At 45.1% G+C, this 230,686-nt stretch carries 192 protein-coding genes, 6 tRNA genes and 1 pseudogene (2 of these 199 running past the window's edge); 112 read left to right on the top strand and 87 right to left on the bottom strand.

Annotated features, from left to right (window positions below):
• Positions 1-5,742: the end of an Ig-like domain-containing protein gene (locus PATL_RS13615; RefSeq protein ID WP_011575433.1), read on the top strand. It extends 8,328 nt beyond the left edge of the window; 5,742 of the gene's 14,070 nt are visible here — the last part of the coding sequence; its start codon lies off the left edge, out of view; it ends in the stop codon at positions 5,740-5,742.
• 50 nt (positions 5,743-5,792) lie between these two features.
• On the opposite strand, the gene PATL_RS13610 is transcribed toward PATL_RS13615, so the two are convergent.
• On the bottom strand, positions 5,793-7,064 hold the full coding sequence (locus tag PATL_RS13610; RefSeq protein ID WP_011575432.1) for an endo-1,4-beta-xylanase: 1,272 nt from the start codon (positions 7,062-7,064) through the stop codon (positions 5,793-5,795).
• Positions 7,065-7,156: 92 nt separating this feature from the next.
• Positions 7,157-8,038, bottom strand: a complete 882-nt coding sequence (locus PATL_RS13605) for a LysR family transcriptional regulator (protein ID WP_011575431.1) — start codon at positions 8,036-8,038, stop codon at positions 7,157-7,159.
• Positions 8,039-8,200: 162 nt separating this feature from the next.
• Between PATL_RS13605 and PATL_RS13600 the strand changes: the two genes are divergently transcribed.
• Together PATL_RS13600 and PATL_RS13595 are read left to right on the top strand one after the other, a co-directional pair.
• Complete coding sequence (locus PATL_RS13600) at positions 8,201-8,701, top strand: lactoylglutathione lyase family protein (protein ID WP_011575430.1); 501 nt, start codon at positions 8,201-8,203, stop codon at positions 8,699-8,701.
• 839 nt (positions 8,702-9,540) lie between these two features.
• Positions 9,541-10,383, top strand: coding sequence for a DUF4393 domain-containing protein (locus PATL_RS13595; RefSeq protein ID WP_011575429.1), 843 nt, complete (start codon positions 9,541-9,543; stop codon positions 10,381-10,383).
• A 31-nt stretch (positions 10,384-10,414) separates the two neighbouring features.
• Here PATL_RS13595 and PATL_RS13590 read toward each other — a convergent pair whose 3' ends face one another.
• Complete coding sequence (locus PATL_RS13590) at positions 10,415-11,371, bottom strand: IS110-like element IS492 family transposase (RefSeq protein ID WP_011573729.1); 957 nt, start codon at positions 11,369-11,371, stop codon at positions 10,415-10,417.
• Between the two features lie 338 nt (positions 11,372-11,709).
• Here PATL_RS13590 and PATL_RS13585 point away from each other — a divergent pair, with 338 nt between their 5' ends.
• Positions 11,710-11,970, top strand: coding sequence for a hypothetical protein (locus PATL_RS13585; RefSeq protein WP_011575428.1), 261 nt, complete (start codon positions 11,710-11,712; stop codon positions 11,968-11,970).
• A 343-nt stretch (positions 11,971-12,313) separates the two neighbouring features.
• Here the strand turns inward: PATL_RS13585 and PATL_RS13580 are convergent, their stop codons facing one another.
• Positions 12,314-13,198, bottom strand: a complete 885-nt coding sequence (locus PATL_RS13580) for a LysR family transcriptional regulator (protein ID WP_041713864.1) — start codon at positions 13,196-13,198, stop codon at positions 12,314-12,316.
• A 148-nt stretch (positions 13,199-13,346) separates the two neighbouring features.
• Between PATL_RS13580 and PATL_RS13575 the strand changes: the two genes are divergently transcribed.
• The gene (locus PATL_RS13575; protein ID WP_011575426.1) at positions 13,347-14,021 is read left to right on the top strand and encodes a type 1 glutamine amidotransferase domain-containing protein; all 675 of its coding nucleotides are present in this window, start codon (positions 13,347-13,349) and stop codon (positions 14,019-14,021) included.
• A 116-nt stretch (positions 14,022-14,137) separates the two neighbouring features.
• Here the strand turns inward: PATL_RS13575 and PATL_RS13570 are convergent, their stop codons facing one another.
• Positions 14,138-14,794: an energy-coupling factor ABC transporter permease gene (locus tag PATL_RS13570; protein WP_011575425.1), complete on the bottom strand. Its 657-nt coding sequence runs from the start codon at positions 14,792-14,794 to the stop codon at positions 14,138-14,140.
• 14 nt (positions 14,795-14,808) lie between these two features.
• Positions 14,809-15,618, bottom strand: coding sequence for an exodeoxyribonuclease III (xthA, locus tag PATL_RS13565; RefSeq protein ID WP_011575424.1), 810 nt, complete (start codon positions 15,616-15,618; stop codon positions 14,809-14,811).
• A gap of 303 nt (positions 15,619-15,921) precedes the next feature.
• Here xthA and PATL_RS13560 point away from each other — a divergent pair, with 303 nt between their 5' ends.
• The 8 genes from PATL_RS13560 (at position 15,922) to PATL_RS13525 (ending at position 27,058) form a co-directional block, all read left to right on the top strand.
• Positions 15,922-16,617: a GntR family transcriptional regulator gene (locus PATL_RS13560; RefSeq protein ID WP_011575423.1), complete on the top strand. Its 696-nt coding sequence runs from the start codon at positions 15,922-15,924 to the stop codon at positions 16,615-16,617.
• Positions 16,614-17,768, top strand: a complete 1,155-nt coding sequence (locus PATL_RS13555; protein WP_011575422.1) for a mandelate racemase/muconate lactonizing enzyme family protein — start codon at positions 16,614-16,616, stop codon at positions 17,766-17,768. The genes PATL_RS13560 and PATL_RS13555 overlap by 4 nt, the downstream gene beginning before the upstream one ends.
• A 13-nt stretch (positions 17,769-17,781) precedes the next feature.
• The gene (locus PATL_RS13550) at positions 17,782-19,182 is read left to right on the top strand and encodes an MFS transporter (protein WP_011575421.1); all 1,401 of its coding nucleotides are present in this window, start codon (positions 17,782-17,784) and stop codon (positions 19,180-19,182) included.
• Entirely contained in the window at positions 19,179-20,183 is a 1,005-nt protein-coding gene (locus PATL_RS13545) for a sugar kinase (RefSeq protein ID WP_011575420.1), read from the top strand. The genes PATL_RS13550 and PATL_RS13545 overlap by 4 nt, the downstream gene beginning before the upstream one ends.
• Positions 20,184-20,283: 100 nt before the next feature.
• Positions 20,284-20,970: a bifunctional 4-hydroxy-2-oxoglutarate aldolase/2-dehydro-3-deoxy-phosphogluconate aldolase gene (locus tag PATL_RS13540; protein WP_011575419.1), complete on the top strand. Its 687-nt coding sequence runs from the start codon at positions 20,284-20,286 to the stop codon at positions 20,968-20,970.
• Positions 20,967-23,315, top strand: coding sequence for a beta-galactosidase (locus PATL_RS13535; RefSeq protein WP_011575418.1), 2,349 nt, complete (start codon positions 20,967-20,969; stop codon positions 23,313-23,315). The genes PATL_RS13540 and PATL_RS13535 overlap by 4 nt, the downstream gene beginning before the upstream one ends.
• Entirely contained in the window at positions 23,299-24,546 is a 1,248-nt protein-coding gene (locus PATL_RS13530; protein WP_041713861.1) for an SMP-30/gluconolactonase/LRE family protein, read from the top strand. The genes PATL_RS13535 and PATL_RS13530 overlap by 17 nt, the downstream gene beginning before the upstream one ends.
• A gap of 70 nt (positions 24,547-24,616) precedes the next feature.
• Complete coding sequence (locus PATL_RS13525; protein ID WP_011575416.1) at positions 24,617-27,058, top strand: hypothetical protein; 2,442 nt, start codon at positions 24,617-24,619, stop codon at positions 27,056-27,058.
• A gap of 61 nt (positions 27,059-27,119) precedes the next feature.
• Here PATL_RS13525 and PATL_RS13520 read toward each other — a convergent pair whose 3' ends face one another.
• The 3 genes from PATL_RS13520 to PATL_RS13510 all read right to left on the bottom strand — a co-directional run bounded on the left by PATL_RS13520 (position 27,120) and on the right by PATL_RS13510 (position 30,140).
• The gene (locus tag PATL_RS13520; protein ID WP_011575415.1) at positions 27,120-28,157 is read right to left on the bottom strand and encodes an MDR family oxidoreductase; all 1,038 of its coding nucleotides are present in this window, start codon (positions 28,155-28,157) and stop codon (positions 27,120-27,122) included.
• A 57-nt stretch (positions 28,158-28,214) separates the two neighbouring features.
• Positions 28,215-28,847: a TetR/AcrR family transcriptional regulator gene (locus tag PATL_RS13515; protein WP_011575414.1), complete on the bottom strand. Its 633-nt coding sequence runs from the start codon at positions 28,845-28,847 to the stop codon at positions 28,215-28,217.
• Positions 28,848-29,114: 267 nt separating this feature from the next.
• Positions 29,115-30,140 carry a zinc-binding alcohol dehydrogenase family protein gene (locus tag PATL_RS13510; protein WP_011575413.1) on the bottom strand — a complete coding sequence of 342 codons (1,026 nt, stop codon included), beginning with the start codon at positions 30,138-30,140 and terminating at the stop codon, positions 29,115-29,117.
• 263 nt (positions 30,141-30,403) lie between these two features.
• On the opposite strand from PATL_RS13510, the gene PATL_RS13505 reads away from it, so the two are divergent.
• Together PATL_RS13505 and gloA are read left to right on the top strand one after the other, a co-directional pair.
• Positions 30,404-30,817 (top strand): GNAT family N-acetyltransferase, encoded by a 414-nt coding sequence (locus tag PATL_RS13505; RefSeq protein ID WP_011575412.1) that lies wholly within the window; start codon positions 30,404-30,406, stop codon positions 30,815-30,817.
• A 103-nt stretch (positions 30,818-30,920) separates the two neighbouring features.
• Positions 30,921-31,463: a lactoylglutathione lyase gene (gene gloA / locus PATL_RS13500; RefSeq protein ID WP_011575411.1), complete on the top strand. Its 543-nt coding sequence runs from the start codon at positions 30,921-30,923 to the stop codon at positions 31,461-31,463.
• A gap of 109 nt (positions 31,464-31,572) precedes the next feature.
• Here gloA and PATL_RS13495 read toward each other — a convergent pair whose 3' ends face one another.
• Positions 31,573-32,946, bottom strand: a complete 1,374-nt coding sequence (locus tag PATL_RS13495) for a hypothetical protein (protein WP_011575410.1) — start codon at positions 32,944-32,946, stop codon at positions 31,573-31,575.
• 426 nt (positions 32,947-33,372) lie between these two features.
• On the opposite strand from PATL_RS13495, the gene PATL_RS13490 reads away from it, so the two are divergent.
• From PATL_RS13490 to PATL_RS13480, 3 genes are all read left to right on the top strand, one after another.
• The gene (locus PATL_RS13490) at positions 33,373-34,293 is read left to right on the top strand and encodes a 2OG-Fe(II) oxygenase (RefSeq protein ID WP_011575409.1); all 921 of its coding nucleotides are present in this window, start codon (positions 33,373-33,375) and stop codon (positions 34,291-34,293) included.
• Positions 34,294-35,396: 1,103 nt separating this feature from the next.
• The gene (locus PATL_RS13485; RefSeq protein ID WP_011575408.1) at positions 35,397-35,675 is read left to right on the top strand and encodes a DUF6817 domain-containing protein; all 279 of its coding nucleotides are present in this window, start codon (positions 35,397-35,399) and stop codon (positions 35,673-35,675) included.
• A 198-nt stretch (positions 35,676-35,873) separates the two neighbouring features.
• On the top strand, positions 35,874-36,329 hold the full coding sequence (locus tag PATL_RS13480; RefSeq protein WP_157043413.1) for a hypothetical protein: 456 nt from the start codon (positions 35,874-35,876) through the stop codon (positions 36,327-36,329).
• 228 nt (positions 36,330-36,557) lie between these two features.
• On the opposite strand, the gene PATL_RS13470 is transcribed toward PATL_RS13480, so the two are convergent.
• Both PATL_RS13470 and PATL_RS13465 read right to left on the bottom strand, forming a co-directional pair.
• Positions 36,558-36,848, bottom strand: a complete 291-nt coding sequence (locus PATL_RS13470; protein WP_011575407.1) for a type II toxin-antitoxin system RelE/ParE family toxin — start codon at positions 36,846-36,848, stop codon at positions 36,558-36,560.
• The gene (locus tag PATL_RS13465; protein ID WP_041713855.1) at positions 36,841-37,062 is read right to left on the bottom strand and encodes a TA system antitoxin ParD family protein; all 222 of its coding nucleotides are present in this window, start codon (positions 37,060-37,062) and stop codon (positions 36,841-36,843) included. Before PATL_RS13465 ends, PATL_RS13470 begins: the two co-directional genes overlap by 8 nt.
• Before the next feature lie 265 nt (positions 37,063-37,327).
• Between PATL_RS13465 and PATL_RS13460 the strand changes: the two genes are divergently transcribed.
• The gene (locus tag PATL_RS13460; RefSeq protein WP_011575405.1) at positions 37,328-38,041 is read left to right on the top strand and encodes a DUF1294 domain-containing protein; all 714 of its coding nucleotides are present in this window, start codon (positions 37,328-37,330) and stop codon (positions 38,039-38,041) included.
• Between the two features lie 1,150 nt (positions 38,042-39,191).
• Positions 39,192-39,641, top strand: coding sequence for a DUF6998 domain-containing protein (locus PATL_RS13455; RefSeq protein ID WP_011575404.1), 450 nt, complete (start codon positions 39,192-39,194; stop codon positions 39,639-39,641).
• A 187-nt stretch (positions 39,642-39,828) separates the two neighbouring features.
• Here PATL_RS13455 and PATL_RS13450 read toward each other — a convergent pair whose 3' ends face one another.
• Together PATL_RS13450 and PATL_RS13445 are read right to left on the bottom strand one after the other, a co-directional pair.
• A complete protein-coding gene (locus tag PATL_RS13450) occupies positions 39,829-40,563 on the bottom strand; it encodes an NUDIX hydrolase (protein WP_011575403.1) in 735 nt (244 codons plus the stop codon).
• Between the two features lie 97 nt (positions 40,564-40,660).
• Positions 40,661-41,815 (bottom strand): aromatic ring-hydroxylating oxygenase subunit alpha, encoded by a 1,155-nt coding sequence (locus tag PATL_RS13445; protein WP_011575402.1) that lies wholly within the window; start codon positions 41,813-41,815, stop codon positions 40,661-40,663.
• A 689-nt stretch (positions 41,816-42,504) separates the two neighbouring features.
• Here PATL_RS13445 and PATL_RS13440 point away from each other — a divergent pair.
• Entirely contained in the window at positions 42,505-42,966 is a 462-nt protein-coding gene (locus PATL_RS13440; protein WP_011575401.1) for a carboxymuconolactone decarboxylase family protein, read from the top strand.
• Complete coding sequence (locus PATL_RS13435; protein ID WP_367643731.1) at positions 42,953-43,723, top strand: AraC family transcriptional regulator; 771 nt, start codon at positions 42,953-42,955, stop codon at positions 43,721-43,723. The genes PATL_RS13440 and PATL_RS13435 overlap by 14 nt, the downstream gene beginning before the upstream one ends.
• Before the next feature lie 459 nt (positions 43,724-44,182).
• Here PATL_RS13435 and PATL_RS13430 read toward each other — a convergent pair whose 3' ends face one another.
• The gene (locus PATL_RS13430) at positions 44,183-45,052 is read right to left on the bottom strand and encodes an MYG1 family protein (RefSeq protein WP_041713852.1); all 870 of its coding nucleotides are present in this window, start codon (positions 45,050-45,052) and stop codon (positions 44,183-44,185) included.
• A 401-nt stretch (positions 45,053-45,453) separates the two neighbouring features.
• Here PATL_RS13430 and PATL_RS13420 point away from each other — a divergent pair, with 401 nt between their 5' ends.
• Positions 45,454-45,672, top strand: coding sequence for an addiction module protein (locus tag PATL_RS13420; RefSeq protein WP_011575398.1), 219 nt, complete (start codon positions 45,454-45,456; stop codon positions 45,670-45,672).
• A 550-nt stretch (positions 45,673-46,222) separates the two neighbouring features.
• On the opposite strand, the gene PATL_RS13415 is transcribed toward PATL_RS13420, so the two are convergent.
• Positions 46,223-46,828 carry a short chain dehydrogenase gene (locus PATL_RS13415; RefSeq protein ID WP_011575397.1) on the bottom strand — a complete coding sequence of 202 codons (606 nt, stop codon included), beginning with the start codon at positions 46,826-46,828 and terminating at the stop codon, positions 46,223-46,225.
• Positions 46,829-46,990: 162 nt separating this feature from the next.
• On the opposite strand from PATL_RS13415, the gene PATL_RS13410 reads away from it, so the two are divergent.
• A complete protein-coding gene (locus PATL_RS13410) occupies positions 46,991-47,911 on the top strand; it encodes a LysR family transcriptional regulator (protein WP_011575396.1) in 921 nt (306 codons plus the stop codon).
• A gap of 215 nt (positions 47,912-48,126) precedes the next feature.
• Here PATL_RS13410 and PATL_RS13405 read toward each other — a convergent pair whose 3' ends face one another.
• Positions 48,127-48,996, bottom strand: coding sequence for an EamA family transporter (locus PATL_RS13405; protein ID WP_011575395.1), 870 nt, complete (start codon positions 48,994-48,996; stop codon positions 48,127-48,129).
• Between the two features lie 934 nt (positions 48,997-49,930).
• Here PATL_RS13405 and PATL_RS13400 point away from each other — a divergent pair.
• The 3 genes from PATL_RS13400 to PATL_RS13390 all read left to right on the top strand — a co-directional run bounded on the left by PATL_RS13400 (position 49,931) and on the right by PATL_RS13390 (position 53,146).
• Positions 49,931-50,992, top strand: coding sequence for a serine hydrolase domain-containing protein (locus tag PATL_RS13400; protein ID WP_011575394.1), 1,062 nt, complete (start codon positions 49,931-49,933; stop codon positions 50,990-50,992).
• Positions 50,993-51,224: 232 nt separating this feature from the next.
• Entirely contained in the window at positions 51,225-51,734 is a 510-nt protein-coding gene (locus PATL_RS13395; RefSeq protein ID WP_011575393.1) for a DUF6265 family protein, read from the top strand.
• Positions 51,735-52,258: 524 nt separating this feature from the next.
• Positions 52,259-53,146 (top strand): hypothetical protein, encoded by an 888-nt coding sequence (locus PATL_RS13390; protein ID WP_011575392.1) that lies wholly within the window; start codon positions 52,259-52,261, stop codon positions 53,144-53,146.
• Positions 53,147-53,514: 368 nt separating this feature from the next.
• Here PATL_RS13390 and PATL_RS13385 read toward each other — a convergent pair whose 3' ends face one another.
• Entirely contained in the window at positions 53,515-54,762 is a 1,248-nt protein-coding gene (locus tag PATL_RS13385) for a patatin-like phospholipase family protein (RefSeq protein ID WP_011575391.1), read from the bottom strand.
• 326 nt (positions 54,763-55,088) lie between these two features.
• Between PATL_RS13385 and PATL_RS22700 the strand changes: the two are divergent.
• Positions 55,089-55,199 (top strand): annotated as a pseudogene (locus tag PATL_RS22700) (glycine/betaine ABC transporter); the annotation flags it as partial.
• A gap of 162 nt (positions 55,200-55,361) precedes the next feature.
• Here the strand turns inward: PATL_RS22700 and PATL_RS13380 are convergent.
• Together PATL_RS13380 and PATL_RS13375 are read right to left on the bottom strand one after the other, a co-directional pair.
• Positions 55,362-55,703, bottom strand: a complete 342-nt coding sequence (locus PATL_RS13380; protein WP_011575390.1) for a 5-carboxymethyl-2-hydroxymuconate Delta-isomerase — start codon at positions 55,701-55,703, stop codon at positions 55,362-55,364.
• A 62-nt stretch (positions 55,704-55,765) separates the two neighbouring features.
• A complete protein-coding gene (locus tag PATL_RS13375) occupies positions 55,766-56,311 on the bottom strand; it encodes a hypothetical protein (protein WP_011575389.1) in 546 nt (181 codons plus the stop codon).
• A gap of 259 nt (positions 56,312-56,570) precedes the next feature.
• On the opposite strand from PATL_RS13375, the gene tatA reads away from it, so the two are divergent.
• The 7 genes from tatA to PATL_RS13340 all read left to right on the top strand — a co-directional run bounded on the left by tatA (position 56,571) and on the right by PATL_RS13340 (position 63,295).
• A complete protein-coding gene (tatA, locus tag PATL_RS13370) occupies positions 56,571-56,777 on the top strand; it encodes a twin-arginine translocase TatA/TatE family subunit (protein WP_041713846.1) in 207 nt (68 codons plus the stop codon).
• Between the two features lie 53 nt (positions 56,778-56,830).
• Positions 56,831-57,259 (top strand): Sec-independent protein translocase subunit TatA/TatB, encoded by a 429-nt coding sequence (locus PATL_RS13365; protein WP_011575387.1) that lies wholly within the window; start codon positions 56,831-56,833, stop codon positions 57,257-57,259.
• Positions 57,256-58,047: a twin-arginine translocase subunit TatC gene (tatC, locus tag PATL_RS13360; RefSeq protein WP_011575386.1), complete on the top strand. Its 792-nt coding sequence runs from the start codon at positions 57,256-57,258 to the stop codon at positions 58,045-58,047. Before PATL_RS13365 ends, tatC begins: the two co-directional genes overlap by 4 nt.
• Before the next feature lie 183 nt (positions 58,048-58,230).
• Positions 58,231-59,685 carry a PhoX family protein gene (locus PATL_RS13355; protein WP_011575385.1) on the top strand — a complete coding sequence of 485 codons (1,455 nt, stop codon included), beginning with the start codon at positions 58,231-58,233 and terminating at the stop codon, positions 59,683-59,685.
• A gap of 137 nt (positions 59,686-59,822) precedes the next feature.
• Entirely contained in the window at positions 59,823-60,383 is a 561-nt protein-coding gene (locus PATL_RS13350) for a hypothetical protein (protein WP_011575384.1), read from the top strand.
• 404 nt (positions 60,384-60,787) lie between these two features.
• Complete coding sequence (locus PATL_RS13345; protein WP_011575383.1) at positions 60,788-61,099, top strand: hypothetical protein; 312 nt, start codon at positions 60,788-60,790, stop codon at positions 61,097-61,099.
• Between the two features lie 75 nt (positions 61,100-61,174).
• Positions 61,175-63,295, top strand: a complete 2,121-nt coding sequence (locus tag PATL_RS13340; protein ID WP_011575382.1) for a TonB-dependent receptor — start codon at positions 61,175-61,177, stop codon at positions 63,293-63,295.
• An 89-nt stretch (positions 63,296-63,384) separates the two neighbouring features.
• On the opposite strand, the gene PATL_RS13335 is transcribed toward PATL_RS13340, so the two are convergent.
• From PATL_RS13335 to PATL_RS13325, 3 genes are read right to left on the bottom strand one after another with little or no spacing between them, the layout of a single operon-like run.
• Complete coding sequence (locus PATL_RS13335; protein WP_011575381.1) at positions 63,385-64,005, bottom strand: hypothetical protein; 621 nt, start codon at positions 64,003-64,005, stop codon at positions 63,385-63,387.
• A 10-nt stretch (positions 64,006-64,015) separates the two neighbouring features.
• A complete protein-coding gene (locus PATL_RS13330; protein WP_011575380.1) occupies positions 64,016-66,265 on the bottom strand; it encodes a xanthine dehydrogenase family protein molybdopterin-binding subunit in 2,250 nt (749 codons plus the stop codon).
• Positions 66,262-66,726, bottom strand: a complete 465-nt coding sequence (locus PATL_RS13325) for a (2Fe-2S)-binding protein (protein WP_011575379.1) — start codon at positions 66,724-66,726, stop codon at positions 66,262-66,264. Before PATL_RS13325 ends, PATL_RS13330 begins: the two co-directional genes overlap by 4 nt.
• 427 nt (positions 66,727-67,153) lie before the next feature.
• On the opposite strand from PATL_RS13325, the gene PATL_RS13320 reads away from it, so the two are divergent.
• From PATL_RS13320 to PATL_RS13310, 3 genes are all read left to right on the top strand, one after another.
• A complete protein-coding gene (locus PATL_RS13320; RefSeq protein WP_011575378.1) occupies positions 67,154-67,927 on the top strand; it encodes a DUF6515 family protein in 774 nt (257 codons plus the stop codon).
• A gap of 277 nt (positions 67,928-68,204) precedes the next feature.
• Positions 68,205-72,518 carry a DEAD/DEAH box helicase gene (locus PATL_RS13315; RefSeq protein ID WP_011575377.1) on the top strand — a complete coding sequence of 1,438 codons (4,314 nt, stop codon included), beginning with the start codon at positions 68,205-68,207 and terminating at the stop codon, positions 72,516-72,518.
• 246 nt (positions 72,519-72,764) lie between these two features.
• Positions 72,765-73,973 (top strand): IS4-like element ISPat1 family transposase, encoded by a 1,209-nt coding sequence (locus PATL_RS13310; protein ID WP_011575376.1) that lies wholly within the window; start codon positions 72,765-72,767, stop codon positions 73,971-73,973.
• Positions 73,974-74,048: 75 nt separating this feature from the next.
• Here PATL_RS13310 and PATL_RS13305 read toward each other — a convergent pair whose 3' ends face one another.
• Entirely contained in the window at positions 74,049-74,270 is a 222-nt protein-coding gene (locus PATL_RS13305) for a hypothetical protein (RefSeq protein ID WP_011575375.1), read from the bottom strand.
• 716 nt (positions 74,271-74,986) lie between these two features.
• On the opposite strand from PATL_RS13305, the gene gap reads away from it, so the two are divergent.
• Entirely contained in the window at positions 74,987-76,000 is a 1,014-nt protein-coding gene (gene gap / locus PATL_RS13300) for a type I glyceraldehyde-3-phosphate dehydrogenase (protein WP_011575374.1), read from the top strand.
• Positions 76,001-76,053: 53 nt separating this feature from the next.
• Here gap and PATL_RS13295 read toward each other — a convergent pair whose 3' ends face one another.
• The 3 genes from PATL_RS13295 to PATL_RS22930 all read right to left on the bottom strand — a co-directional run bounded on the left by PATL_RS13295 (position 76,054) and on the right by PATL_RS22930 (position 81,052).
• Positions 76,054-77,730 carry a chloride channel protein gene (locus PATL_RS13295; protein ID WP_049765896.1) on the bottom strand — a complete coding sequence of 559 codons (1,677 nt, stop codon included), beginning with the start codon at positions 77,728-77,730 and terminating at the stop codon, positions 76,054-76,056.
• 349 nt (positions 77,731-78,079) lie between these two features.
• A complete protein-coding gene (gene ppsA / locus PATL_RS13290) occupies positions 78,080-80,518 on the bottom strand; it encodes a phosphoenolpyruvate synthase (protein WP_011575372.1) in 2,439 nt (812 codons plus the stop codon).
• 339 nt (positions 80,519-80,857) lie between these two features.
• Positions 80,858-81,052, bottom strand: coding sequence for a hypothetical protein (locus tag PATL_RS22930; RefSeq protein ID WP_232283224.1), 195 nt, complete (start codon positions 81,050-81,052; stop codon positions 80,858-80,860).
• A gap of 174 nt (positions 81,053-81,226) precedes the next feature.
• Between PATL_RS22930 and PATL_RS13280 the strand changes: the two genes are divergently transcribed.
• Together PATL_RS13280 and PATL_RS13275 are read left to right on the top strand one after the other, a co-directional pair.
• Positions 81,227-81,910 (top strand): histidine phosphatase family protein, encoded by a 684-nt coding sequence (locus PATL_RS13280; RefSeq protein ID WP_011575371.1) that lies wholly within the window; start codon positions 81,227-81,229, stop codon positions 81,908-81,910.
• 39 nt (positions 81,911-81,949) lie between these two features.
• Positions 81,950-82,921: an ATP-dependent 6-phosphofructokinase gene (locus PATL_RS13275; protein WP_011575370.1), complete on the top strand. Its 972-nt coding sequence runs from the start codon at positions 81,950-81,952 to the stop codon at positions 82,919-82,921.
• 166 nt (positions 82,922-83,087) lie between these two features.
• On the opposite strand, the gene pta is transcribed toward PATL_RS13275, so the two are convergent.
• Both pta and PATL_RS13265 read right to left on the bottom strand, forming a co-directional pair.
• Complete coding sequence (pta, locus tag PATL_RS13270; protein ID WP_011575369.1) at positions 83,088-85,232, bottom strand: phosphate acetyltransferase; 2,145 nt, start codon at positions 85,230-85,232, stop codon at positions 83,088-83,090.
• A gap of 9 nt (positions 85,233-85,241) precedes the next feature.
• Positions 85,242-86,438, bottom strand: coding sequence for an acetate kinase (locus PATL_RS13265; RefSeq protein ID WP_011575368.1), 1,197 nt, complete (start codon positions 86,436-86,438; stop codon positions 85,242-85,244).
• A 568-nt stretch (positions 86,439-87,006) separates the two neighbouring features.
• Here PATL_RS13265 and betI point away from each other — a divergent pair.
• The 9 genes from betI to PATL_RS13220 all read left to right on the top strand — a co-directional run bounded on the left by betI (position 87,007) and on the right by PATL_RS13220 (position 101,047).
• Entirely contained in the window at positions 87,007-87,597 is a 591-nt protein-coding gene (gene betI / locus PATL_RS13260; protein WP_011575367.1) for a transcriptional regulator BetI, read from the top strand.
• A gap of 1 nt (position 87,598) precedes the next feature.
• Positions 87,599-89,062 (top strand): betaine-aldehyde dehydrogenase, encoded by a 1,464-nt coding sequence (betB, locus tag PATL_RS13255; protein WP_041714455.1) that lies wholly within the window; start codon positions 87,599-87,601, stop codon positions 89,060-89,062.
• Entirely contained in the window at positions 89,062-90,732 is a 1,671-nt protein-coding gene (gene betA, locus PATL_RS13250; RefSeq protein ID WP_011575365.1) for a choline dehydrogenase, read from the top strand. Before betB ends, betA begins: the two co-directional genes overlap by 1 nt.
• 104 nt (positions 90,733-90,836) lie before the next feature.
• Positions 90,837-92,054: a BCCT family transporter gene (locus PATL_RS13245; protein ID WP_011575364.1), complete on the top strand. Its 1,218-nt coding sequence runs from the start codon at positions 90,837-90,839 to the stop codon at positions 92,052-92,054.
• Positions 92,055-92,145: 91 nt separating this feature from the next.
• Positions 92,146-94,518: a TonB-dependent receptor domain-containing protein gene (locus tag PATL_RS13240; protein ID WP_011575363.1), complete on the top strand. Its 2,373-nt coding sequence runs from the start codon at positions 92,146-92,148 to the stop codon at positions 94,516-94,518.
• 249 nt (positions 94,519-94,767) lie between these two features.
• A complete protein-coding gene (locus PATL_RS13235) occupies positions 94,768-97,101 on the top strand; it encodes a CehA/McbA family metallohydrolase (RefSeq protein ID WP_011575362.1) in 2,334 nt (777 codons plus the stop codon).
• A 561-nt stretch (positions 97,102-97,662) separates the two neighbouring features.
• Positions 97,663-98,961 (top strand): hypothetical protein, encoded by a 1,299-nt coding sequence (locus PATL_RS13230; protein ID WP_011575361.1) that lies wholly within the window; start codon positions 97,663-97,665, stop codon positions 98,959-98,961.
• A 32-nt stretch (positions 98,962-98,993) separates the two neighbouring features.
• A complete protein-coding gene (locus PATL_RS13225) occupies positions 98,994-99,404 on the top strand; it encodes a hypothetical protein (RefSeq protein WP_041713835.1) in 411 nt (136 codons plus the stop codon).
• Positions 99,401-101,047 (top strand): diguanylate cyclase, encoded by a 1,647-nt coding sequence (locus tag PATL_RS13220; RefSeq protein ID WP_011575359.1) that lies wholly within the window; start codon positions 99,401-99,403, stop codon positions 101,045-101,047. The genes PATL_RS13225 and PATL_RS13220 overlap by 4 nt, the downstream gene beginning before the upstream one ends.
• A 123-nt stretch (positions 101,048-101,170) precedes the next feature.
• Here PATL_RS13220 and PATL_RS13215 read toward each other — a convergent pair whose 3' ends face one another.
• Both PATL_RS13215 and PATL_RS13210 read right to left on the bottom strand, forming a co-directional pair.
• The gene (locus PATL_RS13215) at positions 101,171-101,455 is read right to left on the bottom strand and encodes a hypothetical protein (protein WP_011575358.1); all 285 of its coding nucleotides are present in this window, start codon (positions 101,453-101,455) and stop codon (positions 101,171-101,173) included.
• Positions 101,452-103,095, bottom strand: a complete 1,644-nt coding sequence (locus PATL_RS13210; protein ID WP_011575357.1) for a response regulator — start codon at positions 103,093-103,095, stop codon at positions 101,452-101,454. The genes PATL_RS13215 and PATL_RS13210 overlap by 4 nt, the downstream gene beginning before the upstream one ends.
• A gap of 304 nt (positions 103,096-103,399) precedes the next feature.
• Here PATL_RS13210 and PATL_RS13205 point away from each other — a divergent pair, with 304 nt between their 5' ends.
• The 4 genes from PATL_RS13205 to PATL_RS13190 all read left to right on the top strand — a co-directional run bounded on the left by PATL_RS13205 (position 103,400) and on the right by PATL_RS13190 (position 107,379).
• Positions 103,400-104,545 carry an FAD-dependent oxidoreductase gene (locus PATL_RS13205; protein ID WP_011575356.1) on the top strand — a complete coding sequence of 382 codons (1,146 nt, stop codon included), beginning with the start codon at positions 103,400-103,402 and terminating at the stop codon, positions 104,543-104,545.
• A 54-nt stretch (positions 104,546-104,599) separates the two neighbouring features.
• Positions 104,600-106,492, top strand: a complete 1,893-nt coding sequence (locus tag PATL_RS13200; protein WP_011575355.1) for a DUF885 domain-containing protein — start codon at positions 104,600-104,602, stop codon at positions 106,490-106,492.
• Positions 106,493-106,588: 96 nt separating this feature from the next.
• On the top strand, positions 106,589-106,768 hold the full coding sequence (locus PATL_RS13195; RefSeq protein WP_041713833.1) for a hypothetical protein: 180 nt from the start codon (positions 106,589-106,591) through the stop codon (positions 106,766-106,768).
• Between the two features lie 41 nt (positions 106,769-106,809).
• Positions 106,810-107,379: an NADPH-dependent FMN reductase gene (locus PATL_RS13190; RefSeq protein ID WP_011575354.1), complete on the top strand. Its 570-nt coding sequence runs from the start codon at positions 106,810-106,812 to the stop codon at positions 107,377-107,379.
• Positions 107,380-107,508: 129 nt separating this feature from the next.
• Here the strand turns inward: PATL_RS13190 and PATL_RS13185 are convergent, their stop codons facing one another.
• The 5 genes from PATL_RS13185 to PATL_RS13165 all read right to left on the bottom strand — a co-directional run bounded on the left by PATL_RS13185 (position 107,509) and on the right by PATL_RS13165 (position 109,534).
• Positions 107,509-108,924 (bottom strand): alanine/glycine:cation symporter family protein, encoded by a 1,416-nt coding sequence (locus PATL_RS13185; protein WP_011575353.1) that lies wholly within the window; start codon positions 108,922-108,924, stop codon positions 107,509-107,511.
• 212 nt (positions 108,925-109,136) lie between these two features.
• Positions 109,137-109,211: transfer RNA gene (locus tag PATL_RS13180), tRNA-Gln, on the bottom strand.
• Between the two features lie 36 nt (positions 109,212-109,247).
• Positions 109,248-109,322 (bottom strand) — tRNA-Gln (locus tag PATL_RS13175).
• A gap of 4 nt (positions 109,323-109,326) precedes the next feature.
• Positions 109,327-109,411: transfer RNA gene (locus PATL_RS13170), tRNA-Leu, on the bottom strand.
• 46 nt (positions 109,412-109,457) lie between these two features.
• Positions 109,458-109,534: transfer RNA gene (locus PATL_RS13165), tRNA-Met, on the bottom strand.
• A 654-nt stretch (positions 109,535-110,188) separates the two neighbouring features.
• On the opposite strand from PATL_RS13165, the gene PATL_RS22820 reads away from it, so the two are divergent.
• A complete protein-coding gene (locus PATL_RS22820) occupies positions 110,189-110,386 on the top strand; it encodes an AraC family transcriptional regulator N-terminal domain-containing protein (protein WP_049765893.1) in 198 nt (65 codons plus the stop codon).
• A gap of 322 nt (positions 110,387-110,708) precedes the next feature.
• Here PATL_RS22820 and PATL_RS13155 read toward each other — a convergent pair whose 3' ends face one another.
• The 10 genes from PATL_RS13155 to lolB all read right to left on the bottom strand — a co-directional run bounded on the left by PATL_RS13155 (position 110,709) and on the right by lolB (position 119,266).
• A complete protein-coding gene (locus PATL_RS13155; protein WP_011575352.1) occupies positions 110,709-111,152 on the bottom strand; it encodes a hypothetical protein in 444 nt (147 codons plus the stop codon).
• A gap of 192 nt (positions 111,153-111,344) precedes the next feature.
• The gene (locus PATL_RS13150) at positions 111,345-112,589 is read right to left on the bottom strand and encodes an ABC transporter substrate-binding protein (protein ID WP_011575351.1); all 1,245 of its coding nucleotides are present in this window, start codon (positions 112,587-112,589) and stop codon (positions 111,345-111,347) included.
• Between the two features lie 277 nt (positions 112,590-112,866).
• A complete protein-coding gene (ychF, locus tag PATL_RS13145) occupies positions 112,867-113,958 on the bottom strand; it encodes a redox-regulated ATPase YchF (RefSeq protein ID WP_011575350.1) in 1,092 nt (363 codons plus the stop codon).
• Between the two features lie 44 nt (positions 113,959-114,002).
• The gene (gene pth, locus PATL_RS13140) at positions 114,003-114,587 is read right to left on the bottom strand and encodes an aminoacyl-tRNA hydrolase (RefSeq protein ID WP_006990498.1); all 585 of its coding nucleotides are present in this window, start codon (positions 114,585-114,587) and stop codon (positions 114,003-114,005) included.
• 5 nt (positions 114,588-114,592) lie between these two features.
• Positions 114,593-115,234 (bottom strand): 50S ribosomal protein L25/general stress protein Ctc, encoded by a 642-nt coding sequence (locus PATL_RS13135; RefSeq protein ID WP_011575349.1) that lies wholly within the window; start codon positions 115,232-115,234, stop codon positions 114,593-114,595.
• Positions 115,235-115,480: 246 nt separating this feature from the next.
• Positions 115,481-116,557 (bottom strand): mechanosensitive ion channel family protein, encoded by a 1,077-nt coding sequence (locus PATL_RS13130; RefSeq protein ID WP_011575348.1) that lies wholly within the window; start codon positions 116,555-116,557, stop codon positions 115,481-115,483.
• Between the two features lie 150 nt (positions 116,558-116,707).
• Positions 116,708-117,655 carry a ribose-phosphate pyrophosphokinase gene (locus PATL_RS13125; RefSeq protein ID WP_006990502.1) on the bottom strand — a complete coding sequence of 316 codons (948 nt, stop codon included), beginning with the start codon at positions 117,653-117,655 and terminating at the stop codon, positions 116,708-116,710.
• A gap of 30 nt (positions 117,656-117,685) precedes the next feature.
• Positions 117,686-117,760, bottom strand: a tRNA-Gln gene (locus tag PATL_RS13120).
• 55 nt (positions 117,761-117,815) lie between these two features.
• The gene (gene ispE, locus PATL_RS13115; RefSeq protein ID WP_011575347.1) at positions 117,816-118,676 is read right to left on the bottom strand and encodes a 4-(cytidine 5'-diphospho)-2-C-methyl-D-erythritol kinase; all 861 of its coding nucleotides are present in this window, start codon (positions 118,674-118,676) and stop codon (positions 117,816-117,818) included.
• Positions 118,661-119,266, bottom strand: a complete 606-nt coding sequence (gene lolB / locus PATL_RS13110) for a lipoprotein insertase outer membrane protein LolB (RefSeq protein ID WP_081429980.1) — start codon at positions 119,264-119,266, stop codon at positions 118,661-118,663. Before lolB ends, ispE begins: the two co-directional genes overlap by 16 nt.
• A gap of 140 nt (positions 119,267-119,406) precedes the next feature.
• On the opposite strand from lolB, the gene hemA reads away from it, so the two are divergent.
• The 6 genes from hemA (at position 119,407) to PATL_RS13080 (ending at position 126,105) form a co-directional block, all read left to right on the top strand.
• The gene (hemA, locus tag PATL_RS13105; RefSeq protein WP_011575345.1) at positions 119,407-120,678 is read left to right on the top strand and encodes a glutamyl-tRNA reductase; all 1,272 of its coding nucleotides are present in this window, start codon (positions 119,407-119,409) and stop codon (positions 120,676-120,678) included.
• 101 nt (positions 120,679-120,779) lie between these two features.
• Positions 120,780-121,868: a peptide chain release factor 1 gene (prfA, locus tag PATL_RS13100; protein WP_006990506.1), complete on the top strand. Its 1,089-nt coding sequence runs from the start codon at positions 120,780-120,782 to the stop codon at positions 121,866-121,868.
• A gap of 5 nt (positions 121,869-121,873) precedes the next feature.
• A complete protein-coding gene (prmC, locus tag PATL_RS13095; protein WP_011575344.1) occupies positions 121,874-122,770 on the top strand; it encodes a peptide chain release factor N(5)-glutamine methyltransferase in 897 nt (298 codons plus the stop codon).
• A gap of 105 nt (positions 122,771-122,875) precedes the next feature.
• On the top strand, positions 122,876-124,429 hold the full coding sequence (locus PATL_RS13090) for a DUF3369 domain-containing protein (protein ID WP_011575343.1): 1,554 nt from the start codon (positions 122,876-122,878) through the stop codon (positions 124,427-124,429).
• Between the two features lie 85 nt (positions 124,430-124,514).
• The gene (locus PATL_RS13085; protein WP_011575342.1) at positions 124,515-124,892 is read left to right on the top strand and encodes a SirB2 family protein; all 378 of its coding nucleotides are present in this window, start codon (positions 124,515-124,517) and stop codon (positions 124,890-124,892) included.
• Positions 124,893-125,190: 298 nt separating this feature from the next.
• Positions 125,191-126,105, top strand: a complete 915-nt coding sequence (locus PATL_RS13080) for a SirB1 family protein (RefSeq protein ID WP_011575341.1) — start codon at positions 125,191-125,193, stop codon at positions 126,103-126,105.
• A 47-nt stretch (positions 126,106-126,152) separates the two neighbouring features.
• Here the strand turns inward: PATL_RS13080 and bioA are convergent, their stop codons facing one another.
• Complete coding sequence (gene bioA / locus PATL_RS13075; protein WP_011575340.1) at positions 126,153-127,433, bottom strand: adenosylmethionine--8-amino-7-oxononanoate transaminase; 1,281 nt, start codon at positions 127,431-127,433, stop codon at positions 126,153-126,155.
• Positions 127,434-127,531: 98 nt separating this feature from the next.
• Between bioA and bioB the strand changes: the two genes are divergently transcribed.
• The 4 genes from bioB to bioD all read left to right on the top strand — a co-directional run bounded on the left by bioB (position 127,532) and on the right by bioD (position 131,765).
• Complete coding sequence (bioB, locus tag PATL_RS13070; RefSeq protein ID WP_011575339.1) at positions 127,532-128,641, top strand: biotin synthase BioB; 1,110 nt, start codon at positions 127,532-127,534, stop codon at positions 128,639-128,641.
• Positions 128,641-129,873 (top strand): aminotransferase class I/II-fold pyridoxal phosphate-dependent enzyme, encoded by a 1,233-nt coding sequence (locus PATL_RS13065; RefSeq protein WP_011575338.1) that lies wholly within the window; start codon positions 128,641-128,643, stop codon positions 129,871-129,873. Before bioB ends, PATL_RS13065 begins: the two co-directional genes overlap by 1 nt.
• A complete protein-coding gene (locus PATL_RS13060; RefSeq protein ID WP_081429940.1) occupies positions 129,863-130,834 on the top strand; it encodes a methyltransferase domain-containing protein in 972 nt (323 codons plus the stop codon). Before PATL_RS13065 ends, PATL_RS13060 begins: the two co-directional genes overlap by 11 nt.
• Before the next feature lie 67 nt (positions 130,835-130,901).
• A complete protein-coding gene (gene bioD, locus PATL_RS13055) occupies positions 130,902-131,765 on the top strand; it encodes a dethiobiotin synthase (protein ID WP_011575336.1) in 864 nt (287 codons plus the stop codon).
• A gap of 229 nt (positions 131,766-131,994) precedes the next feature.
• Here bioD and aldA read toward each other — a convergent pair whose 3' ends face one another.
• From aldA to PATL_RS13035, 4 genes are read right to left on the bottom strand one after another with little or no spacing between them, the layout of a single operon-like run.
• Complete coding sequence (aldA, locus tag PATL_RS13050; RefSeq protein WP_011575335.1) at positions 131,995-133,458, bottom strand: aldehyde dehydrogenase; 1,464 nt, start codon at positions 133,456-133,458, stop codon at positions 131,995-131,997.
• A gap of 5 nt (positions 133,459-133,463) precedes the next feature.
• Positions 133,464-134,228, bottom strand: coding sequence for a 2,5-didehydro-3-deoxy-L-galactonate 5-reductase (locus PATL_RS13045; protein ID WP_011575334.1), 765 nt, complete (start codon positions 134,226-134,228; stop codon positions 133,464-133,466).
• Positions 134,229-134,254: 26 nt separating this feature from the next.
• Entirely contained in the window at positions 134,255-135,280 is a 1,026-nt protein-coding gene (locus tag PATL_RS13040; protein ID WP_011575333.1) for a zinc-dependent alcohol dehydrogenase, read from the bottom strand.
• 9 nt (positions 135,281-135,289) lie between these two features.
• Complete coding sequence (locus PATL_RS13035; RefSeq protein WP_011575332.1) at positions 135,290-136,426, bottom strand: mandelate racemase/muconate lactonizing enzyme family protein; 1,137 nt, start codon at positions 136,424-136,426, stop codon at positions 135,290-135,292.
• 164 nt (positions 136,427-136,590) lie between these two features.
• Between PATL_RS13035 and PATL_RS13030 the strand changes: the two genes are divergently transcribed.
• The 4 genes from PATL_RS13030 (at position 136,591) to PATL_RS13015 (ending at position 143,068) form a co-directional block, all read left to right on the top strand.
• Positions 136,591-137,202, top strand: a complete 612-nt coding sequence (locus PATL_RS13030) for a GntR family transcriptional regulator (RefSeq protein WP_011575331.1) — start codon at positions 136,591-136,593, stop codon at positions 137,200-137,202.
• Positions 137,203-137,778: 576 nt separating this feature from the next.
• Positions 137,779-140,553, top strand: a complete 2,775-nt coding sequence (locus tag PATL_RS13025; protein ID WP_011575329.1) for a TonB-dependent receptor — start codon at positions 137,779-137,781, stop codon at positions 140,551-140,553.
• 183 nt (positions 140,554-140,736) lie between these two features.
• Positions 140,737-142,290: a tryptophan halogenase family protein gene (locus PATL_RS13020; RefSeq protein WP_011575328.1), complete on the top strand. Its 1,554-nt coding sequence runs from the start codon at positions 140,737-140,739 to the stop codon at positions 142,288-142,290.
• A 61-nt stretch (positions 142,291-142,351) separates the two neighbouring features.
• Positions 142,352-143,068 (top strand): SapC family protein, encoded by a 717-nt coding sequence (locus PATL_RS13015; RefSeq protein ID WP_011575327.1) that lies wholly within the window; start codon positions 142,352-142,354, stop codon positions 143,066-143,068.
• A 109-nt stretch (positions 143,069-143,177) separates the two neighbouring features.
• On the opposite strand, the gene PATL_RS13010 is transcribed toward PATL_RS13015, so the two are convergent.
• On the bottom strand, positions 143,178-144,896 hold the full coding sequence (locus PATL_RS13010; protein ID WP_011575326.1) for an ATP-binding protein: 1,719 nt from the start codon (positions 144,894-144,896) through the stop codon (positions 143,178-143,180).
• A gap of 169 nt (positions 144,897-145,065) precedes the next feature.
• Between PATL_RS13010 and PATL_RS13005 the strand changes: the two genes are divergently transcribed.
• Complete coding sequence (locus tag PATL_RS13005; RefSeq protein WP_041713828.1) at positions 145,066-145,476, top strand: hypothetical protein; 411 nt, start codon at positions 145,066-145,068, stop codon at positions 145,474-145,476.
• Between the two features lie 87 nt (positions 145,477-145,563).
• Here PATL_RS13005 and PATL_RS13000 read toward each other — a convergent pair whose 3' ends face one another.
• Positions 145,564-146,184: a LysE family translocator gene (locus tag PATL_RS13000; protein ID WP_011575324.1), complete on the bottom strand. Its 621-nt coding sequence runs from the start codon at positions 146,182-146,184 to the stop codon at positions 145,564-145,566.
• 164 nt (positions 146,185-146,348) lie between these two features.
• On the opposite strand from PATL_RS13000, the gene PATL_RS12995 reads away from it, so the two are divergent.
• Both PATL_RS12995 and PATL_RS12990 read left to right on the top strand, forming a co-directional pair.
• Entirely contained in the window at positions 146,349-147,866 is a 1,518-nt protein-coding gene (locus PATL_RS12995) for a DUF3360 family protein (protein WP_011575323.1), read from the top strand.
• Positions 147,867-148,146: 280 nt separating this feature from the next.
• On the top strand, positions 148,147-148,944 hold the full coding sequence (locus PATL_RS12990) for a substrate-binding periplasmic protein (RefSeq protein ID WP_011575322.1): 798 nt from the start codon (positions 148,147-148,149) through the stop codon (positions 148,942-148,944).
• A 46-nt stretch (positions 148,945-148,990) separates the two neighbouring features.
• On the opposite strand, the gene PATL_RS12985 is transcribed toward PATL_RS12990, so the two are convergent.
• The 5 genes from PATL_RS12985 to PATL_RS12965 all read right to left on the bottom strand — a co-directional run bounded on the left by PATL_RS12985 (position 148,991) and on the right by PATL_RS12965 (position 154,914).
• Positions 148,991-150,328, bottom strand: coding sequence for a serine hydrolase domain-containing protein (locus PATL_RS12985; RefSeq protein ID WP_011575321.1), 1,338 nt, complete (start codon positions 150,326-150,328; stop codon positions 148,991-148,993).
• A 146-nt stretch (positions 150,329-150,474) separates the two neighbouring features.
• On the bottom strand, positions 150,475-151,839 hold the full coding sequence (locus PATL_RS12980) for an MATE family efflux transporter (RefSeq protein ID WP_011575320.1): 1,365 nt from the start codon (positions 151,837-151,839) through the stop codon (positions 150,475-150,477).
• On the bottom strand, positions 151,840-153,084 hold the full coding sequence (gene moeA, locus PATL_RS12975; RefSeq protein WP_041714447.1) for a molybdopterin molybdotransferase MoeA: 1,245 nt from the start codon (positions 153,082-153,084) through the stop codon (positions 151,840-151,842). It abuts the gene before it with no gap.
• Positions 153,085-153,226: 142 nt separating this feature from the next.
• A complete protein-coding gene (locus tag PATL_RS12970; RefSeq protein WP_011575318.1) occupies positions 153,227-153,997 on the bottom strand; it encodes a molybdopterin-synthase adenylyltransferase MoeB in 771 nt (256 codons plus the stop codon).
• Between the two features lie 35 nt (positions 153,998-154,032).
• Complete coding sequence (locus PATL_RS12965; RefSeq protein ID WP_011575317.1) at positions 154,033-154,914, bottom strand: TraB/GumN family protein; 882 nt, start codon at positions 154,912-154,914, stop codon at positions 154,033-154,035.
• Between the two features lie 576 nt (positions 154,915-155,490).
• Here PATL_RS12965 and nirB point away from each other — a divergent pair.
• The 8 genes from nirB (at position 155,491) to PATL_RS12925 (ending at position 166,546) form a co-directional block, all read left to right on the top strand.
• Positions 155,491-158,076 (top strand): nitrite reductase large subunit NirB, encoded by a 2,586-nt coding sequence (nirB, locus tag PATL_RS12960; protein ID WP_011575316.1) that lies wholly within the window; start codon positions 155,491-155,493, stop codon positions 158,074-158,076.
• Positions 158,077-158,086: 10 nt separating this feature from the next.
• On the top strand, positions 158,087-158,431 hold the full coding sequence (gene nirD / locus PATL_RS12955; RefSeq protein ID WP_011575315.1) for a nitrite reductase small subunit NirD: 345 nt from the start codon (positions 158,087-158,089) through the stop codon (positions 158,429-158,431).
• Between the two features lie 49 nt (positions 158,432-158,480).
• A complete protein-coding gene (locus tag PATL_RS12950; RefSeq protein WP_011575314.1) occupies positions 158,481-161,384 on the top strand; it encodes a nitrate reductase in 2,904 nt (967 codons plus the stop codon).
• The gene (cobA, locus tag PATL_RS12945) at positions 161,381-162,409 is read left to right on the top strand and encodes a uroporphyrinogen-III C-methyltransferase (RefSeq protein ID WP_011575313.1); all 1,029 of its coding nucleotides are present in this window, start codon (positions 161,381-161,383) and stop codon (positions 162,407-162,409) included. Before PATL_RS12950 ends, cobA begins: the two co-directional genes overlap by 4 nt.
• Before the next feature lie 163 nt (positions 162,410-162,572).
• Positions 162,573-163,658 carry a glycosyl transferase family protein gene (locus PATL_RS12940; protein WP_011575312.1) on the top strand — a complete coding sequence of 362 codons (1,086 nt, stop codon included), beginning with the start codon at positions 162,573-162,575 and terminating at the stop codon, positions 163,656-163,658.
• Between the two features lie 434 nt (positions 163,659-164,092).
• On the top strand, positions 164,093-164,731 hold the full coding sequence (locus PATL_RS12935; RefSeq protein WP_011575311.1) for an ANTAR domain-containing response regulator: 639 nt from the start codon (positions 164,093-164,095) through the stop codon (positions 164,729-164,731).
• A complete protein-coding gene (locus PATL_RS12930; protein WP_011575310.1) occupies positions 164,724-165,836 on the top strand; it encodes a CmpA/NrtA family ABC transporter substrate-binding protein in 1,113 nt (370 codons plus the stop codon). Before PATL_RS12935 ends, PATL_RS12930 begins: the two co-directional genes overlap by 8 nt.
• A gap of 101 nt (positions 165,837-165,937) precedes the next feature.
• Positions 165,938-166,546 (top strand): FMN-dependent NADH-azoreductase, encoded by a 609-nt coding sequence (locus PATL_RS12925; RefSeq protein ID WP_011575309.1) that lies wholly within the window; start codon positions 165,938-165,940, stop codon positions 166,544-166,546.
• Positions 166,547-166,606: 60 nt separating this feature from the next.
• On the opposite strand, the gene PATL_RS12920 is transcribed toward PATL_RS12925, so the two are convergent.
• A complete protein-coding gene (locus PATL_RS12920; protein WP_011575308.1) occupies positions 166,607-167,149 on the bottom strand; it encodes a glutathione peroxidase in 543 nt (180 codons plus the stop codon).
• A 905-nt stretch (positions 167,150-168,054) separates the two neighbouring features.
• Positions 168,055-168,129 carry a huwentoxin-IV family protein gene (locus PATL_RS23085; protein ID WP_367643730.1) on the bottom strand — a complete coding sequence of 25 codons (75 nt, stop codon included), beginning with the start codon at positions 168,127-168,129 and terminating at the stop codon, positions 168,055-168,057.
• Positions 168,130-168,256: 127 nt separating this feature from the next.
• Between PATL_RS23085 and PATL_RS23080 the strand changes: the two genes are divergently transcribed.
• Together PATL_RS23080 and yeiP are read left to right on the top strand one after the other, a co-directional pair.
• A complete protein-coding gene (locus tag PATL_RS23080) occupies positions 168,257-169,885 on the top strand; it encodes a S9 family peptidase (RefSeq protein ID WP_367643729.1) in 1,629 nt (542 codons plus the stop codon).
• 210 nt (positions 169,886-170,095) lie between these two features.
• Positions 170,096-170,668 (top strand): elongation factor P-like protein EfpL, encoded by a 573-nt coding sequence (yeiP, locus tag PATL_RS12910; protein WP_011575306.1) that lies wholly within the window; start codon positions 170,096-170,098, stop codon positions 170,666-170,668.
• 127 nt (positions 170,669-170,795) lie between these two features.
• Here yeiP and PATL_RS12905 read toward each other — a convergent pair whose 3' ends face one another.
• On the bottom strand, positions 170,796-171,227 hold the full coding sequence (locus PATL_RS12905) for a GFA family protein (protein ID WP_011575305.1): 432 nt from the start codon (positions 171,225-171,227) through the stop codon (positions 170,796-170,798).
• A 64-nt stretch (positions 171,228-171,291) separates the two neighbouring features.
• Positions 171,292-171,879, bottom strand: a complete 588-nt coding sequence (gene rrtA / locus PATL_RS12900) for a rhombosortase (RefSeq protein ID WP_011575304.1) — start codon at positions 171,877-171,879, stop codon at positions 171,292-171,294.
• A gap of 386 nt (positions 171,880-172,265) precedes the next feature.
• Between rrtA and PATL_RS12895 the strand changes: the two genes are divergently transcribed.
• Positions 172,266-172,697, top strand: coding sequence for a CBS domain-containing protein (locus tag PATL_RS12895; protein WP_011575303.1), 432 nt, complete (start codon positions 172,266-172,268; stop codon positions 172,695-172,697).
• 27 nt (positions 172,698-172,724) lie between these two features.
• Here the strand turns inward: PATL_RS12895 and PATL_RS12890 are convergent, their stop codons facing one another.
• The 4 genes from PATL_RS12890 to cysK all read right to left on the bottom strand — a co-directional run bounded on the left by PATL_RS12890 (position 172,725) and on the right by cysK (position 175,944).
• Positions 172,725-173,093 carry a DUF3703 domain-containing protein gene (locus PATL_RS12890; RefSeq protein ID WP_011575302.1) on the bottom strand — a complete coding sequence of 123 codons (369 nt, stop codon included), beginning with the start codon at positions 173,091-173,093 and terminating at the stop codon, positions 172,725-172,727.
• A gap of 36 nt (positions 173,094-173,129) precedes the next feature.
• Positions 173,130-174,299: a winged helix-turn-helix domain-containing protein gene (locus PATL_RS12885; RefSeq protein ID WP_011575301.1), complete on the bottom strand. Its 1,170-nt coding sequence runs from the start codon at positions 174,297-174,299 to the stop codon at positions 173,130-173,132.
• A 100-nt stretch (positions 174,300-174,399) separates the two neighbouring features.
• On the bottom strand, positions 174,400-174,852 hold the full coding sequence (locus PATL_RS12880) for a hypothetical protein (protein WP_011575300.1): 453 nt from the start codon (positions 174,850-174,852) through the stop codon (positions 174,400-174,402).
• A 126-nt stretch (positions 174,853-174,978) separates the two neighbouring features.
• Positions 174,979-175,944, bottom strand: a complete 966-nt coding sequence (gene cysK, locus PATL_RS12875; RefSeq protein ID WP_011575299.1) for a cysteine synthase A — start codon at positions 175,942-175,944, stop codon at positions 174,979-174,981.
• Positions 175,945-176,356: 412 nt separating this feature from the next.
• On the opposite strand from cysK, the gene PATL_RS12870 reads away from it, so the two are divergent.
• From PATL_RS12870 to PATL_RS12840, 7 genes are read left to right on the top strand one after another with little or no spacing between them, the layout of a single operon-like run.
• The gene (locus PATL_RS12870; protein ID WP_011575298.1) at positions 176,357-177,193 is read left to right on the top strand and encodes an AAA family ATPase; all 837 of its coding nucleotides are present in this window, start codon (positions 176,357-176,359) and stop codon (positions 177,191-177,193) included.
• Positions 177,193-178,371: a vWA domain-containing protein gene (locus PATL_RS12865; RefSeq protein ID WP_006991097.1), complete on the top strand. Its 1,179-nt coding sequence runs from the start codon at positions 177,193-177,195 to the stop codon at positions 178,369-178,371. The genes PATL_RS12870 and PATL_RS12865 overlap by 1 nt, the downstream gene beginning before the upstream one ends.
• A 13-nt stretch (positions 178,372-178,384) precedes the next feature.
• A complete protein-coding gene (locus PATL_RS12860; RefSeq protein WP_011575297.1) occupies positions 178,385-179,746 on the top strand; it encodes an RDD family protein in 1,362 nt (453 codons plus the stop codon).
• A gap of 4 nt (positions 179,747-179,750) precedes the next feature.
• Positions 179,751-180,797, top strand: coding sequence for an XdhC family protein (locus tag PATL_RS12855; RefSeq protein ID WP_011575296.1), 1,047 nt, complete (start codon positions 179,751-179,753; stop codon positions 180,795-180,797).
• A 26-nt stretch (positions 180,798-180,823) separates the two neighbouring features.
• Entirely contained in the window at positions 180,824-181,459 is a 636-nt protein-coding gene (locus PATL_RS12850; RefSeq protein WP_157043411.1) for a nucleotidyltransferase family protein, read from the top strand.
• 30 nt (positions 181,460-181,489) lie between these two features.
• Positions 181,490-181,990, top strand: a complete 501-nt coding sequence (locus tag PATL_RS12845) for a (2Fe-2S)-binding protein (RefSeq protein WP_011575294.1) — start codon at positions 181,490-181,492, stop codon at positions 181,988-181,990.
• Positions 181,987-184,242: a molybdopterin cofactor-binding domain-containing protein gene (locus PATL_RS12840; protein WP_011575293.1), complete on the top strand. Its 2,256-nt coding sequence runs from the start codon at positions 181,987-181,989 to the stop codon at positions 184,240-184,242. The genes PATL_RS12845 and PATL_RS12840 overlap by 4 nt, the downstream gene beginning before the upstream one ends.
• Positions 184,243-184,249: 7 nt before the next feature.
• Here PATL_RS12840 and PATL_RS12835 read toward each other — a convergent pair whose 3' ends face one another.
• The 3 genes from PATL_RS12835 to PATL_RS12825 form a co-directional block, all read right to left on the bottom strand.
• A complete protein-coding gene (locus PATL_RS12835; RefSeq protein ID WP_049765890.1) occupies positions 184,250-184,777 on the bottom strand; it encodes a PTS sugar transporter subunit IIA in 528 nt (175 codons plus the stop codon).
• On the bottom strand, positions 184,755-185,138 hold the full coding sequence (locus PATL_RS12830; protein WP_011575291.1) for an ACT domain-containing protein: 384 nt from the start codon (positions 185,136-185,138) through the stop codon (positions 184,755-184,757). Before PATL_RS12830 ends, PATL_RS12835 begins: the two co-directional genes overlap by 23 nt.
• Before the next feature lie 491 nt (positions 185,139-185,629).
• A complete protein-coding gene (locus tag PATL_RS12825; RefSeq protein ID WP_011575290.1) occupies positions 185,630-186,679 on the bottom strand; it encodes a patatin-like phospholipase family protein in 1,050 nt (349 codons plus the stop codon).
• 326 nt (positions 186,680-187,005) lie between these two features.
• Between PATL_RS12825 and PATL_RS12820 the strand changes: the two genes are divergently transcribed.
• The 5 genes from PATL_RS12820 to PATL_RS12800 all read left to right on the top strand — a co-directional run bounded on the left by PATL_RS12820 (position 187,006) and on the right by PATL_RS12800 (position 193,946).
• A tRNA-Val gene (locus PATL_RS12820) sits at positions 187,006-187,082 on the top strand.
• Between the two features lie 940 nt (positions 187,083-188,022).
• Positions 188,023-189,375, top strand: coding sequence for a porin (locus tag PATL_RS12815; protein WP_011575289.1), 1,353 nt, complete (start codon positions 188,023-188,025; stop codon positions 189,373-189,375).
• A gap of 156 nt (positions 189,376-189,531) precedes the next feature.
• The gene (locus PATL_RS12810; RefSeq protein WP_011575288.1) at positions 189,532-191,157 is read left to right on the top strand and encodes a BCCT family transporter; all 1,626 of its coding nucleotides are present in this window, start codon (positions 189,532-189,534) and stop codon (positions 191,155-191,157) included.
• A 130-nt stretch (positions 191,158-191,287) separates the two neighbouring features.
• Complete coding sequence (locus PATL_RS12805) at positions 191,288-193,174, top strand: DUF294 nucleotidyltransferase-like domain-containing protein (protein ID WP_011575287.1); 1,887 nt, start codon at positions 191,288-191,290, stop codon at positions 193,172-193,174.
• A 16-nt stretch (positions 193,175-193,190) separates the two neighbouring features.
• Entirely contained in the window at positions 193,191-193,946 is a 756-nt protein-coding gene (locus PATL_RS12800) for a 3'-5' exonuclease (protein ID WP_011575286.1), read from the top strand.
• On the opposite strand, the gene PATL_RS12795 is transcribed toward PATL_RS12800, so the two are convergent.
• The 3 genes from PATL_RS12795 to PATL_RS12785 all read right to left on the bottom strand — a co-directional run bounded on the left by PATL_RS12795 (position 193,943) and on the right by PATL_RS12785 (position 196,485).
• Positions 193,943-194,956, bottom strand: a complete 1,014-nt coding sequence (locus PATL_RS12795; protein WP_041713824.1) for a DUF3080 family protein — start codon at positions 194,954-194,956, stop codon at positions 193,943-193,945. The two genes, PATL_RS12800 and PATL_RS12795, sit on opposite strands and share 4 nt — an antisense overlap.
• A 36-nt stretch (positions 194,957-194,992) precedes the next feature.
• Positions 194,993-195,736, bottom strand: a complete 744-nt coding sequence (locus PATL_RS12790) for a pteridine reductase (RefSeq protein ID WP_011575284.1) — start codon at positions 195,734-195,736, stop codon at positions 194,993-194,995.
• Positions 195,737-195,864: 128 nt separating this feature from the next.
• Positions 195,865-196,485, bottom strand: a complete 621-nt coding sequence (locus tag PATL_RS12785; RefSeq protein WP_157043410.1) for an START domain-containing protein — start codon at positions 196,483-196,485, stop codon at positions 195,865-195,867.
• Positions 196,486-196,675: 190 nt separating this feature from the next.
• Between PATL_RS12785 and thrS the strand changes: the two genes are divergently transcribed.
• From thrS to PATL_RS12750, 7 genes are all read left to right on the top strand, one after another.
• Positions 196,676-198,592, top strand: coding sequence for a threonine--tRNA ligase (gene thrS / locus PATL_RS12780; protein WP_011575282.1), 1,917 nt, complete (start codon positions 196,676-196,678; stop codon positions 198,590-198,592).
• Between the two features lie 35 nt (positions 198,593-198,627).
• The gene (infC, locus tag PATL_RS12775) at positions 198,628-199,155 is read left to right on the top strand and encodes a translation initiation factor IF-3 (protein WP_081429939.1); all 528 of its coding nucleotides are present in this window, start codon (positions 198,628-198,630) and stop codon (positions 199,153-199,155) included.
• A gap of 117 nt (positions 199,156-199,272) precedes the next feature.
• Positions 199,273-199,470 carry a 50S ribosomal protein L35 gene (rpmI, locus tag PATL_RS12770; protein WP_006991117.1) on the top strand — a complete coding sequence of 66 codons (198 nt, stop codon included), beginning with the start codon at positions 199,273-199,275 and terminating at the stop codon, positions 199,468-199,470.
• A gap of 15 nt (positions 199,471-199,485) precedes the next feature.
• The gene (gene rplT, locus PATL_RS12765; protein ID WP_006991118.1) at positions 199,486-199,842 is read left to right on the top strand and encodes a 50S ribosomal protein L20; all 357 of its coding nucleotides are present in this window, start codon (positions 199,486-199,488) and stop codon (positions 199,840-199,842) included.
• 297 nt (positions 199,843-200,139) lie between these two features.
• Entirely contained in the window at positions 200,140-201,120 is a 981-nt protein-coding gene (gene pheS / locus PATL_RS12760) for a phenylalanine--tRNA ligase subunit alpha (RefSeq protein ID WP_011575281.1), read from the top strand.
• A gap of 12 nt (positions 201,121-201,132) precedes the next feature.
• Entirely contained in the window at positions 201,133-203,520 is a 2,388-nt protein-coding gene (gene pheT, locus PATL_RS12755) for a phenylalanine--tRNA ligase subunit beta (RefSeq protein ID WP_011575280.1), read from the top strand.
• Between the two features lie 5 nt (positions 203,521-203,525).
• The gene (locus tag PATL_RS12750; RefSeq protein ID WP_006991121.1) at positions 203,526-203,822 is read left to right on the top strand and encodes an integration host factor subunit alpha; all 297 of its coding nucleotides are present in this window, start codon (positions 203,526-203,528) and stop codon (positions 203,820-203,822) included.
• Between the two features lie 202 nt (positions 203,823-204,024).
• Here PATL_RS12750 and fadE read toward each other — a convergent pair whose 3' ends face one another.
• The 4 genes from fadE to purM all read right to left on the bottom strand — a co-directional run bounded on the left by fadE (position 204,025) and on the right by purM (position 209,072).
• Positions 204,025-206,490, bottom strand: a complete 2,466-nt coding sequence (fadE, locus tag PATL_RS12745) for an acyl-CoA dehydrogenase FadE (RefSeq protein WP_011575279.1) — start codon at positions 206,488-206,490, stop codon at positions 204,025-204,027.
• A gap of 203 nt (positions 206,491-206,693) precedes the next feature.
• The gene (locus PATL_RS12740) at positions 206,694-207,419 is read right to left on the bottom strand and encodes a DUF3108 domain-containing protein (RefSeq protein WP_041713821.1); all 726 of its coding nucleotides are present in this window, start codon (positions 207,417-207,419) and stop codon (positions 206,694-206,696) included.
• Positions 207,379-208,035: a phosphoribosylglycinamide formyltransferase gene (purN, locus tag PATL_RS12735; protein ID WP_011575277.1), complete on the bottom strand. Its 657-nt coding sequence runs from the start codon at positions 208,033-208,035 to the stop codon at positions 207,379-207,381. Before purN ends, PATL_RS12740 begins: the two co-directional genes overlap by 41 nt.
• Positions 208,035-209,072: a phosphoribosylformylglycinamidine cyclo-ligase gene (purM, locus tag PATL_RS12730; protein WP_011575276.1), complete on the bottom strand. Its 1,038-nt coding sequence runs from the start codon at positions 209,070-209,072 to the stop codon at positions 208,035-208,037. Before purM ends, purN begins: the two co-directional genes overlap by 1 nt.
• 186 nt (positions 209,073-209,258) lie before the next feature.
• On the opposite strand from purM, the gene PATL_RS12725 reads away from it, so the two are divergent.
• Together PATL_RS12725 and hda are read left to right on the top strand one after the other, a co-directional pair.
• The gene (locus PATL_RS12725; protein ID WP_011575275.1) at positions 209,259-210,371 is read left to right on the top strand and encodes a DUF2066 domain-containing protein; all 1,113 of its coding nucleotides are present in this window, start codon (positions 209,259-209,261) and stop codon (positions 210,369-210,371) included.
• Positions 210,371-211,084, top strand: coding sequence for a DnaA regulatory inactivator Hda (hda, locus tag PATL_RS12720; RefSeq protein WP_011575274.1), 714 nt, complete (start codon positions 210,371-210,373; stop codon positions 211,082-211,084). The genes PATL_RS12725 and hda overlap by 1 nt, the downstream gene beginning before the upstream one ends.
• Here hda and PATL_RS12715 read toward each other — a convergent pair.
• The 3 genes from PATL_RS12715 to arsC are packed head-to-tail and all read right to left on the bottom strand — an operon-like array spanning position 211,081 to position 212,495.
• Complete coding sequence (locus tag PATL_RS12715) at positions 211,081-211,509, bottom strand: DUF2069 domain-containing protein (protein WP_011575273.1); 429 nt, start codon at positions 211,507-211,509, stop codon at positions 211,081-211,083. The genes hda and PATL_RS12715 overlap by 4 nt on opposite strands.
• A 21-nt stretch (positions 211,510-211,530) precedes the next feature.
• On the bottom strand, positions 211,531-212,127 hold the full coding sequence (gene wrbA / locus PATL_RS12710) for an NAD(P)H:quinone oxidoreductase (protein ID WP_011575272.1): 597 nt from the start codon (positions 212,125-212,127) through the stop codon (positions 211,531-211,533).
• Positions 212,124-212,495 carry an arsenate reductase (glutaredoxin) gene (gene arsC, locus PATL_RS12705; RefSeq protein WP_011575271.1) on the bottom strand — a complete coding sequence of 124 codons (372 nt, stop codon included), beginning with the start codon at positions 212,493-212,495 and terminating at the stop codon, positions 212,124-212,126. Before arsC ends, wrbA begins: the two co-directional genes overlap by 4 nt.
• Before the next feature lie 78 nt (positions 212,496-212,573).
• Between arsC and PATL_RS12700 the strand changes: the two genes are divergently transcribed.
• Positions 212,574-213,044 carry a TlpA family protein disulfide reductase gene (locus tag PATL_RS12700; RefSeq protein ID WP_011575270.1) on the top strand — a complete coding sequence of 157 codons (471 nt, stop codon included), beginning with the start codon at positions 212,574-212,576 and terminating at the stop codon, positions 213,042-213,044.
• On the opposite strand, the gene PATL_RS12695 is transcribed toward PATL_RS12700, so the two are convergent.
• Positions 213,030-214,496: a beta-barrel assembly-enhancing protease gene (locus PATL_RS12695; RefSeq protein WP_011575269.1), complete on the bottom strand. Its 1,467-nt coding sequence runs from the start codon at positions 214,494-214,496 to the stop codon at positions 213,030-213,032. The two genes, PATL_RS12700 and PATL_RS12695, sit on opposite strands and share 15 nt — an antisense overlap.
• 337 nt (positions 214,497-214,833) lie before the next feature.
• On the opposite strand from PATL_RS12695, the gene PATL_RS12690 reads away from it, so the two are divergent.
• Positions 214,834-215,904: an AI-2E family transporter gene (locus PATL_RS12690; protein WP_011575268.1), complete on the top strand. Its 1,071-nt coding sequence runs from the start codon at positions 214,834-214,836 to the stop codon at positions 215,902-215,904.
• A 65-nt stretch (positions 215,905-215,969) separates the two neighbouring features.
• Here the strand turns inward: PATL_RS12690 and bcp are convergent, their stop codons facing one another.
• Both bcp and PATL_RS12680 read right to left on the bottom strand, forming a co-directional pair.
• Complete coding sequence (gene bcp / locus PATL_RS12685) at positions 215,970-216,434, bottom strand: thioredoxin-dependent thiol peroxidase (RefSeq protein ID WP_011575267.1); 465 nt, start codon at positions 216,432-216,434, stop codon at positions 215,970-215,972.
• Between the two features lie 56 nt (positions 216,435-216,490).
• Positions 216,491-217,018, bottom strand: coding sequence for a glycine cleavage system protein R (locus tag PATL_RS12680; protein ID WP_011575266.1), 528 nt, complete (start codon positions 217,016-217,018; stop codon positions 216,491-216,493).
• Positions 217,019-217,179: 161 nt separating this feature from the next.
• On the opposite strand from PATL_RS12680, the gene dapA reads away from it, so the two are divergent.
• The 3 genes from dapA to PATL_RS12665 all read left to right on the top strand — a co-directional run bounded on the left by dapA (position 217,180) and on the right by PATL_RS12665 (position 220,359).
• Positions 217,180-218,061 (top strand): 4-hydroxy-tetrahydrodipicolinate synthase, encoded by an 882-nt coding sequence (dapA, locus tag PATL_RS12675; RefSeq protein WP_011575265.1) that lies wholly within the window; start codon positions 217,180-217,182, stop codon positions 218,059-218,061.
• Between the two features lie 9 nt (positions 218,062-218,070).
• Positions 218,071-219,177: an outer membrane protein assembly factor BamC gene (gene bamC / locus PATL_RS12670; RefSeq protein ID WP_011575264.1), complete on the top strand. Its 1,107-nt coding sequence runs from the start codon at positions 218,071-218,073 to the stop codon at positions 219,175-219,177.
• Between the two features lie 78 nt (positions 219,178-219,255).
• Positions 219,256-220,359, top strand: a complete 1,104-nt coding sequence (locus tag PATL_RS12665; RefSeq protein ID WP_011575263.1) for a phosphoribosylaminoimidazolesuccinocarboxamide synthase — start codon at positions 219,256-219,258, stop codon at positions 220,357-220,359.
• Positions 220,360-220,490: 131 nt separating this feature from the next.
• Here the strand turns inward: PATL_RS12665 and yfaE are convergent, their stop codons facing one another.
• The 5 genes from yfaE to ubiG form a co-directional block, all read right to left on the bottom strand.
• Positions 220,491-220,763, bottom strand: coding sequence for a class I ribonucleotide reductase maintenance protein YfaE (yfaE, locus tag PATL_RS12660; protein ID WP_011575262.1), 273 nt, complete (start codon positions 220,761-220,763; stop codon positions 220,491-220,493).
• The gene (gene nrdB, locus PATL_RS12655; RefSeq protein WP_011575261.1) at positions 220,763-221,893 is read right to left on the bottom strand and encodes a class Ia ribonucleoside-diphosphate reductase subunit beta; all 1,131 of its coding nucleotides are present in this window, start codon (positions 221,891-221,893) and stop codon (positions 220,763-220,765) included. The genes yfaE and nrdB overlap by 1 nt, the downstream gene beginning before the upstream one ends.
• Before the next feature lie 65 nt (positions 221,894-221,958).
• Positions 221,959-224,274, bottom strand: coding sequence for a class 1a ribonucleoside-diphosphate reductase subunit alpha (gene nrdA / locus PATL_RS12650; protein ID WP_011575260.1), 2,316 nt, complete (start codon positions 224,272-224,274; stop codon positions 221,959-221,961).
• Positions 224,275-224,656: 382 nt separating this feature from the next.
• Positions 224,657-225,313 carry an HAD family hydrolase gene (locus PATL_RS12645; protein WP_011575259.1) on the bottom strand — a complete coding sequence of 219 codons (657 nt, stop codon included), beginning with the start codon at positions 225,311-225,313 and terminating at the stop codon, positions 224,657-224,659.
• Position 225,314: 1 nt separating this feature from the next.
• Positions 225,315-226,034, bottom strand: coding sequence for a bifunctional 2-polyprenyl-6-hydroxyphenol methylase/3-demethylubiquinol 3-O-methyltransferase UbiG (gene ubiG, locus PATL_RS12640; protein ID WP_041713817.1), 720 nt, complete (start codon positions 226,032-226,034; stop codon positions 225,315-225,317).
• Positions 226,035-226,314: 280 nt separating this feature from the next.
• Between ubiG and gyrA the strand changes: the two genes are divergently transcribed.
• From gyrA to aroA, 3 genes are all read left to right on the top strand, one after another.
• Entirely contained in the window at positions 226,315-229,008 is a 2,694-nt protein-coding gene (gene gyrA / locus PATL_RS12635) for a DNA topoisomerase (ATP-hydrolyzing) subunit A (RefSeq protein WP_011575257.1), read from the top strand.
• A 99-nt stretch (positions 229,009-229,107) separates the two neighbouring features.
• Complete coding sequence (serC, locus tag PATL_RS12630) at positions 229,108-230,193, top strand: 3-phosphoserine/phosphohydroxythreonine transaminase (RefSeq protein WP_011575256.1); 1,086 nt, start codon at positions 229,108-229,110, stop codon at positions 230,191-230,193.
• 1 nt (position 230,194) lies between these two features.
• Positions 230,195-230,686, top strand: partial view of a 3-phosphoshikimate 1-carboxyvinyltransferase gene (gene aroA, locus PATL_RS12625; RefSeq protein WP_011575255.1) — the 5' portion only. The gene runs 798 nt beyond the window's last position; 492 of the gene's 1,290 nt are visible here — the first part of the coding sequence; the start codon lies at positions 230,195-230,197; the stop codon falls past the right edge of the window.

Below are 230,686 nucleotides of genomic sequence, written 5' to 3'. Positions count from 1 at the left end.
GATGACGCCACGCCAACGATTACCGGCAATACCAACGCGCCAGAAAATGCCACGGTGAGTATTACCGTGACGGGCAGCGATAATGTAGTGCAAACATTGAGCGCTACCGTGCAAGCCAATGGCACCTATAGTGTTGATGTGCCCAATGATTTAGCCGAAGGAGCTTACACGGCTGAAGCGACCATCACAGATACCGCAGGCAACAGCACAACAGAAAGCGACACAGGCAGTGTAGACACGGTCGCGCCTACATTGACAGTGGGTGCCCCCGATAACAGCAGTGATGCCACGCCGACCATTGCGGGTAATACTAATGCGCCAGTAGGGTCAACAGTGACTATCACGGTGACGAGCAGCGACACAGTGGTACAAAATCTCACGGCGACAGTACAACCTGATGGCAGTTTCCATGTAGACGTGCCCAGTGATTTAGCCGAAGGTGCTTACACTGTTGATGTGACAGTGGCTGACGCAGCAGGCAATAGCACCACACAAACCGATACAGGCAGTGTGGACACGGTCGCGCCGACCCTGACAGTGGATGCGCCCGATAACAGCAGTGATGCCACGCCGACCATTACCGGCACGACGAACGCGCCAGAAAATGCCACGGTCTCCATCCTTATCACCGGTGCCAATGGTGTCGAGCAAACGGTGAGTGCCACGGTGCTTGCCAATGGCACCTACAGCGTGGATGTGCCCAGTGATTTAGCCGACGGTGCTTACACCGTTGATGTGACAGTAGCCGACGCGGCAGGCAATAGCACCACAGAAACAGACACAGGCAGTGTGGACACGGTAGCGCCCACTCTGACAGTGGACGCGCCCGATAACAGCAATGACGCCACGCCAACGATTACGGGCACCACAAATGCGCCAGAAAATGCCACTGTGAGTATTACTGTGACGGGCAGCAATAATGTAGTGCAAACATTGAGCGCCCCCGTACAAGCCAATGGCACCTACAGCGTGGATGTGCCCAGTGATTTAGCTCAAGGTACTTACACAGTTGAAGCGACTATCACAGATACCGCAGGCAACAGCACAACCGAAACAGACACAGGCAGTGTGGATACTGTTGCGCCGACGATTACGGTAGATGCCCCCGATAACAGCAATGACGCCACCCCGACGATTGCGGGTAATACCAATGCCCCTGTAGGGTCAACGGTGACTATCACGGTGACGGGCAGTGACACAGTGGTACAAACCCTCACGGCGACAGTTCAACCTGATGGCAGTTTCCATGTAGATGTGCCCAGTGCACTGGAAGAAGGCGCTTATACGGTTGAAGCAGCGGTAGCGGATGCAGCGGGTAACCCTGCCTCAGCCAATGATACAGGCAGTGTCGACACGGTCGCGCCCACCCTGACAGTGGATGCGCCCGATAACAGCAATGATGCGACGCCAACGATTACTGGCATCACCAACGCGCCACAGAATACCACGGTCTCCATCCTCATTAAGGATGCCAATGGGGTAGAGCAAACCCTTAGCGCCACAGTGCAAGCCAATGGCACCTACAGCGTGGATGTGCCCAGTGATTTAGCCGACGGTGCTTACACGGCCGAAGCGAGCATCACAGATGCCGCGGGTAATTCTGCCACAGCCAGCGATAACGGCAGTGTGGATACTGCTGATCCGATTATCGATTTAACAGTTGTTGGTGAGGTGGAATCTGGTTTTCCTATTATCTCTGGTACTTGCTCTGAGCCTCAAGGTACGATCGTTTCAGTGGTTGTGACTGATTCTAATAACGTTGAATTCATTTTGTCTGCACAAGTAGATGCCAATGGATTATTTACGGTTGCTATTCCTGTCACCGTTGCTGACGGGGATGCAACAGCTGTAGTCAGCGTTACGGACTTAGCAGGAAATGAGACTATCCTAAATGCGACGATACCGATTGATCTGACTGCGCCGGTGATTACGTTAGAGTCATTAGGTAGTATTGATGCCAATGCAAATCTGCCTTCAATCACCGGTACATGTTCGGAGCCTGTTGGGACTATTATCAGCGTCACCCTAACGGATTCTGCCGCTAATGAATTTAATTTAACCACAACCGTTGGCGTCGGTGGCTTGTTTACTGTGCTAATCCCAGCAACAATCGCAGAAGGGGATGCCTCTGCGGTTGTGAGTATCACGGACATCGCGGGTAACGAAACCATCGTTAATGCCACGGTACCGATTGATTTAACTGCGCCATTGGTCACATTAGATAAACTCGGTGACATCGATCTGAACTTAGGGCTTCCTGTTATCACGGGCACCTGTAGTGAGCCACAAGGTACTGAAGTGCGCGTGACGCTAACCGACTTCGTGGGGGATGATCACACCTTAACCGCTACGGTGGGAATTGGTGGTCTGTTTACTGTTGCTGTGCCATTAACGGTAGCCGAAGGGGATGCCTCAGCGGTCGTGAGTATCACGGATATCGCGGGCAACGAAACCATCGTGAATGCCACGGTACCGATTGATTTAACTGCGCCATTGGTCACTTTGGATAAACTCGGTGATATCGATCTGAACCTAGGGTTGCCGGTGATTACAGGGTCATGCAGTGAGCCACAAGGCACAGAAGTGCGCGTGACGCTAACTGACTTCGTGGGGGATGAGCATGTCTTAACTGCTACGGTGGGGGTAGGCGGTTTGTTCACCGTTGCGATACCTGTGACGGTAGCCGAAGGGGATGCCTCTGCGGTCGTTAGCATTACAGATATCGCGGGCAACGAAACCATCGTTAATGCCACGGTACCGATTGATTTAACTGCGCCATTGATCACTTTGGATAAACTCGGTGACATCGATCTGAACTTAGGGCTACCTGTGATTACAGGTACCTGTAGTGAGCCTCAAGGTACTGAAGTGCGCGTGACGCTAACTGACTTCGTGGGGGATGAGCATGTCTTAACCGCCACGGTGGGAATTGGTGGTTTGTTCACCGTTGCGATACCTGTGACGGTAGCCGAAGGGGATGCCTCTGCGGTTGTGAGTATCACGGACATCGCTGGCAACGAAACCATCGTTAATGCCACGGTACCAATCGATTTAACCGCGCCGTTAGTCACTTTAGATAAACTGGGTGATATCGATGTGAACCTAGGGTTGCCGGTGATTACAGGGTCCTGCAGTGAGCCACAAGGTACAGAAGTGCGCGTGACGCTAACTGACTTCGTGGGGGATGAGCATGTCTTAACCGCTACGGTGGGAATTGGCGGTTTGTTTACTGTCGCTGTGCCTATCACCGTGGCAGAAGGGGATGCCTCAGCGGTTGTGAGTATCACGGATATCGCGGGCAACGAAACCATCGTTAATGCCACGGTACCGATTGATTTAACTGCGCCATTGGTCACTTTGGATAAACTCGGTGACATCGATCTGAACTTAGGGCTACCTGTGATTACAGGGTCCTGTAGTGAGCCTCAAGGTACTGAAGTGCGCGTGACGCTAACTGACTTCGTGGGGGATGAGCATGTCTTAACCGCTACGGTGGGAATTGGCGGTTTGTTTACTGTCGCTGTGCCTATCACCGTGGCAGAAGGGGATGCCTCAGCGGTTGTGAGTATCACGGATATCGCGGGCAACGAAACCATCGTTAATGCCACGGTACCGATTGATTTAACTGCGCCATTGGTCACTTTGGATAAACTCGGTGACATCGATCTGAACTTAGGGCTACCTGTGATTACAGGGTCCTGTAGTGAGCCTCAAGGTACTGAAGTGCGCGTGACGCTAACTGACTTCGTGGGGGATGAGCATGTCTTAACCGCTACGGTGGGAATTGGCGGTTTGTTTACTGTCGCTGTGCCTATCACCGTGGCAGAAGGGGATGCCTCAGCGGTCGTGAGTATCACGGATATCGCGGGCAACGAAACCATCGTCAATGCCACCGTACCGATTGATTTAACCGCCCCGTTAGTCTCCTTAGATAAACTCGGTGACATCGATCTGAACTTAGGGCTACCTGTTATCACGGGCACCTGTAGTGAGCCACAGGGCACAGAAGTGCGCGTGACGCTAACTGACTTCGTGGGCATTGATCACACCTTAACCGCTACGGTGGGAATTGGTGGGCTGTTTACTGTTGTTGTGCCTATCACCGTGGCAGAGGGGGATGCCTCTGCGGTTGTTAGCATTACGGACATCGCAGGTAACGAAACCATCGTTAATGCCACGGTACCGATTGATTTAACTGCGCCATTGGTCACATTGGATAAACTCGGTGACATCGATCTGAACTTAGGGCTACCTGTGATTACAGGGTCCTGTAGTGAGCCACAAGGTACAGAAGTGCGCGTGACGCTAACTGACTTCGTGGGGGATGAGCATGTCTTAACTGCAACGGTGGGAATTGGTGGTTTGTTCACCGTTGCGATACCTGTGACGGTAGCCGAAGGGGATGCCTCTGCGGTTGTTAGCATTACAGACATCGCGGGCAACGAAACCATCGTCAATGCCACCGTACCAATCGATTTAACCGCCCCGTTAGTCACCTTAGATAAACTCGGTGACATCGATCTGAACTTAGGGCTACCTGTTATCACGGGCACCTGTAGTGAGCCACAGGGCACAGAAGTGCGCGTGACGCTAACTGACTTCGTGGGCATTGATCACACCTTAACCGCTACGGTGGGAATTGGTGGGCTGTTTACTGTCGCTGTGCCTATCACCGTGGCAGAGGGGGATGCCTCTGCGGTTGTGAGTATCACGGATATCGCGGGTAACGAAACCATCGTTAATGCCACGGTACCGATTGATTTAACTGCGCCATTGGTCACTTTGGATAAACTTGGTGAGATTGACGTGAACTTAGGGCTGCCGGTGATTACGGGTACCTGTAATGAACCTGCCGGGTCTTTAGTTTCACTCACGCTAACAGATGAAGGTGGTACTGATCATATATTAACGTCCACTGTATTAGATGGAGGCCTAATTTCAGTTGCTGTGCCGCTTGCCTTAGCACAAGTTATTGAAGGAGATATTGATATAGCCTTGAGTGTCACTGATGCAGCAGGTAATCAGAGTACAGAAGCATCTCAAGGGCTAATTGATATTACAGCACCGACCTTAACCTTTGATGATTTTAGTCTGTTTAACGTACTTGCTGGAACCTATACGTTAACTGGGAGTAGTTCTGAGCCTGCAGGTACTATAGTGTCGATCAATATAAGCGCTTTAGGCTTAGTTACCATTGATACGCAAGCAGTAGTGCAGGCAGGTGGCGGGTTTAGTGTATTAGTCGAAATAGGACTATTGCCAGATTTACTTAATATTGAAGGCAGTGTGACTGATATATCAGGCAACACGACGAGTGCTGTTAATACATATAGCTTGCTCGACGGACTTCTAGCTGCGCCTAGCGCCCCCTCAGCCAAAACAGCAGTTGATCCCGTTGCAGAAGAGGAAACGCTTAATTTTGCCCTAGACGATGAGGATAAAATTAACCTGTCCTTCGCGATAGAAGAAAGCAATACAGAGATAGGGGCTCAAAGCACAGATAATGTATCAGAGGTGAACGACGAAAGTGCCGAGGTAACACTGGATATTGCTGATCTCATAACGGATCCTGCTGATGAGCTTTTCACCACCCCTGAAGATGCGGAGGTGGTTAGTGTGATGAAAAATGCCGAATCTAGTGCAGCATCTGAGCCGGCAACAGATACACTCAGCGTGTCTTTTGCCGATCAAGAGCTTCTGAAAAGCTTAGTGCAAAACAATAGTTTAACGGTAGAGGCGTAAAAACGACTGCAACCGCCTCACCTATGGCGATATGTGAGGCGGTTTGTATTTCAGTCAATAGTTAGTGTCATGACAGCACGATAGGCGGGCTTAATTTCACTGTTTCGATCAAACAGTAATGGGTAATCGGTGCGCCCGCGCATTGGCCAGTTGTTACGCCAACTGTGGGCATCATTCACGCCCCAAAACGTAACGCGTGTTAGCGTGTCTTGGTGCGTTAGAAATACCGAAAATATCTCCTTGTATCGAGCACTTAATGCGTCCTGCTGCGCTTCTGGTAACCCATCAGGATAGGGATTTAAGGCTTTGTTCAAGGATAAATCTTGGCTGATATCTGCCCCTTGTTCAGCTTCACTGGGAAAGGGTAATACGGATACATCTAACTCGGTGATCATGGATTCAATCCCCAAGGAAGCAAACAGCGTTAACGCATCGTCTAATTCATTTAAGGCAGGGTGCGTTAACGAGTAGTGGCCTTGCAAGCCGACACCGTGAACAGGGATCCCTTTGTCTTGTAATGACTTGATTAGTTTTGCTGCACCGGCACTTTTTTCTGGTTTATATAAGTTGTAATCGTTGTAATACAATTTAGCATCTGGATCTGCAGCGTGGGCATAGGTAAAGGCTTTTTCAATGAAGTCATCGCCAATAATCTGCCGCCACTTAGAATCCCGCAGGCTACCATCTTCATTGAGCGCTTCATTGACCACGTCCCAGCCTTTGATTTTGCCTTTGTAGCGACTCACAACGGTGTGAATGTGCTCTTTCATGCGAGCTAACAACGCCTCTCTCGTTAACAACTCACCTTGTACGTCTTCAAATACCCAATCCGGTGTTTGGCTGTGCCAAACCAACGTGTGCCCTATAATGAACATATTATTGGCTAAGCCGAAATCCACGTACTCATCGGACAGAGAGAAGTCATAGGCATCAGGCTTTGGATGAATGCGCTCCCACTTTAATTCGTTTTCAGGGGTAATCGTATTAAATTGGGTGATGATTAAGGCATCAGTGTCTTGTTCGGTGCGTTTAGCTTGCTGTGCGTTAATAGCACTGCCCACTAAAAACTGTTTACTGAAATGGGCTTTCAGACTTTTTGTTTGGCTCACAGCCTCGTTTTTAGGATTCACTGCCTCATTTTTAAGGCTCAAGGCTGAGTCATTTGAGCTCACGGCTGTAGCTACCTGGCTTACAGTGGATGTCGCCGCTAACGCGAGTGCCAACAAGCAAGGTTTCATCGTTAGCATGTTGGGTTTAAGCAGGTTTAACTTGAGTATCAATTCTTTCCTCAAACGCCCTCTTAGCATGAACTTTCTTAACATAACGATTCCTGTTATTAATTTGTTAATTTGAACATGATGCCGCTAGGCGAGCATTCTGACGATTATGTTTTTTGCTATACATCAGGCGTTATTTATTGCTTAGGCTTAAGCAATAACTTTATTTGCTGTGCGATAAAGCGCGCCCGTTTACTTTGCCCAACATGAGTATGACGGCATAAGTACAATGTCTCGTTCACGGGGGCTTTAAGGTTGTGAATGCGTATACGTTCTTGAGCGTGAAAAGCCCGTGCAGCATGCAGGGGTAACACGCTGAAGCCAAACCCGCGGCTGACAGGTTCGAGTATTAAACTAATTTGGTTTGAAAAGCCCTTCTCTTGAAATTGAGACGGGTGCTCGAACTGGCTAAAATTGGCTTGTAACAGTGCTTGGCAATGTTGATGGCCGTCGGGATGGCCAATATAGCCTAAGCGCTGCAGTGTCTGCCAAGTGAGGGTTTCTATCTCATTTGAGGTGACTAAAACCAGTGCTTCTTGGGCTATTGCTTCGGTGATTACGTCAGCTGAGGTGCTCGGTTGTGTCATCACACCCAAATCAAATAGGCGTAGCCCTATATCCCGCTCGATGCTTTTATTCGGTGAGAAAGCGTGGTTGATGTACAGGTCGGGATGTAGAGCCTGAATATCTAATAAAAAAGGGTAAACGGTCAGTCCCACACTGCCAGGTGTGGCAATACGCACTTGTCCAACAAAGGGTTCGTCTTGCTTCACGTTTTGTTCAAGTAGCACCGCCGCTTGCAATAATTTAAGCCCATCCGCATGCAGTCGCATGCCTGCATCCGTTAACGTAAATGACTTGCCCTCGCGGATCAGCAGTGCAGTGGCCAATTGTTCTTCCAGTTTTTTAATTTGTTGGCTTACCCCTGACTGCGTCATAAATAACGTCTCTGCCGTTTTTGTGAAGTGCCCAATATCCGCAAGAGTACAAAAGGTCTTTAACCAAACAGGATTTATCATTACAAAATGTACTTATATTAATTTTAAATCATAATTTTTCATACTTTAACATGGGGAGTACAGTGGCGTCACTTGGTTGATAAGCCATCAATTAAACCGCGGCGAGTAAGCATTATTGCTTTGCGCCGGATTGAATTAACATCATCTCCTAGGAGTAATACTATGACGACCCCATATCCACGTACCTTCTCTCACATTGGTATTTCGGTGCCAGATGTTGAAAAAGCAGTAGCGTTTTGCACCCAGGTTCTTGGTTGGTACTTAATTATGAAACCCACTGTTATTGTTGAAGATGACAGTCCGATAGGTGAAATGTGTACTGATGTATTCGGTGCTAACTGGAAGAAATTTAAAATCGCGCATTTGTCCACGGGCGACAGAATAGGCGTTGAGATCTTTGAGTTTGCGAATCAACAAGATCCAGCAGATAACTTTGAATATTGGAAAACCGGCGTGTTCCATTTCTGCGTTCAAGATCCAAATCTTGAAGAGTTAGCAGAAGCCATTGTCGCAGCAGGTGGTAAAAAGCGCATGGAAAAACCGCGTTATTACTACCCAGGCGAGAAGCCTTATCGCATGATCTACATGGAAGACCCGTTCGGCAATATCTTAGAGATCTACAGCCACAGCTACGAACTAACTTACTCGGCCGGCGCATACTAACAGCGGTCAAATTAATGCTGGCACCGGCTAACGCGGGTGCCAGCATTAATTGAATAAGTCTTAACACAATCTGCCAGCTCTGTACGTAAAGCGGTCATTGGCACTAAAAAAGTTGACTGACGTCAATGAGCGATCAGGAGTCCCTCGACTGATTCTACCCTTCTGCATTCAGTAAAATAGCTGACTAAAATATTTTTGATTATTAAGGCGTAAACCCCTGTTTAGATATACAAGTTAAAGGGCTTTCCCATATATTCAGGAAAACGACCCAATCGCTCGTTTTTATTCTTATTATTTTATCCAGATCGCCAGTTTTCCTTTATGTAGCAATATGATAGTTAGTTTGGTATTACTAGCTGAAGTATAAAAGTGAGCGATGCGTCGGCAGAAAAACGCGCAAGTTGCGCCTTATTAAATTGTTCTCTTGGAATTGGGAAGAGGTAAACCTAGATATTATAGTCCATATAGAATATTTTACTGTATAAATAAACAGTATATTTGACGCTGTTTTAAGGACAATAAAATCTAGCAAGGAGACTTGACGGGACTATACTGTTCTTCAACCCTTAAGCTTAGTTATGAGGCTGTTGAAATACGCGTTAATTTCCATACAGACCTCTAACTAAGCTTAAGGTAATGAACTCCCTCTCAAGTACCATTTTTGCGAATTTCCCAATCTTCGCAGCCAAAACGACTAAGGTCTGTCTGCCAGAGAACAAGTCAATAAATACGATTCCACTTGTTTGTCATTTTCTATTGCAAACAACACAATAAAACCGCCAAACTAGCTACACGTATTATTGAAGCGTTAGAGAGCATTCAAGGGTAAGGAGTAAATTGTGACAGTCGAAGTCGAAAATTCAGGTAAAGCAGAAAGCAATGTTGAAGGTACTATTAACGCAACTACTGGCCTTGTTAAGGCTATTCCAATATATCAAGACGCTTTGCAACCAGCAGCACAAGAAATAGGGAAAGCCTTAGGAACAGTCGCTAAAACGGTGAATGTTGCTTTAGCGCCAGTATCGGCATTAATTTGGGGTTATGATCATATAAAAGACTTTGTTGATAACAAAGTAGCAGAAAAGCTTCAAAATACACCTGAAGAAAATATTATAACTCCACCACCTCATGTGGCAGGACCGACTTTAGAGTCGCTAAAATACACAGGTAGTATCGAGGAGTTAAGAGAATTATATGCAAACCTGTTAGCGTCATCGATGGATGCAGCAACTACTAAAGAAGCACATCCGTGCTTTGTTGAAATTATAAAACAGCTTTCTGCTGACGAAGCAAAATTATTAACAGCATTCTTAACTGTTGAACAAGAGCCGATTATCACAGTAAAAAACATGCTAGCAGATAATTCTGGTGGAAGAGATCAATTTAGACACTTTTCAGTGTTAGGTGAAAGAACAGGTATAGAAGATCATAACGTTATCCCAAACTATCTAGATAATCTATGTAGATTAGGGATAATAGAAATCCCAGATACTTATACCCTTATAGGTGAAAATATTTATAAACACCTTGAAGAACATCCTTTTGTTATGGCGCATAAGAGTTATATTGATCAATTAGAAGGCCGGACGTTTGGTGTAGATAAAAAAACAATCAAATTGACCGGGTTAGGTCGGCAGTTTATACATGCCTGTGTAAAAGATCACCGAAACAATAGCAAATAAGCTCTCTAACAAGAGACTATGGCGTCAATAGCTAATTTGTAGTCTTCGGCGCTTCCCACATGACCCCGTCTCTGAGCATTGAATTTAAGATAACAACCATCTTTCTAATGCACGCAATAATAGCCACTTTCTTAGGCTTTCCTGCTGCGACTAATCGTTGATATGTTTCCTTAAATACGGGGTTACTTTGTATCGCTGACATCATCGCCATGTACAAAACGGTTCTGACTTGATGTCTGCCACCTTGGATTTTCCGCAACCCTTTATAGCGCCCACTTTCTCGATTCATGGGAGCCACACCGACTAACGCAGAGGCTTGTTTGTTGGTCATGTAACCTAACTCTGGCAGGTTACTGATGATGGAAGCGGAGGCTATTTTTCCTATTCCTTTCATGCTCTGTAAGATGCAATTCTTCGCTTGATAATCAGGACAAGATTCAATGAGCGCGACAATTTTATTCTCGATTTTGGTTATCTGATTCTTAAAGGCAGTGAGAATAGGTTTGATGGTCATGGCGAGTTCTTTTGGTAGAATTTGCAGGCGGTTTTTTTCCATTGTTTGCATGACGAGCAATTGATTTCGCCTTGCAACTAAATCACTCATAGCCTGCATAGTATCTGGTTTTAGTTGAGATAACTTAGGCTGAATAGCTTCACCATAATGAGCAATCAATTGAGCATCTAGTTTGTCTGTTTTAGCTCGCTGACCTATCGCCCCAGCAAAGCGTTTAATGTGAATGGGATTGGCGACAACGAAGGGTAAATTAGCATTTGCACACGCGATAATAAACGGCATTTCTAATCGGCCAGTTGCTTCAATGACGATACGCCCAGGCGAATGCTGTTGGATTTTTTTAATGGCTTCTTTGATACCCTTTTCATCGTTAGAAACAGTGAAATAAATATCGTGAGGGCGGATATAAATATCCAATTGAAACTTGCCCGTATCGACACCGACGTTAACGCTTTGATTTGTTTTTGGATTCATAATAAGCTAACTCTTGCTTGCATAATGCGGGTTGAGACCCAGTAGACTATTCGAGTGTTTTGCTTGGAGTCCTTTGTGGTGTTCTTTCTTGTTATCGGTCTCTCAACTGAGGAGCCATCGCTCAATCGAACTACCACAAAAGAAGGCTTTAGTTGCTGCTAAAGCTTGGGTCTCACTTTACCTCACCCCGATTAAAATCAGGATGATTTACCTGAGTTATTATCCATACAAGCTGTTAAACAAGGACAAAATACAGTTGGCTTTGTTCGCTTCGCTCATTATTTAGCCAACTGCATTTTGCCTGTTAACAGGGCGTTATATGTACATTGAGGTTTTAAATGTCATTAATTTCTAAACTGGGCAAAGGCCTTAAAGGCGCAATGAACGCTGTTAATTCTGATGAGTATCAAATTAATGGTGTAAAGGCTAAATGTATTCACTGCGGTCATAGTCATTTCGAATTGGGAAGTGCTCAATTAAATACTGCTGGTATGACTTTTCTCAATTTAGATTGGGCAAATGACAGTGCATCATTGTTATCATGTAAGGGTTGTAGCTTCATAATGTGGTTTGCAGCAGAACCAAAGAAATTAATCTAACAAAGTACATATAACAAGTGAATAATGTCGTTCGTAAACTCACTGGGACAAATACTCGCTGGCCTTCGGCCAAAGCGCTCGCATTCGCCCCAGATTCAAAGCGTTGAATATCTGCTCTTTGTCTCAAGCCGTCGTTCAAAGACAACGAAACCAATTACTGCTAATCGCTCATAGCTGTCCGTCAGATGAAGTCCAAACCTATTCACCAAAACTGTCAGATCAGATATGAGCTGCTACAGCTTAATGTGGGTATAAATCCCTCTTGGAATGTTCCTCGTAGAGTTTTGTCATTGAGTGCTCTTATGGAATGTTCTCTTAGAGCGTTATGCACTTCCAAGAGGGATTATTCTTGCCAGTGTTCGAATTTTTCTAGTAAGAAGTTGATCGCAAGACGTGCCTTTGCAGGCAAAAAGTTCCGGTTTGCGTACACAATCCAAGTGGCTATTTCGCGATTCCAGAAGGGCGCTAATATAGGAACCACCGAGCCACCTTTCAGTGCATCACCAAAACTTGAGCGGGGCAAGTAGGCGATGCCCAAGCCTCTTTCACATGCGAGTACCACACTGCGGACGCTGTTAGAGCGCCATCTTGCATCTAGTTTTACTTCAAGTGGTTTACCCTGATTGTCGAAAAACCAAGTTGAATTATTGGTCATCAAGCATTGATGCGAAGTCAGTTCATTGGGGTGCGCGGGTGTGCCGTTAACCTCGAGATAGCGCTTACTGGCGGCTGCCACTAATGAGCGATTGGTCAGTTTGCGGGCAATTAAGCTAGAGTCTTTCATGGGACCATAGCGAATGGAGAAATCAAACGCGTCATCAACAAAATTGACCATCTGCGAATTAAAATCCATTTCAATGGTGAGTTTAGGGTGCAATTGGCCAAATTCAATCAGTAACGGGGCAATGTGTTGCTCCGCAAATTCGCCTGCCGCAGAGACTTTCAGCACACCACTTAACTCAACTTGTTTGTCTAATACGGTTTCGTTGGCTTCCTGTAAGCCATACACCAATTCTTGGCAACGAGCAAAATACGCCTGACCGGCATCAGTCAAGCGCACCGTTCGAGTACTACGCGCCAGTAAACTTACCCCAAGCTCTTTTTCTAAGGCCGCCACTTTGCGACTGATGTGTGACACATTCACGCCCAACTTGCGTGCGGCGGCTGAAAAACCGTGGGTTTCAGCCACAGCTACAAATTCGATGATCCCATTGAAGCTTATATTCATATAACTCTGACAAAGATACATTGTAAATAAATCATTATTGCATATTTGCAATAATGATTTGTCAATTATCGGGATTATCAAACATATGCCAAAGGGCTACACTCTGTTCATCGTAAAAACTAATTTATTTCAACGCTAGGAGTTACCAATGAAAAATGTACTTATTATTTTGACTAACCATGCCACGCTAGGAACCACCGATGAAGCTAACGGCACGTTTTCTCCTGAGCTAACCCATGCATTACATGCCTTTCTTGAAGCCGGATATCGCTATGATTTAGTGTCGATTAAAGGCGGTGAAGCCCCTGTTTACGGTGTTGACATGGAAGATGACAAAATTAACAGCGATGTGTTCAAAAGCGAAGATTTAGCTAGCAAGTTAAGCAATACCAAAAAAGCCAGTGACGTAAACCCAGCTGATTACGACGCGGTATTCTATCCTGGTGGCTTCGGTCTGCTGTCTGATTTAGCAGATGATGAAAATGTGGCTAAGTTAACCGCCTCTATCTTTGAAGCGGGTGCAGTTGTAGGCGCAGTCTGTCACGGCCCAGCAGGGTTACTGCCGATTAAATTATCTAACGGCAAATACCTAATAGAAGACATCATGGTCACAGGCTTCACCCGTGAAGAAGAAGTTGAGTATGACACCATCAATAAAATCCCTTTCTTGCTGGAAGAGGCGCTAACACGACGCGCTGGGCAGTATGCCAAAATCGCTCCATGGGGTGAATACGTGGTTAAGCAAGACCGCGTGATCACGGGGCAAAACCCAGCATCAGCCGGTGCTGTTGGCAAAGCCATGGTAGAGCGTTTAGGGCAGTAAAAATAACGCTTTAGTTAAAATGTACGTTCTTAAAAAAAGCGCCACTACATTATTATGTAGTGGCGCTTTTTTATCTGACTCTGTGTTGCCCAAAAGTAACTTGCTGAGGCAAGGGGCTATTTATTATGAATATAGAATTTTTCGTAAAATGTATAGGCCCAATGGGGTTTGTAAATAACCATTAGCGTCATGGTCATACCGTTTAACATCCCCTCAGGAAACAAGAGCAGCCAAATCAGTACTAAGTAATTATCATGAATGGTGTGCCAATCATATTGCCCATCGAGATAAAAATACCCGCCTAATAAGTACATTTTAAATGCCATCATTAATGCGCCCGGTAAAAATGCACATAGAAAAATGTACACGAACACATGACGGGATAATTTGTGGAACACAAAGCTATAAATCAAATAACTCATGCCTAACGGAGCAAGTACGCCAAGCAGGCCATTTACCCCAAACATGCGCCAGCTTTCTTCGCCGACTAGGGTAACGCCGAGCAAGGCTAAAAACGAACTGACCACTGCCCAACGAAAACCAAGCACTAACATCAATGCGGTCAACCATAAAAAATGCACCTGAAGGCCAGGATAGATACCCGTTTGAAATATCCAAAGAAAAAATACACTGGCGGCACAACCGAAAACCAAGTGCTGGATCTTCTTATCTTTGACTAAACTGCTCAAAGGCAAAAAACGCACAACGGCCATTAAACAGACTGCATATCCCACCCATGCGAGGTACTGGATATTGGTGGTATAATCTAGCACTCTTTATTCCTCACCTAAGCTTTGAACTCAGCCCAAATTGGCGCATGATCAGACGGCTTCTCAATACCACGTAATTCATAATCTATCCCCGCATCTGTTAGGGATTCGTGTAATTTCTTGGTGGCAAGAATAAGGTCAATACGTAACCCCCGATTGTCTAAAAAGCCTTTAGAACGATAATCGAACCAGCTGAAGTGCTCATTTGTTTCTGGGTTTAAAGTACGAAAGCCGTCAGTAAAGCCCCAGTCAATTAAATCATTCAACCAAACGCGCTCTTCAGGTAAGAAGCTGCATTTGCCGGTTTGCAACCAACGCTTGCGATTTGGCTCGCCGATACCAATGTCTAGATCTGTGTGGGAAATATTCACATCGCCCATCACAATGACGTTGTCGTCAGGCGTATGATGAGTATTTAAATAAGTTGATAAATCTTCGTAGTACTTGCGCTTGGCAGGAAATTTGGTTTCGTGTGAACGGTTTTCACCTTGGGGGAAATAACCGTTTAGCACGCGCACCGTTTCACCGTTAGGCATAGGGTAGCTGACCATGATCATACGACGCTGAGCATCTTCATCATCAGTGGGAAAGCCATATTGCACATCTGTCGGCTCTTTTTTGCAAAGCATCGCCACACCGTAGTGGGCTTTTTGACCGTGAAAATAGACGTTGTAGCCCATCGCTTCTACGTCTGCTACTGGAAACATATCGTTGTGCACTTTGATTTCTTGTAAGCCGATAATATCAGGCTGGTGTTTGTCGATTAATGCCTGAAGTTGATGAAGGCGGGCACGTATGCCATTGATGTTAAAAGAAATTATTTTCATAAGAAGTCAATTATTCATATCACTAAAACGGCCCTTATCTTATCAGACCCTAGTGCGCCTATTCCATTAATTAATCCCTTTAAAACGGACTATTAGTGTTTCCCATCCCTGTATAAACCGTCTCATCTACCATGCAGATTGATTTATTTTCCTTCTTCCTCTGTACTGTTATTGTTAATAAAATTAAAGTTAATTGTTGACAATATGGCGAAATTTGTAGAATGTGTAATCACGATAAAGAAAAGTGAGTTAGAGATATTCGCAACCGCTTTTCCTGAATTTTATGTGTAATTTGGATTTTCCATGAACGAACAAGCACCTGAATTAAACCTTGGTATGCGCATTTTATTGCAAGGTGAACAGAGTATTTACAATCGAATATTGGCTGACATAGCCATGGGAAAACTCGTCAGTGGCGACCGATTAGTCACCACGCAGCTAGCAAGTTGTTACAACACCAGCATAAACCCTGTGCGCGAGGCACTTAAGCAGCTTGAAGGAGAGGGGTTTGTCACGTCTCAGAAAAACAGTGGCGCCAGAGTGGCAGCATTTGAATACGCCACCATGCGTGAAGTGTTTGAAATATTGCAATTGCTAGAACCGTATTTTTTGTCTTGGTATGCCAACCATTGTTCACAAGAAAGCCTAACTCGATTAGCAGAGATACAAGCCCAGCTTAAAACGCTTGCTGTTACAGACTCAGCGGGCCTGCGTGATCTTGATACTGCATTTCATTGGGAGATGTACCGTCATCACTATAACGCCAGTGCACTGCGTTTATGGAAAAACAAAAAGCTTATTTTACAAGCCTTGCATGGTGATTTACCTGTCTGCCAAGAGCGCTTTAACGCCACGTTAAAAGAGCACGATCATATTTTATATTTACTCAACGCACGAGACGATGAATCAGCCGTGCGTGCCTTAACCAAGCATGTGATCAGTGGCGGCGAGTATTGGTCAAGCGTGATCACCGAGCAGCTAAGCGAGTTATCAGCATGAAAATTACCAATATTAAAACTTACGGTTTTTGGCTGGGCTTTCGCAATGTTTGTTTAGTGAAAGTTGAAACCGATCAAGGTATTTATGGCTGGGGAGAATCCGGTTTATCAGGGCGCGAACAAGCCGTCATCGGGGCGATAGAGCACTTTAAACATTTCTTGATTGGCCAATCTGCTCTGAATATAAATGCCCTGTGGCAAGAGATGTACCGTAGCCAGTATTTTGAAGGGGGCAGAGTGTTAGCGGCGGCAATATCTGCTATCGATATTGCTTTACATGACGTTTGCGGAAAGTACCTTAATGTACCTGTTTATCAATTGCTAGGGGGCAAGCAACGTCAGCGAATACCGTTATTTGTCACCTCTACGTTGGACTTTGGCGATGAATTTATTGAGCACGTTAGCCAGCTTAAGGCTCAAGGCTGGCAGGCTATTCGTGCTACTACAGGGGAGCATGGCTCAGCGGGTAAAACCGAGGTTTTCGATGCACGTAAATCTATCGCCAAAGCGGCAACTTGGTTGAGTAAAGCCCGTGAGGTGTTGGGCAATGAAACCGTATTAGGTATTGATTATCACCACAGGTTAACCGTGGCTGAAACCGCGTCATTTTGTCAACGTATGCCCACGGGTACGTTGGATTTCATCGAAGAGCCTATTCGAGACCAATCTTTAATCAGCTATCAAAATTTACGGACCTTAGTAGATGTTCCCTTCGCCATCGGCGAAGAGTTCTCGAGCAAATGGGACTTTGCACCTTATGTAGACTCCGCCTTAACCAACTTTGCGCGTATCGATATTTGCAATGCGGGGGGCTTTAGTGAAGCCATGAAAATCGCCGCTATGTGCGAAACCCGCTACATAGATATGATGCCGCACAACCCCCTTAGTCCTATATGCACTGCCGCATCCGTGCATTATTGCGCTGCACTGGCCAATCTAAATTGGCTCGAAATTGCCCCTTACGACGGGGAGCTAGACATGTACGACGAGATTTTTAGCCATCGCCCTAAAGTATCAAGTAATACGTTTGAGGTCTGCGATCGCCCAGGTTTGGGCATTGATGTGAACGAGTCGGCTATTCCTAAAGATGCATTCAAATTCTGGGAGCCACCGCGTTTAATCAAGCCTGACGGCTCATACACCAACTGGTAAGCGAGTAGATAACATGACAACGATACAACAGATGAAAAGCAATGCAGCTTCCAGAAAGAGCAAAAGTAAATTTGGCGTATTAGCGCTGATTTTCTTAAGTGTGGTGATCAACTATATGGATCGTACCAATATATCCGTTGCCGCCCAAGCGATCTCTGACGATTTAGAGCTCACCAAGGTGCAAATGGGGATCATCTTCTCAGCATTCGCGTGGACGTACTCCATCATGCAAATTCCAGGCGGCATGTTAGTCGATTCTGTGCGTATTCGTATTTTGTATCCGGTGATTTTAGTCGCTTGGTCAGCGGCAACCATAGTACAAGGTTTGCTAAGTAGCTTTTCAGCTATTGTTGGTTGTCGAATGGCGATTGGCTTTTTTGAAGCACCTTCTTATCCCGCGAACAATAAAATAGTGACGCAGTGGTTTGCTGAGCAAGAAAGAGCTGGGGCGATTGCCGTCTATACCTCAGGCCAATTTATAGGTTTGGCGTTCTTAATGCCGGTACTTGCCATTATTCAGCAGTGGTTTGGCTGGCGAGGCTTGTTTTTTATCTCTGGCGGTATAGGTATTTTATGGGCTGGCGTGTGGTATTTACTGTACCGAGATCCTGCACCAGAGCACGATGACGAAGAAAACATCAACAGCCAAGAGGCAATAAAAGCGCATACTCAGGCGCAAGTAGCTAAGGCCCCAGTCAAATCTCAAGCACAGGCATCAGCAAGCTGGAGCAACCTTAAAATCGCTTTTTCCAGTCGCAAACTCTGGGGCATCTATATAGGTCAGTTCTGCTTAGGGGGCACGCTCATTTTCTTTTTAACTTGGTTTCCGACCTATTTGGCTGAGTATCGCGGGTTAAGTGAATTAAACACTGGCTTTGTGGCATCGATCCCATTTTTAGCAGCTTTTTGTGGCGTTCTGCTTTCGGGGTTTGTATCTGATTGGTTAGTGCGAAAAGGCGTATCGAACGAGGTCGCCCGCAAAACCCCAATTATCTTAGGCTTACTGCTATCCAGTTCGGTTATTTTTGCCAACTACGTTGAGAGCACCCAGTGGGTCACGTTCTTCTTGTCCGTCACGTTTTTTGGTAACGGCTTAGCATCCATTAATTGGGTGTTTGTCTCGCTCATCGCGCCGAAACATATGGTTGGCCTAGTGGGCGGTTGCTTTAACTTTATCGGCGGCTTGTCTGCTGTCACTGTTCCTATCGCGATAGGGTACCTAGCCAAAGACGGTGACTTCAGGCCGGCCTTGGTATTGGTCGCGTGTCTCGCCTTGATTGGCTTGTGCTCCTACATCTTTTTAGTGGGTAAAGTCGAGCAAATTCAAGTGCCAAATTCAGATGAGAACGATGAAATATTGCCAGCTGCGCAAGCGGTAAGCCCACAATCCACCTCATCAGGAGGAGCACAATGAGCTTGGTTTTTTTTGGAGAACTCATGCTGCGACTTACCCCTTCCCAGCCGCAACAGCAACTTATTGTCGCCAAAGAGCTTAGCGTTGATTTCGCTGGTGCGGAAAGTAACGTGGCCAGCTCATTGGCCCGATTAGGCAACCAGTGTGAATTTGTGACGAAATTGCCTGATAACGCATTAGCCGATCATGCAATAGCCTCGCTGCACCAATATGGTATTGGCACTAAGCATACCTTGCGCGGTGGCGAACGTATCGGCACTTATTTTATTGAATTAGGCAGTTCAATTAGACCTTCAAGAGTAGTTTACGACAGAGCCTATTCTGCCATATCGCAGATCAACCATAACGAATTTGATTGGGCAGCCATTTTCAGTGACCAAACCCATTTTCACCTAAGTGGTATTTTACCTGCGTTATCAAAGCAGTGCGCTGTAGAAAGTATAAAAGCCGCGACCATTGCAAGAAAAATGGGCTTAACAGTGAGTTTTGATTTGAATTATCGCCGTAGCTTATGGCAAGACAGCAGCCTAGCGAGAGACTACTTTAGTCAAATTCTCACCCAGAGCACATTGGCTTTTGGTAATGCGGGCGTGATGCAAGATGTATTCGATTTCGTGCCCAAATCAAACGACAGTGTAGCAGGTGCCCAAGAGATCGGAGTTTACCTGTTTGATCAATTCGGCGTCGATGCCGCCATTACCCAACGTATTCATCACAGCGCTAATCAAAACGCTCTGCGCGGCTTTTACCTACGTGGCGCTGATGTGACTGCCTCAACAGATATCACAGTGGATATTCTCGACCGGTTAGGTACGGGGGACGCATTCGCCGCAGGCATACTCCATGGCGTACAGCAACACTGGGAAACAGACAAAACTGTACAGTTTGCTAACGCCGCATTTGCCTTGGCACATACCTGTTATGGGGATCAAAATTGGTTAAGTGAAGCTGAAATTATGGCTGTGGCTAATGGCGATATGTCGGGTCACATTATTCGCTGATACCTAGATTATGTGTCCAATTTAGCAAAATACGCTTTATAAGCGCGGAATAAGCCAGAAACGCGCGTAGTAAATACAATTAACGTAAGTGAGAATGAACATGTCGAGTCCCCACGAGAGCCAATTAAATTCCATTATCCGAGATGATATCCGCCAACGACTTATTACAGAAAAGCTCGTGGTCATCATCCGTGTTAAAGACCCTATGGATATTCCCCCAATTATCGCCTGTATGCATGATGCGGGTGTGGGGGCAGTCGAAATAACCAGCAATACACCAGGGTACCAAAACGCGATTACCCAAGCTCGGGCGCGTTACCCGAATATGTTGGTAGGGGCAGGGACCATCACCGATGTCGCTCTTGTGGATGAAGCCATAAAAGCGGGGGCGCAGTTCTTGGTCACGCCTAATACCAGTATTGAAGTGGTGCAACGCGCCCATAAACTAAATGTGCCTGTGGTCATGGGCGCGTTAACGCCCACTGATGTGGTGAATGCCACGCAAGCCAAGGCGGATATCGTCAAACTATTTCCTGCGGGGGCAATGGGTCCCGGATATTTGAAAGATTTGGCCAAGGGACCCTTCTTAGACACGATTTTCTTTCCTGTAGGGGGCATTAATGAGCATAACTTTGAAACCTGGATGCAAAGCGGCGCTACGGGAATAGGCATAGGTGGTGCACTGGCATCGCCCGTTAAGAATGAAAAAGAGGCGCATGCACTTACCGCAAAGGTACGCGCCATAGTCGCAACTTTAGAAAACTACCCACTTGAGGCAGCACAATGAATACATCGCCAAAAAGCGCAGGCTTTATCCTTAGTGCTATCGCTCTGGCAGTCACCGCACTTGCAGGCTGCAATAACAACCAAGCTACAAATAACAGTGTTGCAACGCCAAGCGATGCCCCAACCAGACAAACACAGCAAAATGTGTTGCCTTGGGATTTTGCAGGGGTGACAGACATGCAAGACGTAACACTCACCGCGGCGGATATGCACGTGGTTGATGTTGATGGTGAACAAAAACTGGCTATCGATTTACACGCCAAAGAGCATAAAAGCGCAGGCTTTAGTTTTATTCCTGATTCGCCTTGGGATTGGAGCCACGAAGGTCAATTCGCCTTTGCAATCGAAATCGAGAATCCTAGCCAATCTTCAACCCATCTGTATGTGTCAGTCAAAGACGCCACAGGGCAATCCCATAATCGTAGCTTTGCTGTACCTGGCCACTCCCAAGATACTTATTTTATGGCGCTAAACGACCCAGACCTGTCTATTGAAACCGGTATTCGCTCTAATCCTAATAATTGGCAAAGTGAATTTACCCCAATGATTTGGCGTTATGGCACTAAGAAAATTGATTTGAGCCAAGTAAAAAGTATCGAATTCGATGTTCGAGGCGTGCCGGAAGACAAACACTTGATTGTGGATAACCCACGTCTTATTAAACCGCAGAAAATAGATCAAAACTATCTTGTGGGTTTAGTCGACGAGTTCGGTCAGAACGATAAACTTGAGTTCACCAATAAAATTGATACGGTGGAACAGCTACGGGCACTCAATGCCAAAGAGCAAAGTGCGTTCACCCATGACGTACCAAAAGGGCGATCGAAATTTAATGGCTGGGCTGATGGGCCAAAGCTCGCGGCAACAGGGTATTTTCGAACCGAAAAATATCAAGGGAAATGGACCTTAGTTGACCCACAAGGGTACCTGTTTTTCTCAAACGGTATCGCCAACGTGCGTATGTCTAATACCTCTACCATTACTGGGTATGACTTTGACAGTCAGTTTATTAAGCAGCGCGCCCAGGGCGACTTTACCCCAGAAGATTCCATTGGTTTAAACAGGGCACCAAAAGCAGCGTGGCCAAGTCGTCATGTGACCTCAGAACTACGTGCGAATATGTTCACATGGTTGCCAAGCGTTGATGAGCCATTAGCCGAACATTTTGGCTATCGACGAGAAGTGCACACTGGGGTAGTAGATAAAGGCGAAACGTACAGCTTTTATAGCGCTAACCTAGCACGCAAATACGCCAGTAACGACCCAAAGGTGTTCATGCCTAAGTGGCGCGATACCACAGTGGACAGAATGCTCGATTGGGGATTTACCTCCTTTGGTAACTGGATTGACCCGAGCTTTTATCAGCTTAATCGTATTCCGTATTTTGCCAATGGTTGGATAATCGGTGATTACAAAACCGTGAGTAGCGGTAATGACTACTGGAGTCCATTGCCGGACCCATTCGATCCCGTTTTTAAACAACGGGCAATGGTGACTGCCAACAAGATTGCCCAAGAAGTACAAAACAACCCTTGGTGTGTGGGGGTGTTTATCGACAATGAAAAAAGTTGGGGACAAGAGGGCTCGATTGAACGCCAGTATGGCATTGCTATTCACACCCTTGAAGTTGATGCCAAAGACAGCCCAACCAAAGCGCAATTCGTCACGTATTTAAAGAACAAATACTCAGACATTGCCGAGCTAAACGGCAAATGGAATACGCAAATTCGTACTTGGGATGATGTGGCCACTGGCATAACACTGACCAGGTTTAACGACCCTATTATCGAAGACTTATCAGCCATGCTCAGCCTGTACGCCGAGAAATACTTTGCGGTAGTGCACGATGCTGTAGAGCAAGCCATGCCAAATCACATGTACATGGGAGTGCGTTTTGCAGATTGGGGCATGACGGATGAAATTCGCAACGCCGCGGCAAAATACGCTGACGTGGTTAGCTACAACTACTATAAAGAAGCCATAACCGACCAAGCTTGGGGCTTCTTAGCAAAAATCGACAAGCCGAGTATTATCGGCGAGTTCCACAATGGCGCATTGGACTCAGGGCTACTCAACCCAGGCCTTATCCACAGCGCTTCTCAGGCGGATAGAGGCAAAAAATACCAAGAATATATCAATAGTGTCATTGATAACCCGTATTTTGTCGGGGCGCATTGGTTTCAATATATTGACTCGCCCTTAACGGGCAGGGCTTACGACGGTGAAAACTATAACGTTGGATTTGTGAGTGTCACCGATACGCCATACCAGCCATTAGTTGATGCCGCCAAAGCGGTTAACGCAAATATTTACACGAGGCGTTTTGGCGATGCACAGCCTAAGTAACCATAAAGTACAGGCGCTGGCGCTCGGCACGGCCATGATGATGACTCTATGTGGTTGCTCAGCGCCGAAGTCCCTTGTTAATAACACTGAACGCAGCTTGGTCAACCACAAAAATGCGCACAATACCTTTAAAAATAAGGCACACAAAGCCTTTGAAAATAGCGCACAGAGTGCCTCACAGAGTGCGCCGATACGCATGGGAGCCTATGAAATATTCGACCCGTCAGTACTGAGTATTTTAGATACAAGCGCCAAGATAAACACCCTAGCCACAGGTTTTGAATGGGTAGAAGGGCCAGTGTGGTGGGAAGAAGACCAAGCGCTTTTGTTTTCAGATATTCCCACTCACAAGGTTTATCGCTACAAAGATGGGCAGGGGGTAAGTGAATTTATCTCCCACAGCGGTTTTTCAAATGGTTTGCTTATCAACGCGCAAAATGAATTGGTCCTTATGCAGTCTCGCTCGCGTCAAATAGCTAAGTGGCGAGGCTCCTTAATCGCCTCAGGTGCTGAGCAAGCAGCGCCGCGAGCAAAGTCACATAAGCTAAAGCAGCCAGCAAAAGCCCAGAAGCCACACGAGCGCCAACAGACGTTTCCTGCTGATGACTACATTATTCTGACGCGTCACTATCAAGGTCAAATGCTCAACAGCCCAAATGACGGTGTCTTTAAAGCGCAGAGAAGCACAAAACACAGCACTGAGGGCAACAGTAAAGGCGGCGTGCAGGGCACGCTGTATTTCACCGATCCTCCCTATGGTTTGCCCAAGCAATTGGACGATCCGGCTAAAGAGCTGGACTTTCAAGGGGTATACGCCCTTAGCCCGAAAGGTGAGTTGACTCTGCTAGACAAAACATTGGTTTACCCTAATGGCATTGCCTTGGCGCCTGATGAGAAAACCCTGTATGTGGCAGCCTCTAACCCTAAAAAACCGGCTTGGTACGCGTATTCAATAGATGATGAGGGCGGGGTGCATAACAGGAAATTGTTTCACCAAGCACCGGTGCAATCAGATGCCAGCCATGGTTTACCTGATGGCCTCAAAGTACACCGCAGTGGAATTGTGTTCGCCACTGGGCCTAGCGGTATTTGGCTGTTTGATCCCCAAGGTACGTTGCTGGCAAAAGTGCACATGCCAAGTATTTCGGCCAATTTAGCTTTCAACGCAGATCAAACTCGTGTTTTTGTCACTGCGCACCATCAATTACTTAGTTTTAGTTTAAAACCTTAGGCTCTGCTCAGCCTTGTGTATCCGCACATACCCAAGGTTGAGCACCCTATTTAATAACGGAAACAACAACATGAAATACCCACAATTCATTACAAAGGTCGCCTTTAGGGCAAGCGCGATTGCGCTAGCTATTACCCTAACCGGCTGTAGTCATGATCAACATGAAATTGCTCAGGCTCAGGGTGTTCCACAAGACCTTGCTGGAAACGGTAGCCCACTAGGCAGTGCAGAGGACGCGTTTACCAACGAGCAAAAAATCGTCTCACTGATTGACTTTGATAACCAAGAGCAACTTAACTGGCTGCAGCAAAGTGATACCTCATTCGCGCAGATCACCAGCAGCGAGAGCTTAATTGACAAGCAATTAGCGGTGGAGTTTGCGAAAACCGGTAATATTTCCACGTTGCGCGTAGAGCCACCGAAGCCTTGGGATCTTAGGGAGTACGAAAACTACAACATTGCCTTTGATGTGCAAAACACCAGCCCAGATTCAGTTCATTTGTACTTGTCTTTGGAAAATGTAAACGGACAAATCCAGAGTCACTCAATTTCTCTGGCTCCGAATTACAAAGGCACGGTGTATTTTCCCCTCGATGGTATTGAAGCAGAAACCGACAGCGGCATGTGGGGAGATGTGCCTCATTGGCAAACCCAAGACGACTTAATGGTGTGGCGTTCTTGGCGCAAAGCAGAGCAAGACTATAGCCAACTCACCGCGCTTAATTTCTTCACTATTGGAATATTGGAAAACAAATCTGTGATTTTGGATGATGTGCGTCTGCGCGCGAATCCAGCTCACGACCCGAACGTATCGGTCGGATTAATCGATAAATACGGGCAAAACGCCAAACAAAGCACCCCCTTAGATGTGCATTCAGATGCCCAACTAAAACAACAAGCCGATGAAGAACTGGCCAAGCTAGCCAAATCATCGGGTATGCCAGACCGTTCTCGTTTTGGTGGTTATACCAAAGCCCCAAAACGTGAAGCAACCGGCTTTTTTAGAACGGAAAAGGTCGATGGTAAGTGGTGGATGGTCGACCCTGATGGCTATCTGTTTTTCTCACACGGGCCAGCTAACGTGCGTATGGCAAACATGAGTACGTTAACCGGAATAGACTACGACCAACCGAGTATTCGCGTGCGCACCAGTGATGAAATTACCCCAGAAGATTCCATGGGAATTGTATCTGTTCCTGACAGCGCAAAAGAAAAACGCTATGTCATTTCAAAGGCGCGCAACGATATGTTTCAGTGGTTACCAAGCTATGATGATGAGCTCTCTGAGCACTATAGCTATCGCCGCTCTACCCACAAAGGGCCTATTCCTTACGGCGAGACCTACAGCTTTTACCGCGCTAATTTAGAACGTAGATACGGTGATGACGACCTACGCGCAGGTGAAGGTGAAAAAGCAGGCGAAAATCAAGGCAGCGATCCTTCCTACGTAAAAAAATGGCATGACGTCACCGCACAGCGTATGCATGACTGGGGGTTTACCTCTTTTGGTAACTGGGTAGACCCAGCGTTTTATCAATCAGAGCAAGTGCCTTATTTCGCCAATGGTTGGATCATCGGCGATTACCAAACACTGTCGGGTCACACTAATCATTGGGGCTTGATGCCAGATCCTTTTGATCCCGTATTTGCACAGCGAGCAAAGGTCACTATCGATGCTATTGCCGAAAATATTCAAGCGTCACCTTGGTGTGCGGGTATTTTTATTGATAATGAGAAGAGCTGGGGAGAGCGTGAAGGCACAGTGTCACAACGCTATGGGGTGATCCTTGATGCACTATCAAAAAATATTGAGAAGAGCCCTGCAAAAACGGCCTTTGCAGCCCATTTGCAGCAAAAATACCAGACGATCGATGCATTGAATTCTGCATGGTCATCACACTTCGATAGTTGGCAAATGTTTGAAGATGACGCCAGCGTCAGCACGCACACCGATGCCCAAATTGCTGATTTGTCAAAAATGCTCGAGATGCTGGGTGAGCAGTACTTTAAAGTGGTACACAATACCTTAGAAGCGGCGCTGCCAGAGCACTTGTACATGGGCGCGCGCATGGCCAACTGGGGCATGCCTGATGAAATCATTACTGCCTCTTTGAAATACTCTGACGTACTGAGCTTCAATATTTATGAGGAAGGGGTGCAAGAAGACTATTGGAAGTTCCTTGAAGAAGTCGACTTACCCGTAGTGATTGGTGAGTTTCATATTGGCAGCACGACAGATTCAGGCATGTACAACCCGGGTATTGTGCACAGCGCAAACCAGCAAGACAGAGCCCAAATGTACAAAGATTACATGCAAAGCGTGTTAGACAAGCCGTATATGGTCGGGGCCCATTGGTTTCAATACATAGATGAGCCCATATCGGGGCGTGCATTTGACGGCGAAAACGCCAATATCGGCTTTGTAACGGTAACGGATATCCCATATCCGCATATGATCCAAGCGGTCAAAGAGGTGACATCCACCATGTACCAAAAACGCTTAGCCGACTAATACAGGCTTAGTGATAACAAAAAACGCCCGATAACGTCGGGCGTTTTGCGTTTGTAAACGACTATTCTCCTTGCACGTTAACTACCACTCGACCGCGAATTTCACCATTTAGTAACTTAGTTGCAGCGTCTACCACTTGTTCTAAGTTGATTTCTTGGGCGATATCATCAAACACACTCGGCTCTAAAATATCGCTTAAGCGCTGCCATGCTTCCTTTCTGTCTTCAATGGGGCGCATAACACTGTCGATACCTGCAAGGGTGACACCGCGCAAAATAAACGGTGCCACACTGGCTGGAAAGTCCATGCCTTGGGCTAAACCACAGGCGGCAACGGTACCGCCGTATTTTGTGCTGGCGCAAGCATTGGCTAATGTGTGGCTGCCTACAGAATCAATGACCCCAGCCCAGCGTTCTTTGGCCAGTGGTTTGCCTTGGCTAGATAGCGTATCACGGTGAATAACCTCATTTGCCCCTAGTGCTTTCAAATAAGGGCTTTCATCCAATCGGCCGGTTGAAGCCACCACGGTATAGCCCAGTTTTGCCAGTATCGAGATGGCAAAACTGCCCACACCGCCGTTCGCTCCAGTGACCAGAACTTCGCCTTTTTCGGGGGTAACCCCGTTTTTCTCAAGCGCAAGCACACACAGCATGGCGGTGTAACCTGCGGTGCCTATGATCATGGCTTGTTTAGGGCTGATATTAGCGGGCAAGGGGATGAGCCATTCGCTTTTCATGCGGGCTTTTTGCGCTAAGCCGCCGCTGTGCTTTTCACCTACACCAAAGCCGTTATTAATGACCACATCGCCTACTTTAAAATCCGGGCTGTCGCTGTGCTCAACTACGCCGACCAGATCAATCCCTGGCACTAGAGGAAACTGGCGTACCACAGGGCTTTTACCGGTAATCGCCAATCCGTCTTTGTAATTCAACGTGCTGTACAGCACGTTTATTGTCGCGTCACCTTCGGGTAACACACTTTGTTCAATCTGCTGTAAAGCCGCGCGATAACCTTGCTCGTCTTTGTTGATTAAAATACCGCTAAAGGTGGTTTCTGCTCGTGTTTCTGTACTGTTTTGGGTAGTAGTCGCATCATTCATGTCATCTCTCCAATTTAGACCGATCGTCTATTAATATCTAAAAAAAAGCCCAAGTGCTTATTTGGGCAGGGCCTGTAAAAAATACTGCAAAAAAAGCATTAGGGGCTTGTCGCTTTGTACCAACTTCGCTCGGCTGACTGCACCCTCCCAACTGATCCAAAAATACTCAGCCAGTGCCCCGCAGTCCGCGCTTTGATTTATGTCACCATTAGCCTTTACTTGAATGAGACAAGCTTCTAGCTTGCGCTGCCAATTCAAAAAAACATTTGTCAGTTGTGCTCGAAAGCTAACGGGTAAGGCGTCCACTTCCTGGCCTAAGTTGCCCACCAAGCAGCCGCGCTTAAAGCCGTGACGCGCCATGCCAATAGCCGCGTCATCCACAAAATTTGCGATACGCGACAAAGGGGCATGTTGTTCGTTAAGCAGGTGCATATCTAGCTTACGTGAAAAGTAGCTATCGTAATGCGCAATCAGGCTTTCACCGTAGGCTTCTTTGCTGGCGAAGTAATGATAAAAAGAGCCTTTAGGCACACCGGCTTTTTTCAGCATGGTATCAATGCCTGACGAGGCAAAGCCAAATTCGGTTAGGTGCTCTAAGCCAACGCGCAGAAGCTCTGCTTTTGTGTCGTAATTGTCACGAGCGACTTTGGGCGGCCGGCCGCGTCTTGGTTTTGTAGTTTGCACATTCATCTGAGTATTAAGCTACCACTTGGGGGAAATCAGTTCGGTACCTAAATATATTAGACCGATCGTCTATTTAATTGCAATTGATTTTTTGCTTATGCATTGCTCTGCAATTTAGAGTTATAAAAAAGCCCGCGTGAAGCGGGCTGAGAAGCATGGTTAGTTTTACATTAACGGGTACTACACCTGTTGCTGACGATTCTATCGGCCTGCTTGTAGCAGCTGGCACTATAAGAGTGCTGCTAAATTGACAGAGTTCTAAATCTTAAGACCCTAATAAATGACAGCTGTTTTGCCAATAGATTTACCACTTTCGATCACGCTATGGGCTTCTTTAAAGGTGTCAACATTAAAACCATTGAAGGTTTGAGTTAACGTACTTTTGATACTGCCTTGGTCAAGTAATTGCGCTATTTCAGCCAGAATATCTTGTTGACGTACTATGTCACTGGTGTTGAACATAGAGCGGGTAAACATCAGCTCCCAAACAAACCCTGCCGATTTTGCTGCTAAAGGTGAGATATCTACTTTGCTATTGACCTCAACGATTGAACTTATCATTCCTTGAGGCGCGATTAACTCTACCATGGCATCCCAATGGCCCTGCGTATCGGCAACATTGAAGATATAATCAACATGTTGAAAACCACTTTCACGAGTAGAGTCAAGTAGGTTTCTGTGATTAACCACATAATCTGCGCCCATACTGCGAACCCATTTTTCGGTTTCAGGGCGAGAAGCAGTTGCGATAACCGTCAAGTTCGTCAGCTGCTTAGCAAGTTGAATAGCAATTGATCCCACGCCACCGGCACCGCCAATAATCAACAACGTTTTCTTCTGCGTCTTGGACACACGAAGGCGATCGAATAACGCCTCATAGGCAGTCAGTGAAACGAGTGGCATTACCGCAGCTTGAGCATCTGATTGGCTGGTTGGTGCATGGGCAACGATTCGATGATCAACAGCTTGATATTCAGAATTTGAGCCTGCACGGGTCACGTCCCCAGCGTAATACACTTTATCGCCCACGCTGAAACCTGAGGCATTTTTGCCAAGTGCTTCAACGATGCCCACTGCGTCATAACCTAAAATAACCGGTTGTGGGTGAGGGGTATCAATCGCGGAAAGCGCCCGGTTTTTTGCATCAGCAGGGTTAATGGATGTGGCGACAACACGCACCAACATATCGTTTTCGCCCAAAGTCGGAATAGGCATGGTAAATTTAAATAGGCTATTTTGTTCTTCAATAGGTAATGATTGAGTGAAACCGATGGCGTTCATTTGCTTAGGTACTGACATAATTTGTTCTCCTACTAGGGTTTAAAAATCGATACATGTAATATTTCATTTTGAAAATGATGACAGACGTTACACACATGTCATCTGGCTGAACGAACATTTAAATTTTGTTCTCAAGCACCAATGGCGATACTTTATGGCAACGCAGTTCGAAGAAAAACTGGGGTGGTGACGAAACATTTTCAAAATAATATTGAAAATGATGTGGCTAGCATGAGATGTATCCATCACCGCTAAACGCTAAACGCAGGCAAGGAGCATAAGTGAAACGGTATCAAGTGATAGAAGCAAACCCAACCGTTGCGGAGTTTATCGCTCTGCGTAAGCAAGCAGGGTGGGGAGAAATCAATATTAATATCGCCCAAAAAAGCCTTGAAAATACCTTGTACTGTGTGTGTATCCGTCAATCACACGCATTACTCGCCATGGGACGCGTCGTGGGCGACGGCGCAATGTATTTTTATATTCAAGATGTGATAGTGACACCGACCCATCAAGGCCAAGGGTTAGGTCACCAAATTATGTTGAACATCGAAGCATATCTGCAAAGTGCAGCTGCGCAGGGCGCTACTATTGGCTTGTTGGCAGCCAAGGGTAAAGAGCCATTTTATGAACGATATGGCTACGTAAGTAGACCAAATACATCACTGGGAAACGGTATGTGTAAGTTTGCCTAGCATGTTAGCGTTTACCATCGTTTTTACACTAATCCATTGTTAATTATCTATTTTGCCCCCACTGAGTGAATATGAACTTTAGATGTTATGAGGAGCTAACTTTATGAGTCGTCATTTTGATAAGGCCGACGGCCTGTGTGAACAAAGAGATCCCACCACCCTTGGTTACGTGTTTAACCAGACGATGCTGCGCATTGCTGACCCAAAGCGCTCGTTAGATTTTTACACTCGGGTAATGGGTATGACGCTGTTAAAGCGCCTCGATTTCCCAGAAATGAAGTTTAGCTTGTACTTTTTAAGTGCAGGAGATGACTTTTCTGACGTGAGTAATGATGACAACGCGCGAACAGTGCAAACTTTTGGTCGTCCAGCCATGCTTGAACTGACTCATAATTGGGATGATACACCTGAGAATACCCAATATCACAATGGTAACAGTGAGCCAAAAGGCTTCGGTCATATCGGTTTTCACGTACCCGACCTCGACGCTGCCTGTCAGCGTTTTGAAGCGTTGAACGTACCTTTTCAAAAACGCCCCAATGATGGTGCAATGAAAGGGCTCGCCTTTATAAAAGATCCTGACGGTTATTGGATTGAAATATTTGATGCCAACAAGGTTACAGGCTCTATCAGCGAGCACATGTAACTTTGCCGACGCATTGGCAATGAACCTTTTCAGGTAGGCAGTCCGTGGGCGTGAATTCATGCGCCCACGATTAACTTCGTTTGTCGGCAGTCGTTAACGCGAGGTGAGTTCACTCACTTTTGCGAACTTCTAACGCCTCAATATTAATGATGTTCGATCGATTTAAGGTGATCTTAAAGCGCTGGGTTTGTTGCTTCTTGTCTTTATCCGTGTGCATTAGCACTACATTAATTTGATAACGCCTTTCCACTGCTTGCTTAGTGATTTTGTTGTTTTCTAAAGAATAAAGGCGTCCTTCGCCCTTTCTTAGAAACCGAATAAAGGGGGTTAAATTGAAATAAATTTGCTGGCGCACCTCATCATAGCCCGGTAAAAAGCTTTTCGCGAAGACCTTGGTTTCGCTACGAAAATGCAGCAATTGCGCCGCTTGTTTGTTTTGCTGGCGACGTGTTTGAAACAGTTTGTCTACTTGAGGCGGCAAATCTTTATTACGAATGTATTCAAGCCAAATGGTTTGATTGGCAACCTTGCTCTTATTCACACTGTGGCTGTATAAAATCCGCCATTTTGGCAAGCCTTTTTGAATACGCCGCCAAATAATACGCGTAATGTCTTCTTTGAATATTTCCCGTAAGCCGTAAATCACCCCTAACATGCCCACCAATGCAATGGTAACCTCGGTAAAATTGGTTCGCGCGTTTAACACTAATACCATCACAAACGCCATAATGATCGCGGTTACGGTACCTTTGACGATGCGGTTTAAATAGCTGTTGAGGTTCTTGGTTTTCTTTTGAAATACCACTCCGTATTCTATTAAACGCTGTAACAAGCGCATTTTATTGGTAATGCGATTCGGGTCACCGAGTGTGGTTTGCGAGTTGTACTGGTTTTCTTCTCGATATTCATTTTCTCGGCGGCATAAACCGAACAGAAAGTTTCTTTCACTGGAGTATTCTGCGCTTTTGGGCGCCCTTGATAGCAGCTTTAAAAACGACTGCTCCACTTGCCAGCTCAGGTAATTATCAGCATTCTCAAAATACGCCCTCAGCTTTTCATCAGACGGGGTATAGCGCCTTAATTTTTTAAGCAGGCCAGAGGTTTGCTCAGCAAGCTCTATCGCTTGGGGGTAAAACTCTTTGCTGTCTTTAAGCTTAAGCGTTTGCTTGATGTCAGTATCAAGGGCGGTACGAATTTGATAAGAATACAAATTGAGGTTTAAGCGATAATCACTTTGTTCGCCTTTCTTTTGACTAATGTATCGGCTGCGCACCAATGGCACATGCAGTTGGTCAGAATAATAGGCACTGTGGTTTTGAATGCTGTGGTGAAAGTACTGTTCCTCGGTCAAGGTTTTTGCGCTGATACCCATTTCATCAGGCAATGAAAAATACAGGTCGAGTCTTTGGTGATCACTGGGCAAAAGCTGGTAACCGACTCGTATGGACAAGTTTTCGTCTTGGGTCAGCTTAATATTATTCACTGATATCTTGGTCTCCTTTATGACTTGCGATGTTCATATTCTGAGGGTGACTAGGTTGTTACTTGGCTATTGGCTGCTTTTTTGGCAATGCTTAGGGGCAGCTTTAGAAATAGCGAGTATGAACGCTGCGTAAAATAAGTATGCCTGACTTTTTGTCCTTTCCCCAATCTTCATATTCATAATCGGCAATTTTTTGTCACTGCGACTTATCATCGCGACTTATCATCACGCCTTATCACTACGAAGGCATTACCTGATGCTGCGGCGGTGGTTGTGCATAGCGTGGCTCAGTCGTTAGCAAGTGATTATATAGAATTAATTGATTTTGTTTCCTTTTGTGGCGTATTTATCCATGAAAGTAGTTGTAATAAATTGTGCGCCTCGGTTGCAGATATAAGATCGTGCAACATAACAGGATGATTTATTATGCAAACCAATCAACTAAACCAACTAAATCAAGCACGCAACTTAGATTTACCTTCCCGTGAAGCCATGTTGCATCGCACTCCTTCAGTCCAGCAGTTTTGGACCAACCACTACAACTTACTGAGCGATGCATGGAAAGAGTGGGAAGAGAGCAACAGCGACACGCTGGCAACACTTGACAGCTCCTTGCTCGATAGCCGTTTGCGAGACGCCGTAGAGCAAGCATGGGCCGACCCAAGTAAAGAATTAGCAGTACAAGACTTGATGCAAGAAGTGGCACCAGATGTATTCGAATTCCAGTTTTTTGATCCGCAGCGTTTGGCTGATTTACGCGGTTATCTTGAGCAAGTGTGGGATGCACACATTCCGCTTCGCCCACCGTACGGCATTGTATTGAACCGCCGCGGTGCGATGTTAGACAGTCGCTCTGAAGGGTATTTGGCTGCGCCAAGCTTTCAAGTGTTTTATCGCGAAATGCTAGACAGATACATGCGCCCCATAGCCCGTTTGTTGTTCCCTGATATAGTGGGTTACGATACCCAAACGTTTGGTTTTTCGATTCATTACAAACCAAATACAGATACATCGATTCGCCCGCATACAGACGCCTCAGCGGTCACCTTGAACATTAATTTGAATTTACCTGATGAGGTATTTACCGGTTCAAATGTGGACTTCTACGATCCCACTACAGGCAAAATGATTGGCTTGGCGTTTAAGCCGGGCAGTGCGATGATCCATCGCGGCAATGTGGTGCATGCTGCGCAACCTATCACCAGTGGTGAGCGTACCAACTTTGTTCTTTGGTTGTATGGGGACTATGGCAGAATGCCGATGCAAGGCGCTGATCGTGTTGCAGTCGATGCGAAGCAGCGCTGGGCAGTGCCAACGGCACCATTGGATGATTTTGCGCCATTCTAGCTTTTATTAGGTAAACGTTATGCACCTTGCGTGCTTTTTATGGGCTACGCCCAGGTTATGCACTTTGTGCACTTATGAGCTTCGCTCACGTTATGCACTTTGTGCACTTATGAGCTTCGCTCACGTTATGCACTTTGTGCACAGGGTACAGCTTCGCTGTTTATGCACTTCGTGCACAGGGTACAGCTTCGCTGTCTACACACTGCGTGTGCTAAGCATGCGCGGTGCTTATTTATAGCCTTCGGCTACTAGTGCATACGCTTCGCGTACTTATGTGCTGCGCACACTTTACGCACTTCGTGAACTGAGCACAGCTTCGCTGTTTATGCACTTCGTGCACCAGCATCCATGCTGGATATGACAGACCATCCATGGTCAGCCAGTCACTTTTTCAAAAGACGACAAAATAACCAAAAAGTCTTTTGCTCCAACAAACTTTCTTAACCGCCAAAAGTAACGGCTTTAATGTCAGAACGGCGTGAGGAAACATCCCTGTAAAGCAACACGCCTTGTCCAGACATCCCTGTCTGGCCATCTGACAATCCGTCACTTTGAGCGGGAAAGTTTGAGTCGCGTATAAATCAAAAGCAATAAGAAGTAACCAAGACAAATTGGTCGGGAACCATTTTGAACTTACGAAGTAAGGCCTGAAAGGCAAAATACAGGACGTATTTTGTAAAGGCCGCCCTCCAGCAAGTTTCAATTCCTGCGCGTCTTGCCTAACTCTGGTCGTGAAAACGTGTTCCCGACACGGCTTTCACTTAGATTGCATCCATGCAATCGAACCAGAGTGAGCCCGCGATGCTCGGGAAACTTGAGTCGGTATAAAATCAAAAGCAGCGACTTTGTCGCCAAGGTATTCGCTATGCTTCTTAAAGATGAAATTCGAAATTTTAATCTGTACTACAAGGTACGGTGTATGCAGAAAACGAAATACGGGAATAGTGGAAAATATCCTAGATATTAATTTTACTAAGTACCCTAGGAGGTTTTAGGTTGGACGATAAATTTAGGAGGTTATCCGAGCTAGGTGCCGGTGATTTCGAACATCTAGATGGATCTTTGATTGAACATTTGCAAGGCACTCGAAAACTCTCAGATGAATGGCGGCGTCTGAGGCTTTGAAAGATGCTGGCTTATATCGTGCCGCCTATGGAACAGCCGGTTTTGCTGAAAACTTGGTATCTGCTAACCAACGTAATGAAGTATCTCAAATCGTCGGCCCTGAGGCAGAGGAGATCGTTTACCAATATTGTGCATGTGATCGCAATCACTTTTTTGCTCAAATAGGAGATAGCGATTCTCCTCGATTCAAAAACCGTTTTACTGGTGAGTCCTATTCGTTGTCCACTAGGCTTTTGAAGCAGTTTTTGGTGAAATAAATCCTTACCAATCGGTGCAACTCTGACAATTTAAAACTTAGCTTGAAAAGCAGCGACACTTTAAATTTCCGGTTTACTCTGCGTTGAAGTTGAAGTTGAAGTTGAAGTTGTATTGTAATGGTTTAATGATCTTGGACATCATTTTAGGTGGTAATGTTACCACCAGAAAATTCGGCGTTAGTCGTCAAGGAGGATACATTGGGAAGTTCAAAAAACAGTTTTAGGATTGTAAGGCAAGGTAAAAGAGCCTATCTAGATTTTCTTAGAAATTTGACACCTCAGACTTTACTTTTTTCGTTTGTTATTATCACTGGGCGTCAACTTGATTTTTCCAAAATAGATCTAAGTAACACAATGCCAACCGTTTTGTTTTATACATTGCTGCTTTCATTCATTGTGGCTGTATATTGTAATTGTAGTTTGTTACTGAATACGCTTTACCCAGGCAAAAATGAGTGGGTAAATAGATATTATCGTAGGGCGAATAAACTTAATGGCAGTAAGTTTTATAATGTATATTTTGTTGTATTAGCTGCATTAAGAAAGAGATACATTGCACTTTTAGAATTATTGGTAGTTTTCTTCTTTTTACAAATTACTATCGCAGTAGTAATTGTTGTTGCACTTAAATCCGTATTATTAATGGGTAGCTAATGATGAGTAACAAAACATTATTTGACGCCCAAGCCAGCTGGATCAAAATTAAACCAAAAGCCATGCTGACTATTGCCATAACTTTCTGTCGGACCGCTTATCTTACAAGCGCTCATTTCTATTTGGAAAGCTTGAGGCGCGTAAAATCTAAAGTAGCGGCTTTGTTGTTAGGCAATAGCTTCTGTTAGTCGCTGCGACCAGTCGGCGTGGATGATTTTGGCGTTCAGATTAATATAGGTTTTTGGCGTCGCGGTAGAAATTTTCGTGGGTGCCGAATGTGAGTAGCTCAAGTACAACGGCTTCATCTTGATAACTGTAGCCGAGAAGGGTGAGTTGTTTTGCCATCTTAAATTTGTATACGCGCATAAATGAAAGGTCTCCCTTTTTCTGCTCTCCTAACAGAGGATTCTCCATTAAAGCTCGGACTGCGTCGTCAAGATCGGCTTTTTGATTTTTTCTGAGTTTCTTCACAGCCTTATTAAAACTGGATGTTTGTAAAACTTTTGTGATTTTAGCCAAAATCGTAGGTCTCTAATTTTCCTGCTTCTTTCTCAGCTTTTGCAATAATGGCCTGTTTTACAAACTCGTATGGCAGTTCAGGATTGTCTTCCATCATCTCACCAATTTTCGCCCAGTGCTCTATTTGCTTTGGTGTTGTGCGGTTAAGTGCTTTAGCCATTATGCTGGCTTTTTCTACTAGCTCTTGGTCCAATCTAATACTCGCAGTTGCCATCATCATTTCCTCATTTGTATGGTTTAATTGTAGCGTCTTGCCACAATTGTGGCAAAGCGCTAAGAATTGTCAAGAACAAGAGTTAGCTGGACAGCCACGATAATTATGGGCTGGCTGTTTTATCTAGGGTGTTTTCTTAGCCAACTGACTTGTTGGTCATTCTTTGATTTTTTGCTGGTTATTTATGGCTAGCTTGGGTAAATTTATTTGACTTTTGAGTTTTCAGTGTTGTTCAAAATGTTGTTTGTAGAATGTAAGAGGGATTATGCGGTTTCAGGGAAAGGTGTTTAATTGGAATGATGACAAGGGCTTTGGTTTTGTTGAGCCAAATGGGGGCGGTGAGCGGGTGTTTGTGCATATCAAAGCGTTTACGCCACGTTCTCGGCGGCCGGTTGATGGGGACGTCATCACCTATGAGTTGGTGCGCGAGTCTCACAATCGCTGTAAAGCTGAGAATATTCAGTTTGCTCGGGGATTAAACGGGGCTAGCACTAGGCAAGCCAGTATAAAGTCTGCTAATCCCAACAAAGCAAATAAACACAAAGCGAATAAGCGTAGAACAAATAACAATACCACCGTGAATGTATTCTTAGTGCTGTTTTCGATTGCCTTAGTTGTATCTATTTTGATGGGGGCACTACCTCTGGTTATTGGTGGTGTGTACCTTGTCATGAGCATGATTGCATTTGTTGCCTATGCGCTTGATAAGTCAGCTGCGCAGAATGGTCGTTGGCGCACCAAAGAGAGCACGTTACATTTGTTTGCTTTTTTAGGTGGCTGGCCAGGCGCCTTGTTAGCGCAAAATCGCTTGCGACATAAATCGAGTAAGGCGGAGTTTAAAAACGTCTTTTGGTTTACTGTGGTGTTAAATCTAGGCGGTTTGTATTGGTTGCACACAGAAGACGGAGCGGTGTTTTTGAATGATAAAGTGTTGCCGTTTGTCAGTACTTTGCAAAGTATGGTGATAGGGGGGAGCTAAGTTATTTGTGCACTTCGAGCGCAGGGCACAGCTTCGCTGTCTACGCACTGCGTGTGCTAAGCATGCGCTGCGCTTATTGATAGCCTTCGGCTACTATGGCATGCGCTGCGCTTATTGATAGCCTTCGGCTACTAGGGCATACGCTTCGCGTACTTATGTGCTGCGCACACTTTACGCACTTCGTGCACCAGCATCCATGCTGGGTATGACAGACCATCCATGGTCAGCCAGTCACTTCTTTCCAACAGCCGAAAGAAGTAACCAAGAAAGGCCGCCCTCCAGCAAGTTTCTATTCCTGCGCGTCTTGTCTAACTCTGGTCGTGAAAACGCGTTCCCGACGCGGCTTTCACTTAGATTGAATCCCTTCAATCGAACCAGAGTGAGCCTGCGATGCTCGGGAAACTTGAGTCGGTGGAACATCAAAAGCAGCGACTTTGTCGCCAAAGAATGGGCTTCGCCCACGATTTTACTTCAGCCGGAATGCCAGTTCGGCGCGTCGTACAACTTACTTTTCTTCAACAACTAAGACTATAAGCACAAATTCATCGGGAATGAATTTGAACATCCGAAGGATGGCCTAAGCCCTCTTTGCGCAGGTGAAATACATGGATGTATTTCATAAAAGAAGCGGTCTCCAACAAACTTTCTTAACCGCTAAAAGTAACGGCTTTAATGTCAGAGCGGCGTGAGGAAACATCTCGGCAACTGGAACGCCAGCTCGGTGCTCCCTGCGTTGCTCTACCTTTCTGCATCCATGCAGATCGCCTGTAAAGCAACACGCTAAATTTGTTCTTCGTTTTACTATTAAACAAAACGCAATCTGAACTCATCCATGATGACGCACCCAGCTTCACCATCCTTGGCGAATCGTTCACCCGATAGGAGCGTTGCTCCAAACAGCCTCGGATTTACCCCTGTCTGGCCATCTGACAATCGGTTACTTCTATCAGGAAAGTTTGAGTCGCGTGTAAATCAAAAGCAGCGACTTTGTCGCCAAAGCATGAGCTTCGCACGTGCTGGGGAAAAATCATTATATACAATAAGTTACTCAGTGTGATAGACGTAACCGTTTCCAATAAACGAACGTCTCGTATGGAACTACGGTTGACACTATGGAGTTTTTTAATCAGTAACACTTTAAGGGTATAAAATGAATCACGACAAATTTCAGGGATTAATCAAGCAGCTTTATTCCATAGTGAATGAATTAGAGTTGATGTTTCCAAATCGACACTTTACTCCTGACGGCCATATGGTTGGTAGCATCGGTGAATGCCTTGTTGCAGATGCATATGGGTTGGAATTAAAGACTGCATCTAATAAAGGTTTTGATGCGGTTACTACGGAGGGAAAAGAAGTCGAGATAAAAGCGACTCAATCAAAATCAGTAGCTTTTCGAAGTGAACCGGAGCATATAATCGTTATTAAAATTCTTCCGAATGGAACGTTTGAAGAAGTTTACAATGGACCTGGTAACTTCGTCTGGCGTCAGTTCGCTGGAAAGACAATTCCAAGCAATGGTCAGTATCAAGTATCACTGAATAAACTAAGAGAATTAGATAAAAGTGTAGGTAATTACATGCGTATACCAAGAACCTGATAACAATAATTCACTAGACAGCCGTGCTCATTACTGGGTGGATGTTTTGTTTTTACATCTGACAATCGGTTACTTCTATCAGGAAAGTTTGAGTCGCGCATAAATCAAAAGCAGCGACGGTGTCGCCAAAGCATTCGCTTTGCTCAAGCTAGAATCATCAAAACAGCCGTGATAATTCCTGCCAATTTTATATTTTATCTATCACGGGTTTGCCGTTGCGAAAGTATATAAATGGACCTTCGGCTTCAGGCGCTTGGCCGCTGGTTAAGCGTTGTGCTACTTCTTTAAGTATCATTCGGGTGATAATAGGTAAATCGAGCTTTTCGGCGTCGACCAGTGATACCCAGTGCATGGCGAGCAATTCACCAGACCCTTGGGGCGTTTCGTGTACATCCCCTTGGATAATATCTGCGTCTACCATAAAGAATCGCGTATCGAAGCGGCGATTTCGATAGGGCGGCGTGATGGCTCTGGCGATGAAACTCAGGGTATCAAGGCGCGGATTTACACCATGTTGTAAAAACGCCTGCCACTGGGGTGAGCGGGTCTTTATGGTTAAGCTATCGGTTTCGCCAAGGAGTAATCCGGTTTCCTCGAACGTTTCACGAATAGCCGCCAGTGCAAGCCCTCTAGCACGTGACTCAGGGCATCCTTTCATTAAACGTTGCAGTACGCTGGGTTGAAGGTCGTTAGGCGGGCGAATACGACTGTCGCCCGCGTCAACCTTACCCCCAGGGAACACGAACTTATTTGGCATGAATTTATGCTCAGCTGAGCGCTTACCCATCAGAATTTTGGGGTGAGTACTGTCCCGGCGCACAATAATCAGGGTGGCGGCATCTTTAGGTTTTACAGCGCGTCCTTGGGATCGCAACTCGGCGGAGGGCGTATTGTGGGGGATATAGGGTTCGTTGTTAGGCATGTTAGCCCCTGTTTATTTATTCAATAGGTGCAACGTGAAATACCAATCTGCTAGGTTTATTTGATAGCCAGTGGCGTTTGCAATTAATCACTTACGTTTAGCCTTTTGCTTTACTCACTCGCTCAAATTCTTTTGCAAGGTGGGTATGCAGGCGCACGATCGCGCTCTCAAATAAGCCAAATTCTAAAAATTCATTTGCTTCGCTTGCCAGTCCCTTTTGAGCGGATAGCACTATCTGCAAATCTTCAACCGCACCTTTAGCAGCGAACTCTTGACCTTCTGAAATAGCATCAAGCCTTGCGGTGTCATGCTCGCCAATCGCGCTGATAAGGTAGGTATGTTGCTCTGTTGTTGCCTCATCAATAGGCTCGAGCACATTGACTTGCATACATCCTGGAAAGGTTGAAATAACCACATTGGGAAACAGGTGATAAACGTAGGTAAGTCGCCCATCAACTGAGATGTCAGATGCCTTGTTATGCCTTAACCCCTCTATTGCTTGGTAGGGAAATGTTACGCGGCTATTCTCCCCAAAGGCTTCGATCACCGTGAGGTTGTCGTATTGCACGGGGAAAAACGTGCGTTTGTGTGTTTGGCGAATATGGTAACCCTCAAGAGAGCTTTCTAGATAAAGCTTCCAATTCGCTTTGACTACCTGACGGGTTGAATTTAATAAACGGTAATGCTCAGGAATAAGGTGAGGAATAGGCGCTATATCTTGCTCTATATTTGCTTGCGGGTTTTGGTTAATAAATACCAAGCCATTGCTCTCGAAACAGGCCACCTCAACAAGTCCACGTGTTGCTTTATCAACATCTGGAAACCCATCTTCATGGGGAATACTTAGCAGGCTCCCGTTAAGATTGTATGCCCAACCATGATAGGGGCAAACCAATGCACGAGCACAACCTTGCCCTTCAGCGAGTTTAACGCCTCGGTGACGGCAGGCATTTCTAAAGGCACGAATAACGCCGTCCAATCCGCGCACAGCAATCAAAGGCACGGTGGCTGCGTCACGGGCAACATAGTCCCCTATTTTGGCGAGTGCGCTTGAGGGGCAAAAAACGATGCTTCGACTTTGCAAAATATCAAGCTCTGCCTCAAGTCGCGCTTTCGAGCGGTAATTAGCTGTGGGCTCCCGCCAGCTTTGCTTGCCTAGATCGGTTGTGCTGTTGTCGATATGTGCGAAAATTCTTTGCACGACTTCTATATCGGTGAGTAGTGTATTTTGATCATTGGTATTGACGGGCATATTTTCTCGCAAGCTGAAGAAACAATACTGCTCAAAAATAAAACAAAAAAGGGAGATTGCGAAGTCAGCGGTTTTTATACGTGGTAATCAGGGGGGCTTATATAACAAAGGGGGCATCTTTGTTATTTATGCACTTCGTGCACAGAGCACAGCTTTGCTGTTTATGCACTGCGTGCACTTTTATGGGCTGCGCCCACTTCATGCGCTGCGCTTATTGATAGCCTTCGGCTACTAGGGCATACGCTTCGCGTACTTATGTGCTTCGCCCACGTCATCCATGACGCTTTTTCAAACCCTCGTCCCGAGGGCTCGATCTACTTTTTACCAACAGCCGCAAAAAGTAAACAAAAAGGGCCACCCTCCAGCAAGTTTCTATTCCTGTGCGTCTTGCCTAACTCTGGTCGTGAAAACGCGTTCCCGACGCGGCTTTCACTTAGATTGAATCCCTTCAATCGAACCAGAGTGAGTCTGCGATGCTCGGGAAACTTGAGTCGGTATAAAAGAAAAAAGCAAAAGCAAAGCAGCGACTTTGTCGCCAAAGTAGAGAAGCACTTTACCTGAGTAGCATTAAATGAATAGCAATTGGATAATTCACTTTTTTCTTTTTGTGGTGTGAGTGTCGAAAATATTCAATATCTGTTTTGCGTCATCAGTTACCTTTACGCCCTCAATAATTGAGGAGATAAGATATGGCTTTACGCGTTAATTACTTTGCTCTAGCATCAAAAGCAATGCAAATACTGATGAATCAGGAAAGCTATTTGCGTGCCCAATTTAGCGTGTCAGAAACGGTGACTCCTGTTATCTGGGAGTTGGTCAAATTGAGAGTCTCGCAGATCAATCAATGTGCTTTCTGTATTGATATGCATAGTAAAGATGCCTTGAGTGAAGGCGAGACTCCGGAGCGAATCATTGGGTTAAGTGCTTGGCGTGATATGCCCCTGTATTCAGAGACCGAAATGGTCGCACTGGATTGGGCTGAACATTTAACCTTAGCTAAACCAGTGGATGATGAGTGTTATCAGAGCGTGGCAAAGGTATTGGGTGAACAAGCAATTGTTGATTTAACCATTGCCATTAATGCCATCAATAGTTGGAACCGAATTGCCAAAACGTTTACGCCAGAGGTAGGCACCTATAAACCGCAATAAATCACGTACCAGCGCATTTCACTTTGAGCTGTCTAAACCATCGGGGCAGTTGTCCGCATTTGTGCAAGGAATGTGGATAGCTTCTGTGGCTCAACCTACACCGATAACAAAGCCGCTGTACAGCGACGCTGGCAGTGGAATTATATTTAACTTTGTAGGTGATGTGATGATCGGCCGTGATACCTTGCATGAAGGTGTCATTATGCTTCCTATCAATAAACAAGCTCAGCGTATTGTTCTATCACCAGGGGCGCAACTTGCGGGTATTCGTTTTCATCCCGCAATCGGGTATGGTGTTTTGGGGCGGCACTATGACAAGCCAACGCTATTATCGCCAGAGCAAGACGAGCAATATCGTCTCTACCAAATTTATAATCAACTTAGGTTACACAAAGGCAATAGTAGCTCACTTGAAATACTAAACCTTTGGGCAAATAAAAATTTGGATTTTACCAATGTACTCCCAGATTCTCTGGACAAAGCATTGCAATGCATAGAGCAGGATGAGTTGCTCGGCCAGCTCAGTGATAGTATCGATTTGAGCCAAAGACAAATTGAACGTATTTTTAAGCTTAGGTTGGGAATGACTCCTAAATATTATCAGCGCATCCTTCGGATAAAAAAAACTATCGGCTTTTTACGCCAACACCCAACCCCAAATTTGGCGGATGTAGCTCAGCAATTTGGCTTTAGCGACCAAGCTCATATGACGCGAGAATTCCGTGCAATTGCCTGTGTGACGCCAAAACAAGTGTGACTCCCGTTAGCAAGTATGTGTGTATTCCCCTCATCAACATTGAATGAACGTTTTCAATGTCGTTACGTATCGCCAACACCAAATCGTTCGAGGGATTATCTGTGTGCACTGCCAGGCGGTTGATTGGTGTTTTGTGTTTGCGATTGGCTGTATTGCGTATTGAGTTGCATCCCTTTTTCATACTGGCGATTCATTGCCGTGTCTGAGCGCTTAAAATAATACAACCATTTCATGTATTGATTGGTTATTGCTTGTTTATAAATGCCATTAACTTAAATTACAAAGACACCCATGATAAAAATCGTGAATTTTAGATATTACGAAGACACTCATGATAACTATCTGATAGTGAGGATTACTTGGTTGGGGGTAGCCTTGGCTGCGCTTCTGCGTCGGTAGCCAAAGTTGAAATAGATGATAAGCAGGGCAACAGCTTTATGCGTTGCCCTTTTTGGTGCTTTAGTCTTGTAGGGCGAGTTCGGCCATTTTCATTGTGCTTTCGAATGATGCCGTGCCGGCTATGAATAAGCCGTTGTGGCAGAACATGGCGTCTTTTATGCCTGTTTCTGTTTGTAGCTCTGCATCTGATAAGCCTGCCCATGGTTTGGGTAGGGATTTTCTGTCTTCGAATGAGCCGGGTTCTACGGGTACGGTTTGGAGCATCCATTGCCCTGATTGTGACGGGTAGACCATATACAAAGCTTGCTCTGATAGGGCGTGAACGGTTTTCTTCCATGGGGTGTATTTTTCTAGCACGATCACTCTTGGATCTTGTGCATTTTTTATTGCTTCGGCGACGATGGCTTTTGCGTTTAATCCACCGCTGGCCGCTGCTATTGCGCGTGCTAATACGCGCGCTGCGAAATCAACCGCTTCGTTAAAGCCGGCGTCAAAATCACCTTCTTCTTGCCACGTTGGGTTGAACATTGAAATGGTTTGGCTAAGGCTAATGCCTTCAGCCACTCCTTTTACGTGGCCACAATCGATGGCGTCAATGGTAGATACCAGACCGGCGTCAATCGCGTTGGCGAGCTCTTGATTATCGCCACATATGGTGAGGCCATATTTCTGCCAAATCAAACCAAATGACGAGTAGGGCACGCCATTGTCGCGCTCACCGGCGCCGCCGCGTTGGTGGTGATCAAAGCGGTCTGTTGCTGCATCGTGTTCGCCGCCTACATCAATTACCACATCTGCCTTGGCGATAGTGTCTTTATCACGGGTGCGAATGAGGGTAAACGTAGGGAAAACGCTTTTAAGGGCCGCGACACTGAATACATCGTCAGCATGAAAATTGCCGCTGTGGGTTACTACTATTTTATCATTCATCATTTCTATCATTTTGCAGAGGAAAGGGAAGGCGTTGTCAGATACAGGTTGAGGCTAAACGGCTTAACACGTTTTTATTCATACAAGTAAAAATACGACGGGGATTCTATACGAAAGCACGCACATTAAAAGGGGAGTCATGGCACTTTATCTTGTCAATTTGTCAGGCTCGCAGTAGAAAATTATCACATAGACCAGCGGAAATAACCCTAATGACTTGTTTGCTGCGGTGATTTTGTAATAAGGCTGTGGTTTATATGAATTTGAGTTACTCTCAAATAATGGTCTCACCGAGCGATCATGTTTAATGATGAGATAGCTATCAATCAGCTTGAAAACTTGCATCTTCTTTCCTTTCGTTTTGATGGTATTATGGACCGGAATTTATTGGAGACTCAAATATGTCCAATGCGCTTAAAATCATGCTTGAAAACATCGAGCAATTAAGTACAAAAGAGAAAGCACTTGCTGCTCATTGTCTTTTAACCGCTATGGATTCAACTGCCGAAGATGATGTTGAAACCCAGTGGTTAAAGCTTGTAGAAGCGCGAAGTGCTGAATTAGAGTCTGGGAAGGTAGAAGGTATCTCTTGGAGGGATATCAAACAGGATCTTATTTAGTCGACGTTTTCTGTTATTTTTCATCCTGATGTCGCAGTTGAAGTAAAAGCATCATTTGATTGGTATCAGGAGCAATCTCTTGGACTAGGTCACGAGTTTGTTCACGAAATAGAAGAATCAATAGCGTCAATTCAATCGTTACCTGCCGCGTGGTCAAAGATGGGGCAAACTCATCGTCGTTTTGTTTAAGCCGTTTCCCATATTCTATTGTTTACAAGATTATTGAAAATCATCAAATTAATATTGTTGCCATAATGCATAATCATAGAAAACCAGGATATTGGTATATACGTGGTTAATATAAATTTTATATTCTAAATGCGATTAGCGAATGAGAATGGTGGTAAGCATTCTTCGCTGTCTTCATTACGCCTGCAATGGTGAGCCAGAATGCTAACCACATCTTATGTTAAAGCTCATTTGCATACAGGCTTTCAACACACTCTAAAAGTGCGTTGAATGCCCGGTAATTCTCTTTACGTTCTCGGCGCTCTTTGCAGATATCGACATCCTTTGTACGTTCTGGACATCCTTTGGGACAGCTAAAGCGCTATGCGTCTACGACGATGACTTCGCCTGTGATGAAGCCGTCTACTGAGCGTTCGAACGCTTTGCCTACCAATTCGCTTGGTACGGGCTGAAAGCCTGGCATCATTTCACCGTAAACATCCCATGCTTCTGTGAGTACCGTTGGGTTGACCACGTTGATACGGATGTTTCGTGGCATTTCCAGTGATACGATTTTAGCAAAGGTGTCAATGGCGCCGCTGGTGGTGGCATCGGCAATCGCAAAGGGAATGGGCTTTTTATTCAAAATGCCGCTGATTAGGGTGAACGAGCCGCTGTCAGCGATGTATTCTTGCCCAATGCGAACTAGGTTGATTTGGCCCATCATTTTGCTCATCACTGTGGTCATCCACTGTGCTTCTGTCATCTCACCGAAGGTTGCGTACTCACACACACCAACTGTGTTCACAACTGCATCAAAATGACCTACTTTTTCATACAGCTCACGAATGGACGCTTCGTTAGTGATATCCACTATGTGATCAACGTCGCCAGAGCGCCCAGCAGTGATAACGTTGTGCTTACCAAGCCCGGTTAATGCTGCTTGCCCCATTTTGCCCAATGCACCAATTAAAATTACTGTTTTCATTTGTCTCTCCGGTTGTGTTTAGTCATTTGATGGCAGGATATTAGTGACTATTTACAACAAGTAGAAACAACGCTTTTTTGTTAGTGATACAGGATAAATTGGTTAAGTGTTAGCATGCTACCGGTTTTGGATAAAACGCGAACTGCTTGGGCGAGGAATAACATGAGCAAAATAGACAGGTTAGATATTAAACAACTCAGGATTTTTCAGGCGCTGATACGCGAGAAAAATGCGTCAAAAGCGGCCAGTCAACTGGGCTTAACCCAACAAGCGGTGAGCGAACAGTTAAAGAAGCTACGCGATGTGTTCGACGACAGGTTGTTCCTGCGAAAAACCAACGGCTTTATTCCTACACCACTGGCGGAACACCTTTCCGTTGATATCGATAAACTGTTGAACGGTTTTCAGGCACTGTTATCGCCAAAAGTGTTTAACCCAAAAACCATCAGTGGTGAGTATGTTATTTCTGCCACGGATTATGCGCAACAGGTTGTATTGCCTAGCTTAATTGCAAAACTTAGAATTGAGTCGCCAAATCTGAAGATCATCGTTCGGGACTTTGAAATAGACACACTTCATGACTTAATGCTAAGCGGCAAAGTGAACTTGGCGATTGCCTTTCCTGATTATATCCCTGATAGCTACCCCATCATCAACTTGTTTGAAGAGCACCATGTTTGTGTGGCATCTCGCCATGCTTCTATCGCGACGCAAAGCCCATCGCTGGCTGAGGTGGCAAGCTACCCGAGTATTATTGCGTCACCTTCACGGCCAAACTTTAAAGGCTCAATTGATGACTGGTTTAAAGGGTTTGGTTTAACACGCAATGTGGTGGTGTCAGCCCCGTGTTTTTCGATTGTGCCCATGTATTTGAACACCACAGACTCCATCGCCTTTTTGCCCTCAAGAGCAATTAAGGGCCTAGATTTAGTCGAAATTGAACTTGAGCATTGCCCTGAGCCATTCGATGTTATTGCTGCTTGGCATCCTAGATACAATGACGATTCACTGCAAAAATGGATTATCTCGAAGTTGACCGATGAGCCTGTCGCCGCAAACTTGGCCACAAGAAGTGGCGACTAGGCTTAAAAAACCTGGGTTAGCCAACTACCATTATTATTAAAGTGAATGCCGAATCAATGTGAATGCCAAATCAAAATGAATGCCGGTTGTCGTGTTAGTTTTGCTTAGCCAGTGAGCTGCGCCAAGGGAGGATTACAGCCTTGAGCGGGCAATCGCCCTAAGCGCGTAGCAGCCTTGAGCGCGCTACAGCATTGTCTTGTGCGTTCGCACAACGACTACACGCCCATATTGACCGCTTTTTTAGGGGTAAAGCTGCTGCCGATCGACGCGACAATCACCAAGGCAATAGCAGCCCATTGCAACAGGCTCAAGTGCTCGCCCAAAATAGCCAAGCCCGCCAAGGCCGCGATGGCGGGCTCTAAACTCATGAGTACGCTAAACGCTTGTGTCGGCATATTTCTAAGAGCGACCATTTCCAAAGAGTAGGGTAGAGCGCTAGATAACACTCCCACCAATAATCCTAGAGGCAGTACTTCCCAGCTAAATAAGGCTAAGCCTTGGGTCACCGCGCCAACGGGGACCAGCACAATGGCTGCCACCGTCATGCCTAAAGCGACAGTGATGCCACCAGACGCTTGTTTCCCTGTACGGGTGCCAAATAAAATATAACCTGCCCAGCATGCACCAGCACCTAGTGCCATTAGCGCGCCGGTAAGGTCGAGGCCCTGTGCGCTGGATAAATCAGGCATTAGCAGTACGATCCCCGCTATGGCGCAAGCCACCCACAATAGGTCACTTTTTCGTTTAGATGAAAACAAAGCCACAGCCAGCGGGCCGGTGAATTCAAGGGCAACTGCAATGCCTAAGGGAATACGTTCAATCGCCAAGTAGAACAGAATATTCATACCGCCTAAGCACAGGCCGTAAACAATAATGCTGCGCCAATCTCGCCCCTGAGGGAGTGCTCGCCATGGACGAAATACTAACCAAAGTACCGCAGCAGCAAATCCCAAACGCAGTGCCGTGGTGCCTTCTGGGCCAACGATAGGGAAAAGCTGCTTGGCTAAAGACGCACCAGACTGAATAGTCACCATAGCGAGTAACACACTGCCCACAGCCGTTAGAAGTACACGATTGATTTGCATCGAGAAACTACCCAAAAAGAATTAATAATTGAAGTGGCGGCATTCTACCTGATGAAATGGGAATTCACACTTTATGCGCTTCGCTTATTTATCGCCTTCGGCTATCAGAGTGAATTAACAGGACAGCCATGTTAATTATTAGACTGGTGTTTTGACTGGCCATCTGACAAATCGTTACTTTGAACGGGAAAGTTTGAGTCGCGTGTAAATCAAAAGCAGCGACTTTGTCGCCAAAGCATGCGCTGGGCGCACGAAATGCATTAACAGGAGGAATTGACAGCGAGGAATTAATAGGACAGCCATGTTAATTATTAGACTGATGTTTTGACTGGTTATCTGACAATAGGTTACTTCTATCGGGAAAGTTTGAGTCATGTGTAAATCAAAAGCAGTGACTTTGTGGTCAACTCATTGGTTTTTGTTTGTGGTTCCCCCTATGTGCAAGATCGAGGTGTTTAGTCGTATTTCCCCAAGTCTTTATGTCATCCCGTCAAAAAAATTAGAATTTACAGCGATTTAGTAAACATGCTAGAAATAGGGAATAATAATACGCAGTGAATAAGCGTGTTTGAACACGGCAAATGCCGACTGATTAAACTGTTGTGTTTTAGGAAGTAAATTAAAGCTCAAACATGAAAATGTGTAAAAAATGTAGTTCTATAATTTCGCCAAAAGAAGTTCGAGTACCATCAAACTATTCTTACTTCGTATGCCCTGTATGTAATACAAAAGTTACAGGATACCCCTTGGGAAAAGTAATTATGGTAGTTGTCGTAAGTACAATTATGATTTTAGTATTGTCAGCCACTAATTAACATTAGGTCATGGCTTTAAAACATACTAACCAAGTCATGGGAAAACCACTCGCTGGGTTACGCCCAAAACGCGTCGTATTTCCAGTTATATTAGCGGTCAAATTCCACAAGGTGGCCTGGTGTATACATTAATTACAATAGTTCTTTTATCTGTGCCTTTTACCACACTTGCCAATACAGTGAAAACTCACGATGAACTGTCTACAGCTTTAGAAAAAATTCGGATAAAAAATGATATCCCTTCTATGTCCGTCGCAATCATTACGTCAGGTGAAATAACGTATATTAAAGGTTTCGGTTTTCTAGATAAGAAGCAGAAAAAAGCTACGACTGGAGAATCATTATTTCGTATCGCTTCAATTTCTAAGTTGTTTACTGCTCAAGCAATAATGCAGCTGGTCGAGAAAAATAAAATAGAGTTAAATGAAAAAGTAGGACGATATTTACCCAGCTTTAAAGAGAGTAACATTACAATTAAGCAGCTACTTACTCACTCTTCAGGGATTAGCGATACGATTAAACCTGTAGGTTTTGAAAAGCAAAGAACAGTCGATTCCTATTTAGGCTTAGTCAAACGGTCTTTACCAGAAAAGAGTGAAAGTCACGATTTTGAATATAGTGACACTAATTTTAATGTTCTAGGAGCACTCATAAGCACTGTTTCAGTAGATAGTTATGAAAAGTATATTTATAACAATATTTTGAAGCCCAGCAATATGATAAAAAGTGGCTATTTCGATAGTGAAAGTGCATATTTTTCTGAAACGAAACCAACATACAAAGGCAAGTTACTGGATAAAGCTGATCAGAGGCCTTATGACCTATCATTTAATCCAAGCGAAGGCCTTATTTCAAACGTAAATGATCTAAGTCAGTGGCTTAAATTGACACTTTCTGGTGATCCCTCTCTTCTGAAAGCGCAGACTTATAAAGAGATGTTAAAGCCCCAAGTCAAAACTGCTTGGGGTGAAATATATATGGGGTTGGGTTGGCAAGTGTATAACCATTCAAACGACATAATTGCTAGGCATCCAGGAAGCATTCGAGGCTATAAGTCACTTATCCTTACTTACCCTGACAGCAAAAATGCGCTGATACTCCTTACTAATTCAAGCAACACACCTCGATGGGAAATTGCAAAATTAATTACAAAAATTTTAAAACAAAATACACAGTGGTAGTGGAGCTTAGCAGGCTGTTAGAGCGGGACAAATTGCAGTTGACTGTTTCGGCTTCGCTACGCACTCCAGTCAACGAATATTTAACAGCAACGAATAATTAATAGGACAGGCATGTTAGTAATTTCGACGTTTTGAGCCGCGAAAAACAACAAAACCCATTCCAAAGTAGAAAGACTATACTTTTGCCGAAAGCGAAATTTGATGTAAATACGCACTATACAAGGGATAAAAAATGATAAGGAAAAGTCTGCTTTGTTTGCTTATGCTGGTTTGCTTTAATGGAATAGCACAAGGCAAATTCCCGAACCTGATGTTCTTAGATGATAAGCAGCAATCACCTCGCGCAGATCTTAGTGCGGTGAATTGGCTGGCAGGCCATTGGCGTGGTGAAGCCTTTGGTGGGCTTATTGAAGAGATATGGTCGCCCCCTCTTGGTGGCAGCATGATGGGCGCATTCAAGCTGGTGGTCGAAGGCCAAGTACAGTTTTACGAAATTGAAACCCTATCAGAGGTCAACGACACACTCATATTTAAATTAAAACATTTCAACAAAGACTTAACCGGTTGGGAAGAGAAAGACAAGACAGTGGATTTTGCGTTAGTCAAAGTGACGAAAAACAAGGTGTACTTCAACGGCTTAACCCTTGAGCGTGTTAGCGACAATGAAATGAATATTTATGTGGCCATTGAAGACAGCGGGAACACCACAGAGGAAAAGTTTTCGTATAAACGGGTTAGGTAAACAGGAGTCAGAGTAAATCTGTCATTGACTCTATTGATTACATGAATAAGTCTAAACAGAATCTGCCAGCTCTGATTTACAAGACTCAATCAAATCTGACAGTCTCATATGTGCCAAAAGAGGTCATTTCGATTATGCACTTTATGCAAATCTGTTAATCCATAATGTGCTGAAATGTCGTGAACACCAGCGCAATAGTTAGGAGCTTGCGAACCTCCTAATTGATGCGTTTTATATATTTTCACTCATCGTATCCTGAATATCATCATGAGGTGGAACGAACTGAAGCAATACACTATTTCATGCCGGGAGTACTGGCACACCAATCACAGTTTTCCTGTACTAATCTCCCATCTACAGGTGAATATGACGACTAATATATTACGTAAAACCAAAATAATTCCTCTGTTTAACTTTAACACGCTAGCCCACTCTGAAAGCCACCTGTAACATAGGGTAATGTATAGCGCTAATTTGTCTTATATCACGTCAATTTATGCGAACACGCATCTAAAGGAATAGCTATGGCAGCCAAATCAACTATCACTCATCAATATGATTTACAAATGGCAGTCATAGACATCGTGGCATTGCCTGAAGAGCGCTGCGTAGCCCTGAGTTGGAGCCAATATAGTGGGTATCAATTTATTGCGTTGCAAGAGGGTAACTTTGATGTTCTTTCCTATACGATATCGTATAGCTTAGAAGAACTCTCATGTGCTGCCTTATTTAAAACCACATCTGGATTCGGCTGTGTATTCCCCGATAGTGTTGTTACCTATACGCTCTCAGATAGTCACTTTCAAACATATCCCTTCGCCGAACCGTTCCCAATGGATGCTGCAAACCGTTCAACGTCACCGGTAAAAGCTCACATGGATGAACACACTGGTACAATCCACGTAATTTTGGAAGATTTCTTTTATAAAAGACGAGGACGGTTTATTTCAAAAATAAGTTTAAATAACAACCTTGCTCATTATTCACCATTGTATGCTTTTCCGTTCAACACAGCTTGGTATCACGAATGTAGTGACATCTGTTTTGATGAAAGGCCTCTTGTGCTCGCCATCAATTGCCCATCACTATGGCACAAAAGAGAGCCGTGCCCTTCGCGATCAACGCACCTAACGGTGATTAATGATGATGGTATCTGTAACGTGACTCCGACTGAACACGGCCATGGGAGCTTTTCTTCAGATAAACAACACCTGATGATTAAAACAATCTTCAGTCCCTATAGCATTCATTTTTATTCTCTATCGGGTGATAAAGCATTTGTTCTAAACTTAACACCCAAGCGGGTACTGGGAAACATTGATAAGAAGTGGTTGACACTCTTCGATAAATTTAACGACACTTTATGGCTTGCTCGCGATTATGATGTAACTCAGGTAAAGCTCTTGCGATAAACGCCTTACAATGCTTCGAACATAACTCTGCCAACTTCATTACACCGCTACGTTGGACTCAAATTAAGTGAAAATATGGGCAGTCCGTAAAAAGGGAGGTTTTATTGGACGAGTGAAAGTGAGTTTTTGTGGCTATCTCGACAGACACCAATGCCCCTGATGCGGTCATCTAACTGAGTTATGTCAGACGTCCGCTTTTCGCTCATAGCTGTCCGTCAGATGAACTCCAAACCTATTCACCAAAACTGTCAGATCAGATATGAGCCACTACAGATTACAGGTTTGTCTTTGAATCTATAAAACCTGCAAGATCATTCGTTGACGCGTTGAATGACCTTACCCGTTGGCTTCTCAGATATGAGCGATGATTAGGCCGATAAGCGTTGGGGCATGGTCGCTTGTTGGCTCGCGACGAATGCGTCAAGCGTCAGTGCATCGTATTCAGCGTCTTTATCTGCTACCTCTTCAATTACTCGCGCTTCAAGTGCTTTGTTTCTAAGTTCGCTCTTTTCAGGTGAGCGCTCTTGGTGACGAGCCTCGAACGCGACATTACCAAGCTTGTCATAAAGAGCTGCTTGGTCGACGCGATTTAGCTCCGCACTTTCTGGCTGAGCTCTTTCTAGTTCAGCACTTTCAAAAGCATATTGCCCTTGCAAGAAGGCTTTGCCTGCGGCGACACCGATTTTATGATCGTGCTTAAGATCCGTATCTGTACTGCCAAGCAATTTACTGTGAAGCCTTTCACCGGCAAAAATTTGCACGATTTCCACGTCAGCTGGTGGGTTGGCAATAAACGCTAATTCTTGCTGATAAGCTTGTTCGTGCTGCACCAAATAATCAATGGTTTTTGGGCAATAGCCTGACGCACAGACCAAGGTTCTCAATTTGTGTACCCAGGCTGATTGTGCTTGAAACTGCGCGTCGGCCGTGCGGATAACCACGATTTTACGCGCACCTCGGTTGTAGGCTTCTATCACGGGTAATGGCGCCGCTAAACCGCCATCTAGATAAAAGTCTGCTTGCGCCTCGACTGCGCCTGGCTCTTTGGCTGCTGTCACGTCTGACTCATTCGCTGCAGTAGCACCTAGCCAAGGCGTGAGTTTCACCCCACGCTTGTACAAAAACGGTAACGCGCTAGAGGCTTTTAGCAACTCGCGCCATTGCTGGCTTTCGCCTGTTGGGCTTAAGAAGTACGGGTTACGATCCCGAGCATTGGTCGCGGTAATGTATAACTCACGATCGCCCAAGCTGCGTTTTGCTGTGGTGAAATCAATGGCGCGATTGGCCTCGGTGGTTTTGTCAAAATACCAGTCCAAATCCACTATGTGTTTACCCACTAAACCTCTGCCTAAATGAAAAAAGCGTTTGTGCCGTGATAACCCCCGAATCAATCGTTTGGCATAGCCTTTTTGCCGGGCCAAGTAGCTGGTCAAGTTTTGCGAGCCAGCCGAAGTGCCAAAAAACATATCAAAAGGGTCGTAGCCTTCTTCTAACCATGCATCGAGTACACCTGCGGTGAATATCCCTCGCTGCCCGCCACCTTCAGCAATCAGCGCGAGCTTAGGCTGCGCAGACTTGTTTAGGTTAATGGCGTTGGTTGAAGCTAGGGATTTCATGGTGACCTCTTATGTTTTTTTGTGATAGTTGCGCTAGAAATTTGATAACGCAATTCTAAACATGGTCGTGGTGTTGCGATAATTGAAAGAATCAATCGCTCTGATTCATAAACTAGAACGGGCAATCAGCTCGTGTTCGAGTAGAACTAAGTGACGTAAAACACTCAATGAAAATTAAACCAAGTGTGCCTTAATCGAATACGCCAGGAGATACCAACCCTTTACTGACCAATTGTTTAAGAATGGCGTGACATTTGGTTTTTATGCAGTCGCGTAAACGGCGAGCTAAGGGCGTTTAGGCGAGCAATGGGCGTTTAGATGGGTTACGGATCTCAAATGACAACGTTGCCCAGCTTGATTATCAGGTCAGCAGAGAAGGGGAGGACATAGACCGCGTTGCTAATGCTTGGTTAAAGGACAATAGCTACTTGAATTAAGCTACGTCCAATCACCTGGTAGTAACTTGGGCTATACAAAATAGCCGCTAAATTTAACTAATAGCGGCTATTTTTAATCAAGGCGAGGAGGGCATGATTCGCTAGGATGAGACCAAAAACTGTACCAAGCGCTCGTTTAAAGGGGCGTAATTACACTTATTCTCAGAACGCAAAATCTACGAAACTGGCCCTGTGTATATCAACTACTTCTACCGATACAAATACACTGTTCAAGGTTAGCTTTTTAAGTTCAGCTAACACAGCGTTAGAGATTTCACTCTTTTGCTCGTCGTTTCTTCCGCTTAGAATATGCGCCGAAATATGTAAAAAGTCCTTTTGCTTGTCGTGTAAACGAAAGCCACTGCGTTTTTCTATTCTGAGTTTTATCGCCTCTGGCGGAAAGTGACCGCTATTTTTAGCCCCTTCAAAGACGCTGTCCATCAGCGTGTCTTCATTAATTTGTTGTTCTAACGGCGCACTGTATTCGATAACAAAATTTGGCATTGTCGAAAACCTCTTAAATGGTTGAAACGGGCTAGGCTATGTTCAAAGTGAGTCGGCCGCAGTTATTGATGGGCGTAACGCATTAGCCATTGCTGACGAGCGGTTCGCACTTCAGCGTCGCTTGGGGTATCTCCGCCAGCTAATTCTGTGGCGATTTTTTCGATGAGTTTATCTCTTTCAATGATTAATTTATCGGCGCTGGGGAATAAATCCTGGGCCTGAGGGTAAGCGGCTTTAATCGCATCGATGGTAGATAACTCATAATAAGCTTGCTCTACGGCATCATTAAACATACTGCGCTGGGCTTGAAAAATAACGAAGTCTTTGGCCATATCAGAGGCAATATAGTTAATGTCTTCTTGTGACATATCCGCTTCTTTTGCTACCGCTAGGGCTCTGTCTAACCACTGGGAAATCGCCTCTTCGTCCTGTTCTTGCAGGGCATTCTTGACCCCATTAACTAAATCAGTAGCGGTTAAAATTTGCTGGCGCGAGATAACCGGCAATTCCTGAGTTTGAGGAACTGGGTTTTCAATTTGCCCTTGATTGGAAAGCCATAGGGTTGCCCCTACCGCGACTAAAACAACGAGGGCGATGATAACTTTCATGTACATACCTTATTAAATAGCGCCGATAAAAAACAAAGATGAGGCGCACTGCTCTAGATGCACCGATCGTATCACAGATGGTTTGCGGAACATTTAAGAAAAAGTAAACCTATGTTAAATCGGTATTTAACAGATAGCTGATCCAAAGCCGCTTCCACTCGATAGACATGTTAAGTTCATATTTTTGTCACCCCTAGGTCATATTTCGGCGCCATTCTTTTTAGCCTGTAACGTTAAACTTATTTTAAGGAATACAAGCATGAGCTTAAGTGTTTGGCAGTTGGTATTGGTGGCCTTGTTGTTTATTTTGCTATTTGGGCGGGGCCGTATTCCAGCTTTAATGGGCGACTTAGCCCAAGGGATCAAGAGTTTCAAACGTGGAATAAGCGAAGACGAAAGTCAGGACGAGCAGGGCGTTGAAAAAACGTCAGGCGAAACCCTAGAGAAAAAGTCTCCTACTTTGTGAAGCACTGCCTTTTACGTTGAAAGTACTGTCTACCTTGTTTATCGGAGCGAAAAATGTTCGATCTAAGTTGGTTAGAGCTGAGCTTTGTTGCTGCTTTGGCGTTGATTGTTATCGGCCCAAAGGACTTGCCCAAGCTGTTTAGCATGATGAGTCACGTGATGAATAAATCTAAACGTATGCTCAACGATGTTAAGGGCAGCGTTAAGCAGTTGGAAAACGAAATCAATATCAGCCAAGGGCAGCAGAGCGATCATTGGAAAGAGTACCTTCCTGAAGAAATTCAGCACCTGCCAGATGATTTCACCCCGGGCTCTATGTCTGCTGAGGATCACCGTTTAAGGCGGCAAGCTCATCACGCTGCCAAAGTAGCAGCGCAAGCCAAACAGCAGCAAGACAGCGAGCTTGGAGGAACAGATATTATTAGTGCGGCGAAGGTGCAAACTATAAAATCTGCCACGCAAAACAAAAAGGAACAAGCATGAGTAGTGCAATGGATGCCAATAAAGCCCCGCTGCTAACACACCTTATCGAACTTAGACGTCGCTTACTGTACTGCTTTGGATTTTTTGCTCTGATGTTTGGTGTATCGTATTTTTTTGCTGAGCAAATATACCAATTTCTACAACAACCTTTACTGCAGATCTTTGGCCCCGACAGCGGTCGGCGAATGATTTACACCGGCTTGCACGAAGCGTTTTTTACATACCTTAAACTGGCATTTTTTAGCGCAACGTTTTGCACCTTGCCCATCACCCTAATTCAAGTTTGGAAGTTTATTGCCCCCGGTATGTATCAACAGGAGCAAAAAGCCCTTTCACCGCTTTTTATTGCCACGCCCATTCTATTTATAGGCGGCGCGGCACTGGCTTTTTATTTGGTCATGCCATTAGCGTGGGAGTTTTTTATTAGTTTTGAATCACTAGGCCAAGAGGATGGGATCAGCGTCGAGCTGGAAGCAAAAATGAGCGAGTACTTAGCCCTAGTGATCCGATTGATCCTCGCCTTTGGCTTATGTTTCGAATTGCCTGTGTTGTTGTTGGTGCTCGCCAAAGCGGGGGTGGTGGACGCCGACATGCTTAAAACGTATCGCAAACATGCCATAGTATTAGTTTTCTTTATCGCCGCTTTGATTACTCCACCAGATTTGATTTCTCAAATTGTATTAGGAGTGCCAATTTTACTGTTATACGAGCTGTCAATTGTATTGATAAAGCGCAGTGAGTCAGACAAAAAACACTTACAGCAAAAACAAATGGGCCCGTCGATTTAACGACTGGGTGTGTGTCATTTTTACGCCACAAATTCGACATAAATACGCCATAAAAGCATCCTTAAATCGTAAGAAAAACGCTAACAAATTGTAATCTAATATCGCTAATTTAGTGCTTGCGGGGTTGTCGTCAACGCGCTGTTGAACCTTTGAATAAATAAAAATTAATCCTTAGGAGATACCATGTTAGACCAAGATTTAGGACCAGTAAGCGAAGAGAAAATCGAACCGGCATTTAGCCGTAGGCAAGTATTAAAAGGCGGCTCAGTGGCTGCGGCCAGTACGGCATTTATGGCGTTATCCAGTAAATCACAAGCGGCATCTTTGCCGTTTAGCAGCGCTTACGGCCCGTTGTTTCCTACTGCTGATAAAGCGACAGGCCTAATGTTGTTATCACTGCCAGAAGGGTTTGAATACACCTCATACGGATGGACAGGTCAAGTTCAAGCCGATCGATTACCCACACCAACGGATCATGACGGAATGGGCGTAGCTGCTGTAAAAGGTAACGTTATCGCACTGGTACGGAACCACGAATGCTCCGAAGGAGAAGGCTTTCCATCATCTCCCAGAGGGAATCGCGGTGTCTATAATGAAGCACAAAATGGCGGTACCTCAACCATCATGTTTGATGTACTAAAGGGCGAGTTTTTATCTTCTTATAACAGCCTAGGTGGAACGATACGCAATTGTGCTGGTGGTGTTACACCTTGGGGCACGTGGATGTCATGCGAAGAGACTTTTCACGCCTGGAACGCAGGTCCTCAGGGCGTTAACCATGGTTACGTTTTTGAAGTACCAGGGTTTGGTATCTCAGATGGACAACCTATTCGTGAAATGGGGCGTTTTTCTCATGAGGCAGCAGCGGTTGACCCAGCCACAGGTTTTGTTTATGAAACGGAAGATGCAGGTTCGTCTGCTTTTTATAAGTTTGAACCAGCGGGTCAGTGGGGAGATTTAAAATCAGGCGGTAAACTGTATGCGATGGTTGTAAACGATCAACCACGGGTTGACTTACGCGGTGGTTTAGTCGAAGGCACGGTGTGGGACGTGACGTGGCAAGAAGTGCCAGATCCAGATGCCATGAGTGAACGTTGTTTCGACCAAGCATTTAACGCTGCCATCATAGAGCGCGGAGAAGGTTGCTGGTACGACGACGGTAAAATTTATTTCGTTTCTACCTCCGGTGGCGCAGCTAATCTTGGTCAGGTGTTCTGCTATGACCCGCGCAAGGAGACAGTCACCATATTGTTTGAATCTCAAGACGCGCTCACCCAAGTTGATGGTCCAGATAACATCGCTATCAGCCCACGTGGCAACATGCTGTTATGTGAAGACGGCGGCTCTAATCCTAAGCGCCTTGTGGGGTTAACTAAATCGGGCGACATCTTTCCATTTGCTGAGAATAACATTGCGTTAGACGAAGGTGACTTAGCCTCTATCGACAGCATTTATCCTGGCACTCAAGCTAATTTTTGGGACTCGGTGGGGGAGTCAGTTGACGGGAGCGCTCGTCGCAGCTTCACCAGCCGCGAATGGGCAGGGGCGTGTTTCCATGGCCGCTGGTTGTTTGCCAATGTGCAGTCGCCAGGCGTCACGTTTGCTATTACGGGCCCTTGGGAAAACGGCGCACTTTAGGGGCTGGCTGACTTACGCCAATTCTCAATTTCAATGCTTTTTATCTGTAGGCGTTGGTGGTCATCATCAGCGCCGTTGGCACGAATGCGTATCTATTCATTTGTGCCAGATGCAGGGTCTATTTAAGGAATTACACTATGAAACGCTATTTTACTCTACTTCTGATGACAGTGGCTTTATGCACAAGCACACTGGCTTCGGCATCCATTATTGCTCTACCAAACGATGGGAACGTGTCGGATTCACTGATTGGTGACAGTGGCTGGCTTAATGAAGATACGTTCGGGGATGCGCTAGATTTTGTGACCTTTGACGTCAGCAAAGATTCACTCCTATCAATAACAAGCTCAGCGTTAATCAACTTAGGTCTGAGTGTTTATCAAGGCAGTGTAGTCAATGATTTTGCCATCCCTTTTTCAAACGGTGGCGATTTTACTGACCTATTTGGTGACTTACATTTCATCGCGGGTAATAACCCTTTTGTGCCGGGTCTAGGGGGTAGCTTAACCGATATCGCTTTAACCGCTGGCTCATACACCTTAGCGGTTGGCGGAAACGAAGGGTTCTTTGATACCTTCACAAATTATGCTTACAACCTAAGCGTAACGCTGGATGAAGTGCCTGTCTCTGCGCCAAGTAGCTTACTTGTGTTAATGCTTGGCTTTGCGGGCGTTGCAGCTAGCCGTAAACGTTCATAAATTGCCGCTATTGCCGCTAAGTAAGTTCAAATGAGACGATGTGTAGGGCACCAGTAAAAGGTGCCCTGTATTGGGCAGCGACTCAGTTCACAACAGAGTTACGAAGCTAACTTAGCTAAGATTACGCCCGTTCTGCAAAAGACCGCGTCAGTGTTTCAACAGAGGCGCTGTGCTCATAGACTATTGCTTGGTGTGCTGCTTTTGCACAAGAGACCGCCGTTCTCATTGTCTAATCGTCCATCGTTTCGGTGAATGCTTCGTAAACACCCCAAGACCGATAAAATCTAGCCGTTATGCGTTAGGTGGCTAATATTTCCGCAAGTAACGAGCAGACTTTGTAACAAAGCACGTATTAAGTGGATGTTCGCTCGACCCCTAAAATGATAAATGATACGTTATAACATATGTCGCGTTATTCATCTCCTCGAACCCTAATCAAGCCCATGATGCTGAAATATAGCGTCGTGTTTTTGTTGTTGTTTTCGTTTGCCTCGAATATCGTCTTTGAATGGCACGAGACCTCTGATTTAGCGAAGGCTGCCAATCACTGTTCGGTTTGTGTGGCATTTGATGATTACGACTGTCCGTTAGCGTTTTTTTCACCCCCGTTATTTGACGTTTCTCTTGCAGGAGATACGACTAAGTTAATTATCGCGCAAGTTATTCTGCCGTTTAGTAAAACGGCTGGTAATCGCGATCCCCCCTCAGATTATTAGCTTACTCATATCAACTTAATTGGCCGATTTTCATTTCGAAAACCGGTGTGTACTCATGCTCTGAAGAGAAAATCAATGAAAACGAAACACTCAACTGTGTTAATCGCGGTATTAGCTGCGTTAACGTCAATGGCGCACGCCCAAGAAAAGAACTTACACAAAGATGAAGCGGACTTAGAAACGCTACTTATCACTGCATCACCCATCAGCAAGACGGTACTGCAATCCAGTACGCCAGTGTCTATTTTAAGTGGCGAGGAATTAGACCAAAATCAGGCTGCTACCTTGGGGGACACCTTAAGTAATGTGCCGGGTGTGCATAGTTCGTACTACGGACCGGTGGCAAGTAGCCCAATTATTCGTGGCCTAGATGGCCCTCGTATTAAGGTAGTGCAAAATGGTTTGGACGCATCCGACGCCTCTCGAGTAGGGCCTGATCACCAAGTTGCCACTGAAACCTCAACGGCCAGCCAAATTGAAGTACTAAGGGGGCCTGCAACCTTACTTTACGGCAGTGGTGCCATTGGTGGTGTGGTTAACGTGGTAGATAACCGCTTGCCAGCCCAGCGCCAAGAAGGACTAACCGGTGAGGTATTCGCCCAATACGACAATGTTGCAGATGCGAAAACGGTATCTACTGATTTGAACATGGGAACTGGGGATTTTGTGTTTCATGTTGACGGCTACAATCGCGACACCGACGATTATAAAATTCCTGTGCCTGGCAATGTGGATGATGAAGGTGGTAGCGGCGAATTAGATAATTCCTCCGTCAGTGCTCACGGTTTTAACCTAGGGGGTGGTTGGATCACCGATGATACGCGCGTTGCATTGTCTTACGGTCGCATGGATTCAGAATACGGCTTGCCCGTAGAAGAAGACGTTTACATTAAATTGAAACAGGACCGCTACCAGGCTGTTGTTGATTGGAAAAACCTCGATGGTTTCTTTGAGGCGGTACATTTTCAAAATGGCTTCACTGATTACCAGCACACGGAATTTGAAGGTGAAGAAGTAGGCACCACCTTTAAAAACAAATCGGTGGAATCGCGCTTATGGGCGGATCATCAAGAAGTGGCTGGCTGGAAGGGGGTTATGGGCGCTCATTATAACTACAGTGATGCCTCAGCGCTGGGTGAGGAAGCCTTTTCGCCCCCCACCAAGACCAATTCAATCGCCGCATTTGTTATGGAAGAGCACGACTCAGGGCCGTTGCTCTGGCAACTAGGCGCAAGAGTTGAAACCCTGACCCATGAGGTTGATAACAGTTTCTATGATCAGCTAGACACAAATAACAGCATCGGTTTTAACGATAAAGATTACACTTCGTTCTCAGGCTCAGCCGGTGTGGTGTGGAGCCTAAATGAGCATCACTCTTTAGCGTTCAATTATGCCTATTCCCAGCGGGCGCCTTCAGCCTCTGAAATGTTTTCATACGGCCCTCATGTGGGCTCGCAAACCTATGAAATTGGGGGCGGTTTTAACATCGATGAGCAAAACGGTGTTTACAGTGTTAATCAGGCACCTAGCAGTCTAAACAAAGAAGAATCTAACAATATAGATGTGACGTACCGTTACCAAAACGACACATGGAACGCCACCGCAAGCGTATTTTACAACCAAGTAGGCGATTATATATTCGAGCAAAGTACTGGCTTAGTGTATGCCGGTGGTGAACTAATCACCGCAGAAAATTATGCTGCAAATGTGGCATTAAACGGCGAATATGAAGAAGAAACCGATGGATTATCTGTTATCAACTTTGAGCAAGAAGACGCCAAATTGTATGGCTTTGAAGCCCAAGTTGATGTGCACATGACTGAATCGCTGCGCTGGGAAGTCTTCAGTGATTATACCCGTGCAGAGTTGGATGAAGGGGGCAACGTGCCGCGAATTCCACCGCTGCGGGTCGGTAGCTCGCTGCATTATGAGCAAGGCAATTGGCACGGCGAAGTCGAAGTGGTGCGCAACAGTAAACAAGATAAAATTGCTGCGTATGAAACGGACACAGACGGCTATACCATGTGGTCAGCTGCAGCGAATTACTATCTAGCGCTTGATGATCTTGATATGACGTTCTACTTAAAAGGCAGCAATTTAACTAATGAAGAGGGACGAGTGCACTCATCTTACGTAAAAGATGAAATACCTCTGCCTGGTCGTTCAGTTAGCCTGGGTGTGCGCGCTCGGTTTTAACTGAGACAAATTAAGGCTCAGCAACGGGTAAACGGGTATCAAGGCAATATTATGCTGGGTACCCGTTTTTTACCTTTGAAAAATCTATGTTATTCGGGGCAGGGGGCGCCAGCGTCTGCCCATACGTTCACAAAGGCTGCCGTTTCTCGGGCCGAATAGGGTGCGGGCTCTCGGCCAATACCTGGGTTCCAGCCCCAATGGACTAGTTCGTCTTCTTCAATATGATGGGCGACTTCTTCTAGGGTGCGCCCCCCATTACGAGCGGGATCTTTAATTTGCTCGCAAATTTGTTTTGAGCTTTGCTGCCACCAGAGCATTTCTACTGGAGCAAGCATCCATACGGGGGCGCCCGGCGGGCCATGTGGCTCATCTGAATTTGTGTGCGCATGACAGGTGCTACACATCACGGTCTCAACGCCGATGCGGCTCTGCCCACCAGAGATATGCATGCCATGCACGCTAGTTTTGCCGTAATTTGGACCAGACCAGCGGGGTAGGTTGTCATCTGGTACGTGACAATTGGCGCAGCGCGGATGTGAGAATACTTCGTAGATCTTATTCCAGGCTTGGCTGGCCTCTTGGGCCTTTAATGGCTCAGGGCTGTTTTCCCGCTCAAGGCTGTTAACTTGAGCTGAGGCGTTAAAAACAAACGACAGCATAGGCAAAAGAATAAGAGCAATAGTTTTTAGCATGATTGATTTCATTTGCATGATGGTGCTCCTAAACAAACTGTATTTGCTTATTAAATGGCATTTCGCGTAGGCGAAGACCCGTTGCCGCATAAATGGCATTAGCAAGAGCGGGTGCTGCTGGTGGGGTGCCTGGTTCACCGATGCCGCGAATACGCTCACCATTTTCGAGTATTTTACTATGTATAGCGGGCGCTTGATGCATGCGAATAGCATCATAATTGTGAAAGTTAGTCTGCTGTACTTTACCGTCTAATAAGGTAATTTCACCCATCATGGCCCCAGCTAAACCAAAATTAACCGCTGAGATTAATTGTGCCTCGATATTCACTGGATCAATGGCAATGCCCACATCGGCGGCCACGTACACATTGAGTATTTTGATCCCCCTTGGTGTATTGACCACTTCTATAATTTCAGCCACGGGCACCCCAAACGAGGTCACAAGTGCCACGCCTAAGCCATGGTTTTCTGGAAGGTCACGTCCCCAATTTGCCATTTTGGCGACGGTTTCAAGCACATCTCGGGTCGGTTGATGGGTGATAAGACCCAAGCGCATCTCAATAGGATCCGCATTCGCTTCAATGGCTAGCTCGTCCATCATTGATTCATTAAAAAAGCCGTTTTGTGAAGCACCCACAGAGCGCCAAGAGCTGACAGGTATACCCATAGGGACGCGATAACCCGTCACGCGGTAGTTCTCTATCATGTAGGCTTGATCCCATAGGGCCTGCACTATAGTGCTATCTGGCCCGGGTATCGACACGCCAAGGCGACCCATTTGTGACTCCATCACCGAAGGAGAGGATATTTTTACATCTAAAGCACTGACACTTTTGCCTTTGGTAATGCCTTCAAAGCGCGCTACAGCGAAAGGTCGGTAACTGTCGTGGGTCATGTCTTCTTCTCGGGTCCAAGTGACTTTCACTGGGGTGCCTTCAAGCTGTTTGGCGACCATGACCGCGTAAATAATAAAGTCCATTTCGAGCCGCCGGCCAAAGCCGCCGCCTAAATACGTGGTGTGAATACGAATGTTTTCTGGGTCTATGCCCGACACCCGTGAGGCTTCGGACAGCGCATATGTGGCCATTTGAGTACCGACCCATACATCTAGCTCGCCATTTTTCATCAATGCCGTGGCATTCATGGGCTCCATGGTGGCGTGGGCTAACAATGGCGCGCGGTACTCACGATGCACGGTGGCGTCTCCCGCTTGGCCAATAGCAGCTTCAACATCGCCATCATTGCGCGTTTCGCTGTCGTGATGCTCTTCGGTGAAGGCGGCGATAGCAGAGGCGAATAAGTCCTCTGTGGTTTGCCCATAGTCCGTTTTCGCCCAGTCAAAATCGATTTTTTCTGCGGCTTTAAACGCATACCAAGTATTGGTAGCAACCACCGCAACGCCCACATCTGCAAGGGGTAAAATTGCCTTAACCCCTTTCATGCTCGCGGCATTATTCGCCGTATACGAATTGCATTTCGCACCCAAATTAGGGTTAACTTTAACGGTAGCGTAGAGCATTTCATCTTGCAGCACGTCGATACCAAAGGTGGCAGTACCGGTGCACTTTTCGACCATATCCACTCTGGGAATGGACTTGCCTATTTGCTTCCACTGGCTCTGTGGTTTTAGCTTTACGTCATCAGGTAATTCTACGCTCGCAGCTAAGCTGGCTAATTCGGTGTAGGCAAGGCGCTTACCGTCTTGTGTAATCACTTCGCCGTTGTCTGTGCTTAAGGTGTTTTTCGGCACATTTAACTTGGCACTGGCGGCTAATAGCAGGGCTTCTCTGGCGGTCGCACCGGCCATACGCATTTTTTCGAACGCATCTACGGTAGATGATGAGCCACCCGTGGCTTGCACTCCAAAAAACTTCGCCGGTACATGCATAAAGTTTCGGGCCATTTTTGCCATGGCGCTGTTATCTTGAGGGGGAATAGGCACGCCTTCCTCTAATACTGCTGCGTTGTAATAGGCATGTGACGGAACACCGTGTTCAATGGTGATGTTTTCTACGTTTATATCCAACTCTTCTGCGACTAATGCCGCAAGGGTGGTTTTGACCCCTTGGCCCATTTCAGCTCGTGGAACAATAATGGTGACGCCGATTGCATTAATGAGTACATAAGGTGTCAGGGCGGTATTGCCTGGGGCAAGTCCTTTTTTAAGCGGGTTAGGGTAAGGCTGTTTATATTTGTACACGCCAAAAAGCACGCCCCCCGCAATGGCGGCAGAGCCAATCACAAAGCTGCGACGGGTAATTTTACCGAGTGTGCTCATGCGTTTTTCTCCCGAATATTTTGTGCGGCGGTTTTCACCGCAGCGCGAATTCTCGGGTAGGTGCCACAACGACATAAATTGGCTGACATGGCGCGATCAATGGCTTCATCATCAGGATTTAGGTTCATTTGCAATAACGCCGCCGCCGACATAATTTGCCCGGGTTGGCAATATCCGCATTGGGCGACTTGGTGTTCAACCCACGCTGCTTGTACTTCATGCATAGCGTCCGGCGTCCCTAAGCCTTCAATGGTGGTCACAAGGCCAGATACTTGACCTACGGGCATAGAGCATGAGCGCGCGGGTTGGCCGTTAATATGCACAGTGCAGGCACCGCACATCGCAATACCGCAGCCAAACTTGGGGCCTGTGATATTCAGTTCATCACGTAACACCCACAGCAGGGGCATTTCATCATCCACGTCCACTTCGTGGGATGTACCGTTTACGTTTAACTGCATGTGAGCACCTTATTTATAGCCATTTATTTGTAGAGTAAATTAACTTGTTGCAAAAAAGTAATCATATCTTGTGATTGATGCTAATTGCGCGGTGACGAAAACCCAATGTGCATTCCGTAAAAGCGGTAATGCATACGCGAGTAACGTTCTGGCCTGTATTTAAAAAAAGCGTGACTTTATATTTTAAGAAGAAGTGCACGCACATCACATTCACCTTGCCCACGTTGAATATTTTCGCCGTTGTAAAAAGTTGCTGTTGTGAAGGGCTACCCTTATTAACGTTAAATAAAAAAGGGCGGGAAAGTTAAGAAACGTTAAGAACTACAAAGTTTGCGTAAAGTAGCGGGCATAGGGCATTGCAGTCAGTTTATATTCAGTTTTGCGGCCTAATATCACCCGTAACGAAAATCGTTATTAAGGAATCACTATGAATATAAAATGGTTGTTACCCTTGGTTATTAGCTTAAGTGCTGTGTCTCCTCTAAGTCAGGCACAGTATAAGAATGAGCGACATAATGGCGATGTGGTCGTGAAGAAGGCCACTGACAAAAAAGTCGTTAATAAAAACGTCGTTGATAAAAAAGTGCTGGTGAAAAAGAGTGTCGTTCACCACTCCCCCGAGTATAAAACGGTTATACAGAAGAACGTTGTACATGCACCGTCGGTGCACAAGCCAATAGTAAAAACACGGGTGGTGTATAAAACCGGCGCGTTAGTGCGTAAAGCTCCAGTAAACAGTATTGCTTTGCGCTTTGGTGGTGTGTCGTTTGTTTTTCACGATGGCCTATATTATCGCCATGTCAAGCAAGGTTATAAGGTGGTGCGTCCGCCCGTTGGACTCAGGGTCAATCATCTGCCTGCAGGGTACGAGCGTATTGTTGTGAGGGGCAGTGCTTACTATTTTGCTCAAGGCATTTATTATGTGTTTGATAATGGCGCTTACCGAGTGATTGACGAGCCTGCTTACTTGGGGGACGAATACGTCACTGAAGATAACTCAGTTGTGGCAAATTCGCTGGAATATCAGCAATCGACCGCTAATAACACAGGATATGAATTGGGTAAGGCGTATGACTCGCTACCAAAAGGTGCCGAGCCGGTTAGCAAAGATGGCCAGCAGTATTTTAAATATTACGACATTTACTTTTTGCCACAATCATCAAACGCAGGTGTTCACTATTTAGCCGTTAGACTCGATTAAACGTTCGCTGGGCTTGGGCGTACTTTTGAATGTTTGATGTATGAGCAAAGAAAAACGCACGGCTTAAAATTTCGGTAACTGTTGATTAGCTTTGGCAATCAAAATAGCAAGCGTTATGGGTTTGGCTAGCGCGAGTAGCGATAGCCAATCTAGGCTAAACAACGCAGCATTGGATCGGCTGGGAAACTTGAAGCTGACTTGTGGCAATTGTTTAGCGGCAATGATTTTGATAACTTCACGCCACTGAAAAAGAATCGTTATTAAGAATCAATTGACTATGAAGCTTGCTGCTTTAATTCATCCCCAATCACATCATCAAATCGAAGCGTTATATCAGAAATTTTTAACGCTGAGTGAAGCTGAGCAAGCGACGCTATTCATTTTATCCGTCATTCATAAGCCCATTGGGGCGCTGAAATTAGCCTTGGTCATTGATTTACTCATTGGTCGAGGCTTACTGGCGTTACCCAAAAAACAATACGCACTTACCTCTGAGAAAAAAGAACAACTCACCTCTGAATCGTTGTTAATAAACAACCGAGAAGGCTTGCAACTTAATCCACTGTTAGGCAATTTTTTAGTGAAAAAAATCGACCAATTGCCTGTCGCCGCAGACCTTGAACCAGGGCAAAGATTACTCGAAATCATCATGACTGGCGAGCAAGTGGTGCCAGTCATAAACAGTTATAGTTGGCAGAACAAAGAAGCTGATAGGGCTAGGGTGATCCGAGATTTGTATTATTTGCATCAAATGGGTGACTTTGAAGCCGCGTTAGATTTTCATAAGAACCCCCAAATTATTGAGCACACAAAGAACAAGGTATTGCTCGAGGTTCTTTTCTTACCCTTTGATTTAAAGTCTTTTTTACAGCTTTCCAGCGCTGTTCAATACCAAGCATTCGCGACGCTTCTTAGAACGTTCCAAATAGAAGGGCAAAGCTGTGCGTACCCCATTCAATTATTAGAGCAAGTTTGCGCAGCTGCACCAGATACCACAGAGCCGAGTTACAATAGCGACTGTCATCATCTATTGGCGGAGCAGTATTTATATCAGCTGCGCTTTGATGACTTTTTACGTATTCAAAATCCACAAGACAAAAGCAGCTATGGGTTGCAGCTGCGAGGCACTTATTGTTTTTTAACAGGGCAGAATGAGCTTGCTATTGGTTATTTCGAACAAGCCATGCTGGCAAAAAACAAGTTAACGAAGCGCAAAAAACAATACTTGAATGAGCTGCCAGGTTACTTCTATAAATTGGCGTTAATGGTAAAGGCGAATCAAGATGATGTGAGTGCGTTTAGCAGTGCACTGCAACAAGTGGAATATGAAGAAAGCGATCGTAAAGTTAACAGCGACTTTTATTATATAGGCCAAGGCGTTGTTAAGCCCATTATGTGCCTTTCTGCGGGGCTAAAATACGATATCAATATTGGTTACAACAGCATTGACGATGAATTAGACTTCTTCGCCCATCAGCTGTGTTACTTCAATTATTTCTTAGGGCAGGTTTGGTGTAATCAAAGCCAAGATCCAGCATTGGCAACGTTAGCGTTGAAATATCGAGGGCATTTTATGCAACTTGATTACCCGCTTTTCGCGCAAATATGCGCGCAATTTGCCACCAGCTTCAATCACGAGAAAGCTGAGACCGCGCCATCTTCGACGCTCGCACCCTCGGCAGAACTAGCAGGAAATCTAGTGGATTTTACCCGTTTGATCGTGACTAAATCACAGTGGGATTTAGCCCTTGATAAACTGATTGCCCTTAACCCAAATGCACCTAAAAATGACACACCCGCTAAAGAGGTGGTCATCAAGCCTGTGCGCTTAATTTGGGAATTTGAACAGACCTATGCCCACAGTTTAACGGCGCGAGAGCAGAAGTTGAATAAGTCAGGCTGGAGCAAAGGGCGAGTAGTCTCGCTAAAACGCCTCAAAGAAGAACCCCATAAATTTGACTATTTAACCGAAAGTGACAAAAAGCTTTGCCATGCCATTGATGCATATCAAAGTTGGGGCTACTACTCAAAAGTTGACTATATGCTGCAAGGGTTACCTGCGCTGCAAGCCGCCGTTGGCATAGACAACTTATACAAAGCGGACGATGTAAACCAAAAGATTGACATCACCCAACGCGAACCAGAATTATTGGTTAGCGCGTTAGGCGAACAACTCTGTTTGAGCATTGCTGATTTACCCGATGACATTCGCGAAGACGACGATCAGCCCGCCTACAATCTAAAGGCGGTTTCGGATAATCAATATCAGCTGACCGTGTTCTCAACATCGCATCTAAAAGTGGCCGACATCATTGGCGAATCCGGTTTGCTTATACCCATTAGCGCCAAACAAAAAGTCCTTGAAGGGATTTCTGCGATTGCTCCTTTTTTGAATATTCAATCTGATATTGCTGAGCTGGACACCGGATTAGAAGCCTTTGAGTGCGATCCTAATTTGGTGGTCAATATTCAGCCAAATCAAAACGGCTTGACCTTTACCTGCGTCGTAATGCCATTTGGAGAGAATGGACCGGCGTTTAAACCTGGTGTGGGCAATGCCAGTTTGACCACTGATTTAGACGGCAAACGCATGGCGACACAACGTGATTTGCAGCGAGAAGAAACCTTACTCGATGAGCTAGACCAAGCCTGCCCAGTGTTTTTGGATATGCCGGACAACGTTCTTCTGTTAGATGATTTGCAAGCGGCCCTGAGTGCACTTGAACAGTTGGAAATAGCCCACAAGCGAGACACCTTTGATTTAGTGCTGCGCTGGCCGAAAGGTAAAAAAGTGACCTTGTCGAAAACCCTAGACAGTGAGCAACTGCAGCTGGCGGTCAGTCAAAAGAACGAATGGTTTGATATTACCGGTGACGTACAAATAGACAATGAACAGGTCATTGAATTAAGAAAGCTGCTTGAACTGGTTAAAACCAGCCATGGGCGATTTATCGAGCTTGGTGAGGAACAAATACTCGCCTTGTCTGACGATTTGCGGCATAAACTTGAGTTAATGAATCAAGTTACTGATGACGGAAAATTTCACCCATTAGCCAGTTTGCAAATGGAAGAAGCCACCACAGGTATGCGCATGAAAACCATTCATGCGTGGGAGCAGCAAACCGAAAAAATGCACCAAGCGAGCGAGATTTCGCCGCTGATCCCCTCGACCTTTCAAGCGCAATTACGTGATTATCAACTGGTTGGCTTTGATTGGGCGTCACGCCTTGCTCATTGGGGGGCAGGGGCATGCTTAGCTGATGACATGGGTCTAGGGAAAACCTTACAAGCTTTGGCCATTTTATTGTCCCGAGCCAGTGATGGGCCAAGCTTGGTGATTGCCCCCACATCTGTGTGTTTTAACTGGCAACAAGAGGCGCTTAAATTTGCCCCAACCTTGAATATAAAGTTATTCGCTGACTCGACTAACACGCTACAACGCGAAATGCTGTTGAACGATTTAGGTCCGTTCGACTGCGTGATCATCAGTTATGGATTACTGCAAAGAGAAAGCGAAATACTCAAAGGTGTGCATTGGCACAGCATAGTGGCAGATGAAGCCCAAGCCTTGAAAAACCCGCTGGCTAAGCGCACAAAAGCGGCTTGTGCACTGAAAAGTGATTTTAAGATGATCACAACAGGCACGCCGATTGAAAACAACTTGACCGAACTGTGGAGCCTATTTCGTTTTATCAACCCAGGCTTGCTTGGTAACATTAAGCGCTTTGGTCAGCGCTTTTCAGTGCCGATCGAAAATGCCCATGAAGACCCTTTGGCAGCGCGTAAGGCCAGTCAAGCCCTTAAAGTACTGATACAGCCGTTTATATTACGGCGCATGAAGAACCAAGTGTTAACGGAGTTGCCATCGCGCACTGAGATTAATATTCGTGTTGAAATGAGCGCTCAGGAGCGCGATTTTTATGAAGCGCTTAGACTCAATGCCATCGACAATATTAGTCAAAGCGGTCAACAAGCTAACGCAGGTGAGCAGCGCATTAGAATGCTCGCAGAGCTCGTAAAATTACGCCAGGCCTGCTGCAACCCCAAATTGGTCATGGCGGAAACGACAATACCCAGTGCCAAACTCGCAGCTCTTGATGAGTTATTAGAAGAGCTCAAGCTGAATAATCATAAAGCGCTTATTTTTAGCCAGTTTGTTGGGCATTTACAATTGATCAAGCAGCACATTGAAGCCAAAGGATTTAGTTACCAATACTTAGATGGCTCGACACCGCAAAAGCAGCGACAAGCTAGCGTTAATGCTTTTCAGCGCGGGGAGGGGGATATCTTCTTGATTAGCTTAAAAGCGGGTGGCTCAGGCTTAAACTTAACCGCTGCGGATTACGTTATACACATGGACCCATGGTGGAACCCAGCAGTAGAAGAACAAGCTTCGGACCGTGCTCATCGAATAGGGCAACTGCGCCCAGTCACTATCTACCGCTTAGTTACTCGGAACACCATAGAGGAGAAAATCGTCTCCCTGCATCAGCATAAACGCGACTTAGCGGATACCTTATTAGAAGGAAATGAAGCCGCGACTAAGCTGTCGGTGGATGACATGTTAAACCTGCTCAAAGAAACCTTTTAAGTCAGGTGGAAGACACTGATAACCGACACCCGCTCAGATGAGGCCTGGCTGGCATATCGTTGGAGTCACTGTGCCGGTGCAGGGCGCAGAATTGAAGATGCACGGATGTCGCAGCAATCTATAAACAAACTTAACGCCAAGCGCTAACGAATCCCCTCATAATTATGAGCAGAAACAATAATATAGACACGCATAGCGCCATTTGATCTAATAAATTTCGCCAAAAACCAACTAGATAACAACACCATGCGTGATATTCATATCTTACACGATTTGCTTAAAAAACAATGTCCTAATCTACATGCAAAACGCCTTTCCTCTTTGATGGTTGCCACACAATCTTTGCTAGATGGTCAGCAACTGTCGTTGACCGAATTAGGACGCAATATCTCAGGCTCCGTGGCCCCGAAACACAACATTAAACGCATCGACAGGCTGCTTGGTAATAACAACCTACATAATGAACGGCTCGACATCTACCGTTGGCACGCTCGCTTGCTTTGCGGTGCTAACCCCATGCCGGTTGTTCTTGTGGATTGGTCTGATGTGCGTGAGCAGCTCAGGCATTTAACCTTACGTGCATCGGTCAGTGTTCAGGGGCGCTCTGTCACGCTTTATGAGCGCGTATTTTCATTCGGTGAATACAATTCACCTGTTAGTCATAATCCGTTTTTACGGGAGTTGGCGAGTATCCTGCCGTCGGGTTGTTGCCCGTTGATTGTGACCGATGCAGGCTATCGTAACCCTTGGTTTCGTGAAGTCGAAAAGCATGGATGGTTCTGGCTAGGCCGAGTGCGCGGTGATGTGGGATTTAAGCGTGATGGGCAAGCATCATGGCAAAGTAATAAGTCGTTTTATCCCAGTGCAAATTCTCGGGCCAAATACCTTGGGTGTGGGCAATTAGGGCGTAAAAGCCCGCTTCATGCACACCTGCATTTGTACAAAGCAAAGGCCAAACATCGAAAGGACAACCGTTCTTCAAAGGCAGGTCGAAACCACACCGCCCAGCAAAGCTATCGTGCCGGTAGCAAAGAGCCTTGGCTACTCGCCACTAACCTTCCCGAGAACGATAAACTTAACTCAAAACAGCTGGTTTCCCTTTACGCAAGACGGATGCAAATAGAAGAAACCTTCCGCGATATTAAAAGCCCTCAATACGGAATGGGACTGCGCCACAGCAACAGTCGCTGTACCAAACGATTCGACATATTACTGCTGATAGCGATGCTCGCAGAATGGCTATTACGGTTACTCGGTATCATTGCTCAAAAACAAAATTGGGAAAGAGCATTTCAAGCTAACACCATCCGTCATCGGCGCGTGTTATCTATCATTAGGCTAGGCAGAGAAGTCAGGAAAAGGGCAAAAGATTACAGGATGAACTCAGCTCAAATGACATGGGCTATCGCCCAATATATTACCTGGGTTCACAAAGAAGGGAGACCAATTCTATGAGGGGATCCCCCAGCGCCAAGCGTAACGTCACACGACAACTGTCAGCGCTTAACGTAGAGGCCGTTAGCTTTCAGACTATGGGGTTGCTGGCGTTCCTTCGAGTAATTTTACAATATTGGTGTTTCCGTTCTCTTTTGCCAATTCAATAAAATGCTTTTTCTCCAACTCATCAAATAGCTCGTTGGTCAGTAATGCTTTAAGTCGTACTTCGTCGCCGTTAGCGATCGCTGTTTTAATAGCTTGAGTCGCCAATTCAGGTCGTTGTTGTAAGTTACTTTGATCGTTGTAGTCAGTCATAAAGCTTCCTCTGTATGGTGTGATTTACATTGCTAATGTATACAGTCTGCTCACAAAGCACATATAGATAGCGCAAGTGGAAACCCTGTATACAGTAGATGTTTGGGGTCATGGCCTATTATTCAACCCACTAATTAAAGTTACGCTGTTTGGCTTTGCTGAAAATTAGCGCTTAATATTGCGTGAAAATTCGGCAAGATGACACGTAAAAAGGAGCCCATCTAGCAGTGATACTGATGGGCCCAAAAGAGGTCGGTACCTATATGTCGAGGATATCTATTAACCATGCTAGCAATCGAAGTAGCGGTATCAATAGACCTTTATGTTAGCGACAAAAGATCGTTCGCTATATAAGGGTTTTCCGCAATTCCATGTGGGTTAATTAGTGGTATGCCGCAATTTACATTGTTTGGTCGACAGTGGAGATTTTCAGTTGTTACTTTTCACTTTTCACCTCTTACCTCTTACGTCTCACCTCTCACCTCTCACTTCCTAACGGGCACAAGCGCCTCATCTGCCCTAGCGAATCTTGCTAACGATGGGCTGTCATGAGTGTGTGTTTTTAACTTTTTGCTCAACAAACATCCCATTATTGATGCCCATCAATATCGAATATTTGCTCAATGTAATGGTAGTGATGCATCAATAACGCTGGGAATTTTTTTAATTCTCACAGATGGGTGTTTCATGAATTGAATTCTATTAAGGGGATATAAATGGCTATCAATATTGCGATAAATGGTTTCGGACGTATAGGGCGCATGGTCACGCGAGCTCTTTATGAATCTGAACGAGCAGATGAACTGCGCATCGTAGCGATAAACGACCTAGGTGATGCAAGCACCAATGCGCTATTGCTAAAACATGATACAGCGCACGGAACCTTCCAAACAGAGGTACGTGTTGATGGTGATAACATCATTATCGGCAATGACGAGGTGCGAGTGTTTAAAGAGCGAGATCCATCGAAATTACCCTGGAGCGAGTTGAATGTAGACATCGTTTTAGAATGCACTGGCTTATTTCGCACCAGAGAAACGGCACAAATGCACATTGATGCGGGTGCAAAGAAAGTGCTATTGGCCGCTCCGGCAAGAGACAGCATTGATGCAACAATCGTATTTGGCGTTAACGACGACACGCTGTTGGCTGAGCATACAATCGTATCGAACGCATCATGCACCACCAATTGCTTAGCACCATTAGTAAAGCCACTGCACGAGGCGATTGGCATAGAAAGCGGCACGATGACCACCATCCACGCCTACACAAATGATCAAGTGCTCACCGATGTATATCACAAGGATATTCGTCGGGCGCGCTCTGCAACGATGTCGATGATCCCCACTAAAACCGGAGCTGCTACGGCAGTGGGCCTTGTGCTACCCGCATTAGATGGCAAACTCAAAGGCTTCGCGGTTCGCGTTCCTGTCATTAATGTATCCATGGTGGATTTAACGTTTATCGCCAGTCGTGCTACCACTATTGACGAAATCCACTCTATTATGCGCACGGCAAGTAATGGGGCGCTAAAAGGGGTACTTGAATATTGTGATGAATTACTGGTATCTACTGATTTCAACCATAATTCAGCGTCTTCCATTTTTGATGCGAGCTTAACCAATGTGATAGACGGAAAACTGGTTAAGGTGTGTGCTTGGTATGATAACGAATGGGGATTTTCTAACCGGATGTTAGATACCGCTCTCGCCTTAGCCAAGGCATCTTGATATCCACACAAGCGTAACATGTGATGCGGGAGTAATCCCGCGTCACATATATATTACACAGCTTCTTCGTCTGAGGTTAATGACGCAGGTAGACTTGCTTGCAAGCCGACCACAATAACAAGGTCGCCTTCTGCTGGACTGACACCATCTCCCGGGATCATGCTGACGCCATTGCGAATAATACTGAGTAACAAAACGTGATTTTGTTGCGCCAAGGCAAGTAAACCGTCTTTGCTGGCGGTGTTAGTTATACTGTAGGCACGCATCACTCGTCCGTCAGGAAATGAGATAGTTTGACCGTTACTGAGATGACGAATGGATTCGTCGACCAAAAGCGTAGGTGGCAGATTCAGCCCCTTAGGATCCGCTAATGCGACCATTTGGCCGATGTATTCTCTGCGGATCGTCGGACTGTCAATAGACAATGCCACTTGGGATTCGTACAGTGTGGGGTACTTAAGTGAACCTGTTAAGGTTCGCTGCACCAATGCACTTATTACCACTGTCACGGCTGCTGGCGCGACCAGACCATATTCCCCCGTCATTTCCATAATCATAACTAAACTCGCCAGTGGCGTGCGCGCAGCAGCACCGAACAGCGCTAACATACCGATAATCACACAACTTGCGTAGCTCGGGGATAAAGAGTCTACCGCACCGGCTAATTCAGCAAATACTGCACCCAACATAGCGCCAATGAATAACGTGGGTGCAAATATACCTCCCGATCCTCCGGAGCCTATGGTTAAGGCCATCGCTAGGGGTTTTAGTAAAAGTAGAACAAGTAACACGGTGAGTGACAGTTGATGATTGATTGCCAGTTCAATCCACTGATATCCACCGCCGAGAATTTGCGGTATCCACATGGCAATTAAGCCAAGCAGTAACCCGCCAATCGCAGGTTTAATAAAATGAGGTATATTGATTAGGCGAAAAAGGTCGCGAATTGTATAAAATATCGTTGGAATAATACTTGCGACAATGCCGCTGGCTATTCCTAAGCCAACATACCAGCTTAGCTCCATCGGATGTGTCAGTGATAAGGCCGCCTGGATATTAAAAATAGGTGACCAACCGACAACAAACCCCATAATGGTGTACGCCGTGGCTGAAGCGAGTATGGCAAAATATAAAGCACGGGTCTCCATTGAAAACCCAGAATAAAGAACCTTAACCGCGAATAGAGCTGACCCAAGTGGGCTTTTGAATATCGCTGAAAGTCCGGCAGCTGTGGCAACCACTGTTAATAAGCGACGCTCTGCATTTGCTAGTCCAAAACGATCTGCAAGGATGGCGGCGATCCCCGCACAAATCTGCGCTGTGGGGCCTTCACGTCCAGCAGAGCCTCCTGAGCCAATAGTGATTGCGCTCGCTAACGCTTTTACCCAAGGGACTCTGCTGCGTATGGCGCCATCATGTTGATGGAAGGCTTCGATATAGGCATCGGTACCATGTCCCTCCGCTTCAGGTGCAAGTCGATAAACGATAACCCCGGATATTAACCCACCTAAAGTGGTCACCACAGGTACCCAGTACAACGGCATTAAAAACGGAAAGGTCAGGGGTTGAGTTTCATCAAACTCACCTATGCCCACGATAAAAAATTCGCTGCACACTTGCAGTAACCAAATAAACCCAAGCGCCCCAATGGCACCAACAACACCAAGACCAAAGCTCCATATTCCCATATAAATTTCACGTCTGGTGCGCCAATTGTATTTTTCAAACATGGCCGAATTCTCGAATATTCATAAGCTGATTTGGGTTGCATACGCTGCATGCTATTTACGATATATTCCGATGAATTAAACACGCATTATCTTCATCTGATTATCAAATGTGATTATTGATTAACTGACATTAATCGGCTTGATAGCAATCAATTTTCTATTCAAAGTTGATTAAAATGGCGTCGATGTGTTGGTATTTATCATGTGGTGGGATTCGAAGGTCATTTCTTGGGTTTCACGTCTATTGAATGATCAATAATGAATAACACTAACGTGAAGTGGCAGTAGTCTTGTTTGACTACTGCGCACATTTTCTTCCTTGCTCTTTACGTTATGTCGTAGTCTACTTTCATGCTGATTTAGCCGGTTGTATTAAGCGCTTTTCAACGTCTAAAACGCGCCTTGTGGTGGCCAATACCGTATCTGGATTTAGGCTCATGGCGTCAATGCCTAGTTCCACGAGATATTCGGCTATTTCAGGGTAGTCAGACGGAGCTTGCCCACAAATACCTGAATGGCGGCCGTTACGTTTGGCGCCTTCTATTGATAAACGAAGCATTTCTTTTACGCCAGGATCGCGCTCGTCGAAATCAAAAGCAACGATTTGCGAATCACGATCCACACCTAGCGTTAACTGGGTTAAGTCGTTCGATCCAATTGAAAAACCATCGAACAGTTGCGCGAACGCATCGATTTGAATGACGTTGTTGGGGATTTCGCACATCACATACACCTGTAAGTCATTTTCACCACGCGTCAGGCCATTTTCAGCCATCGCTTTTATTACCTTTTCGCCTTCTTGCACACGACGACAAAAGGGGATCATTAGTTTAACGTTGGTCATGCCCATTTCATCTCTTACTCGCTTCATGGCCTGACACTCTAACGCGAAACCATCGGCGTAAGCAGGGTGGGTATAGCGAGACGCGCCGCGAAAACCAATCATTGGGTTGTCTTCTTCAGGCTCGAAAAACGTGCCCCCTAATAATGTTGAGTATTCGTTGCTTTTAAAATCACTCATACGAACAACGCAGGGTTTGGGATACACCGCTGCTGCAATTGAGGCAACACCTTCAGACAAGGCTTTTACAAAGAAATCTTGGGGGCTTCCATAAGCTGCGCACAATTCATTTATTTTTTGGCGGGTGTCGTCATCGGTTTGGTCGGGATGTTGCAGCGCCATAGGATGCACTTTGATGTATTCGTTAATGATAAACTCCATGCGCGCTAACCCTATGCCGTCGACCGGTAAAGAGGCGAGACTAAATGCTCGGTCAGGGTTGCCCAAATTCATCATGATTTCAGTGTTAGGGTGCGCCAATTGGCTAAGGTCTGTTTTTTCGATGTCGAAGTTCAAAATACCTTCATAGATATTGCCAAATTCTCCTTCGGCGCAGCTAACCGTCACAGGGCGTTCATCGGTGAGAAGTTCAGTGGCGTTATTGGTACCGACAATGGCGGGAATGCCCAACTCGCGCGCAACAATGGCGGCGTGACAAGTACGACCGCCTCGGTTTGTTACAATTGCGGATGCTATTTTCATCACCGGCTCCCAATCAGGGGTGGTGGTATCGGCGACCAATACCTCACCGGGTTGAAAGTCACTCAGTAAGGCTACGTCATTGATAACTCGAACTTTACCCGCGCCAATGCGTGTGCCTACGGCTTGTCCGCGTGCAACAACATTCGCGGTTTCTTTTAGATGATAAATCTCTAGCAGCGCACCGTTTTTCTGCGATGAAACGGTTTCAGGACGCGCCTGAACAATATAGAGCTCACCGTCGATGCCGTCTTTCGCCCACTCCATATCCATCGGTTTGTAATGACCTGCGTCGCCTGAGTAATGGTTTTCAATCTTAATCGCGTAGTCAGCTAATACCATGACGTCTGCGTCTGAAATACAGTAGTGTTTTCGTTCGTCGTCGCTGGTTTCAATATTGTTGGTATATTCCACCGCGATATTGTCAGTATTGAGACTGTCGGTGAATATCATCTTTAATTCTTTTTTACCTAAGCGGCGCTTGAGTACAGTGCGATGCCCAAGATTAAAAGTGGGCTTGTGTACATAGAAACTATCGGGTTCAATTGTGCCTTGCACAATGTTCTCGCCTAAGCCAAGGGCACCGTTAATAAAAACCACATCTTTGAAAGATGTTTCAGTGTCTAATGAAAACATCACGCCACTGGCACCGATATCACTGCGTACCATTTTCATCACGACCACAGATAAAAACACGGTGTACACATCAAAATTATTATCGTGTTTGTAGTGAATAGAGCGGTCAGTGAAATTTGATGCTAAGCAACGTTGATAAGCATCCAGTAAAGCTTCGTCATTGCTTATGTTCAGGTAACTGTCGTTTTGACCAGCGAAGGAGGCTTCTGGAGAGTCCTCAGCGGTCGCAGATGAGCGCACAGCCAGTGAAATGTCGTTACCGTATTCTTGTTTGAGTTCAGCGTACCCGCTTAGAATGGCTGCTTTGAGATCATCTGGCAGCACGCAGTTCATCACTATCTCACGGGCTTTCTTTCCGCCGGCTTGTAAGTCTTTGATGTTATCTGGATTGAGTCCATCGAGCGCGGCATGTAATTTGGGCCATGCGTTATTAGATTCAAGCACATAATTGTAAGCCTCAGCGGTAACGGCAAACCCGTTCGGTACGCGCACACCTTTTGCTGTCAGGTTTTGGTACATTTCCCCTAGAGAGGCGTTTTTGCCGCCAACAAGAGCCACATCAGCAATACCGAGCTCTTTAAACCAGCGAACATAACGTGTTGAATCTGTCATAAAACTTACCTTTTGCTGAAGAGTAGAATGTAGCAGCAAGTCGAGTTGAACTGCGTTAGCTGAGCCGATGCATTTCATGAAACTTTACGAAATAATGTACTGCTGACTCATCTCACGTTTATGTTTTGCAACTCAATTTACTGCGTAATTAGATCTGTTCCACACCCGATCAATACCGATAGCCGTGGCTGGGTTGATATGCGTGTTGGGATCAAAGTGTTAGTTGACTCGGGCGAGCGACGTCCATTTTGTAAAGGCTATATTTTGTGTTTTTCAGAGGCACGAATTAACTCAACAAAATGTCAGTGGAGGCACCTTAAATCACCGATATTTTACGCCTTACTTAAGGCTATTTTTATGCGTAATTCCACCTACAAACGCGTGGCTTATACGTAGTGCAACATGTAACTCGTAACTGAAAGCCGTCAGTTTGACGGGCACACCGACAGCCCACACGTCACAGTATTCGCCGCGAAAGAACAGCTCGCGAAAAAATAGCCCACCAAAATAGCTGCCTTGGAGAAAAATGGGCATAGAGTCGTCTTTATCGCAAGGGCCGTCTGCACCACAAAAAGTGCCTGTTGCACAACAGAGCGTTGAATGTGGGGCTGCAAGCAAAATTGGCGAATATAGGTATAAACCCTGATTATTTTTAAGGGAGTAGCGCGGCATAATCAATGATAGGTACATTGATGAAAGGCCGCGAAAATGTCGTTATTAACCTTGATACGCCATGGGCAATCCATTTGGAATCAGCAAAATCGGTTCACCGGATGGGTGGATGTTTCGCTTAGCCAGTCAGGGGTAAAAGAAGCGCAGCGAGCCGCACAAATGTTATCCCAGCAGCGCTTTGATCTAGCATTCACCTCTGAGCTATTGCGGGCGCAAGACACTCTATATGAGATACTTCGGCATAATCGCCAATGTCACCAATACGTGCGTATTCATGATACTGGTAGTCAGTGGTATGAGCATTTTGAAGCGTCTCCCGCTGAGGAACTTGAGCTGAGAATTTACGTTTCACAGCAACTGAATGAGCGCTATTACGGCGACCTACAGGGGCTGAACAAAGACAAGGCGCGGCAGTTGTTCGGTGATGAACAGGTTCATACTTGGCGGCGAAGTTATAATGTCGCACCGCCCAATGGCGAAAGTCTCGCGATGACCGCCACTCGCGCGATCGCTTACTTTCAATCGCATATTGTTCCGGCTCTACAGCAAGGCAAGAATGTGTTGGTTTGTGCTCACGGTAATTCGTTGCGCGCCATTATTATGCACATTGAAAAAATGACCGCCGCGCAGATTGCTGCATATGAATTAAAAACTGCTAGCCCTCATATTTATCAGTGCAATACAGCAATGGACATACTCAGTAAGCAGGTGCTTGAGTAATACCAGTAGAGATTTTTTCAACGATTTGGATGACGATTTATGACAAAAGATATTAAGCATATTGGCTTATTTACCTCAGGCGGCGATGCCCCTGGTATGAATGCCGCTTTGTATGCAGTGGTAAAAGCGGCTAGCGCCAATGGCATTAAAGTCAGCGGGATACGCAAAGGGTTTGAAGGGCTGATTGATAACGATTTCGTGGAGCTGAAGACTAAGCAGTTACAAAAAACGATGCATCTGGGCGGTACCGTGCTTAAAACTGCGCGAAGCGAGCGCTTTAGAACGGCTGAAGGGCGAGAAGTGGCGTTACAGAATATCCACGATAATAAAATCGACGGGCTCATCGCGATTGGCGGAGATGGCACTTTTCGTGGCATTTCGCTGTTGTCACAGATAAGTGACATTCCATGTATTGGTATCCCAGGCACCATAGATAATGACACGGTAGGCACTGACTTTACCTTGGGGTTCGATTCTGCGGTCAATACGGCGATGAACTGTATTGATAATATACGGGACACCGCAGAGTCTCATAACAGAATGTTTGTTATTGAAGTCATGGGCAGAGATTCCGGCTATATAGGGGTGTTTTCAGGCTTAACATCAGGGGCTGACTCGATCCTAATCCCAGAAAGCCCGCAGGATATGACGTACCTGCTAGATAAAATTCAGGGTTACGAAAGTGAAGATGCGTTTATTGTGGTGTTGTCAGAAGGCAACGAGTTGAGCATCGACCGAGTGTCACAGCAGATACGTCAAGTGAACGACTCAATAGACTTACGTGTGTGCAAACTGGGCCACATTCAAAGAGGAGGCAACCCTACAGCAGCAGACAGAATGTTAGGCATAAGGCTAGGCGTGGTGGCAGTAAATGCCCTTATCCAAGGGGAAAGCAACCAGATGGCGGGTATTTGCAATAATCAGCCTGTACTGACGCCATTTTCTGAAATAGCCAAGCAACACACCATCGATTCGGAGCAACAACGTCTAGTGGATTTGTTTTGCCGTTAAAGTGTGTGGTCAATAATTTGCACTAAATAGCGACGTGCCATCAGTGATCCGGTCGTTCGAGACCCGGTCAGTCGAGACCCGGACAATGTTCATACCTTGTGGTATTTACCATTGACCGTATTTATTGCTCGATAGAACGGGCATTCAAACATTTAGGAGTTACACCTTAGCTATTTAGTTGCGTCGCTTGAATCGCTGTTAGCGCTATCGTATATACGATATCGTCTACCAGCGCCCCGCGGCTCAAGTCGTTCACTGGCTTACCCATACCTTGCAGCATAGGGCCAATGCTGACTAAGTTAGCACTGCGCTGTACAGCCTTGTAGGTTGTATTGCCTGTATTGAGATCCGGGAACACAAATACGGTGGCTTGGCCGGCTACTTTTGAATTCGGTGCTTTTTTACTGGCAACACTTTCCATCACAGCGGCATCGTATTGCAACGGGCCGTCAATCAACAAGTCAGGTCTTTTTTGTTGTGCCAGTTCCGTGGCTTTTTTAACCTTGTCTACATCAACCCCAGTGCCTGATGTGCCCGTGCTGTAACTGATCATGGCGACTTTGGGCTCAATACCAAACGCAGCGGCTGAGTCAGCAGATTGTATGGCAATATCCGCTAGTTGCTCGGCAGTCGGGTCTGGATTAATTGCACAGTCACCGTATACCAGTACTTGTTCCGGCAGCAGCATAAAGAAGATGGACGACACCAAAGACGCCCCGGGTGCGGTTTTAATTAACTGCAGGGCAGGGCGTATGGTATTGGCTGTGGTATGCACCGCGCCAGACACTAAGCCATCAACATCACCTTGCTTTAACATCATGGTACCAAGTACGACGTTATCGAGCAGTTGCTCTTGCGCTACCACGTCGGTTAACCCTTTGTGCTTGCGCAGCTCAACCAGCGGGGCGATGTAATGCGCCTGTATGTCCTGTGGTTGTTGTATGGTGACTGAATCTGGCAGCACAACGCCTTGCTGCTCGGCCACTCTTAAGATTTCTACTTTGTAGCCCAACAATACGCAATTAGCAATGCCGCGCTCGGCACAAATTGCCGCGGCTTTTATGGTACGTGGCTCATCACCTTCAGGGAGCACTATGGTTTTGTTAGCGGCTTTGGCTAGCTGGGTGAGTTTAAAACGAAATGCAGGGGGCGATAACCGTAGGGCTTTTGACGCGCCAGCGCTTAGTGAGTTTATCCAATGGGGATCAATACAACTGGCGGCGTGATCCATCACACGGTTGATGCGTTGCTCATCGTCAACCGGCACTTCTAAGTTGTAAAAGTGTAAATTTAGTGATGTTTGCCATGTGTTGTCATCTACCAGCATCACAGGTAAGCCGGTTTCCATGGCTTGGGAGCACAATGCCATTACTCTTGGGTCAGGTTCATACCCACCGGTTAGCAAAATAGCCCCGATTTTGGTGCCGTTTTGAGCCGCTAGGCAGGCCATCACAAACATGTCGTTTCTATCGCCTGAAATAACAAGCAATGCGCCGGGTTTTAATACCCACACCATATTGTGGATCTCACGGGCACATAGGTTCACGCTGCGTAATCTGCGGTGTTTATAATCGCCTTCGTTGAGTAACTTTGCATTCAGGTGTTTTCTTAAATCATCCACCCGAGGTGCAATTAAATCGAAGCTCCAACTTATGCACCCAAGAAGGGCAAACGTTTTGTTAAAAATGGGCAGATTTTCAAGTCGTTTGATTATCTCGGCGGTTTTGCTCTCGTCATGATTTTCCAGTAGTTCAGTGCTTAAATGGCCACGAACATCCAATGGAGCATTGATTTTATTGAAGATACACCCGAGCACTTTTTTACTTCTGTGACCACCGTAGTTATCTGCCACTATCTCTAATTTATCATTGAGTTGGTTCATTGTGAGGTTGCTAGGGGAACTCACCAACACAATTTTGGCGTCAAGTGCGTTACAAATTTCGCGGTTTAGGCGCACTGCATAAGGATGACTTGGGGTAGACACTAATCCCTCGATAATACCAATGTCTTCGTCTGCATAGTGTGTTTCATATAAGGCGATAATTTCTTCTAATAACACGTCCATCTTGTCATTGCTGATCATGTCCTCAACATACGCCGAGGTTAAGGGGGTTGCGGGTTTTGTTGGGCCTAGCTGAGTGATAATCGTTGTCGACTTCTCTGGTTCATCATCGCCATGGCGCGGTTGGCCCATCGGTTTGAAAAAATTCACTTTTAACCCTTGCTGCTGCATGGCTCTAACCATACCCAGTGAAACGCTGGTGAGTCCGGCGCTGCTACCAACAGGTATTAACATTATTCTACGTGCCATGGTGTCTCCTTAGGCGTTAAAGGCGCAATGAATGGTGTCTTTAGCAATAACCCACTCTTCGTTGGTGGCGATGGCAAAAACAGGCTTAGAGGTTGCGTTGCTAATGCGTCCTGAGTGGCCAAAGCGTGTTTCAGTGTTTAACGTTTCATCTAAGCTAAAGCCCATATGGGCAAGTTGCGCTATGGTTTGCTGGCGAATATAACTGGAGTTTTCACCGATGCCGCCAGTGAACACTAAGGCATCTAAGGGGCCAACAAGCGCCAAATATGAGCCGATATATTTTACTAAGCGATGCACAAACATATCGAGGGCAAGTTTGGCGTTCTTGTTGCCTAATGCTTGTTGCTCCTCTAATGCTCGACAGTCATTGCTCAACTGTGAAATGCCTTGAAGGCCCGATTGCTTATTCATTAGCGCACTGACCTGAGCGGCGCTGTAATCTAATGACTCAATTAGATAGGTCGCCACGCTGGGATCAATGTCACCACATCGAGTCCCCATGACTAGGCCTTCAAGTGGGGTGAACCCCATGCTGGTATCTATCGCCTTACCTTGTTTTATCGCTGTAATACTGCAGCCGTTGCCCAAATGGGCAGTGATCAGGTTACATTGGGCAATATCTTTATTCAGTAATCTAGCGGCTTCATGTGACACAAAATGATGGCTGGAGCCATGAAAGCCGTATTTACGAATACCATGCTGCTCGTAAAGGCTATAGGGCAGGGCGTATAGATAGGCGTGCTTGGGAAGTGTTTGAAAATACGCAGTATCAAAAACCGCGACTTGGGGCAAATCTGGAAACGCGTCTTGGGCACTTTCAATACCCGCCACATGCGCCAGGTTATGCAGTGGCGCCATTTTCGCTAAATCGCGAATGCCTTCTTTGACTGATGAATCGATTAAACACGATTGCTCAAAACGTTCCCCCCCGTGCACCACGCGATGTCCAATCGCAATAATGCTTGATTGTAAGGCGTCATATTGCGTTAACACTTGGCCGATACTGGCCAGGGCCTGTTTGTGATTGGCATTGTCAGTGAGTGCGACGGTGGTTTTGTGCTCATCGGAGCTATAGCGCAATTGGGCGTTATGTGCCCCGAGGTTTTCAGCAATTCCTTGCAAAGGAGCAGCGCCTGTTTCGGCATCGATAATGGCGAATTTAATCGAAGAACTACCGCAATTGAGCACAAGTACGTGTTGATTCATAAACGTTTTTTATCCTTCGTGGATGAATGCTAAGACGTCAATAGTAGCGCGCCTAGGGCGTTTTGGATATGGCTAGCTTGGCTCAATCACGCGGTGTTTGTTGGGAGGCAATAGACAACAAGCAGATAGCACGAAGCATTGCTAGTGCGTGCGCAATACTCGCGTAAGACTGTCGCTTAATAACCGTGCAATGACGTAGAAACAAGGCGCAGTTAGCGGTCGGCATTTTCGGTATCGCCATGCTTACTTCGATGGGGTGTTTTCACTCGTTAAATCGTTAGTGTTCTACTAAATATGACAGTTTTATGACGACCCTAATAAACGCGTTTATGGGATTACATTTACGCAATATGCTCGTTTTAAAGCCCTTTTAAAGATTTTAATTAAAAAAATGTGATTATTTTTATTCTTTTTGTTTGCTCTTTAATTACGCGGTGTGCCAACGAATTAGATTTAGCTCTACGCATTTATCTGGCCAGTTTACAGTTTGTCAACGTTGAATTATCAAACCTATTACCCTAAAATTTATTTTTATTGAACGTTCAATTAACAAAAGTCTTTGCACACTATGCCTAAAGTTGGAATGCAGCCTGTACGTCGACAACAACTAATTGACGCCACGATAGAGTCGGTGGCTGAGCTTGGTTTACGTGCGACTACCATCAATAGCATCAGTAAAAAGGCAGGTTTATCGTCGGGCATCATTAGCCACTATTTTGGTGGGAAGCAAGGCCTTATCGAAGCGACCGTGCGTTATTTGTTATCTAACTTAAAACAAACGTTATTAGGTGGGCTGAAGGCAGATACCACCTCAGAGCAAAGGCTGATGTTAATCGTTGAAGCTAACTTTTCACGGCTTCAACAACAAAGTAATGCAACCAAGACTTGGTTGAGCTTTTGGGCGCAATCCATGCACGACATTGAGTTGCATCGCTTGCAGAACGTAAACAGCAAAAGACTGTGCAGTAATTTAGCGTGTTCATTTAAACAGTTAATGAACGCTGAAGACGCAAGAGCTGCCGCTGAATTAAGCGCGGCAATGATAGACGGCTTGTGGTTAAGAGCGGTACTAAGCAAGTCTGACAAAGATGAATTTGAACACTGTGAGCGACTGGCAAAAGGCTACGTGCGCTCGCTTATCAAACAATATGGATCCTAACGTGACAACACCTGTTTACCAAAATTTCATTCATGGCCAATTCCTCGCTAACCAATCTGGCGAAACATTTGCTGTTAAAAACCCAGCAACTGACGACGTGATTTATCGCGTTGAAGTAGCAGATGATTCCGTTCAACAGGCGGCAATCAACAGTGCTAAAGAAGGCTTTGCACTTTGGTCAGCTATGACGCCCATTGAACGTAGTCGGATTTTATTGAAAGCTGTGTCATTACTGCGTGAGCGTAATGACGCCTTAGCAAAAATTGAAGTGCTAGATACCGGCAAACCGTGGCAAGAGGCCGAGTGCGTGGACGTACAAACGGGTGCTGATGTTATCGAATACTTTGCTGGGTTAGCCCCAGCTCAAGTTGGTCAGCAACAATCGATAGGTGATGATTTTTATTACACCCGCAAAGAGCCACTTGGCATTTGTGCTGGCATAGGCGCATGGAACTACCCACTGCAGATCGCCTGTTGGAAGTCGGGCCCAGCGCTTGCTGCGGGTAATGCACTTATTTTCAAACCGTCTGAGGAAACCCCATTAGGCGCGATTAAATTAGCAGAGATTTTCTTCGAAGCGGGTCTACCAGCCGGTGTGTTCAATGTGGTGCAAGGCGCTGCAGAAGTAGGCCAATGGCTGACCCAAAGCCCAGACATCGAGAAGGTGTCTTTCACCGGTGAAGTAGGCACAGGCAAAAAAGTCGTTGCCAGTGCAGCTGGCTCACTAAAAGATGTGACCATGGAATTAGGCGGTAAATCCCCGTTACTCGTGTTTGAAGATGCCGATGTGTCACAAGCGGTGAGCGCCGCAATGCTTGGTAACTTCTACACCCAAGGTGAAGTGTGTACCAATTGTACCCGGGTTTATGTCCACAAGTCTGTGTATCAGGCATTTATAGACGAGCTTAAAACCCGCACTGAGCAGAACATTATTGCTGGTGACCCGCTTGATCCAAACGTTAATTTGGGCGCGTTGATTTCTAAAAATCACCAAGACTTAGTCATGAGCTATATCAACAAGGGCATTGAAGAGGGCGCGACCGTATTAACGGGCGGAACAACGCTTAGCCCTGCATCAGCACCGAACGGTTATTTTGTGGCACCGACGGTGTTCACCGATTGCACCGACGATATGACCATAGTCAAAGAAGAAATATTTGGCCCAGTGATGAGTGTGTTGGTGTTTGATGATGAAGCTGATGTGATACGCCGTGCGAACGATACGCACTTAGGTTTGGCCGCGGGGGTATTCACTAAAGACATCAAGCGCGCTCACCGCGTTATTCACAAATTACAAGCGGGCATTTGCTGGATCAACAGCTACGGTAATTCCCCGGCAGAAATGCCAGTGGGTGGTTATAAGCAATCGGGGATCGGCCGTGAGAACGGCATCGAAACACTCGATCATTACACCCAAACTAAATCTGTTTATGTGGGTATGACCGACATAGAGAGCCCATTTTAATGGCTGAGCAAACTTACGACTACATAATAGTGGGCGCGGGCTCTGCAGGGTGTGTATTGGCCAATCGCTTATCTGAAGATGCCAACAATCAAGTGTTGTTATTGGAAACCGGCGGCAGCGATAAAAACATCTTTATCAAGATGCCCACTGCGCTGTCCATTCCGATGAACACTGAAAAACTCGCTTGGCAGTTTCACACCGAAGCTGAACCTTATTTAGACAATCGAAAAATGCATTGCCCTAGGGGTAAGGTGTTAGGTGGCTCGTCGTCTATCAACGGCATGGTATACGTACGAGGCCATGCCAAAGACTTTGATGAGTGGCAAGAGCACGGGGCACAGGGATGGGATTATCAGTCTTGCTTACCTTACTTTCAAAAAGCAGAAACGTTTTACTTAGGTAAAGATGCCTACCGTGGTGATAAAGGCCCTCTTGGCGTCAATAATGGCAATGAAATGGCGAACCCCCTCTACACCGCGTTTATCGAGGCTGGTAAGCAAGCGGGTTACGCGGCCACCGATGATTACAATGCGGCACAGCAAGAGGGTTTTGGCCCCATGCACATGACCGTAAAAGACGGTGTGCGCAGTTCTGCAAGTCGCGAATACCTTGACCCGGTTAAGTCTCGCAAGAACTTAACCATAGTCACAGGTGCACTTGCTGAAAAAGTGCTGCTTGACGGCAAAAAGGCCGTTGGAGTTGAGTACAGCATTAACGGCAACAAAACGTCGGCTAAAGCATCGAAAGAGGTGGTGTTAAGCGCAGGCTCCATTGGCTCTCCTCACCTGTTACAACTTTCCGGGATCGGTGACAGTGACACACTCACCGCCGCGGGGGTTGAGGTGAAACATCATTTACCTGGCGTAGGGCAAAACCTGCAAGATCATTTGGAGTTTTATTTCCAATATAAGTGCAAGCAGCCCATCACGTTAAACGGCAAACTTGGCCTTATTTCTAAAGGCTTGATTGGCGCTCGCTGGTTATTTACCCGCAAAGGTTTAGGCGCCACCAATCACTTTGAGTCGTGTGCGTTTATTCGCTCAAAACCCGGCGTAGAGTGGCCAGATATTCAATACCACTTTTTGCCGGCAGCTATGCGTTATGACGGGCGAAGCGCGTTTGATGGGCATGGTTTTCAAGTGCATGTGGGCCATAACAAACCGAAAAGTCGTGGAGCAGTCACGATTAAATCTGCCGATCCGACTGAAGCACCAAAAATTCAGTTCAATTATTTGCAGCACCAAGATGACATTGAAGGCTTTCGCGCCTGCGTGCGCTTAACGCGTGAAATTATCGAGCAAAGCGCGTTTGATGATTACCGTGATGATGAAATTCAGCCGGGTAAGCACATCCAAACTGACGAAGAAATAGACGCGTTCGTGCGCCAAGCAACTGAGAGTGCATACCATCCGTCGTGTTCTTGCCGTATGGGTGAAGACGCCATGGCTGTGGTGAATTCCAGCACTCAGGTGCACGGTATTCAAGGGCTTAGAGTGGTCGATTCGTCCATTTTCCCCACTGTGCCTAACGGCAACTTGAATGCCCCCACCATTATGGTGGCAGAAAAAGCCGCAGACATGATTTTGGGCAAACCTGCACTTAGCCAAGCGCAGGTAACGGTTGCGACTTCAAGCAATTGGCAAACTGTGCAACGTAACGCAACGATTTAATCTGGCCACCTGACACGCAGTAAAGGAGGTATTTTTGCTGCGTAACGCGAGTCAAAAAACAGGAAGAAAGATGAAGTTTTATCGCTTATTTTGGGGAGGCTCAAATGACCTTATGGCTTAACGCTGGGATCATTTTCACCCTATTGGCCATTGTGGTTATTTTGCTCAAATGGGGAAATGTCGTTTGTGTCGGTGTTACGCCGGTCAGGCTTTTCACTTTTATTGCTATTCTATTTACCTCAGGCCTAGACGTTGGCTTGATCATGTTCCCGCTGACCGAGTTTGGTGGCTACGCAAACCTAAAGGCCAACCCCGAATACGCCTTTACCAACCCAATGGCCATTGAATTTGGTTATTGGGGGTTTCTGATTTGGGGCTTTTACTTTCTTACTTGTTTTTACTTCTGTGTGGTTGAGCCCAAGGTTAAGTTTTTCGAGATCCCGCTGGTTAAACTGATTAACAATGTGGTGATCATTGGCACCTGTGCCTTTACTGCGTTTTTGTTGTTATCTAATTTGCCTTGGTACCTACCGGCCATCGGTGATGGCGAATCAATTGTCCCGAGCTTCTATTTTATTGTATTTGCCGCTATTTGCTTTGCGGTGTATTCCAGTACTGACATCAAATATGTACGCATATTGAGTATTTCTACTACCTGGCTGTTTATCGCCCTGATCGCTTTTATGTGGGCGGGGGCCTTTTTAGGCAGTGACAGCCACGTTGCCGCATTTGTGAGTAACCTAGAGCTGATAGGTAGCTATTTTGGCAACCTAGAAGACTTTGTATTGCCCCTGAACAAGTACCACGAATTTTATTTATTCTGGTGGTTTGCGTGGAGCATCATGATTGGTCAGTTTACCTCTCGTTTTGTCGGCGGCTTAAAAACGTATCAAGTACTTGGCGCCATGTTGATCTTCCCGTCTATTCCTATCGCGGTGTGGTTCAGCGTTATATATCAATACCATGAAGCGGGCATTCCTACCGCTGGGCTGAAGAACTTCGCCATGGCTTTTGTGGGCATAGTGTTTGTGATCAATTCACTCGATTCGCTGATCCGTTTGTATACCGATAATTTGAATATGACGGTCAAGCGTTTGGGTAAGCTCGGTTACATCGCCTTAAACGTGATCACATTGTCGTTGTTGACCCTACTGTTCAAATTAGAGTTTCTGCAAATTCAATGGGTTGGAGCGCTGGTGATCGGTTTGTTCTTTAGCTGTGCAATTTTCATCGCTTATAGCAAACCTAAAACAGTCAAAAACATCGACAGTTCACCAAAAGATAACGAGATTGATTTCACTAAAATAGATTCAGTAGATTAAAAGTTTGAAATATTAACACCAAGAATTAGTAACTAAGGAATTTACCATCAATTCACACAATATAAACACAACACACAAAACAGGACTTTTTATGAATACTAATGTGCCAAAGAAGCAAAGCCTTATTGCTTTGTCTGTGCTGTCAGCTATGTCTATGACGTCATTGCCAGCTTTTGCTCAAGAAGCAGACACACAAGCCAGTGCAAAAAAACAACAAGAAGAAGACTTTGAGTCTATCGTAGTAACGGGACGTAACGTGTCGTACGCAAACAGTGCCGCTTCTGAAGAAATGAAAAAGCAGCAAACACCCATGACTAGCGTGCTGGCCTTAGTCGATAACTTGCCAGGCGTATTAGTGACTGAAGGTGACCCGTTTGGCTCTGATGAATGGTCTACTAGTATTTCAATTCGTGGTTTTCAATTGAACCTTGAATCACAGCAAATTGGTATGACGGTTGATGGCATATCAAATGGTAACTCGAACTACGGCGGTGGTACCAAAGCCAGTCGTTATATTGATACCGAAAACTTGCGTGGTGTAGAAGTATCTCAAGGTACTGCTGATATCAGCTCGCGCTCAAACGAAGCGCTTGGCGGCACAATGGATTTCACCACCATTCTACCTGCGTTAGATGAGCAATTAACGGTTAGCACAACACTTGCAGAACATAACGCGAGAAAATTTTACGTTCGTTACGATACCGGCGAAATAGCACAAGACACGTTCGCGTGGATGTCACTATCAAGCCAGCAAAATGATGACTACATGGACGGTTCAATCACCAACAAACGTGATCACGCTGAAGGTAAAATTATCAGCACCATTGGTGAAGTGGATCTTACCGCTTATGTTAGTTACGACGATGCAGAAGAATACACTTATCAACGAGTTTACGGTTTAGCTCAATACGAGCAAAACGCTGAATGGGACGGCTTGACTGAAGATTGGTCTGGCGTGCCATACCAAGACCAAGTGTTTCGTGAAGGTTGGGTAACTGAGCGTGAGAACTTTTTCACTTACTTAAAAGCTGACTTCGCGGTAGGGGAAGTTGATTTTAGTACTAACGTCTATTACCACGAGAATGAAGGCGCAGGAAAATGGATCCCATATTACATTGCTGATGTCACTGATGACGGCGTAGGTAATCCAAATTCTGAGCTAGATTCATCGACCACTGCCTATGGCGGCGCATCTCAAGGTTTGATTTATTTTACTAATCGCGCTGGCGAAACGCTATCGCCAATCGCTGGTTGTGAAAGCTCAATTGGCTTCCCTTACGGCGGTGGCGGTGCAGAAATCGACCCAGGTTGTTACGAGCAAGGCGCTATTCCAGTTAGCTCAAACCGTCATACCCATTATGATAAAAAACGTTACGGCGTAAACGGTGACTTTACCTGGAATACCAGTATTTCTGATATGGACAACGTATTACGCGGTGGATTTTGGTATGAAGATTACCAACGTGATGAGTATCGTGATTGGCACAAAACCATAGATGCTGCCACGAGCCCTCGCTATGACGAAACCCCTTATTGGGTGCAGTACGATCGTGAATTCCCAGTTGAAACCTTGATGTATTACATTGAAGACGAACTTGATGCTGGCTTCGCTAAATTCCGTTTAGGAGCAAAGCAATTCAAGGTTGATGTATCTAAAGAAGACCAGTTTGTACCAGAGAACGACTTGGATGTCTCATCTGATTCAGACGTGCTTATTTCAGCTGGTTTTGTTGCGCCATTGCCGCTAGACGGCCTAGAAGTATTCGGTGGTTATGCTGAGAACTTTGCCGCAGTAAAAGATGCAGTACTAGAGCGTGATGACGCTGATGTGAGCACAGTTGAGCCAGAAACAGCTGATAACATAGATTTTGGTTTACGTTATTCAACGCCTGGTTTTAACGCAAGCTTGACCTATTACAACATCAAGTTTGAAAACCGTATTACCTTCATCAGCAACGAAGACGTTAATGGTATCGACTTCTTAGAATCTGCTGCGGGTGGCTTCCTAAATGACGGTGGTATTGAATCAGACGGTATCGAAGCATCAATCGATTATAAGATTAACGAGAACTTCGGTGTGTATGTTTCATATACTAAGAATGAATCGACTTACACTGATGATGATCAAGATATTGGCGGCAAAACAGTTATCGGCAGCCCAGAAGATATGGCGGTTATCAGCTTTGATTACGCCAAGAATGACTTCTACGCTGGTTTTAGCACCAAATATGTAGGTGAGCGTTTCTTAGACCAAGCCAACACGCAAGAAGTCGACTCTTACGTAGTGAGCGATTTGTATGTAGGTAAAACAGCTTACGATATCGGTGGCAGCATCGAGAGCGTAGAGCTTAGCTTTACCGTAAACAACGTATTTGACGAAGAGTACTTAGGTTCAATCGCGCCAAATGCGGGTTGGATTGGTGCACCGCGCATCGCATCATTCAACGTTAGATTCGTAATGTAAAATTACTGACCCTATGAGGCCACATTCAGACTCTCTGTTTGTGGCCTTTTTTGTACTTGTAGTTGTACTTGTACTTGCGTTCGTGATCGTGTTTGTCAGCGCGATTGCTCATGAATACCGCCATTTTGTTATTATGCGCGCTGCAAAAACTGACATAAAACGCGTTTAGATTCTTATTTCGCGCAGATGTGATAAACCTAATTTAATCAGAACAGGCAGAGCGTTAAACTCTGCTACAGGTAGATAACCATGAAACTCTTTTCTCGCTCTTCTTTATTTGCCAGTCTCGGGATCCTATTGACAGGCCTTACCGTGTCATTTTCAAGCTATGCCACTGTCAGTATCATAAAAGGCAAAACCGTTATTCCCCATGGCAACGCGACCTCAGACAGCGATATCACCATTAAAAACGATAAACTCGCATTTTCATTAGCCATGGGATCAGCACCGCCTTGGGGCGTAGCGCGAGGTTGTATTGTTGATATTGCAAACGTTGAAGCCGATGGGGCACTGAGCCTTGACCGCGTGGCGTTTGCGGATTTCATACCGAATGATTGGTCAAGCTGGCCCAACACATATCAAACCCTTGATGTGATAAAAGACAGCTCTGATGAAGCCATCGTTAACATTACCCGAGATTTTGGGCAGGTTGAAATAAGCACTACCTATAGTTTGCTTTCAGGCTCTGACATTATTCATGTACAAACCACTATGACCAATCAAGGTGAAGCGATCCCAGACATGCGTTCAGGGTTTACCTTATGGCCCGATGGGGGATACAAGTTTGCGGTACCAGAACATAAATCAAGCGATAAAAAGGAGCAGGCTGCGAATTTTATTGCTGATCGCTTTGTGGGCTATGCTGCCGATTGGGCGGTTGCCTTACACGCTCCTTACCTGAGCGAAACCAAACACCAATCAAGAGATTTATATACCCAGCATAGTTTGCAAAAAGGCCAAACTGTGACGTTCACAGGTGATTACCAAGTCTTGGCCAGCGGCGATTTAGCCCCAGTGGTACGGGCTGAAATTACCCGTAAAAACGCGAAAGCGGGCACGCTTTCAGGAGAAGTACGCACTCAAAGCGGAAACTTGCTCACACAACCTGCCATTGTCGTGACCAAAGACGATGTACCCTATATGTGGGGGTTAGGCCAAAATGGCCAGTATCAATTTGATTTACCCGTTGGGCAATACCAAGTCTATGCCACAGGCAAAGGCTATTCTGCGAGCAAAATTCATGACATTGAAATAACTGAAAAGCAAACCCAAACATTGTCGTTTAATGATCTTCTCGCCCCCGGTAAGGTCAGTGTTCAGGTAACCGATGCCAACACCAACGCGCCCCTTGATGCGAAAATTAAAATTGAAAAAGGCAATCAGCCATTGATTGAGTTTTTAGGTGCGCGCACGTTTTTCACTGAACTTGATAGTAAAGGCCAAGCGACATTTCCACTGGCCCCCGGTGAATACCAACTGAATATCTCTGCTGGTGGTGGTTTCAACGCAAAGCCTGAATTAATGAACACCAACGTCAAAGCTAATGAGACTACAAATATTACCAGTGCTATTACCATCAGTACGTACTCGACACAGCATGGTTGGTACGCAGGGGACTTACATCACCATGCTAACGTGCTCGAAGGCTCTACTTCCCCTGAGTATTTGGTGCGCTCGCAATTAGCTGCGGGATTAAATGTGTTGTTTGTGAGCGATCATGATTCGACCAAAAACAATGCTGAAATACAAGCGCTGGCAGATAAACGCGGTGTGCCTTTTGTTCCGTCAATTGAGGTGTCACCGTCGTGGGGGCATTTTAATGCATTCCCAATTGATAGCGGGGCACAGTTATCGGTCGACCCAGGGGTGGATGATATTCACACCCTGATCAAAGATATGCGCCGCATGGGCGCCACGGTAATCGCATCAAACCACCCGTATATTCCCTATGGTTACCTAAGCAGCTTGAATAAAAACACTGCTCCAGGTGGTTTCAACCCTAGTCTTGATTTGTTCGAATTAAACGCTGGAGTCGATAACGCGCCAACAATTGAGAAAGCCCATCAGCTTTGGTCACAGGGGTTGCCTTACTACTATACCGCAGGATCAGACACTCACGATGTATGGAATCAAACCAGCGGCTTAAATCGCATGTTCGTTTACACGGCCAGTAAACCCGATGCACATGCGTTCGCTCAAGCCATGAAAAATGGACGTTCTTATGTGTCATTCGGCCCGATCATTTACCCGCAAAATGTGATGTTTGGTGACACGGTTAAACTGGCAAAAGACCAACCTCAATTGCTTACAGTGGATCTGGTTGCAGTCAACGGCCTTAAGTCTATACAGTTGATTGGTGGCGTGAGCGAGTCTAGTCGTTCTGCCCAAATTCAAAATGAAAACTCAGGCGAACACAGCAGCAGAGTAATCAAGCATCAGGCACTCAGTGGTGATAGTGCGTCGATTACCTTTAACCTGCCTAAGGTATCGGGCTGGGCCGCCTTAGTGGTCGAAGATATGCAAGGGCACAAAGCTTATTCGAACCCGATTTGGTTAAAAGAGGTAGATAAAAGCCAGTTTTAATCAGTAGGCTTTAATCAGCAAAACGTGTATGCATTTACCCGTTTTCGTTGGTGTTATTTTAAAATGACCTTTCATGTATATTCACCTAACCTAGCGGTGGTCTTCACCGCTAGGTTCCTTACGACTTCATATACAAAACATGAAATGTACCAAGGCAATAAAAAATAGGCTTTGCGGACATTTGATTTTTTGGTTATAAAATAGATAGTTGTTAAGTCTGGGTAAAAACAGCCTCATTAATATGGATGATATTTGGGGACTCTTATTCTCCTCATCTCTTATATCTATATATCTGCTTTGGCAGAAAAATCGTGTGTGAATATTTATTTACATAAATTGATGTGTACATTGTTATCGTTAGTTTCGTCTGTTTAATGTTTTTTTCGCGTCATGTAACGAAAATTCCGCCATTTTTACTAGGTTTGAATGACGGTTCCGTTTTGATTAGATGCTTTTCATTAGGGATGGTTAAATGAAACGTTTTACTTATAAACAACACGAACATTTTCAATATCCTACTACCACAAAATTGCGCGCCGTATTTTCAAAGAGAGTGCATTAATGTTTTGTTGGTATCGCTCAAAGATTGTCGCCTATAGCGCGTTCATTTTGCTGGTTTCGTGTGGGGGCATTAACTGCGTATCGGCGCAGTCAGGCGTACCTGAGCTGCCAGAATCATCCGTTAGAATAAGCGGCTTTGGCACACTTGGCTTGACCCACAGCAGTGGGCCTGACGGGTGGGGGTATCGGCGTGCAATTTCTCAGCCCCAAAATGATGGTGGAACGCGAGCAGACACCGACTCACGGTTAGGTGTTCAAATGAACTACGCACCTTCTGTGCAATTTGAGTTAGTCGGTCAGTTAGTTGCCACTCGTCGTTCTTCGTACGCCCCTTTGAGCGACAGCATCGAATGGGCATTTGCAGCTTATCGACCTCAAACAGATCTAACCTTTCGCATTGGACGGTTAAACATAGACGCTTTTTTGTTAGCAAATTACCGCAACGTGGGTTTTGCCTATCATTTTGCCCGACCGCCAGTGGACTTTTATGCGTCGTTACCCCATACACTAGATGGCGCGGACATCAGCAAAACGCTGCAATTTGATGACAGCCTATGGCGCTTTAAAGCCTATGGGGGAAAGTCTCGTAGTGGCGATTTGTCTGAAAACGCGCGTGTTGCAGTGAAACCCGTTGTGGGTATCACCACAACCAGAGAAACAAGTGAGTTAACATTAAGAGCTGGGGTAGCGTATTCTGGCTTGTCAGACAATCCCACTGTGTTGAAACCTATAATAACGGGTTTAGAAAGTATCAGTGCCATTGAAATACCCGAGGTAGCAGAACAAGCACGGCAATTACAAGCAAGGCTTGATAGCTCAAACGCCCACGTCGTTTATTACACACTTTCCGCACATTACGAGGTAAGTGACTGGTTGTGGACATTCGAAGTGACCAAGGTGACGGGTCACCCCTCTGCACATATGACAAGTGGATATGCGGGTGCGGGTAAACGCTTCGATGCGGTGACCCTGTTTGCCGGCGTTAGTTTAATCTCAAGCCCAAATTTGCCTAACTTTACACCAGAGTGGTCATCCGCATTGACAGCTGTGTTAGGTGAGTCTGAAGCTGAGAAAATACAACGATTAGGTTCTGCAGCAGAGTTTGCAATCAATAAATCTGGTGCAAACCAACAAAGTTACTCGGTTGGCGCGCGTTGGGATTTTCATTCTAACATGGCGTTAAAAATACAGTGGGATCATATTCAAATTGATCATTACGGAGGAAGGTTGTGGGCTAATGCCACTATGGCGTCAGGGAATGCAAATGTAACCACTGTCTTGCTTGATTTTATATTTTGATGATGTCTTTTAGAAGCGTTGTTCAATATTGCATGTTTGGCATCGCATTACTTATATGCACTCATGCCAGAGCAGATTTTTATATTGTGGCGCATTCAAGTAATCAACAGCAGTCATTAAGCCAGAAAGAAGCGGTCAACCTATTTATGGGCCGTAGTCGTGCCTTTGCAAATGGAGAGTTCGCATTGGTATTTGACTTGCCCAGAAGCAAGCCTGTTTCCGGTGCTTTTTACCGAGCGCTAACCGGTTTGAGCATGGCGCAAGTCAACAGTTATTGGTCGCGCTTAATGTTTTCTGGGCAAAACATGCCGCCGCAACCCTTGCCGAATGAACGTGCCATGATAGATATCATTAAGCGTAATCCCAGTGCGATAGGGTGGTTAACATCCGTACCCAAAGATGAAAACCTTCGTGTATTGCTCATACTCAAGGAGCTTTCTTGAGCAAAATCACGCGCAGTATTCGCTTCACTGGTTTTCAAATGCGCCTGCTATTGGTTATCGTTTTAGGGGCCAGTGTATTCTCAATAGGTGCAAGTGTTGCGGCTTACTATTTAGGGCAGCAAAAAGCGATTGAGACGAGTCTGGCGAGTTTGAATGATTTGACGCAAGCGGTTGAAAAAACCGTTGCTATAGGCGCTTACGCGTCAGACCTTGTGCTACTTGAAGAGGTCGTTGAAGGATTGGCCCGAAATTCTCTTGTTGCCCGTGTGGAAGTCTACTCCAATAACGGTCAAATTTTGCTGCAATCCGCTGAGGTTGAATCTGCCGCTAACATCGATTCGCTGCCAGCCAGATCACCCTACATTGAGCGAGCACTTTATTCACCCTTTGACGCTGAGGAGCGTATTGGTGCAATACGGATCTTTGCACAACCCGCACATATCGCTGCCGCGTCAAGAAAAGAGGCAATGACGTTAACGGTGATGATGATAATTCAAGCATCAGTGCTCGCGTTGTTGCTTTACGCTGTAGTGACGTTTTTAATATCTCGGCCAATCACCCAACTTGCCATATCGTTACGTGCTATGCGTCCTGGTACACATGAGCGCCTAGATATTCCTGCTCTTCATAAGCGCGATGAAGTGGGTATGTTAATGAGCAGCGCAAACGCGTTGCTAGATTCAAATGCGCAAGCGCTGGAACGAGAAAGGGAGCTTAGAGCTGATGTTGAAGCGTTAGAAACGCAATATCGTCAAATTTTCGATTCAAGCAGTGCGGGCATTTTTGTATTAGACGGAAACGGTAAACTGGTAAATAGCAATCCAACGGTAGCAAAGGTCATTGGTGTGCCGCTTTTTAGATTATTGGAATTGCAAAATGAGGATTTTGTTAAGCAGGTTTTTCACCACGCTGAAGAACTGCAAGCGATGCAAAAAGAAGCGACTGAAACCGGAGAAACGGTTTCCAAAGATCTTGAACTCATTCCTCGCAGTGGGAGGAGGCGTTGGGTGCACTGCCTTATTTCAGTTCATCAAGCCGCGTGGCGCAAAGACAATGTAGCGAGTCAAATAACAGAGGGCGTTATATACGATATCACTGAGCGTAAACGCGCTGAGACAGCTGCGCTATTCAAAGCAGAACACGACGCTCTCACTGGGCTTAAAAATCGAGCTGCTAGTTACGAGTTAATTGAACGTTTTCTAATGGAAAGTACACAGGAAAGTACTCCCCTTAGTATATTGGGTATCGATTTAGACGGATTTAAACAAATTAATGATAAATATGGTCATGAAGCAGGGGACAATGTATTGATCGCCTGCGCTCAACGAATGCAAGATGCTGTAAGGCGTTCCTCCGATATGGTTGGCCGGCTTGGAGGAGATGAATTTGTTGTGGTAATGCAAAACATTGGGCCGACGGATAAAACGTTATACATAACAGCAGATGCACTACTTGTAGCACTCGCAAAGCCCATAGAAATAAGAAACGGAATAAATGTCAGTATAGGAGCAAGCATAGGCATTGCCTGTGCTCCACTTCACGGAAATAAACGAAAAGGGCTTCTGGATATGGCTGATGCGGCCATGTACGAGGTTAAGCGAACAGGAAAAAACACCTATGCGATGGCAAAGTTAAACCATTAAAATGATGTGGATTTGTAAATGTGTATTTATTCAACGCGCTAAATCGGCTGCATGTGTCCTTAGCCGAAAGAGAAGGTTAATTAAGCCAGAGGTAATATTTTATTTAGCTAGTCGCAAGTCCCGTTACGGTCGGTCTTTTTTTTCGCCTATGGCTTTATCGTTGCCCTTGCAGATGGTGTCATAACCGTCTCGGTAGTAGCGTAAATTGACGCAGGCTTCTTCGTAGCGCTTTTTAGCGGTGATAGCCTGTTGCGGGTACTGTTTGTTATTCATGGTCTTGCGCCATTCATTGCATTGTTGCTCTTGGCGTTTTACTTCGAGAATATCTTCACAGGGTTTCTGTTTGTTTGCGCAACCTGAAAGGCCGAGAACGAGTGTGGTGCTAACAAGGAGGATTATTTTTTTCATGCTACCTCTACGTATTTCCCGAGATCACTTTTAAGTGATTCAAATTTTTGTTGGTGTGACTCAAGCATAACCATATTTTTCAAATGCCGATACATCTGTTTTAGTGCATTGATGGCACGGGTTTCGGGTTTCTTCATTTGCGCGATGAGTTTTAAATTGCATTGCAAAATATTCAGGGCCACACCCGTATTAACTGGGGCCACTTTTTGAGCTTGAGTAAACGCATTATGGGCCTCTTGATATCGCCCGCAGTTGTAATGCTCTATGCCTTGTTTATTGAAATTTAGGTAATCGCGTCTACGCTGGGCTGATTGTTCGACACTGCTTTTCAGCGCATACAAGGTCCCTTCATCCAGCTGTTTACCACTTTTCGCCAGGGTTTTGCTCAACCGTTCGGCATCGTCATATTCACCTAAATCCAGCATGACTTTTATGGAATCAGGTGCAAAGGCGCTAGGGTATTTTTCAAAGCGCACTGCAATTTGCTGCTGACATTCGCTCAAGGTACGTTTTGCTTCGAGTAAACGCCCATCTAAGTAGTTGATCCGCGCAGTGAGAATATTCTCGTAGATATTGTAATCAAAGTCTTCATCAATTCTGGCTAGGGCATCGTCGTGACGGTAGCGGGCAATCGCCGTCATCATTTCGTGCTGGTAACGGCTACGCAGATGTTTGTCGTCACAGTGTTCTGCGGCATCTAAAATACTGCGAAAGTATGAGCAAAGATGAGAGATATCCCGGTGAATTGATTTTTTAGACAGCTCCCATACATCCAAACTACGTAGCTTAACCATTTCATAATGCTGATTTTGTCGAGCAATTTTACATGCGGTCAGTTGTCGCTCCACTGAGTAAGGCGCAATCTCAATGGCACGTTCGATGGCGATTAAAGCGCTAGGGTAGTCATGTTGCAACAAGTAACATTGGGCCAAAATATCTTGGGCTTCAAAAAGCATGGGATTGCGTAAGGATACATCCTGCGCAAGGGCAATAGCGGCATCGTAATTGGTTAGGTACATATCTGTTTTTGCTAGCGCGATGCTTACCCAAGGCTGGGGTTTTTGCGCCAACAGTGGCGTCAGCATGTGTTTCGCCTGAGAATATTCCCCGGCTTTCCAGTAAAGTTCAGCCAATAGGCGGCAACATGTTTTAGCGTAGCGCGTGCCAGACATGATCAGCTTGCGACAGGCCGCTATGGCATCGGGCGTATTATTTTTTTGCATGGCATCATAAACCGAGCGCAGTGCGATACGTTTATGGTAGGCCTTTGACAGGCGCAAATTTAACTGGGCTTGGGAAAAAGGTTTAATCAAATAGTCATCAGGTTGGTGCTCGACACTGCTAAATACAACCGGACGGTCAGAATCTGCGCTGACTACCGCGAACACGGTTTCTGGTTTAACCAGATTTTTTTGTCTGGCTTCTTCTAAAAACTGATAACCATTCTTTTTGCCCGCCCCCAAATGTAGATCACAAATGATAAAATCGAATTTCTCTTTTTTACATGCAGCAAGCGCCGAATCGGCGTTTTGAACGGCTACAACAGATTGCGCCCCCATGTTGTTAACCACACCGCGCAGGAGTGTGAGAAAGGGGCGTTGGTCGTCCACAATCAATACACGTTTGTCAGAATAATTCATGATCTATCTACCTTTAGTGTCCGTTACATAAGGTGCTGGCTGGTGGTAATGCAATATATGTTTTATCTCAATTTTATCAAAAGGGTAAATAATTAACCTCTTTCACAGTGTATAAATTACACGTATTTAAGCAAAGTTAGTTATGTGATCTTATCCTTTAGTATGAGTTTTGTCGTGGATACCAGAATTTGCGCTGTCCAGATATCGCCGCTAACAGTAGGATGTGTGTTAATCTAGAGGCATAATTCGAGTTAGTTATTTATCATAAACGCATTGGAAAAAACCAATGATAAGAGAAGCTTAGGTGTTTGATTTTTGTATAGTAGGCGGCGGTATGGTCGGCGCAGCAACGGCATTAGGCTTAGCGCAAAAGGGATTCTCTGTGGCGTTAATTGAAACCAATATGCCAAAACCGTTCGAGGCAACTGACGAGCCTGATATGCGCGTGTCAGCCATCAGTGTCACCTCACAAGCGTTACTTGCGTCTTTAGGGGCGTGGCAACATATTGAAAGCATGCGTACGTGCACTTATCGGCGTTTGTCAGTGTGGGAGAACTCCTCAGGGCGCACTGATTTCGATAGCGCTGATATTCAAGCAGAGCGCCTTGGCTACATCATTGAAAATCGTATTTTACAGCTTGGCCTGCACGCAGCGTTATTGCAGTGCGAAAATGTGACTTGGTTTACCCAAAGTGAGATTACTAAGCTCGTCACTCATGGGTTCCCCGAGGTGCATTTTGCTGACCAGAGTCAATTGACCTGTAAATGGTTAATTGGGGCTGATGGTCTGCATTCTCGCGTGCGCACAGCAGCGAATATTGGTACCAAAGGATGGCAATATCGCCAGCAGGCGTTTGCTATTCAAATTATCACCCATGCTGCCCAGCAAGACATCACTTGGCAACAATTCATACCAACTGGACCTGTGGCCTTTTTGCCCATGTATGGGCAGTTTGCGTCACTGGTGTGGTACAACACCAGTGACAACATCAATCACTTAAAAGCATTATCTAAAACTGCACTCAAGCAGGAAATTAAAAAAGCGTTTCCAAATGAGTTAGTGGATTTTGATGTGCTAAAAACAGCCCGTTTTCCTTTGATGCGAATGCACGCGAATCAATACGTTAAGCACCGGGTCGTGCTGGTGGGTGATGCGGCTCATGCTATTAATCCGCTGGCTGGTCAAGGGGTCAACCTTGGTTTTAAAGATGTGGCTGCGTTACTTGATTGCATCGATGGGGATAACCCCTCAGCGGAAAATATCACGGCGTATGAAAGCAAGAGGCGCAATGATAATTTACTCATGATGAGTGCTATGGATGCAATATACAGCACATTTAAACAGCGCAACCCGTTAGTCAAAGCAGCGCGTAATATCGCTTTGAAACTGGCTAATAATGGCGGCGTAGTTAAACAGCAAGTCATGAAATATGCCATGGGGTTAGATTAAGCTGGCACAATGCTTTCATCATAAAAAACTGAACACCATTTTAGGAGAATAATAATGATAAAACGTCTACTGATACCCTTCGCACTGAGCGCGGTAGTGAGTGCTTGTTCTACTTCCCATGACCAAGGTGCTAGTGCTTTGCAAGCGCCGAATGCACAGCAAGCACAAAACGTGGTCAATACCCAGCGTAATCAAGCGCAGCTGCAAACCTTAGTGGAGCAGTACACTAAGCAGTTTTTGCGTTATGAGCCGCTATTATCCACCGCGATAGGTGTACCAGAATCCTTAGCGGGAGCGGGTTACAACAGGCGTTTTACCGATTTTTCTGCCATGGGCATGCGCAAGCTGCAAGACGATATGAATACGGCAGCCATGGCGGTGGCGAAAGTTGATAACAAGGGTTTCGCTCAAGATGAAAAGCGACATCAACAAATAGTGACTGACATTTTACGCTATTACGCTGGCTTCTCTGAATTTCACGGCGGTTACATTGACACATGGGCCGGGCATTTACCCTATATTATTAACCAGCTTTCAGGTCCGTTAATCGATGTTCCTAAAGTGATGCAAGTGCAGCAGCCTGTATCGAATTTTGAAGAAGCACAGGATTATATCGCGCGATTACAACACTTCGATTTTCTCGTTGCCGGTGTGGTTGAAAAATATAAAACGGATAAATTAAACGGTGTGCAATTACCGAAAAAGCTCTATCCAAAAACCTTAGCGTATTTTGAGAACTTTTTAGGCAGCCCGGTTGCTGAACATGCCTTAGTGACCTCGTTCGCCAAAAAACTTGAACAAACGCCCCTAAGCCAAGATGAACAAACCGCTTTGATTAAGCAGGCACAAGAGGCATTAACTAATGTGGTTTACCCTGCTTATCAAACCGTGAAAGACACTTTATTAGCGACCCAAGCGAACGCGCCTCAAGGGGATGGAATTTGGGCGCAGCCTAATGGCGACGCTATGTATCTGCACGAGGTGCGGTATTTAGGTGATTCAAGCATCACACCGGATGACATTCACCAGTTAGGGTTAGATGAAGTCGCGCGGATCAGCACTGAAATGGACACTATTTTGCGTGCTCAGGGTTACGACGAGGGGCCTGTTGGTGAGCGTATGGTTTTGCTGGCTGAGCAACCTGAATTTTTATATCAAGACAGTGACGAAGGGCGTGCGCAGCTATTAAATGATCTTAACGGACAAATAGCCGAAATAATGGCTAAAACTGATATGTATTATGGCGCTTTGCCGACGCAGAAGGTTGAGGTCAAGCGTATTCCTAAAGTCACCGAAGCAGGGGAAGCCGGTGGCTATTATTCCCAGCCATCATTAGATGGCGAGCGCCCAGGGATTTTTTGGATTAACCTTCGAGACATGTCAGCTGTCCCCAGCTTCTCGCTAAAAACACTGACTTACCATGAAGCTGTACCTGGGCATCATTTTCAGATTGCCCTTAACATGGCACAGCAAGATATAGGTCTACTTAGGCAGAACGCACCTTTTAATGCGTATGTGGAAGGTTGGGCGCTTTATTCCGAGCTAGTCGCCAAAGAAATGGGCATGTATGAAAATGATCCCTTTGGTGATTTAGGGCGCTTACAAGCAGAGCTATATCGTGCGGTGCGCTTAGTCGTGGATACTGGGCTGCACCGTAAAAAGTGGACGCGTGAACAAGCAATTGAATACTTTCATGAAACCACGGGCACGGGCATGACGGATGTGATCGCAGAAGTTGAGCGTTATATGGCGCTACCGGGCCAAGCCCTTGGTTACAAGCTCGGCATGCTGCAGTTTGTTGAGTTGCGCCAAATGGCTGAGCGAGAGCTGGGAAGTGAATTCGATTTGAAACGTTTTCATGATCTGTTGCTTTTACCCGGTGCCCGCCCCATGTCAGTAGTTAGAAGTGATGTCAAACGCTGGATTGCCAGTAATGGTGCGGGTTAACGCTCTTGGTATGAAGACCACTACAAATGAAAGTTAATAGCGATAAAGCTTGTTAAGCGCATCAATCGTTTTTAACTGCATGAGGAGAAACATTAATTGACAGTTTTAATTATTTTGGGCGTCTTGTTCATCGCCTTATTAATCGTTGTACCTTTGCTTGAACGTTCAAGCTTTAGAATATCCAACGAGCAAATGTCAAAAATGAGCCGTTGGATATTGCCATTGTTGGTTGTGATGGTCGTTATCCAGCTCATCATGCACTTTACCGCTAACTGACTTATTTGATACTCGCTACGGGATCACTAAACGGAAAAATTATGGCTTCGAAAATACTCTTTTTAGCGGGCAGTGCTCGCAAGGATTCACTCAATAAAAAATTGGCTAAAGTCGCGTATGAATTGGCGTTAGAGCAGGGCGCTGATGCGACATTTATCGACTTAAAAGACTTCCCCATGCCGATTTACGATGGTGACGATGAAGCCACCAATGGTTTACCTGAAAATGCAATTAAATTGAAACAGCTGTTTATTGAGCATTCAGGGGTGTTTATTGCGTCACCTGAATACAACAGCTCTTTCTCTGCATTACTTAAAAACAGCATTGATTGGATCTCACGCCCCCATGTTGAGAAGGAACGGCCGTTATCAGCCTTTACCGATAAAGTGGCTGCACTTGCGGCTACTTCCCCTGGCGCGCTTGGAGGGCTGCGTGGTTTAGTGCCGCTTCGGATGCTACTTGGCAATATTCAGGTGATGGTGATCCCTGAGCAATTGGCAATCGGTGGTGGAATGACAGCGTTTGATAATCAAGGAAAGCTCACAGATGAAAAGCAACAACGTGCCTTGGGATTAATTGTTGCTCGGCTAATTTCTGAAACATCGAATTAGTCTTGTAAGCACGCTAGACCGGTAAACGGGACAGTAAAAAGCCGCTGGACGTAACGTCACCGCGGCTTTTTACTGGTAATTTACTTGAGAAGGAAACAAACAAATCAGTCGCCTTGCAAGTGAATAAGTCTACTCGCTTTTGTCCCAAATACCTTTTTCGCTCTCGCCTTGAATTTCACAATCACCGGTGCGATATTCCATATTTTTTCCATTTTTGTGCTTGTCAAAATAGTCTTTACTAATGGCCACTATCGTTGGGGTAAGCATGACGATAGCAATAATGTTAATCACCGTCATCAAGCCCAGTGCCATATCAGCGGCAGCCCAAACTTCTGGTAAAGCGGCCATAGAGCCCCACAAAATCATCGCCAAATAACCTGTGGTATAACACGCTCTGCCGAGTTTATTATCAAGCTTGAACATATGCAGGTTACTTTCACCGTAAGCATAGTTTGCCACCACAGACGTAAAAGCAAATAAGCTGATAGCGGCTGCAACAAATTCTGTACCGCCACCACCTAAATGGCTACTCATGGCATTTTGGGTTAAACGGATCCCTTCCATCTGGTCGCTTGATGAACCGCCCGCAAGCAATATTACAAACGCAGTACAGGTACACAAAATCATGGTGTCGATAAACACCCCAAGCATTTGCACATAACCTTGTGAAACCGGATGATTCGGGTTCGGTGTGGCACTAGCCGCTGCATGAGGCACACTACCTGAGCCCGCTTCATTTGAATAAAGCCCCCGCTGTACACCATTTTTAAAGGCAGCGCCCAATGCACCTGCACCGGCTTCTTGCAAGCCAAAGGCTGACTTGATGATATCCATCAGCATCCCAGGGAGCATGTCGATGTTCATAATGGTCACGAATAAGGTGACCGCTACGTAGCCCACTGCCATAAAAGGAACAACCCACTCAGCGAAACGAGCAATAGCACGAAGCCCGCCCACTACGATAAGTGCCGCTAATCCGATGATGACTAACCCTGAGTGCAGGGTAGGGATATCGTAAGCGAAATTTAGCGCGTCAGTAATCGTGTTGGCTTGCACGGCACTGAAGATAAAGCCATAACCAAGGAACAAGAAGAGTGCGAAGGTAATAGCTAACCAACGTTTGTTTAATCCTTGTTGAATATAATAAGCGGGCCCACCACGATATTCGCCGTTATCATCACGTACCTTATAGAGTTGGCCTAAAACACTTTCGGCAAAGCCGGTTGCCATTCCAAGTAGAGCAATAACCCACATCCAAAATACAGCGCCAGCTCCGCCTAATGAAATCGCTACTGCGACACCTGCTAAGTTACCTGTACCCACCCGAGCGGATAAACTGGTACACAGCGCTTGAAAAGAACTGATCCCTGCTTTGTCACTTTTGTTACTGCCTTTCATGACACCGAACATGTGCGTAAAGTGGCGTAACTGAATAAAATTTAGTTTAAAGGTAAACCAAACTCCCGCAATGATAAGCAGGTAAATCAATACCTGACCATCACCCCATAATATATTGTTGATAAAACTGACAAGTTCAGAAATCAAAAGACGTTCCGTAATTTTTAATTATATGATGATTGGAATAAAGTGTGCCGCGTAAAGCCGGGTGTGTCTAGGTTCAAACGGGAAAAGGGCAGTAAAAAGGCAAGGAAAAAGACTGGAAAAGCTTAATTAAAATAAATTTGTCGCTCAAACGAAAAAAGCCAGACATTAGTCTGGCTTTTTAAGCATATACTGATGATATTAATCACTAAATATGGCTGGGATAGCTGGATTCGAACCAACGAATGACGGGATCAAAACCCGTTGCCTTACCACTTGGCGATATCCCAATAAAACAGATATCAACAATCTATTTATTGAAAAAATGGCTGGGATAGCTGGATTCGAACCAACGAATGACGGGATCAAAACCCGTTGCCTTACCACTTGGCGATATCCCAAACATGGTGCGGAAGGAGAGACTCGAACTCTCACGCCGTGAAGCACTGGAACCTAAATCCAGCGTGTCTACCAATTCCACCACTCCCGCACATTTTTTCCCTGTTTCTCTATTATAAACATAGTCAAACAGGAAATGGTGGCTACAGCGGGATTCGAACCTGCGACCCCATCATTATGAGTGATGTGCTCTAACCAACTGAGCTATGTAGCCATTCCTTCTCTCCCTCTCAGAAGAGGCGCGTATTATGCTGATTAGGCTTTTAGTCGTCAACCGTTTTTTTAAAGCAAAATGTTTGATTGCTCGCATAATAAACAGCTGGTGTGAATTTACTCTATTTGTGAGTAAAAAATTGGCAATATGAGTCTGTTTTTGTGTTTACTCTGGTTTAATAGATTTGTTTTTATAGAAATTGAGCCGCTAAAACCACACAATTCCTAACATTAACGGCGTCTTTTTGAGGAAACTAAATAAAATTTTCAATCGACTTTTCTTGTCTTAGTTAATTTAGAGGTATCTTTTTGCTAAAAAAACGTTTGGCAGATGCTGAATCAGTATTTTATGTCAAAGAGGTGTGGATGTTTCAGTGTTCTTTTACTTGAGATTTTACAAGAACCTTCTATCTGAACCTTTTTTGTAAATTTGCCCTTGATTGCGCAAGCTAAGCTCTGGCAACTTTAGATGGGACTGGTTTGGAAGGATCCCGCAGTATCATTTTCATTCCTGCCGATACAAGCACGCTAGCCGCCGTAAAAAGCTGTTGGCAATGAGTGCCTGTTTAGTGCGCATTTATTATCACGAAAGACGTTTATTTTAAGCCCCCTACATCCTATTAGATTCAAAAGTAATGACGAATGAACGATTGAGATGCAAAGTACCAGTGGTGTAATTAAAACGTCTGAAAGTGGCTCACAGCAGCAGGGATTAGTATTGGCTCAATGGGATGACAACGTCAGCGAAGCCTTATTGCGATTGATGCAGTTAATGGGAAACCCAACCGATACAGCCATCCTTGATGAAAGCCGTCTTCGAGAGCTTTATTGCGCTGTGTTAAGGGGAGAATAGGGGTCTTTAAGCAGGCGTGCTTTTGGGGCAGCAAACGAAATTGCTCATGCAATAGAATACTTATTCAATCACTTAGGGCTGAATGCCACTATTGATGATATTGCTACCAAAGTGGGCGATGTGAGTTCATATCAGTTCAGCCGGGAATTCGAACGTAGGTACAGGCAATCACCGAAACAGTGAGGCACACAAGGAATTGCTAACGGTGTGGCCGTTGTTTGTTACGCTACACGCAAACTCTAGACTCCCATCATCCCTCCACTAAGAAGTTAGACTCTATTCAATTTGTGTTAGCTCAACGTGCATAGCCTGTTAAGTGATATTAGCGAACGGCTTTAATGCCAATAGTAAAAAAGTAAAAGCCGTTTTCGTCAAAGTTATCGTTTGATTCACGCCACAGCCATAATCCAAGCTCAGGAATTTCATAGGTGTAACCGTTATCATGTGTGACTGGCGAGTGCCCTGTGAGTGCTTCGATTTTTGCTAATGCACTCTTCACCGGTAAGCTCAGAATAGACTCGCCTAATAAGGTGACATCGTATAGTTCACTGTAAGCAAATTCGATGGATTCAACTGCCGCTGGATCACCCTGGTAAGATACATGCAAATCGTTACGGTAAAAAGCGTCACTTGCTAGTTTGCGTTCAGGATACTTATTGATGGATTTGAAAGGCTGATTTAGGGTATTTAGTACTTGCTCTCTGGGGGCATCTAAAGGGATTTTCGTGGTGCCTAAAGACGGCTGTATATCAAATATAGGTTTCATTCGGCTTCTGTTTCTAGTCAATTTTTAGCTGATTGTAAGTGATATGTGGATAGTAAATTCACTGTTGATGAGCATTAGGGGTCTATATGCGGAGCTAAATGCTTAATCATTTAACCCTAGCAGCACTAACATTCGCCATTACCAAAACGGTACACAGGCCGCGCTAAAAATACACTACAAAGACTAACAACGCTATTTTATATCAGATTGCGGAAAGGATCTTAAGCGAACCTGTTCCAGTTTGCGCGTGATCAGGGAAACATCTGGGTTATCAATAAAATCTGACATGAGCTGCATACCATCGACAGACATATTTTTCGTGGTGTCACGGTCGTAGAATTGGGTGATATCCTGGTTATCAGCGAATATGTAAGGCTCCTGGTTTGAATGGTAATTGTGGGTCCGTGTTGCTTGCAGATGCGGGGACAGATAGCCCAAATTTTTACTGAGCGTTTCTTGGATATCTGCACGGCCAATAAAGGACATGAACAATCGTGCAGCCGGTTTGTTTTGCGCATTTTTAGGGATCATAAACACCTCAATGGGTGTTTCTTCGAATAACGGTAATTTACTGTCTATTTGTGGAAAACGGAAAAAACCGATATCGTCACGAAATTGCTCAACAAACTGTTGCTCCACAAAACTGCCTAATAACGTCATACCTGCCAGATCTCTATATACATAGGGCATAGCATCCTGCCAATTTTTTGCTTGGCTACCCGATAAAAAATAACCTAAATCGATAAGTTGCTTCAAAGCGCTAAAAACCGATTTTACCCTTGGCTCGGTGTAGTCTATTTTTCCAGCCATTAATTGTTGATGAAAGGCGAGGCCGTTGATACGTAAGTTCAGGTAGTCAAACCATGCCGCCACAGGCCATTTTTCTTTCCCACCGACCACGACAGGCGTAACGCCATTTGATTTTAGGGCTGCGCAAACAACCAGAAATTCACTCCAAGTTTTAGGCGGCTCTATCGCTAGACGGGAAAAGAGTGATTTTTTGTAATAGATACTCCATTGGTAAAAAGCGAAAGGCGCTGCATATAAACTATCACCTTGTTGCACTGTTCTCGTTATCCTTTGAGGAAAGTGCGTGAGCCAGTTATTCTTCTGCCACAAATCGTCCAACGGCTCTAATAGACCTTGGGAGGCAAACTGATTCATACGTTCTCCCGCTTGCCAATATACGACATCAAATCCATTTTTTTGGGTTAGCCACTTCTCTATCGATGCTTTGTACTGTTTGTCGTTTTGCACCGTAAACACAATCCGTAGATTTTGATGCTGCTGTTCAAATGCTTCTGCTAATTGATGGTATGCCGCTCGCTGTCCTTTGCTGGCCACTAATAAGCTAATGTTTAGGGTCTCATTCGTTTTGGCATGAGGGGCGGCCATATTCAAAAAGCAATAAAGCAGCATGAAAGGCCAAAAGCGCATAATAAAAATACCTAAAGTTGAAGTGGCTTAGTTAATTTTTAAGCCCCAATTTAGCACGGCAACACACAGCTAAGATGCAGTGCGCGAGTTAACGTAATAGTGAGTTAACGTGATACTAGTGTACATTAGGTGTTTTTCCTTAATGCTTTAGTCGATGAACGCTGGTGTGAATTACCCAGCACATAACAGACCACGTTCTAGGCATAAAAAAACAGAGCTAAAAAGCTCTGTTTCTTTCAAAAAAGGGGGGAGATACGCTAGCGGATCTTAAAAATAGCTATACGTTGAAACGGAAGTGGATAACATCGCCGTCTTTAACAATGTATTCTTTACCTTCTAAGCGCCATTTACCTGCGTCTTTGGCACCTTGCTCACCATTGAATTCAACAAAGTTGTCGTAACCAATGACTTCGGCGCGAATAAAGCCTTTCTCAAAATCGGTATGAATGATACCAGCCGTTTGCGGCGCGGTAGAACCAATTGGGAAAGTCCATGCGCGCACTTCTTGTACACCAGCAGTAAAGTAGGTGTTTAAGTTAAGAAGGCTGTAGCCACTTCGAATAACACGGTTTAGCCCTGGTTCTTCAAGGCCCATTTCAGCCATGAACTCAGCACGTTCGTCGTCTTCTAACTCACCAATTTCTGCTTCCATTTCCGCGCAGACTGCAACAACAACAGCGTTTTCGCCTTCGGCGATGCTGCGTACTTTATCCAGGTATGGGTTATTTTCAAAACCATCTTCGTTCACGTTGGCAATATACATGGTTGGCTTAAGCGTTAAGAAGTTCATGTAGCTAATGGCTTTTAGTTCTTCTTTTTCAAGCTCAACGGAGCGCAACAACTCGCCTTCGTCTAAATGCGGCTTAATTTTCTCAAGTACTTTAAGTTCGAACTTGGCATCGCCATCACCACCTTTGGCACGTTTGGCGACGCGTAAAAGGGCTTTCTCTGTGGTTTCTAAATCTGCTAGCGCCAATTCAGTATTGATAATATCGATATCGTCTTGGGGGTTAATTTTACCTGCAACGTGAACTATGTTGTCGTTATCAAAACAACGAACAACATGACCAATCGCATCGGTTTCACGGATATTTGCTAAGAATTTGTTACCAAGGCCTTCGCCTTTAGATGCGCCTTCGACCAATCCCGCTATATCCACAAACTCCATCGTGGTAGGTAAGATACGTTTTGGGTTAACGATAGCAGCTAGCTTGTCTAAACGAGGATCAGGAACAGGTACTACGCCCGTGTTCGGCTCAATCGTACAAAACGGAAAGTTTGCGGCTTCGATACCGGCTTTGGTCAAAGCATTGAAGAGCGTTGATTTACCTACGTTTGGTAATCCCACTATGCCGCATTTAAAACCCATTTTTAGATCCTCTTTATCTTTAATATCAGTATTAACTGATGTGCTTATTCTGCTTTGAATGAATGCAGCCTGTTCATGGCTTTTTTCATATCATCTTTTATTAGTATTTCAATACAGCGGACGCCCTCATCTATTGCGGCATCCATTTGTTCTTGTTCCTTCGCGGGGGCTTTGCCTAATACGTAGCCTGACACCTTGCCTTTATGACCAGGGTGGCCAATGCCTACACGCAAACGATAAAAATCTTTGTTATTTCCCAAGCTTGATACAATATCGCGAATACCATTTTGGCTTGAACTGCCGCCTAATTTAAATTTGGCGATGCCAGGGGGCAAATCGAGTTCATCATAGGCCACTAAAATGGATTCAGGGGGAATGCGATAAAATCCGGCTAATGCCGCAACCGCTTGACCACTTTTATTCATATAAGTGGTGGGAATGAGCAAACGTATATCTTGGCCACCTATCGTCACACGACCGGTATAACCAAAAAACTTACTTTGTAAACTCAGAGTACAATTGTGCATCCGGGCAAGGTTTTCAACTAACCAAGTACCGGCATTGTGGCGGGTGTATTTGTATTCGAGGCCTGGATTACCCAGGCCTACAATAAGTTGTATGTTAGACAAACAACTTATTCCGCAGCAGCTTCTTCACCTTCGGCATCATCTTCTTCAGATTCTACGCTTGGGCCTTTAGCAGTTTTAACGGTTACAACAGCTAGATCGTGATCTTCGCCTTTAGCAAGCTCAACAGACGTTACGCCTTCAGGAAGAGCGATGTCTGACAAGTGAAGAGTCTGACCAAGTTCAACGTTAGTCACGTCAACTTCGATGAACTCAGGCAAGTCCGCTGGCAAACAGCTAATTTCTACGTCAACCATGTGGTGCTCAGCGTGGCCACCATGAGTTTTAATAGATTCTGCTTTATCTTCGTTTACGAAGTGTAAAGGTACGTTTGTTTGAAGAGCTTGCTTCGCATCAACACGTAAAAAGTCCAAGTGAGTTACACGAGGCTTGAACGGGTGACGTTGCATGTCTTTAATAACGGCTTCAACTTTTTTACCGTCAACATTCAAGGTAAGAACGTGAGAGTAAAAAGCTTCGAATTCTTGCGCTTGGAAAACTTTGTTATGTGACAAAGTTAAAGAAACGGCTTCTTTACCAAGGCCGTATAATACAGCTGGTACTTTGTCTTCGTGACGTAGGCGGCGGCTCGCACCTTTCCCTAAATCAGTACGGACTTCTGCGTCTAGAGTGAAAATTCCTTCAGACATGAGATAACTCCAATAAGTAAGTAATAAAGTGTAGATTTCTGCGACCAAAATCTACTATGTTCGCTAAATTAACCCGTTATCAAAACAAGATAATTTGCAGCCCTATAAAAAGGGCGGCGAATGTTACCACTGACATAGTAAGTTAACAAGAAAGATCTCCGTTGTTGTCTATCTAAAGCGGGCCAGCATGCAACGCATCCGTTCAGGAGCCAAAACAGCAATTGGGGGCGAGGATTCCGATGTGCATCAACGCGAAGTATTCACCTCCTGGGACTGCTCTTGTTGTGTATTGATTGCCCGAATGGGATAGGGGATCACAATTCCTTCTTGACGAAAACGTTTATGTAACGCTTTTATAAAAGCTGATTTAATAAAAAAGCGGTTAAAATACTCTTCAGCCCGCAGCATCACAGTAAAATTTATACTTGAACTATCAAAGGTGTGAAAAACCACAAACGTATCATAGTCATCTATGCCCCATTTATGAGAGTGCAATATTTTCCTTGCGACCTCTAAGACCACACGCTCGACGTGCTCTAAGTCTGAATCGTAATGCACTCCCACATCGACCGGTACAGACAACTCTTTTTCAGGGTAGTAATAATTGATCACCTTTGATTGTGACAGCATGCTGTTGGGCATCACCACAATATTGTTCGGTAGCATTTTAATCCAAGTAGAGCGCCAACCAATTTTTTCGACAAAGCCTTGCTCGCCAGAATCCAACTCAACAAAATCGCCCACCCGTATGGGTTTATCGATAACCAGTTGTACGCCAGAAAAAAAGTTTTCCAAGGTGGGTTGCAGGGCGAGTGCCACGGCAAGTGAGGTAATACCCAAAGATGCCACAATAGGCGTAATAGAAATTCCTAGGGTGCCTAAAATGACTAAACTGCCAATCCCGATAATGAGTATTTTGCTGGTACCTCGAATAATACTCTGGCTGTTGCGTAGGGCCTCTGACGTGTCAGCGTAACTGACCAAAAGTTGATTGCAAAATCGCTCTGCAAATACCAGCAATGCGATGATAATGCCTATTTGCGCCGTGACATCGACTTGTTTATAAAACTGATCGGATATCAATTCGTATTTAAGTAGCAGGTATTGCAGGAGGTAAAGATTGATGACAAGAATAAATATATTCAGCGGTTTACTCAAAGAGTCGAGCAGCACGCTGGTGACATGTCGGCCTTCACTGCGCTTTATTCTTTGTAATTGCACCAATACGAAGCGTTTTACTAAGTACATGGTGATTACACTGATAGCCACTAGCCCGCCAACAACCAGCCACGGGTAAGGGATAAACTGCCAAACTTCTTGCATCGTTATTCCACCAACAGTTTAAGGTATCGTGGTGGCGCAAGTTATGTACCAAACCCAGTTGGTTGGCTATAAATGGTTAATAAAGAGGTAGAAAATGAGCACAAAAAAGCCGCTGTAAAAGCGGCTCAATAGATTCTCACTCAGCACACGTTAGTATTCAAACATCGCCGAGATTGATTCTTCGTTGCTCACGCGGCGAATGGCCTCAGCAAGCATGTTTGATAAGGTCAATTGCTTCACTTTATCAAGGGCTTTTATTTCTGGGCTAAGGGGGATACTGTCAGTGATGATAATTTCATCAATTACAGAGTCACGCAGGTTTTGTGCCGCGTTGCCCGAGAAAATAGCGTGGGTAGCATAAGCGAAAACATTCTTAGCTCCGTGGGCCTTTAAGGCTTCTGCCGCTTTGGCTAAAGTGCCACCAGTATCAATCATGTCATCAACTATAATGCAGTCACGATCTTGTACATCACCTATGATGTGCATAACTTGAGCAACGTTCGCTTTAGGGCGTCGTTTATCGATAATGGCAAGGTCGGTGTCGTTTAGCAGTTTTGCTACCGCACGAGCACGCACAACACCGCCAATATCTGGAGAAACAACCACTGGGTTTTCAATGTTACGACGACGCATGTCATCTAACAAAATCGGTGTACCGAAGGCGTTATCAACAGGCACATCGAAGAAGCCTTGAATTTGCTCTGCGTGTAAGTCAATAGTCAATACGCGGTCAACCCCAACGTTTGACAAGAAATCGGCAACGACCTTGGCAGTAATTGGTACACGGGCAGAACGTACACGACGGTCTTGACGAGCATAACCAAAGTAAGGAATAACAGCGGTAATACGGCCTGCCGAAGCACGACGAAATGCATCAATCATGACAATCAATTCCATTAAGTTGTCATTGGTAGGTGCACAAGTCGATTGGATAATAAAAACGTCTGAGCCGCGCACATTTTCATGTACTTCTACGCTGATCTCCCCATCGCTAAAGCGCCCAACACTGGCGTGGCCAAGTTTGGTATACAGCCTGTCGGCTACTTTCTGTGCAAGTTCAGGTACTGCGTTTCCAGCGAAAAGCTTCATGTCTGGCACGTTAAATTCCTCAGTGCGTAAAAGTGAAAATGGCTGGGATAGCTGGATTCGAACCAACGAATGACGGGATCAAAACCCGTTGCCTTACCACTTGGCGATATCCCAAAAATACTCTGTATTAATATAACCTTTCGCCGCGTAATGACGCGTTTTACTTGCGCTAGCTAATGCTACCTAGGTGCGCTAATTTGTCGTGCACGGGAGACACATCGACTCCTTTGGAGACAAAACCTGAGCAACCTGATGGTAAATTAGCAAGTACATTTTCTGCTTCTTGGTTACTGGTAAAGACCGCAAATAAACAAGCACCTGTGCCTGTCATTCGAGACGGCGCGTATTCTAACAACCAGCGTAATGTATTTGCAACATTCTCAAAGCGATTACAGACTAATTGCTGGCAGTCGTTATGTGTTTGGTCAAAATCATACTCTTGCCAAGAAATAAGTGGTGTATTTCTGGGCAAATCAGGGGCGTTAAATACCTCAGCGGTAGACACGTGACATTCAGGAAACACAACCAGGTAGTGCTTCTGCGCAATATTTACAGGCGTTAGCTGCTCGCCAACACCCTGAGCAAAAGCGGTATTGCCCATGACAAAAACCGGCACATCAGCACCTAACGCTAGGCCTAATTCCGCCAATTCTGTCAGGCTTAGATTACATTTCCATAAATAGTTAAGGGCAATTAATGTGGTCGCCGCATTAGACGAGCCTCCTCCAATTCCCCCCCCCATGGGCAACACTTTACGTAATTGGATGTCGCAACCTTCGGAGCAGCCCGTATGTGTTTGTAATAAACGTGCCGCCTTAACGATAAGGTTGTCTTCATTTGCTACCCCGTCTATTGGCGTGAGCAATGTAATTTCAGCATGGGGCGTAACCGTAAAAGCCAATTCATCGCCTTTATCCAATAGTTGAAATAGGCTTTGCAATTGATGATAGCCGTTGGGGTAACGGCCATTGATGTGTAAAAACAGGTTCAATTTGGCGGGGCTTGGCCACCAATCTATTGTTTGGTCCATTGATTTACTCTGATTAAAATTTGATTCCCAAGAGCGGAATTGTTGAGCTTTATATTGTGAGGCAGCCAAACATCATCCACTTGGTGGTAGTCTTGGTAAGTGATCAGCCAACCCGCACAGCTGTCACAAACAGGGATTAGCTGCTCGATTACGCCACTTTGCGCATAAATGACCTTGTCAATGGGCTGAGCTTGGCCTTTAATCCAAAATGGAAATTGCGACACCGGGATTTGCCACCCGGTAATTCGCCATATTAAATGGCTGGCATCCGTATCTTGATACTGCTCATCGTCTGTACTGAGCTCAGCAGACTCTTTGTCTCCCTGCATAGTCAGAATATTAATGCCCAACATAGTATTGAGAGAAAGATGGTAGCTATCGTCGATTTGTTGCCAATTTACATTCGCGCTGAACTTTTCATCGCTACCTTTAAAGGCCATACGACCTTTTAATTTCCAATGCTGTATCTGACTTAACTTAGCTTGATGTTCTTGACTATTAACCTGAATATTTTGGGGTGGAGGCGTCGCACACGCGTTGAGTAAAATCGTAATAAGAATAAGTAATGCGAAATGTATTGTTGAACGCACGCTCACAGGCACCATACTTAGAAAATGAAAGGAGGCTATAGGAACATACATAGCAGGGTGCTTTCAATAGTTTTACCTTTTGCGTACAATGCCGCCCTGATCTGGCCTTAACACCGTTTAATGAAAAAGCTGTATTCCGCATGACCTTAATTGCCTTTGGGATAAACCATAAAACTGCGCCAGTAGAATTGCGAGAAAAAGTCGCTTTCTCGCCGGACGCTATGGTCGAAGCCTTGAAATCTTTAGCACACTTAACAGGTGCTGATGAATCTGTGATTGTCTCTACCTGCAATCGGACAGAGATATACGCGCAAGCGGAAAACCTCACCGCAGACGCGCTCACAACATGGCTCGCTGAATTTCATCAAGCCAAAGCGGACGAACTAGGCCTTAATAGTTACATATATCATCAAGAAGACGCCATAAAACACATTATGCGTGTAGCCTGCGGTTTAGACTCATTAATACTAGGTGAGCCGCAAATTTTAGGGCAGGTTAAGCAGGCCTTTGTCAGTGCTAAAGACTCTGGCGTTATTAAAAGTGATTTTGAACGCCTGTTCCAGCAGACTTTTTCAGTGGCCAAGCGGGTGCGCAGCGAAACGGAAATTGGTTCTAATGCTGTATCAGTGGCTTATGCCTCGGTACAATTAGCCAAACATATATTCTCTTCATTAAAGAAAAGTAATGTGTTGCTCATCGGTGCGGGTGAAACCATAGAGCTGGTTGCTAAGCATATGCATGAGCAAGGGGTTAAAAAACTCAGCGTAGCCAACAGAACATTGGCACGCGCCGAAGCCATTGCTCAGCCGCTGGGAGCAACAACCCTAACCTTGACCCAAATTCCAGCGCATTTAAAGGACGCCGATATTGTGATCAGCTCTACGGCCAGTCAGTTGCCTATACTCGGCAAAGGGTTAGTTGAGCGAGCGTTAAAAGACAGACGCCACAAGCCTATGTTCTTGGTTGATTTAGCCGTACCCAGGGATATCGAAGCCGAAGTGGGTGAGCTCGATGATGCCTACCTATATACCGTGGATGATTTACAGCAAATTGTCGAAAAGAACATTGAGTCGCGCCAGCATGCTGCTTTGCAAGCTCAGCAGATGATAGAAGAACAAGCTCAGCAATACATGCTATGGCGCCAAGGACAATCATCTATTGACGTATTGCGTGATTTTCGCCAGCAAAGTGAGAGTCAACGAGATACGTTGATTGCCAAAGCATTAAATCAGTTAGCAGACGGCAAGGAAGCGGAGCAAGTTATCAAAGAGTTAGCGAATAAGTTAACGAACTCGTTAATACATGCGCCGACCAAAGCATTAAAAAAAGCTGCTATGCAGCAAGATAATAAAAATATGAGTCTATTACAGGATGCGCTAGGGTTAGCTCGCGCAAACGACTCATCTAAGTAACTTCATTTACACCTATGTTGCTCGGTACTATTGCCAGGTTCAAGCCATTGGGTTGAGACCAACAAGTACACAGCGAATCAAAGGTGATTAGCAGGAATAACATGAAAGAATCAGTTCAGCGTAAATTAGAGTCATTAACGGAGCGCTTTGAAGAGGTACAGGCATTAGTTAGTCAGCCTGAGATTATTGCCGATCAAGATAAATACCGCGCATTGACCAAGGAATACTCGCAACTCGAGGGCGTGGTTAAATGTTTTGCAGACTATCAAGGTGCTCAGGGAGATTTTGAATCTGCGCAAGAAATGATGCAAGAAAGCGATCCTGAAATGCGTGAAATGGCCCAAGAAGAATATAAATCGTCTAAGCAGGCCATTGAACAGTATGAAGATGAATTGCAGATACTGTTGCTACCTAAAGATCCTAACGATGAAAGCAATTGCTTCATTGAAATACGCGCAGGTGCAGGCGGTGATGAAGCGGCGATTTTTGCTGGGGATTTGTTTCGCATGTACAGCCGTTACGCTGAAGCACGTCGCTGGAAAGTCGAAGTGGTTACCATGAATGAAGGCGACCATGGCGGTTACAAAGAAGTGATTGCAAATATTATTGGTGACGGCGCCTATGGGGTGCTTAAGTTTGAATCCGGTGGTCACCGCGTTCAGCGTGTGCCTGAAACTGAATCGCAAGGGCGAATTCATACTTCGGCGTGTACTGTGGTGGTTATGCCTGAAGTACCAGAATCCGAAGCGATTGAGGTGAATAAAGCTGACCTTAAAATTGATACGTTTCGTGCCTCGGGTGCCGGTGGTCAGCACGTCAACAAAACTGACTCCGCTATTCGTATTACTCACGTACCATCCGGTATTGTGGTGGAATGTCAGGATGAGCGCTCACAACATAAAAACCGCGCCAAAGCCATGGCGGTATTGCAATCACGTTTAAACAAACTTGAAGAAGAAAAGCGTCAAGCAGAAGAAACCTCGACCAGGCGCAATTTGGTAGCAAGTGGCGATCGCTCCGAGCGTATTCGAACTTACAATTTCCCTCAAGGGCGAGTGACTGATCACCGTATTAATTTGACCTTATATCGTCTAGATGACGTTGTGGCGGGTGATTTAGACGCGGTGCTTGAACCTATTCGTCAAGAGCACCAAGCTGATTTGTTAGCGTCATTATCTGACGAAGGCTAAATTTAATGAGCACCCTGCAACGTGCTCTTAGTGGCCACAGTATCGCCGAGCAATTAGCACTGGCAAAGGCGCAATTCATTGACAGCGATAGCGCTGCGTTGGATAGCCGTTTGCTCATGTGCCATGTTTTACAATGTGAAACAGCGTACTTGATGACGTGGCCAGAAAAGCCTTTAGATGAGTTGCAATTGCGCACCTATCAGCAACTAGTTGCAAAACGCAAAACAGGTTACCCCATCGCTTATCTGCTGGGGTATCGTGATTTTTGGAGCCTGCGTTTACGTGTGTCCCCCGCGACATTGATCCCCCGCCCTGAAACCGAATTATTGGTTGAAACTGTGCTTAATCTTCCTATCGCTGAAGATGCTCATGTGCTTGATCTTGGCACGGGTACAGGAGCAATCGCCCTTGCGCTGGCCAGTGAGAAACCCAATTGGCAAGTACTGGGCATCGATAAAAGTGCTGATGCGGTGGCACTTGCTAAGCAAAATGCCGAGTTAAATTCGTTGCCACAAGTCCGTTTTATGCAAAGCGATTGGTTTAGTGCGCTAGAACAGACACAACTAGATCAGCAAAACAATCAGCATAACGTGTTCTCTTTGATCGTCAGCAATCCGCCTTATGTGGAAGATGACAGCGTTTACTTGCAACAAGGTGACGTGCGTTTCGAGCCCGCCAGCGCACTCACATCAGGCAAAGATGGCTTAGACGATATTCGCATTATCATTAGTAAAGCGATAACGTTTTTGCCTAGCGGCGGTTGGCTTGCCTTTGAGCATGGATATCAGCAAGCGCAAGGGGTACAAGCACTGCTAGTAAACAATGGATTCGAGCAGGTTCATTCTGTTAACGATTTAAACGACCTACCTCGTATTACGCTTGGGTGTTTAGTCAGCGCTTAGTATGCTGCAGGATTGCAACTGTTTGAAAAGCGTACTATTTTAGACATGCATATAGTTGTACAACGAAATCAGAATGATAATTGCGCAAGCGAAGGGAAGGGTAGAATGAACGACGAGTTGTTATTTGCAGACGATACCGATGAAGACACAGTTCAGTACCAAGGCACATGGAAAATTCTCATTGTTGACGACGAGCCAGAAATTCACGCGGTAACAAAACTGGCATTGAGTGATTTTGAGTTTCAAAATAAAAATTTAGAGTTTCTGAGTGCATACAATGGTGTTCAAGCTCGTGAAATATTGTTGAGTGAACCAGACATTGCCGTCGTTTTATTAGATGTGGTGATGGAAACCGATGACGCAGGTTTAAGAATTGCCGATTTTATTCGCAATGAAGCGAATAACCATTTCATCAGGATCATTTTACGCACAGGCCAACCAGGTCAAGCCCCAGAGCGTGATGTGATTATCAATTATGATATCAATGATTATAAGTCTAAAACCGAATTAACCGCGCAAAAGCTGTTCACTGTGGTTATTGCAGCGCTGCGGTCTTATCGTGACATAGTGGCAATCAATGAGAATCGTATTGGCTTAGAAAAAATTATCTCAGCATCTGCTAACCTATTCCAAACTCATTCCGTCGAGCACTTCATTGAGGGCATCGTACAGCAACTCTCATCTTTACTCGGGGGCAGCAAAGATGCAGCTTACTTAACCTGCGCCGTCGCGGGACCTAAGTCCTCAGAGACATCACGTTTAAACTCCTTAGAGCAGCTTTATGTGTTTACTGGACAGGGTGAATACAAGAGGGCAGCGGGAAAGTCATTGTCATCGGTGTTATCAGGGGAGCATTTAGAAGCGTGTCGCGCAGCACTGAACAACAAATCTTTGGTTTACGAAGACGAGTATCTGGTAGCGTATTGTGAGAGTAAACGAGGTTCCGGCTCTTTACTTTACTTGTCCGGATTGCCAAAAAAGTTAACTGATTCCCAGAAAAAACTAGTAGAAATTTTCTCGCAAAATGTGCAAATCGCTTTTGACAACATCATGTTGACCAAGGACATCGAAGACACCCAACGGGAAATTATCGAGCGTTTAGGACAAGTTACTGAAGATGGGGCAATCAGTCTTGACTACACGCAACGCATCGTTGATGTGTGTAAGGTACTAGGGAAAGCGCTAAATTTAGACAAATCGCAGCTAAAATTATTAACCTCGGCGGTGCCCCTACACGATGTGGGCAACTTGTGCGGGTCTACCCATGCGTTATTCAAATTAGAGCAACTCACACAAGACGATGTTGACTCAATCGATAAGCACACTAACTTTGGCTATCGGCTATTAAAAGGGTCAAACAAGCCGTTGATCAAAATAGCCGCCACGATTGCTAAAGAGCATCATGAATATTGGAATGGACAAGGTTATCCTAATGGTTTGAAAGGGGATAATATTCACTTGTATTCACGCGTGGCATCTATCGCCATTGCCTACAGTGTCATGCGCTGTCCTGCACAAGAAACAGCAGCATGGTCAGTTGAAAAAGCGCTGGAACGCGTTCAAGCATTGGCCGGAGAGCAGTTTGACCCAAATTTGGTGGCCTTGTTAAGTGAAAATATTCATCAAATTGAGGGTGTCAGTCAGGGGGCTGTGCGTTAATATGCGCCCCGATTCTTGGTTACCTAGCCCGATTCTAATTTAGGTAATTAACGTAAAATACGATTAACATCATAAGGACCAACCCATGTACACAGCAGTCAAACACATTCACTTAACCTGCATAGCGCTGAGTGTTTTGTTATTTGTTATACGCTTTTTTTGGACCATGACCAGCTCAAGTATGTTGCAAAAAAAATGGGTGAAAATTACCCCACATATTGTTGATACCTTACTGATCCTAAGTGCTGCGACTTTGTGTGTCATGATCAGCCAATACCCATTTGTCACCCCATGGGTCACTGAAAAGTTTGTGGGTTTGTTGATGTACGTATTTATGGTGGCGTTAGCATTAAAGATGGCACGTACCAATTTTATGCGTGTCGTTGGTTTAGTGGGGGCATTAAGCTGGATAGCCTTCACTGCATTGGTCGCGATCAGTAAGCAACCAATTTTGTTCGCCTAACACTGTTATATCAACCCGCATTCTGAGGTGCGTTTTAATAGGGCTTACACTGCATTACATGACGTCGAAAGAGAGCAACTATTCATCCAGTCATGCGCCTTGTTTAAGTCCTTTTACGCTCTCGCTGAGTGCTCACTGATTAACGTGGAATGCTATTAGACACTTGCTGTCTGATTTGTGCAGGCAGTACTGCGCTTTTTTGTCGAACCGAGTTCACAACATTCCACTAAATTTCTTATCAAGAATACGCTTCATCTTCCGATAAAATATATAGATTACGGATGAGGTATATTTTTCAGTGCAGTTGATAAAGCAAGCCATTCAAAACAACCAGCTGGCGCGCGCAGGACTTATTGCAAGCCAGCATATTGTGGGTGCTAAAAAAGACATCTGCACATGCTTGCGAAAAGTGGAACGATGGGCCAAACAAGCCAAGGTTATGGCACATATATCACAGCCAGATCAGGCCGCATTTGAGCGTTTAATTCAGTTCTTCTATCGAGATTTAGCCTTTAGCGGCTCACATTTAAGGGGTGAAATAAGCCCAGGTGAAGTAGAGCGCCAAAGTGTGCTGCACCAGGTTCTCGATTATCGCAGTGGTACACCTGTTACATTAGGGATCGTCTTTAGTAGCGTGGCACAACATCTGGGTTTTAAGGTGGCATGTGTTAATTTCCCTGGGCATTTTTTACTGCGCTGTGATATTTCTCCACCAGAGGTAGAAGCAACTCTGCAAAACGGCCTAATGTCATCCCAGCAGAGCAATAGAGAGGCATATTCTGACTCCCCTGTGGCCTGCACCAGCTTATTCATTGACCCGAACGATGGGCGTGTTCTCAGCCAAGAAATACTAGAGCAAATGTATTTTGAGGTCATTGAGGAAATTGACGACGAAACCATGCCCAAAGAGGCGCTTGAAACAGCAAGTTGTGATGAAGTGGTCGTTCACATGTTAAATCAACTTAAAGCGTCTTTAATCAACGCAAAACGCTACGAAGAAGCATTACGAAGTATTGAGCTGTTGATTGCCTTGTGCCCCAATAACCCTTATGAGCGCAGAGATAGGGGCGTATTGTTGCACGAATTGGCCTGTCCGCAACTGGCTATCATTGATTATCAATATTTCATTCGCCAATGTCCCAAGGACCCAGCTGCGACGTTATTGGCTCAGCAAGTTAAACACATGAACACGACGCCACCTGTGATGCACTGACACGTGCTGCGGTCTTATTGGGTCAACGTCTATTAAGCCAATTCCACTTAGCTCAGCACGTCATAAATTGCCTGTGTTAACTGGCGCAACTCTTTTGGTTGAATAACATAAGGCGGCATGATGTAAACTAGCTTACCGAAAGGACGGATCCACACACCCGCTTTAACGAATTTTCGCTGTAACGAGGCCACATCAACAGCAGATTTGCACTGAACGACACCAATTGCGCCTAGTACCCTCACATCAGCCACGCCTTCAAGCTCAGCACATTTTGTTAACTCTTGTTTTAATTGTTGCTCAATGTTTTGTACCTGCTGCTGCCAAGCACCAGTGGCAATAATATCTAAACTGGCATTTGCGATAGCGCATGCTAAAGGGTTACCCATGTAGGTGGGTCCATGCATGAATACCCCAGGGCTGCCTTGGCAAATGCCTTGTGCCACATCTTCTGTGCATATTGTGGCGGCAAGCGTCACATAGCCACCGGTCAGCGCTTTACCGACACACATAATATCTGGGCTAATATCAGCATGTTCACAGGCAAATAGTTTGCCCGTGCGGCCAAAGCCAGTGGCAATTTCATCGCAAATAAGTAACAGACCATAGTCATCACATAATTGACGAGCACGTTTTAGATATTCAGGGTGATAAATACGCATACCGCCCGCATTTTGCACCACAGGCTCAATGACCAGCGCAGCAAGCTCATTGTGGTGTTGCTGGATCAGCTCTTCCAGTGGCGCGATGTCATCTTCGTTCCAGGTTTGGGCAAAACGCGTTTGTGGCGCGGGGGCAAAAATCTGTTGGGCCAGAGCATCGGTGAACAAAGAGTGCATGCCGTTTACGGGATCGCAAACCGACATAGCTGCGAACGTGTCGCCATGATACCCATTGCGCGGGGTAATAAATTTGTGCTTATTTGGACTGCCTTGACACGCCCAGTATTGCAATGCCATTTTCATGGCAACTTCGACGGATACCGAACCAGAGTCCGCCAGGAAAACGCGCTCCAAGCCGGTGGGAGTCATATCGATTAATTTTCTGCACACATCAATTGCAGGTTGATGCGTTAAGCCGCCAAACATGACATGAGAGAAGTTATCAATTTGCGTTTTAGCCGCAGCGTTTAATTCTGGGCGATTGTAGCCATGAATGGCCGTCCACCAGGATGAACAACCATCAACGAGCGTTTCGCCAGTGGCCAAATGAATATATACGCCTTGTGCACCGGACACTTGATAGCAAGGTAATGGATCGATAGCTGACGTATACGGGTGCCAAATATGTTGTTGGTCAAAGGCAAGATTTGCCTGTATTGAATTGTTCAAAAAACACTCGCTTGTAAAGTTTGGGGAAGAATTTAAGTTGACAATGTGCTGAGCGGACTTAGACTAAGCGCGAATTATTATGAAGTAAAGGACCAAGTATGTCAGTCAATGTCGACGCAACTAGCAGCAGTGGCGCCAGTGAAGTACGCCACGATTGGACGTTAGCAGAAGTGAACGCCTTATTCGCCATGCCATTTAACGATTTATTGTTTAAAGCTCAGTGCGTACATAGGGCGCATTTCGACCCGAACTACGTACAGGTCAGTACTTTACTGTCGATCAAAACGGGCGCTTGCCCAGAAGATTGCAAATACTGCCCGCAAAGTGCCCGCTATGATACCGGTCTTGAAAAAGAGCGTTTAATGGAAATTGAAAAAGTCATTCAGCGGGCTCGCGAGGCAAAGGCGGCTGGTTCAACGCGTTTTTGCATGGGTGCCGCTTGGCGAAACCCCAAAGAGCGCGATATGCCTTATGTGACCGACATGGTACGTGAAGTCAAAAAGCTTGGCCTGGAAACCTGCATGACCCTTGGCATGTTGACGCGCGAGCAAGCCATTGCATTGCAACAAGCTGGCCTTGATTATTACAACCATAATCTGGACACATCGCCAGAATTCTATGGTGATATCATTACCACACGTACTTATCAGGACCGTTTAAATACTTTAGATGCGGTGCGTGAAGCAGGCATGAATGTGTGTTCAGGCGGTATCGTTGGTATGGGTGAAACAGGCTCAGACCGATCGGGTTTATTGATGCAGCTCGCTAATTTAGAACATCAACCTGAAAGTGTGCCTATTAACATGTTAGTGAAGGTCAAAGGTACCCCAATGGAAAACGTAGAAGACTTAGATTATTTTGAGTTTATTCGTACTATCGCCGTTGCCCGTATCATGATGCCTAAATCATTCGTGCGCTTATCTGCTGGGCGTGAAGCCATGAATGAGCAAATGCAGGCCATGTGCTTTATGGCTGGTGCTAATTCGATTTTCTATGGTTGCAAGCTATTGACTACATCAAACCCTGAGACGCACGAAGACGTGATGCTATTCAAAAAGTTGGGCATCAATGCCAAGCAAACCCGCGAGTATTCTGATGAAGCTCATCAAGCGGCCTTGCTAGATGAAATTCAAACCAATGAAGCACCTCAAGCACCTGAAATGTTCTATGATGCTACCCAGAAAAAACCAGAAACAGTAAACATTTAATGGCATTTGATTTTATTCAAGCCGCGCTCGCCGCGCGGCGCAAAGACAACTTATTTCGCCAAGTCACCACGTTAGATTCCTCTATTGGTGCGCTAATCGAGGTGGGCGGTCAGCACTATTTAAACTTCTCCAGCAATGATTACCTCGGTATGCGCCAATCAACTGCTGTGATGCAGGGCTGGGTAGATGGTATTGGCCAATTTGGCGGTGGCAGTGGTGCATCGCCTTTGGTCACTGGCCACACCCGAGCTCATCAAGCGTTGCAAGACAACTTAGCCCATAGCCTAAATCGTGAAGCAGTCATGTTATTCAATTCTGGCTTTGGAGCGAATCAGGCTGCATGTCAGGCTCTGTTTCAGGTCAAAGCCCATTCTTCTGTTCTTCAAGATAGCGGGGAGGGCTACATACTGGCAGATAAGTTAATGCATGCCTCTTTGCTTGATGGAGCTATGGGCAGCAATGCTACTTTGCGCCGATTTGTGCACAATGATTGCACGCATCTACAGGCTCAGCTGAGTAAGATACGCGCTAGCGACGCGCAAAAGTCAGGCAAAGAGCAAGATGTATTGCTGGTAACCGAAGGTGTGTTCAGCATGGATGGCGATCAAGCACCGCTTCAAGCGTTGGCGGGTATCAGTGAGCAGCATAACGCCTGGCTTATGGTTGATGATGCTCACGGTTTCGGCGTGTTAGGTGAAACCGGCATGGGCTGTGTTGAACAAGCGGGTTTGAGCCAACATCAGGTACCGGTGTTGATGGCTACATTTGGAAAAGCGGTGGGTACCTCAGGGGCATTTATCGCCGGTAGCCAAGATTTGATAGATTATTTAAGTAATTTTGCTAAGCATTATATTTACAGTACCGCTATGCCGCCAGCGCAAGCCGTTGCCACCTTGGCGAGTTTGCAAGCGATTCAACAAAGTGATCAGCGAAGCTTGCTGCAACAAAATATTGACGAATTTCGCAAGCTTGCCACTGCTGCTGGGATCCCATTGACATCATCCATCACCGCTATTCAGCCTATTATTATTGGTTGCCCGAAACGCACGTTAGTTATCAGTCAACGGCTGCGGGAAATGGGATTGTGGATCAGCGCTATTCGCACGCCGACTGTTCCAAAAGGAACGGACCGCTTGCGCATTACCTTGAGTGCTTCTCACCATAAAAGAGACATTCAAGCCTTAGTGGATGGCTTAGCGCTTGTGATGGATGAATTACCTGATGACAAGTAATGCCGCTTTATATGTGGCTGATAAGGTAAATGTTTCTGCTAAGCATTCAGCCGCTAAGATTCGCCCTGTGGCAAATTCTGCGCGAATAGAAAGCGTTGAAAATAATATTGTTAACACCAATATTAATCATGAACAGCAACTCAAGTCTCGTATTGCCAAACAGTTTAGCCGTGCAGCAACGCGTTACGATGCTGCAGCGCAAGTACAAATCGATATCGCCGATGATGCCTTGAAATTGTTCTTTGAAAGGTGTGACGAGCACAGTCAAATATTGCCTAAACGCATTATTGATATTGGCTGCGGCACCGGGCGGGTAACGCGTGAATTAGCACGTCTTAATACGCAGCACACATCACATATTTTCGCCATGGACCTTGCCCTAGGGATGCTAAAGCACGCAAGAGAGCAAACCGTTGAGGACGCTCCTAACACTAACATTAGTTGGCTTCAAGGTGACGCGGAACATTTGCCCCTGGGGGATAGTGCCGCAAGTGGTGTGTTCTCATCCATGGCGCTGCAGTGGTGTAAAAACAGTACCCAAGTATGTACTGAAATTAACCGAGTACTAGCCCCTGGGGCAAGTGGCGTGCTGGCCATCATGTGTCAAGGCTCCATGCACGAGCTAGATACATGTTGGCAGCACGTTGATAGTCAGCGCAAAATCAATCAATTTGCGTCAGCCGAAACATGGTCAAGTGCGGCAAAAGCGGCAGGATTACAGGTGACGGCGCAGCAGAAAAGTTACGTGACATGGCATAAAGATGTGCGCGAGTTACTTGGGTCAATAAAAAACATTGGCGCTAATGTCGTTACCAGCAACACGCGACAAAAAGCCATTAGCCGTAACACGCTACATGCACTTGAGCTCTACTATCAAAGCACATTTGGCCGTAATCAAGGGTTACCCTTGACGTATAATGTGTGCTTCTTAAGCCTGGTAAAGCCAGTTAGCAAGCAATGAGCTGATCTTAAGCTGGCATCGTCATCGTTATTATCACCGTTATCATCGAATTGTTAAGGAAAGCGCCATGTCGCTAGACTCACCCAGCACTAATCAACGCCACCTTAAAAGTCATCAGCAAAGCATCAGCAAAAATGCCTTACAACAAGGCTCTTCAGAGTATACGCCTGCGGAGCAAACGCCCTCAGATCAAAGGCCCTTAAAAGAAAGTAAGCAACATGCTTTTTTCGTGACAGGCACTGACACTGAAGTGGGCAAAACCTTTGTTAGCTGTGCGTTACTAGCAGCGTGTCATGACGCTGGCTTATCAACAGCGGCATATAAACCCGTATCCGCTGGTTGCGACGTGACCCAGGCGGGCCTTAGAAATGAAGATGCACTGGCGTTACAACAAGCCAGTAATACCCCACTTAGCTACGATGAAGTAAACCCAATTGCGTTTGCAGAGCCTATCGCGCCGCATTTAGCCTGCGAAAAGTTAATGACTAAAGGCCAGGGGGCTCCCATTGAGTTAGATACCATAAACGAAGGCTACGTAGCCTTAATAGAGAAAAAAAGCGATATGCTTTTGGTAGAAGGCGCGGGCGGTTGGCGTTTACCCCTTGGTCAAAATAGTCAGGGCCAAGAACAGTTTTTATCTGACTTTGCCATTAGCCAAAAACTGCCAGTGATCTTAGTTGTTGGTATGCGGTTAGGCTGTATTAATCACGCGTTGTTAACAGCACAATCAATAGAGCAGGACGGTCTTAATGTTGCTGGTTGGGTCGCTAATATGCTTGAGCCAGAAATGCCATTTTTGGAAGAGAACATCCACAGTCTGGCGCGTTTACTTAATGCACCCTTGATCGCGCGAGTGCCACGCGCAGAAAGCCCCATAGCCGTGAAAGCACGCATTAATTTATCATTGCTGGGGGTAAAAAAGCCTGACTGACAATAGCTAAAGAGCGATACCCAGGAAGCGACTTTATAGGGACGTGTTTCACAGTAGAAAGGTCATAAAAAAGGGTAAACCTATTGCTAAGTTTACCCTTTTGGGTTGTAGGGCACATCACTTACTGACTTGCACTGCGTTGGTACATTATTATTATTTTCGTCTAAACTTGCCTGAGCTTATTTAGACTATCAGTGAGCGTTGTTGCGATATGAATTCCAATAAAAAACTAAGCCTCATTGATATAAACGGTTTTCTTTTCCAAGTATTGCTCAAGGCCAAACTTACCGTCTTCACCGCCAAAACCGCTTTGTTTCCAGCCGTTGTGGAAGCCCTGATGCTGCTCACCCATTCCGCGGTTGATATACACTTCACCGACTTCTAAATCACTGATAGCTTGATTAATATTGGCAAAGCTTTGGGTGTGTACGTAAGCGCTTAAACCATAGATGCTGTCGTTACAAAACTCGATAGCTTGTTCCATACTACTGACTTTAACGATAGGTAGAATGGGGCCGAAGGTTTCTTCGTGCACCACTATATTGTCTTGTTTAACATCCACTAAAACGGTGGGCTCATACCAACAGCCGCCTTCGAAGCCTTCAACTGTTGCCGTCTTACCGCCAGTGGCAACCGTTGCACCTTGCTTGATGGCTTCATGCACTATGTGGTCGATATTATCAATTTCACGCTGGTTACACTTAGGGCCCATTTGTGAGTCTGCATCCATGGGATCCCCGACTTTCAACCCTTTCACTAAAGGTAAGAATTTAGCCATAAACTCATCGTAAACACTTGCATGAACATATAAGCGTTCTACACAAGTGCATACCTGTCCGCAGTTGGCAAAACGCCCCCACAGTGCATCTTCTGCCGCCTTATCAAGATCGGCATCATCCATGACGACCATCGGCGCTTTACCACCTAACTCAAGCATGACAGGGGTCATATACTCTGCGCTGGTTTTATAAATTTGTTTACCCGCGACAGTGGAGCCTGTCATGGTGATCATTTTAGTGATGGGGCTTTCACATAAGGTTTGCCCGACCACAGAGCCAGTACCATTTATGACGTTTAATACGCCATCGGGAAGGCCTGCTTCTTTGGCAATACGCCCAAGCTCAGTCGTTGCAAGCGGCGTTTCTTGGGTAGGCTTTAACACCATGGTATTACCGGTAATAAGCGCAGGGCCAATTTTTCGACCTGCTAATGCCAGAGGGAAATTCCAGGCGGTAATGCCCACAACCACGCCTCTTGGTACCTTATGAATGTATATTTTTTCGTCCTGATTATCTGAAGGCAAAATGTCGCCTTCTATGGTCAGGGCATTGTCACATCCGTAGTCGATAAACGTAGCGGTTACGTCCACTTCCATTTCGGCTACTGATAACAATTTGCCTTGCTCAGCGACGAGCATAGGGGCAAGAATGTGTTTATTCTCACGAATTTTGTTAGCGAAGGTACGCAGCATATTCTGGCGTGTACGAGCGGTTAATTTAGCCCATGCTTTTTGCGCGGCCTGAGCCACCTCTAGGGCATTTTCAGCATCCGCTTTACAACCTGCCGGTATTTCGCCTATGACTTTGCCAGTTGACGGGCTAAGTATGTCAATTGTATCGGATTCGTTAGAGGGCACATATTGCCCTCCAATGAAATTAACCTTGTTTTTAAAGTGTAAATCTTGAACAGTCATTGAGATTATCTCCCCATCCAGCCGCCATCGACCAATAAAATAGCGCCATTGACGTAACTGGCAGCGTCAGAAGCTAAAAAGACCGCAGGCCCTTTGAAGTCGTCAGGGTTGCCCCAGCGACCTTGCGGAATTCGCCCTAAAATTGCCGCCGAGCGCTCGCTATCTTCGCGCAATGCTTGTGTATTGTCAGTATCAATATAACCCGGGGCTATAGCGTTAACATTCACGCCTTTGCCTGCCCATTCGTTTGACAGTGCCATCACCAATTGACCAATAGCGCCTTTACTTGCCGCGTAGCCCGGTACCGTAATGCCGCCTTGAAAGGTGAGTAATGATGCAGTGAAAATGATTTTTCCAGACTGGCGGGCCACCATCTCTTTGCCAATTTCTCGGCTAAGAATGAACTGAGAGTTTAAGTTTACGTCAATCACTTTATCCCATAAATCATCGCCATGTTCCGCTGCGGGAGCACGCAAAATAGTGCCTGCGTTATTCACCAAAATATCGATTTTAGGAAAATCAGCTTTAACTTCTTTAATAAAAGCGTACAACGCATCACGGTCTGAAAAGTCACATTGATAACCTTTGAAATTACGACCCAGTGCTTTCACTTCGTTTTCAACGTCTGAACCTTCAAGCGCTAAGCTTGCTGAAACGCCAATGATATCCGCGCCTGCTTCGGCCAGCCCTAGCGCGATCCCTTTACCTATGCCGCGCTTACACCCCGTTACTAGAGCAACTTTACCTTCTAAACTGAATTTTTCTAACATATTAATTTTCCTTTCTGCCCTATTTTTTATTGCTCAGCGTTACATTCAACCAGGGCTTTCATGCCCTGCGGATTGCCGTCCATATTGGCAAATGCACTGCCGATATCTGCCAGCGGACTCACAGAGCTGATGAAAGGTTTTAAGTCTATTTGACCACTGGCGATTAATTCAATTGCCCAATCAAAATCAGCGGCTTCATAAACGCGGGCACCCAATAGTTCAAGCTCTTTCCAGAAGAACTGGAACAAATCAATTGGTGGTGCAGTGGAGTGAATCGCCACCATCACTATGCGGCCACGACGTCCAGCAATTTGGGTCATCGATTGAATGGCGGGTAACACACCGGATACTTCAAATACTACGTCAGCACCTTTTGTCCCTGTCCATTGGTCGACGTAGGCCGCTAAGTCGGTATCCATAGGATTAACAGACTTCACCCCAAGCTCGTCGGCAAATTCGCGGCGACTGTCGTTCGGCTCAGACACCAATACCTCAGCGCCAACGCTTTTAGCGACCGCTGCAACCAATTGACCGATAGGGCCACCGCCGAGGATAACCGCTTTTTCACCGGCTTTTAAGCGAGAACGGCGCACGTCATGGCAAGCCACAGAAAGAGGCTCGACCAATGCACCTTGTTTTAAATCCACACCTGCCGGCAATTTATGCAAAGTACGGGCTTTTACCGTCCAACTTGATTGAAAAGCACCAGGGGTGTCGATACCCATGAATTTGAGATTTTGACAAATGTGCGTTAAACCTGCTTCGCAGGTAGGGCATTCACCGCACCAGTCCAGTGGGCGAACCACGACTTTTTCACCAACCGTAAAGCCTTCTACGCCTTCACCGATTTGCGCCACAACCCCTGAAATTTCGTGACCTATGGTTTGTGGAATAGACACACGCTGGTCCATCACGCCATGGTAAATATGCATGTCGGTGCCACAGATGCCTACATAGCCAACATCAAGGCGAACTTCACCGGCTTGTGGTGCAATAGCGTGACCTTCAACTACGTTGAATGATTTATTACCAATATATTGAGCAGCGAACATACGCGCCTCCTAAGAATGTTTAACTAAATAGGGAAGAAGTAACTCTGTCTTGAACTCGACGCCTACACCGGGTGTACTGGGCGCAACGGCTTTGCCATTTTCAAGTTTCAGAGGGTGAGTGGTATATCGGTCAATGGGAAACGAGTGTACTTCCAAGTAACCCGCATTTGGCTGAGATGCCATAAGAGATACATGTAATTCGTGCATGCCATGACTGCAAATAGGTAAGTTGTTCGCGTAGCCCATCTGGGCAACCGTTAGCCAACCAGTGATACCGCCAATATTCGATGCATCAGGTTGTAAGAACCCAAGTTTGGCTTGGCTTATCGCTTGGTTGAATTCGTAAATAGTGTGCAGGTTTTCGCCCATGGCCAACGGAATATTGATTTTGCTGGCAATGTGAGCAAAACCGGCAAAATCATCAGGAATGGTCGGTTCTTCAAACCAGGTGATATCATACTGCTCTATCGCCTGAGCAAACTTAATGGCTTTATTGACTGTAAGTGAATAATTTGCATCCACCATAAATATCGCATCAGGACCAATCAGGTTGCGCACAGCCGCCACGCGGGCCACGTCTTCACGATAATCTTCTTTGCCCACTTTTATTTTGACCGCTTCAAAGCCGCAGTCTAAGTAGCCTTGGATATTGCCGAGCAATTTTTCAGTGGAAAAATTAAGGTCAATGCCTCCTGCATAACAGTTTACGCGGTCACTGCAGCCCCCAGCTACTTTCCACAAGGGTTGATTAAGAACCTTGCAATGAATGTCCCACAGGGCGATATCGACTGCGGATATGGCGAAACTGACTAAACCGCCACGACCAACATAGTGCAAGTGATATTGCATTTCTTCCCATAAATGATTGATGCAGCTAGCATCTTTACCCATCAAGAAAGGCTTTAGTTCGTCATTAAGCAGTGAGTATATAGCGCGTCCACCTTTACCACCTGTGTAGGTATAACCCACGCCTTGAGTACCATCGGTACAAGTAATGGTGCATAGGATCAGCTCAAAGTGGGTATGATCGCCGTGCTTAGCATCGTTCAACACTTCGTCAAGGGGCACGTTGAATAACTCAACATTGACTGACTGAATTTGTGAACTGTTCATGGCAGGTGTGTCTAGTTTGGTAATGACACTCATGGAAATCCTGACTATGTAAATTGACCGTGAATTAATTGTACATTGTTAACAATTAATTGCAAACCTAAATGATCATGCTATACATATGAGCATTGTTAACTAAAAATATTTATCACACGAAGACTTTTTCGTTTAGTATATAGTACATAATATAATGCCGCTTTTTGGGAAGCTTACCTAATAAAATTCTTTCCGTCAGAGAGCAAATCGCTGATGTATTGCGCTCAGATATTATCTCTGGCGAATTAGAGCCGAACACAAAGTTGAATGAACAACAATTGGCTGAACGTTTTGGTACGTCTCGCGGCCCGATCAGAGACGTATTAATTAAATTGACTAAAGAAGGCTTGTTAGTCAGCAAGGACAATGTAGGGTCGTCGGTTAGCAGCCCGCTGACGCCTGAGTTACAAAAACTGAGTATTGAAATTCGTCGTAAGATTGAAGAGCATGCAGTAAAGCAATTGGAAAACAATATATCTGAAGCGGATTTGGCGCGTATGGATGCCATCATCGATAAGATGCAAGAACACTTTGACAAAGAAGAATTTACTGAGCTAACCAAAACCGATATCGAGTTTCACAAGTATTTTGTTGGATTGGCCGGTGGTGAAGACTTAACCAATCTATGGTACCCAGTTGTGTTACGAATGCGCATGAACTATCAACGTATTCGTAACTCGCAAACATTGGTGGACGAGCATCGCCATATTGTTGACGCGCTGCGTAAAAATGATTTGAAACTTGCTATTTCCAGTATTCGCAAGAATATAAAATAGTGAGATTGGCCGTCTCACGTAAGTGAGATGGGTGCTAAATTCCAAGCCGCTCTTTGAAGCGGCTTTTTTAATTTCTTCCTTTTTAATCCCAGTCTTTTAATTTCTCTTGCTCTTGCTCTTGCTCTTGCTCTTGCTCTTTCTCTTTCTCTTCAGCGTTAACACGTGTCAATTGATCATAGAACAACGACTTAATATTCACTTTCTCGTATTAACAATCGTGCTGTTAACCCCTCGCTTGAAATTCAAAGTTACTAGGTTGTTGTAACCGCTGATTCGGTTATCGAGATTTTATAACGAATAATTTCAGCGGGTTAGTGTTAACAAGCCAATCTAAATGTACTTTTAAAGCGTGTAATAAATGACTCCGCTTGGCATGTACTCTTTTACTTAACGCGTAATCGCTCTCCTGTTAATTTGTAAAAATAATGTTGATTTAGATTGACTTGTTACTACAATTTTTATTATTGTTTGTGAATTGTTAACAATATTGTTGCTGACAATATTGGTTTGGTTATGATGTAAACATGACCAGAACTGATTCATTCTGAATTTCCAATGTTTTTTGAGGTGCACGAAATGAGTAACGCAAAATTTAAACTGAATGCCATATGCATGGCGATGTTAGTGTCATCCACTAACGTTTATGCACAGCAGGAGTCCACAGCAGCCGAAGACGCCGACCTTGAAGTCATTAATGTGACTGGTATTAGAAGTGCGCTAAGTAAATCTGCATCGATCAAGCAAGAATCATCAGGTGTTGTAGACGCTATTTCAGCAGAAGACATTGGTAAGTTACCAGACACCAATTTGGCCGAGTCATTACAGCGTATCAGTGGTGTGTCGATTGATCGCGCCAACAACGAAGGTAACAAGGTGACTGTGCGTGGTTTTGGGCCTAACTTTAACCTAGTGACTTTGAATGGTCGTCAAATGCCAAATTCTTCTGCATTACAATCGGACGGTGTTTCAAGAAGCTTTAACTTTCGAGAAATTGCCTCAGAGAGTGTTTCAGGTGTCTCTGTGTTTAAAACGGGTAAAGCTAATGTGGCCTCGGGTGGCATTGGTGCAACCATCGATATCAGTACTGCAAAACCCTTTGATTACGACGGTTTCAAAGCCTTTGCAAGTGTCAAAGGAGTCCATGACTCCAGTGTAGACACAGGTAGTAGCATTACCCCAGAAATCTCTGGCATGATCAGTCAAACATTTGCTGATGGTAAGTTTGGCGTTTTATTGTCGGCATCTCATTCAGAGCGTGACAGCGGTCGTGACCGTGTTGGTACATCATCAGGCTGGGTACGTAATCGTGCAAATCCAAACGGCGTTGACGCCAGTGCCATTAACACAAGTAATAATCCGACGGGAGCCTATTGGGTACCCTGGACACCTGAAATAGAGCGCTTTGACACCGAGCGTGAGCGCCAAAACGCACAGTTGGTGTTGCAGTTCGCTCCAAACGAAGACATTGAAGCAACCTTGGATTACACCATGTCACGCTTCGAAGAAACCAGCTCCACAAACAAACAAGCGTTCTGGTTCGATAATCCAGCAGGAACTACTGATGAGAATGGAACCTTAGTTGATATTACCAATGTCAATGACGAACTCAATTTTTGGGCGTGGGAACGTTATGAGAAAAAAGAAAATGACTCGGTTGGTTTTAATCTAAAGTGGCAAGCAACGGAATCGCTAAACCTCACGTTTGATGCCCACGATTCAACATCTCATTCGAACCCTGATGGACAAACAGCGGAAACATTGGCTAACTTGAAAAACCCATCGGGCTCGGTTGCTTTGATTGGGGCAAACTTTAGCGGAGAAATCCCCTCTATAGTTGTTGATGATTCCGGCCTAGCTGGTGGCGCGTATAACCCTGACAACATAGTGTCTGACTTGTACCAACTGCGTGGTTACGAGATGGAAAATAATATAAAGCAATATCAGATAAACGGTAATTGGGAAAACATCGAAGATGGCGCACTAGCAGCGATTAATTTCGGCGTTATGCACACTGATTATCAAGTCGATACTTATCTTTCTGAGCGTTTCTCATTTGTTGATATTCCTCTTGATGATCTTGGACTTACGTTTGAACCTTTAGGTGGTTTTGCCGACCAATTCTCTGGTGCAAATGCGTTGTTTCCATACATTCCGCAATTCAGCGCAAATACCTTTGTCGATATTGTTAGAGACCAAGGTTTATTTCGTGCGCCTGACGTGACGACGAACGGGGTGAATGAAAAAACCACCGCCTTGTATGTGTCATTTGATTTCAGAACGGAGTTTAACGATTTCCCTATCGATTTAAATGTAGGGGTACGTTATGAAGACACTGACGTAAGTGCTTATTCAGTGCAGCCAGGTATTGTTGCCTTGAATTATCGCCACGCAGAAGAGTTGCGCCCTGTATTTGATACTACAGCAACTGCCCAAGAGCTGGATGGTAACTACACGCGTATACTACCTAATCTTGATTTTAGTATGGAGCTAACGGGAGAAGTGAAAACCCGCTTCTCATACAGTCGCACGCTGGCCCGCGCTGGAATAAGTGCGATGTTCCCGTCAACCAACATTGATGCTAGACCAGAAGGCCCCTTTAACGCATCACAAGGTAACCCTAATCTGCTGCCAATCACCTCAGATAACTTCGATTTTTCTGTTGAATGGTATGACGATGACGGCAGTTATGCCTCTGTGGGTTACTTCAAAAAATTCGTAGAAAACTTCATCGGCGCAGGTGTTGAGCAGCGCGCAATTAACGATGTGAATGGCAATCCATTGCGAGACCCAAGTATTAATCCACGCCCTGGCTGCCCAGATTCATCTGATACGCCAAACCCAGCGTGTTTAAGCCAAGCATCTGATCCTATTGTGATATTTGATGTGGCTACACCAGACAATCTGCAAAATCGTGAGGTTGATGGATGGGAGTTGAACGCCCAGTATATGTTCTCTGATACCGGATTTGGTGCCGTGGCCAACTACACCTTGGTGGACAGCGATGAGTCATTTGACCCATATGACTTTGACCAAACGATTGCATTAACTGGCTTAAGTGATTCAGGTAACTTGGTCGGCTTCTATGAAAATGAGAAGCTTCAAGTGCGGATCGCCTATAACTGGCGCGATGATTTCTTATTGTCTCTTGGTACTGAGCCAACGTTCACTGAAGCGTATGGTCAGTGGGATTTAAGTATAAACTACGAGATAAACGAAACCTTTACTGTTTATGTTGATGGTTTAAACCTGACGGATGAAACGGTTCGTCGTCACGGCCGCTTCCAAGAGCAACTGATTTCTGCTGAACAATATGGTCCACGTTTCAGCTTTGGTATTAGTGGTAAATGGTAGGGGCGCCACTACAGAGCATTCAGGTAAACATGCACGTGAATGCTGAGCCGACGCTATAAGCATTAAATCGAGCCGCCTTTATGGGCGGCTTTTTATTATCGGTGAAAAGCATGGCTTTTATCACCTGCAAAGTGTTTTACTACCTTTTAGCTTAGTAAGAGAATAAGCCCTCTGGAGAGTCATATGGCACAGGCAATAAAATCGGTCGTGATTGTAGGCGGTGGCACCGCAGGATGGATAACCGCTGGCACAATAGCCGCCAAACTTCAAAGCGAATATGCTGATGGTTTTAGCATTACCTTAGTAGAATCACCGGATGTGAAACCCATAGGTGTGGGCGAGGGAACTTGGCCGACTATGCGTCGCACACTAAAGGCGATGGGTGTTAGAGAGACCGACTTTATTCGCCAGTGCAATGTATCGTTTAAGCAAGGGGCTAAATTTGCCAAGTGGGTCACAGGTGCCGAAGATGATTTTTATTATCATCCACTTGTACTACCCCAAGACTTTGACAGCACTAACCTTGCTCGTCATTGGATGGAGCGCCCGTTCGAACAATCTTTTTCGCAAGCGGTCAGCCCGCAAGAGGCGGTATGTGAATTAGGGCTCGCCCCAAAATCAATTGCGACCGCTGAATACACGTCCATTATTAATTATGCTTATCATTTAGATGCGGGGCGTTTTTCAGCCTTCTTGCAACAACATTGCACTGAAAAACTAAACGTGCGCCATGTTCTGGATAACGTAACAAGGATTAACGCCGCTGAAAATAATGATATAGCCAGTGTGTCTACAACCGCTAATGGCGATATCGAGGGGGATTTGTTTATCGATTGCACTGGCTTTAAATCACTGCTGCTTAAAGAGCATTTTAAGGTTGGTTTTAAGTCCTGCAAGGATGTATTGTTTGTGGATCAAGCTTTGGCGGTACACGTGCCTTATGAGAGTGAAGATGCACCTATTGCCTCGCATACGATATCAACCGGGCAACGAGCCGGTTGGGTGTGGGATATTGGTTTGCAAAACAGGCGCGGGGTAGGGCATGTTTATTCCAGCGCTCATACCAATGAGGCGCAAGCGAGTGAAGAGCTGCTCAATTATATCGCCCAAACGGGTGGCCATGTAAACGAAGCTGATATTCGTAAAATCCCGCTAAATCCCGGGCACAGAGAAAAATTCTGGCACCAGAACTGCGTTGCCATTGGGTTATCCGCAGGGTTTCTTGAGCCCTTAGAAGCATCATCTTTGTTACTCGTTGAGATATCAGCGTCAATGATTGCTGACCAATTCCCTGCGACACGGGATGCGATGGAAATCGTTGCCAAGCGCTTCAACAGCACGTTCTTGTACCGATGGGAACGGATCATCGATTTTTTGAAACTGCATTATATGCTGAGTAAACGCGATGACTCTTCTTTTTGGATAGACAATCGCGACCCAGCAAGCATTCCTCAAAGCCTGCAAGACCAATTAACTCTGTGGCAATATCAACCGCCTTGGCATAATGATTTTGAACACGCGGTAGAGGTGTTCCCCGCGGCCAGCTATCAGTACGTGCTTTACGGCATGGGGTTTAATACGCAGCCGAACCCGTTGGGTATGTCAGACTCATACAAACAAAGAGCCACTAATTTTCGCCAAAAAAACACGCAACAAATTCAGCAAATGCTTAAAACGTTACCGAGTAACCGCGCGTTAATAAATAAAATTTATCAGTATGGGTTACAAAAAGTGTAAACTTTTTCAACTCGACATGACTCCCGGATAGTCAGCAAACAAGCATAACAAGGAGGCGGCAGTGGCCCAGCCAGTACTAATCGATTTTAAACAGCATAGTAAAACCCTAATAAAAACGCAGAGGGGCGCCGAGTTCGGCGAGAATGTACACTTTATTCCAGTGATAGCCGATGAGGTGAGGGCACTTGCCCTTGCGTATCCTATTTGTTTTTTGAAAGACAATAACACGGGGCAGTTTGGTCTAAATGTGTTGACGGGATTCGAAGCGGGTGAAAACTTATTTTTGCAAAATAATGAATGGCGCACGCATTATGTACCTATTCATTTGAGACGCCAGCCATTTTTGGTGGGGGTGACAGAAAACGGCGCCAAGCCAACTAGCGAGAATACCGTACTCACAGTGGATATGGATAGCCCTAGGGTAAACACTGAGCAAGGTGAGCGTTTATTTGATGAGCAAGGTAATGCCAGTGCTTATCTGACCCAAATGGTTGATTTGTTGGGTCAACTGATGTCAGGAAACAACCGTACTGAGGTCTTTATCAATGCGTTGCTCGAGCTGGACTTAATCGAAGAGTTGCAACTGAATATTACCCTAAAAGATGGCCAGCAAAAGCGCTTTGACGGCCTGTATAATATTAATGAAGCGAAACTCGCTGAATTAAAGGGGCAAACTCTAGAAGACTTCAAAATGAAGGGCTATTTACAAGCGTGTTATTTAATTGCTGCATCTACTGGGCATATTCAGACCTTGCTGGACTGGAAAAAACAAGCCTAGTAACCATTACAATAAGATGGGCCGATTAGCAGGCTTCGCGCTTTCAGCCATTGGTAATCGAGTGTGTTTTTAGCAATCTTGCGGCGCTAACCTCGAAAGGTAGTTTGTATTACTGTTCGAGATTAGCGTGTTGATATTTGTACAAAATCGATTTTAGTGCGTCAAAATCGACAGGCTTAGTCAAATACTCGTTCATTCCTGATTCGAAGCATTTTAACCGTTCGCTATCTAGCACGTTCGCCGTTAGCGCAGCGATGGGAACGTCTTTAAAGATGTCGCCCGCTTCACCCGCGCGAATGCGTTTAGTGGTTTCGTAACCATCAAGGTTTGGCATTTGGCAATCCATAAGAATGAGATCGAACCGTGTTTTTTGGCAACGACTCAAGGTGGAGATTGCCTCAAGCCCATCATTGGCGATGTACACTCTTACTGCTAACCCTTGCAGAATTGCCAACATAACCTCTTGATTAATAAAATTGTCTTCAACCAACAAAACTTGTACGTTTGGAAATGTTACGGCTGCGCTAGGCTTGTCTAGCTCGGTGTTTGAACATTGTGAAAAAGCAAGTTTGACAGAGAATTCGAAGGTTGAGCCTTTACCTAATTGACTCTGCACTTTTATGTCTCCGCCCATCAAATTGCAAAGCTGTTTTGTAATTGATAAACCAAGCCCGGTACCACCAAACTTTCTCGTTGTTGATGTATCAGCTTGAGAGAATGAATCAAAGAGATAAGGCAAAGCCTCATTACTCACGCCTATGCCTGTGTCTGTCACAGCGCAGTGCAACTCCAAGTTGTCACTTGAACTCGTCAAGCTATAACGCACTTGTATATGGCCTGACTGGGTAAACTTGATCGCATTAGACAATAGGTTATTGACAATTTGCCTAATTCGATAGGGATCACCAACCACTTTGGTGTGTTGCAATTCTTCTTTTATAAGCGACAGTTTTAGTCCTTTTTCACTCGCTTGAAATTGTTGGTCGTGAAGCAATTCTGCAAAAAATTGCTCAACATCAAATTCCACTAACTCAATGGTAAGCTCACCCACCTCTATTTTAGAAAAATCGAGAATATCGTTAATGATCACCATAAGTGAGTCAGCGCTGCGCTTTGCTGTTGCTATGTAATCTTGCTGCACTTTTTCGAGCTTGGTTTGCGACACCAATTCGATCATGCCGATAACACCGTTCATGGGCGTGCGAATTTCATGACTCATATTTGCCAAAAAAGCACTTTTGGCTTCTGTGGCAGCTTTAGCCTCTTTTTCGTGCTTAAGGGCGATATCGCGTTCCCGTTCAAGCTCTTGTTGTTTTTCTACCAAGTTTTTCCGAGCCAAATGGGCAAACCAACTGAGTAAGGTACTCATGGCCATCGCAAAGAAAAAATGTTGAATGAGAGCCATTTGTAAAACGTTACTGATGACTATCCACCCAATCCAATTAAACAGCACTGCGCTGCACCACAAAGCTCGATGCGACAAAACGATACCAGAGGCAATGACGGTAACGAATATATTGGTGGTTTGTTCGGGCGCTTGAGACAACCAAAGATGCAAAAAGCTATTTGCACTGGCTAAAAATATAAGCAGTAAAAGGACAACTTCTTTACGCGGGGGATCGATATCATTCGCTCGAAAACCAACGGCGGTATTAATTACGGCAGTGGCTAGCGCAGCTAAGAACAAAATCCACTTAAAAGGCTCTTCTAATAAGAAGAAATGCGCCACAGTTAGAACAGCATAAAGAAAACCAAAAAAATAGGCCACGGGCCTTAGTAGGCTAGTGTTGGAGTCAATTTGTTTGGCTTCTAGCCTTTCTTGGTTCAAGTTGGTTGATCACTTCATACTGATATAAAAGCTTAATATTAGAGGAATCTTTACCTAATGTTGTCATATACTTAAGTAGAATAAAGGCATTTGGCTAAGCAAATCCGAATTCCTCATATCACTGGCAACATAACAAGATGCCATCTCACGTTACTCACAAGGTTGCTCTATGAAAAAATATCTGAGGTCTGTACTCATGGCCGTTTTTTGTTTTTACGGCGTGTTTTCAACGGCATCTGCGAATGAAGACTATACCATCAACAGCGATAAAATCCTTGTGACTGTGGTACTGAAACATCAGCAAGACAAGAGCTTGACTGAATTACAACAGAAAATGGATGAAAATCGTTTCTGGCAGTCGTTTCCACCTAAAGGCATAGAGGTTGAATCTTGGTATGTGATGATGGGATTAGGGCAGGTGATTACGGTTAACATTCACCCAAAAGATTTACGTACCCTTAACCTTGCCATTGAAAAATCAGCATGGGGCATTTTTGACACGGATATCTACCCAACCTATGAATTCAAGGCGATAGCAGAATCGATAAAAGCAAAAAAAGCGCAGAACGATAGCAAATAAGCCTTGCTTTAGGGGGATGTGTTTATTCGGTTACTCAGCTTGCATGCTGCTCTTCGTTTTATGGACTTTTATGATTTTCTGGAAACGTTAATCAATGACGAGTTTGATGCCTAATAGCCCCAATAATCCGCCTGCTAATCTGTCTATGTGTTGCTTGAATCGTAAGTAAGTATGTTGGGCTCTCTTCGTCGACAGCAAGAGTACGACCAAGGAGTACCAAGCAATATCCCCAGTGAACGCGAGTAAGCACAGTAGTGCCTCACCGTATACTGGGATTTCATTTGGCAAGAGAGCGGCAAAAATGCTACCAATGATGATGGCTGTTTTCGGGTTACTCAACTGGGTTGTTAACCCCAATAGCACCGCTTTTAAAAAATTTTTTGTGTTTGTTTCCTCAGGCGCTACCACCTTCATTGGTTCACTAGCGTGCTTCCACATCTTATAAGCAAGGTATAGTAAATACGCTCCCCCAAGCGCTTTTAAAGCAACATACATAGATGGCACTGCCTGTAAAATAGCGTACAAGCCAAATATCGCTAAAAGCGCGAAAATAGCGGCACCTATGGCGAGGCCTAGCGTGACACCAAATCCTTGCATTTTTGATTTGCTGACTGCGGTTGTTGCGACCAATATAAAACTAGGGCCAGGACTCATGGTACCGAGCATAAATACTATTCCTATGCTGATCAAAAAGCTGTATTCACCCATAAATCCTCTCCACGTTATCTCCCTAGCAAAATTGTACTTACTCTATAAGACCTTTTGCTTATGCGCTAGCCGTCGGTATTTGATTTATTCTTCGCTTCTGTTCAATTTTGCTTTAAACGAAAGCGATTTTTATTTTCAGCAATTCACTCGCTTTTAGGAGATACATGAATACCAGAACACACGACGATGCGGGCTCTGCACCATCTGAGACAACAGAGCAGATTTCCCCCTCAGGCAGTTACGAAGATCTGCACAGACCCAGCTCAGAGTTCAACACTAGAGATGAATACCTCGAACACGAACTGCAAATTATGCAGCCTAAACGCTGGCGAGCAAACTTACCTTTTAGGGATTATCGTTTCGAGATAGAAGATACGATACCGGCACTGGCCGGAACAATTGGCAAGGTGGTTATGGTCAGTGCTATTGCCGCTACCTTTGCAGGTACCCTAGGGTTAAGTGATGCTTTTGTGCTTGAGAATGTTCGTTACGAGCTACTCATCGTCTCGGTTTTTATTGTGTTGTTCTCTGGGTTTATTCTACCCACCGCCAATCTCGCAGGCACCCACGGGCCACTTATTCCTTTGATCCCCATTGTAGTAGCTGCAGGTGGTCATCCTATGGCGTTTGGCTTGTTAATCGGGGCCTTTGGTTTGATATTGGCATTTAGCAAGGGCGGTAGTTTACTCGCAAGGCTTACCAGCAAAGGTGTGTGCGGCGGGCTATTACTGTATTTAGGCTTTATAGGCACTATTTCCCAAGTGAAGAAACTGTTTGCTTGGGCAGAAAGCATCCAAATGACGCACATTGCCTTTATCGTTATTCTTGCGACCATTTTGTTGTATGCCTTATTAGAGCACTTTAAAAAGCGCTGGCTGGCGGTGCCACTAAGCTGCCTTATGGGCGGTGTTGTTGCTTTTTTGCTAGGCGCACCTTTTGAATTCCACACCGCACCCGGTTTACCCAATATGAACCCCATGTACTGGTGGGGCGAAAATACCGGCTGGATGCTTGGCATGCCAACCGTTGAGAGTTTTATGGTGGTATTGCCGTTTGCTATTCTGGCGGTCGCTATGTGGTCACCAGACTTTTTAGGTCATCAAGTATTTCAAAAAATTAGTTACCCGCAGCGAACCGAAAAAGTACAAATGAATATTGATGACACCATGCTTAGCGCATCGGTAAGGCAAACCTTTGGCTCTATTTTTGGCGGTGCCAATTTCACCTCGTCTTGGGGCACCTACATTGTGCCGGCGGCCATTGCCAAGCGCCCGATACCTGCCGGTGCTATTTTAACCGCGCTGTTTTGTGTCATTGCTGGTGTGTGGGGGTATCCAATGGATCTCGCTATTTGGCAACCCGTATTGTGTGTGGCGTTGATTGTAGGGGTGTTTATTCCGTTGCTTGAAGCAGGTATGGAAATGACCAGAGAAGGCAAAACCACACAATCTGCTGCGATAGTGGTGTTTGCGTCATCACTGGTGAACCCCGCATTTGGCTGGTCATTAACCATGCTGCTGGATAACTTAGGCCTAATCGGCTGCAAAGAGCGAAGCGCAGAACTAACACACATGAGTCGTTGGATCATCCCATTGGTAATGTTCATTATATTGACCAGCGTCATGGCGATGGTGGGAATGTTACCGGGTATTCCGGCACTGCTTAGCAGTTTTAGGCATTAACAAAAGTGCTCAGAATGTGACAGCTCAATGGGATAAGATTATCTCATTGAGCTGTATCTAAATAAGCTCGAGTTAGAATATGCTTTGCTCGTTTTAGGTTTTTTAAAGTCTATAAACCGTTTTGAACGAGCAGTTTGTAGACAGTGCAACGTTTCGCTGTCTACAAATTCAAAGATGGATGGCCACGCCTTTACTCATTCAGCGTGCTTGATACCTCCGTACAGGATTATTGCCTCTGCGGCTAATTGAAATCCGATGCCAGAGTGCGTAAAGGTAGTATGTGGCTATTGGCTTAAACCCCATGCTGGGTGATAATGACGATTCATTATCTGTTTTATCTGGTTTAGACATGCGTTTTTTTATCTTAGTTTTCCTTTTAATCTTTGGATTATTTCCCGCGATTTCCTATGGGCAATATGTCATTCAAAGCTCGGTGTCTAAGGAGTTCATCAACGGGTTACAAGTCAAATATCTTAAAAATATTGCTAAACATATGAACATGGAAATTGAAATCATTCCCATGCCTTTTGCCAGAAGAATAAGAGAATTACGGGAAGGAAATTTAGATCTGTTAGTTGGGTTACGGCGTGTGGATGGTGAGCAAGACGAAGTCGTTTATATCAAACCAAGTTATGAAACCCTGAGACACACTTTTTTTGTTCGCAAAAGTGATGAAAACCAGCTACTGAGTTTTACCGATTTGAGAAAGCTGAATATTGGCGTGACTCGAAATGCAAAATATTTTGAGAGATTTAACCAAGAAACAGACTTGGTAATGGTTCCCGTATCGACGCTTTTGCAAAAGATAGAACTGTTAAAGAAAGGCAGAATTGATACCTTTATCCACTTTCAAGAAAGTGCGTTACCACGGATCAATGATATGGGCCTACAAAATGATATTGTTTTAGCCCAGTATCAACCCATTGAAGTGAATAATTATTATGTAACCATCAGCCAAAATTCGCCGTTATTTAAGCATAAACACTTGGTTGAAGCCGCCGTGCGAAAAGCGATTAAGGATGATGAATTTGCTACCATTCGCCGAGAACATTACTTATCTCAAGCTCGCCAAAATTAATGATTAGTACTGCTCTTCCCTGAGTTTCCCTTTCGTTGTTATGGCATCACTCGCGGATAAACGTGTACTTACCGCCCCCTTGTTTGAGCGCAAAGGTGGTGTAATCAACCTTTTCCCCTTGAGTGGCAAATTGTATTTTTATTCCCGCCGGATCGAAACGAAAATCAGTGCTGGAATAGGACGTTAGGTTAAATGCTTTCTGACCGGTGGCTTGTGCTGTCAGAATAGCCCCATCGGTTTTGAGGGTAATGTTAAGCGCTATTTGTTTTGACGAAAACACACCTTGGTATTGGCTTAATTCTCTTTCGGTTAAGGTAATGGCTTTTTGACCAAAGTCAGGTAAATCAAACGGCATATCGTAGTAGATGCTTAAAATGGCAATGCTGATATCGTTCATTGACATGTTCATACCGTTAGAGGTCAAGGTAAAAACAACTTCATCGTCACCAATGTAGCCAGTGTGAGAGGTAAATCCGTCAATTCCTCCTGTGTGTCCGTAAGCGATTCTTTCATGAAACGGAAATGCAAACAGTCCGCGCCCATAACCTTGATTAAGCTCTTTCATTTTCGCCAGTGAGTTTGCTGAGGTAAGCTTGCCAGTCATGAGATTTTCGATAAATATCCCGACTTCAGTCGAGGTAGAGATAATAGCGCCGGCCCCATATGGAATACTCATGTCAGTTTCTGAATGTGCGACCCATTCGCTTGTTGCATGTTTATAAGAGTGAGCTTGATTATCTGACGGCTTAACGGGTCCGCCAAATGTCGTTCTGTTCAGGTTTACTTTAGCGGTAATTCGCTTATGTAACTGATTTTCGTAGCTATCATTTGTGATGTCCTCAATGATAAACCCCAGTAGTACGTAGCCGCTGTTTGAATAACTGGCCGCGCTGTCTGGTGTAAAATCGCTGTCTAACGATCCAATCAAGCTTACCATTTCAGCTTTGGTTTTAGCTTTAGTCATGTATTGCTCGTAATCAGGGGTATCGGTGAAATTATGAATACCGCTTCTATGGTTAAGTAGCATGGACATGCTGATCAATTCGGCGTTCTTGATTTGCGGGTAGAAGGTTGCGAGCTTGGTATCTAATGCAAGCTTACCTTCATCAATAAGCTGAAAAATCATTGTGGATGTGAATACTTTCGTGATGGAGCCAATACGATACTGAGTGTTCTTATTGGCGACTTGCTTAGTTTCGATATCTACATAGCCAATGGATTTTTGATAAATAGGTTGGCCATTTTGCACCACAGCCACACTGAACATGGCCTTGTCATGGGTATCTAGGCTTTCTATGTATTTATCTAACTTGGCTTTATCAAAAGCCAGTGCGGCTGAGCTGAAAACGCAGGTAAGTATGAACAGACTAAAGAGGTTTTTCATGACGGGCTTAGTGGATGGGCGATTATTTAAACAATAATCGTTAAGCCAATTCGATGCAATGGGGAACTATTCACGATAGCGGGTATTGTATTTCCTCATCATCACAGCCACCTAAAGTGAGTAACAATAGGTGGCTGTAGAACGGGTTAAATGCTTATTTCAACAGGCATGTTTTCTTGGCGGCGCTGTACGTGGCGCAACCTAAGGCCCAGCAAAATTGCCGCTGAGGTTAACCCGCAAATAAAGCCTATCCAGAATCCTGCTGCGGCCATGCGCGGGACTATCCAATCAGTGAGGGCTAATACGCAGCCTATCGTCATGCCGATTACCCAGTAGGAAATAAAACTAAGATAGAACATGGCTGCGGTGTCTTTGTAACCGCGCAACGCAGTAGCTGAAACCACTTGTATGGCATCTGAAAACTGAAATAGGGCTGCTAGTAACATAAGGCCTGCCGCCATGTTTATGACTTCAGCGTTGTTGCTGTAAAGCTCACCAATATGAACCCGGGCCAAATAGGTCATAGTGGCAGTCAGTGTGGCAGAGGTTAACCCCATTAATAGTGCTGCGCGGGTAGCCATCTTAGCTTGTGATGGATTGTTTTCACCCAGTAGATGACTCACTCGGATACTGGTCGCCATACCTAAACTTAATGGGATCATAAACATCAACGATGAGAAATTCAGAGCCACCTGATGCGCTGCGACAATCGTAGAGCCAAAAGGCGCCAGTAAGATTGCGACGACAGTAAAAAGTGTGACCTCAAATAAAATAGTCAAGGCAATGGGTAAGCCTAATTTGAGGCTAGCCCACATGTCTTTAACGTTGGGAGCAAAAATACGCGTGTAAAGCGCATATTGTTGTAACTTTTTAGAATTGAGGGTGTACACCCACGTGGCAAACATCATGGCCAAAAACACCAAGCCAGTCGCAATACCACAGCCTGCACCGCCAAAAGCGGGTAGGCCGAGTTTACCGTAAATAAACACGTAATTGGCAGGGATATTCACCAGCAAACCAATAATCATAATGATCATGCTCGGTTTGGTGATAGACAGTCCCTCACACACATTGCGTAACACTTGGTATAACGCAAAAGCCGGCATGGAGTAGAGTACATATCGCACATAATCGATAGTGATCACGCGAAGGTCTGCTTCCATTTCAATTAGCGAAAAGAAAAAATCCAGAAAGGTGCTGAGCACCAAGGACAGTAGGGCAAAAAACAGTGCTAACCACATCACTTGATAACTGGCATTGGCGACTTTATCTAGTTGTTTTGCTCCGTTAAAGCGCGAAATAATGGGCGGCAGTGCTAACGTTAGGCCTTGAATAAATACGAGCATAGGCATAGTAAAGCTAAAACCTATGGCCACAGCGGCCATATCGGTAGCGGAAAAGCGCCCCGCCATAATGGTGTCAGATACGCCCATTAATGTTTGGGTTACTTGGGCAATTAATAAGGGCCAAGCCAAATGGGCAAGGGCTTTGAATTCGATTTTTAGGGTCACTTAATAAGCCAATGAGGTAAAGGGTTGAATAAGTACAGTGCTGCCTTGTTCTATACTGCCAGCATCTTGCGCCAGCACGATGTAACAATTAGCATGAGCGATACTGCTCATTACGCCTGAGCCTTGTTTGCCGTTGGGGCTGACGAACAATTGGCCGTTTTCGCCCGAACGGTATATACCTCGCTGATAATCAGCGCGCCCAGGGACTTTGCGTATATCACAGTCTGCGGTGGCATTTAATAACATAGCCATGCTCGGCGTTTGCCCGCTTAGCGTTTCAAGCACCGGCTTCACCAATTGCTCGAAGGTAACGTAAGATGAAACAGGGTTGCCTGGAAGGCCGCAAAACCACGCTTTGCTTAATTGACCAAACGCGAAGGGTTTGCCTGGCTTGATAGCCACTTTCCAAAAATTAACACTGCCTATACTGTGCAAAACGTCTTTCACATAATCAGCATCACCGACGGACACGCCGCCACAAGAAAGCACAATGTCACAGCGCGTGTCAGCCTCTTCAAAGGTGCGTTGTAGGCTTTCAGGTTTGTCTTCTACTATGCCAAAATCAATCACATGTGCGCCAAACTCCTCTAGCATCCCGCGCAGGGCATAACGATTGCTTTCGTAAATTTGCCCGCTATTAAGTGTATTGCCAGGTGATACCAATTCATCACCGGTGGCAATTAAGCCCACCTTAAGTTTACGAACTACGGACGCAGTGGCAATTCCCACAGAAGCCAACAGAGATAAATGCGCGGGAGTTAAGCGTGTGCCAGCGTTGAGTACCACCGCACCTCGGCTAATATCTTCTCCTGCCTTTCGCACACTGTTACCGGCTTTAGGCGATTGCATAAACTGAATGCGTTGGGGGGTGTCATCAAGCGCAGCGGTATTTTCTTGCATCACTACGGCGTCGGCCCCGCTTGGCATAATGGCGCCGGTCATAATGCGCACGCATTGACCTGGATTCACAGTGCCTTCATAAGGAATACCTGCGAAGGCAGTGCCGACTAATTCTAAGGTGTCTTGTTGCTGCAAGTCTGCAGCTATCATGGCATAACCGTCCATGGCGGAGTTGTCGCTAGGGGGAACATTTACCTGAGAAATAACGTCTTCGGCTAAAATACGTCCTCGAGCCTGCATTAAGTCGCATTGTTCATGCTCTGTCACGGCTGAAATAACGCTGCGCATCGCATCTAGCGCCTGTGATAAAGGTAACAAACCCGGAGTGTCGCAACTGGTTATCATCATAAAAGACTACTTATTCGAGGAATTTCTTAGCCGACCAATATTACTGACAAGGGCCACGTAACGAAAGGCCAAACATAAAATAAAACTGCAAGCAGCTATGTATATGAATATATAATGCTGTTGTGTGTATTGAGCTGTATTAGCCCGTTTTAGAACAAATGCTACATTGCGGGTTTTTAGGGATAGAAAAGCGTTGAAACTGCGAAGATTTAGCATCGAACAGTTGCAAAATACCATTGAGAAGTTCGCCAGCACCTGTGAGATATTTAATCGCCTCTAATGCCTGCATGCTGCCTATAACGCCTACTAACGGAGGTATCACGCCAGCTTCCATGCAGCTGAGCTGCTGCTCTGGAAAAACCTGACTTAAGCACTGGTAACAAGGGCTGTGGTTATCCATCAGGTAGGTGCTCACTTGACCTTCAAAGCGAATTGCAGCGCCGCTTATAAGGGGCACCTTATGAGTGAAACACAGTTTATTAATTTGCTGGCGAGTGGCTAAATTGTCAGTGCAATCGAGCACCACATTATGTTGGCTGACGTGTTGGCTAAGCGCATTATCATCAAGGCGCTCATCAATGGTGTTGATAACGCACAGGCTATTATTGGCCAGTAAACTCGTCTTCGCTGAATCGACTTTTTTAACGCCCACGTCTTGTTCATGATGAAGAACTTGGCGATGTAAATTAGACAGCTCAACCTTGTCATCATCCACCAAGGTGATTTCGCCAATACCAGAACTAACAAGGTATTGCGCAGCAGCGCAGCCTAAACCGCCTACACCAATAATCAATACCTTGGAACCCATGAGGGCTTCTTGGCCATCAAGGTCGATAGCTGGCAATAAAATTTGCCTCGCGTAACGCAAGGCGAGCGCTTTGGTTAGTGTCGGGGGCGTAATAGAGGGCATAGTGTCCTGATAAATAATGGCCGTTTTCTGCTTTGCTATAATTTTTCTACGCGGTAGCCCTGCGCTTTTAACTGCTTTAATACGCTGTCATCGCCCGCAAGGTGCATGGCACCGACCATAATAAATTCTACGTTCGATGTTTTTAGCATGTCTTCTATATGTGGCATCCAATTAGCGTTTCTGGTGACAATCAAATCTTGGTAAATTTGTGCATAGTCTTGTTTAAAAGGCACGATACTGATGTCCGCCATTTTTTGCATATCGCCCTCGCGCCAACTGGTGCGCATGTCGCCTATTAAAACGGGCATTTTCTTAATGTCTCGCAAGGTGTATTCAATCAGGGCGTCGTTATCGTCACCACCCAAATTGGCGAGAAAACTCAATTGTTCATCTGGGGTTTCAAGCCATTGAATGGTTTTACCCGCGTGAGTGCCTTTGTCAGAGTAAAATTGGTCAACGCCTTCACTAGTAAAGCCTAGGCTTTGCAGTTCGATAATACTCAGGGTAATGCTAATAAGGCTCGGCTTCATTGCCGCCATTTGCGCAATCGGTATACCCCGCTGGGCTAAATGCGTTTCGAGTTTTTGGTAACTTTGTTGTGATAAGTCGTCTTTGAGTGATCGGCCATCAGTGTAAGTCATCATACCTAACATTTTTTGCTGAAACTCAACGCTTTTTACCGCCGTCATATCTGTTTCAAACACTAGGGTGGAAGCGTGTTGATAGGCCGTTTCATATTCACTGGGTAAGGGGTAATCTTCTGGGGCCAAGATATGAATAGTGCCGCCAATATATAAGCTGTTGTCGCCAGAGGTGACCTTCCATACTGAAGCGGCGTCCACCGTGGTGGTGAACATCGAGATGGCCGCAATGAGTGGTACAGAAACTGAGTAAAAAGCCGAGCGAAATAATGACATGTTCAATAGTCTTCCTTTACGAGATATATAATCGGCTTCTTAGGACTCGTCGGGCTTACTGAGTCAAAAAAGCGCTGAATGAGTACAAATAACCTAGTCGTTAATCACTCAGTGTGCCGCTTTTCAGCAGACAAAGGAACCAAAAATCCGCTGTTTACGGCTGTTTGGGCAAACAATGTGCAATCCATCGATACTTAACAGCAATTCGCGGGAATGATCTAATCCGAGAGTCGCGGTGTTCTGTACACAACTTAACGTAAAGCAGCCCATGGTGTTTGCTCCATTTTAGGTACTTTGCACCAAAATTAAGCGCCATAAAATTCAAATCCCAAATCGTGAATTATAACCATATGAATTATAAGGAATTAATACTTGGCAATGATCCTGCATTAATTTAACTGAACTCGTTTTAGATAGCGAATACCGTTCGCGATAAATACATTTATGTACTGTGCCGGCAATTAGTGCCAAGCATGGAACAGGCAAAGAAGCCCACTCAGACTGTTAGCACTCAGTCGCGTGGGCTTTTTTTATGGGCAAAATTAGTTGAGTAAACACTTCGTTCAGGGGACCAACATGTCAGCAAATACAGTCAATATAGTCGTGGTAGGAAACGGAATGGTGGGCCACCATTTTGTTGAGCAAATCACTAACCACGGCAAAACCGACCCTTCTATTACTTATAAAGTCACTGTGTTATCAGCTGAGCCAAGACTCGCTTACGACCGAGTGCATTTGTCGGAATATTTCTCAGGCAAGACAGCGGACGATCTCGCGTTAACCACGCCAGCACACTATGAAGCATTAGGTGTTGATTTTCACCTTGATGCCGCAGTGGTCGATATTGACAAGCTAGGTAAGTTTGTTAAAACCAAATCCGGTCAGGTTTTCGCTTACGACAAACTCATCATGGCCACTGGCTCTTATCCGTTTGTGCCACCAATTGAGGGGAACGATCAACCTCATTGCTTGGTGTACCGCACCATTGAAGATTTAGAGGATATCAGCGCTTCAGCTAAAGTGAGCAAAACCGGTGTGGTTGTGGGGGGCGGCTTATTGGGTTTAGAAGCGGCGAACGCATTGCGAGAGGCTGGTCTTGAAACTCACGTTGTGGAGTTTGCTCCGCAATTAATGGCGGTTCAAGTCGACACAGGCGGCGGTCGTCTATTAAAAGACAAGATTGAAGCCTTAGGCGTGCAAGTTCACACCCAAAAAGCCACACAGCGTATTGAGGCGGGTCAAACAAGTCGTTATCGCATGTGTTTTGCCGATGGGGATTTTTTAGAGACCGACATGATCCTGTTCTCAGCAGGTATTCGGCCACAGGATACGCTAGCACGCCAATATGAGATTAAAATCGGCGAACGCGGCGGTATTGTGGTTGATAACCACTGTTTAACGTCCGAGCCAGATATTTATGCTATTGGCGAATGTGCCTTATGGAATAACTTTATTTTTGGCTTAGTTGCCCCAGGCTACACCATGGCGCGCGCTGCAGCGAGTCACATCACGGGTGGCGATGTAGAATTTTTAGGCGCAGATATGAGCACCAAGCTCAAACTCATGGGCGTTGAAGTGGGCTCTATTGGTGATGCACATGCTCGCATACCTGGTGCGCAAACCTACATTTATGAAAATCAGCCTGATGGCGTGTATAAAAAAATGGTGGTTAACCATGAGCAAAGTGTGCTGCTTGGCGCCGTTTTGGTCGGAGACACCAGTGACTACGACACGCTTCTACAATATGCGTTAAATGGCATCGATTTACCTGAACACCCTGAAAGCTTGATTTTGCCTGCCTCAGGTGATGCGCCAGCAGGTGGCTTAGGCGCAGACGCGCTGCCTGAAACGGCGACCATTTGCTCATGTCACAACGTATCAAAAGGCGACATTATTGCTGCTTTTGATGGCGGAGCCTGCGATTTAGCCAGTGTTAAATCATGCACTAAAGCCAGCACTGGTTGCGGTGGGTGTTCGGCGTTACTGAAAACCGTGGTCGACAGTGAATTGGGCAAACGCGGCGTGGAAGTGAAAAAAGACATCTGTGAGCATTTTGCTTATTCGCGCCAAGAGCTTTATCACATGGTTAAAGTCGGCAAAATTCAAAGCTTTGACGAGTTGATTGAAAAACACGGTCACGGTTTAGGCTGTGAAATTTGTAAGCCTGCTGTGGGCTCAATTATGGCCTCGGTGTGGAATGACTTCGTGTTAGAAAAGCCTCACGTAGCCTTACAAGACACCAATGATACTTATTTAGGCAATATGCAGAAAAACGGGACCTACTCGGTCGTGCCACGTATTGCCGGCGGTGAAATTACCCCAGACAAACTGATTGTATTGGGTCAAGTTGCGAAAAAATACAACTTGTATACCAAGGTCACAGGTGGCCAACGTATCGATTTGTTCGGCGCGCGAGTCGAACAACTTCCGCCTATTTGGGAAGCCCTTATTGCTGCCGGTTTTGAAACCGGTCATGCCTATGCGAAATCACTGCGTACCGTTAAGTCTTGTGTAGGCAGTACTTGGTGTCGTTTCGGTGTGCAAGATTCTGTGGGTCAGGCTATCGATCTGGAGAACCGTTATAAAGGTCTACGTGCGCCGCACAAAATAAAATTTGGTGTGTCAGGTTGCACCCGCGAGTGCGCAGAAGCACAGAGTAAAGACATAGGGGTTATTGCTACTGAAAACGGCTGGAACCTATATGTATGTGGTAACGGCGGCATGAAACCTCGCCATGCGGATTTGTTTGCTACTGATTTAGATGACGCCACCTTAGTTAAATATATTGACCGCGTGTTGATGTTTTACGTGGCAACTGCGGATCGTTTACAGCGCACCTCAGTATGGTTAGAGAATCTAGAAGGCGGGTTAGCGTATTTGCAAGATGTGGTGATCAACGACTCCCTAGGCTTAGGCGAAGAGCTCGAGCAACAAATGCAACACATCAAAGATACTTACCAATGTGAGTGGAAAACAGCCATTGAAGATGAGTCTTCACGTAAACGTTTTCGTCAATTCGTCAACAGCGAACAGAGCGATAAAAATGTCGTGTTTGTACAAGAGCGCGCGCAAATTCGACCCGCTACGGAAGCGGAACTAGAGACCCTTGCTAAATCCGGCAAAGGTACCGAGCAAATTATCGATGTTGTTGAGTTGGCGTAAGGAGTCAGTTATGAGCACAGAACAAAATTGGACAGATATTTGTCACCTTAATGATTTGGTTGATAACTCAGGCGTGTGTGCGTTAGTGAAAGAGCAACAAGTGGCCATTTTTAAAGTACGAGAGAAAGGCGAAGTACACTTTTATGCCATCAGTAACTGGGATCCTATTGGTAAAGCAAATGTGTTGTATCGAGGTTTGATTGGTTCAGTGGCAGATAAAACTGTGATTATTTCGCCTTTGTACAAACAGCGTTACTGTTTAACAAGCGGTAAATGCCTAGACGATGAAGCGCGTAAAGTCAGTGTCTATGACGTGCGTGTTGAGGGCGACAAGGTGCAGCTAGCGGTGGCGTAATGCCACCTTGATGCAGCCTATAAGTTAATTTTTCAAAAGGCCCTACTACATGATAAACCCAACCAGCGCTTCTCAGTCCTCAGTTCAAGGAGCGTGTTCAAAGCTAAGCACCACAACTTGCCCTTATTGCGGAGTAGGGTGTGGTGTAGACGTTACCAGTAACGTCGAGGGTGACAGCGAACAACTTGTTAGCGTTCAGGGCACGGTTAGCCACCCAGCTAACTTTGGGCGCTTATGCGTTAAAGGCAGTAAGTTGGCCCAAACCAACGTTAAGCAAGGTCGACTCATGACTCCTATGGTTAATGGCCAGAGGGCTCAATGGGATGCTGCTATCAGCACCGTAGCCAACAAATTTGCCAGCCTTATAAAGGAGCACGGGCCAGACTCAGTCGCATTTTACGTGTCAGGGCAACTATTGACCGAAGATTATTACGTCGCCAACAAATTAATGAAGGGCTATATCGGTAGCGGCAACATAGATACCAACTCACGTTTGTGCATGTCATCTGCAGTGGCTGCCTACAAACGTGCGTTTGGTGCTGATACCGTACCTTGTAGCTATGAAGATTTAGAGCAAACAGAATTATTGGTGCTTGTGGGCTCAAATGCCGCTTGGACACATCCAGTATTGTTTCAACGTATTGAGCGGGCGAAAAAGCTCAACCCGAATATGCGTTTGGTGTTCATCGATCCGCGGCGCACCGCAAGTTGTGAGGCCGCAGACTTACACTTACCCATTAAACCAGGCACCGATGTAGCGTTATTCAATGGCCTAGTTCACTATCTTGAGCAACATAAACACCTCAATTCAGATTACATTGCCGCTTTCACCGAGGGATTCGATGCCACCATTACCGCCTGTGAAAGTTGGACTCTTAAGGCTGTTGCCGAATATTGTGATGTTAATCAAACCTTAATTGAACAGTTTTATCAGCTCTTTGCAGGCAGTGAGTCAGCAATCAGCTTTTATTCAATGGGTGTAAACCAATCTAGCAGCGGTGTTGATAAAGCCAATGCGATTATCAATTGCCATCTTGCCACGGGCAAAATAGGTCGTGAAGGTTGCGGACCGTTTTCCATCACGGGCCAGCCAAACGCGATGGGCGGTCGTGAAGTGGGTGGGCTTGCCAATATGTTGGCGTGTCACATGGATATTGGTAATGCACAGCATCGAGCGCTAGTGCAAAACTACTGGCAGTCACCCACCATCGTGCCTGATATTGGCTTGAAAGCGGTGGATATGTTTGATGCCATCGAGCAAGGCAAGATTAAAGCCGTTTGGGTAATGGCAACGAACCCTATGGTGAGCATGCCCAATAGGCATAAAATTAAAGCCGCTTTAAACAAATGTGAAATGGTGGTGGTTTCAGATTGCGTGGCTAACAATGACACCATCGCTATGGCTGACGTGGTATTGCCTGCCACAGGTTGGTCAGAGAAAAACGGTACGGTTACTAACTCAGAACGCAGAATTTCCCGCCAGCGGGGTTTTTTACCGCCCACAGGGGAAGCACGTCATGATTGGCAGATTATCTGTGACGTGGCGAAAAAAATGGGTTTCAGCAACGGTTTTAATTACACAGACCCGAGTGAAATTTTCGATGAGTATTGCGGCTTAACGGCAGAGCAGAATAACGGAAGCCGAGATCTTGATTTATCTGGTTTATGTGGGCTAACGCAAAAACAGTACGACAACCTTGTTCCCATTCAATGGCCGGTGAATAAAGCCAACCCTGATGGGGTAAAGCGCATGTTTACCGATGGTCGCTTTTTCACCGCGAGTCAAAAAGCCCAGTTCATTGCTATTGAGGCTAAAGCCCCTGAACAAACCACCACGACTGAATTTCCGTTTGTGCTTAACAGTGGGCGGGTTCGCGATCAGTGGCACACCATGACGCGCACAGGTGCCAGTGCCGATCTAACCAGCCACGTGGCCCATGCTAGCGTGGCACTAAACAGTGTTGATGCTTCTAAGTTACAGGTAAAAGAAGGTGATTTGTTGGCCTTATCCTCACGAGTCAGCACCAGTCTTAGTCAAGTGATGTTACCGGTTAAAATAGATGAAGGTCAGCGTAACGGTGAGTTTTTCGCACCCATTCACTGGAGCGAGCAAAACAATGCGGCCGCGAATATTAGCCATTTATACACAGACGCCAACGACCCTATTTCTGGCCAACCTGAATTAAAACATGCTGCGATTAACGCACTAAAAGTCGAGTTTTTCCATCATGGTCACATCTTTATTACGCAGCACCTTCAGGGCAGCCATGAGCAACGCCAAGCCGTAATAAGCAAGCTGTGCTCGACATTTGATTATTGGCGCCTAACCAAGATAGCGGGCGGTGAGATGCTGACGTTTGCTCACGGTCGAATTCCTTCGCCGCGGGTTGAAAACGACAGTCTAGCCTTTGATTTAAAAGAGTTTATTCAAACAAGTATCAGCAATAAGTATATTTGGGCTGCGCGTAAAGGCGATACTCAGCAAAGCGCTTACGCATTAATGGGTGATAAATTACAGTTTGCTGCATTTAGTGACGTACATACCCTAGAGGATAACGCGCCATGGCTAAGTGCTTTACTCGCAGCTGACAGCTTGAGCGTAGAGCAAACAACCGCTTTGCTACGTGGCGAGCCAGACGAGCAATTTAACCAAGGACGTTTAATTTGTAGCTGCTTTAAAGTGGGCATCAACCCGATCAATGAAGCAATAGCCAGAGGCTGTAACAGCGTTGATGAATTAGGCGAAACGCTAAAGTGCGGCACAAACTGCGGGTCGTGTAAAAGCGAGTTACAACAGTTGATCAATGCTCACGAATACGAGCATGACAATGCAAATAGCGCCCGCCACACGCCTGTTTTAGCCACAGTGAATGGCGCTTCGCCCTCAGAGAATACCCAACAAAATCAGATGACATTTAGCGGTGAACGTATCGCTGTGGAGACCCAATTATGAACACGCCAACCAGCGTTATTTCACATGTAAATAGTCTTTTGCCACAGGCATTGAGTCAATTTGTGGCGCAACTTTTTAAATTCAATCTGAACTCGCCACAAGCGCGCTCATTGGATGCGCTTAAAGGACTAAATGCAGGGTTACGCACTGGGCTTAAAAACCTAAATGACAGCGCAAATAAGGCTAATGCCCAACATGGTGTAGGGCATGTTCACCTTATTGGCTCTGGCCCTGGTGATGCAGAATTACTGACGGTTAAAGCCTATCGACTACTGCAAAGTGTCGATGTGGTTATGTACGACTGGCTGGTCAATCCGGATATTCTAGATATGATCCCAGCACATGTAGAGCGTCGTTTTGTGGGTAAAAAGTGCGGCGAACATAGCATGACCCAAACACAGATAAGCGAACTGTTAGTCAGTGTGGCTAAAGAGGGCAAAACCATTGCGCGCTTAAAAGGCGGTGATCCTGCCATATTTGCTAGAGCGGCTGAAGAATGTGACTTACTGACCAAGCATCAGATCCCATTTAGCATAGTACCTGGCATTACCGCGGCATCTGGCGCGTCTGCTTACGCGGGAATACCGTTAACCCACAGGGATTGCGCTCAGTCAGTGCGCTTTATTACTGCGCATTTAAAAGATCCTGCGTTACAGCCAGATTGGCAAAGCTTGGTTAATGGCGCTATGCCAGATGCCAAAGGTAAAAACGCTGAAACCCTGGTATTTTATATGGGATTGCGACGGGTTGAATCGATTATGCAACAGCTGCAGTCGCATGGTTTACCTGTTGATTTGCCAGTGGCGATAATCGATAAAGCCACCAGTGCTCAGCAGCAGGTGTGCATAGGGCAAGTAAAAAACATCGCACAGCGCTTAGTATGTCGTCAATTTACTGGGCCTGCGCTTATCATCGTGGGTGAAGTGGTCAGTAAGCGTCAAAGAGTCGTTTCTTATCACCAACAAGACGGTTTACAATGCCAAACACATAATGAAATTAACGATGCGCTTGCACAGTCTTTATAACGTTATTGGTGCTTTGAGTGCATAGTGCATGGCAGTGAGCCTTTGATTAGCCCTGAAAGCAAAGCCTCAGCGCTGATTGTACAATCCACTTGAAACACCATTAGCAGACATCGACGCGTCGCATTGATAAAGGCATAACGAGCCTGTAGGCATTTTTACATCCATGAGAACAAACAGCAGCACGCAACATCCCACAGAATTTAAAGAGTTTATTCGTATTATTGGCCGCGGCCAACGCGCTGGTGGCACCCTAAGTCAGGCGCAAGCGTACCAAGCCATGAAAATGCTGATCAATGATGAGATCACGCCTGAGCAAAAAGGCGCTTTTTTGATGCTGCTGCGGGTACGTGAAGAAACTGCAGAAGAATTGGCCGGTTTCATTCAAGCCTTTCGTGAAGTGAATGACCGACAGATAGCGGCCCTGCCGATTGATATTGATTTAGGTTGCTATGCGGGGAAGCGCCGACACTTACCTTGGTTTTTGCTAGCGGTTATTGCCCTAGGTCAGCAAGGTAAAAAGGTGTTTTTACACGGTACCCATGAGCCAGATTCAAACCGGCTATATTTGAAAGATGTATTACCCCAGCTAGGGATTGAGCCGGCCAGAAATGCTGCTCATGCGGGTGAGCAACTTGAAGCATTGGGTTTTAGTTATATGGACTTAGCCGATATAAATCCCAAGCTCGATGACATGATCCAATTACGCGGCCAGTTTGGGCTGCGTTCATGTGCTAATACGCTTGCTCGTATGTTAAATGCCAGTCAAGCCCCCTGTAGCCTTCAAGGCGTTTTCCACCGAGGCGTAGACATCAAGCATAGTCACTGTGCCAAGCTAGTGTATGAGCAAAATCCGACTGTTCTAACCAGCATCATGTGTTTTCGCGGTGAAGGAGGGGAAGTGGAGTACAACCCTGAGCGCGAGGTAACCTTACATCTTTGTCAAGCAGGACGAGAAACCACCGTAGAGGTTCCGGTATTTTTGTCTCAGTGGGTGACTAAGCCGAAAACACTAGACGTGAAACAGTTAGTAGAGGTGTGGCAAGGCAGCAATGACAATGCATATGGCACTCAAGCTATTTTGGGTAGCTTGAGCTTAATGTTGATACTCACTGAGAATCTCAGTCTTGAAGATGCTAAACATCGCGCGGAGCAATGCTGGCAAGGGCGTAACAAAAAGTGGTCGTTTACCCTGCCTGTTAAAAATGACACTGCTAGTTATCAAACTGCGGGGGCACATAAAGCGCACTGAGTTTATGTGCCGCTCGAAATGAACAATTGAGGGGATAAGAGCTGATTCGATGCCCTCACATCCACCATCATCCTATTCATTTACATGCGCAATTTACTCTGCATGATCCCATTAGCAATAGGCTCAGAAATGCTCTGGGCAGCACCTTTTGGCATACATTTGAAAGTGCCTTGTACGCCGAGGCACTTAGCCCTAGTGAAACCTACATTACTTCAGTAGTGACAGGCAAAGACTTCGAGTAATTTATTGCTCGTTCATTTTTTGTGCAACCCATTGCACTTTGATGGTGCGACTGCCCATTTTCGTACGTTCAATCCCATTTTAGAACAAAATGCATCATATAACTAATTGATAGTATTGGTTTTTTATCTTGGCGTAAGCTTTGCACACAGTTATTGACTTAGAGCAGCATGTAACTCATTCAGGAATCTCCGTTGATATCTACAGCAAAAAGCCAAACGCGAATATCGCATCATGAGCAGCTGAACATCTTGTTGATAGATGAGAATGTTCAGCGCGCTGAGTCCATCGTGACGGCGCTTGGAAACTCCCGTTACAAGGTGAGCCATTTGGCCTGTTCTCAGGCTGGGCTTTTGAAGCAGGTAGACGAAATTCAGCCTGACATCATAGTGATTGATATCGAGTCTCCGAATCGCGATATGTTAGAAAGCTTACACACAATTTCTCACTATAACCCTAAACCTGTGGTGATGTTTTCATCACAGCAAGACACAGAAACGATTAATCTATCGGTGCAGTCTGGCGTGAGTGCCTACGTGGTTGGAGACATAGATCCCGAGCGTGTTAAACCGATTTTGGACGCCGCAGTGGCTCGGTTTAAAGCCTTTCACAAACTTAAAGATGAATTGAACGATACCAAGCATCAACTTGAATCGCGCAAAAGCATCGATTTAGCAAAACGTTTATTGATGAAGACAAATAAAATGAGTGAAGAGCAGGCATTTCATAGTATGCGCAAGACCGCTATGGACACAGGCCAGAAGCTCGAAGATGTAGCCAAGACAATCGTTTCCATGCTGCGCTCATTTGAAAAAGGTAATGAAAATGATTAAACCAGAACAACCAAATATTACGCTTGGGTTTATCCCGCTCACCGATTCCGCGCCCCTTGTTGTCGCCAAAGAGCTAGGCTTTTTTGAACAATGGGGCCTTAGCGTAACGTTGCAAAAACAAAACTCATGGGCAACTCTCAGGGACAAGCTCCATGCAGGTGTGTTAGACGCGGCACAAATGCTGGCGCCTATGCCAATTGCCAGCGCATTAGGGCTTGGGGCGCCGCCAGCAAATGTGATCACACCTTTAGTACTCAGTTTAAATGGCAATGCCATCACCCTTTCAGAAAGTTTGTTGCAAGAAATACTCAAAGAAAATGATCTAACCAATGTCACGCTACCGATGGCAGGCTACTTATTACAACACGTGGTCGAGAAACGTAAGCGTCAGGGGTTATCTAAACTGAAATTCGCTACGGTTTTTCCATATAGCTGTCATTACTACCAGCTAAGAGATTGGCTTAAAGCGGCAAAAGTAAGTTTAGACGACGTTGAAATGTTAGTTGTGCCACCTGTCAGCATGGTTGAATGTTTGAAAAACGGTGATATTGATGGCTTTTGTGTCGGCGGCCCATGGAACGCCAAAGCGGTTCGCGCAGGCATCGGCATGACGGCGCTAACGTCGTTCGATATCTGGCAAGACTCACCTGAGAAGGTATTGGGCTTGCTAGATAGTTTCAACAAAAAACATCCTAATACGGTATTAGCGTTGTGTGCAGCCCTTAAGCAAGCCTGTGCTTGGCTCGAATCTGTGCCCAATCGTTTTGAAGCCGCTAGATTACTTTGCCGACAAGAATACTTAAATGCTGAACTTGATGTAATAGCGCCGTCATTGCTCGGTAGTTGTTTAACGCACAAGTCGCTGCCGCCGCGCAGCATTCCTTCTTATAATCAATTTTCTGTGAGCAATAATGGTTGCATTAACCAGCCTGAGTTGGTGCGCGGAGAGTGGTTAATAAAGCATATGGTCAGTGCTGGGCAAATACCGCCACATGTGACAATACCGCTTGACTTGGTCGCTAAGGTCTTTAGGCCTGATATTTACCAAAAAATGCGCTTGCTGATTGAAGATCAAGGCGTGCAGTTTTATCGCCGCTCAGGTTAGTAAGTTCTAATAAATAGAACTAAATTCGCTAAATAATGCAATTTTCATTCGTTTAAATAACCATATACTGCATTCAAATCAGTCAGCAATGGGAGTTTTAAATGAAGAACGTATTAGTGCTAAATGCCAGTTTACAAGGTGAGAACGGCAACTCAAGTCAATTGACGAGTGAGTTTGTGACACAACTACAGCAAACTGAAAGTATCAAGGTGGAAAAGGTTGATTTAAACACCTTGAATCTGCCGCATTTAAGCGCTCAAGAGATGCAAACGTGGAGCATGCTCAGCGACAATATGACCAATGATCAAGCCGCTCTTGCTGCTTATTCAAACGAGTTATTGGCACAGTTAGAGCGCAGCGACGTCATAGTGGTGGGCATGCCCATGTACAACTTTACTATTCCGTCTACGTTTAAAGCGTGGATTGACCGAGTCGCAAGAGCAGGGCGTACGTTTAGTTACACCTCAGAAGGCCCTAAAGGGCATCTACAAGGCAAAACAGTGTATATCTTCGCTGCGCGGGGCGGTATTTATCAAGGTACTGATAACGATACGCAGACGCCTTACTTAAAACTGGTCTTTGGTCTTATGGGGATAACAGATGTGAACTTTATTTATCTTGAAGGACTGAATATGGGAGAAGAGTATGCCCAAACATCATGGCAACAAGCCCGAGAAAGTCTGACAACGCTGCTACCTGCAACCGTTTAAACGTTTAATAGCTAAAAAAGCCCGAGTCAATCGGGCTTTTTAACATGTAGTAAAGGGTGTTTATCGTTTTAAGGTATTTTCCACGGTTTCAATAAATGCTGGATCTGTCGGCTTGGTTGATGAGGCGTAGGCGTTGACCAAATTACCGTTTTTATCCATCAAGTATTTATAGAAGTTCCACTTAACGGTCGTGCCAGACTTCTTCGCCAGCATACGATAGAGTTGGTCAGCATCACGCCCGCGCACAGGCATGGCTTCGAACATAGGAAATTCGACACCGTATGTGAGCTCGCAAAGCTCAGCTGTTTTGCTTTCATCTTTGTCTTCTTGATTGAAATCATGTGACGGAAAGCCCAAAACCACCAAACCTTGATCTTTGTATTTACTGTATAGCGCCTCTAAGCCCTTAAATTGCGGGGTAAAACCACAGTAACTCGCGGTGTTAACGAAGAGTACCGTTTTGCCTGCATAGGTTTCACACAGATTGACCGTGTCTTGAGAGTTGAGTTTACGCTTAACAAACTTTAATAAATCAGGGCATTGTGCACTGTAAGCCATGTTACAAAAGAACATTAGGCAGGTAATAGCAAGTAACTTCTTCATGGAGACCTCGAGTGTTTTCTACATAGTCAGCATATCTAGTACGTTTGGTTTACTTACTATCATGTCTATTATAGCGCTGACTATTTTGTAAGTGTGTCTGTATAGCAGTTTAATTTGATTGATTTTGCGTTTAAAGTAAATTGTTATTCAAAAAAATTAAAAAAATTCGCAGGAAAAACAATAATGTATAAATTTTCTAAAACACTGCTGGTGGTATTAATTTCTACCAGCGTGTTCGCTTGCAGTGCCACCTACACGACAGATACACAGCCAATCAGCAATAAAAATGATGCTCAAGCCCCCATAGCTAACAGAGCGTTGACCGAGCCGTCGCCAAGTACGATTGCGAGTAAACACAGTATAACGGGTGACAATACACTTAGCCTTGAACAGATTATGGCCGACCCAGATTGGATAGGCAGGCAACCATTAAGCAGCTATTGGGGGGATGACAGCCAATCGGTTTTTTATACCCGTAAAGAGCAAGGCTCACCAGTGACGCACTTGTGGCGGGTTCAGGGCAGCACTTTGTCGCAAGGCACGAGTCCCGATGACGCGAAAAAAGTTGAATTAGCACAATTGCACAAGGTTAGCGATGGCGATCGTGTTACTAATCCACAAGGCACCTATTCTGCTTGGGTATTTGAGGGCAATATTTTTATTAAATCCCTCAGCGGCAGCGAGCAACATCAAGTCCGCCAATTAACCCAAGACGGAGATGGCCCACGGCAGATCCAATTCTTGAACGATGGGCGCCTTGCTTACCAGCGAGGCAACAACTTGATCAGCTTAGACCCCAGCAATGGGTTCTCGCAAAAGCTAGCCACTTGGCAGTTCAGCGAAGCCCCAATCGTCAACGAAAAACCAGCTGATTACATCGCCGAGCAGCAAATTGCGTTAATTGATTATGTGGCTAAAAAGCGCAGCGACCGACAAGCTAAGTTTGCGCAGCAAGCCGCACTTGCAAAGCACAACAGCACCTTGGCACCAGAGGCTTTTTATTTCAGCGACGGGGATGAACTCGTGTTGGCTAGCGTGTCCCCCAATGGGAAATGGGCATTGTTAGCGACGACGGCTACGCAAAAAACACGTAGCGACAATGACTTGATGCCTGCTTACATCGGTGAAGACGGGCGCATTGAGCATAAAGAAGTGCGCCAACGTGTTGCAGATGCTAAACCCGTTAATCATCAACTGTGGTTACTAGACTTAACAAATCACAAAAAACATGCCCTGAGCTACCAAAACTTGCCTGGCTACAACGAAGACGTGCTAGCTGAGGTTAAAAAGGAGAATGCGAACGCTGCAGGCAAACGCTATCAAAGCAACCGCTTGCCACGTGATATTGTACTGATGAGTGATTGGTCGTGGACCCAAGGCGCTATTCAATGGCATGAAAGTGGCGAACAGGTCGCCATTATGGTTGAAGCGTGGGACAACAAAGACCGGTGGCTTGCTACTGTCGATTTGAAGAAGCATAGCTTAGTTAATCAAGAGCGTTTACACGATGAGGCATGGATTAACTATCGCTTTAATAGCTTTGGGTGGCTGCACCATACTGAACAATTGTATTATCTGTCTGAAAAGTCGGGCTATGCGCATTTGTATGTCAAGCCACTAAACGCAAACGCAACAGCATTGACCTCAGGGCGCTTCGAGGTCAATGACTTGACCCTCACAAAAAACGACGAGTATCTTTATTACAAAGCCAATCAGAAGCACCCAGGCATTTATGAAATCTACCGTGTTGACATAGGTAGCGGGAAAATCGAAGCCTTGACTGACTTAAATGGCATGACTGATTACCAACTCAGCCCTGATGAAAGCAAACTTTTACTGACCCATTCAACGCTGACAATGCCGCCTGAACTGTACGTTCAAAATGCCGCACCTGGCGCACCAGTAACGCGTTTGACGCACACCATAAGCCAAGCGTTTTTGGCCATGGGATTTGCGGCACCGGATATTGTGCCGGTCAAATCCAGCCATACCACTCAGCCAATCTTTTCACGGGTGTATCAACCGGCAGAGAATGCGAATAACAAGGGCGAAAAACGCCGAGCAGTGATCTTTAACCATGGGGCAGGATACTTGCAGAATTCGCATTTAGGTTGGTCAGGTTATTTCCGTGAATTTATGTTCCATAACATGTTAGCCCAACAAGGCTATGTGGTAATGGACATGGACTATCGCGCCTCAGCAGGCTATGGGCGAGACTGGCGTACAGCGATTTATCGCCATATGGGTAAACCAGAGATTGATGATCTACGCGATGGCATTAATTGGTTAGTAGAAAACGCTAATGTTGATCGTGAACGCATTGGCACATATGGGGGCTCTTACGGTGGGTTTATGACTTTTATGGCGCTCTTTACTCAGCCAGACTTGTTTCAATCTGGTGCCGCCCTTCGTCCTGTCACTGATTGGGCTCATTACAATCATGGTTACACCTCAAACATATTGAACATGCCAAACGTGGACCCTATTGCCTATGAGCGCAGCTCACCGCTGTACTTCGCAGAAGGCTTAGAAAAGCCATTGCTGATCAATGCGCCTATGGTGGACTCAAATGTGTTTTTTCAAGACACGGTGCGTTTGGTACAACGTTTAATCGAACTTGAAAAACAAGATTTTGAAACAGCGATTTATCCCGTGGAATCACATGGTTTCGTGCAACCTAGCTCATGGCTTGACGAATATCGCCGCATCTACAAGTTGTTTGAAACGACGTTGTAACACTGTAGCGTACGCCTTTACCTAGAGTGGTTAACTCAAAGCCCAGCACGACTGTCTGGGCTTTTTACTTTTAGGCAGACTGAGAATCTGCTTGCCTTACACGGGCTTTCTGGTAATTTCGATGCCAAATTTATTTGATGGTTTGCCTGTGTCGAACAGTAAAACCGATTATCAGAGCCCATTAGCAGAACTAAACGTCAGAGAAAAAACATGCCAAAAGCCAGTGAAGTAAAAAAGAACGCCGCCATTGAACATAACGACAAAGTCTATGTGGTTAAAGATATCAATAAATTAACCCCAAGCGGTCGCGCCGGCGCGAGCCTTTACCGTATGCGTTTGTACGAAGTAACCACTGGCGCAAAAGCAGACGAGAGCTTTAAAGCCGATGAAATGATCAAAACCGCTGATTTTGTGCGCCAACCGGTGACTTTCTCTTATATTGATGGCGATGAGTACGTGTTCATGAATTCGGAAGATTACACGCCTTACAACATCAATAAAGAAACCATTGAAGAAGAGTTATTATTCATTGCCGAAGACACTACAGGGTTGCAAGTGATGATAGTGAACGGCTCTGCTGTGGGCATAGAGCTTCCACCCAATGTAGAGTTGGTGATCACCGAGACTGACCCTTCCATTAAAGGTGCCTCAGCCAGTGCTCGGACTAAGCCTGCTACGCTAAGCACAGGCTTAACGGTGCAAGTGCCTGAGTATATCTCAAGTGGTGAGCGCATTAAGATTAGCACCAGCGAGCATAAATTTGTCAGCCGCGCTGACAAGTAACCTGCTTAATAAATTCAGTTGTGAGAAAGCCCGTTGAACGTATGTTCAGCGGGCTTTTTTATCGAAAAATAAGCACTAAGCTCGACTCACATCACAGCTTAGTGGTATTTTTTAGGCCATAAAACAGCTACTCTTTCGGTGCAAACGCGGCAAACACTTCTTCGCCCGTCATCATTTTAGTTTGATTCGCAAAGTCGTAATAGTTGGGCTTTTCATCACTGAAAATTTGGCAATGAAACTCAACTTTGACTCCCTCTGGTATGTCGAATAAGCCCACTGGCATGATGTATTGTTGGTTTTCTTTTAAGCGGTAAAAAAGGTGGCTACCGCAGTGGCGGCAAAACCCGCGCTGTGCCCATTCGGATGAGTCAAACACGCTAACGTCATCCTCAGAGGTTAGCGTGACGTGTGTACCGCAATCAATGCCCAACAGCGGGCCGCCGCCCCAGGCACGACATGACGAACAGTGACAGGCTTCCATATGAGGTTTGACATCACTCACTGCTATTTTTATTGCCTTGCATAGGCAATGTCCCGTTAGGTTTATCGCTTGGCTCATGTACGTTCCTTATGCTATTTCCTAGTGCAATACTTTAATGGGCACTGCGAATGTAACCACAAGCTTAGCCGTTTTTTTGCTGTTTGATAAGTGAACAAATAATGACTAGGAGCCCACAAAAAGCCCCAAATAAATGTGCATCAATGGCTACGTTTGCATCAATAAGCTCGGCGATGCTCCCACTTGGGCCTGCGATTTGTTCGTTTGCTATTTTTGCCCATACACCGACCATTAAGATCCAGCCGCTAGTGACGCCGTACTTGATATCCTGATAGGCGCCCCATACAAAAACACCGTGTAAAATGCCTGATAGCCCGACATACCATTGCATTTCTGGTTCAAAATAATAAATCCCCGCACTGACGCCGAACGAAAACAACCCCAACATTAGCAAGTAATGAGCGGTGTGATAATACTGACCGTGGAGTGACCAGAGCAAAACTACGGCCGCCAGATTGAGCAAGAGGTGATTAAAATTGGTGTGTAAAAAGTTACCCGTTAGTGCCCGCCACCATTGACCTTGGTTTATGGACTCACGGTCGAATGCTAGCCAGGTGCTACTGGAAGGCTCAGCGATAAAAAGCATGGTCGCGATGACACAAATTATGATTGGCCCAAGGGAGTGGGGCAAAGCGTAGGGTAGTCGTAACATCAAGGACTCTCAACTGGGGTTTAAGTAAATAGGCATTTTCGTTCGGCATAAGTGCGACATCTTACTCACAAGCGTTAAGCAAGTCATGGTAGGTCGACGTCTTTGACTAATTCGTTTGCTGTCGCATTAAATAATTCTTCGCAGTACTTCAATAAAACCAGAACGGCTCTAGCCCTATCTTGTTTCACATGTTTAGCAAATTAGGGGACGACAGCGCAAATATTGTCAAGCCCATTTTAATTGGCGTATCCTAAATAGCGATGATCATCTTGGCAAATAATGAAAAATTTCCGCTCAAGCAGTGGCTTACACCGACAGTGTGAGGCTTATGATGACTATCACCCGTTACAAAGAATGCCAATACTCATAAATAAGGAACCCGGAGCATGCAAGTAGACAAGTTAATGTCAGTAGAAGTGGTGAGTATCAATATGGACGACACGTTAGCTCACGTAAGGGTACTTTTTGAACATCATCGATTTCATCATTTGTTGGTAGTAGACAAGGGCCAGTTAGTTGGCATTATTTCAGATCGCGATTTACTTAAAGCCATCAGCCCTGCTGTCGGTACGGCATCAGAGACAAGTAAAGACTTAGCTTATTTGAAAAAGCCTGCTCATCAGATCATGACTCGCGACCCTGTTTGTTTATCTCCAAAAAGTGGCTTGCTGGAGGCGATTAAAGCCTTCAATCGATACTCAATTTCTTGCTTACCTATCGTCAATATAAATAACAAGCCCATCGGGATCTTAAGTTGGCGTGATATTTTTAAATTTATTGAGCATAACCAGTTAGAGAAATCTCATCGCAAGCAATAATGTCATTATCAGTGAACTAGCGTGTCGTTAACGAGGCGCCTGGGCACGCGCGATTGCTCTTGCGTGACGTTCCTGTAATGGAAGTGATTTAAAAGGGCTGATATTACTCCCCCCTGTGTTGCCTTGGGGCAGGGCGCCCACTGCCGTTTTACTCACGGCACCTACGATGCGCAATAACTGCCCAATACATTCTTTTTTATCTGCTTGGCGTTTTGCCCAAGCAAACATCAAACAATGAACTTTAGTATGCCAATACGTTGAATTCTGACCCAGCACATGAGCATGTTCCAGGTGGGCGAATTCCTGTAAATAGTTGCCTTTACGCCGTGCGTCTAATGCTCGCGCCAATTCTTTTAGCACCACAAATCGAATGTTTTTTCTAAAGTTAGTTTTCATTTTGTGCTCATTATCTACTGGGGGGTCAATGCAAGGTTAGGATAAATGGGTAGTCTTATGCAAGAGATAGGTTTGGCAGTGATTAAATGCTATAAATGCTTTCAAGCTTTTATTCAGCGCCTGATGAAACGCATCGAGCTTACGTAAACTCGCTTCAAGCACTAAATGATGAATGTGCAAGACCTTGCCTTTTCGATCGACTTTACAATCCATTCTGGCAACGAGCCTGGTGTCCCATAAAATAGGCAGAGAAAAATAACCAAACTGCCTCTTGTGGGCAGGTACATAGCATTCTAATAAGTAGTCGAATGTAAACAGGGTTTGCATACGCTTACGTTGAATAAGCAAATTATCAAACGGCGACAAAATGTGCAGCTGACTGCGTTTTATAGGGGTATTAAGGGCGTCTAGCTGGCTGTGCAACGCATAATAGCGGAGACCTGCTACGTCAAGCTCAATGAGTTCGCCCGCTTCTAACATGATATTGATAGTTTGTTTTATACCCGTCTTGGTATGCTTGCGCAAATAAGCTATTTCGCTCGCTTGTCCTAGCCCATTTGCGCTTAAAAATCGGGTTATCAAAAAACGCCAATAGTCTTGTTCGCTGGGGGGATGTACATCCACATCGCTGGGTAAAACCCGTTCGGTTAACTCATATACTTTATGAAAATTAACCCGCTCCTTTATCATCAAATCCCCTTGCATAAACAAGTACTCTAACGCTTGTTTGGCAGGTTTACTCGCCCAGTCTTTTGGCTTTGATTTGAACGCCGTACTTGCACTCTCGAAATCTTTAGCCATCAAAGGCCCTTCAGCGTGAATGCGCCTGAGCACGTGAGCCATTAATTTAGGATTTCTGGGATACCAATGATCAAGCGTACCGTTTGCCAGCGCATTTTTGCGCAGCAAGCTGTAGCGGTAATCTTTCATAGGAAGGTACGCAGCCGCGTGGGACCAATACTCAAATGCCTGCTTGTTGGCAATCAGTTGCGTTAGGTGGTCACAATGGTAACGGGGATTTCGATTCCATAACGTATGGTGGTGGGCGCGCACAACAGCGCTAATGGTATCAATTTGTACATACCCCAAGGCTTCTAGGGAGTGTAAAGAATGGGTTACCGGATCGCCAGAGCGGCTTTTACTTGGCAGGCCTTGGGCGTGCAATACAAGTTTACGCCCTTGCTGCAACGAAATAGACTCAAGCATATTTTATACATCTGAGTAAATTGTCGATGATAGAAGTCACTTACCGATTAAATGGCTCAGCAGTAAGCAAAGCAGGAGAATCGGTGCAAGCACATGCACATCATTCGACACTGACTTCGTCTACCTTCCATGCTTTTTTGATGCGAACAAGTTTTACCGTGCGCAAATCTTTAACAATCTCACCGTTAAGTGTGCCTTCAAAAAATAAGGCTACGCTGGCTTCTTTTGCAAACTCGTTGCGCCCTGCATTGGTTGCGTTGGGCTTAATTTCAACTTTGTCGTATGCCATATTGAGTACGTGGCGCTGAACGTTGCGATTAATACGATAAGACTTCATTAATCGAGCCATTTTAGGGCTAGCAAAATCAAGCGCGCCTTCGATATTGTCATCCTCATAGATATGGCTGAAAAACTGCACTGCAGCGTATTCGGGTATATTGGTGTCCATCATGCCATATTTACCAGCCCCCGTTTTAGTGGTGTCGTCACAGGCGCTAAGTGCAAAAAAGCTGAGTAGCAGGGCGATGAAAGAGAGTGAACGTGATAAATGCATAAATGTTCTACATGTTGAAAATAACAATGTTGAGTGTACCTGCGATATCTAGAAAGTAAAAGGGAGGCAAAAATGCCTCCCTTTTACTTTCTTCTAAGCGCTGAGTTTACGCAGTATAGCTTGAGCCTATTGTACTTCTTCGGTATCACCAAATTCGCCCGCGAAAAGTGGGCTACTCAAGTAACGCTCAGCGGCGCTTGCGAGTAAGACAACGATAACTTTGTCGGCGTTTTCTGGTTTTTCTGCCCAGCGTTTGGCCGCTGCGACTGCGGCGCCTGAGGAAATCCCCACTAAAATACCTTCCTCTTTCATCAATCGATGCGCCATCTCCATACTTTCTTCGTTGGTTACCTGCTCAACGGCGTCGATAATATCCAAATCAAGGTTGCCAGGAATAAAACCCGCGCCAATGCCTTGAATTTTGTGCGGGCCTGGAGTTAATGGCTCACCGGCTTTCGCTTGGGTGATAACAGGAGAATCAGTTGGCTCAACCGCAACAGAGGTAATGGCTTTACCTTGGGTATTTTTAAGGTAACGACTTACACCCGTAATGGTACCGCCTGTGCCAACACCTGCTACGAAAATATCGACTTTTCCGTCAGTGTCATTCCAAATCTCTGGGCCTGTGGTTTTTTCATGAATTTCGGGGTTCGCTGGGTTTTCAAACTGTTGTAACGGTACATACTTGCCCGGCGCTGACGCAATAAGCTCTTCAGTAGCAGCAATTGCACCTTTCATGCCTTTAGCTGCTTCGGTTAATACGAGATTCGCCCCCAGTGCTTTTAGCAACTTACGACGTTCAAGGCTCATAGAGCTTGGCATGGTTAAGGTAATTTTGTAGCCACGAGCAGCCGCTACAAATGCCAATGCGATCCCAGTATTACCACTGGTTGCTTCAATCAATTCTTTGTCTTTGGTTAATATTCCGCGTTTTTCAGCGTCCCAAATCATGTTGGCGCCAATGCGACATTTTACGCTGAAGCTCGGATTGCGGGATTCGATTTTTGCATAGACGTTACCACCAGTAACACGGTTTAATTTAACCAGCGGGGTTTTACCGATAGCGAGGGAATTGTCGTCATAAACTTGCATAAATTTTCCTTTCTGGGGTCTGGGTAGTGCCTAATTTGTTACGTCTGTCGTTAAGCTGACGTAAGTTTATACTTATTCGTTAATGGCACTTTCTGTCTGAGAATTTTAAACTGTGTCGCGCCTTAGGTTTTGCTAACACCTATGGCCAAGTTACTTAGATTAAGGCGAAGTGACCAAATTCAAAGTGCTTTTTAGCTATATCTTATGGAAATAGTTAACTCTAAGCATTATTCATTGGTAATTGACCTGCGCTCACGCTTAACTATTGCATAAATAAAGTTGCGTATGTAATGACACTCGTCTTTGTAGGCAGTTCAAATCGGGCGTAATTCCCCTAATAAATAATGTATCTATGGCTTTACTGCTTCTAACAGCAGTGGTCAATTAACCCAACGAATAAACCGAGGTATTGATGTCTTTTAATGGAACGAGTAACTATATTGCTAGCGATGAGCTAAGACTGGCAGTGAATGCGGCGATCACATTAGAGCGCCCATTATTGATTAAGGGAGAGCCTGGAACAGGCAAAACCATGCTAGCAGAGGAGCTCGCGGCAAGTTTAGGCACTGAGTTGATTCAATGGCATATTAAGTCGACCACTAAAGCGCAACAGGGATTATACGAATATGATGCCGTGTCCCGATTGCGTGATTCTCAACTCGGTGATGACAAAGTACACGACATTAAAAATTACATCGTTAAAGGCAAGCTGTGGCACGCCTTTGAAAACACCAACCGACCCGTACTACTGATTGATGAGATTGATAAAGCCGATATCGAGTTTCCCAACGATTTACTGCAAGAACTGGATAAGATGGAGTTCTTTGTTTACGAGACACGCGAAACGATAAAAGCGGCGCAACGCCCAATCGTGATCATTACCTCTAATAATGAAAAAGAACTGCCTGATGCATTTTTGCGTCGTTGTTTCTTTCACTACATTCAGTTTCCAGAGCAAGACGAAATGCGCCGCATTGTGGATGTTCACTTCCCTGACATCAAAAAAGATCTGCTGAGCCAAGCGCTGGAGTCATTTTTTAACTTACGTGATATTCCAGGTTTAAAGAAAAAGCCATCTACCTCTGAGTTGATCGATTGGTTGAAGCTACTCGTGGCAGAAGATATTTCTCCTGAGGCCCTAAAAGACAAAGACAGCAAAAAGTCCATCCCTCCTCTTTACGGTGCATTGCTTAAAAATGAGCAAGATATTCATCTTTTTGAAAAACTGGTATTTATGGCGCGCCGCTAATGTTGGTTGATTTCTTTTTTAAGCTAAGAGAGTACAAGCTCAAAACCAGCTTAAGTGAACTCATGGACTTATTGCGTGCTTTACAAGCTGGCGTGGTGTTTGCCGATATTGAAGCATTTTATTATTTGGCCCGCTTGTGTTTAGTCAAAGATGAAAGCCAATATGACAAATTCGATAAAGCCTTCGCAGATTACTTTGAAGGTGTGCAGCAAATCGACTTATTCGGCAAAGACATTCCAGAAGAATGGTTACGTAAAGAAATTGAGCGTCATTTTAGTGAAGAAGAAAAGGCTAAAATAAAAGCCCTTGGTGGCTTAGACGAGTTGATGAAAACCCTAAAAGAACGCCTTGCCGAACAAGAGAAACGCCATCAAGGTGGCAATAAGTGGATTGGCACTGGTGGCACATCACCTTTTGGGGCAAATGGCTACAATCCTGAAGGTGTGCGGATAGGGCAAGACAAAAATCGTAATTTTTCGGCAGCCAAGGTTTGGGATAAGCGTGAGTTCAAAGACTTAGCAGGCAATGTTGAACTGGGCACTAGGAACATAAAAGTTGCCCTGCGTAAGCTGCGTAAATTTGCCAGAAGTGGCACCAGCGAAGAGCTAGATATGCCTCACACCATAGAGGGCACAGCTAAAAACGCAGGCTTGCTTGATATTCAAATGATGCCTATCCGGCGCAATGCCATCAAGGTGTTGATGTTTTTTGACGTGGGGGGCTCAATGGACGCCCACATTAAAGAGTGTGAAGAGTTATTCTCGGCGGCGCACACGGAATTTAAGCATTTAGAGTATTTCTATTTTCATAACTGCGTGTACGAGGGCGTGTGGAAAGACAACAAACGCCGGGGCAAGGAAACCATGTCAGTGTTTGATGTTATTCACAAATATGGCGCTGACTATAAAGTGATTTTCGTCGGTGATGCCACCATGGGCCCTTACGAAATTACCTATCCTGGTGGCAGTGTTGAGCACTGGAACGAAGAGCCTGGTGCCCTTTGGATGCAACGTATTTTGGAGCATTTCAAACATGGTATTTGGTTAAATCCGCAGCCTCAACAATATTGGAATTACTATGCCTCTATCGGTATCATGCAGGACATTATGGAACAGCGCATGTATCCCTTGACGATCGACGGCTTAGGGGAGGCAATAAAAGCGCTACACAAGAAATAAAAAAGGTGGGCGCGTGAGCGAACCAATACAATCAGCTACCGAAGACGCGCCCGAAAATCCCGCTCATTTAACCCAAAAAGAAACACGCAATATGGTCACGCCCTATGCGTTTCACGTTTCTAAGTCCCTTTTCGGTACGCCCCTAGCGCGCCCTATCAAACGCGCGTTTGCACTAATTATAGATGCCGCACTTATTGGCTTATTAAGTCAGGCAAGTAACATTTTGCTGGCACTTATTGCCGCTGTGACCTTTTTTCGTGCGGGAAATCGCTTAAAGAAGAAAAAACGCTTTAATGTCGCGCGAATTTCGCTGCGATTTGTCACGGCCATTTTACTGTTTTTAATTGCTGCACAGAGTATTGAGTTCGTGCAGGAGGTAATAGAAACCCCAGACGAAAATCAAAAAATACGCTCAGAATTAGTCGAAGACGATGTACTCGGCGATGTAGAGTTGGACAAGGTCGAAAATTTAGCTTTGATAGGGTTAACCGCGAAATATCTATTTGAAACCAAAAGCGTGGCTAAAGACATCGAATACGGTAAGTGCATTGAGCCGTTAGTTTGCTGGACGACTGTAGGTGAAAAACTCGCGACGGATTTAGCGACTATGCCCATAGATAAAAAGGTTGCTGAAAATTTGTTTAGTGGGTATCGCGATGCAGTCAGTGACGATTTATCTCCTCAGCAAAAAAGCCAGCTAGAGGTTGCCATGACACAAACGTATGAGCGCATGTATAGCAAAAGCGATACAAAACAAAGCGATATAAAACAAAGCGAAATTGATCAAAGTGAGGTGAACAATATTGACTTTGAAAACGCCGTTAAAGCACGTACTGAAGGTGAGGCTCTCCCTGACAACCTTGATACTAACGATGAAAGTAAAAAAGCTGGCCAAAGCGCTGAACAAAAAGAAAACGCTCAATCCTTTTTTGATACCTTGAGCGAAATAGAGGGCCCACGTGCACAGGGCTCATCGCCACCGAGTCTTTTAGCTTGGGTACAAGGAATAGCTGCCGATCTTGGCCTTGGGTTTGGCTGGGCGGCCTTTTATTTTAGTATTTTCACCGCTTGGTGGCACGGACAAACCCCTGGTAAGCGTTTACTCGGTATTCAAGTCATTAAGCTGGATGGTAGTAGTTTGAATTTATGGGAAAGCTTTGGCCGCTATGGTGGTTATGGCGCAGGGATCGCGACAGGGCTCTTGGGATTTTTACAAATTTACTGGGATCCTAACCGCCAAGCAATCCAAGACAAAATTTCTGAAACGCTAGTGATCGACTTACGCAACGAGCGAGTGGAGTTTGTGCATCCTCATACCGTACCCGAGAAATCATCGGTTAAATCAACATCAAATAAATCAACTGACAACGAGTAGTTAAGTGGCAAATAGATTAAATCAATTGTTAAAGCAGTGGCTTAGCCAGAAAGATACGCAAAAGTGGGTGTTAGCCACCATCATAGAAACTGACGGCTCTTCCTATAGAAAAGCCGGTGCGATGATGATGATCAACGATTTAGGGCAATATTTTGGCTTGCTCAGTGGCGGCTGTTTAGAATCCGATATTATGTTACAAGCGCGTCGTTGTTGGGATTCTGGGCGCAATCGTATCGTCGAATATGATATGCGAGAAGAAGAAGACCTGGCGTGGAAACTGGGCATTGGCTGTGGTGGTATGGTGCGCATATTGTTGCAACCAGTGGATGAGGCGAATCAGTATTTGCAGCTTGATTCGTTGTACGCGCTATTAGAAAGTAACCAAACCGCAGAATATTGCCAAGTCATTAACGATCAAGTCCCGCTTAATACGTTAAAGACACTAACGTTAAAGCAAGCTGCGCCAGAACAAGCAAAGTCAATTGAAGGGGCTTTAAAAAAGGCTGACACCGACCGGAAGACTGAAACGCAGCAGGGGGTTTTCAAACAATACCTCAAACCCGCGCCTCATTTAGCCGTATTTGGTGGCGGTGTAGACGCTCGCCCAGTGGTGGCTATAGCAACGCAACTTGGATGGCAAGTCACCTTAGTCGACCCACGCACCAGTTACGCAAGAAACGGTCATTTCGATAACAGTGTCAGCGTGGTACGTGACGCCATTGAGTCGCTTGAGCAAAATCGATGGTTACAGCAAATCGATATGGCCATCATTATGACCCACAATATTAAATTAGATGCCCAATCGTTAGCACTAGTGCAGAAAAGCAGTGCAAAGTATGTGGGTATGCTTGGTCCGATTCATCGGACTGATCGAGTGCTTGATTTGATCCCCACCACCCGCGAACAGCTCGTTAAACCCTTGGCTAATCCGGTTGGCTTACGCTTAGGCGGAGAGCTACCTGAATCCATTGCTTTATCTATGCTATCTGAGGCCCACGCCTTTATTGAGCAGCAAAATGGGTTATCTATCAGCGGTATTCTTCGTCAATGAACGCTTCCTTAATAAACGCTTCCTCAATGAACGAAACTCATGGTAAAGCGCCTTCAATAGCGGCGCTCATGTTGGCAGCAGGCCAAAGTAAGCGCTTTAATGGCATCAAGCAATTGGCTGATGTGAATGGCAAGCCCATGTTGCATCATACCCTTGATAATCTGACATCCAATGGGACTTTGCTTGAAAAGTTGACTGAATTGAATGTCGTTTTAGGGGCTAACGCCGCAGATATTGTTTCAGTGGTACCTGCTTATGCAACATCCCATATATTTAATCATTGGCAAAAAGGAATGGGAGCGACACTGGCGTTTGGCGTGCAAAAAGTAAACCGCGAGTCATCCCATTTATTGGTGACTTTAGCTGATCAGGTCGCTTTAACGCGTGAGCATATAGCCACAATGTTGCATCATTGTATTGCTTCGCCCGAAAAGATCATTGCCGCTAGATACAAGGGTGTACTGGGTGCGCCAGTCGTTTTTCCTCGCCGCTACTTCGCGCAACTAATGGCATTAAACGCCGACGCTGGGGCACGTAAAATACTGCAGCAACACCAATATGATGTGTTGGCAATAGACATGGCTGATGCACAGCATGACATAGATACACAAATTGACCTTGCTCGCTGGCAAGAAACGCTAGCGAACAACAGCGCTCATTAGCAAAAGATAATCACCTAAATGGAGCATTAAATGATTCGTTTTAACCTAAACACTAAACCAGTAGAAATCGACGCCGACCCAAATATGCCTTTATTATGGGCGTTGCGTGACGTGTTAGGCATGACGGGCACCAAATTTGGCTGTGGCATGGCCCAGTGCGGTGCATGTACGGTACACCTTGATGGTCAACCTATACGGTCATGCGTCATGCCATTATCTGCTATCGCTGATAAAGACATTAGCACAATTGAAGGCTTGTCAGCGACCGGCGAACACCCGGTTCAACAAGCGTGGCTTGAGCACAATGTACCTCAATGTGGGTATTGTCAGTCGGGGCAAATCATGAGTGCTGTGGCGTTGCTAGAGGAACACCCAAATCCAGATGATGAAACGATCGATACCTATATGCAGGGCAATATTTGCCGCTGTGGTACGTACCCACGCATTAAAGCCGCCATTAAAACCGCTGCTAAAAATAAGCAAACTGCTTTCGATTACACTTTAGCTAAAGAAGTTGGAGGTCAGGCATGAGCGCTCGTAATGACATAAAATCAGTCAGTCGCCGAGACTTCTTACGCTATACCAGTGTTGCTGGCGGTGCTCTGGTTTTGGGCACGCTGCTGCCTAGCATAACGCCCGCTTGGGCTTCATCAAATGTTGAAAATACTGCAAATACGTTGAACTTGTTTGTCAGCATTGATAATGACGGCAACGTCAAGATCGTTTGTCATCGTAGCGAAATGGGACAAGGTGTGCGCACGGGGATTCCACAGATCGTCGCTGATGAGTTATGCGCTGATTGGTCAAAAGTGAAGGTGGTGCAAGGACTCGGTGACGAAGCATACGGCAGCCAAAACACCGATGGCTCTCGCTCAATTCGCCGCTTTTATACCACGATGCGCGAAATGGGCGCGACCGCCAGAACCATGCTTGAAAATGCTGCAGCTCAGACATGGGGCATTCCTGTTAGTGACGTTTTCGCCGAAAACGGTGCTGTAGTGCATAAAAGCTCAGGCAAGTCGTTGAGCTTTGGTGAGTTAGCACAGATGGCAAGCCAGCAAAGCGTTCCAGAGATAAAAGATTTAACGTTCAAATCACCAAAAGACTTTACATTGATTGGCAAGCCAGTGACATCAGTTGACTTACCTAAAGTACTGACCGGAGACACGGTGTTTGGTCAGGATGTGCAATTGGACGGCATGCTTTACGCGAGCATTGAGCGTTGCCCAGTTGTCGGTGGGACGGTAAAAACATTCGATAAAGAAGCGTCGCGCGGCGTGGCAAATGTGGTTGACGTGATTGAAATGCCCGAGCAAAGTTTTCCAGTATTGTTTAAGAATTTGAATGGCGTTGCGGTATTGGCTCGTAATACTTGGTCAGCACTACAAGGTCGCAAGGCGTTGAATGTCACCTGGGATTTAGGCGATAACCAAAGTCACGATTCAGATGCTTATTTAGCTGAACTTGAGAAGCGCATAGTCACCAAGGGCAAGTCAATTCGAAGTGTGGGTGATGCGTATCAAGCATTTGATACGGCAGAAACGAAACTTGAAGCAACTTACACTGTGCCTTATTTGGTGCATGCCCCCATGGAGCCACCTGCGGCCACCGCAGTGTTTAAAGATGGCCACTGTGAAGTGTGGGCATGTACCCAAACGCCGCAATCCACCCAACAGAATGTTGCCGGTGCCCTAGGGATTGATAAGAGTAAGGTGAAAGTGAACGTTACTTTGTTGGGCGGAGGCTTTGGACGTAAATCTAAACCCGATTTTTCAGTAGAAGCAGCGGTATTGGCGCAGAAAACCGGTAAGCCAGTAAAAGTGGTGTGGAGCCGTGAAGATGATATTCGCCATGGCTATTATCATGCGATCAGTGCCCAACATTTCCAAGCTGGGCTAGATGAGGCCGGTAAAGTCACAAGTTGGGTTCAACGTACTGCGTTTCCCAGTATTAGTTGGACATTCACCGGCACCACTGACGAGCCACAAACGGGGGAATTATCCCTTGGTTTTGGTGATCTTCCTTTTGCTATCGAAAACTTGTCTTGTGAAACTCATAAAGCGCCGGCCCATGTGCGTATTGGTTGGATACGTTCAGTGAGTAATATTCAACACGGCTTTGCGATTGGCTCGTTTGTGGATGAACTAGCGGCAAAATCTTCGATTAGCCCGCATCAGATGTGGCTAAACCTCATCGGGGATGATCGAATAGTTGATCCGAAAACCCAAGGGTTTAAATATGAAAATTATGGTGAGTCTTACGATAATTTTCCTATCGAAACGAAGCGCTTGAAGAATGTGTTAAACGAACTGATGGCGAAGTCGGGGGCGAATAACCCTACAGCCGCCAATGAAGGCTGGGGGATAAGTGTTCATCGTAGCTTTGTATCTTATGTGGCGGTGGCCACTAAAGTGAAAGTAGCAAACGACAAAGTCTCCGTGCTTGAAATGCATTCTGTGATTGATGCGGGGAGGGTGATTAACCCTGACCGAGTAAAATCACAGCAAGAAGGGGCAATGATATTTGGTTTATCAATTGCCTTAATGGGGGAAGTTACGATAAAAGAAGGCGCAATTGAGCAGTCTAATTACCATGATTATACTGTACTTCGTATGCACCAGAGTCCAAAAATTGTGACCCACATTATTCAGTCAGACGCAGCGCCAGGTGGCGTGGGTGAGCCTGGCGTGCCACCTGTGGCCGCTTCGGTAACCAATGCGATTTATCAGGCTTCTGGTAAGCGCATTCGCGCTTTACCCGTAAGTAAAGTGTACTCGGTTTAACATTAGATTAAATGTATAAGGTCATAGCAACATCTTGTGTTGCTATGGCCTGATAGTAATGGCCTTGAATAGCTGATAGTTTTTGGGGGTTTTGCACTGTAAATGCTGACAGAGTGCTATCAAGTCGTCTGCGCATTTTAATCAAATCAAATTCTAACAATACATCACCAGCTACATATTGTTGTCCCACCTTAGCGATACGTTTGAAGCCTTCACCCATCATGGTGTGGCTGTTCATACCCAATTGAATATATAAACGCAGGCCATTGTTAGCAACTAAGGTTATGCAATGTGCTGTCTCAGGTAAAGCGGTCACAATACCTGCGTAAGGTGCAAACAGTTGATAACCAGAAGGCTCTATCGCCACTCCGTCACCGTACATCCCTTGACTAAAGAGCGCGTTGGGGGCATTTACAATCGGCGATATCTTACCTGACAAAGGGGATTGCACCGGCAAGGCTTTTTTAAACGTTTTTGGGGGCGATGGTGCAACGATGGATTTAAACAAGGCCTTACTCTGTGACTTTGTAGCCATCGGCGCGCAAAGCATCAACGGCGGCTTTTAAATCATTGTGTTTTATCAAGAAGTAATCCGTATCGAAGGTTGATACCACAAAAATGCTCACATTCACTTTAGCGAATACCGAGCCTAACTGCGCCATTATCCCCACCATAGACAAACTAAGCGGGCCTAACACCTCTAACGCTCGCCAATTAGCGTCACTGGCTTCACTTTGCACTTTTACCTCATCCGGCACCACTACGCTTAACTCATCTTCAGTTTTACTGATAAAGAAGATAGGGGACTGGAGAACTTCAATGGGTATGGGGGAGTTGTGATCTAAGCTGTGGATACAAAAACGTGCTGGGTGAAGGGCTAACGTCTGTTTAGGCATGAAGAGTCCATTTACAACTGATAATGGCGTCTATTTTGCGGCCTTTGGCGAACAACGCAAGTATTTCTAATTGATTATTATTGCATTGGATATCGTCAAGAGCATAAAAGTCAGTGACAGGTGACTTCTGGTTGGACCATGGCTATATATTCGGCATTGATCGTTCGTTTGCTGATCGCATGGCCAAACAGTCGATCATTTTATTTGTTGCTTATTCACAAATTTGTGGTCTGTTATTCACATTAACTGTGAATTATACCGGTGTTATCCACTGAATCTGTGGATAACCTTGTTGAGTTCTTTGATATTGTGCGTTAATCGCTTGATATGACTGACAATTTTCTAGTTGGTTGTAAAACGCACAGTTTTAATTGCAGAGCATCTATGTTGATAACTTGCAATAGTTAAAACCACTTTTTTGATTGGTTTTAATCGTTTAAATGTTAATCATACTGGCTGCGATCGGAGTCGATCGCGATTCCATCAAATAGTTAGCTTATCAATTTGATACGTGAAAAATCCTGTTGTTTAGTAAATTCACTGAAACTGTCTGCCAGTGCCTCTGTTTGACGTAATACCTGTTGCCAGTATTCGATACGGTCTTGGGTCGGCATTTTGGTGAAATCTTCTCTGTCAGGGATCTTGCCAAACGGTAAAGAAGCGATAAATGCATTAGATGGCACTAACATCACCGTTTTATCATAATTTAGGGCGCTGACCCTGCGTTTAAGAGATTTATCGAACCAACCCGCTTTAGGCTGAGCATTGAAATGCGGATATAAGGTTAACTTAGGGGAATTTTTTAGTGATATATCGAAATGGTAATCGATAATACCGCCATCCCTGTACATACCGTTTGGGGCACCGGGAATATTCCTAATACCTAACATCACCATGGGGATTGAGCCAGACGCTAGTAATGATTCTTTAATGTTGGCTTGAGTTAAGGGCACTTTATGAGTCAGAAAGCCACTTTCGTCTTCAATACTCAGTGTACTGTTAGCATTTTGGAAAACAAAACGTTCATACTGTTTAGTCAGTAGACGTCGATTCATTCTATTTAAAGCATAACTTTTAACCAGACCAGCAATTTGTAGTGGCTTACGCTCAGAGGCAACCAATCCATTTGATTTAGCTACTAAGAAATGTGCTTTGAATATGGGGTTCTCAATGATTTCTTGAGCACCGTGCTCATTGAAAACTCTATCAAGCAGCGCGCGAGCACTGTTACTGATCGCTAGCGGGGTGACATCATCTTCATAGGACGTTTCAGAATAATATTTTGCTAAACGAGTAATAGCGGCAACGGGATCCTTTTGTGCAAAGCAAGCTGCACGAAAAGCACCTGCCGATGAACCGATTAGGTTCAAAGGGTCAGTCCGATTAGCAAAGAACTCACCGAATAGGTATTTATCTAAGCCAAATAAACTGAACCACTTAGGACCGCCGCTCGCGCCCAAAAAAGAACTGAAAATACTTTGTTGAAACCCTTCTTTTTCGATCAGCGCTAAGGCTGACTTTCCTGCGTAAATATCTAACATAATCAAAGTTAAAGCGTAATCAAAAATATGTAGCTAGCTTACCGAAACTGGGATGATATTGCTGAACAAAGTTGTAATATACTTGTTACATCTTCTGGCTGGTTATCGCCTTAAACAAGTTGGAATTTCGACTTGCTGGTGTAACATTTTAATTGACTACGCATTTGGAATTGATGAAAAGCATAGGCTAATAGCACCACTGTTATCTTATTTGTCTATAAATTCAGCATATGATCATTAACGATGAAAAACCGCTTGCAGTCAATCAATAGCATCGTTATTATACGCGCCGCTTCGAGGGATTCCTCAGGCAATCTCTACACAGTGCGTCCGTAGCTCAGTTGGTTAGAGCACTACCTTGACATGGTAGGGGTCGGATGTTCGAGTCATCTCGGACGCACCACTTCTTTATGTTCCTGTTTTTACATCTCTCTTCTTTGTATATTTTACAATCGCGTTTCATTATTACCGAGTAAGATTTTGTCATAGCCTTTTCTGTATGGGTTACTGCACTTTGTTAGCCATTAATTTCATTATTTTAATTTGTACTCTAATTAATTTATCTCTCCAGCGTTAATATTTTCATTATCGTTAAAATTAGCACTATAGCCTTACATTAAGTTGATAACAAAATTCACATTCTCATAAGACGCAATATAGAGAACCTGAATATAGTCTTGTTTTAAAAGGGTTTAATTTCAATTTCACTTGAAATTTTGATATGGTCTGTGAAAAGGATGAAGTAGATATGCTACTTTCATCATACTGTTTAAATTGCTACTAAGTGTTATTTTTTCCGGGGTCTCATTTGTTACTTCATGTTTTTTTCAATTAATAGATCTAATTCAATGTATTTTTCTTGGTCGATTTAAGCACAAAAGCATGTGGTGTATATCTTGCTCGTTCAATGCATGGCGCACAGCTTTTAATTACAAAACTCTCAAAAGCCCAGTACTCAAAGCCCCGTGCTTGAAGCCTACTATTTGGAATTTAGCAGTGAAGGAGTGGGGCGTAGGAGAATAGCCAAAAGGGATTTCGCGTTTAGGAAATATCACTAAGGGCCACTGCGTAGTGTGGCCAATAACGATAAAAGAGCGAGACCAGTGATACAAAGAGAAATGCCGCGCAGGCGGCTCTCACTAGATAATAAGAAATGACAAAAGCAAAGAAACCGTGTGTTTGGTTATGGGTAAGACCAAAATTGGGCCGCTATGGCGTGACCCGCAATAGGGCTTAGAACTCTTAATCACTAGCCTTTACAAGGTCATCAGCGCTTAATTGTCGTCGAGAATAAAATTAGCAAAGAGGAACATATATTTATTTTTATAGTGAAAGGACATAATATGAAACTCACACAGTGTATCGGACCAGCCCTATTATCAGGTGCAATAGCGAGCTCTTTCAGCACATCGGCTGTAGAAGTTAGTGAACAAGAACTGGCGACACTAAAAGCACAAATTTCAGCGTTGCAAGCTCGCTTAGAACAGCTGGAAAACCAAAATAAGCCCACTAATACTGCGGCAAATCCCTCTCTGTCATCCAACGCAAAATCTACTCAATCAGTTGATTTAGCCCAGCAAGATAAGAAAGTCGAAACAAACACTGCTGAAACCGAACGTGAAGAGCCTGAATCGACCGATGGGATCACCTTTGGCGGTGCCATTCGAACGAATTACAGTTATACCTCTTATGATGACGGTAATAAGAACCGAGGTGGCGACTTCGATTTTGATATTTTCCGTATCAACATGAGTGGAGAAGTAGGGGGGGTCACTTTAAATGGTGAAATTCGCTTTTTTGATTATATGACAGCTGTTAAATATGCCTATGCTGGTTATCAATTCAGCGAGAACTGGCAAGTACAAGCTGGTATTACTCAAGTGCCATTTGGTAATCAGTCTTATAATTCGCAGAACTATTTCTTTAGCACTAACTACTACTTGGGTTTAGAGGATGATTTTGATTTAGGCGTGGTCTTTAAACGTAGCGTAGCTGACAACTGGCAGCTAGATGTGGGGTTCTTTAAAAATGATGAGCTTGGCGGAGTTGATGGCTACGTAGACAATCGATCAGACCGCTATTCATATGATATTGTTGGTATTCGAGCACAAGGTGATGGCATCTACGATGAACCGAGCGAAGGATTAGGGGAATACAATACTTTAGCAGGTCGCTTTGCTTATCATTTTACCACCGGGGAGGTGAAAACTGAGGTCGGTGTGTCTGCGTTACAAGGCGGTATTCATAACGGTGAAAATCGCGCTGGGGATTATCAGGCGTGGGCGTTTCATACCAGCAGTCAATACAGAAATTGGCATTTACAATTTCAACACAGTCAATATGACTATGATATTGGTGAGGCTGACCGCTTAGCCGTTGGCGCGTATTCGTTTTATGATTCAATTGCTGCTGATGCTAAATCAACCACACTCAACATTGCCTATGACATGGCTGTTGATTTCGGACCTGTAACTGATCTGCAGTTCTACAACAATTTTGGTTTGGTATACGACAAGTCTGACAACAGCGAAGATACCATGATGAATGTGTTGGGCATGTCAGTGGCGGCAGGTGGGTTATTTACCTATTTCGATTTGGTGCACGCAAAGAATCAGCCTTTTGTGGGGGGCAGCGCTGCGGGTGATACCGATGAAACGGAGCAACGCTTTAATATCAATATTGGCTACTATTTCTAATAGATAATTTCATCTAACAGATAATTGCGCGATGGTGTTTATGTTTATGTTTATTTTTATCAATACGATGATAAACGCATTAAATTTTAAGCATATTAATAAGTTACACACACTCCAAAATATTTTGAAACACAGGTTAATAAAAAGGACATTTCGATGAAAGAGAATAAAGATCCGATGATACCGGACGGAGAGGTCAACCCCATTGATACTGATTATCAAGTGGGACAAGACAATATCGTGGTCAGTGTTGGTCCATTTGGATTAGACATCCACAACCGCGTCTTTGCGGTGTCAGGGGTAATGATTATCGCATTCGTGGCGCTGACATTATTATTTCAAGCGGAAGCCGAACCCTTTTTCGGTAATATTCGAAATTGGCTAACGGGTAATTTGGATGGCTTCTTCATGGGGGCGGCGAATATATTCGTTATTCTATGTTTGGTATTGGTCATTTCGCCTTTAGGACGAGTCCGTTTGGGCGGCACCGAAGCGAAACCTGATTACAGTTACTTAGGTTGGTTCTCCATGCTGTTTGCTGCAGGCATGGGCATAGGTTTGATGTATTACGGCGTTAGTGAGCCATTGGGACATTTCGGGACTGCTTTTGCTGGACCGACGCTAGAGAATGGCGTTCGGACCGATTACGCTCCGCTAGGAGGCGCAGCCGGCGACGCGGTTGCAGCACAAAAACTGGCGATGGCCGCCACGATTTATCACTGGGCACTCCACCCTTGGGCAATTTACGCCATCATGGCCTTAGGCTTGGCATTATTCTCTTTTAACAAAGGGTTGCCGCTGACCATTCGCTCGGTCTTCTATCCTATTTTAGGCGAGAGAGTATGGGGATGGCCTGGGCATATCATTGATATTTTAGCGATTTTGGCAACCTTGTTTGGTTTAGCGACATCATTGGGGCTAGGGGCATCTCAAGCCGCATCAGGCCTACATTCGGTTTTTGGTTTACCTTTAGGTGAAACCACTGAAATATTGTTGGTACTAGGCATAACGGGACTTGCATTGTTTTCAGTGGTAGCAGGCCTTGATGCCGGCGTGAAAAAACTGTCAGAAATCAATATGATCTTAGCGGTGCTGCTGGTTATCTTTGTGCTTGTTGTTGGGCCGACAATAGCCATCCTGACGGGCTTTTTTGACAACTTGGTATCTTATATTCGTTACTTACCTGAATTGGCGAATCCAGTAGGGCGTGAGGATACGGGTTTCGCAACGGGATGGACTGCCTTTTACTGGGCGTGGTGGATTTCCTGGAGTCCTTTTGTGGGGATGTTTATCGCACGGGTTTCTCGAGGCCGTACGGTTCGCGAGTTCATTATTTCAGTACTGCTTGTGCCATCAGTTGCCTGTGTATTTTGGATGACAGTGTTCGGCGGAACTGCTATTCAGCAGGTTGTTGTTGATGGTTATCAAGCGGCGGTAAACGCTGACCTACCGTTACAATTGTTTGCTGTACTTGAGGGGCTTCCTTTAGCCAATATCACCTCGTTTGTGGCCATTGTGTTAGTCATCGTGTTTTTTGTGACATCATCCGACTCTGGCTCTTTGGTGATTGATGTTATCTCGGCTGGTGGCAAGGTAGAAGCGCCGACACCTCAGCGCGTATTTTGGTGTGTGTTTGAAGGTTTAGTCGCCGTTTCACTGATACTTGGTGGCGGACTCATTGCACTTCAAGCGATGGCGGTATCCACGGGATTCCCGTTCACCATTGTGTTGCTCATTGCGGCATTCTCTATGGTCAAAGGCTTGATGTCTGAACCAAGATAAGTCGCTTATCTGATTATACAAATCCAGCTATCAGGCTGGATTTGTTGTTTTTACACGATACAACTAACCGGTATAATCTGCCTCAGTTAGTTGTTATTCATTGCCTATTTCCAACAGGAATTGCTGCTCTATGGCCACTGAACAAGTTGAAGTTACCGACTTCTTGCAACGACATAAACCGTTTTCTGACTTAGCGGCGCCTGAGTTATCTCATGTGGCGTCTGGGGTAGAAATCGCCTATTACAAAGCAGGCTCACCCATTCTCACCTTTGGCCAAGACAACACGCATTGGTTTGTGATCAGAAGCGGTGCTGTTGAGGTGTTCCGTCGTGACGGCGAGTTATACAACCGTTTAGGTGAAGGAAACTTTTTTGGCGAATTGGCCCTAATGCGCAACCGCCCGGTGCGTTTTCCTGTCGTTGCCCTTGAAGATACCTTGGTTTACCTCATAGACGCTGATACGTTTAATAATCTATTCGACAACGATGAGCAGTTTGCTGACTTCGTAGAAGTTGAAGATCGCAGCCGATTACGTGAATCCAGCCCAGATAAAAAAGACAATAATGCGTTGTTAACGGTCAAGGTGGAAAAGCTCATCGAGCAATTGCCGCTGATCTTGCCACCGCATACCAGTGTGCAAGATGCTGCACTGCGCATGACCGAAGAGGGGGTCTCCTCTCTACTCATTTCAAATGAGTACCTAAACGATGATACAAGTTCAGATGACGAGCCGGTCATTGGGATCGTTACTGATGTGGATATTCGAAGCCGACTTGTGGCTAACGGACTTGATTTATCCACTCCGGTGACGGACATCATGACGACGCAACTCACCATAGTGCAAAGCAACCAATACGTGTTTGAAGCCATGATGCTGATGTTAAAACACAAGGTGACGCACTTACCTGTACTCAGAAAATCGAAACCCATTGGCTTAATAAGCCATCAAGATATACTGCGTTACGAGTCACAAAACAGTTTGTTCGTGGTCAAAAGTATTTTCAATGCGCAAAACGTTGATGAACTCGCAGCACTTAAGGATGAAGTGCAAACATGCTTTTCACGCATGGTAGATGAAGATGCAAACTCGCAAATGATTGGCAGTGCGATGGCGGTTATCGGCCGCAGTTTTAAGCAGCGCCTACTGGAGTTAGCGGAAGAAGAGTTCGGCCCGCCGCCGATACCTTATTGTTTTCTCGCCCTTGGCTCTATGGCCCGTGACGAACAGCTCATAGTAACAGACCAAGACAATGCCTTGGTGCTCGATAACCGCTTTGAGCCCAAATTGCATGACGCTTACTTTAATGATTTAGCCAACTTTGTGTGTGACGGCTTAGACCGCTGTGGGTATACCTATTGCAAAGGCGGGATTATGGCAACTAACAAAAAATGGCGTCAACCATTAAAAATATGGGAGCAATATTTCACTCAATGGATAGATAATCCAACACCCGAAACACTTTTACACAGTGCAATATTTTTCGATTTAGACGGGGTGTGGGGGAAAAAGGTATGGGCTGACGCACTAAATAGACTCATTCGTAAAAAAGCCTTTAAAAATTCCCGCTTTCTAGCATGTATGGCGCGAAACGCATTGCTGCGTACGCCGCCTTTAGGGTTCTTTAAAGACTTTGTGATGGAAACGGATGGACGGCAAACCAACTCTATTAATATGAAGCGCAGGGGGACAGCCCCCATTGCCGACTTAATCCGGGTGCATGCTTTGTCGGTCGGGGCTGAGGGACGTAACAGCTTTTCACGGCTCAATGGTGTGATTGATGCCAAAATTCTGCCCCCAGGCCGCGGGGTCGACTTACGTGACGCACTTGAGTTTATTGCTATGGTACGCATTCGCCACCAAGCATTTGATTTGGAAATGAAACGTGTCCCTGATAATGACATTGAGCCAGAGTATTTGTCCGATTTTGAACGTAAAAACCTGCGAGACGCGTTTCAAATTCTCAGCGATGCGCAAAAATACATGAAGTATCGGTATCAACCTGGTCGTCACTTGTAATGCAAAAGGTCATTGGATGTTTTATTTAGATAAAAAAGCGCTCCAGGATACGCCAAATAATAAACCTGTCGGCAAAGGGGTTAATTGGACTGGTGAGTTTGCTAAACGCCATAAACAAGCAAAGTATCCTGCGCTTAAACAGTATTACGCCCATGGGACAATAAGTGCAGATACCCCTATCGCAGAGACCCCTTTGGTCGCACTAGATTTTGAAACCACAGGTTTAAATCCCAAAACGGATAGTATTGTCAGTATTGGTTTGGTGGCAATGACAGTGAAGCGCATACGTTGCCAAGAGGCGCAGCACTGGATAATCAAACCCGATACTGAATTAAAAACCAAGTCGGTGGTGATCCACGGTATTACCCACTCCGATGTGGCTGATGCACCGTCATTCAACAGAGTTTTGGATGAGCTATTGCAGCACTTGCAGGGAAAAGTGGTGGTGGCTCATCACAAAGATATTGAAGTCCGTTTTTTAAATTCAGCGTTAAAGCATTATATCGGTGAGGAAATTGTATTCCCGTGTATCGATACAATGGCTTTAGAAGCGCGCTTTTCCCGCACTATAAAACGTACATTTCTGCGCAGTTTGTTAGGGCAGAAAACGCCGTCCATTCGACTCACTGATTGTCGCTCTCGCTATCGTTTGCCTTATTATCGACAGCATAATGCGTTAACCGATGCATTGGCATGTGCAGAACTGCTGCAAGCACAAGTGGCGACACATTACCCAGATGACACGTCACCCATTTCTGCCATTTGGTGTTAGTTTACACGAGGTGAAATGCCACAATGCTTAAAAATTGTTTGCCAAAATTCCACATGGTGTTTCATCGCCAGTTGATATGCGTTAAAACCCTCGTCACCTTGGGCGTTGATAAACTGGCGAAATGACGGGGCTAAATTCGGTTCTGTACTTAATTTTTGATAGAGCGGTGAAAGCGTATAATGCACGCGGTTTAGTTCACTGCCAATAGGTTGAATTTTCTCGATAAAAAATAAGGTAAACACGTTTTTCAGATACTTCATTTTCTGACTTGGTTGGCCATCCTTGCATTGTTCAAACAGGTCCTGCTTTTGTAACCATAATGTGGTGCTATTTAATTCTTCTCTTATTACCGATTGGGTTCGCCATGTTTTGGCCGGTAAGTGCGACTTTGAGAGTTGGGACAAATAGCGCTCCAATTCTTGGCTATTTGGCGCTGAGCTTAGTTGGCTATTTGCGTCGAGTAAATACGATAAAGCACTTTTTGTTGTATGTAGCTCGGTGGAGCTTACTGAGTTAAAAAAATCACTGTTATTACTAAAGGCATTAATGGTTTCATCACTGGTTTGTATAAGATTTGCCCATACCAATGGCAGGGCAGTGAGTTTATGCTCCAGCCAGTCATCGAGTAATGCGCTGTACTCTGGCATCAGTAGCTTACAGCGTGACAACGACTCAACCACTTCACGCTCATAAAGGTAGCGTACTGAGGGTGGTTGTATACGCCCTAACGGGGTGTTTCGCTGGGCTATCAATACACTCAGGTCACATTTCTTTAAGGCAAAAAATTGCTTTACGTCCAACTGAGGTGGGTTGATTACATTTACCAATAATCGTTTGCTAGGGTAGACCAGCGAGGCTGAAGCTTTGATTGGTATTGGGGCATTGAACGGGGCGTCTAATACATTGGCTATCCGCTCTTGGTATTGGTTCATCGTATGACTGATGTCGTTTCGCCCGCATCCTACCGTCGCTATGGTCAGGGCCAATACTATTGTGAGCCGGTTAAGCATGAAGTGAGTAGCCTGACACCAAGTCATCTTTTTAGGTCAAACTTTATGGCTCGACACGACACTGCGCCCACCATCCACGGCAATGATCTGGCCTGTCACATATTTGGCTTCACATAAATAATGGATAGCCTGAGCAATATCTTCTGGTGTGCCTAAGGTTTTAGCAGGGATCTGTTGCAACACCTGTTTTTTGTCAGCATCAGATAGCGCTTGTTCGGGCCATAGAATTGCGCCAGGGGCAACAGCGTTAACGCGTATGTCCGGTGCTAACTCAATGGCCAATGACTTGGTCATAGTGACCAGTGCTGACTTTGCCATGCTATAAACAGTGTGCTGTTGAAGTGGCCTATCGGCATGAATATCAACCATGTTAATAATGACTCCTTTATTAACGGTCAAATTCCCAGCTAGATGCTGTGCTAAAAACAACGGCGCTTGTACATTACTGCCAAATAAATCATGCCAGTGGCTTTGCGTGATATCACCCACGGGCGTAGGGTAAAACGAAGACGCATTATTGACTAGCACATCTAAGCGCCCAAAAGCGCCAACCACTTGCTCTGCTAGTAAACCTAAGTTGTCGATTTCGCACAGGTTAGCAACCACTAAACGCGCGGAATGTTCCCTTTGACTGTTAAGATTGAATAGTAAGGTCTCGGCTTCGGATACAGAGTGATGGCAATGCAGCACAATGTTAAACCCTTTGTTATGTAGGTAGGTGGCGGTAGATGCACCTATACGCTTGGCACTACCGGTAATAAAGGCAACTTTGGTTGACATAATGCTCCATGGTGGCTGTAATTATTGGCGCTCAATCTCAGGTTTTACTTTAACCGTTAATATTATTATCGCTGGGTGTATTACACATGTAAAATACAGGAATGGCACCTGTTGATTTAGCTTGGCGGTTAATCTTGTGCTACTAAAGAGGGATTATCTAGCTGTTGTACTATATTTTCAAACGTTTCACGAATGGAGGATATTAAAGTACGGTTAGCTAACCATATTGGAATATTGCCACCGGGATTGGCTTGACCCTGATACTCAATATAGGTGAAACGATTGGCGTGCGCATTGAGTGTCCAGCGACCACTTACGCCTTTTATCCGCGCAAAATTCTCTAATTCTGGATGTTTCTCACTCGCATCGACAATATCGATATACACATTACCTTGTTCAACATAGGTAATGGATTGAGTCACCATGTCCCTGTCCCTAATAGGCCAAGGTGCGTCGAATTTGCTGTGAACTAAGCGAACATTCTCGTTTGCCTTGAGCAAATGGACGGCTTGATTATGGGCTATCCACTTCGGTGCTAGCTGTGTTTGTTCTAACAATTCTACAAATGCTTCAGGCCTATTATGAACATGCACTATACCGCGCACCTTGATGTGGCCATTGTCAGTGTCTTGTTGGTAAATGGCCACATTGTTGCTTGTAGTGGCAAGCTCCCAATCTAGAATAGGCTGAGCTAGCAGGTCGTGAGCAAGACCGACTTCAGAAAAGCTCGCACTTAGAAATATTACCAATAGAGAGTGCCTGAAAGACGATTGCATAGTTTGAACAAATTTCGTTATAATCCCGATTCTGTTTTGATCGTAACAGAACAGCAGACAAAACACCTATTAGAGGTGTTTTTTTATTTTTTATCGCGATGTAATCGCAACTCAGATTTTGCATGTGGCGCTTGGTAGGTGTCACCACTGCACAAGGATTATTATGCCCATAATTACACTTCCCGACGGCAGTCAACGCCAATTCGATAACGCAGTTTCAGTACTAGACGTGGCAAATGATATTGGCCCTGGTTTAGCCAAAGCCACCATAGCTGGAAAAGTAGACGGCGTTCGTGTTGATGCGTGTGACCTGATAGAGCAAGACGCACAGTTGCAAATTATTACTGCAAAAGACGACGATGGCTTAGAAATTATTCGTCACTCATGCGCGCATTTAATCGGTCATGCAATCAAGCAATTATGGCCTGACGTCAAAATGGCGATTGGTCCTACGATTGACAATGGCTTTTATTATGACATTGATATGGAGCATTCTCTTAACGACGAAGATCTCGTCAAGCTCGAAAAGCGCATGCTTGAATTGGCGAAAACCAATTACGATGTGGTTAAGAAAGTCGTTAGCTGGCAAGAAGCCAGAGACACATTTGAAGCACGCGGTGAAGAGTATAAACTGCAGATCCTAGACGAGAACATTCCAAAAGATGCTACGCCTGGTTTGTATCATCATGAAGAGTACGTGGACATGTGCCGCGGGCCACACGTACCTAACATGCGTTTTTGCCAGCACTTTAAACTAATGAAAGTGGCTGGTGCCTATTGGCGTGGCGATAGCGACAATAAAATGTTGCAACGAATTTACGGCACCGCTTGGGCTGATAAAAAACAACTTAAAGCTTACTTGAATCGTTTAGAAGAAGCTGAAAAGCGCGATCACCGCAAAATTGGTAAAGCGCTGGATTTATTCCATTGGCAAGAAGAAGCGCCTGGCATGGTGTTTTGGCACAACGATGGTTGGAGCATATACACAGAGCTTGAGAAATTCGTGCGCAGCAAATTACGTGAATACGAATACGATGAAGTCAAAGCCCCTTTGATGATGGACCGCTCTTTATGGGAGAAATCAGGTCACTGGGATAAGTACGCTGAAAACATGTTCACTACCACATCAGAAAAGCGTGAATATGCGGTTAAGCCGATGAACTGCCCAGGCCACGTACAAATCTTTAATCAAGGTCTTAAATCATATCGTGATTTGCCGTTGCGCATGGCCGAGTTTGGCTGTTGTCACCGTAACGAGCCATCTGGTGCGTTACATGGCTTGATGCGTGTGCGTGGTTTTACCCAAGATGATGCACATATATTCTGTACCGATGACCAAATATTGGCAGAAGTAGGTGGATGTATTGATTCAGTTTATGAAATCTACAAAATATTCGGTTTCGAGAACATCTCTGTAAAACTCTCTACTCGTCCTGAAAAACGAGTGGGCAGTGATGAAGTATGGGACAAAGCAGAAAAAGAACTGGCAGAAGCACTCACGTCAAAGGGGATTGATTTTCAATATTTGCCGGGCGAGGGTGCATTCTATGGTCCCAAGATAGAATTCACATTGCACGATTGCCTCGATAGAGCGTGGCAGTGTGGCACAGTCCAGTTGGACTTCTCAATGCCTGGTCGTTTAGGTTCAACCTATGTCGCTGAAGATGGTGAACGTAAAGTGCCGGTTATGATCCACCGTGCAATTTTAGGTTCACTTGAGCGTTTTATTGGAATTTTGATTGAAGAGTATTCAGGCTTCTTCCCACTTTGGTTAGCCCCTACTCAAGCAGTTGTGATGAATATTACTGATAATCAGAGCGAATATGCGCAAAAAGTAGTGAAAAAACTAAAAGAAATTGGAATTAGAGCCAAGTCAGACTTGAGAAATGAGAAGATAGGCTTTAAAATCCGCGAGCACACGCTTAGGCGTGTCCCGTATTTGCTTGTCGTTGGTGATAAAGAAATTGAAGCTGGCGAAATAGCAGTACGTTCACGCAAAGGCGATGATCTTGGTAAGATGTCGGTCGATGCTTTCATTGAATTGGCTTGTGAACAGATCAAAAGCAAACAAATTCAGTAAATTTCGTGGAGGAATAACATATTAAAGGCGCTAACATTAAGGCTAAAGATTCGGGCAAAGCTCGTATTAACGAAGAAATTACAGTAAATGAAGTTCGTTTGGTTGGAAAGGATGGGGAGCAGATTGGCGTTGTATCAATCACTGAAGCTCTCGAGACGGCTGAGCAATCTAATTTAGATTTGGTTGAAATTAGCCCTAATGCAGAACCGCCTGTATGTAAGGTAATGGATTACGGAAAATTCATCTTCGAAAAGAGTAAAGCTCAGAAAGAGCAAAAGAAGAAACAAAAGCAAATTCAGGTCAAGGAGATTAAATTTCGCCCTGGCACTGATGAAGGCGATTACCAGGTAAAACTGCGCAACCTGCGTCGCTTTCTAGAAGGTGGTGATAAGGCTAAAGTAACGATCCGCTTCCGCGGCCGTGAAATGGCTCATCAAGATATCGGTATTGATCTACTTAATCGCGTTAAAGTTGATTTAGAAGACATTGCCAACTGCGAATCCTTCCCTAACCGGGTTGAAGGTCGTCAGATGATCATGGTGCTCGCCCCAATTAAGAAGTAATTAAGGTCTACAAGTAGTCAGGGAACTGCACCCTAGCTCACCTTATTACACACTATGTAACTACGACTTACTGTTTCTGCAAAGCAGTTTAGTCATTAACAATGCGGAGTTTTAGCAATGCCTAAAATGAAAACAAACCGTGGAGCCGCCAAGCGTTTTAGAAAAACCGCTTCAGGTCGCTTCAAAAGCAAGCAGTCTCACTTGCGTCATATTTTGACTAAAAAGAGCTCTAAGCGTAAACGTCACCTTCGTGGCAAGAAATTGGCCCATGTAGCTGACACAGCGTTGATTCAACGCATGTTACCTTACGTTTAAGAGAGGATTTAGAATATGGCAAGAGTAAAACGTGGTGTTGTTGCACGTGCCCGTCACAAAAAGGTACTAAAGCAAGCCAAAGGTTATTACGGAGCTCGTAGTCGAGTTTATCGCGTTGCTGTTCAAGCAGTAACAAAAGCTGGTCAATACGCTTACCGTGACCGTCGTCAAAAGAAACGTCAATTCCGTCAATTGTGGATTGCTCGTATCAATGCTGCGGCGCGTCAAAATGGTATGTCTTACAGCCGTTTCATTAACGGTCTTAAGAAGGCGTCTGTTGAAATCGATCGTAAGATTTTGGCTGACATCGCAGTACATGACAAAAACGCATTTAGCGCATTAGTAGATGCCGCTAAAGGTGCATTAGCTTAATTAATTAACAATTAAGTTTAAGTTCTTTCGAAGAACGGCGAGCCGGATGCTCGCCGTTTTTTTTTGTTTGGAATTTAATCTCTGTTTAATCAAACTTACCTTCACGATCCTGCGTGTAATAACTCTCCTTGTTTACAATAAATCAATGAAAAAGCGTTTAATATCCGTACTTTCCGGTAATTGCATCTAGCCTGACACAGTTGCTTTCGTGTAGAATTGCGGGTTCTTTTTACATGTCCAGCCATGCTTTTAGATCTATGGTCAGTGACTCAATATTTAATCCAATTCGAGGAAACTATGGATCTTGATGCCATAATCAAAGAGGCAGAAACGCAAATCAACGTCGCCCAAGATGCCAGCACGCTTGATGCGGTTCGCGTAGACTTCATGGGTAAAAAAGGCCGTATGACTGAGCTACTCAAAGGCTTAGGAAAACTGTCTAACGAAGAGCGCCCTGCAGCCGGTCAAAAAATAAACCAAGCTAAACAGCAAATTCAGCAACTTATTCATCAGCGCGGAGAACTGCTTCGTGAGCAAGAGATGAACAGCAAGCTTGCTGCTGAATCAATCGATGTATCTCTGCCTGGCCGTACGACAGAAATGGGTGGACTGCATCCAGTCACGCGAACCATTAATCGTATTGAAAGCTTTTTTGCTGAGTTAGGCTTTAGTGTTAAAACCGGCCCTGAAATTGAAGATGGTTTTCACAACTTTGATGCGTTGAACATTCCAGCCAATCATCCAGCGCGTGCCGATCATGATACTTTCTATTTCAACCCTGATGTGATGTTAAGAACGCAGACATCAGGTGTACAAATTCGTACCATGGAAGCCGAGCAACCGCCATTGCGTATCATTTCACCGGGGAGAGTTTATCGTAACGATTACGATCAAACGCATACGCCTATGTTCCATCAAGTTGAAGGCTTGATGGTAGACAAGAATGTGAGCTTTACTCAGCTAAAAGGCATTCTTCATGATTTCTTGAACAACTTCTTCGAAGCGGACTTACAAGTACGTTTTCGTCCTTCTTATTTCCCGTTTACCGAGCCTTCGGCAGAAGTGGATGTAATGGGTAAAAATGGTAAGTGGTTAGAAGTACTCGGTTGCGGCATGGTGCACCCAAATGTATTGCGCGCTGTGAATATTGACCCTGAAGTTTACACTGGCTTTGCCTTCGGAATGGGGGTGGAACGCCTCACCATGTTGCGTTATGGCGTGAATGATTTACGTGCATTTTTCGAAAACGATCTTCGTTTTTTAAAGCAGTTTAAGTAAGGGCGAGAAAGTATGAAATTCAGTGAAAAGTGGCTAAGAGAATGGGTAAACCCTGATATCTCTACACAGCAGCTTGCAGATCAAATTACTATGGCTGGCCTTGAAGTAGACGGTGTTGAGCCTGTCGCCGGTGAGTTCAGTGGCGTAGTCGTGGGTGAAGTGGTTGAATGCGGCCAACATCCAGATGCAGATAAGCTGCAAGTAACAAAAATTAACGTTGGCGATGATGAGTTAATCGATATCGTATGCGGTGCGCCGAACTGCCGTCAGGGTTTAAAAGTGGCTGTGGCGAAAGTCGGCGCAGTATTACCTGGTAACTTTAAAATTAAGAAAGCGAAATTACGTGGGCAGCCTTCATTCGGCATGTTATGTAGCTTTTCAGAGCTCGGCATTTCCGATGACCATGATGGTATTGTTGAATTACCAGCGGACGCACCTATAGGTCAGGATATTCGCGAATATCTTGATTTGAATGATGTCACGATTGAAGTTGATTTAACACCGAATCGCGCAGATTGCTTGGGCATGCGCGGCCTTGCTCGTGAAGTGGGCGTGCTGAATCAAAGCAATGTGGATATGCCCGTTTACCCAGAAACGGCAGCGAGTGTTGCTGACACTAGGGGTATTTCACTTGCAGCACCACAAGCGTGCCCACGTTATTTAGGACGCGTTATTAAAGGTATTGATGTAAATGCTCCTTCACCTTTGTGGCTGCAAGAAAAGCTCCGTCGCAGTGGTGTGCGTAGTATTGATGCTGTGGTGGATGTAACTAACTTTGTATTGTTAGAGCTCGGCCACCCAATGCATGCATTTGATAACGACATGTTGTCTGGTGACATCGTTGTGCGTATGGCGAAACAAGATGAAGAGTTGGTATTATTAGATGAAACTAAGGTTACGTTAAAAGATAACACCTTGGTCATTGCGGATCAGGATAAGGCGCTTGCTATGGCAGGTATCTTCGGTGGACTCGATTCTGGTGTTACCTCTAATAGTAAAAATATATTTTTAGAAAGTGCGTTTTTCGCGCCAGACGCAATTATGGGTAAAGCGCGCCAGTATGGGTTACATACTGACGCATCACATCGATACGAGCGCGGTGTCGATCCTCAAATGCAACGCCAAGCAATGGAACGTGCAACGGCTTTACTGCTTGAGATAGTAGGTGGTGAAGCGGGCCCTATCGTAGAAGCGATTGACGAACAATACATCCCGCCAGTTAAAGATGTGGTGCTCCGCGCTGCACGTTTAACGCGTGTGTTGGGTATTGAAATCGAAGCGAGCGTAGTCAGTGATATTTTGATGCGCTTAGGGCTAGACGCCGATGAGTCGAACGGGCAATGGCAAGTAAAAGTGCCTGCTTATCGTTTTGATATCGCGATTGAGGAAGACTTGATAGAAGAGATCGCTCGTGTCTACGGTTATAACAACATTCCTAATGTGGCGCCTAGCGCAGAGTTAAGAATGTCAGGTCGAAAAGAGCAAGCGCTTGATGTGAACGAACTCAAACTGACGCTGACCAACCGCGATTACCAAGAAGCTATTACGTACTCGTTCGTTGATCCTAAAGTACAGAGTAAATTATACCCTGAAATTGACGCTATCGTATTACCGCACCCAATCTCTGCTGATATGTCAGCCATGCGAGTAAGCGCCTGGACAGGATTGCTGCAAGCCGTTTCTTATAACCAAAAGCGCCAACAAGCGCGGGTTCGCTTGTTTGAGTCAGGTTTACGTTTTATTCCTGATGCATCTGAAAAGATGGGCGTGCGTCAAGAGACAGTTTTCTCCGGTGTAATAGCAGGCAATTTACACGACGCCAATTGGGATCGAGCAGATAAAGCGGTAGACTTTTTCGATGCTAAAGCGGATGTTGAAGCTTTGCTCAGCCTTATTGCTCCTATTGACGTATTCCGTTTCGAAGCGACAGAGCATAGTGCGCTTCATCCAGGACAAAGCGCCGCAATTTACCGTGATGATGTTTTTATTGGCGTGATGGGTGCCGTACATCCTAAATTCGAGAAATTACTGGGGTTAAATGGTCGAGTTTTCGTATTTGAGCTGGAAATTGCCGCTTTTGGAGAGAAAAAGTTACCTGAAGCGAAAGAAATATCGAAATTTCCTGCAAATCGACGTGACATTGCAATCGTTGTAGACGATGATAAAGTCGTTGGTGAAATTTTAGATTGCATCCAAAAATTTGGCGCAAATCAACTAGTTGGCCTAAACTTGTTCGACATCTATCGAGGTAAAGGCATCGAGCCAGGGTTTAAGAGTTTGGCTATTTCATTGACTTTACAAGACATGGCAAGAACGCTTGAAGAAGCTGAAATTCAAGCCGTGGTCGATGGTATTCTGACTAAACTGTCAGAGCAATTTGGGGCTACATTGAGGGATTGACGGATATGGCGTTAACCAAAGCCGAAATGGCGGAACATTTATTTGAAAAGTTGGGCATGAACAAGAGAGATGCCAAAGATCTTGTTGAAGCATTTTTCGAAGAGGTCCGTGAGGCATTGGAATCAGGTGAGCAAGTTAAGCTATCTGGTTTTGGTAACTTTGATTTACGACAAAAGAGTGAACGACCAGGGCGCAACCCTAAAACGGGTGAAGATATCCCTATTAAGGCGAGACGCGTAGTCACATTTCGACCTGGTCAAAAGCTCAAAAGCCGCGTAGAGAATACAAAACCGACTGAGTAATACGGAGTCGGTTTTAATAATTACTCCGCTACCTAGCATGCTAGGTAGCGGATTTTTTATACCTGAAATTCCCGCCCTAGCTGATATTCATTTGATTAATAGAGGTAGAGGTTATTTCTAAGTAAATTCCACCTATAAAAAAACCGCTTCAATTGAAGCGGTTTTGTTTCATTAGTGGGCTGTCATCCTAAAGCGATGAGCACTAAGCGGCCTCTGAAGACTTAGTTGTACGACGTTTAGGCTTGGCGGCCTGTGTATTGGCGATCAACTCTTTCGGGTCAAAATCATCCACATTGATTGTACGTAAGCGGCCTGCTTCCGTGCGGGCAAGTAATTCAGCTTCTTGTTCAGTGATTACGCCTAGTTCTAGTCCTTTTTGTGCAATAACGTCAAGACCAGTGAAAGGGTAACGCTCTTTGGCTGCCTTACACACTTTGTCGAACACGGGCTCACTTGCAAGCACATCTTTCAGTGTCTGTTCTAAATCACCCATCAAGCAATCTTTCCCACCGAAATGTTGCCCTTCGCCCAAACGGGTTCGTGAGGGATTATGGCTTTGCAAAATAGCTGCAATTTTATGTTCTATTTTATCCGAAGGACGACGGTATGAACGGCCGAACGGCATGATGATTCCTTTTAACATCCCGCCCAAAACTGCCGATGGGAAGTTCTCGAACAATTCGATTAGGGCTGTTTCTAGCTTGAACAAGGTGTCTTGCATGGCCCAATGTACTAAAGGCAAATCTTCCTTCAAACGGCCTTGGTCATCATAGCGTTTCAGTACTGCAGAGGCTAAATAGATATGGCTTAACACATCACCTAAACGGGCTGATATACGTTCACGGCGTTTCAGTTCACCGCCGAGCACGGCCATAGAAACATCAGACAACAAGGCCAAGTTGCTGCTGTAGCGTTGCAATGAACGATAGTAGCCAGCAGTTTCATCATCGAAAGGTGCACCCGCCAGGCGTGCCCCTGTGAGAGAGAACCAAATACTTCTGAATGTGTTACTGATGGCGAAGCCGATGTGACCAAATACCGCATCGTCAAACTCGTTCAAGCCTTGCTCTTTGTCCTCATGACTTGCCGCATAAAGCTCTTTAAGCACGAAAGGGTGACTACGCATAGCGCCTTGGCCATATATCATCATATTACGAGTAAGAATATTGGCACCTTCTACCGTGATGGCGATAGGCGCACCTTGATAACCTCGACCCAAATAATTATTTGGCCCAAGCATAACGCCTTTACCACCATGTACGTCCATAGCGTCATTAACTAACTGGCGCATTTTTTCGGTTAAGTGGTATTTACAAATCGCTGATACAACTGACGGTTTCTCACCTAAATCTACGGCTTTAGTCGTCAAGCTAGTGACGGCATCCATCAAATAAGCGTTACCGCCAATACTGGCTAGCATTTCTTCTACGCCTTCCATCTTACCGACAGGCATTTTAAATTGACGGCGTATACGCGCGTAGGCCCCTGTAGCCAGAGCGATACTTTTCGCCCCTCCTGCCGATGCTGAAGGTAGCGTAATACAACGACCGACGGATAAACATTCAACCAGCATACGCCAGCCTTGACCGGCCATTTCTACGCCGCCAATGATGTAATCAAGCGGGACGAATATATCGTTTCCGCGGATGGGACCATTTTGAAATGGAACGTTAAGAGGGAAATGACGATTACCGATTTCCATCCCCTTGGTATCGCGTGGTAGTAGGGCGCATGTAATACCAATATCTTTTTTGTCGCCTACCAGTCCTTCAGGGTCATACATTTTAAATGCAAGACCGATAACCGTGGCGACTGGTGCAAGGGTGATGTATCGCTTATCAAATGTTAAGCGCAGGCCAATGACTTCTTTGCCTTCCCACTCGCCTTTGCACACAATACCGCTGTCAGGCAGCGAGCCAGCATCTGAACCTGCCTCTGGGCCTGTTAACGCGAAACAGGGAATTTCTTCACCTGTTGCAAGGCGAGGCAAGTAATGGTCCTGTTGTTCTTTGGTTCCATAGTGCTGAAGTAATTCACCTGGACCTAAGGAGTTTGGTACACCAACGGTGGTAGATAATACCGCACTGACGCCCGACAATTTCTGTAACACACGGGATTGCGCATAGGCTGAGAACTCAAGGCCACCGTATTGCTTTTTGATGATCATCGCAAAGAACTTATTATCTTTGAGAAATTGCCATACTTCAGGCGTCAAGTCTGTGTCTTTATGAGTAATATCCCAATCACTGACCATTTCGCATACTTGCGCAACTGGACCATCTAAAAACTCGCGTTCTTCTGCAGTCAAGCGTGCTTGCGGGATACTATGTAACGCTTGCCAATTCGGGTTGCCGCTGAAAATTTCACCGTCCCACCACACTGTACCGGCGTCGATGGCATCGCGCTCGGTGCTTGACATCTCAGGCATAATTTTTTTGTAGGTATCTAAAATCGGAGCTGTAAGATATTTCTTACGTAAAGAGTCCACGTTCAGTGGAATAGCAATGATTAAAAATACCAGCCAAGCGATTCCGCCCACAGGGCCAAATATGCTGCCAAGCAACATAGCAACCGCCACTGCGATAGTGGCATTCATCAGTTTCATTCTAAAGTAGCTCGCCGCACCAAGGGTGGCGATAATAATAAGTGTCCATAATAACGTTTGCATAAAGACTCCAGATGTAGAGGTCAGACCAGAGTGTCAGAGTAGTATTTTGCCAACACAATATCAAGTCTTAGCTTACGCCAATTGTCACTATTTGGTTAATGTTTTAGTTGATGGTTGATTATCTAGCAGGGTAATGGATAACAAGGGCAGGGGATGATTGAACGGCAACAGTGACTCAAATGAGTCACTGTATTTTTATTTTACTATTGAGTGGCGGTAAAGGTCTTTAATTGAATGTCACCTTGTTCTTTATCGTCTTTGAACTGTTGCAAGCGTACGAGCTGGTAATTCAGCTGTGGTGAAAACCATGCGAAGGTCTCTCGTGTTGAGTTATGACGAACAATTTCAACTTTTATACCTTCGAGCATACCGTAAGGCAACGTTAGCTGCTCAGTCCCCATGACTTTTAAATGGTAATCCCGCTCTTGACCGCGATAGTTAATTACTTGGTAACTAAACTCCTTCTGACCTTGAGCAAGCTTCTGTTGCAAATCCAACCGATAAAGCTGGTTGTCAAACTGATCTTGCCAGTCAATTCCAGGCTCTTTATCGATGAATATCTTTTCTTTGCCTGCATCGAAAACAACTTTGATACTTTTATTGCTGCCAGTGCCTGTACGACTATACCGATAATTTTTCGGCACTATTTTATCGTCAATAAAAGCAAAATCACTTATTTCAGTACGCTTATCAGATAAGAAGAACAAGGAAACCTTCGAGTGATATTCCATGCGATAGGTTTCATCATCTACATTTTCAACGCTGAGCAAGGCATAACCTAACTTTTTACCGTAACGAAATGCGGTGTACTCGGCATCAAATGTGGGTAGAGCAGTAGCTTGAGCCACGGATCCTATTATGCATAAAAGGCCCACTAGCCAACGTTTGCTAATCAGCTGCGTAACCCGTGATTGGTATCTCGTTTCCATCTAAATAAGCCTTATTATTAAGCATTAGCAGTCTTTTTTGGCAGAACCAACGGACAACTAATGGATACATTTGGCGCTCTTGTTCTTGCACCCTTGAGGCAAGTTGTGAGGCATTTTCATCGGCAAAAACAGGCACTTTGGATTGCAATACAACCGGTCCGCCGTCTAGCTCGGGGGTAACAAAGTGTACCGAAGCGCCGTGTTCTTCATCTTTAGCATCTATGGCTCGTTGATGCGTGTCTAAACCTTTATATTTTGGCAATAAAGATGGATGAATGTTTAACATCTTACCCGTAAATTGCTCAACAAACCAAGGAGTTAATATGCGCATGAATCCGGCTAATACAACCAGATCAGGCGAAAAACTTGCAATAGTGCTGTGTAATTGGGCATCGTATTCATCACGTGTTGCGTAATCTTTGTGACTTACAACATGATGAGGGATATTCGCCTGAGACGCGCGCTCTAAACCGTAGGCATCGGCTTTGTTGGAAATAACGGCAACAATTTGCGCCGTTATTTTTTGCTCGGCTATATCATCAATCAAGGCTTGTAAGTTTGACCCGTTACCGGAAATCAGCACTACGATTTTTGTGATATCGGTATTGACTGTCACTATTTAATCTCAACCTGATTGTTATCACTGCTGTCTTCAATATGGCCAATTTGCCATACATTTTCGCCTTGGCTTTTTAGGATCGCGATCGCTTCGTCGGCTTTGTCCGCTTCAAGCGCTATCATCAAACCTACGCCACAGTTAAAAGTACGGTACATTTCGTGTGTGGTTACATTGCCATTTTCTTGCAGCCAGTTGAATATACTTGGCCACTGCCAGCTACTTTCGTCGATAACGGCTTTTGTGCCTTGAGGTAATACACGAGGAATGTTTTCCCAAAAACCACCACCAGTGATATGGGTAATTGCATTCACCTGTACACTCTCTAATAAATGAAGGACTGACTTTACATAAATGCGTGTAGGTTCGAGCAAATGCTCTGATAATGGCTTACCATCAAATACTTCACTGGCCTCACAACCTGATACTTCGAGTATCTTACGCACCAAGGAGTAACCGTTAGAGTGTGGGCCAGAAGAGCCCAGCGCAATTAACACATTTCCTGCTTTTACACGGCTTCCATCAATTACGTCGGCAGCTTCTACAACGCCGACACAGAAACCTGCAACGTCATAATCGTTACCGTGATACATACCTGGCATTTCAGCGGTTTCGCCACCGATTAATGCGCAACCCGATAATTCGCAACCCTTGCCTATACCTGTGACCACTTTGGCTGCGGTATCAACATCAAGCTTGCCAGTAGCGTAATAGTCTAAGAAAAATAACGGCTCAGCACCTTGAACGATTAGATCATTGACGCACATTGCGACTAGGTCGATGCCGATGCCATCATGTTGCTCTAAATCCATGGCTAAACGCAGTTTAGTACCTACGCCATCGGTGCCTGAAACGAGCAGCGGCTCTTTATATTTAGTTGGAAGTGAGCAAAGCGCGCCGAAACCACCTAAACCTCCTCTGACTTCAGGGCGATGTGTTTTCTTGCTTACAGATTTGATTCTTTCGACAAGTTCATTGCCCGCATCGATGTCGACACCTGCGTCTTTATAGCTTAAGGAGGGTTTATTATCGGTCACGTAATTACCTATTTGAGGGTGAGGGTCCAAAAATGAGCGCAGATTTTATCAGTTCAGAATGGCAAAAGGTACAGATAATCTACTCAATTTTGCCCAAGGGGAAATTAACTAGGGTGAAACAAATGATGAAATTTCTACTTAAATCAATGACAATAGGGCCTTTCTACTCTGGAGTGAAGTTGATAAATGTTCAAAGGCGTCGCTATTGTAGCTCGATTGCACCTTATTTTTTGTCTGACATTATGTTTTTTAGCGAGTGCTAATGCGGGTGTCATTGAAGGATTATACAATGCGCAAGTTGAGGTTGCAGACCAATCAACGGCCACGCAGAATGCGGCCATACGCGATGGTCTACAAGATGTATTTGTGAAGGTCAGTGGTAATTCGACTTTGTTGAATGACCCTCAAATCAAGCAACAGCTTAAGCAAGCGAAACGTTACTTACGCACTTATCGGTTTGAGCAAACTCCTGAGCATTTGTATCTTGCGGTAAACTTTGATCAGGAAAAAGTAGATAAGCAATTACGTGATTCAGGTTATCGAATTTGGGATAAGCTCCGCCCAGAAACCATATTATGGTTGGCGATTAAGGAGCCTAACGGTCGTCGTGAGTTGGTCTCTGAAGGCGGTCATCAAGAATTGTTTGTTGCTGCGCAAAAGGTGGCAAAACGCAGAGGGGTCGAGATTGTTCAACCATTATTAGATTTAGATGATATGCAAAATATCAGTATCTATGATGTATGGGGCGGCTTTGTGCATCAACTCGCTCAGGCAAGCAAGCGTTACGGCGTGGAAAATGTCCTTTCAGCCAGGATCTACCAATTAGAAAACAACGATGCTGAAGAAAATGATGAGCAAGGCAGTGCTCAAGGTGTTGATGTTGCTTGGCGAGCCGATTGGACGTTACTGGAAGCGGGAAGCACAAGCGTTGGAACTGTTTCAGGAGCAGATCAAGAGCAAGTGGTCAGTGCGGTTATCGAAGGTATGGCTGACAACCTAGCGAACAAATACGCAATTGATTTTAGCCGTTTCGATCCAGCTGCTATGCGGACCATAGTCACCATAAATAACTTAAGTAGCCTTAGACAATACGGAGAAATATTAACGTTTTTTAATAGTCTAAGTGTCGTAAGTTCAGCCAGTTTAGTGAGTCAAAACGGCCAAGTGGCGAAGTTCGAACTAAGCTTGTTAGGCGAGGTAGACAACCTCATAGATGCAATGAGCTTAGATAACCGAATTTCTCCTGTGAATCGCTTCGAGCTGGATAAGCAAAAGTTGGAGTATTTCTGGAAACTATAATGAGCAAGCAATTGTCTTTAGCCGTGAATTTACGCGATACAGAAACATTTGATAGTTTTATTGTTGGCGAAAACTTGCACTTGGTTCACCGGCTCAAAAGCTTGCTCAACAAAACGTTGAATACCAAAAATCAACCTTGGCTAACGTTTGTCAGTGGCGATCACGGTGTAGGTAAAAGTCATCTTCTTTACTCTTTATGTCACAAAGCTCAATCGGCGAATGTCAGTGCGGTGTATCTTAGTTTTAAAGATAAACAGCAATACTCCCCTGAAGTGCTTGACGGCCTCGAGCACAGCCAACTCATTTGTTTAGACGACGCAGATGCACTGCAGGATTCACAAACATGGCAAATAGCGGTATTTGATTTGTTAAATAGAGTCAAAGAGCTAGGGCGCAGTCATGTTGTCGTGTGCGCTAACGGTGGGCCCACGTCTTTAAACCTGCAACTAGCAGACTTAGCATCTCGTTTAGCTTGGGGGGTGAGTTTCACGCTAGCCAGTTTAAGTGATGAGGGGCGATGTGTGGCGCTTTTAACGCGGGCGAGGCAAAGAGGTTTGGTAATGCCAGAGAAAGTCGCTATGTATCTGGTGAATCATTGGCAGCGCGATATGCCATCGCTGATGAATACATTAGATAAATTAGATCAGCTGTCTTTACAACAGCAAAGAAAGCTGACCATCCCATTTGTAAAAGAGGCGCTTAATCTCAATTAACGATTGTTTTTGCGCGCTTCAAATGCTTCTTTTTCTTCCAGTAATTCTTCTTTTAATTTTCTAATGCCGGTGCCGAGCTCTCTTCCACGTAATCGAGCGTAAAAGCTACAGCCAGTAAACAAACCAACGCACAATAATATCTCTATAGCAGCGTAGATCTGTTCACCCTCTACGGCGTATACAGCGGTCAAACCATGCAATAAATAATACATGACGATAAAATTAGTCCATGCATATGTGTATGGTTTGCCAGCGAGCAATCCACGTATCGGCAACAGAATAGGGATAATCCACAGCAATAAGGTAAACAGTGTTGACGTGTTTTTATCTATTGTGAGAAAGAAGTGCCAAACGATCAGCCAAGCAATTAACAAAAAGTAACTGCCTAAAGCAAGGCGTTTGTAGAATTGGGTGTTTAAGGTCATGTGGTGTCCTGGTTTTAATAACTATTGAGATGTTAACTTGTGTGCGATAACCGCCAAGCGCTGTCCTTGAGCAAAACACAGTGCGCGTTCATCATCACTGAGTTTGCTGCCTTTATCGCCATGGGCATAATGGGTTGCACCATAAGGACTGCCGCCTGTGGTGGTACTATGTAGTTCAGGGTGAGTATAAGGTAACCCTACAATGACCATGCCGTGATGTAGTAGCGGTAGCATCATACTGAGCAACGTACTCTCTTGCCCGCCGTGCATACTTCCTGTTGAGGTGAATACAGTCGCCGGTTTATCGACCAGCGCACCGGACAACCATTGACTGCTGGTACTATCGATAAAATATTTTAACGCAGAGGCCATGTTACCAAAACGGGTAGGGCTGCCTAACGCTAATCCTGCACACGTCTTCAAGTCATCTTTTTGTACAAATAGGTCACCATCATCTGGCACGCTGGCTTGGCTGAAATCAATTCCGTTAGAGATTTCAGGTACAGTACGAATCTTCGCTTGCATCCCCTTTGATTCTACACCTTGGGCAATTCGGTTTGCCATCGCTTTGGTGGCGCCGTGTCGGCTGTAATATAAAACGAGAATATGCTTGCTCATAGTAGCTTAAGCACATTCTCTGGCGGGCGGCCGATTGCGGCTAAGCTTTCTCGGTCATCTAACGCACCTTTTATCACAATTGGGCGCTCAATAAGCTTGGGGGTAACGTGCATAACCGTGAGCAGTTCGTCAGGTGATATATTGTCACTGTCTATGTTTAGCGCTTTGTATTCAGGTTCTTTTTTACGCATTAGGGAGCGAGGATCTGACATACCTAGCATCAACAAAATAGCCTGTAGTTCTTCTACGCTCGGCGGATTTTTAAGGTATTCGATAACCTTGGGTTGCTGGCCACTATCAATTAATAATTGAAGCGTTTGGCGGCTCTTTGAACAACGTGGGTTGTGTAGTATGGTCAGCTTCGACATGGTAAATTCTACTGTTATCTGCAATGAATATCGTTATTCTATCGTTTCGCTCTCATTGGTAAAAGGGAAGGCTGTACAATGTTACGTAAATTTCTATTTTCGCTGCTTGTTATTGCCGGGTTGTTGGCGGGAATGTACGGCTATTCTTTGGTTAGAACTGATTTTACGACAGATGATGGCCTTTCACACCAATGGCGTGACTACGAAGGAAAGTGGGTGGTAGTCAATTACTTCGCACTTTGGTGCGCCCCCTGTTTACGAGAAATGCCCGAGCTCAACAAATTTCATCAACAAAATGAAGGTGACACTCCATTGTTTGCGATTAGTTTCGATGATGTCACTCCACAAGAGTTAGCCGAGCTAAAACAAAAATTTGCGATCGAATTCCCGGTTATTGCCGGCATTGAGCAGCCGCTGCCAATGACAAAACCAAACAGCTTGCCCGCTACTTTTATTATAGGACCTGACGGAGAAGTTAAAAAACAATTGTTAGGTGAACAAAGCGCTGCGTCCTTGCACAGCGCTATCGAAATATTAAAGACTCTCTAAACGCGTTTGAAACTCACGAAACTGCTCGATTCGGGCGCGTATTCTTTGCTTTTCAATGTTTTGCGCACCTGCGTAATTATACGCACTGTGTAATTCATCTATGGCGCGAGGATAGGACGCTGCCAATGCGTAGACTTCAGCTTTGGTCTGATGCATCTCCAACTTGTTCTGACTTTCTGCATAAGCGTCAGACAATATTTGATGGGCGAGCATGTTGTCAGGTTCGACCAATAAGTAATCTTTTAATATGCGTACAGCACGATCATATTGCTTATTTTTAACCAACGCATTGGCTAAATTCAGTGTGATCACGCGATTGCGGGGTGTTAACACTGCTTGGGTCGTGAGTTTGTCGATGGCATCCTGGACACGCCCAGTCTCAAGTGCAATGTCTGTATAGGTATCGAGATAAAACAAATTACGTGGATCATCCTTTAGCAAACCATCGATGAGATCACGGGCTTTATCGTACTGTTTATCTGCTAAGTAAGCCAAGGCTAGGCCATACTCTGACGCGGTTTTAAACGTATAGCTACCACGCTCTAAACTGGTTTCAAAATAACTGACGTTGTATTCGGGCGTTGCGTAATACCGCGCTAAAATACGGCTCTTGGCAAGATGGAAGCTCAAGCTTGGGGCCACTCTTGCTGTGCGATAACTTGCAGCACGTGTACGGGCGTCTGCAACCCTAGATTCAGGCAAGGGGTGAGTTAACAAAAAAGCAGGTGGTTTAGATTTTAAGCGGTATTTTTCCACTAATGTACCGAAAAACTCGCCGGCAGCGTTTGGGTCGAAACCTGCTTGCGCGAGTATGCGAATACCTATGCTATCCGCCTCTTTTTCATTTTGGCGAGTGTAATTGATTGAGGATTGTGCCGATGCAGCGGAGCCCGCACTAATGGCGGCAATACCCGCTTCTGGGTTGGCTAGAGCAAGTAAAATACCTCCTAAGGCCGACGCTAACTGTAAAGGTGACGATTTTTGTTGTGCGGCGATACTTCTGGCGATGTGCCGCTGGGTAACGTGGCTGACCTCGTGGGCGAGTACTGAGGCTAGTTCACTCTCGTTTCGCGCATTAAAAATCAAACCTGTGTGCACACCTACGTGACCGCCGAAAAAAGCAAACGCGTTAATATCGGCATTATTAAGTAGGAAAAACTCAAACGGAAATTTAACATTATCGGCTTGGGCAACCAAGCGGTTACCCAAATCTTGAATATATTCATCAAGGAGAGGGTCATTAATAATAGGGGCCTGACCTCGCAGTTGACGCATCAACACATCACCAATTTGCATCTCTTTGTCCAAGCTAATGGCACTTGAAGCAACGACACCTATTTCGGGCAAAGCATTCTTTTGGTTAGCAGCAAAGCCGGTAGCGCTCGTCATAATACCAAGCGATACAGCCAAACTAAGCAATGCTTTTTTGTAAATTGGGGATGTTTTAATCATTTCACCTATTTAATCAATTACAACTTCGTTAATAAGAAAGGCAATAGCCTGATTTAGTTCCGAAAAACTGATGATAACCGTTAATATTGCGTTGAATGGCTCTAACTTCAAGTGTTTTATTGGCACTAAGCGACACCCCCCAAACGTTATTTAATACAGAGGGCCAAAAAAGCCACTACGACTTTGCTAAAATCTTATCTTTCTTTAGTGGCACACTATATTATGCTGCGCTAATCGATTTTTGCACGGCACACATTTAACGAATAGCGTTTTTATGATGTGATCTACATCGGGTCAAAGCAATTTTAACCGCGTTTTTAAGAGGTATAACAGTTATATGATAAGTGTGTTCGAAAGATGGTATAAGCGCAAATTCTCTGATCCTGATTCCGTTATGTTGCTGATAATGCTAATTGCTGTGTCTGTGCTGTTGGCATTGTTAGGCACCATTTTAATGCCAGTATTAGTAGCCGCTGTCATTGCCTATTTATTGGATTGGCCTGTAAGTCAGTTGTCGCGCTCAGGTATGCGTAGAGGCTTTGCTTGTAGTGTGGTTATCTTTGGCTTTTTGACATTATGTATTTTGACCTTTATCGGCATTGTGCCTGTGGTATCACAGCAAAGCATTAATCTCATTCGCGAAATGCCGCAAATCTGGGGGCACGCACAAGTATGGTTATTGCAGTTACCTGAGCAGTACCCCGATTTTGTGCATTTGGGGGATGTGCAAGACATGCTTGATGGCGTGAATGAACGTATTGTTAGTTTGGGGGAACAACTTCTTTCAGCTTCTGTTAGTTCCCTTGGGAGTTTAGCGTCTTTGTTAATTTACCTTGTGTTGGTGCCATTAATGGTGTTTTTCATGCTCAAGGACAAAGATCAGCTGCTAGACAATTTGTCGCCGCTTTTACCGTCTCAGCGCCGTCTTATAAAGCAAGTAGGTAGCGAGATGAATACCCAAATTGCCAACTACATTCGTGGTAAAGTCATCGAAATTATTATAGTGGGCACGATATCAGCCGTAACCTTCGCCTTGATGGATTTACGCTATGCCTTGCTGCTTGGCGTGTTGGTGGGCTTTTCAGTATTGATACCTTATATCGGTGCTGCCGTGGTGACAATTCCTGTGGCGGTAGTGGCCTTATTTCAGTGGGGAATAACACCGGATTTTTGGTGGTTAATGATTGCTTATGGGGTGATTCAGGCACTCGATGGAAACGTGCTTGTGCCGGTGCTATTTTCTGAAGCGGTAAGCTTACATCCGGTGTACATCATTATCGCAGTGTTATTTTTTGGCGGTTTATGGGGCTTCTGGGGCGTGTTTTTTGCCATCCCACTGGCGACGCTGGTAAAAGCGGTGATTAATGCTTGGAAAGGGCCTTTGCAGGAGCTTCCTCCCGCTATTTAAGCTTTTGGACGATGCTTGCCTGTCCTGAATATGGCTTCAGGGTAAGCAAGCATCACGGTGCTATCTTATTGATTTAAATAATCAAGTACGACCTGATGGTGGTCTTTGGTTTTAAACTTATCAAACACGTGTTCAATCACGCCTTGTTCGTTAATTAGAAAGCTGATGCGGTGAATACCGTCATATTCCTTGCCCATAAACTTCTTTAAGCCCCAAACGCCAAAGGCCTCCGCAACAGCATGATCTTCATCAGACAACAGGCTGAAATTAAGCTGCTCTTTTTCAATGAATTTAGGCAGGCGCTTGACCGCGTCTGGGCTGACGCCAAGCACAACTACATTTAGCTTATCTAGTTCGCTTTTGCTATCACGAAGATTTTGAGCTTGTACAGTGCAGCCTGGCGTCATGGCTTTGGGGTAGAAATACACCAATACCTTTTTACCGCTAAAGTCCGATAGGTTCACGGTTTCGCCGTGCTCATTGGGCAAGGAGAATTTAGGTGCTGGTGCACCCGCTGTCAGTCTATTCATAAAAATGTCCTTAATATGGATGTAAAAAAATTGTGGAAATGTGATGAATGAAAAATTCAGTGATTTTGCTTAATAGCGCCGTGTAAATCTAGATGTTGCAGTAACACTTCAAACTTCTTCTCGAAATCCGCTATGTCAATATCGTGAGGCATACTGACGACCATTTTGCATTTCACTTCATCTGGTTCATCTGGAGATGTTTGCAGTGTCTTTAAACGCAGAGCACTGACGGTTACGCAAAACGTGGAGAAAAATTGCGTCACTTCTTTAATAACACCTACTGCATCAACACCTGAGAAGGTCACGTCTGCAAGGTGCTCTAGATTTTGTTTAGCATGGCGTTTGGTTCGTTTCATCATGGATAGCAAATCAAGCTGCTGACAAGCGAGAGGTATAGCTACCTCAACACGTGCAATAGCGCTCTGGGTGCCTTCTACAATCATGGTAAGTGAAAAATCCTGACCGTAAACCGCTTGCCGACTATCCAGAATGTTGCAATTAGTCTCACTAACCACATCAGTGATTGTGCTGAGCATGGTGACTTTGTTGGCACCTAGAATGGTGATGATTAATTGTTGTTTCATTAACGTATTAAGCTTACTTCGTGAATTTTGACACTACTAACATACCTGAATTACCCCTAGTATTTCCAGTTTCAAGATTGGTTTTGCATTCTGCGCATTCATTACTTGTTTTTACCCCACAGGCTCTTTACCATTAGGCGCGAATTTTTTCTGGAGTAGGCATGTTTACTGGTAGTTACGTTGCATTAATCACCCCCATGTACCAATCAGGCGAGATAGATTATCCGTCGTTAAAGAAGTTGGTTGATTTTCATATTGCTAATGGCAGTCATGGCTTAATTGCTGTAGGCACCACGGGCGAGTCTGCCACGTTACCCTTTGATGAGCACATTGAAGTGGTCAAGCGCATGGTCGAGTTCGCTGATAAGAAGATACCGGTAATCGCTGGAAGTGGAGCCAACTCTACCGCTGAAGCGATATTTTTAAGCGAGCAAATGGCTGGTACTGGGATTGATGGTTTCCTTAGTGTTGTGCCTTATTACAACAAGCCGCAACAAAAAGGCATGGTGGCGCACTTCAACGCGGTTGCAGATGCGACTGATTTGCCGGTTCTGTTGTACAACGTACCTGGGCGTACGGTTGCAGATATGCTGCCTGACACAGTGGCGGAACTCGCAACACACCCTAAAATTGTTGGCCTTAAAGATGCCACCGGTGATATTGCCCGTTTAAAACAAATGCAACCTTTAGTAGATAAAGACTTTGTATTCTTAAGTGGCGACGATGCTACAGGATGTGAGTTTTTAACGGCAGGGGGGCACGGCGTTATTTCAGTGACGGCGAATGTTGTACCTAAGCAAATGTCTCAGATGTGTGAAGCGGCGCTTGCCGGTAATTACTCCAAAGCCAAAGAAATCGATCAGCAAATAGCCGAGCTTCACAGCGCTCTATTTATTGAACCAAATCCAGTATTGCCTAAGTGGGCTTTATACAAAATGGGGCTCATTCAATCTGCATTTTTGCGTTTACCGTTAATTGAATCGGAACTTGATAGCCAAAATCATATCGAACAAGTCATGCGCAATTCGGGCGTATTATCTTAAGGAGATTGCATGACAACTAAGTTTTTCATTGGCACAGCTATCGCGGTTAGTGTTTTAAGCGCGTGTAGTTCATTAGAAGAGCGACAAATCGCCAGCGGTAATTTTGAATATACTAAGCAACAGCCAGGTCATGATATTCAAGTACCAGCCGATGTTGACCGTCCTAATTTTAGTCAGGCTTATAAGCTTCCTGCTTTGGATGCTGATGCGCCGCGCAATTTTATTGGCAAAAAGCTCAAGGTCGTTTCACCCGCGTTGGTGTTGCCTTTAGTCACTGGGTCTCATGTTGATGATGGCAGTAAAGATGCTAAGGTGTTTTTCGACCAAGTCGACGATAGTCAACCGCTAGACACCACTATTTGGAATTCTCTGCTGAGTTATCTAGAAGAGCAGGGCATTGGCATTGAATCGTTCGATAAAGACAAACAGCGCCTCGTTACCGATTGGGTCGTGGCCAAAGAGATTTTAGATGATCATTGGTATAGCTGGTCATCTGTTGAGCGTGACACCAGCCAACGCTTTGAATTTGATTTAGAAATGAAACCCCACGGACGTACGGCGACATTGAACGCGCACCTAGTGGATTATAAAGAGCGTCAGGGGGAAGCGGTTGTTGCTGAAAAATCTGATGTAGATTCCCGCGCTAAAGAAGTCGACATCTTGAATAAAGTGATTGGTCACTACGAATACCAAATTCGAGTGGCTGATGCTAAGCGCCTACGGGAAATTCGCCGTGGTATGCAAATTACAATTGGCCAAGATGGCGAAGATGCACCTGCGTTTATTATTGACAGTAACTACGACACAGCATGGCCGCGCGTGCTATTGGTGTTGCGTAAACTTGGTTTTGACGTGAAAGATTACGACAAATCTAATGGTTTATTGTTTGTTAAGTACAACGGTACCGAGAGTGGTTGGTGGGATTCAGTTTGGTCTAACGACGAAAATGCTTTACCGCTTGAAAAGCAAGAGTATCGTTTTAGAGTAGAAGACGCGGGTGAGCATACCTCGTTAACTGTGCTTGATAACGAGAGCACGCCATTTACTAAAGATAAGTTATCTGGTCTGTATGATGTGTTTGCCCGAGTAATGGCTGACGATAATTTAGACATTTAATGTAATCCGTATCGATTGAAAGAGCACCGCAAGGGTGCTTTTTCGTTTTTAGGCAACCCATTTTGAGGACAATCTAGTATGAGCTTCGCTGATAAAGTGCTTGCTGTTAATGACAACCTTCCTATTCGTACTGATTTACCTGTGCACAGTGGCAAAGTTCGTTCTGTATATTGGTTAACAGAGCAGGATAGCCGACGTCTTATTGAAGAGCATAATTACCCGGTACCGAAAGATACGCCATTAGCCATCATGTTAATAAGCGATCGTATTTCAGCGTTTGATTGCATTTGGCGTGGTGAAGAAGGTATGCAAGGTGTACCTGGAAAAGGCGCAGCTTTAAATGCTATTTCAAACCATTGGTTTGGCTTATTTAAGGAGCAGGGGCTGGCTGATAGTCATATATTAGACATTCCTCACCCACTGGTATGGATTGTTCAGAAAGCTCGCCCAATCATGATTGAGGCGATTTGCCGTCAATATATTACGGGTTCCATGTGGCGTGCGTACGAAAAAGGCGAACGCGAGTTTTGCGGTATCCGTCTTGAGGAAGGGTTATCAAGAGACAGCAAGTTAGCCAATATATTGATTACTCCTTCTACCAAAGGTGTTCTTAAAGGCATTGAGGGGGTGCCAGAAGCAGACGATGTCAATGTGTCTCGAAGTGATATAGCGCAACACTATGCTGCGTTTAACTTTAACTCTGCTGATGACATTGCTTTGTACGAAAAATTACTCACTGAAGGCTTCGGGGTCATAAGTCACGCGCTTAACAAAATCGATCAAATTTTCGTAGATACAAAGTTCGAATTTGGTTATGTAAAAGACGTAGACGGAAACGATAAATTAATTTATATGGATGAAGTGGGAACCCCAGATTCATCTCGTATATGGGACGCCAAGCAATACGATCAAGGCAATATTGTCGAGAACTCAAAAGAAGGATTCAGGCAGTTGCTGCTCAATTACTTCCCTGATCCTGATATATTGCTTAATAAAGAGCGCATGGATGAACGCGAGGCATTAGCACGAAACAATGCCTTACCAGTACAGGTGTTAATGGATATATCAAAGACTTATACACAAATAGCGGAGAAAATCACCGGCCAAAAAATTGTGCTCAGTGATAACCCTAAAGAAGAAGTGATCAGTGTTTTACGGGATAGGTACCAGCTTATTGACTAAACTCATATCTCGTTTGAAAGGTGAGACTCATATAAGCCAGCTATTTTGCTGGCTTTTTTGGATTTTAAAACCGCTAGCTTCTTGTTAGCTAATTCCAATCGATTGACGCTGCGTGTTTACTTGAGGTTGGATTACGCTTTAATTTTTATGTGACCCAAGGGTTTACAGCAACAAGGCAGTATTTCGCCGTCATCGATGAAAGCAAGAGGATCAAGTAGGTATTCTACCTCACCTTCGATTAACTGTGTTCTACATGCACCGCAAAATCCCTCTTTGCAGTGGTATTCCTTAGGAATATTATGGATGAGCAAACAGTCGAGGAGATTGTCGTGAGCAAACGAAATCGTATGCTCACAGGGGGCGTCGGGGTCGTCGTGTTCAACAACCGTGACTTTTTTGCACACTATAGCTCGAACTCGTCGAAGTCGTTGCTGCCGACTTCAGAGTCGATTTGGCCGACAAGATAGGAGCTGATCTCAGATTCTTGCGGAGCGACCTGTACGTTGTCTGAATTCAAATAATTATTCATCCAAGGCAAGGGGTTATTTTTAATGTCAAATGGCTGATCTAAGCCAATTGCTGACATTCTGTGGTTCGCAATAAACTCCACGTATTGACATAAAATATCTTTATTTAGGCCAATCATCGAGCCGTTCTGAAATAAGTACTCAGCCCATTCTTTCTCTTGATTAACTGCGTCAAGGAAGATATTTGTCGCTTCCTCTTTATACTCAAGGGCGATTTCAGCCATTTCAGGGTCGTCTTTGCCTTTGGCCCACAAGTTCAAAATATGCTGCGTCGAGGTCAAGTGTAGGTTTTCATCACGTGAAATCAGGCGAATAATTTTAGAATTACCTTCCATTAATTCACGCTCAGCAAACGCAAACGTACACGCGAACGACACGTAAAAACGAATCGCTTCCAAGGCATTGACTGAATTCATGCACAAGAATAGTTTTATCTTCAGCGTACGCATAGTCACAACGTGTTCTTCACCATTGATTGTGTGCGTACCTTCACCAAGGGTTTGCCAAAGTTGGGTGTAAAAAATCAAATCGTCATAGTATTTAGAAATATCAGCAGCGCGCTTCTTGATTTGCTCATTTTCAACGATATCAGAGAAAATACTGCTTGGGTCCCCAAACAAGTTACGCAAAATATGGGTGTAGGAACGTGAATGAATGGTTTCAAAAAACGACCATGTTTCAGTCCATGTTTCTAGCTCAGGAATAGAAATAATCGGTAAAAAAGCAATATTTGGGCTACGGCCTTGAATAGAGTCTAATAAGGTTTGATATTTCAAATTCGAAATAAAAATGTGCTTTTCTGATTCACTCAGCTTTTGAAAGTCAACTCTGTCTTTACTGACATCTACTTCTTCGGGGCGCCAGAAAAAACTGATTTGCTTCTCGATAAGTTTTTCGAAAATGCTGTGTTTTTGTTGATCATAACGGGCAACGTTGACCGGATTGCCAAAAAACATAGGTTCCTGCAAAGGGTCATTATTGATTTGATTAAACGTTGTGTATTTCATGAATGTTAGCAGACCATTTTGAGTTGAATTCGCCCTTTAGGGATACGCTAAAGGGCTCAGAAAGATTAAATTTTACACGCACCGCCAGCACAATCGTCGTCTTCTTCAACGACTGCTTCTTGTGGAACGAACTGGGTTGATTTCAGCTCTTGCTGTGATGTATCTGCTGCGCCATCACGAGTGTTGTGGTAGTACAAGGTTTTTACGCCTAGCTGATAAGCGGTAAGCAAGTCTTTCAACAATAACTTCATGGGGACTTTGCCACCGTCGTATTTGTTCGGGTCGTAACTGGTGTTAGCTGAAATTGTTTGATCAACAAACTTTTGCATAATACCGGTTAACTGTAAGTAACCATCGTTAGACGGTAAATCCCACAACAATTCGTACTTGTCTTTCAACAATTCGTACTCAGGCACCACTTGCTTCAACACTCCATCTTTACTGGATTTAACACTGATGTGGCCGCGTGGTGGCTCAATGCCATTGGTGGCATTTGAAATCTGTGATGATGTTTCAGACGGCATCAAGGCAGACAAGGTACTGTTACGTAGACCGTATTGCTTGATGTCAGCACGTAGACTGTCCCAGTCACAATGCAGTGGCTCGTTACAAATTTTGTCTAAGTCTTTCTTGTAGGTATCAATTGGCATGATCCCTTGAGAGTAGGTGGTCTCATCAAACTTAGGACATGCGCCTTTCTCTTTTGCTAGGTTACAAGAGGCACGCATCAAGTGATATTGCATGGCTTCAAATGTTCGGTGAATGAGGCCGTTGGCACTGCCATCTGAGTATTTAACGCCGTTCTTAGCAAGGTAGTAGGCAAAATTGATTACACCTATACCCAATGTACGACGCCCCATAGTGGCATTGTACGCTGCGGGTACGGGGTAATCTTGATAATCGAGTAGGTTGTCAAGCGCACGTACGGCGAGGTCAGCCATTTCTGCGAAGTCTTCTAAGCTTTCAATGGCACCTAGGTTAAACGCTGATAATGTACAAAGGGCAATTTCGCCGTTTTCGTCATTAACGTGCTCAAGGGGTTTAGTCGGTAGAGCGATTTCAAGACACAGGTTGCTTTGACGGATCGGTGCAACTTTCGGGTCGAAAGGACTGTGCGTGTTGCAGTGATCCACGTTCTGAAGATAGATACGGCCGGTACTAGCACGCTCTTGCATGAACAAGCTAAACAACTCTACTGCTTTGATTTGGGTCTTGCGGATGCTGTCATCTTGCTCGTACTTAACGTATAGCTCTTCAAATTTAGGTTGGTCAGCAAAGAACGCATCGTACAAACCAGGTACGTCAGATGGGCTAAACAAGCTAATGTGCTGATCTTTAATCAAGCGCTGATACATCAACTTATTAAATTGCACGCCGTAATCCAAATGACGAACGCGGTTTTCTTCTACACCACGGTTATTTTTCAATACTAGAAGTGATTCCACTTCCATATGCCAAAGTGGGTAGAAAAGTGTTGCTGCACCGCCGCGAACGCCGCCTTGTGAACAACTTTTAACGGCAGTTTGGAAATACTTATAGAATGGAATACAACCCGTATGGAATGCTTCGCCGCCGCGAATAGGGCTACCAAGAGCACGTATGCGCCCTGCGTTGACACCGATACCGGCGCGCTGGCTCACGTACTTAACAATGGCACTGGCTGTCGCGTTAATTGAATCAAGGCTATCGCCAGCTTCAATCAATACACATGAGCTGAACTGCCTTGTAGGTGTACGCACGCCGGCCATAATTGGCGTAGGCAGTGAGATTTTGAATTTCGACGTCGCATCATAGAAGCGCTTGATGTATTCCATGCGCGAATCTTTCGGGTAATCAGCAAACAAACATGCTGCTACCAAGATATATAGAAATTGGGCACTCTCGTAAATTTCGCCTGTTACCCGGTTTTGAACAAGGTATTTACCTTCTAGCTGCTTGACTGCGGCGTAGCTAAAGTCCATGTCACGCCAGTGGTCAATATAATCATCCATTTCTTGAAATTCAGCTTCGCTGTAATCACTCAACAAATGTTGATCATATTTTTGCATCTCGACCATGTTGGTAACATGGGCGAAAAGCGCTGGGGGCTCAAACTGCCCATAGGCTTTCTTACGTAAATGGAAGATAGCCAAACGTGCTGCTAAGTATTGATAATCTGGTGCGTCTGTTGAAATAAGATCGGCCGCTGAGCGGATCAGCGTCTCATGAATATCTTCTGTCTTGATACCGTCGTAGAACTGAATATGCGCTTTAATTTCCACCTGAGATACAGACACATTATTAAGGCCTTTAGCTGCCCAAGTAATAACTTTGTGGATTTTTTCGAGGTCAATGCTTTCGCGCTCGCCAGTTCGCTTAGTAACGAAGAGTTTGTTATTCATGTATACGCCGTTTTGATTATAGTTTTTACAAAATATAGAAACGGTGAATTTCACCATTTCTGTGGAAATTATGCTTGACGAAGAGGGAAAGTTGCGGATCTTTTTTACAACGACCATCCTGTCGATAAAACACAAGATAATGAGGTTTTAGTGCCTTTGCAACCCCACATCTGGTGCTTTTGTAGACGTTCAAATCAACAGAAAATTTATGTTAGTAACGACTCACCTAACAAGGCCATTCTCTTTGCATGTATAGGGAATGCAAGATCATTTTTAGGAATTATTTTTTTATAAACTTTTTTAATCGAAAAAATCAGTTGTTATAATTTCACGATATATAGTGTCTAGGTGTTTACAAAACCACTACATATCGTGTTTGGTGTTATAGGTGGGCGAGGATTGCCTGTGGTTGATCAATGTACAGATCCGCATTCCAGCTGTCTGATCTATGCTCTGGGCCTATGTATCCATAGTTTGCCACCACACTAAACATGTTCGCAGCTTTTGCGGCATCTATGTCACGTTTAGCATCGCCGATATACCAACACTCTGTAGGATTAATGTTCATCGCGTTTGCAGCATGTATCAGGGGCAAAGGGTGGGGTTTGCGTTTTTCTAACGTGTCGCCACTGATGACCACTTGGCACTGGGCAAACTCGTCAAAATGAGGTAACAAAAGCTCGGTGAGCCATTGTGGTTTATTGGTCACTATGCCCCAAGGGATATTATCCTTATCTAAACGTGCAAGTAGCTCTCTAATGCCATCAAACGACACGGTATCTACACATATCTCTTGTTCATATCTTTCAAGAAAAAGGGCCCTAAGTGCTTCGACGTCAAAATCCGCGAGCCTATCGCCAAAGCCTATTTCGAGTAATCCTTGAGAGCCATCAGAAGCAATATTACGATATACGCTGAACGCGCATGAGGGCATTTTATGTTGGTGTAAAACCCAGTTTAGGGCATTGCCTAAATCTCGTGCAGTGTCTAATAACGTACCGTCTAAATCGAACAATACACCTTTGGGCTTATTTAGCATGTTATGCATCACCGCCATGCTGACAATGTACGATGTAATTCACGTCAACGTTTTTGTCAGATAAATAAAACTGTTGAGTAATGGGGTTTACATGCAGGCCTGTCATATGTTTCGCCATCAAAGGTGTATTGTCTACCCAGTTTAATAATTCCGAGGGTTTAATAAACTTGTCATGATTGTGGGTTTCTTTGGGCACTAATTTAAGAATGTGCTCTGCGCCAACTATCGCCATCAAATATGATTTGATATTACGGTTTAAGGTCGAGAAAAATACCGTGCCGCCAGGTTTAACCAGTCTGCTACAAGCCTCAACTACAGATGACGGGTCAGGCACATGTTCGAGCATTTCCATACAAGTCACCACATCGAATTGCCCAGGATGGGCATCAGCGAACTCTTCCGCTGTTGACAGCTGATAGTCAATGCTTAATTGTGATTCAAGGCTATGTAATCTTGCTACTTCAAGCGGGGCTTCGCCCATATCAATGCCGGATACCTCAGCACCCGCGCGCGCCATACTTTCCGCTAAAATACCGCCACCGCAACCCACATCAATCACTTTCTTGCCTTCAAGCCCTTGAGTGCGCTGCACGATATAATCGGTTCTAAGTGGGTTGATGGTATGTAAGGGTTTAAACTCCCCGTTTAGGTCCCACCAACGAGATGCCAAATCGGCAAATTTCTGTATTTCTTGATGGTCAACATTTTGAGCTGAGTTCATATTGCGGTCCAAAAATTTGAATTTCGCTATTATAGCCAGCATGTATTAAAGCTGGCTAGCGCAATATATGCGGTTTTTTAGCGTCTTTGGCTACTATATGAGCGGATCCTATCTATTTATTTTTTACGGTCAGTGTTAGAATCCCAAGGCTCGATAATACGAAATTCCAGAGTTAATCGTTGACTGTTATTTTGAGGCCTAGCTCAAATGCACTGACGCGGATTGTAAATTTTATGTCTAATTCTATTTCTAATAATAATGACTAGGGACAAGGCTGTATATGACTGATCACGCCCAAGAAATTCTTCCTATTAATATTGAAGAAGAACTTAAAAATTCTTATCTTGATTACGCCATGAGCGTAATTGTAGGCAGGGCGCTGCCTGATGTAAGAGATGGCTTGAAGCCCGTGCATCGCCGGGTTTTGTTCGCTATGAACGAGCTGAAAAACGATTTTAACAAACCCTATAAAAAATCGGCACGTGTTGTCGGTGATGTTATCGGTAAGTACCACCCACATGGAGACTCGGCTGTTTACGATACCATCGTACGTATGGCTCAGCCGTTTTCTTTACGTTACATGCTGGTAGATGGTCAAGGTAACTTCGGTTCTGTTGATGGTGATTCAGCCGCTGCAATGCGTTACACCGAAATTCGTATGGCGAAAATTTCCCATGAATTATTAGCGGATTTAGAAAAAGAAACCGTCGACTTCGTTCCGAATTACGACGGTACCGAATTCATCCCTGACGTACTGCCCACTAAAGTACCCAACCTATTAATCAATGGTTCTTCAGGTATTGCTGTTGGTATGGCGACTAACATTCCTCCTCACAACTTAACCGAAGTTGTGAACGGGTGTATCGCGTTAATTGATAAGCCTGAGCTTTCCATTGAAGAATTGATGGAATATATCCCAGGCCCAGATTTCCCGACCGCTGCCTTTATAAGTGGTCGTAAGGGTATTGAAGAAGCGTACCGTACGGGGCGTGGAAAAATATATATGCGCGCCCGCGCAGAGATTGAGCGCGAAGACAATGGTAAAGAAACCATAGTCGTTCACGAAATTCCTTATCAGGTCAACAAAGCGCGCCTAATTGAAAAGATAGCCGAGCTGGTAAAAGAAAAGAAAATTGAAGGCATTTCAGCCCTACGTGATGAGTCTGATAAAGACGGCATGCGTATTGTAGTTGAAGTGAAACGTAACGAGTCAGGTGAAGTCTTACTGAACCACTTATATTCACAAACACAGATGCAAACCGTGTTTGGGATCAACATGGTGGCACTGGATAAAACTCAGCCTAAAGTGTTCAATTTACTTGAGATACTGCAAGCCTTCGTTTTACACCGCCGCGAAGTGGTCACACGCCGTACGGTTTTCGAACTGAAGAAAGCCCGTGAGCGTGCTCATATTCTTGAAGGTTTAGCGATTGCTTTGGCTAATATAGACCCGATAATCGCACTGATTAAAGCGTCTAAAAGCCCGTCTGATGCCAAAATATCATTGACGGCTCAAGGTTGGGCGTTAGGCGATGTGTCTGACATGTTAGAGCGTGCCGGTAATGACGCCGCTCGTCCTGATTGGTTAGAGCCCGAGTTTGGTATTCGTGATGGCTTGTACTATTTAACAGAGCAGCAAGCACAAGCAATCCTTGACTTACGTTTGAATAAATTAACGGGTCTTGAGCACGAAAAAATTCTTTCTGAGTACAAAGAGTTATTAGACTTGATTGCAGAATTACTGCATATATTAGGTAGCCCTGAGCGCTTGATGGAAGTCATACGTGAAGAGCTTGAAAAAATTCGTGATGAATTCGGTGATGAGCGCCGCACTGAAATCACTGCCGCATCTCACGATATCGATATTGAAGACTTGATTGAACGTGAAGAGGTTGTGGTGACGCTATCTCGTGAAGGTTACGTAAAGTATCAAAAGCTAAACGATTACGAGTCGCAGCGCCGTGGTGGTAAAGGTAAATCAGCGACCAAGATGAAAGAAGAAGATTTCATCGAGAAGTTACTGGTGGCCAATACCCATGACCACATTTTGTGCTTCTCTACTCGCGGCCGATTGTATTGGCTAAAAGTATACCAATTGCCATTAGCGAGTCGTAATGCACGCGGTCGTCCAATTGTGAATATTTTACCGTTGGAAGCAAATGAACGTATCACTGCGATTTTGCCTATTCAAGAATTTGAAGAAGGTAAATACGTCTTAATGGCTACGGCTAATGGTACGGTGAAGAAAACGGCCTTGGTCCAGTACTCACGCCCACGTGCAAACGGTATTATCGCGGTCAACTTGAACGACGGTGATGAGTTAATCGGTGTTGATATTACCGACGGTAGCAGTGATATCATGTTGTTCTCGGATGCGGGTAAAGTCGTTCGCTTTAATGAGAAAGCGCGTGATTCAGAAACAGGGGCAGTTAAAATTGATCCTGAAACTGGCGAAGAAATCCTAGCACTACGTCCAATGGGGCGCACAGCAACAGGTGTTCGTGGCATACGCTTACAAGATGGCCAAAAAGTGGTGTCGTTGATTGTACCTCAAGGTGATGGCGCGATTTTAACCGCCACCGAAAATGGTTTCGGTAAACGTACCCCTGTCGAAGATTACCCAGCGAAAAGCCGTGCCACGCAAGGTGTGGTATCCATTAAGGTTTCAGAGCGTAACGGTAAGGTCGTCGGTGCTGTACAGGTCAATGACAGCGATGAAATCATGCTGATCAGTGACCAAGGTACTTTAGTACGTACTCGCGTCGGTGAAGTCTCTACCGTGGGTCGTAACACTCAGGGCGTACGCTTAATACGGACCGGAGAGGACGAACATGTTGTAGGTCTGCAGCGCATCGATGAAGTTGAAGAGTTAGAAGAAGAACTAGAGGCGTTAGCTGAAGGTGACGAGACAGTCGAAGCCGCAGCATCAGACGTGGATAACACCACGGATGAAGATCCTCAAAACGAAGAGTAAAGCCCGTAGATGGTAAGGTAGGCTGCACGCTTACTTTATTATCCTATAGTTTTTTAAAACGAGCGGCTTAGCCGCTCTTTTTGTATCGGAAATTAAAGAATGACCAAGGTTTATAATTTTTGTGCCGGTCCGGCCATGTTACCCGAAGCTGTGATGCAGCAAGCCCAAAATGAATTCATCAACTGGCAGAACCAAGGTTGTTCGGTGATGGAAATGAGTCATCGTAGTAAAGAGTTTATTGCCCTTGCTGAAACCGCCGAGCAAGACTTGCGAGACTTATTGAGTATCCCTGATAACTACAAAGTGTTGTTTACTCACGGTGGTGGCCGTGGTCAGTTCTCTGCAGTGCCTCTTAACTTGTCACAAGAAGGTGACAGCGCTGACTATATAGTGAGTGGCTCCTGGTCAAAAAGCGCCGTTGATGAAGCGCAAAAATACATTAACGTGAATATCGCCGCTACTACGACTAATGAAGACGGCCTAGTGGTGATGCCTACCCAAGACACTTGGAATCAAAATCCTGATGCCGCTTATATTCACTATTGCCCCAATGAGACGGTAGATGGCGTTGAAATCAACTGGATCCCAGAAACAGGAGACATACCCCTTGTGGCAGATATGTCATCGAATATTTTGTCGCAGCCTATCGACGTGAGTAAATTTGGCGTGATCTACGCCGGAGCCCAAAAAAATATTGGGCCTTCAGGTTTATCCGTTGTAATAGTTCGCGACGACTTGTTGGACAAGGCACGCTCGATTACCCCTGCGATCTTCGATTACACGGTTATCGCTAAACATGATTCTATGTATAACACGCCACCAACGTTTGCTTGGTATTTAGCAGGCTTGGTTTTCAAGTGGTTAAAAGAGCAGGGCGGCGTAGCAGCGATGGCTGAACGCAACAAAGCTAAATCAGATCTACTTTACTCATGTATTGATGACCTAGGTTTTTATAGCAACAATGTTGCCCCTGAATATCGCTCTCGCATGAATGTCACGTTTCATTTGAAAAATGCAGAACTAGATAAGCAGTTTTTAGCTGAAGCTGAAAATGCTGGGCTAAAAGCTTTAAAAGGTCATCGTATTGTTGGTGGTATGCGCGCTAGTATCTACAACGCCATGCCAATCGAAGGTGTGCAAGCCTTGGTTAACTTCATGCAAGAATTTGCTAAGAGGAATGGTTAATATGAGTCGTTCAGCTCCATTGTTACTCAATCCCATTTCGGCGATTTCAGGCACAGTTAACGTGCCTGGCTCTAAAAGTTTGTCTAATCGTGCTTTATTGCTTGCCGCTGTAGCAAATGGTGAAACGCATCTCACTAATTTACTCGACAGTGAGGACATTCGCCACATGCTAAAAGCATTGACTCAACTGGGTGTAAACTACCGCTTATCAGACGATAAGACCGAGTGTTGGGTGCAAGGCTTAGGTCGTGGTTTTAGTGTGGATAATCTAGAGACATTATTTTTAGGCAATGCAGGCACCGCTATGCGTCCTTTATGTGCTGTATTAGCCACCTCCATAGGTGAGTTTGAATTAACGGGGGAACCCCGGATGGAAGAGCGCCCAATTGGCGCCTTAGTTGATTCACTACGCCAAGCCGGTGCTCAGATTACCTATTTGAAAAATGAAGGCTATCCACCATTAAAAATGAAGGGTATGGCGTTAAAAGGCGGC

Origin of the sequence: Paraglaciecola sp. T6c, from assembly GCF_000014225.1 — a bacterium.
In the GTDB taxonomy this organism is placed as follows: Bacteria; Pseudomonadota; Gammaproteobacteria; order Enterobacterales; family Alteromonadaceae; genus Paraglaciecola; species Paraglaciecola atlantica_A.
Note: the sequence above shows the minus strand (reverse complement) of the source record. Positions and strands in the feature narration are given on the sequence as shown.

Coding starts and splice junctions, on each gene's coding strand:
- PATL_RS13610 (WP_011575432.1), bottom strand. CDS start 7,064: ATGTTAAGAAAGTTCATGCTAAGAGGGCGTTTGAGGAAAGAATTGATA.
- PATL_RS13605 (WP_011575431.1), bottom strand. CDS start 8,038: ATGATAAATCCTGTTTGGTTAAAGACCTTTTGTACTCTTGCGGATATT.
- PATL_RS13600 (WP_011575430.1), top strand. CDS start 8,201: ATGACGACCCCATATCCACGTACCTTCTCTCACATTGGTATTTCGGTG.
- PATL_RS13590 (WP_011573729.1), bottom strand. CDS start 11,371: ATGAATCCAAAAACAAATCAAAGCGTTAACGTCGGTGTCGATACGGGC.
- PATL_RS13585 (WP_011575428.1), top strand. CDS start 11,710: ATGTCATTAATTTCTAAACTGGGCAAAGGCCTTAAAGGCGCAATGAAC.
- PATL_RS13580 (WP_041713864.1), bottom strand. CDS start 13,198: ATGAATATAAGCTTCAATGGGATCATCGAATTTGTAGCTGTGGCTGAA.
- PATL_RS13575 (WP_011575426.1), top strand. CDS start 13,347: ATGAAAAATGTACTTATTATTTTGACTAACCATGCCACGCTAGGAACC.
- xthA (WP_011575424.1), bottom strand. CDS start 15,618: ATGAAAATAATTTCTTTTAACATCAATGGCATACGTGCCCGCCTTCAT.
- PATL_RS13560 (WP_011575423.1), top strand. CDS start 15,922: ATGAACGAACAAGCACCTGAATTAAACCTTGGTATGCGCATTTTATTG.
- PATL_RS13555 (WP_011575422.1), top strand. CDS start 16,614: ATGAAAATTACCAATATTAAAACTTACGGTTTTTGGCTGGGCTTTCGC.
- PATL_RS13550 (WP_011575421.1), top strand. CDS start 17,782: ATGACAACGATACAACAGATGAAAAGCAATGCAGCTTCCAGAAAGAGC.
- PATL_RS13545 (WP_011575420.1), top strand. CDS start 19,179: ATGAGCTTGGTTTTTTTTGGAGAACTCATGCTGCGACTTACCCCTTCC.
- PATL_RS13540 (WP_011575419.1), top strand. CDS start 20,284: ATGTCGAGTCCCCACGAGAGCCAATTAAATTCCATTATCCGAGATGAT.
- PATL_RS13535 (WP_011575418.1), top strand. CDS start 20,967: ATGAATACATCGCCAAAAAGCGCAGGCTTTATCCTTAGTGCTATCGCT.
- PATL_RS13530 (WP_041713861.1), top strand. CDS start 23,299: ATGCACAGCCTAAGTAACCATAAAGTACAGGCGCTGGCGCTCGGCACG.
- PATL_RS13525 (WP_011575416.1), top strand. CDS start 24,617: ATGAAATACCCACAATTCATTACAAAGGTCGCCTTTAGGGCAAGCGCG.
- PATL_RS13520 (WP_011575415.1), bottom strand. CDS start 28,157: ATGAATGATGCGACTACTACCCAAAACAGTACAGAAACACGAGCAGAA.
- PATL_RS13515 (WP_011575414.1), bottom strand. CDS start 28,847: ATGAATGTGCAAACTACAAAACCAAGACGCGGCCGGCCGCCCAAAGTC.
- PATL_RS13510 (WP_011575413.1), bottom strand. CDS start 30,140: ATGTCAGTACCTAAGCAAATGAACGCCATCGGTTTCACTCAATCATTA.
- gloA (WP_011575411.1), top strand. CDS start 30,921: ATGAGTCGTCATTTTGATAAGGCCGACGGCCTGTGTGAACAAAGAGAT.
- PATL_RS13490 (WP_011575409.1), top strand. CDS start 33,373: ATGCAAACCAATCAACTAAACCAACTAAATCAAGCACGCAACTTAGAT.
- PATL_RS13485 (WP_011575408.1), top strand. CDS start 35,397: ATGGCGGCGTCTGAGGCTTTGAAAGATGCTGGCTTATATCGTGCCGCC.
- PATL_RS13465 (WP_041713855.1), bottom strand. CDS start 37,062: ATGGCAACTGCGAGTATTAGATTGGACCAAGAGCTAGTAGAAAAAGCC.
- PATL_RS13460 (WP_011575405.1), top strand. CDS start 37,328: ATGCGGTTTCAGGGAAAGGTGTTTAATTGGAATGATGACAAGGGCTTT.
- PATL_RS13455 (WP_011575404.1), top strand. CDS start 39,192: ATGAATCACGACAAATTTCAGGGATTAATCAAGCAGCTTTATTCCATA.
- PATL_RS13450 (WP_011575403.1), bottom strand. CDS start 40,563: ATGCCTAACAACGAACCCTATATCCCCCACAATACGCCCTCCGCCGAG.
- PATL_RS13445 (WP_011575402.1), bottom strand. CDS start 41,815: ATGCCCGTCAATACCAATGATCAAAATACACTACTCACCGATATAGAA.
- PATL_RS13440 (WP_011575401.1), top strand. CDS start 42,505: ATGGCTTTACGCGTTAATTACTTTGCTCTAGCATCAAAAGCAATGCAA.
- PATL_RS13430 (WP_041713852.1), bottom strand. CDS start 45,052: ATGAATGATAAAATAGTAGTAACCCACAGCGGCAATTTTCATGCTGAC.
- PATL_RS13420 (WP_011575398.1), top strand. CDS start 45,454: ATGTCCAATGCGCTTAAAATCATGCTTGAAAACATCGAGCAATTAAGT.
- PATL_RS13415 (WP_011575397.1), bottom strand. CDS start 46,828: ATGAAAACAGTAATTTTAATTGGTGCATTGGGCAAAATGGGGCAAGCA.
- PATL_RS13410 (WP_011575396.1), top strand. CDS start 46,991: ATGAGCAAAATAGACAGGTTAGATATTAAACAACTCAGGATTTTTCAG.
- PATL_RS13405 (WP_011575395.1), bottom strand. CDS start 48,996: ATGCAAATCAATCGTGTACTTCTAACGGCTGTGGGCAGTGTGTTACTC.
- PATL_RS13395 (WP_011575393.1), top strand. CDS start 51,225: ATGATAAGGAAAAGTCTGCTTTGTTTGCTTATGCTGGTTTGCTTTAAT.
- PATL_RS13390 (WP_011575392.1), top strand. CDS start 52,259: ATGGCAGCCAAATCAACTATCACTCATCAATATGATTTACAAATGGCA.
- PATL_RS13385 (WP_011575391.1), bottom strand. CDS start 54,762: ATGAAATCCCTAGCTTCAACCAACGCCATTAACCTAAACAAGTCTGCG.
- PATL_RS13380 (WP_011575390.1), bottom strand. CDS start 55,703: ATGCCAAATTTTGTTATCGAATACAGTGCGCCGTTAGAACAACAAATT.
- PATL_RS13375 (WP_011575389.1), bottom strand. CDS start 56,311: ATGAAAGTTATCATCGCCCTCGTTGTTTTAGTCGCGGTAGGGGCAACC.
- tatA (WP_041713846.1), top strand. CDS start 56,571: ATGAGCTTAAGTGTTTGGCAGTTGGTATTGGTGGCCTTGTTGTTTATT.
- PATL_RS13365 (WP_011575387.1), top strand. CDS start 56,831: ATGTTCGATCTAAGTTGGTTAGAGCTGAGCTTTGTTGCTGCTTTGGCG.
- tatC (WP_011575386.1), top strand. CDS start 57,256: ATGAGTAGTGCAATGGATGCCAATAAAGCCCCGCTGCTAACACACCTT.
- PATL_RS13355 (WP_011575385.1), top strand. CDS start 58,231: ATGTTAGACCAAGATTTAGGACCAGTAAGCGAAGAGAAAATCGAACCG.
- PATL_RS13350 (WP_011575384.1), top strand. CDS start 59,823: ATGAAACGCTATTTTACTCTACTTCTGATGACAGTGGCTTTATGCACA.
- PATL_RS13345 (WP_011575383.1), top strand. CDS start 60,788: ATGTCGCGTTATTCATCTCCTCGAACCCTAATCAAGCCCATGATGCTG.
- PATL_RS13340 (WP_011575382.1), top strand. CDS start 61,175: ATGAAAACGAAACACTCAACTGTGTTAATCGCGGTATTAGCTGCGTTA.
- PATL_RS13335 (WP_011575381.1), bottom strand. CDS start 64,005: ATGCAAATGAAATCAATCATGCTAAAAACTATTGCTCTTATTCTTTTG.
- PATL_RS13330 (WP_011575380.1), bottom strand. CDS start 66,265: ATGAGCACACTCGGTAAAATTACCCGTCGCAGCTTTGTGATTGGCTCT.
- PATL_RS13325 (WP_011575379.1), bottom strand. CDS start 66,726: ATGCAGTTAAACGTAAACGGTACATCCCACGAAGTGGACGTGGATGAT.
- PATL_RS13320 (WP_011575378.1), top strand. CDS start 67,154: ATGAATATAAAATGGTTGTTACCCTTGGTTATTAGCTTAAGTGCTGTG.
- PATL_RS13315 (WP_011575377.1), top strand. CDS start 68,205: ATGAAGCTTGCTGCTTTAATTCATCCCCAATCACATCATCAAATCGAA.
- PATL_RS13310 (WP_011575376.1), top strand. CDS start 72,765: ATGCGTGATATTCATATCTTACACGATTTGCTTAAAAAACAATGTCCT.
- PATL_RS13305 (WP_011575375.1), bottom strand. CDS start 74,270: ATGACTGACTACAACGATCAAAGTAACTTACAACAACGACCTGAATTG.
- gap (WP_011575374.1), top strand. CDS start 74,987: ATGGCTATCAATATTGCGATAAATGGTTTCGGACGTATAGGGCGCATG.
- PATL_RS13295 (WP_049765896.1), bottom strand. CDS start 77,730: ATGTTTGAAAAATACAATTGGCGCACCAGACGTGAAATTTATATGGGA.
- ppsA (WP_011575372.1), bottom strand. CDS start 80,518: ATGACAGATTCAACACGTTATGTTCGCTGGTTTAAAGAGCTCGGTATT.
- PATL_RS22930 (WP_232283224.1), bottom strand. CDS start 81,052: ATGCCCATTTTTCTCCAAGGCAGCTATTTTGGTGGGCTATTTTTTCGC.
- PATL_RS13280 (WP_011575371.1), top strand. CDS start 81,227: ATGTCGTTATTAACCTTGATACGCCATGGGCAATCCATTTGGAATCAG.
- PATL_RS13275 (WP_011575370.1), top strand. CDS start 81,950: ATGACAAAAGATATTAAGCATATTGGCTTATTTACCTCAGGCGGCGAT.
- pta (WP_011575369.1), bottom strand. CDS start 85,232: ATGGCACGTAGAATAATGTTAATACCTGTTGGTAGCAGCGCCGGACTC.
- PATL_RS13265 (WP_011575368.1), bottom strand. CDS start 86,438: ATGAATCAACACGTACTTGTGCTCAATTGCGGTAGTTCTTCGATTAAA.
- betI (WP_011575367.1), top strand. CDS start 87,007: ATGCCTAAAGTTGGAATGCAGCCTGTACGTCGACAACAACTAATTGAC.
- betA (WP_011575365.1), top strand. CDS start 89,062: ATGGCTGAGCAAACTTACGACTACATAATAGTGGGCGCGGGCTCTGCA.
- PATL_RS13245 (WP_011575364.1), top strand. CDS start 90,837: ATGACCTTATGGCTTAACGCTGGGATCATTTTCACCCTATTGGCCATT.
- PATL_RS13240 (WP_011575363.1), top strand. CDS start 92,146: ATGAATACTAATGTGCCAAAGAAGCAAAGCCTTATTGCTTTGTCTGTG.
- PATL_RS13235 (WP_011575362.1), top strand. CDS start 94,768: ATGAAACTCTTTTCTCGCTCTTCTTTATTTGCCAGTCTCGGGATCCTA.
- PATL_RS13230 (WP_011575361.1), top strand. CDS start 97,663: ATGTTTTGTTGGTATCGCTCAAAGATTGTCGCCTATAGCGCGTTCATT.
- PATL_RS13225 (WP_041713835.1), top strand. CDS start 98,994: ATGTTTGGCATCGCATTACTTATATGCACTCATGCCAGAGCAGATTTT.
- PATL_RS13215 (WP_011575358.1), bottom strand. CDS start 101,455: ATGAAAAAAATAATCCTCCTTGTTAGCACCACACTCGTTCTCGGCCTT.
- PATL_RS13210 (WP_011575357.1), bottom strand. CDS start 103,095: ATGAATTATTCTGACAAACGTGTATTGATTGTGGACGACCAACGCCCC.
- PATL_RS13200 (WP_011575355.1), top strand. CDS start 104,600: ATGATAAAACGTCTACTGATACCCTTCGCACTGAGCGCGGTAGTGAGT.
- PATL_RS13190 (WP_011575354.1), top strand. CDS start 106,810: ATGGCTTCGAAAATACTCTTTTTAGCGGGCAGTGCTCGCAAGGATTCA.
- PATL_RS22820 (WP_049765893.1), top strand. CDS start 110,189: ATGCAAAGTACCAGTGGTGTAATTAAAACGTCTGAAAGTGGCTCACAG.
- PATL_RS13155 (WP_011575352.1), bottom strand. CDS start 111,152: ATGAAACCTATATTTGATATACAGCCGTCTTTAGGCACCACGAAAATC.
- PATL_RS13150 (WP_011575351.1), bottom strand. CDS start 112,589: ATGCGCTTTTGGCCTTTCATGCTGCTTTATTGCTTTTTGAATATGGCC.
- ychF (WP_011575350.1), bottom strand. CDS start 113,958: ATGGGTTTTAAATGCGGCATAGTGGGATTACCAAACGTAGGTAAATCA.
- PATL_RS13135 (WP_011575349.1), bottom strand. CDS start 115,234: ATGTCTGAAGGAATTTTCACTCTAGACGCAGAAGTCCGTACTGATTTA.
- PATL_RS13130 (WP_011575348.1), bottom strand. CDS start 116,557: ATGCAAGAAGTTTGGCAGTTTATCCCTTACCCGTGGCTGGTTGTTGGC.
- ispE (WP_011575347.1), bottom strand. CDS start 118,676: ATGGACCAAACAATAGATTGGTGGCCAAGCCCCGCCAAATTGAACCTG.
- hemA (WP_011575345.1), top strand. CDS start 119,407: ATGACCTTAATTGCCTTTGGGATAAACCATAAAACTGCGCCAGTAGAA.
- prfA (WP_006990506.1), top strand. CDS start 120,780: ATGAAAGAATCAGTTCAGCGTAAATTAGAGTCATTAACGGAGCGCTTT.
- prmC (WP_011575344.1), top strand. CDS start 121,874: ATGAGCACCCTGCAACGTGCTCTTAGTGGCCACAGTATCGCCGAGCAA.
- PATL_RS13090 (WP_011575343.1), top strand. CDS start 122,876: ATGAACGACGAGTTGTTATTTGCAGACGATACCGATGAAGACACAGTT.
- PATL_RS13085 (WP_011575342.1), top strand. CDS start 124,515: ATGTACACAGCAGTCAAACACATTCACTTAACCTGCATAGCGCTGAGT.
- bioB (WP_011575339.1), top strand. CDS start 127,532: ATGTCAGTCAATGTCGACGCAACTAGCAGCAGTGGCGCCAGTGAAGTA.
- PATL_RS13065 (WP_011575338.1), top strand. CDS start 128,641: ATGGCATTTGATTTTATTCAAGCCGCGCTCGCCGCGCGGCGCAAAGAC.
- PATL_RS13060 (WP_081429940.1), top strand. CDS start 129,863: ATGACAAGTAATGCCGCTTTATATGTGGCTGATAAGGTAAATGTTTCT.
- bioD (WP_011575336.1), top strand. CDS start 130,902: ATGTCGCTAGACTCACCCAGCACTAATCAACGCCACCTTAAAAGTCAT.
- aldA (WP_011575335.1), bottom strand. CDS start 133,458: ATGACTGTTCAAGATTTACACTTTAAAAACAAGGTTAATTTCATTGGA.
- PATL_RS13045 (WP_011575334.1), bottom strand. CDS start 134,228: ATGTTAGAAAAATTCAGTTTAGAAGGTAAAGTTGCTCTAGTAACGGGG.
- PATL_RS13040 (WP_011575333.1), bottom strand. CDS start 135,280: ATGTTCGCTGCTCAATATATTGGTAATAAATCATTCAACGTAGTTGAA.
- PATL_RS13035 (WP_011575332.1), bottom strand. CDS start 136,426: ATGAGTGTCATTACCAAACTAGACACACCTGCCATGAACAGTTCACAA.
- PATL_RS13025 (WP_011575329.1), top strand. CDS start 137,779: ATGAGTAACGCAAAATTTAAACTGAATGCCATATGCATGGCGATGTTA.
- PATL_RS13020 (WP_011575328.1), top strand. CDS start 140,737: ATGGCACAGGCAATAAAATCGGTCGTGATTGTAGGCGGTGGCACCGCA.
- PATL_RS13005 (WP_041713828.1), top strand. CDS start 145,066: ATGAAAAAATATCTGAGGTCTGTACTCATGGCCGTTTTTTGTTTTTAC.
- PATL_RS13000 (WP_011575324.1), bottom strand. CDS start 146,184: ATGGGTGAATACAGCTTTTTGATCAGCATAGGAATAGTATTTATGCTC.
- PATL_RS12995 (WP_011575323.1), top strand. CDS start 146,349: ATGAATACCAGAACACACGACGATGCGGGCTCTGCACCATCTGAGACA.
- PATL_RS12985 (WP_011575321.1), bottom strand. CDS start 150,328: ATGAAAAACCTCTTTAGTCTGTTCATACTTACCTGCGTTTTCAGCTCA.
- moeA (WP_041714447.1), bottom strand. CDS start 153,084: ATGATAACCAGTTGCGACACTCCGGGTTTGTTACCTTTATCACAGGCG.
- PATL_RS12970 (WP_011575318.1), bottom strand. CDS start 153,997: ATGCCCTCTATTACGCCCCCGACACTAACCAAAGCGCTCGCCTTGCGT.
- PATL_RS12965 (WP_011575317.1), bottom strand. CDS start 154,914: ATGTCATTATTTCGCTCGGCTTTTTACTCAGTTTCTGTACCACTCATT.
- nirB (WP_011575316.1), top strand. CDS start 155,491: ATGTCAGCAAATACAGTCAATATAGTCGTGGTAGGAAACGGAATGGTG.
- nirD (WP_011575315.1), top strand. CDS start 158,087: ATGAGCACAGAACAAAATTGGACAGATATTTGTCACCTTAATGATTTG.
- PATL_RS12950 (WP_011575314.1), top strand. CDS start 158,481: ATGATAAACCCAACCAGCGCTTCTCAGTCCTCAGTTCAAGGAGCGTGT.
- cobA (WP_011575313.1), top strand. CDS start 161,381: ATGAACACGCCAACCAGCGTTATTTCACATGTAAATAGTCTTTTGCCA.
- PATL_RS12940 (WP_011575312.1), top strand. CDS start 162,573: ATGAGAACAAACAGCAGCACGCAACATCCCACAGAATTTAAAGAGTTT.
- PATL_RS12930 (WP_011575310.1), top strand. CDS start 164,724: ATGATTAAACCAGAACAACCAAATATTACGCTTGGGTTTATCCCGCTC.
- PATL_RS12925 (WP_011575309.1), top strand. CDS start 165,938: ATGAAGAACGTATTAGTGCTAAATGCCAGTTTACAAGGTGAGAACGGC.
- PATL_RS12920 (WP_011575308.1), bottom strand. CDS start 167,149: ATGAAGAAGTTACTTGCTATTACCTGCCTAATGTTCTTTTGTAACATG.
- PATL_RS23080 (WP_367643729.1), top strand. CDS start 168,257: ATGCCTGCTTACATCGGTGAAGACGGGCGCATTGAGCATAAAGAAGTG.
- yeiP (WP_011575306.1), top strand. CDS start 170,096: ATGCCAAAAGCCAGTGAAGTAAAAAAGAACGCCGCCATTGAACATAAC.
- PATL_RS12905 (WP_011575305.1), bottom strand. CDS start 171,227: ATGAGCCAAGCGATAAACCTAACGGGACATTGCCTATGCAAGGCAATA.
- rrtA (WP_011575304.1), bottom strand. CDS start 171,879: ATGTTACGACTACCCTACGCTTTGCCCCACTCCCTTGGGCCAATCATA.
- PATL_RS12895 (WP_011575303.1), top strand. CDS start 172,266: ATGCAAGTAGACAAGTTAATGTCAGTAGAAGTGGTGAGTATCAATATG.
- PATL_RS12890 (WP_011575302.1), bottom strand. CDS start 173,093: ATGAAAACTAACTTTAGAAAAAACATTCGATTTGTGGTGCTAAAAGAA.
- PATL_RS12885 (WP_011575301.1), bottom strand. CDS start 174,299: ATGCTTGAGTCTATTTCGTTGCAGCAAGGGCGTAAACTTGTATTGCAC.
- PATL_RS12880 (WP_011575300.1), bottom strand. CDS start 174,852: ATGCATTTATCACGTTCACTCTCTTTCATCGCCCTGCTACTCAGCTTT.
- cysK (WP_011575299.1), bottom strand. CDS start 175,944: ATGCAAGTTTATGACGACAATTCCCTCGCTATCGGTAAAACCCCGCTG.
- PATL_RS12870 (WP_011575298.1), top strand. CDS start 176,357: ATGTCTTTTAATGGAACGAGTAACTATATTGCTAGCGATGAGCTAAGA.
- PATL_RS12865 (WP_006991097.1), top strand. CDS start 177,193: ATGTTGGTTGATTTCTTTTTTAAGCTAAGAGAGTACAAGCTCAAAACC.
- PATL_RS12850 (WP_157043411.1), top strand. CDS start 180,824: ATGAACGAAACTCATGGTAAAGCGCCTTCAATAGCGGCGCTCATGTTG.
- PATL_RS12845 (WP_011575294.1), top strand. CDS start 181,490: ATGATTCGTTTTAACCTAAACACTAAACCAGTAGAAATCGACGCCGAC.
- PATL_RS12840 (WP_011575293.1), top strand. CDS start 181,987: ATGAGCGCTCGTAATGACATAAAATCAGTCAGTCGCCGAGACTTCTTA.
- PATL_RS12835 (WP_049765890.1), bottom strand. CDS start 184,777: ATGGCTACAAAGTCACAGAGTAAGGCCTTGTTTAAATCCATCGTTGCA.
- PATL_RS12830 (WP_011575291.1), bottom strand. CDS start 185,138: ATGCCTAAACAGACGTTAGCCCTTCACCCAGCACGTTTTTGTATCCAC.
- PATL_RS12825 (WP_011575290.1), bottom strand. CDS start 186,679: ATGTTAGATATTTACGCAGGAAAGTCAGCCTTAGCGCTGATCGAAAAA.
- PATL_RS12815 (WP_011575289.1), top strand. CDS start 188,023: ATGAAACTCACACAGTGTATCGGACCAGCCCTATTATCAGGTGCAATA.
- PATL_RS12810 (WP_011575288.1), top strand. CDS start 189,532: ATGAAAGAGAATAAAGATCCGATGATACCGGACGGAGAGGTCAACCCC.
- PATL_RS12805 (WP_011575287.1), top strand. CDS start 191,288: ATGGCCACTGAACAAGTTGAAGTTACCGACTTCTTGCAACGACATAAA.
- PATL_RS12800 (WP_011575286.1), top strand. CDS start 193,191: ATGTTTTATTTAGATAAAAAAGCGCTCCAGGATACGCCAAATAATAAA.
- PATL_RS12795 (WP_041713824.1), bottom strand. CDS start 194,956: ATGCTTAACCGGCTCACAATAGTATTGGCCCTGACCATAGCGACGGTA.
- PATL_RS12790 (WP_011575284.1), bottom strand. CDS start 195,736: ATGTCAACCAAAGTTGCCTTTATTACCGGTAGTGCCAAGCGTATAGGT.
- thrS (WP_011575282.1), top strand. CDS start 196,676: ATGCCCATAATTACACTTCCCGACGGCAGTCAACGCCAATTCGATAAC.
- rpmI (WP_006991117.1), top strand. CDS start 199,273: ATGCCTAAAATGAAAACAAACCGTGGAGCCGCCAAGCGTTTTAGAAAA.
- rplT (WP_006991118.1), top strand. CDS start 199,486: ATGGCAAGAGTAAAACGTGGTGTTGTTGCACGTGCCCGTCACAAAAAG.
- pheS (WP_011575281.1), top strand. CDS start 200,140: ATGGATCTTGATGCCATAATCAAAGAGGCAGAAACGCAAATCAACGTC.
- pheT (WP_011575280.1), top strand. CDS start 201,133: ATGAAATTCAGTGAAAAGTGGCTAAGAGAATGGGTAAACCCTGATATC.
- PATL_RS12750 (WP_006991121.1), top strand. CDS start 203,526: ATGGCGTTAACCAAAGCCGAAATGGCGGAACATTTATTTGAAAAGTTG.
- fadE (WP_011575279.1), bottom strand. CDS start 206,490: ATGCAAACGTTATTATGGACACTTATTATTATCGCCACCCTTGGTGCG.
- PATL_RS12740 (WP_041713821.1), bottom strand. CDS start 207,419: ATGGAAACGAGATACCAATCACGGGTTACGCAGCTGATTAGCAAACGT.
- PATL_RS12725 (WP_011575275.1), top strand. CDS start 209,259: ATGTTCAAAGGCGTCGCTATTGTAGCTCGATTGCACCTTATTTTTTGT.
- hda (WP_011575274.1), top strand. CDS start 210,371: ATGAGCAAGCAATTGTCTTTAGCCGTGAATTTACGCGATACAGAAACA.
- PATL_RS12715 (WP_011575273.1), bottom strand. CDS start 211,509: ATGACCTTAAACACCCAATTCTACAAACGCCTTGCTTTAGGCAGTTAC.
- wrbA (WP_011575272.1), bottom strand. CDS start 212,127: ATGAGCAAGCATATTCTCGTTTTATATTACAGCCGACACGGCGCCACC.
- arsC (WP_011575271.1), bottom strand. CDS start 212,495: ATGTCGAAGCTGACCATACTACACAACCCACGTTGTTCAAAGAGCCGC.
- PATL_RS12700 (WP_011575270.1), top strand. CDS start 212,574: ATGTTACGTAAATTTCTATTTTCGCTGCTTGTTATTGCCGGGTTGTTG.
- PATL_RS12695 (WP_011575269.1), bottom strand. CDS start 214,496: ATGATTAAAACATCCCCAATTTACAAAAAAGCATTGCTTAGTTTGGCT.
- PATL_RS12690 (WP_011575268.1), top strand. CDS start 214,834: ATGATAAGTGTGTTCGAAAGATGGTATAAGCGCAAATTCTCTGATCCT.
- bcp (WP_011575267.1), bottom strand. CDS start 216,434: ATGAATAGACTGACAGCGGGTGCACCAGCACCTAAATTCTCCTTGCCC.
- PATL_RS12680 (WP_011575266.1), bottom strand. CDS start 217,018: ATGAAACAACAATTAATCATCACCATTCTAGGTGCCAACAAAGTCACC.
- dapA (WP_011575265.1), top strand. CDS start 217,180: ATGTTTACTGGTAGTTACGTTGCATTAATCACCCCCATGTACCAATCA.
- bamC (WP_011575264.1), top strand. CDS start 218,071: ATGACAACTAAGTTTTTCATTGGCACAGCTATCGCGGTTAGTGTTTTA.
- PATL_RS12665 (WP_011575263.1), top strand. CDS start 219,256: ATGAGCTTCGCTGATAAAGTGCTTGCTGTTAATGACAACCTTCCTATT.
- nrdB (WP_011575261.1), bottom strand. CDS start 221,893: ATGAAATACACAACGTTTAATCAAATCAATAATGACCCTTTGCAGGAA.
- nrdA (WP_011575260.1), bottom strand. CDS start 224,274: ATGAATAACAAACTCTTCGTTACTAAGCGAACTGGCGAGCGCGAAAGC.
- PATL_RS12645 (WP_011575259.1), bottom strand. CDS start 225,313: ATGCTAAATAAGCCCAAAGGTGTATTGTTCGATTTAGACGGTACGTTA.
- ubiG (WP_041713817.1), bottom strand. CDS start 226,034: ATGAACTCAGCTCAAAATGTTGACCATCAAGAAATACAGAAATTTGCC.
- gyrA (WP_011575257.1), top strand. CDS start 226,315: ATGACTGATCACGCCCAAGAAATTCTTCCTATTAATATTGAAGAAGAA.
- serC (WP_011575256.1), top strand. CDS start 229,108: ATGACCAAGGTTTATAATTTTTGTGCCGGTCCGGCCATGTTACCCGAA.